The following is a 230,686-nucleotide window of genomic DNA, read 5'->3' as shown; positions in this document are numbered from 1 at the left end:
TGGCGGGCTCCATCGTCGAGGGTGGCTCGCTTGGCGCGGGCAGCGGTGTCGAGGTGCTGGACGTCGGGGACCAGGCCGTCGCCGAGGCGCAGCCGCTTGTGCCGGCGCCGGTGCCTCCGGACGCGCTCGCCTACATCATCTTCACCTCCGGTTCCACCGGGCAGCCCAAGGGAATCGGCATCGGGCACCGGGCGGTGGCCAACCTGCTGGCCTCGTTCCAGCGCACGCTCGACCTGGGCCCGGACGACCGGTTCGCAGCGGTCACCACGCTGTCCTTCGACATCGCGCTGCTGGAGCTGCTGCTGCCGCCGGTCTGCGGCGCGGACCTGGTGATCGCCAGCGCGCAGGAGGTCCGCGAGCCTGACCGGCTGCGCTCGCTGATCGAGCGGCGGGCGGTCAACGCCATGCAGGCCACCCCGCAGACCTGGCGGCTGCTGCTGGCCGCCGGCGGGGTGCCGGCCGGGTTGCGGCTGCGGCTGTGCGGCGGCGAGGCGCTGCCGCGCGATCTCGCCGAGCAGCTCAGAACGCCCGAGTCGGTGCTGTGGAACGCCTACGGCCCGACCGAGACGACGGTGTGGTCAGCCGCCGGGATAGTTTCCGAGGAGCCTGGCCCGGTCGAGATCGGCGAGCCGATCGAGCACACCCGGCTGTACCTGCTGGACGAGCGGCTGGCGCCGGTGCCGGTCGGGGTGCTGGGCGAGGTGTTCATCGGCGGGCGCGGGGTGGCTCGCGGCTACCACGACCGGCCGCGGCTGACGGCGCAGTCGTTCCGGCCGGACCCGTGGAGCGACGAGCCCGGCGCCCGGATGTATCGCACCGGCGACCTGGGCAGGTGGCGCGAGGGCGGCGGTCTGGAGCTGATCGGCCGCACCGATCACCAAGTGAAAATCAGGGGATTCCGGATCGAGTGCGGTGAGATCGAGGCCGTGCTGCGCTCGCACCGCGACGTGCGCCAGGCGGCGGTGGTGGTGGCTGCTCGGGGCGAGGAGCAGGTGCTGGTGGGCTATGTGGTGCCGCGCCGTGGCGGTGCTGTCGCTGAGGCGGGCGCTGACCTGCTGGAGTTGCTGCGCCCGCACCTGAAGGCCTCGCTGCCCGACTACATGGTGCCGGATCTGATCGTGGCGTTGCCGGCGCTGCCGCTGACCCCGAACGCGAAAGTCGACCGGGCGGCGCTGCCCGCGCCGGAGTGGGGCGCCCGTCCGGCGGCGGCTGAGCGGGTCGAGCCGCGGACCCCGGTCGAGGAGACGCTGGCCCGGATCTGGGGCGAGTTGCTGGCCACCCCGACGGCGGTGGGCGTGACCGACAACCTGTTCGCCATCGGTGGGCATTCGCTGACGGCCACCAGGTTCGTCGCCCGGGTGACTGACAGCTACGGGGTGAGCCTGCCGGTGCACGAGATCTTCGCTCATCCGACGATCGGCGAGCTGGCCGAGATCGTGTCGGCCGATCCTGACTTCGGCCAGGCGGGGGTAGCCGCGGAGCTGGACGATCTCAGCGACGAGGCCCTGGATGAGCTGCTGCGGGCGGCGCTGGCCCAGCGCAACCGCCGCCGCGCCGCCCCCGGCGAACCGGGCTCCTGACCCGGAGAGCAGGGAGCGTAGATGAGCGAGAAGAGATCGCTGCTCGTCCTGGTGGACGGCGTGCCGACCGTAGTGGCCTATTCCGGTGATCCGATCCTTCTGCAGATCGTCACCGATGCCCTCGCCCAGCTCCAGTTGGGCAAGCCGGCCCAGGACTGGAAGCTCCACACCCCGTACGAGCTGCTGCCGCGGGACCTGAGTCTGCGTCTGGACCAGCTCGACCTGCCCGCTGACGCGCAGCTCTTCCTCACTCCACCCGAGGCGGGGCTCCGCGCCGCCAGTGCCGCATCGATCAATAAGGCAGAGCCTGGCAGGTTGTGGGATGAGTCCGGGCGGGAGTGGACGACTAAGCATGCCCAGTGGGCGAGTGAGAAGCAGGTCGCGGCTTTCCTTCATCGACACGCGCCGGTGGGCTTCATCGATGACCGTGGCTGGATCTCCTGGCTGGATTCGGACATGGCGAAGAGGTTCTGGGCCAAGGCCGAGGGCTACTTCGAAGTTCCCGGTGTCTCAGGTAGCCGCCTCACACAGCCGGGTGTTCGGTGGGGTGCGCACATCTGGAAACGAGACACGCAACGCCGGCTGGTGTTCGTGGAATTCACGTAGGCGCGGTGCGGCATCGCTAGCCGCGTTCCTTCGGCCAGGCCGAAGTCGGGCGCGCAGCGTGAACGGCGCGCTTGCGCTGGCAGCTGCACATGAAACCGCCGGTCGAGTCGCGACAGGAGCTGGTGGCGCGTCAGGGCTGCCGATCGTAGCGCGCCGCCGCGCCGCACGTCTGGCACCGGAACACCCCGGCCTCGGACGCCGCCAGCTCGCCGTGCCCGACGCGCGTCGGCGCCCCTTCAGGAGACAGCACCACGTTGCCGATGCCGACGTCCCAGCCCGGATCTGGGGCGAGCTGCTGGCCACCGCCGACGGCGGTGGGCGTGACCGACAACCTGTTCGCTATCGGCGGGCATTCGCTGGATGGAATTTATCTGTCGGGTACTTGCCGCACGACGTGGCTATATGTACCTTAAAAGATATTAGTCCGATTTATCCAAGTTACACGCCATGATCGAGTGATGGGCTGCATGTGTCGATTACCTCAGAAGCCTTGCCTACGTGGGACGTCTCCGTCGTTGCTGAGGCGGTACGCGAAGAGGTTGTTGACGCGCAGCTCAGTTCGCTAGCGGCCCGTGCGCAGAAAATCGCACGCTCGTGCAGGAACAAGCTGGCCGGCCTCGACCAAGAGCGGTTCGCCGCCCTTATCGGCGCGTATCAGGATTGCGTGGGAGACCTACAAAGGCTTACCAGTTACGCAGAACTAGCTGTGGCATCGGGAATCCATGAAGCCGACGGGGCCAAAGCGCTCGGACGCTGTGACGTGGCGTGGTCCCAGCTCAGCGCGACACTCGGTTTCGTTGAGTCGGAGTTAGCGGCACTGGATGCAACGGTGGCAGGTGAGCACGAGTTGCTGGCCCCCGGAGGAAAGCTTCACAACTTTTACCACCGGGTTGTAGCGGCGGCCAGTTCGGACGACGAGATACGTGATGTGCTGGCAGCTGTCCGGCCGTCAGGGATAGACGGTTGGCAGACGCTGGCCCGTCAACTGCTCAGCAGGATTCGCGTCGTCACCTCCGACGGTGTCACAAGCGTCGGCAGCGCTATGCCGAACCTCTACCGGGCCGACGGGCGCCTTCGCCGCCAAACACAGCGCGAGATCACCCAAGCGCTCGCTGGCGAGCTGGACTTGCGCGCCCTGGCGCTGTCGATGATTGTGGCCGACGGGCTGACGCGTGCCGAACTCACCGGAACCTCGTGGATGGATGAGTCTTTAGTCTCAGACCAGCTGAGCGAGGCTGAGGTCGATGCTCTCGTCGCTGGAGCGAGCGCTGGATACCCGCTGGTTCACCGCTACTTCCGCGTGAAAGCGCTCCTGCTTGGTGAGACCGAATTGGATGAGGCTGATCGCTACGCGCCAGTGGATGCTGGCGGTGCCGAGATCTCGTGGAATCAGGCGGTCGAGACGGTGCTCGCGAGCTTTGACGCCGTGCATCCCAAGTGCGGGGCCGCTGCCCGCACGCTTCTGAAGTCCAACCGTGTAGACGCAGCGCACCGGCCGGGTAAATCAGCCAGCCCGTTCACAAAAGATGTTCCAGGTGAACTGCCCTGGATTTCGGTCAACTTCAACGGTTCGCTGCGGCACGTCTTGCTGCTCGCGCACGAACTCGGCCACGGAGTGCACATGATGATGGCGTCGGACTTGCCACTGCTGGCAGCCGCGACGCCGCGAGTCTTGGCGGAGACGGTCGCGCTCTTCTTCGAGGCAGCGACGCTGACACACCTCGGACAACTGCAGACACTTTCGCCGGCCGTGGCCACCCTGACGGCGCGCGGGATAGAGGACCAGCTGGTAGGCGCCTGCCGGCAAGTGGCGATCTATAGGTTTGAAGGAGCCCTCCGTGATCAGTGGAGAGCTACCGGTCAGCTGGACAGCGCGACCATCGGCCATCTCTGGCTGGACTCGCAGCGAGAGCTGTACGGTGACGAGCTCCCGCTCTCCCACAGCTTCACCAACTGGTGGAGCTGTCTGGACGGAATCTTCCAGTCGCCCGGCTCAAGCTATGCCTATATGTATGGCCAGTTCGCTGCGGCCGCGTTGGTCGAGCAACGCGCCGTGCTGGGTGCTGATTTCGGCGAGGGGCTCCTGGCGTTGATGGCTGCCGGAGGCAGCGCTGCTCCTCGGGATTTGCTCCTGCTGGCGGGCGTAGACCCGCTGTCTTCTGAGACCTGGCAACGCACTCTTGCCGCGCTGGGTCAGCGGGTGGCCGACCTGGACGAAGCCACCGCCGTGACCGCAGCCGCGGCCCGAACTTTCGAAGGCTCACCAGAGCCATCGAAAGCAGATGAATACGTATCAGGAGGGAGGTGACAACAATGACGATCACTCTGACGACCCGCAAGGTCAGCACTGCTTCTGGCAGCGACGAAGGCTGAGCCTGAACCAGGTCTCCGTTGGTGAGTGGTAGAAGCACCCACCAACGGAGACCCGGGCAAGTTTATACCCGGGGTAAGCCCAGGCGCCGATTGGCAGCAATCGGACGGTCAGTTAGGGGTGAAGATGGATTCCGATGCTCTGCCTATGTTGAAGCCTACATATCCTTTGTTCGGCACTGCCGTGCTAGTGCAAATCGGCGGTCATGGACAGGTGACAGAGATTGAAGACCCCAGTGGGCAGATCCGTCGGTTGCTGGAACTGCTAGACGGATCCCGCACGGTCCAGCAGGTGTGGACCGCCCTACGACAAGATTATCCACTGTCGTCGGTCGAGGACGTTCAAGCCGCTATACGCCAGCTGGACGAAGCCGGCTTTCTGCTCGACGGCAGTCACACGCCTGCCGGCATTCTTGATGATTACGAACTAAGCCGATGGGCTCGCAATATCAATTTTTTTGGCTCGTACTCGTCGATGCGGCAGAACAAGTACGAATTGCAGGGACGCCTGCGAGATGCCCGAATCACATTGCTGGGCCTTGGTGGTCTCGGGTCGCATCTGCTGCTTGACATGGCGGCAATGGGCGTGGGGCACGTCCGCGCCATCGAGTTCGACCGGGTCGAAATCTCTAACCTCAATCGACAGATCCTCTACCGAGACGGCGACATCGGGCAGGAGAAATTGCGGCTGGCCACCGAGCGAGTGCGCGATTTCAATCCACGAATTGAAATTGAGCCGGTGTCGATGCGTATCGGTTCGGCGGAGGACGTAGCCAGCGTGGCAGACGGCGCCGATCTACTGATTTGTGTCGCCGACCGTCCGAAGATGGAGATCATGCACTGGGTGAATGCAGGATGCGTGCAAGCCGGAGTGCCATTCCTGAACGGGGGGCTCGACACTCAACGCGCTATCTACTACACAGTGATACCAGGCACTACCGGTTGCGTTGAATGTTGGCGACTTGGAGTATTCAACAGTGACCCGACATCGGCTGCCTTGCTGCAGCAGAAGCGTGACCTGCAGATCGGCGGCAACAACGCGGCCTTCACGCCGCTGGTCACCATGACGACCGGCTTCATGCTGGGTGAGCTGACCCGACTCATCACCGGCATCGCGCCGCCAGTTGCCGCTGGTCGCCTGATGCAACTGCGCTTCTACGATTATGAGGTGAGCGAGGCGGAGCGGTGGGATAGGCTGCCCGAATGCACGGTGTGCGGCCAGCGCGATGACGCGCTGAACGGCCAGCCACTTGTTGGTGCGACTGCCTCGTGATCGCATGCGGAGGTGCATGATCAGTGCGCGATTACCGGCTGATTATCTTCGCCTATTTGACCTCATCACTGGGCAACTGGCTCTATAAGCTGACGCTGCCCCTGCTGGTCCTGCATATGACCGGCTCGGCCTTGACGACCGGTGCGATCTACGCGGTTGAATACCTGCCGTTCCTGCTGCTGTCACTTCCGGGCGGCGTACTCGCTGATCGGGTGAACCGCCGTTTGATGCTGGTGGCCGGTGACACCGTGTCCAGCCTGCTTGCGATCGTGCTGGCGATTGTCGTCACCGTGTCCGTGGACACGGTCTGGCCCATATTTGTGGTCGCGTTCTTGCTGTCTTGCGTCGATCCGCTGTATCACCCTGCGTTCCAAAGCTTCATCCCCGATGTATCACCCAAGGCCAAGCTGCCGCAGGCCAATGCCTGGATGCAAGCCGGTGACAATGCTATGGGTCTGGTGGGGCCCGTGATCGCGGGCGTGGCCATCAGCGTGATCGGTTACGAGGCCACCATCTACCTCGACGCCGCTACGTTCGCTGTATCGGCTTGCGCGATCCTTCTCATCCGTTACCACTCACCGCAAGTGACACCCGTCAACGGCAGCGGTAAGCGCCTGTCAGGGGCGGTCAAGGACATCCGCGAAGCCGGGGAGTACATCTTCCGACGCGACCGCATCCTCTTCGCCGGCGCGCTGACCTTCACGGGAACGAACTTCGCCATCTGGCTGGTCCAAGCCAACTTTATTTTTTACTTGACGACGTACCGCCACCTAAGCCCCAGCGTCATCGGGCTGGTGTTCGGTGCTCAAGGTATCGGCTCCGTACTCGGATCATCAATAGCGCCCTGGATCATCCGGCGCATCCCGCCAGGACGCGTGATCATCTTCAGCACCGCCGCGGCTGGCGTCGTCACCTCGAGCTTGATCGTCTTTCGACACGTCGTAGAGATCACCATCATCTGGGGGCTGCTCGCTGGATTTGGAGCCATCAACGTCGTGTCCTGGTTCAGCCTGCGCCAGCAAATCGTGCCGGCCTACATCCTCGGACGGGTTATCGCGGCAACGCGCATGCTGGCATTCACGTCCATACCTATCGCGGCTGTCGTGGCTGGCGCCCTGCAGGCCACGCTGGAGAATATCTACCTCATCATCGGTATCGCCGCCGCCTTCCGGCTCGGCGTCGCGTTGATAGCCTCACGCAGCGTTTTGTATAGGCGCCCGTCTTCGGCTAGGCCGGCGCCAGACGTGCCAGCAGCAGACTTGGCTGTGCCGGAAACAGAGTCGGGTAGCGGTCAGCGCTCATAGCGCGCCGCCGCGCCGCACGTCTGGCACCGGAAAACCCCGGCCTCGGCCACCGCCAGCTCGCCGTGCCCGACGCACGTCGGCGCCCCTTCAGCAGAGAGCACCACGTTGCCGATGCCGACGTCCCAGCCGCCTTCGACGTCGAGCAGCCGTCCGGCAGACCCGCCGCTGCCTTGTCGGGCCTGGTGCAGCGCCCGCACCACGGCGATGGCGGCGGTGGCGACCCGCGATCCCGGCGTCCAGCCCGCGAACGAGTTCGCCGACGGCAGGACGGGCTCGTCGCCGCGCATCCGGACCACCACGGCGCGGTCCTCGCCGGTGTCGAGGGTGAAGGTCAGCGAGTAGCAGCCGGGCTCGGCCAGAGCCTCGATCTTGGAGAGCAGGGGGTCCACCCCGCCAGTTTTCCAGACGGGCTGGCAGATCAGGACGTGACGCGGGTGATCTTTGGCTTCGGCTTGCTGGTCGGGCGGCCCGCGTGGGTGGGGGGAGCCGGATGCGAAGGCTTGACCACCGTCTTGCTGGGCTTCGGCGACGGATTCGCCTTCGGCTCCGTCCGGGTAGGAGCTGCGGCTGGCGCGCTGCCGGCTGGGCCGCGGAGGATGACCTGTGACGACGCCCCAGGGGCGCCAAGGGATGCCGAGGGGGTCGACGCTGGTCTCGTCGGACTCACTGAGCTCGGCGTCGGCGAGCGGGTCGGTGCGCTGCTGAGGGATGCGGAGGCTCTGGACTGGGACGGGCTCGCCGTCGCGCTTCCAGGCGGTTCGCTCGACGCAGCCGCCCGCTGGTCCGGCCGAGTCACGTCAGGCCCGGGAGGCACGTCCGTGGCGGGCGAGAGCAACACCACCGCCGCCACCACGGCTGCTACCACGAACGCCAGCACGGCTGCCAGCGCGACGACGGCGCCGCTGATGCGCCTGCTTCGGGCGCCTGCCATCCCGCGACCGGATTGCCCAGCGCTGCGGGCCGGAACGTAGCGGTGGCTGCCCGCCCGTGAGACGCGCCTGCGTGCCAGGGCCAGCGAGGCCAGCCCGGTCAGGGCGATCGCGCACAGCAGGATGTCAGCGCGCACGACGGCTCGTCCGATCAATCGCAGCCCCCGCCATCGATCGATCGTAACGCCGCTACTGGCACCGCGGGGCTTGCGTTATCTACGAGCAGCGCCGCTTCACTCGCGGTCGGAGAAGCGCTCCCACGCCGACTGCCTGGTCATATCCAGGGCTTCGCCGATGCGGGCCCACGAAACACCCCGACCACGCACCCGGCGCACCCACGTGGTCAGGCTGCCTTCGACCTGGCCGGCGACCCTGGCGATCTTGGGCAGCTGGTCGAGCAGTTGCTGATCGGTCATCTCCTGCCAGAACGGCAGCTCGGCCTGCGGGCCGGCCCCGTCGGGCCGATCCGCGGCGGCGGCGAGGATCTCGTTGCAGAGCTGCACGCACTCATCGCAGATGTAGATGCCCGGCCCGGCGATGATCTTGGCGACCTCCGGGGCCGGCTTGGCGCAGAAGGAGCAGGCGATCTCGACGGCGCTGGGCTCGACCGCGGGCTCGGTGACCGGTTGGGAAGTCATGGGGAATCCTCCAGTGTCAGGCTATTCCTGACAGCTTGTCAGGCTCACCCTGACGTGTCAAGGCCGGGCAGCAACGTAACAGGCCGGGGCGTCCCAGCGAGCGGCTGAACCGGCTGAGCCCGCGCTTTTGCTAGCGTGGCTTCATGCAGCCCGACCTCGCTGGACCTCCCTACAGGCCCGACGACGCCGGGCACGACCGGCCAGACGCCGGGCACGACCGGCTCAAGATCGGCGTCCTGGTCGTGGCCTTCAACGCCGAGTCCACCCTGCAGGCCACCCTGGACCGCATCCCCGACGCGATGCGCGCCAGAATCGACGAGATCCTGATCTGCGACGACGCCAGCCAGGACGGCACGGTGGACGCCGGCCTTGCCTGGCGCGAGGCCAACGAGGCGATCCCGACCACGGTGATCCGGCACGTCAGCAACCTCGGCTACGGCGGCAACCAGAAGGCCGGCTACCAGCTCGCGCAGGAGCGCGGCCTGGACCTGATCGTGCTACTGCACGCCGACGGCCAGTACGCCCCCGAGGCGATGGCCGACCTGCTGGCGCCGCTGGAGCGCGGCGAGGCCGACGCGGTGTTCGGCTCCCGGATGCTGGAGCCGGGCTCGGCCCGGGCCGGTGGCATGCCGCTGTACAAGTACCTCGGCAACCGGGTGCTCACCACGTTCGAGAACCGGCTGCTCGACTCGAAGCTGTCGGAGTTCCACTCCGGCTACCGGGCCTACCGGGTGTCGGCGCTGGCCGAGCTCCCGATCGCGTTCAACACCGACGACTTCGACTTCGACACCCAGATCATCATCCAGCTGCTCGACGCAGGCAAGCGGATCGTCGAGGTGCCGATCCCGACCTACTACGGCGAGGAGATCTGCTACGTCGACGGGCTGAAGTACGCCCGCGACGTGGTGCGCGACGTGCTGCAGTACCGGCTGACCAAGGTCGGCATCGGCACCCACCGGTGGGTGCCGGCCGATCCGGAGTACGCGGCCAAGGAGGGCGAGGGCACCTCCCACACCGTCATCACCGAGATGCTGGCGGCGATGCCGTCCGGGCGCCGGGTGCTCGACCTCGGCTGCTCCGGCGGCCGGCTGTCCGAGCGGATCCGCCAGCTCGGGCACAAGGTGGTCGGGGTGGACAGCCTTGAGATCGCCGGGGTGCGCAACCGGGTCGACGACTTCTTCCTCGGCGACTTGGAGGACGGCATCCCCGAGGCGGCCGGCGGTGACTTCGACGTGGTGGTCGCCGCCGATGTCATCGAGCACGTCCGTTACCCGGAGCGGTTGCTGCGCCAGATGACCGAGGTGCTCTCACCGAACGGCCAGATCGTGATCTCGACGCCGAACTTCGGTCACTGGTACTCCCGTGGCCGGGTCGCCGTGGGCGCCTTCGACTACGACCGGCGCGGCATCCTGGACGAGACGCACCTGCGGTTCTTCTCCCGCAAGAGCCTGCGCCGCACGATCGGCTCGGCCGGCCTGGACGTCCTGCAACTGGAGTACACCGGCCTGCCGCTGGAGGTGCTGACCCGCACCGACAGCTGGAAGGCCCGCTCGGCGCGCGTGGTGGACCGGCGGCTGGTGCAGCTGCGCCCGACCATGTTCGGCTACCAGTTCGTGGCCAGGCTGCGCCCGCACCATGCCGGCTCCATCACTCACCGTGCCTGACGTGGGCAGCCTCGACCGAGTCGCCAAGGCCCTGACGTGACGGCCTATTCCGAAACGGCGCGTGACCAGCCGGCCGGCGCGGTGACCGATCTGGCGTCCAGGCGGCAGATAAGCCGCCGCCGCTGGCTGGTGCTCGGTATCGCGCTGCTGGTGCTGGCGTTGAAGGTGACGGTCGCGGCCAGGACCTACGGCACCAATGACATCAGGCACTGGACGAACTTCGTCAACGGCGTCGCCAGCCGCGGCCCGGTGGGCGTCTACGGCATCGGCTTCGACCGGTCCTTCTACAACCACCCGCCGTTGATCGGTTACTTCCTGCAGTTCGTGGACTTCGGACGCCAGCACGGCTTCAGCATCGGCTTCACCATCCGGTCCACAGCCAGCCTCGCCGACGTCGGCTCGGCGCTGCTGATGTTCGAGATCCTGCGCCTGCGTCGCAGCCTGCGCGAGGCCACCTGGGCGGCCGCGCTGGTGGCGGCCAGCCCGGTGCTGTTCATCATCTCCGGCTTCCACGGCAACACCGACCCGATCTTCGTTATGTTCACCCTGCTGGCGCTGTACCTGCTGGCCGACCGCGACAAGCCGCTGGCCGCCGGCCTGTCGATGGGACTGGCGATCGGGATCAAGATCGTCCCGGTGGTGGCGATACCGGTGCTGCTGGTGCTGGCCTTGACCCAGAGCCGGCGGAACCTGCTGAGATTCGGCGCCGGCTTCACGCTCGCGGCCGGCGTCACCTGGCTGCCCGCGCTGATCGCGCACGGCGACGTGGTGCGCAGCAACGTGCTCGGTTACGCCGGCAGCGGCATCAGCCAGTGGGGCCTGATCCAGATCGGTCACTGGTTCGACGATCCCGGCTGGGCCGACTTCCTGACCGAGACCGGCCGGTTCCCGGTGGTGCTGCTGTGCGCGCTGGGCCCGGCGGCCCTGGTGTGGCGCCGCCCGGCCATGGCTGCCGAGGCGCTCGGCCTGTCGCTGGTGAGCTTCCTGTTCCTGGCCCCGGCGTTCGGGTGCCAGTACCTGGTCTGGGCGATGGCGGCGGCGTACCTGATCAATTTCGGTTGGGCGACCCTCTACAACCTGTTCGCCGGCGTGGTGCTGTTCAAGATCTACACCCGGTGGGCCCACGGTTTCCCCTGGGATCACGCCAATTACTGGGGCTTGGTCGGCGTCGAGCTGGTCGGGGCGCTGCTGCTGTGGGGGTTCCTGGGCGTGCTCGCCGTGCTCGGCGTCCGCCGCATCCGCTCCGCGCCCGGGGTGGCCGGGCCGCCTCTGAAACCCGGATCTCCCCGCCGCTCCCAGGCGCAGGCTCAGACCCGGTAACCGTGCTCGACGATGTTCTTCGCCGAATAGGCGTAGGCCTGCGGGTCATCCGGCGCCAGCGTTCCGAGGCCATCGACGTAGCGGTTGAACATGCAGAACGCCGCCGCGATCAGCACCGCGTCGTGGATCTCGAGGTCGGTGCTGCCGGCCTCGCGGGCGGCGCTGATCAGCTCCGGGGTGACGTCGCGACCGCTGACCTGGACCGCGCCGGCGATCCGCAGCAACGCCCGCAGCTTCGGTGACACCGGCGCGCTGTCGAGGTCGGCGCGGACCTGGTCGACCAGGCTCATGCCCTGCTCCAACTGGGCGGCCGCGAAGGCCGAGTGCGATCCGCAGCAGAACTGGCACTCGTTGAGCCCGGAGACGTAGGCGGCGATCAGCTCCCGCTCACCTGGTGGCAAGGTATGCGGCCCGCGAAGCAGCACCTCGGCCAGCTCGTTGAGGGGTTTAGCCGTTTCGGGACGGTAGATCATCGGCCCGGTGATGCCGGGGAACTGGTTCTCATCCACTCCCAGGGCGATGTGTGCCATTGCGCTCACGCTCCACTTCGATCGGTCATTAGCTTGTGTAGTGACACTATCTAATGGAGCTTCCGAGCGCGAGAGACGTCCTGCTTTGGGCACTGTCGAAGAGATCCGGGCCGGCCGGCTCAGCCGAAGCGGCCGGAGATGTAGTCCTCGGTCCGCTGGTCCGCGGGAGTGGCGAAGATCGTCTTGGTGGCGTTCAACTCCACCAGCCGGCCGTGACGCACCCCTGCCTCGTCGACGTCGGCGGTGAAGAAGGCCGTCCGATCAGACACCCGAGCCGCCTGCTGCATGTTGTGGGTCACGATGACGATGGCGAACTTCTCGGCGAGGATGGCCATCAGGTCCTCGATCTTGGCCGTGGCGATCGGATCAAGCGCCGAGCACGGCTCGTCCATCAGGATGACCTCCGGCTTGACGGCGATCGCGCGGGCGATGCACAGCCGTTGCTGCTGACCGCCGGACAGGGTGAGCGCGCTCTGCTTGAGCTTGTCTTTCACCTCGTCCCACAGGGCGCCGGATTGAAGCGCCTCTTCCACGAGGTCGTCCATGTTCGGCACTTTCATGCCGGTCACCCGCGGCCCGTAGGCGATGTTGTCATAGATCGACTTGGGAAACGGGTTCGGCTTCTGAAAGACCATGCCGATGCGCCGCCGGACCTCGATGGGATCAACCTCGGGCGCATAGAGATCCTGGCGCCGGTAGGAGACCTCACCGGTGACGCGCGCTCCGGGAATGAGGTCGTTCATGCGGTTCAGCGTCCGGAGCACGGTCGACTTCCCGCATCCCGACGGGCCGATCATCGCCGTGATCTGCTTGTGGCCGATATCCATGTTCACCTCGCGCACGGCCTGGTAGTCACCGTAGTACACCGAGAGGTCCCGGATGGTGAACAGCGGGCTGCGTAGCTCGGCGGAGCGGGGAGCGCGCAAGGCGACCTCGGGAGTCGGGTGGACCGGCGTCGGCCGTGAGGTCTGCTTCATCGATTGGATCATGATCACCAGCGCTTCTGATAGCGGTTTCGGAGGTAGATGGCCACGGAGTTCATCGCCAGCAGGATCACCAGCAACACCACGCTCGCGGCGGCGGCCAGGGTCGCGAACTCCTCGCGGGACTGGCTGATCCAGTTAAAGATTTGAATCGGCAGCACCGTGAAGGAGCTGTGGATGCCGGTCGGTGTGTAGGTGATGAACGTCAGCCCGCCGAGCAGCAGCAGCGGCGCGGCCTCGCCGATCGCGCGAGACAGCGCCAGGATCGCGCCGGTGGCGATGCCGGGGATGGCCTGCGGCATGACCTGGCGGCTGATTGTCTGCCACTTCGTCGCGCCGACCGCGTACGAGGCCAGCCGGATGGAGTTGGGAACCGACCGGATCGCCTCGCGGGCTGAGATGACGACGATAGGCAGCACCAGCAACGACAAGGTCAGGGACGCGGTGAGCACCGTCTGCCCGAAGCCGAGCCCCCTGGCGATGATGCCCAGGCCGAGGATGCCGTACACGATGGAGGGCACCGCCGCGAGATTCTGGATGTTGACCTCGATCAGGCGGTTGTGCCAACGCCGGTTGTCGGCGTACTCCTCAAGGTAGATCGCCGCCAGGACGCCGGTCGGCAGGCAGTAGAGCGCGGTGAAGGCGATCACCCATACGGTGCCGAGGATCGCCGAGCGAGCTCCGGCGTTCTGCGGACGCCTGATCGAGGGGAAGTTGTTGAACAACCGGCTGTCCAGCCGCGGCCAACCCCGGTAGACGATGTAGCTGACCAGGACCGCCAGGAAGACCACGCCGACGGCCAGGCTCAGAATCAGGACGCCCTTGAACACGCCTTCGCGGATCGGCACCCGGCGCCGTCGCAACGCCTCTTCCACGCCAGGCGCCGGCTCGGACTGCCGAGGCGTCAGGGTCGTCGTCACTCGTACACCTCTCGATACTTGCGGACGAGCCGGATGCTGACGATGTTCATCAGGAAGGTCAGCACGAACAGCAGCGACCCGACGGCGAAGATCGTCTGGTAGCCGATCGTGCCGGTGGGCTGGTCGCCGATGCCCGCCGCGGCGATGAACGCCGTCATCGTCTGCATGCCCTCAAGCGGGTTCCACGACAGATTGGGCTGGCCGCCGGCCGCGATCGCCACGATCATGGTCTCGCCCAGTGCTCGGGAGATCCCCAGCACGAAGGCCGCCACGATGCCCGACAGGGCGGCCGGAACGACCACCTTGGTGGCGACCTGCATCTGCGAGCTGCCCAGGGCGTAGGCGCCGTCGCGCAGCGCCGAGGGCACCGCGCTCATGGCGTCCTCTGACAGCGAGGCGATCGTCGGGATGATCATGACGCCCATGACGAGGCCGGCTGACAAGGCGTTGAAGATGTCGGGCCCGTCGCCGATCGGCCAGTGCTTTTGCAGAAACGGTGTGACCGCCGCCAGGGCGAAGAGGCCGTAGATGACGGTCGGAATGCCGGCCAGCACCTCGAGCACCGGCTTGAGCACACGTCGCGTTCTCGGCCTGGCGTACTCCGACAGGTAGATGGCGGCGCCGAGGCCCAGCGGAACCGCCACCAGCATCGCGATCAGGGTGATCAGCAGCGTCCCGGCCACCAGCGGCAGCACGCCGAACTTGGCGTCAGAGAACAGCGGCGCCCACTCGGTCGATGTCAGGAACTCTTTCGGGCTGACCTCTGTGAAGAACTCGAAGGTCGGCTCCAGCAGCGCGATGACGATGCCGACGGTCGCGGCGACCGACAGCAGCGCCGCCGAGAACAGCATGAGTTTGATGAGGTTCTCACCGACATGGCTACGCCGCCGGCCCAGGCCTCCGTCCTCGGGAGGCCTGGGCCCGGCAGTCGGTGGACCGGCCAGGCTCGCGCTCATCTACTTGGCCGAGCTCTTCAGCTTCTCCAGTGCCGCCTTCAGCTCCGACTCCTGGGTCGCGTTCAGCGGGATGAACTTGCTTTCCTCAGCGATCTGCTTGTGATTTGCGACGAAGTACTCGGCGAAGCCGAGGACCTCAGGCCGCTGGAGCGCCTTGGCGCTGGGATAGATGAACAGCGGACGGCCCAGTGGCTTGTAGGAGCCGTCCTGGACCGCGGCGACGCTCGGGGCGACGCACCCGCTGCCGCCGTCGATCTGCAGGGCCTTCAGCTTGCCGGCGTTCTCCTCGAAGTAGGAGAACCCGAAGTAACCCAGGCCGCCCTTTGACCCGCTCACTCCCTGCACCGTGACGTTGTCGTCCTCGGTCGCCTGGTAGTCGGTTCGGCTGGCGTCCTCTTTGCCGTTGATCTCGGCGGTGAAGTAGTCAAACGTTCCGGAGTCCGTGCCGGCCCCGAACAGCTTGAGCTCCTCCTCCGGGAACTCAGGGTCGACCTGGTTCCAGTTGTCGACCTTCGAGCCGGGCTCCCAGATCTTCTTCAGCTGCGCCACGGTCAGGCAGTCCACGAAGTCGTTGTCCTTGTTGACGACCACCGTCAACGCGTCGTTGGACACCATCAGCTCCTGGTAGGCGATGCCGGCCTTCTCGCAGGCCGCCTTCTCCTTGTCCTTGATCGGACGCGAGGCGTCTGAGATGTCGGTCTCTCCCCGGCAGAACTTCTCGAACCCGCCACCGGTGCCGGACGTGCCGATCGTGACGTTCACGCCCGGGTTCTGCTCCTGGAACAGCTCAGCGGCCACCGTGCTGAGCGGTGCGACCGTGCTCGAGCCGTCCACCTTGACGCTGCCGGACAGCTTGGCGGGGTTGGAGGAACTCCCACCCGCGCCCCCGGCGTCGGCCGAGTTGCCGGCTTCGGCCCCACCGCAGGCGGCCAGCGCCAGCGCCAGAACCGGAGTGATCAGAACAGGGGACCAGAGTCCCCGCCTCCTGCGTGCCACGAGAAATCGCTGCCCTCTCGACATGCCAGGCGCAGCGGCGCCCGACAACGTTGGCCACCGATCCGTTGCCGGTGATCAAGGCGATCAAAGTCGCGTCAGGTGAACAGCAGGCGAACGAGAGCAATCGGGGTGGCGAACCCTCGTCGAGCCCTTGCCGCCGACATCGCAGAGCAAGGCGAGCCGCCTGCCTCAGCGAGGCGAGCCGCCTGCCTCAGCCGGCGGCGAACTGGATGTCGCGGGCGAAGACCGTGAACCCGATGCCTTCATAAAGGCTGCGAGCGGCGTCGTTGTCGGCCTCGACGTAGAGCAGCACGACGCCCAGTCCCCGCTCGCGCAGGTGGCGCAGGCCCTCGGCGAGCAGCGCCTTGCCCAGCTTCAAGCCCTGGGCGTCGGGGTCCACGCCGAGCACGTACACCTCACCCATCGCCTCCGAGGTCTCGGTGTGCACCTTCGTCCAGTGATAACCGAGCAGGCGCCCGTCCCGGACGGCGAGCAGGAAGCCGGCCGGGTCGAACCAGGGCGCGGCGATCCGGTCGGCGAGATCGGCCTGGGTCCAGCGGCCCTGCTCGGGATGGGAGGCGAAGGCGCGGGCGTTGACCTCCAGCCACGCCTGGTCGTCGGCGCCGGGCTGGAACGGCCGGATGCTGACGCCGTCGGGGAGCCGGGTCTCAGGCAGCTCCAGGTCAGCCAGCGGGCGGCGCATCTGCAGCAGGGTCCGGACCGGTTGCCAGCCGGCCTGGGCCGCGGCCTGGGCCGCGACGCTGTTGCGCCCGTGCGCCCAGAGCCGAAGCCGGCCGGGATCGACCAGCCGCCCGGCAGCCTCAAGCAGCTCCGCGGCCACCAGCGGGTCGGTGGCCACCAGTTCCACCGCATGCGCTTGCTCGCCCGGGTCGAGCTGGGCGTAGCCGAGCAGCGCCGGGTCCTGGCCGAGGACGTCCTGCTGGTAGACCAGGTGCCGCACCGGCGGGCCGGCCTCCAGCCGCAGCAGCGACTGCTCGCTCAGCGGCGGGGTGTCGGCCGAGTCCGGACTCAGGCGTGCCAGCTTGCGGACCGCCTCAGCCAGGGCCGGGGTTAGGGTGGCGACGTCTGATATCGGCAAGGTCACCAGGCAAGGCTAGCCGCCCGCTCTTCAGCCGCTGCTGGGATTCAGGAGCTGCCGGCCGGAGCCCGCCGCGCGCTGAAGTCCGCCCCTGCCGGGGAGCTGTCCTCTGCTGAGTCCCCACCCCGGCTCCGCAGCCCCGGCTCGACCGGCTTGACGAACTTGTAGCCGACATTGCGGACGGTGCCGATCAGCGCCTCGCACTCGGCGCCCAGCTTGGCGCGCAACCGGCGCACGTGCACGTCGACGGTGCGGGTGCCGCCGAAGTAGTCATAGCCCCACACCTCCTGCAGCAGGTGCGAGCGGGTGAACACCCGGCCGGGGTGCTGGGCCAGGAACTTCAGCAGCTCGAACTCCTTATAGGTCAGGTCCAGGGTGTTCGACTTCAGCTTGGCGGTGTAGGTGGCCTCTTCGATGGTGAGGTCACCGACCTTCACCACGCCGGGCTCAGCCTCGACTATGGAGTTGCGCCGGGCCAGCGCCAGCCGCAGCCGGGCGTCGACCTCGGCCGGCCCGGCGGTGTCAAGCAGCACGTCATCGACTGCCCAGTCCGCCGACAGCGCGACCAGGCCGCCCTCCTTCAGCACCGCGATGACCGGCATGCCCACGTCCGCGGTGGCCAGCACCTTGATGAAGGCCCGGGCGCCTGCCAGGTTGAACCGGCCGTCGATCAGCACGGCGTCGGCGTCGCTGGTCAGCAGCGGGCTGACGTCGAATCCGAAGACGTTGACCTGGTGCCCGAGCAACCCGAGGGCAGGGAGCACTTCGGCGGTCGGCTGCGCAGCCGTGGTGAGGAGGAAGATCTCCATGACGCCTCCCGGCTGGGCCGGTAGTGGGTACAACGGGAACAATGCTCCCATGATGAGGGGTCCGGAACCTGTGCGCCTTCGGACAGCGGACGACATCGTTCTATCGGCTGACTATTACGCAGATGTTTCCGGCGGCGCCGGCGCCCCTGCCTACCTGCTCGGCCATGGCTTCACCGGGTCCTCCCGCACGCCTGAGGTGGTCTCGATCGCCGAGCGGTTGCAGGAGCTGGGCGGCTCGGTGCTGGTGCTGAATTTCAGGGGGCACGGAGCCTCGGAAGGCATGTCCACGATCGGCGTGCACGAGGTCGCCGACGTCGAGGCCGGGGTGGGCTGGCTACGCGCTAGGCGCCCCGATGTGCCCGTGGTCACACTCGGGTTCTCGATGGGGGCCTCGATCGTGATCCGGCACGCGGGCCTGGGCGGTGACCCCGAGGCCGTGGTGGCGGTCAGCGGCCCCGGACGGTGGTACGAGCGCGGCACCGACCCGATGCGCCGGCTGCACTTCGGCGTCGAGACCCGGCTGGGCCGGCTGGTGCTGCACCGGGCGTTTCGGACCCGGGTGGGCGGCGGCTGGGACGAGCTGCCGGCCTCGCCGGTGGAGCTGGCGGCCTCGGTGACCGTGCCGCTGCTGGTGGTGCACGGCGACGCCGACCCGTACTTCGGCATCGAGCACGCCCGGATGCTGGCCGCCGCGGCGTCGCGCTCGCAGCTGTGGATCGAACCCGGCATGGGACACGCCGAGAACGCCATGACCGCGCAGCTGGTGGAGCGCATCCACGGCTGGGCCCGCCGAACGGTCGGGCCGTCTGCGACCATGAGCCGGTGACCTCGGACACCTCCACGCCAACCGACACCTCGCCGGCGCCGGCCGCGGCTGCCGCTGTGCAGATCCAGTTGGCGGTGCTCACCGCGCTGGCCGGCGGCGCGCTGGCCGCCGGGTCCTACCTCGGCGTCGTGGGCCTGCTGGTCGCGATCTGCCTGGTGCAGCTGTCGCTGGCGCTCAGCTGGCTGTTCGGCACCGCGGTGCCCGGCCGCAAGGGCGGGCTGGCGCTGGCGGCGCTGGCGGCCGCCGGCGCCGACGCCGCGATCATGCACTGGCCCGACAGCGGCTACTCGCCGGTGCTGGGAGTGCTGGGATTGGCCGTTCCGCTGCTGTTCCTGCACCAGCTCGCCAGAGGTGTGGTGCGCACCCGGGTGCTGGAGTCACTGGCCGACATCACCGTGCTGCTGGTGGCCCTCGTCGCCCTGGCCGGTCTGATCGTGCTGCGCAGGCAGGGCAACGGCGACATCCTGGCGCCGGCGGCGCTCGGCGTGATCACCGCCGGCCTGGTGGCCAGTCACTTCACCGACGCGGTCTTTCCGGCGCCCCGGTTCGACCCCGCGGTCGCCCGTGGGCTGCCCGCCCTGGTCGTCGGGGTGCTGGTCGGCGCCGCGGTCGGGCTGCTCAGCCTGCACCGGGTGATCGACCTCGCCGGCGGCCGGGCCGCTTTCGTCGGCGCCGCGATCGCCGCGGTGGCGTGCCTGCTGTCCATCGCGGCGTCGTTCAGCGGGGTGCATTCCAGCCTCGCTCCGGCAGGGACGGCCGGGCCTGCCAGCCCTGCTGTCCGGCTGCGTCCGGTGGCCGCGGTCCTGATGACCGTGGCGCTGAGCACGCCGGGCGCCTACGTCCTGGTCAACGCGGTGTCGGGCTGACATCGACCGCGCACTTGGCCGCCTTCGCTGAGGTGGCTAGTCTTGGAACCACTATGGGTCAGTTGCTCACCTCCCGACGCGCTGTGGATCTGTGCCGCGTCGGCAGCGCGCTGTGTCCCCTCTTCTGATCGGGTAGCCCAGACCGGCCTCAGCCGGGGACTGCCCCACCCCTCGCCGCGTGCGGCAAGCGCTCTTTCGCCACCCCGCCGCCGCGCCGCTTTCGTCCTACGCCTTCCCACACCGATCAAGGAGAACCATCTCATGAGCCGCTCCGAAGCGCTCGTCTCGGCCGACTGGGTCGAGCAGAACCTCAACACTCCGGGCGTGGTGATCGTCGAGGTCGACGAGGACACCGCCGCCTACGACGGTGGGCACCTCGAGGGTGCCGTCAAGCTGGACTGGAAGCAGGACCTGCAGGACCCGCTCCGCCGCGACTTCGTCGACAAGTCGGCCTTCGAGGCGCTGCTGTCGGCCAAGGGCATCAGCAACGACGACACCGTCGTGCTGTACGGCGGCAACAACAACTGGTTCGCCGCCTACGCGTACTGGTACTTCAAGCTGTACGGCCACAACGACGTCAAGCTGCTCGACGGCGGTCGCAAGAAGTGGGAGCTGGAGGGCCGCGAGCTGTCCAAGGACGCGGTGTCGCGTCCGGCCACCGAGTACCGCGCCCAGGACCAGGACCTGTCCATCCGGGCGTTCCGTGACGAGACGATCGCCGCGATCGGCGCCAAGAACCTGGTGGACGTCCGCTCGCCCGACGAGTTCTCCGGCAAGCTGCTGGCCCCGGCCCACCTGCCGCAGGAGCAGTCCCAGCGCGGTGGCCACATCCCGACCGCGGTGAACGTGCCGTGGTCGAAGGCTGCCAACGAGGACGGCACCTTCAAGTCCGACGAGGAGCTGGCCAAGCTCTACGCCGACGCTGGGCTGGACACCGGCAAGGACACCATCGCCTACTGCCGCATCGGTGAGCGCTCCAGCCACACCTGGTTCGTGCTGCACGAGCTGCTGGGGCACTCCAACGTCAAGAACTACGACGGCTCGTGGACCGAGTACGGCTCGCTGATCGGCGTCCCGATCGAAAAGGGAGCCTGAGCGCGTGAGGATCGCAGCGAGCGTCAGCGAGCGAGGACCGGAGCGAGCGGCCGATGAGCGCTCGCGCGAAGAGGAAGTGAACTACTGATGTGCGGAGCACCTGCCCAGACCCCCACCTTGCCGGCGCACGTCGACCTCGCCAAGGAGACCGTGATCTACGGGACGGTCTCCAAGGACGAGGCGCCGGTGCCGGGGGCCTACGTCCGGCTGCTGGACTCCACTGGTGAGTTCACCGCGGAGGTGCTGACCTCGGCCACCGGGGACTACCGGTTCTTCGCCGCGCCGGGTGAGTGGACGTTGTCGGTGCTGCACAACTCCGGTTCGGTGCGCCAGCCGGTCAGCGCGCCGGCGCCCGGCCTGGTGGAGGCCTCGCTCGTCCTGTCCTAGCCGCTCGTCCTGTCCTAGCCGTTGGGCATTGTGGCGGCCCGAATCCGCGCGCCGATCGTCAGCCAGCGCGGATTCGGGCCGCACAACAGTTCAGGGCAACAGGTTCAGGGCAACAGGTTCAGGGCACGCTCAGTAGACCAGCGCTCGGGCGTCGGGCTGAAGGATCTCATCGACGAAGGTCGCCGCCCCGGCGATCCGGACGCCGGGGATGAGCTGCTCTGACGTGATGGCTCGTCGCTGGGCGCACTGCGTGCACACCGTCAGCGTGCCCAGCTCGAGCACCGCGTCGCGCAGCTGCGCCAGCGGCGCCGAGTGCGGCAGCACGAAGCTCTCGGCCCGGCCGGGAAGCCCGAACCAGGCGGCGTCACCGGTCAGCCACAGCGAGACGGCGGCGCCGGCGGCCGTCGCGGTGGCAGCGACGGTGAAGGCCTGCGCGCACCGCTCGGCGTCCTCGGCCGCGGCGGTGCACTTGATGACCAGGGTGGGCATGATCGGCGTACGGGAGGGTGTGTCCACAGCGACTATCCTCTGCTCATGGAGTCGTTTTTCATCATCCTGCTCATCGTGTCGTTCCTGGCGATCGCCGGTATGGCTGCCCTCATCGTGGGCAAGCTGTTCGCGGGCCAGCAGTAGGTGTCCGAGCTCTTCCCGCCGGCGGTCGCCGGCTCACCGCAGGGCTCCGAGCCCGCTGGGCCCGGGCCTGTCGTGCCCGAGCCTGGCGACACCACCGACCTGCGAGCCGGGCCTGAGATCAATCCGGCGCTGCTGGCGGTGCTGGGGCTGGTCGGGCGCTGGTCGGGTTTCGGCAGCGGCGCCAAGCCGGTCACCGGGGAGGAGTTCCGGTACGCCCAGCGCCTGAGCTTCGCCCACGACGGGCGGCCCTTCCTGGCTTATGAGTCGCGTGCCTGGCTGCTCAACCCGGACGGCTCAGTGCTTCGGCCGGCGTTCCGCGAGAGCGGCTTCCTGCGGATGGGCGCCGCCCAGGACGAGTTGGAGCTGGTGCTGGCGAGCGTGGTGGGCATCATCGAGGTGTTCACCGGGGTGGCCGGCGACTCGCGTTGGGAACTTGCCACCGCCGGCGTGGGATTCACCCCGTCGGCCAAGCAGGTCGCAGGCGAGCGCCGGCTGTACGCGCTCAGCGGCGAGCAGCTGGTGTATGTCCAGGAGTTGGCGTTGACCCAAGGGGACTACCGGCCGCACCTCAACGCAGCCCTGACCCGCGACTGACCTGCCTGCGGAAATGTGAAAACCCCGAGCCGGTTCACCGTGAACCTGCTGCCGGTCGGACAAGCCCGGCGACTCGGGGTTTCAGAAGGTCACCGGACTAGCCGGCGACCTCCTTAGGTGTCCGAGAGCGCATCAAGTTCTGGACCACCTCCTTTCCAATACGTCCACAAAGATACTTCGCGACGCCAGATCCGGCCACTCTTTTTGCCAGGCGGCCATACCATGGACCGATCATGGCCCACCAGCATCCCGCGCCGCCTGACTCGCTGGCCGGCCGGCTCCGCGAACGCGGGCTGCGGATGACCCCGCAACGTGAGCGCGTTATGGCTGCCGTGACTCGTCTGGTGCATGCCACTCCTGACCAGGTGGCCGAGGCGGTGCCTGAGGTCGACCTGACCACGGTGTACCGGACGCTGGAAGTCCTTGAGCAGATCGGCATGCTGGCCCACACCCACCTCGGGCACGGAGCGCCGTCCTACCGGCTCGCCGGCGACGACCACGTGCACGTGGTCTGCCACCACTGCTCGTCCGTGGTCGACGTCCCAGCGGGGCTGGCCGACGACCTGGCCGCCCGGCTGCTGGCCGAGCGCGGGTTCGTGCTCGACCGCTCGCACTTCACCGTATTCGGAGCCTGCGCCGACTGCGCCGCCCGCACTGCCCGCACTGCCGGAGGGACCCCATGACCGACTACCGCTCACCCCTGCTGGACTGGCCCGGCGCCGTCGAAGCCGGCGGCCCTGACGCCGGGACCGCCTGGCACTACGGCGACCCGCTCGGCGAGCAGCGCCGGGCGGCGGCCGGCGCCGGCCTGATCGACCGCTCGCACCGCGACGTGCTGGTCGTGCCCGGGCCGGACCGGCTGGGCTGGCTGCACGCGATCTGCTCCCAGCACCTGAGCGCGCTGACCGACGGCGACTCCACCCAGGCGCTGGTGCTCTCACCCAACGGCCACGTCGAGCAGCACTGGCAGCTCACCGAGCTCGGCGACCAGGTCTGGATCGACACCGAGCCGCACGCCGCCGACGAGGTGCTCGGCTACCTGCTCAAGATGCGATTCATGAAGCGGGTGGAGCCGGCCGTGGTCACCGCCGAGTACGCGGTGCTGTCGCTTTTCGGGCCTGACCTCGCGCAGGTGCTCGAGCGGGCCGGACTGCCGGTTCCCGACACCAGGGCCCTCGCCTTGCCGGGCAAGGGCTTCATGCGCCCGGCGCTGACGGCCGGCGGCCCGGTGGACCTGATCCTTGACCGGGCCGAGCTGCCCGCGATCGCCGCCCGGCTCCGCGACGCCGGGGCGCACCCGACCGGCAGCTGGGCCGCCGAGGCCCTGCGGGTCGAGCACCGCCAGCCCCGGCTGGGCATCGACACCGACCACCGCACGCTGGCCCACGAGGCGGGCTGGATCGGCTCGGCGGTGCACCTGGACAAGGGCTGCTACCGCGGCCAGGAGACGGTGGCCCGGGTGCAGAACCTGGGCAAGCCACCGCGCCGGCTGGTGCTGCTGCACCTGTCCGGGGACTCCGAGCAGCTGCCGACGCCCGGTAGCCCGGTCGAGCGCGACGGCCGGACGGTGGGCTTCGTCGGCACCGCGGTGCAGCACCACGAGCTCGGGCCGATCGCCCTGGCCATCGTCAAGCGCGGCCTGTCCGGCGACGACGTGCTGAGCGTGCCCGGGCACTCGGCGGCGCTGGACCCCGCCGACGCGGTGGCTGAACTGCCTACCGGCTTCGCCGGTCACGCGGGCAGCACCTCCGCCAGCGCCTGACCGCCCTAGGTCTGGCCTGCCGTCCCTGATCGGCGGCCTGCCGTCCTGATCAGCGGGCTGGGAGTCCTCGCAGCCGGAATGAGCGCGTTCGCTCAGCGCTGAGTGGTGTCGTAAGTGGCGAGGCCGAGAGCCGACCAAGCATGCAGAAGCTGCCGGTCGCCTGCTGCGGCGACAAGGTCGGCGTCGTCAAGTTGGCGGGCCGACGCGCAGTGGACCGCGTCGTGGCCGCGGAGGTCGTGTCGGTGAGCGAGCTCAGCCGCATCACCAATGAGGGCCTCGTCGGCCTCGACGATGTCGAATTGGGCCCACAGATCCTCCAAGGACCGCAGGGCCGCTTGGTGGGTTGCCGTCGTGATGCGGTCAAGCCGCCGGGCCTGTGCCAGAGCCGCGGCTGTCTCGACGTAGGCGAGGCGGCTGGAAACCACGGTGTCCGCGTCGTCGAAGAACCTGCGGCAGGAGGCGCTGCTCGGTTCGGTGATGAGTAGCGGAACGAGGGCGGACGTGTCGAGGTAGCCGATCACCGTCGCTGCTCGGTCACCAGGTCGCTGACGGCGCCGGTGGCTGGAAGCGGTTCGGGAGAAGGGCGCTTTCGGCCGGCGGCCTTGGTCACCCGCCCTTCGGCGATCAGCTGCTCCAGCCGGCTCGGTCGATCGACGGGAACGATTCGGGCGATGGCGCGGCCGTGGTCGGTGATCGTCACCGTGCCACCGGCCCGGACGTCGGCAAGGTGCCGGCTCAGGCTGTCACGCAGTTCCTTGATTCCGACATCCATGGATCCCCCAAGTGGCGAACATAACGTGCTCAATTGTAGCCACTTTAGGCGCTCCAAGGCCCTGGCTCTGGTTGCCATCGCCGGGGCGTCTCGGTAGTAGTGGACTCATGACACGTTTCGGCTACACCCTGATGACGGAGCAGAGCGGTCCCAAGGAACTGGTGCGCTACGCGGTCGCCGCCGAGCGGGCGGGGTTCGACTTCGAGGTCTCCAGCGACCACTACTTTCCCTGGCTGGAGTCGATGGGCCACGCGCCCTACGCCTGGTCGGTGCTCGGCGCGGTGGCCCACGCCACCGAGCGGGTCGACCTGATGACCTACGTGACCTGCCCGACGATGCGTTACCACCCCGCGGTGGTCGCGCAGAAGGCCGCCACCCTCGGGCTGCTGTCGGACAACCGGTTCACCCTCGGACTCGGGTCGGGGGAGAACCTCAACGAGCACGTGGTCGGCGAGGGCTGGCCGGTCGCGGCGGTCCGGCAGGACATGCTGGCCGAGGCCATCCAGATCATCCGGGCCCTGCACACCGGCGAGCTGACCACCTGGGTCGGGGAGTATTTCCGAGTGGACTCGGCCAAGGTCTGGGACTGCCCCGACGCCGGGGTGCCACTGGCCATCGCGGTGTCGGGAGTCCGCTCGATCGCGGAGTTCGCGCCGCTGGCCGACCACATGGTCGGTATCGAACCCGACCCGGAGCTGATCCGGGGCTGGGATCAGACCCGCGGCGATGAGGGACTGCCGGACAGCCGCAAGATCGGTCAGATTCCGATCTGCTGGGGGCCGGACAAGGACGCCGCGATCGCCCGGGCGCATGAGTTGTTCCGGTGGTCCGTCGGCGGCTGGGCGGTCAATGCCGACCTGCCGACCCCGGCCGGCTTCGAGGGCGCCAGCCAGTTCGTCCGGCCTGAGGACGTGGCCGCCTCGATCGCCTGCGGACCGGACCTCGACGAGCTCGCCGAGTCGGCGCGGCCGTTCTGGGAGGCCGGCTACACCGACATCGCCCTGGTGCAGGTGGGGGATGAGAACCAGCAGGAGTTCCTGGACAAGGTCGCCGAGCCGCTGCTGGACAAGCTGCGAACCGCGTCCGGCTCCTGAGCGCGTGTCGACCGCCGTTCGGGCCCGGGCCGTCTTGACACCTGGGTAGGGTGGGTTTCGAGGGCGAAAGGATCACTCGTGAGCCTGCGAAAGACCTTGCTGTCCTGGCCGGTTCTGCGTCAGATCAGCGACTCGGACCCGCTCGGGCGTGGTCGGGCGGTGCAGTCCCAGCGCACCGCCCAGCTGACCGCCCGCACCGAGACCGCCGACCGGATGGTCAAGAGCGTCTGCCCGTACTGCGCGGTGGGCTGCGGCCAGCGGGTTTACGTCAAGGACGAGAAGGTCATCGGCATCGAGGGCGATCCGGACTCGCCGGTCAGCCGGGGTCGGCTGTGCCCGAAGGGCTCGGCCAGCGAGCAACTGGTGAACTCGCCCGGCCGACAGACCGCGATGCTGTACCGGCGTCCGGGGGGCCTGGACTGGGAGCCGCTGGACCTGGAGACGGCCACGGACATGATCGCCGACCGGGTGATCCAGAGCCGGGCCCGCACCTGGCAGGACGCCGACTCCCACGGCCGGCCGCTGCGCCGCACGCTCGGGATCGCCTCGCTGGGCGGGGCGACCCTGGACAACGAAGAGAACTACCTGATCAAGAAGCTGTTCACCGCCCTGGGCGCGATCCAGATCGAGAACCAGGCCCGTATTTGACACAGCGCCACCGTCCCCAGTTTGGGGGCCTCGTTCGGACGTGGCGGCGCCACCTCCTTCCTGCAGGACCTGCAGAACTCTGACTGCATCGTCATCCAGGGCTCGAACATGGCCGAGTGCCACCCGGTCGGGTTCCAGTGGGTGATGGCGGCCAAGGCCCGTGGCGCCAAGGTGATCCACATCGACCCGCGGTTCACCCGCACCTCGGCGCTGGCCGACCAGCACGTGCCGCTGCGGGCCGGCAGCGACATCGTGTTCCTCGGCGCGATCGTCAACTACATCCTGTCGAACGAGAAGTACTTCCATGAGTACGTGCTGGCCTACACCAACGCCGCCACCCTGCTGCGCGAGGACTTCGCCGACGTCGACGACCTCGACGGCGTCTTCTCCGGCTACGACCCAGAGACCGGGATGTATGACACCTCGACCTGGTCCTATCAGGGTCAGGGCGACAGCCCGGCCGCGGGATCGCGCACCGAGCCGGACTCCCGAGCCGACGACGCCGGCAGCGGCGGCAGCGGTCAAGAGAGCGAGACCTCGCAGGGCGAGCGAAGCGGCGGCCACGAGATGGGCGGCCACGGCGCGAAGCTAGAGCACGCCGAGGTCGAGCGCGACGAGACGCTCCAGCATCCGCGGTGCGTGTTCCAGGTGCTCAAGCGGCACTACGCCCGTTACACCCCCGAGCTGGTCGAGCAGGTCTGCGGGGTCGCGCCCGAGGACTTCCTCAAGGTCTGCCAGGCGGTCACCGACAACAGCAACCGCGAGCGCACCACCGCCTGGGTGTACTCGGTGGGCTGGACCCATCACACGGTCGGCGTCCAGTACATCCGCGGCGCGGCGATCATCCAGCTGCTGCTGGGGAACATGGGCCGCCCGGGCGGTGGCATCATGGCGCTGCGCGGGCACGCCAGCATCCAGGGCTCGACTGACATCCCGACGCTGTACAACCTGCTGCCCGGCTACCTGCCGATGCCCAAGGCCGGCGAGCACGATGACCTGGCTTCCTACCTCGACACCATCCGCAGCACCGAGCAGAAGGGGTTCTGGGCCGAGGCCGAGTCCTACACGGTCAGCCTGCTCAAGTCCTACTGGGGAGACGCGGCGACTGCTGACAACGAGTTCGCCTTCCATTATCTGCCCAAACTGACCGGCGACCATGGCACCTACCAGACCGTGATGGACATGCTCGAGGACAAGGTCGAGGGCTATTTCTTGCTCGGCCAGAACCCGGCGGTCGGCTCGGCGCACGGCAAGATGCAGCGCCTGGGCATGGCGCACCTGAAGTGGCTGGTCGTGCGCGACCTCAACATGATCGAGTCGGCGACGTTCTGGAAGGACGGCCCCGAGATCGAGACCGGCGAGCTGCGGACCGAGGACATCCAGACCGAGGTGTTCTTCTTCCCGGCTGCCTCGCACGTGGAGAAGGACGGCACCTTCACCCAGACACAGCGGATGCTGCAGTGGCACCACAAGGCCGTCGCGCCGCCCGGAGACTGCCGCAGCGAGCTGCACTTCTTCTTCCACCTCGGCCGCAAGATCCGCCAGCGGCTGGCCGGCTCGACCGAGCAGCGGGACCGCCCGATCCTCGACCTGACCTGGGACTACCCGGTCGACGCCGAGGGCGACCCGTCGGCCGACGCGGTGCTGCGTGAGATCAACGGAGTTCACCTCAGCGGTGAGAAGGTCGGCCAGCCGCTGAAGCTGTTCACCGAGATGAAGCCGGACGGCTCCACCTCGGGCGGCTGCTGGATCTATTGCGGGGTCTACGCCGACGGCGTCAACCAGGCCGCCCGCCGCAAGCCGGGCCAGGAGCAGTCCTGGGTGGCGCCGGAATGGGGCTGGGCGTGGCCGGCCAACCGGCGCACCCTGTACAACCGGGCAGCCGCTGACCCCGACGGCAAGCCGTGGAGCGAGCGCAAGGCCTACGTCTGGTGGGATTCGGAGCAGCAGCGCTGGACCGGCCACGACGTGCCGGACTTTCCCGCCGACCGGCCGCCGTCCTACCGTCCCGAGCCCGGCACTGCCGGCGTCGCGGGGCTGGCCGGTGACGACGCCTTCATCATGCAGTCCGACGGCAAAGCCTGGTTGTACGCGCCGGAGGGCATCCTGGACGGCCCGCTGCCGGCCCATTACGAGCCCGCCGAGTCGCCGGTGCGCAACCCGATGTACCGGCAGCAGGCCAATCCGACCCGGCAGGTCTTCCCTCGTCCGGACAACCTGCAGAACCCCTCGCCGCCTGAGCCGCACGCCGACGTTTTCCCTTATCTGTTCACCACATACCGGCTCACCGAGCATCACACCGCCGGTGGCATGAGCCGGTGGCTGCCCTACCTTTCCGAGCTGCAGCCGGAGTTCTTCTGCGAGGTGTCGCCGCAGTTGGCGCGCGAGCGCGGGCTGGCCCACCTTGGCTGGGCCACCATCGTCACCGCCCGCACCGCCATCGAGGCCCGGGTGCTGGTCACCGAACGGGTGACGCCGCTGCTGATCGACGGCAAGCAGTTCCACCAGATCGGCCTGCCCTACCATTGGGGGGTGGGCGGTTCGGCGCTGGTCAGCGGCGACTCGGCCAACGACCTGTTCGGGGTGACGCTGGACCCGAACGTGCACATCCAGGAGACCAAGGTCGCCAGCTGCGACATCCGGCCCGGCCGGCGGCCGACCGGGCCGGCGCTGCTGCGCTTCGTCGCCGACTACCGCCGTCGGGCCGGTATCACCGTCGAGACCGGCAACACCAAGCGGACACCGGTCGATCCGATGGAGTCCGCTCCGTCAGCGGCGGGCCCGCTCGACGCGACCGGACCGACGCCAGCCCCACCGCAGGAGGACTGATGCCCAGCCTGTCCGGACCGCTCGATGACCCCGCCGCCGACGCAGGCTGGCAGGACGCCCAGCCGCGCAAGGGTTTCTTCACCGACACCTCGGTGTGCATCGGCTGCAAGGCCTGCGAGGTCGCCTGCAAGGAATGGAACGACGTTCCCGACGATGGGTTCAACCTGCTGGGTTCCTCCTATGACAACACCGGCTCGCTGAGCGCCTCCACCTGGCGGCATGTGGCCTTCATCGAGCAGCCGGCCAAGCCGGCCGGCAACACCGGCAACACCGTCAGCCTCGGCATGCCGAGCACCGTGCGTCCGGGCGAGGCGATGAGCCCGGACTCGGCGGTCGACTTCCGGTGGCTGATGTCCTCGGACGTGTGCAAGCACTGCACCCACGCAGGCTGCCTGGACGTCTGCCCGACCGGTTCGCTGTTTCGCACCGAGTTCGGCACGGTGGTGGTGCAGGAGGACATCTGCAACGGCTGCGGTTATTGCGTGCCGGCCTGCCCGTTCGGGGTGATCGACCGCAGGATCGGCGAGCAGGGGCAGAAGAACGTCGGCATCGCGCAGAAGTGCACGCTCTGCTACGACCGGATCGGGGCCGGCAACACCCCGGCCTGCGCGCAGGCCTGCCCGACCGAGTCGATCCAGTACGGCGATCTGGACGAGTTGCGCGAGCGGGCCGCGGCCCGGCTGAGCACGTTGCGCGAGCAGGGCGTGGACTCGGCCCGGCTGTACGGCCAGAGCCCGGACGACGGGGTCGGCGGGGCCGGGGCGTTCTTCTTGCTGCTGGACGAGCCGGAGGTCTACGGGCTGCCGCCGGACCCGGTGGTGCCGACCCGGGACCTGGCGCAGATGTGGCGCCACGCCGCGCTGGCCGCGGCGTCACTGCTCGCGGGCGCGGCGGCGGCGTTCCTCGGCGGCCGCGGGTGAGCGAGCACCAGGCCGAGCTGCGCGCCGAGGGGCGCGCCGACCAGCCGGTGCAGTCCACGGCCGGGGCGCTTGACTCGGGGCGTCAGCGGCGCCGGGGCGGGCGGCGTCGGCGCGACGAGCACCAGATGGTGCCCGATGCCACCTTCACCTCCTACTACGGCCGGCCGGTGGTCAAGGCCTCGCCGTGGGAGGCCGACATCCCGGCCTACCTGTTCCTCGGCGGGCTGGCGGCCGGCTCATCCCTGTTGGGCGCAGGCGCCGGGTTGACCGGCCGGCCGGTGCTGCGCCGCGCCGGCCGGATCTCGGCCCTGACGGCGATCAGCGTCAGTTTCGCCGCCCTGGTGCACGACCTGGGCCGGCCGTCGAGGTTCGTCAACATGCTGAGGGTCGCCAAGCCCACCTCGCCGATGTCGGTCGGCACCTGGATCCTGACGGTCTACGGACCGCTGGCCGGGGTGGCCGGAGCGGCTGAGTTGCTGGCGCCGCTGGCCGGCCGGCTGCCCGTCGCGGCGCGCCCGCCGGTGCGGCTGCTGACCCGGCTGGCCGGGCCGGCCGGGCTCGGCGCGGCGGTGGTGGCTCCGGCGGTGGCCTCGTACACCGCGGTGCTGCTGAGCCACACCGCCACCCCGACCTGGAGCGCGGCCCGCAAGCACCTGCCGTTCGTGTTCGTCGGCTCGGCGGCGGCGGCCTCCGGCGGCCTGGGCATGCTGCTGGCGCCGGTGTCCGAGGCCGGGCCTGCCCGCCGGCTGGCCCTCGGTGGCGCGCTGCTGGAGCTGGGCGTGGAGCGTGCGATGGAGGCGTCGATGGGCATCACCGCCGAGCCGTTGCACCTGGGCGCCGGCGGCGTGCTGATGCGGGCCAGCAAGACGCTGACGACGCTCGGGGCGCTGGGCACGCTGCTCAGCCGGCGAAGCCGTGTCGCGTCCGGGCTGGCGGGGGCTGCTTTAGTGGCCGGGTCGGCCTGCACCCGGTTCGGCATCTTCGAGGCGGGCCAGGCCTCAGCGCGGGACCCGAAGTACACCGTGGTGCCGCAGCGGCGGCGGATCGAGGCCGGCGAGTCCGCCGGCGCCTGAGCCAGCCCAACCCTGCCCCAGCCCTGTCCCTGTCCCTGTCCCCGCACCTCAGCCGCACGATGCAGCAGGGGCCGGATCAGCGGACTCGCAGGATGGTGTCTTGGCGGGGGACGAACTCGCCGATCACCGCGCCTCGCGGCCCCAGGCCGGCGGCGCCACCGGTCGCGATCTCGCCGGCCAGCAGCAGGCCGCCGCTGGTCTGGGCGTCGGCCAGCAGCAGCAACTGGTCCCATCTAACGGGCGTGTGAGTTAGCTGATCGGTCCGCATAAGATAGCCGGATGCTGCAGGACTACAGATTGCTCGCCTCGAACGACCTTGAGCTCCTCGAAAAGCAAACGCTGCGAATGATCGTGCAAGCGCTTCAGCAGTACTCGCGCGAAGCACGAGAAATTTTCGAGACAACGCTCGCAACCAGTGGAACTGAAGTAATCGTGCTGGCCGAGGACCTTACTCAATATGCGCTGGAGGTGGCCGAGGTTTACCCTATAAATAAGCGCTTCGCGGGCTTTATAGACTACAAACGGGCACGATGGCTTCCTACCGGAGCTGGCTTGTTTCCGCAGATCCTTCTCGTGGACGCGAAGGCCTCCAAGGAGAATAACCGCGACACCTTGCAGGCGTCGCAACTGCCAATGGATGCGGATTTCACGACGTCCGCAGGGACTATTGTGCACCTAGCGGCAGGCGTACCGCCGCACATGGACATCATCGCCGTGGATGGAGCGATTCTGCCCGCCGTGACAACTTCTATGTTCGTTCACTTCTACTACCGGGATCTTGATAACGATCCTGCGGGTCGTTTCCGTGAATTGATGGATATTTATATTTTGGCTATCCCACACAATTTGTTAAAGTCAATCTACAATCCCAATGCGACAACAACTTTCTTTGGTCAGGGTAAGCACAGCCCCGCCCTTGGTGAGACACCGCGAATTCGAGTGTACTTCCCTCGACTACGGGCAGCATGTCCATGGCGATTGCAGCAGCTGAGCTATGCAGGCAGCCAGAACGGATTCACATCTGCGCGATGGCGTGATATTGGCGTATCGGGTCAGGAGACTAACGACCCTTTCCTCTACCTACCGCGGTAGGAACTAGCCTGCAAATAGGGCTGTATGAAGTCGGCATTGATGTCTATGCCGATGAACCGACCGCCTAGCTCACGGGTGACAAGACCGGTCGTGCCAGATCCCATAAACGGATCTAGACAGCTACCGCCGGGGGGTAGCGTCGCGCTCAGCGCACGGTGAGCTAGGCGACGTGGCATCACAGCAAGATGTTCTCCACGATTCGCTGCGACAGGCACCGACCAGACATCGCCTGGATTGCGCCCAGCGGGGTGGTTCCGAAACACATTGTCACCAATTTCTACGCGCATCGCCTCGTCGAACGTGTCGTCGAGATGCAATAAGTTCTGCAGCTCTAGCCATGTCTCCGGGGGTGGGAGTCTCGCCCCGATTGGGTCAGTCCGAAAGTAGTGACGAGTGCGCTCAAATGGCTGCGCTAGCTGCTCGGATACCCATCGAATTGTCCGTCCCTCACGCTTCAAAGCGTCACGGAGATATCTCGCTAGCTCCACCGACTCAGGAGCATTGGGGCGCCGCTCTACTTCCTTCAAGCCATCGATTGTCGAGCGGTGCCGGGGCGAGTTGAGCCAGCGTCGTAGCTCTTGCTTTCCCTTCGCTTTGCCATTGACGTCTCCGCTTTCGGCGCGAACTCGCTCGATAGTGTCATCCGTCGCGTGAGGTATCCGGATGGCGTCCAAGTCGAAGAAGTAGCGCTCCGATTTAGTAAGGAGAAATATCGGCTCCCATGTGTTGGTCAATCGGTCGACGACGCTGCTCGGCATCGCGTTGGGCTTCTGCCAAACAGCGACGTTCCGAACCCACCAGCCGTCGTCTTCGAGGGCGAGCGCGACACGGAACGGAACCAGACTTAACTGCTTGCTACGCCGCCATCCAGCACGTGGAGGCAACCCGTCCACGGTCACGGTGCGGTTGAAGTAACTGTCGCCGATGTTCAGCCAGGCGCTTCCGTCGTCCGCCAAAACGCGGTAGACCTCACGGTAGATCTTGACGAGGCGTTCGACATAGTCGTCGACCTCCCGTTCTAGTCCCAACTGCTCCTCATGGCCGTAGTCGCGTACCGCCCAGTAAGGCGGCGACGTCAGGCACGTGTTGACAGATGAGCTGGGCAGCTGAGCGAGGGCTGCCGTGGCGTCGTCTGTGAATAGCGCGTAATCATCGCCTTGATACCTTGCGGCGCTGCGGAGCTCGGCCCACGTGTCGAGGCCCGCTGGTTGGCCGAGCTTAGAACGTCCTCTCATGTTACGAACTCTACGGTCGACCGCTGACAGTTTCTGGTCGGCACGCTGTCATCAGCGATTGGCCGTCTGGACTCCCGGGTGTTGGGAAGGAGCGAAGTCATCTGACTCGCAGGATGGTGTCTTGGCGGGGGACGAACTCGCCGATCACCGCGCCCCGCGGACCCAGCCCGGCGGCGCCGCCGGTCGCGATCTCGCCGGCCAGCAGTAGCCCGCCGCTGGTCTGGGCGTCGGCCAGCAACAGCAACTCGTCCTCGCCCACGCGGAAGTCCAGGTGCGGACGCACCCAGTCGAGGTTGCGCCGGGTGCCGCCGCTGACGAAGCCGTCGGCCAGGGCCTGCCGGGCGCCGTCGAGGTACGGGACCGCTGCGGCGTCGATCACCGCGGTGACCCCGGAGGCCCGGGCCATCTTGTAGAGGTGGCCGAGCAACCCGAAACCGGTCACGTCGGTAGCCGCTGACAGCCCTGCCCCCAAAGCCGCGGCACAGGCGGCGGCGTTCAACGTCGTCATCGAGGCGATCGCCTGCTCGAACACCTCGCCGGTGGACTTGTGGCGGTTGTTCAGCACGCCGACGCCCAGCGGCTTGGTCAGCGTGATGGCCTGCCCGGCGCGCGCGGCGTCGTTGCGCAGCAACCGGTCAGGATGGGCGATGCCGGTGACCGCCATGCCGTACTTGGGCTCCGGGTCGTCGATGCTGTGCCCGCCGGCGACCGGGCAACCGGCCTCGGCGGCGATGTCCAGGCCACCGCGCAGCACCTCGCGCAACAGCTCGGTGGGCAGCAGGTCGCGCGGCCAGCCGAGCAGGTTGATCGCCAGCACCGGGCGGCCGCCCATCGCATAGACGTCCGACAGCGCGTTGGCGGCGGCGATCCGTCCGAAGTCATAGGCGTCATCGACCACCGGGGTGAAGAAGTCGGCGGTGCTGAGCACGGCGGTGTCGCCGTTGATGCGCACCACCGCGGCATCGTCGCCGTCGTCCAGGCCGACCAGCAAGTCCGGCGAGCCGGCCCCGATCAGGCCGGCCACGATCGCTTCGAGCTCGCCCGGTGGGATCTTGCAGGCGCAGCCGCCGCCGTGGGCGTACTGGGTCAGGCGATAAGTCGTGGCAGTCACCCTGTTGAGGCTAACCACCCGGAGTTGATCACGTCACCTGGAGCTGATCACCGCCGCCGATCACCGGGCGGCTAGCGTGGCTGGCGGAGGCGTACGTGTTCCTGGTGGGCACCCCGGTCTTCAAAACCGGTGAAGTCGAGTACCTCGGCTTGGCGAGTTCGATTCCCGTCCGCCTCCGCACACCCTTGCCAGCACCAGCCAGCCAGTCAGCACCAGCGCCAGCACCAGCACCAGCACCAGCACCAGCACCAGCCAGTCAGACCCAGCACCAGCCAGTCGGAAGGAGCGCCGTGACAGACCCGCGCCGCCAGGTGCCCCGCACCGACGCGCTGCTGGCCGACCCGCGGCTGGCCGAGGCGGCCGTCCGGCTCGGCGGCGCCCGGCTCAAGGCCGTGGTCGTGGCGGTGCAACAGCTGATCCGCGACGCAGAGCTGGCGCCGGAGCAGGCGGTGCCGGCCGTGCTGGCCCGGCTGCCGGTGGCGGCGACGTCGCTGAACCGGGTGCTGAACGCGACCGGCGTGGTGCTGCACACCAACCTCGGCCGGGCCCGGTTGTCCGAGCCCGCGACGCAGGCGGTGCAGCGAGCGACGGGTTATGTCGATGTCGAGTTCGATTTGGTCAGCGGACGACGGGCCCGCCGAGGCCGAGACACGCTGGCCGCGCTGGCTCACGCCGTGCCCGACGCCGAGGCGGCGCTGGTGGTCAACAACGGCGCGGCCGCTCTGCTGCTGGCCGTCACCGCGCTGGCCGCCGGCCGCGAGGTGGTGATCAGCCGGGGCGAGCTGGTCGAGATCGGCGACGGTTTCCGGCTGCCCGAGCTCGTCGAGTCCACCGGCGCCCTGATCCGTGAGGTGGGCACCACCAATCGCACCCACCTGGCCGACTACGCCGCCGCCGTCGGCCCGCGGACCGGCTGCGTGCTCAAGGTCCATCCCAGCAACTTCCGCATCGACGGCTTCACCGCCGGCGCCAGCATCGCGGAGCTGGCGACCCTGCCGGCGCCGGTGGTCCTCGACATCGGCAGCGGCCTGCTGCGGCCGGACCCGCTGCTTGCCGACGAGCCGGACGTGACCAGCAGCCTGCTGGCGGGCGCGAGCCTGGTGACCTGCAGCGGCGACAAGCTGCTCGGCGGCCCGCAGGCCGGCCTGATCTTCGGGCAGGCTGAGCTCGTGGAGCGGCTGCGCCGGCATCCGCTGGCCCGGGCGCTGCGGGTGGACAAGCTGACGCTGGCCGCGCTGGAGGCCAGCGTGCAGGGCCCGGCCACCCCCACCGAGCGCTACCTGCACGCCGATCCGGACGAGTTGCGCCGGCGCTGCGAGCGGGTGGTCGCCGCCCTGCCGGCCGACCTCGACGCCGAGGTGACGCCCAGCGACGGCGCGGTGGGGGGTGGCGGCGCGCCCGGTCTGCGGCTGCCGGGCTGGGCCGTGTCGCTGCCCGAGAGCTACGCCCAGGCGCTGCGCGCCGCCGAGCCGGCCGTGATCGGCAGGCTCGAACGCGGCCGGTGCCTGCTCGACCTGCGCTGCGTCGAGGAAGCCGAGGAGGCCGCGCTGATCGCCGCCGCCTGCTCTGCCGCTGCCGGGCTCGCTGTCACCGCCGGGACGGCTGCCGCCGGGTCGACCGCCGCCGGGTCGATCGCCGCCGGGTCGACCGGCGCCGGGCCAGTCACCGACGCCCGCCCGGTCGCACGCTGATGCGGGTCATCGCCACCGCCGGCCACGTCGATCACGGCAAGTCGCGGCTGGTCCGGGCGCTGACCGGCATGGAGCCCGACCGGTGGGCCGAGGAACGCCGCCGGGGCATGACCATCGACCTGGGCTATGCCTGGACGACGCTGCCCTCCGGCGAGCAACTGGCCTTCGTCGACGTCCCGGGCCACCAGCGGTTCGTGACCAACATGCTGGCCGGGGTGGGCCCGGCGCCGGCGGTGCTGCTGGTGATCGCCGCCGACGAGGGCTGGCGCCGGCAGACCTCTGAGCACCTCGACGCGATCGACGCCCTGGGCATCCAGCATGGCCTGGTCGCGGTCACCCGCAGCGACCTGGCGACCCCGGATCAGACCGCGGCGGTGATCGCCGACGCCCGGCAGCGGGTGGCCCGGTCCAGCCTCGGAGAGGTGCCCGCGCTGGCGGTCTCGGGCGAGACCGGGGCCGGCGTCGAGCAGCTGCGGCAGGCGCTGCAGCGACTGGTCACCGGCCTGCCGGCGCCGAGCCTGGACGAGCGGGTGCGGTTGTGGGTGGATCGGGCCTTCACCGTCAAGGGCAGCGGAACGGTGGTCACCGGCACCCTCGGCGCCGGTCGGATCTCGGTCGGCGACGAGCTGGAACTGGCTGGCCGTCCGGTGGTGGTGCGGGGCCTGCAGCAGCTGGGCAGCCGATGCGAGCAGGTCCAGGCGGTGGCCCGGGTGGCGGTGAACCTGCGCTCGGTGCAACGGCGCGAGGTCGGTCGCGGGGACTGCCTGCTGACGCCCGGCGCCTGGTGGTCCAGCGACTGCCTGGACGTGGCGCTGGACCCGCTGCTGGCAGAGCCGCAAAGCCGGCAGGTGCTGCACATCGGCTCGGCCTCGATCCCGGTGCGGCTGCGGGTGCTCGGCACCGAGCCGGTGGCCACCGCCCGGCTGAGCCTGGACTGGCCGATCCCGGTGCAGGCCGGTGACCGGGCGGTGCTGCGCGATCCGGGGCAGCAGAGCGTCACCGCCGGAGTGCGGGTGCTCGACGCCGACCCCCCGGCGCTGACCAGGCGAGGCTCGGCCCGGGTCAGGGCCGCCCAGCTGGCCGACGGCACGGCGACCGGGCTGGCCGACCAGGTGCGCCGGCGGGGCGCGGTCAGCCGGGCCACCCTGACCGCGCTCGGGGTGCCGGTCACCGACACCGCCGGCGTTCTGACGCGCGGGGACTGGCTGATCGATCCCGACACCTGGCGGCACTGGCAGCAGGCGCTGCTGGCCGCGGTCGACCGGCACGCGGCGGCCGAGCCGTTGCGCCCCTGGATCAGCGAGGACGCCGCCCGGCAGGCAGCGGGGCTGCCCGATCCCAGGCTGCTTGCCGAACTCGCCGCCGGGCTGGGACTGCAGGCCGCCGCCGGACGGATCGGCCGGCCGGAGGCCACCCCCACCCTGGGCGCGGCGGAGCAGTCGCTGCGGTTGATCGACGAGCGCCTGGCCAAGGACCCCTTCGACGCCCCCGAGCGCAGCGAGCTGTCCGAGCTGGGACTCGGGGTGAGGGACCTGGCCGCCGCGGCCGGCGCCGGCCGGGTGCTGCGGCTGGCGCCCGACCTGGTGGTGGCGCCGGACGCCGCCGAGCGCGCCCTGGCGCTGGTGCGGGCGTTGCCGCAGCCGTTCACCGCGAGCCAGGCCCGGCAGGCGCTGGGCACCACCCGGCGGGTGGCCCTGCCGCTGCTGGAGCACCTCGACGCCGTCGGCCTGACCGTCCGGGTCGACGGCACGCAGCGAGCCGTGCGCGCCTGACCCGGGCAAGATAAGAGCAGACTACGGCGCAAGAAGCCGAATGTGAGAGGAACCGATCATGAGCGTTCGGCACGGCGTCCTGTTCGACATCGACGGCACCCTGGTCGACACCAGCTACCTGCACACCGTGAGCTGGTGGCAGGCGTTCCGGCAGGCCGGGATGGATGTCTCGATGGCGCGCATCCACCGGGCGATCGGCATGGGCGGTGACCATCTGGTGCACGAGGTCACCGACGGCGCCGCCGATGACCGCACAGAGCAGCTCACACTCGGTCACGACGCGCTGTACTCGGCTCACTGGCCGGCGCTGCGGCTGCTGCCCGGCGCGCGCGAGCTGGTGCTGCACTGCCACCAGGCCGGCCTGGTCACCGTGTTGGCGAGTTCGGCCAACAGCGCCGAACTGGATGTCCTCACCCGGGTTCTGAACCTCGACGACGTGATCGACGCGGCCACCGGCTCAGCCGACGCCGACAGCAGCAAACCCGATCCCGACATCGTCCAGGTGGCGCTGGACAAGGCGGGTCTCCAGCCGGAGAACGCCGTCTTCGTCGGCGACGCGGTGTGGGACGTGCAGGCCTGCGCCAAGGCCGGCCTGCGGTGTGTCGGGCTGGAGTCCGGCGGCACCAGCGCCGCGGAGCTGCTGGAAGCCGGCGCGGTGCAGACCTACCGCGACCCGGCCGACCTGCTGGCGCGCTTCGCCGGCAGCCCGCTGGATTTCAGCTGACAGTAGCGATGTGACTGCACTTCGTTGCATGAATTAGGTTCTCACCGCTGACCCGTTGACCCACGCCGCGTCGTCCATATCATTGGTTGCGTGTCAGGCGTCCGATGTTTCCCACGAATGGCCTGTAAATATCAGGGCAATCGGCATCGTGCAGGTAAAACCCCCTTTACGTGGCACCGCATGCTTTCTGTGTCTAGACGGCTTCGCTCAGGTAAGCCGATCGCGTACCCGGGGCGTTCACCTGTGTGCATATGACCGTTCCGCGAAGGAGCACACACGTTGACCATCAACGAGGATCTCATCGCAAACCCGTTTGACCTTGCAGGATCAGACGACACCCCACTGGCGATCGACGGCGGCGCGCCGGTCCGCAGCACCCCTTGGCCGACCTATGACAAGGGCGCCGTCTGCGTGTGTCCCGAGGACGAGGATGCCGCGATACGCGCGATTCGCAGTCATCTGTTCTTCCGCTATGACTACCGGCCCTACTCCCAGACCGAATGCGGGCAGTTCGAGCGCGAGCTGTGCGACTACTTCGGCGTCCAGCACAGCCTTGCCGTCACCAGCGGAACCGCCGCGCTGGCGCTGGCCATCATGGCCGCCGGAATCGCGCCCGGCTCGCTGATCGCCTGTCCGGGCTTCACGTTCGTGGCCACCCCGAGCGCCATCCTGATGGCCGGCTGCCGACCGCTGCTGGTCGAGGTCACCAAGGACCTGCACATGGATCTGGATGACCTGCGGCGCCGGTGGACACCGGAGGTCAAGGCCATCATGGTCGTGCACATGCGGGGCTTCGCCGCCGACGTCGAGGCGTTGTCCGACTTCGCCGACGAGATGGGCGTGCCGCTGTTCGAGGACGCGGTGCCCGCGCTCGGCGTCGAGCTGAAAGGCCGCAAGCTGGGCACTTTCGGCCTGGCCGGCGGCTTCAGCACCCAGTCGGACAAGTCGCTGAACTCAGGCGAGGGAGGTTTTCTGGTCACCGATGACAGCGCGCTGCACGCCCGCGCGGTGGTGCTCGCCGGCGCCTACGAGGGCCGCGTCGGGCGGCACTTCGGGGACCGTCCGCCGCCGCTGGACACCGATCTGAGCCTGCCCCTGCTCAGCCTGCGAATGGATGAGATCCGCGCCGCCCTGCTGCGTTCGGAGCTGGTGCGCTTGCCGGACCGGCTGGCCTGCTTCCATCGCAACTACGACTACGTCGCCACCGCGCTGGCCGACGTCAAGGGCATCGACATCCGCCAGCCGGTGGCGCCGGACGCCTACCTGGGAGAGGCGTTCATCTTCCGGGTGCCCGGCGGCCGAACGCCCGGAGGCGCAGCGCAGTGGTTCGCCGACGCGCTGTGCGCCGAGGGGATCGACGCGCGCAACCTGGGCTCGTCCAGGGACGCCAACGTCCGGGCGTTCTGGAACTGGCGGTTCCTGTTCGGCGCCGCCGGGGTCCCCGAGATCCAAGCCCAGCTGCCGGTCACCACCGGGTACCTGCAGGACTCGGTCGACGTGGCGCTGTCTTCCACGCTGCGCGCCGAGGACTGCGATCACCTGATCACCGCGGTCCGCCGGATAGCCCGCACGCTGCGTCAGCAGCGCTCAGACGGCTCAGCGGAGCGACCTGTGCGATGACAGCAGTCGCCCAGACCGACGCACTGCCCCGCAGAGCACTGGTAGGCCCGTTCGGCGGCCTGTTCTTCGGGTACCTCGGTCTGACCGCCGCGATTCCGGTGCTGCCCGAATTCGTCCGGGACCGCTACCGGGCCTCGGACTTTCTGATCGGGCTGGTCGTCACCGCCACGGCGCTCACCGCGCTGCTGATCCGGCCGCTGGCCGGCGGGCAGGCCGACTACCGGGGCAACCGGCTGGTGATGCAGGTCGGCGCGGCGATCCTCGCGCTCGGTGGACTGGCCTACTTTCTGCCGGTCGGGCTGGCCGGCCTGGTGGTCAACCGGTTGTCGCTGGGCGTCGGCGAAGCCGCGTTGTTCACCGCCGGCGCGGTCTGGGTGGTCTCGCTCGCCCCGCACAGCCGGCGCGGCCAGCTGATCGGCCTGTACGGGGTGAGCATGTGGGGCGGCATCTCGGCCGGCACGTTCCTCGGCGCGGTGCTGCGCGACCTGGGCTACGGGGCGGTCTGGACGCTCTGCGCCGTCGCGCCGCTGGTCGGGCTGGCGTTGATCAGCTCCGCGCCCGCGCCCCCGCGCCCGCCCGGCCCGCGGAAGAAGACCGGCCTGATGCTGCGCCCGGCGCTGACGCCGGGGCTGGCGTTGGCGCTGGCCGCGGGCGGGTACGCCGCGCTGGCCGCCTTCGTCGTCCTGCACCTGTTGGACCGCGGCATCGACTCCGGCGTCGTGGTGCTCAGCTGTTTCAGCCTGGTCTATGCCGGCACCCGGCTGGTGATCGGGCGGCTGCCCGACAAGTACGGCCCGCGCCGGGTGGCCACGGTGTGCGCGAGCTGCGAGGCGGCCGGCCTGCTGGTCATCGCCGTGGCGCCGAACCTGCCGATCGCCCTTCTGGGCAGCGTGGTGATGGGCGTCGGATTCTCGTTGCTGCACCCGTCGCTGGCGCTGATGGTGATGAACCGCACCGACAGGAGCCAGCAGGGCGCGGCGCTGGGCGCCTACACCTCGTTCTGGGATCTGGGGGTGGCTGTGTGGGGTCCCCTGGGCGGCGTGATCGCCGGCGCCCTGGGATACGAGGCCGTCTTCGTGGTCGGCGCCTGCTGCGCCGTGGTGGCCGCGGTGATGGCCCTGCTGATCGCCGAACCGAGTGATCAGCCGGTGGCGGTGGCTTAGAGGGGAAAGCCAGTGGAGGAATCGGAAATCACCGTTCTGTGCATCACCGGATGGTGTCGCAACGGCAGCACCATCATCGGCAACATCCTCAATGAGGCGCCCGGCGTCTTTCATGTCGGCGAGCTGCACTTCCTGTGGAAGAACTCCGCCGGACGTGGGGCCAACAGCCTGTGCGGCTGCGGCGCGGTGCTGACCGAGTGCCCGATCTGGGCCGACATCCTGCCGGTGGGCCGGCCGGCCGGGATGTCACCGGCCGACTACGCCGACCTGGTGATCGCCCGGCAGCGGGGCTTCGCCCGCACCCGGCACACCTGGCAGATCATCGGCCGTGGCCTGGACTCCGAGGGCGTGCGTCAGCACGCCGAGCTGATGAGCCGGGTCTACCGCGCGATCGCCCAGCGCACCGGCGCCCGGGTGATCGTCGACACCACCAAGATCCCTGGCGAAGCGGCTCTGTTGCCGCACCTCGACGGTGTGCACCCGGTGTTCGTGCACCTGGTCCGTGACCCGGTCGCGGTCGCCCACTCCTGGCGAGCGCCGAAGGGCTACGTCTACACGATGTCGGCGAGCAGGAGCACCGCCTACTGGCGCGGGTTCAACCTCGCGTCCCGGGCCATCCTGCGCCGCTATCCGGAGCAGTCGACGCTGCTGCGCTACGAGGACTTCATCGCCGATCCGGCCGCGACGATCGCGGAGTTGCTCCGACGCTGCGACGTCGATCCCTCGAGCAACCCGGTGGACGGGCGCACGGTGCAGCTGCACACCAACCACACCGTCACCGGCAACCCGGACCGGTTCCGGACCGGGGCCACCGTCATCCGGCCGCACGACGACTCCTGGACCCGCGGGTTGCCCCGACAGGCCCGGCTGGCCGCCATGCTGCTGTCCTGGCCGATGTCCTGGCGCTACGGCTACCGGCACCGGGGTGGTTTGCGGGTCAGACCCCGGCCCGTTCAGCCGGCGGCCGCGGTCAGCTCACAAGCCTCCTCACCGAACCTGGGGTCGGGGGGTGCGCCCGGTGGATCTGGGTCTTGAGGACAAGGTGGCGCTGGTCGCCGGCGGTTCGAGCGGGATCGGTTTGGCGGTGGCCACCGAGCTGGCCCGTGAAGGCGCGCATGTGGCGATCGCGGCCCGGGGCGTCGAGCAGTTGGACGCGGCCGTCGGCAGCGTCAAAGAGGTGGCCCGCGGCCGGGTCACCGGCGCCAGCCTGGACCTGACCGACCCCGAGGCCGCCCGGCGTTGGGTGGATGAGGTGGCCGCCGAGTTCGGGGCGCTGCACATCGTGTTGGTCAGCGGCGGCAGCCCGCCGATCGGTCCCGCGTCGCGGTTCGAGTTCGCCGACTACCAGGCCGCGGTGGACAAGGTGCTCTACCCGGCGGTCGCCGTGGCGCTGGCCGCGGTGCCGCATCTGCGAAGCGCGGGCTGGGGACGGCTGCTGTTCGTGGCCTCCGAGACCGCCGTCGCGCCGATCGGGCCGCTGACCCTGTCCGGGGTCACCAGGGCGGCGGTGGTGCGCTTCGCTCAAGGGCTGGCCGCCGATCTCGGCCGGGAGAGCATCACGGTCAACGTCCTGGCGCCAGGCGGCGTGCGCACCCCTCCGATGGAACGGGCCGCTGCCAGGCTGGCAGGTGATTCAACCACCGTCGAGGCCACTCTCGCGGCGATGGGAGAGCACAGCGCGGTGGGCCGGTTGGCACGTCCGGACGAGGTCGGCGCGGTCGCCGCGTTCCTGGCCAGCGAGCGCGCCTCCTTCGTCACCGGCGCGGTCCACCTGATCGACGGCGGGGCCGGCGTGGTCGGACCGGACCTGCCGCACCTGACCGGCGCCGCCCCGGGCGCCTTCACCTTCACCTGAGGCAGCTTCACCGTCGCGCACACGCACGTTGGAGAAAGGAAGATCATGACCACCACCGGCCAGTCCTTCACCGAGCATGACGTGGAGGGCTTCTTCGACGAGACCACCCAGACCTATCTGAGCTTCTGGGACAGCGAGGGCGTGCTGCATACCGGTTACTTCGCCGGTCCCGAGGACGAGGACTACCGGGCGGCGGCTGAACGCACCTCTGACCTGCTCGCCGCCGAGGCAGGCGTCACCTCGCAGTCCTATGTGCTGGATGTCGGCTGTGGTTGCGGCAATTTCCTGTTTCACCTGGCACAGCGCTACGGCTGCCGGGGTGAGGGGTTGGATCTGAGTCTGGAGCGGGTGAGATTCGCCCAGCGACAGTCGGCATCCGAGCGGCGGGCCGGTCTTGAGCTGGCCTTCACCCATGGCTCGGCGACGAAGATGCCTTATGCCGACGGCACGTTCAGCCATGTGGTCAGCCAGGACGCGCTGTTCCTGGTGCCGGACAAGCCGCGTAGTCATGCAGAGGTCTACCGGGTGCTGGCGCCTGGCGGCGTCTTCGCATTCTCCGATTTCCTGCAACCGAAGCAGGACATCAGCGAGCAGGCCCGTACCCATGTCTATGACCGGGTTCGCTGGAGCAGCGGTTACTCCTTCCTCGACTACCAGGCCGCTTTGGAGCGCGCCGGCTTCCAGGTGCTGTCGGCACGCAACCTGGTGACCCACATCAGGCAGACCTACGGCGTGCTCCGGACCGTGGCGATCCAGCGAGCCCAAGCCACTGACGACCCGGCGGCCCGGGAGTGGATTCTCGCCTTCGCCGGCTCGTGTTCGGAGATACAGCTGGCGATCGACCGTGGCGAATTCGGCTGGGGCGTCTTCGTCGCCCGCAAGCCGGCCGGCGCCACCACCTGATCACCTTGTGCGAATCGAGAGGAAGACATGTCAATCCCACAAACCATAACCGTCAAACGGACCCTCGGCGAGGTCGTGGCCGATCGACGGTCGCAGATGTCGCCGGGTCGCCACTTCTTCGAGGCTTACCGCAAGGACGGCCTCGACGCGGTGGTCGACTTCGATGTGACCGTCACCGACGCGCTGCCCAGCTTGCGCCGTAAGCCGCGCTTTCCGGTCCGGAACATGCTCAAGATCGTCAACCTGTCCGAAGACCCCAGGCAGCTCTACTGGCACGAGACCACCCGGCAGCCCGGAGACCCTGAGGTGACGTTCGGCCAGGAACGGCGGGAGCTGGCCAATCACTTTCACCTGTCGCCCATCCCTGAACTGCTGACCACCACGGCGTGGGTGCAGGTGCCCGACGGCCTGTGGCAGGACGCGCACGCCTTCGAGTCCTTCATCAACTACCGGTTGATCATCCGGCTGTGCACCGCGGAGAACTACACGATCTTGTGCGGTGAGACCGGCTTGCTGAGTATGCCGCAGATCCCTCGGATCACCTCCAAGGCGCCGTTCACCTCGACGATCATGGCGGCCTGCGACGAGATCGAGCAGATGGGTTGCACCGCGGACGGGCTGGTCCTCAACCCGGTTGATTACTACCGGTACCTGGAGAGCAGCCGATTGATGGACACGCTGGAACGCAATGGCGTGTTCATCGTCCGGACTCGCCTCGTGGAGCCCGGCACGGCGCTGGTCGGTGACTTCGGCCATGGCGCGGAGCTCTTTGACGCCGGCCGGTCGACGATCCGATTCGCCGAGCCGCCACCGGGGACGTTCAACCGACCCGGCATCGCGGTGAAGGCCGAGATCTACGAGCGGGTGGTGGTGAACCTGCCGTTCACCTTCTACCTGGTGACCTTGTAGGCCCACGGTGCCCGACCGGCCGCTGACCGGCTCGTCCCACGAGCCGGACGTGTTGGTGATCGGGGGCGGCGCCGCCGGGCTCTGGTGCGCCTACTTCCTGCGCCTGGCGGGGCACACCGTCACCGTGCTCGACCGGGACGCGGTGGGCGACCCGGTGGCCTGCTCGTACGGCAACACCGGTTTCGTGGCCAACGGCGGTGTTCCGCTGGCCGGACCGGCGGTGCTGCGCCGCGGATTGCTCTCGGCGCTACGGCCGGACGACCGGTTGGCGCTGCCGCCGACCCTGGACCGCCGGCGGTTGCACTGGTTGTGGCAGCTGCACCGGGCGGGCCGGCCGGAGCAGGTCCGGCGCAGCGCGAGCGTGATGGCCGAGCTCAAGCGGCGCAGCCTGGAGATCCTGCACGGCTTGCGGGTCAGCGACTTGCCGCACCCTGACTTCACCGCGACCGGCGTGGTCCAGGCCTACAAGACAGCCGACGCCTTCGCACGGGCTCGCCAGGCGCTGCCACGGGCCTTGGCCGCCGGGGTGCGGCTGCGCGTCCTGGAACCGGACGAGCTGCGGGCGCTGGAACCGGACACCGAGTTCGACATCGCCGGCGCGCTGTACAACGAGGGCGCCGGCTTTCTGCGAGTGCCCAGCTTCATCGTCTCGCTGGCTCGGACGCTGACCGAGATGGGCGTCGACCTGGTCGAGAACTGCGCGGTCGAGGGCTTCGAGGTGTCCGGGCGCACGGTTCTGGGCCTGCGCACCGACCGCGGGGACTTCCGCCCGCGCGAGATCGTGGTGGCGGCGGGCAGCTGGTCGGGGACGCTCGCGCGGCTGCTGGATGTCAATCTTGAGCTGCAGCCGATCAAGGGCTACAGCATCACGGTGCGCAGGCCCGACAACGCCCCGCGCGGACTGGTGTTGCTGGTGGAGGGGACGGTCGCGGTGCGGCCGTTCACCGATCAGCTGCGTTACGGGGGCGACATGGCGCTGAGCGGCATGGACACCTCGATCTCGCGGCGGCGGGTCGGGCGCATGCTGCAGACCGTGCACGCCCACCTGCCCGCCATGTCACGCACCGAGACGCTGCAGGTGTGGGCCGGGCTGCGGCCTTGCACCCCGGACAGCCTGCCGTTCATCGGCCGGGCGCCGGCCTATGACAACCTCACCGTGGCCGCCGGCCATGGCCACAGCGGCATGGGCCTGACTCCGGTGGGCGGGCAGCTGGTCGCTCAGCTGATCGAGGGCAGCCAGCCGTCGATGGACCTGGCGCCGTTCCGGCTGGACCGCTACAACACGCCACCGCCCTGGCTGCGTCCCCGCGCCGCCCAGCCCGTAGGAGGACTCCGATGACCGCCGCCCTCTCCGGCAGCCCGTCCAGCGCGCCGATCGGGGTGATCGGCCTGGAGACCATCTTCACCAAGATCCCGGGACACATCCGCAATCGGAGCACCTTCGGCTTTCCGGTTCTCTACGAGGTCGTCCGGGGCGCCACCGCCGAGCGGGTGGTCACCCAGGCCGATCCGAGCCTGATCGAGCCGTTCTGCCGGGCCGCCCAGAAGCTGCAGGCGCGCGGCGCAGCCGCCATCACCACCGGCTGCGGCTTCCTGGTGCTGTTTCAGAAGCAGCTGGCCGACGCGGTGACCGTTCCGCTGTTCGCCTCCAGCCTGACCCAGCTGCCGATGGTGCGCCGGATGATCTCCGCCGATCGGAAGGTCGGGTTGCTGGTGGCCAAGCAGGTGTCGCTGACGCCGCGGCACCTGGCGGCCATCGGGGCCCAGGACGTCGAAGTCTGCGTCATCGGGATGGAGTCCTCGACCGAGTTTCGGGAGGTCATGCTCGAAGGGCGCCGGGTCGAGCTCGACGTCGAGCGGCTGAAAGCCGACGTGCTCAGCCAGGTCGAGGAGTTGGCGCGGGCCAACCCCGACCTAGGCGCCCTGGTGATCGAGTGCACCGACCTGGTCCCGTTCGCCCATGACATCCAGCAGCGCCTCGGACTGCCCGTCTTCGACATCGTGACGCTGACGAACATGGTGCATGCCGCGCTCACCCGCCACCCTTACCGCTGACCGCGCACGGCCGTGGCGCCTGCTCTGAGGTCTGGGATGTCATGGCCGTCACGGCGAGCCGGGCGGGCGGGGCTCGCGGCTGGCTAAGCTCCTCCCGTGCCAACCGATCCTGACAGGCCCCGGCCACGCTTGCTGGTGGCCGGTGACGTGGGCAGCGTCGCCGACTACCACGTCGGAGACGACGCGATGCTGTTCGGGCTGCTGGCGGCGGCCGAACGCGCCGGGATCGACGCCGACTGGACTGTGGTGTCGGCAAGCCCACAGAGCGCCGCTGCCCGGTTCGGCCATCCCTCGACTGCGCCCTTCGGCTTCCAGGACTGCCCCGACGAAGCCAGCCGGGCAGCGATGCTGGCCGAACTCGACTCGTTGGCGGTCACCGCGCCCGGTCCCGGCCAGCGGCTTCGTCAGCTCATGTCCGGCGCGACCGCCCTCGTCATCGCCGGCGGCGGAAACCTCAGCCAGTCCTGGCCGGCGCTGGTCTACGAGCGGGTGGCGCTGAGCCGGTTGGCCCGCCGGCTAGGCGTGCCGATGGCCCTCACCGGCCAGAGCATCGGGCCGCGGTTCGGCGCCGAAGTGCGACCACTGGTGGTCGAGCTGCTCGACGCCGCCGTGGCGGTGGGCGTCCGCGAGAAGTGGTCCTATGCCCTGGCGCAGCTTCTGGGCGTGCCGGGGGAGCGGCTCGTGCTGGGCAACGACGACGCGGCGGCGCTCTGCTCAGAGGCCTCGCCCGCCGACGCCGCGCTTGGCACTGGTGATGCCGGAGATCTGCGGCCCCCGTTCCTCGCCGTCACCCTCAACGACCTCGGCGATGGCGCGTTGAGCGCCATCGCCGTCCAGCTGGCCGAGCACAGCCACCTGACCGGCGCCGGCGTGGTGCTGGTGCCTCACGCCGGTGACCTCGGTGGCGCGCCGCTTCAGGACGTCGCCGCCGCGCACCGGGTCGCTGCCGCCTTCGACGCGCGGCTGGCCGAGCTGGGCAGTGACCGCACGGCCGTCGTAGTGCCGCTGCCGTCGGCGTCGCAGGCGATCGAGTACTGCCGCCGGGCTGAGCTGGTGATCAGCAGCCGCTACCACCCGGTGGTGTTCGCCGGCAGTTGCCAGACGCCGATGCTCTTTCTGCACCAGGACGCCTACACCGCCATGAAAGGAATCGGCGCTCTGAGCCACTACGGCATGGCCGACTGGCGGTTGTCGGTCGAGAACGCCGTCGCCGGCCGACTGCTGCCGGCGGCCACCGAACTGTGGGGGCAGCGTCGCCACCTGGCCGCGCAGTTGCCGACCGACGCTGGCGAGCAGGCGAGCGTTCGGCTGGGGGCACTGCTCGCCGGACTGGTCGACGGCGAGCTCGCGCCGGGGGGCCAGCCGATCAGGCCGCAGTGGTCCGAGCCGAAGCTGCCGGACTTCATCGAACTCTCCGAGGCCGAGCTGGGCGCCGCGCTCAGCGAGCGGTCAGCACTGAGGCAGCAAGCCGAACAGGCCGAGCGGTACGCGTTGTCGTTGCAGGAACAGGCCGAACGCCACGAGCCCTACGTGCGCTCGCTGCTGCGCAGGGCCGAGATCGCCGAGCAGTACGCGGCGTCACTGCTCGACCGAGCGGAAACGGCGGAGCAGCACGCGGCCGCGCTGGAGACCCGCCTTGGCCAGAGCCGACGATAGCTCAGCCACCCCCGCGGGCGGCGGCGGAGCAGCGACCGGTGCTCGCAACCGGGCCACCTCGGCCTCCAGGCTGCGCGCGTACTCGGTCGCTGACCTGATCGACTCCTGCAGCACGGCGTTGTCCGCCTTCAAACTCAGGGCGTACTCGGCTGCTGAGTCCGCGCTCGCCGCCTGGGCGGCCTGCTCCTCGCGCAGCAGGTCGAGGTAGGGATGCGAAGGGCCGGTTGAGGCGCCAAGGATCAGCGGGAAGTGCTCGCCGGTGAGGATATTGCGGGTGCGCGAGTCCAGGTAGCAGGCGGTGAAGGCTCGCCGCGGCATCGGCGTCGGGTTCACTCCCGACCGGTGAATGAGCCAATTGTGCATGAGCACCGCGTGCCCGGCCGGCACTTCCAGCGGCAGCACCTGATCCTGCGGGCAGTGCCGCTGCGCGTCCTGGTCGCTGAGGGTGCTGCCCTGGGCGCTCACCAGGCCGAGCCGGTGACTGCCCGGGATCACCTCCACGCAACCGTTGGCGGCCGTCGCGTCGTCCAGCGCCATCCAGATCGTGATCAGTGGGTCGCGGTCGAGCGCCCAGACGTCGCCGCCGTCCTGATGCCAGGGCAGCACGGTGCCCTGCGCGGCGGGCTTGTTCATCACCATCGCTCGAAACAGCGATGCCGAGGTGTGGGGGCCGTAGTGGTGCGCGGCGATCTCGGCGAGCACCGGGCTGCGCAGCACCGAGCGGAACAGCTCGTCGGTTTCCAGGCCTTGCACCTTGCGGTACAGCAAGGTGCCGGCGGCCGGCTGCGCCGTCACGTCCGGCAGATCCTCGTAACGGCCGCCGGTGTCCAGCTGCACCTGGACCTGCGGGTTCACCACCTGACCCAAAGCCAGGTCATCGACCCGAGCGCACAACCGTTGAAGCTCGTCGGCGTCCACCAGCCGGCCAAGGTGCAGAAAGCCCTGCCGAAAGTACTGATCCCATTGCTCGTCGGAGATGTGGGCCTGCGGCGAATCGGATTGCGTCATGGTCACTGGATCTCCTCGGGGCTTGCCTGGGTCAGTTGCGCAGCCATCGCGTCCAGGCGCTCAACGACGTCGACCAACTGCCGGCGATGCCCTTCGATGCCAAGCCGAGCGCCGTCGGCGAGCTCGCTCAGAGCGTCCAGCCGGGAGGTCTGGGCGGTGCTCTCGGCGCCGGCCTCGGCCGCCATGGTGCTCAGCACGTCGGTGCGCTCGGCAAGGGCCTGGTGATGGGCGCCGATGCTGGCCACCAGCGACTGCAGGCCCGAGATGGCGCTGTGCTGCTGGCCGGCGGCCGCCTGTAACTGGGCAACCGTTTGCCGCACCTCGCTCAGGCGCTCACGCAGGCCCTCGACTGCGGAGTCCAGTTCCTGCTCGACGTGCTCGGAGACGGCGTCGGTCGCGTCCAGGATGGCGTTGAGACGGATGTTGAGCTGCTCGTCATGGCTGGCCAGCAGCCGGTTGAGCGCTCGCTGGAAGAATCGGGACGCGCGGGACAGGCCGCCGGGCCGGGTCCGCACCTGCAAGGGGGTGTCGAGCAGCCGGTGGCAGGCGCGCAGGGCAAGCGTGGGTCTGGATTCCGGGACCGGCGCCGGCTGAGCAGGCTCTGGCGGTTCGGCGTTGAGGGACTGCTCGATCTGCCGCACCCGTTCCATCACGAAGCGGACACTGCGATCGAGGCCGTGGCTGCTGCGCATGACCTCCTGAGCGCGCGCTCCCAGCCGCTCGGCCTCGCCGGGGTGCTCGAACACCCAGCGCAGGTGGCGGACCGCCTCGGCGTGGTCCGGTTCGGCCCACCGGGTCGGCGGGCCGTACGGGCGCGCGCTCGCCGGAATCTCGGCCAGCTCGTATCCGACCAGCAAGCTGTTCTCGTCGTTCATGAAGTCGAGGTTTCCGGAGTAACCGGTGGCGATCACGGGCCGGCCCGCCGACATCGCCTCAGACATGGTCAACCCCAGGCCCTCAGCCCGGTGCAGCGAGACGTAGGCCGCGCAGTGCGCTATCAACGACCCGACCACGTCGGCGTCGAGGTAGTCCTCGATGAGGTGGATGTCCGAACGCCCACGGCAGGCGCTGAGCAGTTGTTCGCGTTGACTGCGGAAACGCTCTCCGTTGACGCTCTTGATGACCAGCTCGGGGCCCTGGCCGTCGGCGAAGGCAGCGGTGAACGCCTCGACCAGGCCGACCGGGTTCTTCCTTTCAAAGACACTGAAGTAGTCGAACATATACAGCAGGTACGGCCGATCCGGCAGCCTGAGCGCATCCCGGTCCAGCTCCGCGGTCCGGGGCAGCTCCGGGACCGGATAGGGGATCACATACACCGGCTTGTCGGTCTTGCGGGCGATCGCCGTCCGGACGAATTCCGAGATCGCCCAGATCTCATCGACCAATTCGATGGCGGTGTCGAAGCTGTCGGGGAAGTCCTCGACTTCCCAGGCCCAGACGCCGATAGTGTGCCGCCCCGCCAGCAGCGAGCTTCCTGCCTCGCTGGCCCAGAGCGGGAACTGGTCGGCGTTGATCGAGGCGATGGTGATGGGGTAGCGGACTTCGCTGACTTCTTCGGTGAACGCGGCCTGCTGGCGGCTCAAGGTCCGGGCGCTGGTGAGGGTGACATAGGGCAGCCCGGTCGCCCGCACCACGTCGGCCAGCAACCGCCCGATCTGGCCGACGCCGGTCTCGGTCCGAAAGTAACCGGCCAGGTTCACCCCGAGCACGTCGGAGCTGATGACCGGTAGGGCGCCGTTGGCAGCCAGCGCCTCGGTGGGCAGCAGCGCCGCTGACAGTTGCGCTTCGCGCACCCCCGAGGTCAGGCACCAGGCCAGCAGCGGCGCCTGGTCGACGCCGAAGATGTCGGGGAAGGCCAGCTGAAGGTCAGGCCGGTTGCGCCACAGGCTTTCCACCAGCCGGTTGACCCAGCTGCCCTCGGCCACCGGCGCGCTGAACCAGGCCAGCACGTCGGCGTCATCGTCGCGGAAGGGCATCGGCGGGTAGGGGTCGCCGGCCAGCTCGGCCTCGACCACCGCGCTGCGGTAGGCGCGACGCATCATCGAGGTGACGGCCGTGCCGTCGTTGAGACGGCCGAAGCGGTAGGGCGTGCCGAGTGACCGGTCGAAGCCTTCGTGCTTGAGAGCGGCCGCGTACTCATCGCACAGTCGCCGAACAGTCGGGTGTTCGCTCAGCAGGACCCGGGGACGGTCGGCGACGTACTTGCTCAGAATCCAGGGCGTGTCGGGGTTGTAGCCGCTGAAGTGGAAGAACCGCAACGGCCGGGAATCGACCTGGTAGGCCTGGCCGTCCCACTCGATCCGGCGGCTGTCGAGGTTCCAGTACGCGACGTTGTAGCCCGGATCGCGCAGCACGCCGTGGTCGAAGTAACCCGGCACCAGGTCGATCCAGCGCTGGTCGGTGAACAGCATCTGCTCAGGCGCTGAGATCGAGTCCCGGCGCAGCCGCTCCTGCCACCACCCCAGCATGGCGCGCGCGTCCTTGTTGACGGCGATGAAACCCAAGTTGTAGACGCCGGCGCCCATGATGTCTGCCTCGGATGGCCGCAGGCTGTCCCGGCGCATCGGGCTGACCGTGTGCGGGGTGAGCAGGATGGTGCTGTCGAGGGCGGCACGCTCGATCTCGTCCAGCGCGCTGTAGACGTAGATGTCGGGGTCCAGGTAGACCGCGACGTCGGCGCCGCGGTCGAGCAGCAATTCCAGTGCCCAGGGCTTCAGCGCGGTCGAGAGCTCGGTGATGTCGTAGAGCAACGCCATCCTGCTCAACTCGGCCGGCTCCAGGCTGAGTTCGTGGGGCGTCACCACCTCGAAGCCGTCCGTGCTGGGTATCTCACCGGGCAGCGCGTCAACCACCAGCACGCTGAAGTGCGAGTCGGGATTGCAGGCCAGGAACGAACGCGCCAGGGTGCGGGCCATGGCCAGGTAGTTGCGCGCCGCGATGGTGACAGCGTGCACCGTTCGTCGCTCCGTCCCTCGATTGCTCAATCGACTGGGCTGATGTTCATCGGCTGCGGCCGGGTAGACGAGCGGTATCGTCAGCCAGCGTGCAAACCGCAGATAAGGCGCAACCTAACACCGCGAGGTCGCCTCGGGCGGTATCAACGGGCCGGTCGGCCTTCGCGTCGCTGCGCCGTGCGGCTGGCGAGTCAGCCGGTTTGCCGGCGGCGATGCTGCTGGCCTGCGTGAGCCTGACTGCCCCGATGAGCGCCATCACGCCCGGAGCCGGGCTTGATCCGAGCTGGATGACAGCGCTGAACCTGGCCCCTCGGCAGGGGCTGAGGTTCGGCCCGGATTTGCTTTTCACCATGGGGCCCTGGGGGTTTCTCGATCATCCCCACGCGACCAGCCGGGCGAACCTGGTGCTCGGGACGGTGTTCGCGGTCTTTGCCGTGAGCCTGGCGTGGCTGGCCTTCTCCTACCTGTTCCGCCGGGTCACCACGGTGAACCGGGCAGCGGTCGCGGCGGCCGGCCTGGTCGCGCTGATCGCCCAGGCCAATTCGATGAGCGCGGTGCTGCTGATGGCGACCGGCGCCCTTGCGCTGCTTTACCTCAGCGCTGAGCGGCCGCCCGGTCAGCACGGCTGGCTGCCCCCGACACTCGCGGCCGAGGCCGCTGTGCTGGTTCAGGTCAAGTTCTCGGTCGGCGTCGTGGCCACCGCGATCGCCGCGGTGTGCCTCGCCTTCGGCGCCGGTCATAAAGGCCGGCAGGCCGCGGTGGCCGGGCTCAGCTGGCTGCTCGCCACCACGCTGGCCTGGTTGCTCGCCGGCCAGGCCTTGACCGACTACCCCGGCTGGTTTGCAGGCTCGGTGCAGATCGCGGCCGGCTACACCGAGGCGATGGCGCTGGAGGACAAGCCGAACGTGCTGCCCTATGCGGTGCTGGGCGCTGTCGTGGCCGTGATCGGGGGGTACTTCGTCCGCAGCTGGCGTGCTGAGGGATTGCGGCCCCTGATCGGAGTGCTGCTGGTGTCAGCGCTCCTGCTGTACCTCGGCTTCCGGGAGGTGGCGGGCCGGCATCAACCTGGGCGCAACCCGTTCTTCTTTCTCACCGCGGCGCCGGTGCTGGCGTGGTCTCTGGCCGCCAGGGGCAGCGCCGCGAACACCGCCAAGAGCGCGAGCACAGCCAAGAGCATCGTCACAGGCCTAGCCGTCAGGGACCCCGCTGGAAACCTGGCGTTTCGGGCAGCTGTTCTCGTGGTGACCGTGCTGCTGGCGGCACGAAGCTGGCTGCCGACCGAACCGTCTCAGGCGATGGCAGCGTGGGCGGACCGGGTCCAGGTGGTGACCGACGCCCGGTACCAGAAAGCCACCCTGAGCCAGGCGCAGCGCCAGGCCCAGCAGGCGTACGGGCTGTCCGGTGAGCTGAGGGCGGCGGTGGCCGATCACCCGGTGGCGGTGGACTCGTTCGAGTCGTCGCTGCCCTGGGCCTATGACCTGACGTGGCGGCCCGTTCCGGTGTTCCAGACCTACGCCGCCTACACGCTCGGCCTGGACCGGCGCAATGCTGAGGCCCTCAGCCGCGCGGCCGGCGATCAGCGAGTCCTCCGCTCGGCCGTCGGCGCGATCGACGGGCGCAATCCGCTGTGGGACTCACCGCGATATGTCCTCACCGAGGTGTGCGGCTACCGCCCCGAGCTGTCCGACGCGCGCTGGCTGCTGCTGAGAAAGTCCACTGACCGATGCCGGCCCGCGACTGCCATGCCGGCTCGGACGCTCGCCAGAGGGGCCAGGATCGACCTGCCCGAGGTCGGCGCGCGCCAGCTGCTGGTGATGTCGTTCACGCCGAGCCAGGTCAACCCGCTGATCAGGCTGGGCCGCGCGGTGGACAAGAGCTTCTCGCCGTTGACAGTCAGCTGCGGCCAAGCCTCCTACCGGGTGCCCCGGGCGCTGGCCGGCGGCCCGCTGATAGTCAGGATGCCGGCGGCGGCCGGATGGCCGGCCGGCTACCTCGGCGACTTCTCCTGCCCGGCCATCGCCTTCAACGAGGCGGGCTCCGTCCGATTCAGCGCCCTGACGCTGTCGACGGGGTGATCAGGCTCGATCCTGCTGGCGCTCGTCGGCCCTTCGGCGCTGCAGCGGCAGGACCAGCCACAGGCTGATGAACACCACGGACAGCAGCGAGGTCACCACGATGGCGAAGACCCGTCCGACCACGTGGTCGAAGATCAGCAGGACGCCGCTGAGCACTGCCAGCAGCAGGAAGGTGGTGCCAGCCAGCGCCAGCTTGTTGGTGATGAGCACCAACTCGTCCTTCAGGCCTTGCCGGAACACCAGCCGGTGGAAGGCCACCGGCGCGACCAGCAGCGCGATGGACAGCGTGCAGAACAGCAGGGTGATCACGTAGATGGTGCGCTGGACGTCGTCCAGGCTCTGAAACCGCTCCTGGAACGCGATCGAGAGCATGAAGGCGAACAGGATCTGCACACCGGTCTCAGCCACCCGCAGTTCCTGCAGCAACTCGCCGTAGTTGCGATCGAGCCTGTCGGCCTCTGACTCGTCTCGGCGCTTGGAACCGGAGTCCTCAGCTTCTGCCACGGTGGAGATCCCTTCTTCGGCGGCGGGAGCCCAGCCTGGCACACCCGCCCCCGATGTCAGGCCGGGTTCGCCAATCTCCTCGGCGGACCTAGGTTATGAGCCATGAACGCCTGGATCGGCATCTCCGGTTGGATCTACCAGCCCTGGCGGGGGGACTTCTATCCCAAGGGCCTGCCGCACAAGCAGGAGCTGTCCTACGCCGCCTCCCGGCTGTCCTCGATCGAGGTCAACGGCTCGTTCTACTCCTTGCAGCGGCCGACCAGCTTCCATCGTTGGGCGGCCCAGACCCCGCCGGGCTTCGTGTTCTCGGTCAAGGGCGGCCGTTTCATCACCCACATGAAGAAGCTGCGCGACGTCCAGACTCCGCTGGCCAACTTCTTCGCCTCCGGGGTGCTGGCCCTGCAGGACAAGCTGGGGCCGCTGCTGTGGCAGCTGCCGCCGACGCTGCCCTTTGACCCCGACCGGCTGACCGACTTCTTCACCGGGCTGCCGGCCTCCACCGGCGAAGCCGCCTACCTGGCCCGCCGCCACGATGACAGGCTGGCCGGACGGGCCTGGACCGGCGTGCTGGAGGACCGGCCGCTGCGGCACGCCCTGGAGATCAGGCACGACAGCTACCGCACGCCGGCCTTCGCCCAGTTGCTGCGTGAACTCGGCGTCGCGCTGGTGGTGGCTGACACGGCCGGCCGCTGGCCGCAGCTCTTCGACGTCACGGCCGACTTCGTCTACGTGCGGCTGCACGGCGCCAAGGAGCTTTACACCAGCGGCTACGACGACGCCGAGCTGGCGGTCTGGGCGGACCGGGTGCAGGCCTGGACCAGCGCCGGCCTGGACGTGTTCGTGTACTTCGACAACGACGTCAAGGTGCGCGCGCCCTATGACGCCCAGGCGCTGCAGGCTCGACTGGACGCCCGGGCCGCCTTGACATCTCCGACGCCCGGGCCGTCCTGAGCCGCGAGCGAGGCTCTCACCTGACCGGGTCGGTGCGCAGGGAGCCGGGCTCGTCGACGTGGCGCAGCTGAATCGATCCGTAGCGGGTGCGCACCTCATAGGCCTGCTGGCTGCGGGTCGCCGGACCGGCCAGCAACTGCCCGTCGCTGACCCGGAATTTGCTGTAATGCCAGGGGCAGACGATGCAGCCGTCGGCGAACTCGCCCTCGTGCAGCGGGGCGCCGCGGTGGGTGCACCGATCAGCGATGGCGTAAAGCTTGCCGCCGGTGCGCACCAGCAGCACCGGCACCCTGCCATCGCGCACCAGCGTCGGCTGGTCCTCGACTAGCTCCTCTTCGCGCAGCACGTCGACCCAGTCGGCGGACGCGCCGTCGAAGGCGGTGGTGTCCACGCCGACGCCTCGCGCGTAACTGAGATGCCCGCCCAGCCAGCCGGTCACCCCCAGCAGCGCCGCGCCGCCGCCGGCGAGTGCGGCGCCCAGGGCGGCGTGCTGCCGGCGACGGGCGAACCAGCTGCCGGCATAGAGGCCTATGGCGACGTAGTTGCCCGCCGCGTGCACGAAACCAACCCGGCGCTCAGCGCCCCGGACGTAGGCCCAGTCGTTGGCTCCGCTGAGCGCGGTGGGCACCGCCGCGGCGAGCCCGAGGCCCACCAGCTTGGTGGCCGCGGCCCGGGCTGCCGGCCCCCCGGTCAGGTCGAGGTAGCTGGCGCCCAGCCAGGAGCCGATCGGCACGACCACCAGCACCGGGTGCAGCGGGTGCCCGGCGGCCGTTCCGCTGAGCGCGTTGCGCAGCGGCGTCGAGGCGTCCAGCGGCTTGAGCAGCAACGCGGCGGCCTTGTCAGCTACCGGGTCCAGCGCAGTGGTTCGCTCGATCCGCCCGATCAGAGCGTCGAGGGTGCGGTTGATTCGCCAACTCAACATGGGGGGCCTAACCCGGGCGGGCAGCTCCGAATCGCCACGTCGCCCGTGTGCTCGAAGGGCAGCTGTCTGGTTTCAGCTAGGCCGAGATTAGCGCAGTCCCAGTCGCCGCCCGGCCGGCCATACGGATGGGTGAGTGGATCATGTGTCAGCAGTCGACCCAGGGTCTACTTTCCCGAATGTGGCCGGACCGCCGTACGCCGACAGTGCCCGTCACCGGCGGGTTGGCGCCGCCGCGACCGGTGTGGGCTGGGTCCGATGGCTGCGTCGGCGCTTCGTGCCGCCTCGTGACAGCCTATGAGCCGCCCCACACTGCTAGCAGCCCGCTTGCAATTGCTAGCACTGTCGAGCAGGGTAGAGGACGTGAACGTGGACGGGATCAAGGAGACAGCCGCCAAGGCGCCGATCATCGGCGTCGGAACCATCGGTGACTTCATCCGCGAGCAGCGCCAGCAGGCCCAGGTCTCGCTGCGTCAGCTGTCCAAGTTGGCCGGCGTCTCCAATCCCTACCTCTCGCAGGTCGAGCGTGGATTGCGAAAGCCGAGTGCTGAGATCCTGCAGCAGATCGCCAAAGGCCTGCGGATCTCGGCCGAGCAGCTCTACGTCCGGGCCGGCATCCTCGAGGACCGGGTGTCGGAATCGGAGCTGATCCCGGTCCTGCTGGCCGACCAGGGGCTGACCGAGCGCCAGAAGAACGTCCTCGTCGAGATCTATGAGTCTTTCCGCCGTGAGAACCGCGCTGCAGGCGTCGACCCGACGCTCGCCGCAGCACGGCCGAACGCCGCTGACGCGGCATCTGAGAAGGAGTAACCGCATGTCGATCGTCACTGACGCCCGCGCCTACGCCGATCTGGCCCTGGAGCAGGGCAAGAGCGCGCTCAGCCAGGCCGGCGCCGTCGTCAACAACGCCAACAAGCGGCTGACCGCCGACGCCCCCAAGCCGGTGCTCGCCGCCCTCGGGGCAGCCGACATGGTCGCCGAGACCCTCACCAAGCGGGCCGAGACCGTCGGCAAGCGAGTGGAGTCCCTGCCCTCCGACGCCGTCGACAACGTCGCCAAGGCCCAGGAGACCGGCAAGGCACTGCTCAGCCGCACCCAGGACGACGCCCTGGCCCGGATCACCGACATGCGCGAGCGGCTCGACGCCGGCCTGGGCTCGGTCCGGGCGCTGCCGGCCCTGTCGGCTGTCGCGGTCACCGGCGCCAACGCCTACCTGGACAACGCCAAGCAGGCCTTCGGCATGCTGACCGCCCGTGGCGAGGCCAAGCTGGCCGACCTGCGCAAGGACCCCCGGGTCACCAAGCTGCGCGACGAGCTGGACGGCGCGTCCTCGGCGATCCAGTCCCGGCTCGCGCCGGCGCTGGGCTCGGTGCGCTCAGAGGTCGTTCCGTATCTCGACTCGGCCTTTGACGCGATCAAGGACGCCGACCTCGGTGAGCCGGCCACGACCCCGCGGGCCGGCCGCAAGCCCGCCGCCCGCCGTGGCGCGGCCAACGGCCGCAGCGCCGCGAGCGCCAGCTCGCCGGCCCGTAAGAGCACGGCCGCCAAGCGGAGCGCCGCCGGCAAGGCGCCCGCGTCCAAGGCCACCGCCGGCAAGGCGCCCGCGTCCAAGGCCACCGCCGGCAAGACGTCCGCGTCCAAGGCCACCGCTGGCAAGACGTCTGCGTCCAAGGCCACCGCTGGCAAGGCTCCGGCCAAGAAGGCCTGACCCCTCGATAGCCGCTGTGCCCCGGCCCTGAGTGATTACGGGCCGGGGCACAGCTATTCGTGGATTAGGCTGGTAGGCGTGCAGACCATCCACAACATCGAGAACGGCCTGCTCCTGGTTCTGTTCCTGGGGGTGCTGGCCTTGCAGCTCTGGGCGCTGGTCGACTGCGTCACGCGCAAGGCCCCGGCGTTTCCGGCTGCCGGCAAGTTGACCAAGCCCACCTGGATCCTGCTTACCGCGGTCGCGGTGGCGCCGGTGGCTTTGTTGCAGAACGTCACCAACCTGCTGGCCTACATCGGCATCATCGTCAGCTGCGTCTACCTCGCTGACGTCCGGCCCGCTGTTCGTGAGATCAGCGGCCCGTCGCGCTGGTGACCTTCGCTCAGGCGATGATGACCTTCGCTCAGGCGACCAGCCGGACGACGGGCTCGGTCCAGTTCGAGGCGGTGCGGTGCTCCGGGTGCTCGGCAAGCCAGTCCCGGGCGATGAGAGTCAACTCCCGATCACGGCCGCGAGACATCATCGCGATCATCTGAAAGTCACCGCGCAGCGACCACAGCGGATGGCCGAAGCTCGCCGGGTTGTTGCCCTGGACCAGCCAGTGGCTCGGCCACGCCACGCCATAGCCGAGCACCGGCAGCGCAGCCAGTAGCCGGCGGCGGCCGGTCAGCAGTCCCAGCACGCTCAGGGCCAGCCCGGACACGGTGCCCGCGAAATGCAGCCTGCGGGTCAGCGGCTTGGAGTGCATGGCGACGTAGTACGGAAAGAACTCCTGATAGCTGCCGAACATCTTCAACAACCTCCGCATGGCCGCGCTGCCCGCTTGGACCTCACCCGCCATTGTGGCAAAGCCGGCCGGTCCGGACCAACTGAGCCGTCCAACACCGAGCGCGCCCCGCTGGGGGACCGTCCCTGGCCGCCGTGGCCCTTATGCTCTGAGGTTCTCCGGTAGCCTGGGCCGATGATGGAGCACCCGGACGAAAGCCGCATCGAGTCGCGCGCGCAGCTGGCGCCCGAGGAGTTGGCCGCTGGCAGCGATGATCCGCATCGTCAGGCTGAGATCATCCTCGAGGACTCCGACGCGCGAACCGAGGACCCCGAGCGGACCTTGCACGACTCGGCTCAGACCCCCGACCGCCAGGATCAGCTGCCCGAGCACGAGGCTCACCCAGCGGACTGAGCCGCGTTCGGCGGCTGGTCCGAGCGACGGCGTCGCGCGCCGACGCTGAGCCCGTCCAGCCAGTGACGTCCTTATAAACATGACGTAAACAGCTTCCTCGCCGAGTCCGCTGCCGTGCTGGGGACCGCGTTCACGGCATGAGCGTGCCTGCCATCAGACGCCGACCGTTGGGCGCACACCCTGACCATCAGTGGCAAACCGTATGCCCGGCAAGGTATTGTGCTGGTAGCTGGAACCGCAGCCCGATCCGCCTGCCTCTCTCGGCAGCGCGTGTATGCCTAGCAATAGTTGAGAAACTGCTTGCTGCGTAAGGGGCCGTGTTGCGTACAGCTGTCTCACCCATCACTGATCTCTCCCCACTGCCTGCCAGGGGCAGAACCGTCGTGGCCGGTTTTGAGAGCACCTACCTGCCCGGATACCGCACCGACCTGCTTGAGGTCACCGGGCATTCCCAACTCTGGCGGGACGACCTCGAGGACCTGCTGGGGGCCGGCGTCCGGCACCTGAGGTACCCGCTGCGCTGGCAGCAGATCCAACCTGAGCCCGGTCGGTTCGACTGGTCCGAGAGCGACCGGGTCCTTGAGCACCTGCGCGAGGCCGGGGCCGTGCCGATCATCGACCTGGTCCACCACACCAGCTATCCCGACTGGCTGCGCGACGGCTTCCGCGACCGCGAGTTCGGCCCGGCGATGGTGGCCTACGCCGAGGCGGTGGCGGTGCGGTACCCATGGCTGTCGGCCTACACGCTGTTCAACGAGCCGTTCGCGACCCTTTTCCTGGCCGGGCACGAGGGATTGTGGCCGCCCTATGACCGCGGCATGGAAGGGTTCGTCCGGCTTGCCCGCTCGGTGCTGCCGGCGGTGAACCAGGCCGCCGAATGCTGGGCCGAGCTGCTCCCCGACGCCCACCACGTCTGGGTCGACACCGCAGAGCACCACGCCGGCAGCCCGTCGTGCCAGCCCTACGTCCAGACGGCCAACGACCGGCGGCACCTCCTTCTGGACCTGATGCTGGGGCACGACCTCGACCCGGCCCGGCCCTTTCTGGCCCAGTTCCTCCGAGCCGGCGGCGAAGCGCTGATGGAGCTGCCGCCCCGCCGGATCGATGTCCTGGGGCTGGACTACTACTGCCACTCCGAGTGGTACTACGACGAGTCCGGCGCGCACGCGCCCTCGCCGCATCCGATCGGGTTCGCCGCGGTCGCCGAGCAGTACTCCCACCGGTACGGCCTGCCGATGATGCTGACCGAGACCAACCTGCGTGGCCAGCCCACCGACCGGATCTCCTGGCTGCGTTACATGATCGAGCAGTACGACCTCGCCCTGGAACGGGGTGTGCCGTTGCACGGCTTCTGCTGGTTTCCCCAGGTCGACTCCTGCGACTGGGACTCGCTGCTGGCCCGCACCGCCGGTCGCGTCGACCCGGTCGGCGTGCTGAGCATCGACCCCGACACCAAGAGCCGCGAGCGGACCGGCTTCACCGAGGCGTGGGAGAAGGTCGCCCTCGGCGCCGGCGCCGAGGACTTGCCCGCCTACCGATTCCAGCCGCCGTGCGACGCCTTGCTGTCCGGCGTGCTCACCGGCCTTGACCACTGGCCCTGGCAGGACCCCCCCGAGAGTCTGGCGACCGCCGCCGTCGTTGTCCCGCCGCCCGGAAAGAGGAGTGCTCGATGAACGACCTTCGCTCCCAGCCAGACCTGGTAGTGCTGTCCCACCTTCGCTGGCCCTGGGTATGGCAGCGACCCCAGCACCTGGTGTCCCGCTTCGCCCAGCAGCGGGCCCGCTCCGGCGCTCGCACCTGGTTCGTCGAGGAGCCGATCGCCGGCGACGTCGGGCAGCCGACCATCTGTTCCGAGGAGGTGGACGGGATCACCCGGATCTGGCTGGAGGTGACGGGCAAGAACGATCCGACCGGCTCCATCAGCTTCAACGACCCGCGTGCCGTCGGCTATCCGGCGCTGCTGGCGCAGCTGCTCGCCGAGCAGGGCTGCCGGCCGACGCCGGATCTGTGGCTGTACACCCCGATGGCCCTCGACCTCGCCCAGCCCCTTGCCGGCGGGCGGCTGGTCTACGACGTGATGGATGACCTGTCCTCCTTCCGGCACGCCCCGGACGGGCTCCGGTCCCGCCAGCGGCAGTTGCTCAGCGCCGCTGACGTGGTCTTCACCGGCGGTCGCTCGCTGTACCGGGCGGCGCTGAGCCAGCGCCAGCATGCGGTGCATCTGTTCCCCAGCGGCGTGGAGAGCCGGCACTACGCCTCCTCCCGCTTGTTGCGCACCCCGCGCAGCCGCAAGGTTGCAGGTTACGTCGGCGTGGTGGATGAGCGGGTGGACCTCGACCTCCTCGCTGACCTGGCCCGCGAGCTTTCCGACTGGACGGTTCGGGTGGTCGGCCCGGTGGCCAAGATCGATGAGGCCACCCTGCCGCAGGCGCCGAACATCGAGTACCTGGGAATGGTGGCCTATCCGGAGTTGCCGCAGATCATGGCCGGCTTCGACGTGGCGCTGATGCCGTTCGCCCTGAACGAGGCCACCCGCGCGATCAGCCCCACCAAGACCCTGGAGTACCTGGCAGCCGGCCTGCCCGTCGTCTCCACCAGGGTGCCGGACGTGGTGAGCGACTACACTGACGTTGTGCATCTAGCCGACAATGGGGACGAGTTCGCCGCGGCCTGCCGTGAGGTTCTGACCCATCCGGTGGCTGAGCGCGATCAACGGGTGCGACCGATCCAAGCCCGTCAGGAATGGGATCACATTGCTTGCGCAATGGCGAAGCTGCTCGATGAGCATGCCGATGCCGCTGCCGATCCCCGCTCCGATCAGGTGGAGGTCTCGGTATGAGCGCCACTCCGACCACGCTCACCGGCGAGCTTGAGTCCGCGCACCGGCAGGGGGTCACCGCAGCCGGTCACGGCATGCAGGACCCGGCTCTGGGCGCGCTGCGGCTCACCGGCTCAGGGGTCCCGGTCCTGGCCGAGGCCGCAGTCTCCTCGGCTACTCCCTTTCTGCGGGCTCCGCTGTTGAGCAGGATCTTCAAAGCGCTGCGAATACATCCGGTGGACGGCGACGACCGGGGCCACTGCCCGACCTGCAGGGTGCCCGCGCCCTGCCAGACCGCGCAGGAGCTGAACCCGTGACAGCGGCCGTCCACGCCGACGAGCTGCGCGCGGCCGATCTCATCGTGGTGGGCTCCGGCTTCTTCGGGCTGACGGTCGCTGAGCGGATCGCCGAGGAGCACGGCAAGCGGGTGCTGGTGCTTGAGATCCGCGATCACCTCGGTGGCAACGCCTACTCCGAGATCGAGCCGAGCACCGGCATCGAGATCCACCGTTACGGCGCCCACCTGTTCCACACCTCCAACGAGCGGGTGTGGGACTACGTCAACCGGTTCACCACGTTCACCGGTTACCAGCATCGGGTCTTCACGGTGAGCAAGAACCGGGTGTACCCGATGCCGATCAACCTGGCCACGATCTGCGAGTACTTCGGCGAGCACTTCAGCCCGTCCGAGGCGAGGCAACTGATCCGTGACCAGGCCGCCGAGGTCGGCGACGCCGTCCCGGACAACCTGGAGCGCAAGGCGATCGCCTCGATCGGTCGGCCGCTGTATGAGGCGTTCGTTCGCGGTTACACCGAGAAGCAATGGCAGACCGATCCACGCGAGCTGCCTGCTGACGTGATCAGCCGGTTGCCGGTTCGCTACACCTTCGACAACCGCTACTTCAACGACAAGTACGAGGGGCTGCCGACTGACGGTTACACCGCTTGGCTGCAGCGGATGGCCGGCCATCCCAACATCACTGTGCGGTTGAGCACCGACTTCTTCGACATCCGCTCCCAGATCCCGGCCGGCACCCCGATCGTCTACACCGGTCCGCTGGACCGTTACTTCGGCTACGCCGAGGGCGAGCTGGGATGGCGGACGCTGGACTTCGAGCAGGAGGTGCTCGACGTCGGTGACTACCAGGGCACGCCGGTGATGAACTACGCCGACTCCGATGTGCCGTGGACCCGAATCCACGAGTTCCGGCACTTTCACCCTGAGCGGACGCACTATCCCGAGGATCGCACCGTCATCGTCCGCGAGTACTCGCGGCAGGCGGGCCGCGCCGACGAGCCCTACTACCCGGTGAACACCGAGCAGGACCGCACGGTGCTGGCCCGCTACCGCGAGCGCGCCGACGCCGAGCCGGACGTGTACTTCGGCGGCCGGTTGGGCACCTACAAGTACCTTGACATGCACATGGCGATCGCGTCGGCGTTCACACTGGTGGACAACGAGTTGGCCACGCGCTTCTCAACGCCCGGGAGCTAGCCGGCACGGCCTGGCACGATACGTCGGGCGCACCTGGTGGATGGAGATCTTCACGTGACATCGATGGCGGCCCTGGGTGTGGCGTTCGTGCCGGAGCCGGCGGTCGATCAGGGTGACCCCTTCCTCCTCCAGACACCCGCGGATCAGCGTTCAGAGCATCCGTTCCGGTTCTACGTCTACGTCTCCGCGCCCGGCTTTCCGGTCTATGGGTCCAACAGCCTTCTGGACCCAGCCGGGTGGCAGCGAGTGGGTGACAGCTATCCGGGGCTCGGCGTGGACCAGTGGTGCTGGGCGCCCTGTGTCCGGCACGTGCCCGGGCTGGAGCGGCCCTGGGTGATGCTCTACTCCCGCGCCAAAGGCGCCGGTGAGACCGAGGGTCACCAGGAGCACCGGTTGCGACGGGCCGACAGCGCCTCGCCGGCCGGGCCGTTCACCGACTCTGGAGAGGTCCTGACCCCTGAGCTCGACTTCGCGATCGATCCCGACGTCCACACCGACGCCGACGGCATCACCTGGCTGTACTTCGCTGTCGACTTCGTCAGCGACGAGCCCTATGGAACCGGCATCGTCCGGGCCCGGATCAGCCCGGATCTGCGGCGGCTGGAGTCCGAGCCCTCGGTGATCGCCAGACCACGTGCGCAGTGGCAGCTGTACGACGCCCAGCGCTCGATGCCGTGGAAAGACATCCCCGGAGTGCGCTGGGACCGGTCGGAGACGGTGCGCTGGTCGACGATCGAGGGGCCCGCGGTGATCACCTCACCACGCGGGCGTGAGGTGGTGCTCTACAGCGGCGGCAACTTCGCCGACTTCTACGGAATCGGCGTGATAGCGCAGGACCCGGACGACGAGCAGTGGCTGGACCTCAGCCCGACGCCGAAGGCCAGCCTGCTCGGGCCCGAGCCGGCGGCCAACCTGTTCGGCCCAGGCCACTGCAGCGTGATCACCAGCGACGGCCAGCCGTTTCTGTGCTACCACTTCCGCAGCGCGCCTGCAGCGTCGCGCCAGTTCGCGGTGGCGCCCTTGCGGTGGGACCCCGACACCGACCTGCCGCGGCTGGCGGTGGAGTAGTCGAGAGCGCCTGGACCGCCGGCTAGGGCGCGCCGCCGTAGCTGATCTGGGTGTCCATCACCGTGGGCGGGTAGTCGCCGTAGTCGAACGAGCCGATCTCGTCGGCCGGAACCGCGGCCGAGGGTCGGCGCGTGATCGAGCGCAGCGTCGCCAGGTCCGCCTTGGGCTTGCGGTCAGCGGTCAGCAGCCCGTTCTTCTCCTGCAGGGTGTCGGTGAACTGGGTGTAGCAGAAGCCGCTGATGGCGGGTGCGTCGAGCAGCGCGTCGACCAGGGCGCGGTAACGCTCGAGCAACTCCTCCGAAGTGCGGGCCACCGAGTAGCCATGCCAGGACGGGCCCCCGTCGCCGTCGTGCGAGATCCCGCCGAACTCGGTGATCATCACCGGGTGGCCGTCGCGGGACATGCCGGGCAGCAACACCGTTCGGTATCCCGGCTGAACGTCCTCCAGGGTGTCGATCATGCCGGCGTCGCTGCCGTAGCGCTGTCGCAGCACCTCGGCGCGCGAGGTGTAGTCGTGCACGGTGATGACGTCGGTGACGACCTGCTCCCAGCCGTCGTTGCCCACCACCAACCGGGTCGGGTCCAGTGCCTTGGTCAGGTGGTAGAGCGCTGCGACGAAGCTGCGCTGCGGTGCGGAGCTGGCCAGGTTGGGCACTCCCCAGCTCTCGTTGACCGGCACCCAGGCGATGATGCACGGGTGGCTGTAGTCCCGTTGCTGGATCTCCAGCCATTCTCGGGTGATGCGGTCCACCGTTCGAGTGGTGAACTCGTAGGCGGCCGGCATCTCGGCCCACACCAGCAGGCCCAAACGGTCACACCAGTAGAGGAAGCTCGGATCGGCCACCTTCTGATGCAGTCGGACCCCGTTGAAGCCGAGGCTGCGCACCAGCTCCACCTCCCGGCGGGCGGCGTCGGGATCGGGGATCGCCAGGTGGGACTCGGTCCAGTAGCACTGGTCGAGCACCAACCGCAGGAAGTACGGGCGGCCGTTGAGCAGGATCCGGTTCTTCGAGGCCTCGATGCTGCGCATCGCGGCGTAGCTGCCGACCAGGTCGATCGGCTCGGCGGTCTCTGACTTGTCGCCGGCGGCGTACAGCTTGACCTCGGCGTCGAAGAGGTTGGGTGTGTCCGGTGACCACAGCATCCGCTGCCGTTCCAGGCTCATGTCAGCCTGCGGCAGCCGCACCGAGATCGAGGCGCGGCCCCTGAGCACCGACACCGTGCTGTCGGCCAGTTCGACGCCCTCGTGGGTCAGCAGCAGCCGTAGCCGCAACGGCTGCTGGGCCACCTGGTTCAGCCGAACGTCAAGGCGCAGCGTGGCCGTCTCGACATCGGGGGTCCAGCGCAGCTGCTCGATGCGGGTTGCCGGCGCCGGCTCGAGCCAGACCGACTTCCAGATGCCGCTGGTGCGCTCGTACCAGATGGCATGCGGCTCCTCCTGCCAGTCCTGCTTGCCGCGAGGCTGCTCGAGGTCGTGCGGGTCATCGACCACGCGGACCACCACCACCTGCTCGTCCGAGCCCACCAGCGCATCGGTGATGTCGGCGTGGAAGGGAGTGTGGCCGCCGGTGTGCTGTGCCACCAGCTGGCCGTTCACCCAGACCTGGGCGGAGTAGTCCACGGCGCCGAAGTGCAGCAGCAGCCGCTCGCCGGACTGGTGCGGCGAGGTGAAGACGCGCCGGTACCACAGCACCCGGTGATAGCTGGTGTCGCCGATCCCGCTCGCGACCGACTCGGGTGGGAACGGCACCGTGATGGCGCGCTCGGCCACGCCCTGGGACTCCAGCCAGTTCTGGTACCAGCACCTGGTCAGACCGACATCGGAGTCGTCATAGGAGAACTGCCACTCCCCGGACAGGTCGAACCATCGGTCGCGGGTCAATTGGGGTCGGGGGTGCACGCCTGTTCCGGGTTCTGCCATCACCGACGCTACGGTAGTGGCATGCGGCCAGAGCCGGAAGTCGAAACCGCATACACCGCCCAAAGGAAGAAACTGTGACCAGCTCCGTCAGCGGCTTGCTGCTGGTGGGCGGCTACACACCTCCCACGGGCGCCGGGCAGGGCATCCGGCTGGTGAGCGAGTTCGACGGAGAGCTGGCCGACCGGGGAGTGCTGGCGGCCACTGAGTCGCCCTCCTTCCTGGCGCTCTCAGCCGACGGAGAGCGGCTCTACGCGGTGAACGAGACCGACCCCGGCCGGGTCAGCGCCTTCGGCAGGACCGGCTCCCGGGCAGAGCCGGGGCTGCGGTCACTCGGCTGGCAACCCACCGGCGGAGCTCATCCCTGCCATCTGGCGCTGCACCCGTCGGGGCGGCTGCTGGCGGTGGCCAACTACAGCAGCGGCAGCGTGGCGATCCATCCGCTGGACGACGACGGCGCGGTGCGGCCGCATGCGCAGCTGTTGCGGTTGCACGGCAGCGGCCCGAACGCCGAGCGCCAGGACAGCCCGCACGCCCATCAGGTGAGTTTCGCCGCGGGCGGGGACGAGCTGACGGTGGCTGACCTCGGAAGTGATCGGTTGTGGCGCTACCACCACCGGGCAGGCGCCTACGCCCTGGTCGACGAGGTGAGCCTGCCGCCCGGCAGCGGCGCCAGGCAGCTGCTGCTGGACCCTGCCGCCGGGCGGGGTTACGTGCTCGGCGAGCTGGACAACTCGGTCAGCACCCTGCAGTGGCGGTTGCCGGCTCGACTGCTGTCCTCGGTCGCCGGCCACGCCGAGCCGCTGTCCTCCGGCGCCTTGTCCGCAGCCCTGATCGCCGGGCCCCGGCCGGGCCTGCTGTACGCCTCGCATCGCGGCGCCGACCGGATCACGGTGTTGCGGCAGGACGGCGACGGCGTCACGCCGGTGGCCGAGTTCGACTCCTATGGCCGCTCACCGCGTCACCTGGCGCTGGATGGGAACCGGCTCTACATCGCCAACCAGCTCTCGCACACCCTTGTCGGGGTGCCGGTGGCGACCGACACCGGTCTTCCGGCCGGGCCGGTGAGCTCGCTGGAGCTGCCGAGCCCGAGCTGCGTGCTGCCCTGGTAGCTCATTCCTTTCAGGAGCTCACCCGTCCGCTCGGTCAGTCCGCTCGGTCAGCCTGCTCGTCCAGGCCGGCTGCGGTGGCGAAGGCGCGGACCGTCTCGATGGTGTCCGCCTCGGCGGCGGTCTTGTCCTGCCGGTAGCGCAGCACCCGCGCGAAGCGCAGCGCCACACCCCCGGGGTACCGCGAGGAGCGCTGCACGCCGTCGAAGGCGATCTCCACGACCTGCTCCGGACGCAGCCGGACCACCCAGTCATCGGTCGGCCCGGCAGCGAGTTCTCCGAACCGCTCGGTCTGCCAGCTCAGCATCGCGTCGGTCATGCCCTTGAACGTCTTGCCCAGCATGACGAAACCCCCGGTGCTCTCATCCCTGGCTCCGAGGTGGATGTTGGAGAGCATGCCCCGCCGCCGGCCCGATCCCCATTCGACGGCCAGCACCACCAGATCCAGGGTGTGCACCGGCTTGACCTTCAGCCAGCCGGCTCCGCGGCGACCGGCCTCGTACGGCGCGGTCAGTGATTTGGCCACCACCCCCTCGTGTCCGTGCGCGAGGACGTCGTCGAGAAATGCCTGGGCCTGAGCAGGGTCGGCGGTGACTAGCCGCTTGACCCGGTTCGCCGGCGGGACCAGCTCGGCGAGGATCTCGGCCCGGCGCTCGGCCGGCTCGTCGAGGGTGTCGACGCCGTGGACGTGCAGCACGTCGAAGAGAAAGACGGTCAGCCGGGCAGAGCGTGGGTCGGTGGGTGCGGACCTGGCGCCCACCCGCGCCGCGGTCTCCTGAAACGGCGCCGGCCGGCCGTTGTCGCGCAGCGCCAACACCTCGCCGTCGACGACGAATCGAGTGGCGGCCATGCCGCGCACCGTCTCGACCACCTCTGGAAGCCGGGCTGTCACGTCCTCCAAGCCACGGGTGAAGATCCAGACGTCGTCCTCGGCACGGTGGATCTGCACCCGGATGCCGTCCAGCTTCCATTCCAAGGCCGCCCGCGCGCCGAGCCGACCTAGTGCCTCGTCGATGCTGGCCGCGGTCTGGGCCAGCATCGGGCTCACCGGGTGGCCGACCCGCAGGCCGAAGCCGGCCAGCGCCTCGCTGCCACCGCTCAGCGCCGAAGCCGCGACCATCGGCAGGCTGGCGCTGAGCATGGCCGCGCGCCGCACGTGGGCCAGCGGCAGATCCGCGGCTCGGGCAAGCGCGTCGGTCATCACACCGGCCAGGGCGCCCTGCCGCAGGTCTCCGGTGAGCAGCCGGGTGAGGAAGCGCTGTTCACGGTGGGTGGCCGCGGCGAACAGCGCGTGCAGCAACTGCCGCCGGCGACCCTGCGAGCCGCTTCCGACAGTGCCGCCGATCTCGGTCAGGGCGGTTTCCACTGCTGCCACGTCGAGGCTGGGCTCGGCCGCCGGCGGCGGCAACGAGCGCAACGCCGCCCATCCCACGCCGATCTGTCGCTGGGTCAGTTCTCCGGAAAGCCACGACACCACGGTCGCCGCTTCGATCGCCGAACAGGTGCGCAGCAGCGCTGCCAGCTTGGCCACCTTCTCGCCACGGGCAGCCGTGGCCGCCAACTCGTCGGAGGTGGCCGCGACCAGGGAGAGTTGCATAGACTCAGCCTGGCAGATGTTCGGCAGCCAGCAGCGCGCCGACACCAAGCTGACTGTCCGCGCAGCCGGCGTCAGTTTCCACCACTTCCGCGATCACGCATGGTAGCGGCTGCTTAACTGGATTGCGGCTATCTATGTCGCGCGCCGAGGGCGACGATGGGTAGGCGGCCACCTTGGTCAACCATGACCCGCAGTCGGCGCCAGCCGATCTAGACGGGCAATCCGACACCTGCTGTGTGACTGGCGCCGAGGTGGCGCACTCGCGAGCCGGCTCGCATGTCGTGCGGCGTGACCATCGTTCGACGCGATTGAGCTGTCAGCATTAGGGGATTGTGGGACGAGTCATTCACCTAACGTGCTCAGTTGATCACGCAGATGTCGTCGTCGCACTTCAGTGAACGTCACCACTTTAGGGAACGTCACGTAGCGGAATTGAACGCGCAACTTTCCCTTAGTGCGGATTTGGTGGTCCATCCGGATTGTCTAGGCCCTTGAACTGCGCTGAAGCTGAGGCTGAAACATGGCTTTAACTTGCTGTATCTCTTTGGTTCTCAAGCCAAAGGCACTGTTCACACTAGGTTGCGCGAATAGCTGAACGGGGTTTAACTTTTGATCGACTCTCCTGAGCGCGTCTCGGAGAGCTATCTCTTGCCGACGGGTTCTGGCACAGGCAGCGTGCTTCCGTCGTGAGTAATCGAAGCGGGGGGCTTCTCTTGACCAGAATTGTTGACGCCGCACGTCCCGAGACGATTCAGGACGGGGTGGATAAGCAGGTCGAAGCGGTGTGTGAGCCGCAGGACCTGACCCTCCTACCGCCTGACGCGGCGCCGTGGTTCACCATCATCGTGCCGACCCGGAATGAGGAAGGCTCGGTGCGCCCGTTGCTGTCCTCATTGGCCGACAGCCTCGGCGGCATTCCCGCCGAGGTGCTCTTCGTCGATGACAGCGGCGACGGCACGCCTGAGGTGATCCGGCAGTCGGCTCGTGAGTGCGGTCTGGCGGTGCGGCTGCTGCACCGGCCGGCCGGCGCCAGGGCTGGCGGGCTCGGCGGTGCGGTGGTGGCCGGGCTCAAGCACGCCCGGGGAACCTGGGCGGTCGTGATGGACGGCGACCTGCAGCACCCGCCGGAGCTGGCGGCAAGGCTCGTCCAGGTCGGACAGGCCAGGCAGTTGGACCTGGTGGCGGGCACTCGCTACCTCGGCTCAGGCGCTTCTGACGGGTTGGCCGATGGCTACCGGCGCGCGGTCTCGGGCCTGGCCACCCGGGTGACCAAGGCGGTGTTCCCGCGGCGGCTGTCGAGGATCTCCGATCCGATGTCGGGCTTCTTCGCCGTCCGGTTGGCCGCGCTGGACCTGGACCGGCTGGACCCGATCGGTTTCAAGATCCTGCTCGAGCTGATGATCCGCCAACCCCGGTTGCAAGTGGCCGAGGTCCCGTTCGTGTTCGGCACCAGGGTCGCTGGTGAGAGCAAGGCATCGCTGCGTGAGGGTCTGCGGTTCGTTCGTCACATGCTGCGACTTCGGCTGCTGGTCCTGCGCAACCAGGTGCGCCGGTCCTCCACCGACAATGGCGCCGGCCGGTTCGCCCGGCTGCTGGCCTTCGGCGCGGTCGGGGCCACCGGCATCGGGGTCAACACCGCCGCCCTCTGGTTCTTCTCCGAGTATGTGGTGCACCCCCATTACCTGATCGCCGCGGTGTTGGCGACCGAGGTGTCCACCAGCTGGAACTTCGTGCTCACCGAGAAGTTCGTCTTCCGGGGGGACAAGCCTGGAACCCGGCTCGGACGCGGCGTCCGGTTCTTCTTGCTCAACCACCTGGCGCTGCTGCCCCGGCTGCCGTTGCTGGCGCTGCTGGTGGGGGTGTTCTCGGCCAACCTGCTGGTGGCCAACGTGATCACCCTGGCGCTGCTGTTCCTGGTGCGGTTCGTGGTCGCGGACTCGGCGATCTACGCCAAGCCCGACGAGCAGGTCGTGGAGAAGCAGCCGATGCGCATCACCGTCGACCTGACCGGCGTGCAGCGTCCTGCGGCGATCGAGTCCGCCGAGCAGGCCGAGCAGGCCGAGCAGGTCACCGGCTCCCGGACCGGTCACCAGCAGGCCCGCCGTCCGGTCAGCGCGACCAGTCGTTACCTGCCCTACCGCTACTCCATCGACGGCGTGCTCAGCGTCGGCTCGCAGGTGCCGCTGAAGGAGCTGGAGTACTTCCGTGCCCAGTGGCTGGGCAACGACGTCGACCTGAGCATCCGCATCGACCAGGTCGGCGCCGGTCCGCGGACCCGTGCACTGATGACTCAGCACATGGCGCCCGCCGGTGTCAGCTACTCCGAGCACTTCGGCCGGCTCGGCGCGAACTTCCGAGTCGACATCGGCGACAAGATCGAGGTCACCTGCTCGCCCACGCTGGCACGCTCGCCGCACGTGCTCTACACCAACGTGATCGAGGCGCTGCTGCGGTTCATCGCGGTGTCTCGAGGGGTGATCCTGCTGCACTCGGCCTGCCTGGAAGTCGACGGCCGCGGCTTGTTGCTGTCGGCCCGCACCGACACCGGCAAGACCGGCAGCGTCCTCAAGCTCTTGCGCGAGCACGGCGCCAAGTTCCTTTCCGACGACATGACCATCCTGCACCCCGACGGCCACGCCACCTGCTTCCCCAAGCCGCTGACGATCAGCCACCACACCCTGCGGGCGGTGCAGGCCGGTGACTTGACAGCGGCCGAGTGGCGGCGGCTGAAGCTGCAGAGCAGGCTGCACTCCAAGGAGGGCCGCAACTTCGGCCTGGTGCTGGCCGGCCTGAACATCCCGATCATGGGCATCAACTCCTTGACCCAGCGCATCGTGCCGCCGCCGAAGTACAACGTCGACCGTCTGGTGGAGTGCAACGTCATCCGCAACACCCAGATCGAGAACCTGTTCGTGATCGAGCGTGGCGAGCCGGTGCTGGCCGACATCCCGTTCGACGAGGCCATCCAGACGCTGGTGGAGAACACCGATGACGCCTACGGATTCCCGCCGTTCCGCCAGATGGCGCCCTCGATCGTGATCGGTGACGACGACTACGCCGAGCTGCGCCGCAAGGAGCGCCAGATCCTGACGCAGGCGATGACCGGCATCCGGGTGCGCAGGCTGGGATCTGACACCTTCTCCTGGGCCGAGGACATCGCCGGCCTGCTCCGGAGCGAGACCGCGGACACCCAGCAGGCGGCCGAGGTCGTGCCGGCTGTGCCGGTCGCCGCGCCGACTGCCGCTCCGGCCGCTTCGCCGGTCGTCGATCCGCCGGTCAACGGGCCGGCCGTCCTGCCGGCCCCCGCATGACGAGCAACACCGAACCGGCTTTCCTGTCCGCGGTCCTGGCTCCGGCCCGCGAAAGCCTGGCCGCCCGGCGCGAAGCGCGCCCGGGCGGTCGGTCTTGGACTGCTCTGCTCGACAACCCACGGCTGCGGACGGCGCTGCCCGTGGCGCTGACCCTCTGCCTGGCCGCCTTTCTGCGGTTCTGGCAGCTGGATCGGGTGGGCTTCAACAGCGATGAGGCCGTCTACACCGGCACGGCCGCGTCGCTGGCCGGCGATGACGTGCTGCGGCAGATGTTTCCGGTGTTCCGGGCCCATCCGGTGCTTCTGCAGCTCCTGGTGTCCTTCGGCCAGTACGGCGGGGTCAGCGACTGGGCTGCCCGAGCGGTCGCGGCTGGGATCGGGGTCGCGGCCGTGCTGGCGACCTACCTGCTGGGACGGCGGCTCTATGACCACCGGATCGGGCTGCTGGCGGCCCTGATCATCGCTGTGATGCCCTATCACGTGGTGGTCAGCCGCCAGGTGCTGCTGGACGGCCTGATGACGCTGTGCGCCACGCTGGTGCTGTACTGCGTCGCGCGGTACGTCGAGTCGGCCGCCCTGCACTGGATGCTCGCCAGTTGCGCGGTGATGGGCCTGACGGTGCTGGCCAAGGAGACCAGCCTGGTGCTGGTGGGCGGTCTGTACGCCTTCTTCGCCCTCACCCCCTCGGTCCGGATCCGGCTGCGCCACGTCGGCCTGGGCCTGCTGGTGATGATCGCAGTGGTCGCGGCCTTCCCGCTGTCGATGTCGCTGTCGGATCGGGCCAGTTCCGGTCAGAATTACCTGTTATGGCAGCTCTTTCGCCGGTCCAACCACGAGCCCTGGTTCTACGCCGAGGTGCTGCCGCCGGCGTTCGGCTGGCTGACGCTGCTGCTGGCCGTCGTTGGCCTGGTGTTGTCGCGGGGGCACAACACCTGGCGTGAGCGGCTGCTGCTCACCTGGCTGGCGGTGCCGGTGGTGTTCTTCACCGTGTGGCCTGTCAAGGGTTATCAGTACCTGCTTCCGATCGCACCGGTGATCGCCATCCTCGCCGCGCGTGCTGTCGTCCGGGTCAGCACGCTGGCCGCGCTGCGGCGCCGGGGCCAGAAGATCGCGACCGGCGCCTCCTTGGCCCTGGTGCTGGTGCTGGTGATCAGCCTGCTGGTTCCGACCTGGTCACGCATCCAGCCCTCCACCAGCGGCACCTACCTGGCCGGCACCGGCGGCCTGCCGGGCGGTCGCGAGGCAGGGCGCTGGCTGGAACAGAACGTGCCGCCCAGCACCCAGCTGCTGGCGATCGGGCCGTCGATGGCCAATGTCCTGCAGTTCTACGGTCACCGGCGGGTGTTCGCGCTGTCGGTGAGCACTGACCCGGCCAATCGCAACCCCTCGTACCAGCCGGTGCCCAATCCGGATCTGGCGATGCGCCAGGCCCGGTTCCAGTACTTGGTCTGGGACTCCTACACCGCTGGGCGCTCGCCGTCCTTCAGCGCGAAGTTGACCGCGCTGGTCGCCAAGTACCACGGCGTGGCGGTGTTCACCTCGCCGGTCACCGTCAGGGCGAAGTCAGGCCAGCCCGTCGAAGTGCCGGTCGTCGTGATCTATCGGGTGCGTCCAGCATGAGAAGAAACATGAGAAGACTGCCAGCCGCCGTTGGAGCGGTCCTGCTGACCGCGTTGCTGCCCGTGCCGGTCGCCACCGCGGCGCCTACCAGTTCCGCCTTGCAGACCCCGATCGAGCACTTCGTCTACATGCTGCAAGGGGACCGGTCCTTCGACAACTACTTCGGCACGTACCCCGGCGCCGAGGGAATCCCGCCGGACGTCTGCCAGAAGCGCGTCGTCACCGGCTCCGACGAGGGCTGCGTCGAGCCTTTCTCACTGCACGGCAAGACCGTCGAGTCGCTGGGGGCGGGCACCGTGGAGCTGGACAACCAGTACGACGAGGGCCGGATGGACGGGTTCGTGGCCGCCTACCAGAACCAGGGGCGCGACGGTAGCGCCGTGATGGGCTATTACGACCAGCGCGATCTGCCGACCTACTGGGGGCTGGCCGACCGCTACGTCCTGTTCGATCACTTCTTCTCCTCGACCAGGTCCGGGCAGCGGGTCAACCGCTCGTACTGGGTGTCAGGCAGCCCACCGCCGCCGGGCAGCCCCAAGGCGGTCGCGGTCGACTACGCCCGGCACCCGACGATCTTCGACCGGCTACAGGCGGCCGGAGTCGACTGGAAGTTCTACGTGCAGGGCTATGACCCGAAGCAGACCTACCGAACCAACTCCAGGACCACTCCCACCACCCAGCCGGTGCGGGTCCCCTTGCTCAACTACCCCCGGTTCCTCGATGACCCGGCCTTGAGCTCGCGCATCGTGGACCTCTCCCAGTACTACCGCGACCTGGACAACGGAAAGCTGCCGGCGGTGTCCTACATCGCCAGCACCGGCCCCAGCGAGCGCTCGGCACGGTCGATCGCCAGCGGCCAGCGCCTGGTCACCAACCTGGTCGGCTCGCTGATGGTGAGCACGGCATGGAAGTCCTCGGCATTCTTGCTCTCCTATGACGGTTCCGGTGGCTGGTATGACCATGTGCGGCCACCACAGGTTGACTCCGAGGGTTACGGCATGCGGGTTCCAGCTCTGCTGGTGAGCCCCTACGCCCGACCTGGGCACATCAACAAAGAGGTTCTGGACTACACCAGCCCGCTGGCTTTCATCGAGGACAACTGGGGCCTGGCGCCGCTGGCCGCACGCGATGCCGCGGCCACGTCGATCGCCGGCGCTTTCGACTTCAAGTCAGGCCCTCGCCCGGCCGAGCTCCGGTTCGCCGAACCAGCCGTAGCCAAGGTTGCGGCCACCTCGGTATCGGTGGTGTTCTGGTGTTACGGCGTGGTGCTGTGCCTGGTGGTCGGGCTGGTGGTGTTTGCGGTCGTGCGTAGCCGGCGCAACCCGGGCCCGGCTCTGCCGTCCCAAGACAGGACTCCGTACTCGTCAGCTCTAGTGAAGGCAAAGACATGATGGCCACTCGCACATGGCGGGCAGGGGCGCTGGTGGTGGCCGCCCTGGTCGCCGCCTCCGCCCAGAGCACACCGGCAGCGGCCAGTTCCTATTCGGTCTGGCAACCGAGTGATATCAGCTCCGGTTCTAAGGCATCCTCGGCTCTGGCCGATCTGCCGACGACTCCGGCCGATCCACCGGTCGATCTGCCGACGACTCCGGCCGATCCGCCGACTGGGCCGCCGACCAATCCGACCGATCCGACCGATCCGCCGACGGGCCCGACTGATCCGCCGACTGATCCACCGACTGATCCACCGACTGATCCGCCGACTGATCCGCCGACTGATCCGCCGACGGGCCCGACTGATCCGCCGACTGATCCGCCGACTGATCCGCCGACGGGCCCGACTGATCCGCCGACGGGCCCGACTGATCCGCCGACGGGCCCGACTGATCCGCCGACGGGCCCGACCGATCCGCCGACGGGTCCCACTGATCCGCCGACCGGGTCCGCCCCCAACCCCAACACGAACACCAATGGATCGAGTGGTCCGACCAGCGGCGTTCAGCAAACCAGGCCGGGCGCTCAGGCCTCGGCGCGAGTGCAGCCGCGCCGGACACTGCGGCCCAAGCCAGGCGCCACTCGAAAAGCCGGTGGCCCGCAAGCCCGCCGCAAGCCGTGGCCGATCACCATGACGTTGAAGACAGTTCCGGCGCTGGCCGGCGTGCGCTTCACAGTCGACGGTCAACCGCTGGTGACCGGCGCCAACGGCATCACCACCTACACCGCCCAGCACGACTTCGCCAGCCACCGGCTGTCGGTCATCAGCAGTTCGATCACCACCAAGGAAAAGCGGTACGAGTTCCACCGATGGGCCGGCCAGCGGGACCCGGCCCAGGCTTTCACGCGCACGGTGTCCGGTCTGCCGATGCGTTCGAACTACGTGGTGACCGCAGCCTTCACAGTGCAGAGATCGGTGCTGCCGCGTCTGATCCGGCAGGACGGCACCGCCCTTCCCCCGGCCGAGGTCCAGAAGATCACCGCGCGCAGTGACAACGGGGCAATCGTGACGATGCCGCCGGGCAAGCCGACTTGGCTGGACGAGGTACGGCCGGCGTTTCTTCACAGCGTCCTTTCCGCCGAGCCGGTCACCTACTCACTGCAGAGCGTGATGGTCCGTGACACCAACGTGGTGGACGCCGGACGGCAGCGATTCACACCGGCCAGCACCAACAACCCGACCTTCACCACTCAATTCCACGACCTGGTGATCACCGGGCATGACGCGATCTTCAAGACCAAGCTGGGCACCAGCGCAACGGTGACCTTTCCCGACGGTGTCGAGCAGACGGTGCAGCTCGACGCACAGCACACCGCGAAGCTGACCAACCTGCCGCGTGGGCGTTACAAGGTCACGCTTGAGGCCGGTCGGGCCGTCGTGGGCGTTCAGCAATTCGGCCTGTCCAAGGACAAGACCGCGGATCTCATCGTGATCACCGCGCTGGATCTGGCGATCCTGTTCGGAGTGCTGCTGGCTATCGCCGTCGCGCTGTTGGTGATCGGGCGCCAGTACTGGCGCCGACTGGCCAGCCGTCCGCGCCGTGAAAGCGGCCTCGTCCTACCCCGGGAGAAGATTTTCACATGAGGCGCGCTGTCACGGTGACAGCGCTCGGCGCACTGTTGTCGTTGGCGGTGTCACTGGGCCAGGCGCCAGTCTCGGAGGCCGGTCCGGCGCCGGCCAGGCTGGCCGCCACGGCAGCGCCGAAGGTCACCGCGACCACGGCGCCGAAGGTCACCGCGACCACGGCTCCCGCGCCGAAGGTCACTGCGACCACGGCTCCGGCGTCGGTGCCGCCGCTGCTGGCCTACTACTACCAGTGGTTCGTTCCCAATTCCTGGGATCGAGCCAAGACCGACCTGCCCGCGCTCGGCCTCTATTCCAGCGAGGACCCCTGGGTGATGCGCAAGCACATCCAACAGGCCAAGGCCGCCGGCATCACCGGCTTCATCGTGAGCTGGAAGGACACCACCACCAACACCCGGCGGCTGCGGACGCTGATGACGGTGGCAGCCCAGGAGCACTTCAGCTTGTCCATGATCTATCAGGGCCTGGATTTCTATCGCAACCCGCTTCCGGTGGCGAAGGTTGCTGCTGACTTCGTCACCTTTGCCAAGGAGTTCGCGAGCAATCCGGTTTTCCTCCGGCTGGGCGGCAAGCCGCTGTCGATCTTCAGCGGCACGTGGGCGTACTCGCACGCCGACGTGGCCAGGGTCACCTCGGCGGTGCGACCGGGTTTGCTGGTGCTGTCGACAGAGAAGAGTGTCGCGGGCTACCGGAGGCTGGCTGATGTCACCGATGGCGACGCCTACTACTGGTCCTCGGTCAACCCGGCTACCAACCCGACTTACGGCACAAAGTTGAAAGAGATGAGCGCCGCGGTGCACGCCGACGGCAAGTACTGGATCGCGCCGTTCGCCCCTGGCTTCGATGCCAGGCTGGTCGGCGGGATGAAAGAGGTGCCCCGCAACGACGGCAGCACGCTGCGCACCGAGTACGCCACGGCCCTGAGATCCTCACCTGACGCGCTGGGCCTGATCAGCTGGAACGAGTTCAGCGAGAACACGCACGTGGAGCCCTCGAAGAAGTATGGAGATCGTTACCTTGAGGTCCTGGCCGAATTGCGGAACACCCGTCCTCCGGAGCCGGTGACCGCTGTCGATTCCAGTGCTCAACCGCTGGCCACCGAACCCGGCCGGCAGGTGCCCACCGTGGTGCTGCTGCTCGGGCTGCCGACGCTGCTGATCGCAGGGCTCACCCTGCTCGGTCGCCGGTTGCGGCGGCGGCACCGGCTGGCGGCAGCCGGTGGGCTGGTCGGCGGCACTGAGTCGGCGCATTCGAGAGGGTGACCCACAAACGCGCAGTCCTGATCTGAGCCAGCCCTCCTGCGCCACCTCAGGCGTGATCAGCTACCAGCAGTCCCGCGGCGTCGGGCCAGCACCCGACGCAGATCCTCGACGAGCACCACGGCGCGGCCGTCGCCGGCAGTCTCTGTCGCCCACTCGGCCAGGTCGCACAGCGCGAGGAGCTCTCGCCAGACGGCCTCGGCCGCGGTCAGCTCGTCCGCCTGGTCGGCGATCAGCCGGTCCAACTGGAGTATGTGCTCAGCCGAGGCCCGCACTCCGGCGTGTGACTCGGGGTGTTCCGCGCCGTCCTCAGCTAACACGAACGCTCCTCGGGTCGGTCGGTGACCAGTCGGTCAAAGCCGACCGTAGCTGAGGATAGCGGCGTCAGGGCGAAAAGCTCCTTACACGGGGATGAACGAAAGTTCCTCGATTCATTTACCTACCGTCACAAGTTCGGTTACGCTTCGTGACCAGGCTCAGCTCGAACTCGACTATCGGACCTGGAGTCCTGGTGCGCGAAGATCATATTTCTCCTACCGATTCGCCGACGCGACGCGCTCGGCTGCGCTTGATCGCTCTGGCTGCATCGGTGGCCCTTGGCTTGGGCCTGCTTCCGGCGATGGCCGCCCCGGCCGCCAGCGTGCCCGCTACCACAGCGGTGACGACCACGGCCGGCAAGCCACCGGTCTTCGCCTATTACTACCTGTGGTGGAGCGCCAATCATTGGAAGAGCGCGCTGGGTCCCAACTACCCGGTGACAGCGAGCCCCCTGCCGCTCCCGGCCACGCTCGACTCGACTGGCTGCGGAGCTCGAAGCCGCTATGTCGGCAACACTCTCACCGACGTGCCCGGCAGGATCTACAGCCAGGATGACGCAGGCTTCATCGAGGCTGACGTGCGCCAGGCGGCTGCCGCGGGCCTGACAGGCTTTGCGGTGAACTGGATCGGGACCGGGTCAAGCACCCAGACCGCCGCCAGCAATCCCTACAGCGCCCGGCTGCGGGTTCTGGTGAACGCGGTCGGCAAGGTCAACGCCGCCGGCATCCCGTTCAAGCTCTGGCTCAGTTACAAGGCCTCGGCGAAGGTGCTGCCGGCCTCTCACATCAGCAACGACCTGGCCTACTTTGTCAGAACCTATGGCGCCAACCCAGCCTTCGACAGGACGAGGTCGCCGAAGGTGACCGTGATCTGGCAGGGCAGTCGCAAGTACCCGGCCTCCACGCTGTCCTCGGTCGGCGCCCCGCTGCGCTCCAGGCTGAGGATCCTCGGTGACGAGACCACGTGGTCTAGCAGCCGAGCGCCCTTCCTGGACGGCAACGCCTACTACTGGTCCTCGCAGAACCCGTACAGCAATCCCCAGTCCTTCAAGCAACTGGCTACCCTGGCCGCTGCTGTGCGGGCGTCCGGGGCCAACCCTGACCGAACCCCCAAGGTGTGGGTCGCGCCGATCATCCCCGGTTACAACAAGCAACTGGCTGGCGGCTCGGCCTGCGTCCCACGACGCGGCGGTCAGACGATCAAGACCCTGTACAACGGCAACGGCGCCACCCGTCCCGATGCCTTCGGCCTGATCAGCTGGAATGAGATCACCGAGGGCTCCTACATCGATCCGATGACCCGCTACGGCTACCAGGACCTCAACGCCCTCAGCTCGCTGATCAGATAGCGGCGTTCACCCGCCCGAACCAGCGTTGCCATGCGGGAATGGAGATCAAGCTGGAATAGGCGCTTTCCGCCCTATAAGCCCGGCGATTAGTGTAAGATTCCTCACATCACGGCCGGGCTAGCGGGGGCCAACGCTCGGGTGGAACAACCACCAAGCTTGGAGCCGGTGCCACGAGGTAATCAGCGATGGGCGAATCTATTCGGGTGCTGGTCGTTCAGACCGGCATCCTGATGCGGCGAGCAGTGGTTCAACGGCTTGAAAGCAGTGGGGCGACAGTCGTCGGCCAGGCTGCGACCAACGCCGAAGCGTTGGTCGAGTACGCCCAGCGCTATCCGGATGTGGTGACCGTCGACGTGCGGTTGGGGGCCGAGTCTGGCCTGGTGTTGATCCAGGACCTGCTTGAGTGCCATCCCGACGCGGTCGTCATGGTCTACACAGGCCATCCCGACATGCAGCTGGCCCAGCAGGCCGTGGCCGCCGGCGCGGCGGGTTATATCTGCAGAGGCGCCAGTCGGGCCGAGTTGTGGGACTGCCTCCGGCGTGCGGTCAGCGGGGTCCGCCCGGTGCTCGACCGGCGACTGGTCGAGGTGCGGTCAGAGAGCGTGCCAGAAGTGGCTGCCAGCACCGGCTCCGTTCCTCAGCTGACCACCCGGCAACGGCAGGTGCTGCACCTGGTGGCGGCCGGCACCACGTCGAACAAGGAGCTCGCCAGGGAGCTCTTCATCTCGGAGAAGACGGTCAAGAGCCATATCGAGCGGATCACCGCCAACCTGGACGTCTCGCGCCGAACGCAATTGCCGCTGCGGGCGCTTGAGCTCGGGCTGCTGCCCGTGCCTGAGCAGCCGCCGTCTCGCGTCCGCGCCGGAGCCGCGGTCACCCGGATGGCGCCCGTCGCGCGTAACGGGGTAGTCGTCTAAGCTTTTAAGGTACTGAGCAGTCAGTCGGGCCCCGTTTAAAGGGCCGTTTTCTGATTGCCGCGCGCGCTCGAGCACTGCGCGGCTGGGGACCAGATGACTGACATAGCTGATCGCGCCAGGGCCGTCGAACCACAGCCCATCCTGGTACGGCCCTATCCTGCGACGCAGAGTCCGCGCGGCTCGGTGTTTCTGAAGCTGCTGCGCACCACCGATCACAAGCTCATCGGTCAGATGTACCTGGTGACCTCGTTCGTCTTCTTCATGCTCGGTGGCCTTCTCGCCATGGTCATGCGGGGAGAGTTGGCCCTGCCAGGGATGCAGTTCCTGTCGCCGGAGCAGTACAACCAGCTGTTCACCATGCACGGCACGATCATGCTGCTGCTGTTCGCGACGCCGCTGGTGTTCGCGTTCGCGAACCTGGTGGTGCCGCTGCAGATCGGCTCGCCAGATGTGGCGTTTCCCCGGTTGAACGCTTTTTCTTACTGGCTGTTCCTGTTCGGCGGCCTCATCGTGGTCTCCGGCGCGCTGACGCCGCAGGGCGCGCCGGACTTCGGCTGGACCGGCTATGCCCCGCTGAGCAACATGCAGCACTCTCCCAACGTGGGACCGGACATGTGGATCATGGGGTTGGCGGTCGGCGGCTTGGGCACCATCCTGGGCTCCGTCAACATGATCACCACCATCCTGTGCCTGCGAGCGCCCGGCGTGACGATGTTCCGGATGCCCATCTTCACCTGGAACATTCTGGCCACCTCGCTGCTGGTGCTGCTGGCCTTCCCGATCCTGACCGCTGCCCTGCTGGTGTTGTGGGCCGACCGGCACCTCGGGGCTCAGGTGTTCGAGGCACGCAACGGCGGGCCGATCCTGTGGCAGCACCTGTTCTGGTTCTTCGGCCATCCCGAGGTCTACATCGTGGCGTTGCCGTTCTTCGGCATCATCACCGAAGTCATCCCAGTGTTCAGCCGCACCCCGCTGTTCGGCTACAAGGGCATGGTGCTGGCCACGCTCGGGATCACCGGGCTGTCGCTGGCGGTGTGGGCGCATCACATGTACGCGACCGGGGTGGTGCTGCTGCCGTTCTTCGCCTTCATGACGTATCTGATCGCGGTGCCCACCGGCCTGAAGTTCTTCAACTGGATAGGCACCATGTGGCGAGGCTCGATCACCTTCGAGACACCCATGTTATGGGCCATCGGCTTTATGGTGACCTTCCTGCTCGGCGGCCTCACCGGGGTCATCCTCGCCTCGCCGCCCCTGGACTTCCACGTCTCGGACACCTACTTCGTGGTGGCGCACTTCCACTACGTGCTGTTCGGCACCATCGTGTTCGCGGCCTTCGCCGGCATCTACTTCTGGTTTCCGAAGTTCACCGGCCGCTACATGGACGAGCGGCTGGGCAAGCTGCACTTCTGGCTGACGTTCGTCGGGTTCCACGTCACCTTCTTGATCCAGCACTGGCTGGGCAACGCGGGCATGACCCGGCGTTACGCCGATTACCTGCCCACGGACAACTTCACCACCATGCACCTGATCTCCACCCTGGGGTCCTTCGTGCTCGGGGCCTCGATGCTGCCGTTCCTGTACAACGTCTACCGCTCGTACCGATTCGGCGAGATCGTGACGCAGGACGACGCCTGGGGGCACGCCAACTCACTGGAGTGGGCGACCTCCTGCCCGCCGCCGCGGCACAATTTCACGTCGATGCCGAGGATCCGCTCCGAGCGCCCGGCGTTCGAGGCGCATTACCCCCACCTCATCGACCGGCTGGACCGTGAGGCGCACGCGGAGAAGCGTCACCACAAGAACGTCGCGCGGGCTGGTGTGGCCGCGGTCGGCTCGGACGGCGGCAAACCGCGCAGCCAGCGTGACCCCGATCCTGGCAACGGCTGAGGCTCAGGCAGCGCTGGGCGTACGTCAGTGTTGGTTGATCGCGCCCATCACCACGCCACCGGCCGGGGCGTCGTCGTCGGCGGTGCCGTCCACCTCGGTGTCGGGAGTCTCGGACACGTCACGGCCCTCTCTCTCGGCGAGTTCGGCCTCTTCCAAGCCGGGTAGCCGGCCCTCGCTGGCAGCCTCTTCGAGGTTGTGATCGTCGCCGTTCTGATCGTGCTCGCTCATGTCGTCTTCTCCCTGGCAGCCCGGTCGAGTCCAGCCGTGGCTTGGCCGCTCACCACTGCCCAGTTTCGCGTGGACCGTTCACTGGCGCAAGGCGGGCCGTCGGGGTGGCAGGTAGGACAGAATGATCGGGTGCGCCAGGTGCCGGGTTCCGACGTGCTGGCGGCCTTCGGGCTGGCCGGCAGCCCTCTCCAGCCGCTGGCCGGTGGTCAGGGCCGGGCTTGGCAGGCCGGTGCGGTCATCCTCAAACCGGTCGGCAATCAGGCCGAGGCGGAATGGATCGCCGATGTGGCGCCCACCGTGACAGGAGCGGGTTTTCGCCTGAGCCAGCCGGTGCGAACCCTCACCGGTGACTGGACGGCGGCCGGCTGGTCAGCCTGGCAGCGGCTGTCCGGCGACCATGACCTCACCCGCTGGCCGGACGTGCTGAGCGCCGGCGCAGCCCTGCACCAGGCGCTGGCGGCGGTGGCCGAACCGGCTTTCCTGGCCGAGCGCGATGATCACTGGTCGGTCGCCGAGCGGCTCAGCTGGGCCGGCGAGCTGCCGGCTCATCCCGTGCTGCGCGCGCCGGCTGAGCGGCTTGCCAGCCAGTTGCGCCCGACCCGGCGGCCCAGCCAACTGATCCATGGCGACCTGACCGGCAACGTCCTGTTCGCCGACCCGGCGGCGCCGGGGATCATCGACTTCACCCCGTATTGGCGACCGGCCAGCTTCGGCCTGGCGGTCGTGGTGGCTGACGCGGTGGCCTGGCACGGCGCCGGCCGGCGAGTGCTGCACGCCTTTGAGCTGGTGGAGCCGGTCGAGAGCCGGTCCATGATCGCCCGTGCCACGCTGTTCCGGCTGATCACCGCTGAGCGCATCGCGTCAGGGCGCCAGGCGCCGTTGGCCTACCTGCGCAGCAACGCCGAGGCGTACAGCAGTGTCTGCACGGTCCTCGGCGTGTGCTGAGCGGCGCTATGAGCCAGGCGTGGCTTACCCCTTCAAGCCAGATCGCGAGACGCTCTCGATGACCTGCCGCTGCGCGATGATGAAGATCATGATCACCGGAACGCTGGCCACCACGGCGCCGGCCATGATGATCGGGTAGTTCACCGTCGCCGCGTTCTGCAACTTCGCCAGGCCGGACGGCAGGGTCTGGGTCTCCGGGCTGAACAGCACGTACACCGGCCACAGGAAGTCGTTCCAGTTGGTGAGGAACGACAGCACTGCCAGCGTCGACAGGGCCGGTCTGGACAGCGGCAGGATCACCTTGATGAAGATCTTCCACTGGTTGGCGCCGTCGATGATGGCGGCCTCCTCCAGTTCCTTGGGCAGCGTGGAGAAGAACTGCCGGAGGAAGAACACCCCGAAAGCGCCGCCCGCGCTGGGCACGATGATCGCCCACAACGAGTCCAGCCAACCCAGCCGGCTCACGATCAGGAAGTTGGGGATCAGGAACACAAACGCCGGCAGGAAGATGGTGGTGATCACGCTGGTGAAGATGAGCTTCTTACCCGGGAAGTCCATCCGGGCCAACGCGTAGGCGGCGAGGGCGTCCACGGCGACGATCAGCGCCGCGTTCACCGCCGCGGAGAACATGCTGTTGAAGAACCAGCGCAGCACCGGGTTGGCCGATCCCGCGCTGAACAGCGTCTGGTAGGCCGAGATGTCCCAGGGTTGGGGTATCCAGGACAGCTCCAGGCTGGTCGATGCTTCCGGAGTCTTGAACGACGTGCTGATCATCCACACCAGCGGCGCCAGGAAGATCAGGGTCAGCACCGCCAGCATCAGCCAGAACAGAACCTGGCCCAGCGGCGTTCTGGCCGGCCCGCCCGAGTGAGCGTTGCGGTTACGGGCCGGCTCCCGCGGGTCGGGACCGGTGGCGGCGGTGGCGCCGCCGGGTGCGAGGCTCGTCATGACTCTTCCTTCTCGCGGAACAGTCTGAAGTTCAGCAGGCTGATCAGGATCAGCATCAGGGCCAGGATGTAGCTCATCGCCGCGGCGATCCCCTGCCGGTACTGCTGAAGCCCGACCTGGGAGATGTAGTAGATCGCTGTCCGGGTGGCGTTCTCCGGCGCGCCCTTGGTGATCAGGTACGACTGCCCGAACATGTTGGCCGAGGCCAGCAGGGTCAGCGTCAGCACGAACAGCAACACCGGACGCAGTCCCGGCAGGGTGACGTTGCGGAATTTGTCCCACGCGGTGGCCCCGTCCACCTCGGCGGCCTCGTACAGCTCCGGTGAGATGTCCTGCAGGCCGGCCAGGTAGATGATCGCGTTGAAGCCAAGGGTCCACCAGACCGTCATGCCGACCAGCCCCACCCAGGCCCAGGGGACCTGGGTGGTCCAGGGGTAATCGCCGCTGAGCCCGATCTTGCCGAGGTAGAAGTTCAGCATTCCGATGGTGGGGTCGAGCAGGAACCGGAACAGCACGCCGACGACCGCCACGCCGAGCACGTAGGGCGTGAAGAAGACAGCGCGAAAGAAGGTGCGGCCCGGGAACTTGCGGTTGAGCAGCATGGCGATCGCCAGCGGGATGACCACCAGCAGCGGCACGCTGAAGACCGTGAAGATCGCCGTGGCCCGGATGCTGCGCCAGAAGTCAGCGCCGTCACGCGAGCCCGACTTGAACAGGTCGAGGTAGTTGTTCAGGCCTACCCACGGCTGATTCGGCAGCAGGTAGTTGTAGTCATGCAGGCTGATCCAGATGCCGTAGACGGCGGGCAGCAGGATGAACCCGATGAACAGCACGCCGTACGGCGCCAGAAACAGGTAGGGAGTCGCCCAACCACTGCGGCGCCGCCTGCCAGTAGACCTGACAGGCGGCCGCTCTACAGCGGTGGCCTCAGTGGTGCTCGTCATGCTCAGCCGTACTTCTTCTTGTTCTGCGCCAGGATCTGCGACGCCTTGTTGGCCGCGCTGCGCAGGGCCGAGGCGGGATCGGACTTACCGAGCACCGCGGCGTTGACCGCGTCGTACATCGCCGTCATGGCGTCGCTGATGCCGGCCACGGCGGGCGGGAAGTGCACGTCCGGCACCTCCTTGGCGAACGGCTGCAGACCCTCGATCGAGGTGAACTCCGAGCTTTCGGCCAGCTTCTCGACAGCCGGGACCTTGCCGCTCTTGGCCCAGTCGGCGCTGTTCTGGGTGAACCAGTTGACGAAGTAGGCCGAGGCATCCACCTTGTTCGGGTCACTGCCCTGGGTGCGCGGCAGCACGAACTGGTGAGAGTTGCCCCAGACGCCGCCCTTGTCACCGATCTTGGGCAGCTCGGCCAGGCCGATCTTGGCGGTGGTCAGCTTGGTGACCTCGTTCACCTGCCAGATACCCTGCCAGTTCAGTGCGTTGCGGCCGTTCTTCAGCGCGACGTAGTCGGCGTCCTGGCCGACGTTCTTGGGGCTGTAGCCGTTCTTGACCAGGTCGGTCATGAAGGTCAGCGCCGCGATGCCGCCCTCGGAGTCCCAGGTCGCCTTAGTGACGTCTTCGTTGAACAGCTCGCCGCCGAACTGCCACAGCAGCGACTGGTACATCAGGCCGCCGGTGAACTGGAACGGGCTGACCCAGCTGCCTTGAATCCCCTTGGACTTCATGGCCTCCACGGCGGCCATGTACTCATCCTTGTTGGTCGGCGGCTTCTCCGGGTCGAGTCCGGCCTTTTCGAACACGTCCTTGTTGTAGAACAGGCCCAGGCAGTGCACGTCGATCGGAATGCCGTAGCGCCTGTCCTTGTACATGCCGCCATTCCAGACGGCCTCGGCGTAATCCCCCTGGTTCAGCTTCAGGCTGTTGGCGACCGCGTCGATCGGCACGATGACCCGCTGGGCCGCCTGGGTCGGGATGGCGTCGATGTGCATGACTGCGATGTCCGGGCCGTTTCCACTGGTGACCGCCGCCGGCATCTTCTGGAAGAAGTCCGCCCACTGGAAGACGTTCATGTTGACTTTGACGTTCTTGGTCTCGGAGTTGAACTTCGTGACCATCTGCTTGGCGTACTCGCCGTCGGCGCCGGTCCAGCCGTTCCAGAACGCCAGGCTCACGTTGGGGCCGTTGTAGGCGGTGCCCGCCCCCGACGCGGTCGGCCCGCCGGCGGCGCCCGGGGGTGTGCTCTTACCGCCGCAGGCAGCGAGTGCGAGCGCGCCTCCGACGGCTCCGGCCGCCCCCATGAAGCCGCGCCGGGACAGCGGAACGTTGAGCTGGTTCATCGAAAGTCTCCTTGATGGGTGAGAGTCAGACGTCGGGGTGAGCGAAGCAGGCGCGCCGTGGCCGAGCGTCAGGGGGCTGAGATCCGACGGTGGCCGGTTAGCGAAGTCATCTCGGGCGCGGTCCAAGCGCACTGCCAGAGGCTCGCCAAGGCGTCCCCTATCGGGAGGGCTCCTGCTGGTCTCGTTTGACCATGGAGATCAGCAAGTCTTTGATCTCCCAATTGAAGGTAGCGGCAGTGTTGATCGCGAGCACCGGCTGCAGCGCATCGGTATCAATCTGTGCCGAAGTACAGGCTTGGCAGCCATGCCACATCCGGATATTCCGGACAGCCCGACTGCCCGCCACCGCCTGCCCTGTGTGAGGACGGGCTCGCACTGGCTCTATAACGCCGGATATCTGCTTGAGACAATGGATACCTGGGAGGTTTCGGCGGAGGGTTGTTCGGCTGCCGCTCTGCGTGAGCGCCCCGGGACTCGGGTGTCCAGACAAGCCCGCGCACCACCCTTTACATCGCTAAAAGCCTGGGTCAGGATGGCAAGACGGCTCGCCGTCGCCCATTGCTCGGAGGTTGTCCATGCGCTGGTCCAGAAAGATCGTCCTGCCGATGCTTGCGTTGGCCACGGCGGCCTCGACCGTCGCGGTCGCCAGTCCGGCCCCGGCGAGCACGACGTCCACGGTGAAGCAGCAGAGCAAGCACCAGGTCGCTCCCTCTTACACCAACCCGCTCAAACTCCGGCTGCCCTCCGGCGCCCTCGCCGAGAGCTGTGCCGACCCCGACGTCCTGCGCGGGCAGGGCACGGATCGGCACTGGTACCTCTACTGCACCACCGACGCGCTCACCGCGAGCGAGGTCGGCCCCACCGGCAGCCCGGTGCTGCACAACGTTCCGATGTTCAGCTCGCTGGACCTGATCAACTGGACCTATGAGGGTGACGCCTTCCCGACCAAGCCGGCCTGGGTGACCGGGTTCGTCTGGGCGCCGGAAATCGTGTACCGCAACGGCAAGTACATGCTGTATTACGGCGCGTCGGACACCTCGCTGCCCGGGGGCGGCTCGGCGATCGGCGTGGCCACCAGCGACAGCCCGACCGGTCCGTGGACCGACAGCGGGCAGCAGGTGGTGGAGCCACAGGGCGCTCCCGGCAGCCGCCGCTGGATCTTCGACCCCGAGGTGCTCAACGCCAACGGCGTCAGCTATCTCTATTTCGGCAGCTACTTCGGTGGCATCTCGGTTCGGCGGCTCTCGGCCGATGGACTCTCCACCGATCCGGCAAGTCAGACCCAGGTCGCGATCGACAACCGCTACGAGGGCACCCAGATCATCAAGCGGGACGGCTGGTACTACCTGCTGGCCTCGGCCACCAACTGCTGCGCCGGCCCGCTGACCGGGTACTCGGTGTTCGCGGCACGCTCGCGCAGCCCGCTCGGACCGTTCGTGGACCGCCACGGCGTCTCCATCCTGGCCGGCCGGGTCGGCGGCACCCCGGTGCTGGCCCAGAACGGGAACCGATGGGTGGGCGCCGGTCACCACACGGTGATCACCGACTTCTCCGGTCAGGACTGGATGATCTACCACGCCGTCGACCGCAACGACCCCTACTACGCCGATGAGGTCGGCTACACCAAGCGGCCGGCGCTGATCGACCCGCTCGACTGGAGGCAGGGTTGGCCCACGGTGCGTGCCGGCCGCGGCCCGTCAGACTCGCCGATGCCCGGCCCGGCCGCGCAGCCTGGACAGCGGACCGCCTACAAGCCGCGATTCGTCCAGGAGCCGCGCCCGACCCGGCTCTACAAGTCGCTGTCGGATGAGTTCCGGTCCGACACGCTGTCCAAGCAGTGGACCTGGATCCGGCAGCCGGAGGCCGGCAGCTACCGCCTCGACAGCGGGCAGTTGCGCTGGAAGACCCAGGCCGCCGACATCCACCCGCCCGCCACCCCGCTGGCCTCGGTGCTGACCGAACCGGCGCCCAAGGGCGACTACGTCGTGGAGACCAAGGTCAGGGTCACCACCCCGCCGGAGGGCTGCTGCTACAACTACGTCCAGGGTGGGCTGGTCATCTACAACGATGACGGCAACTACCTCAAGCTCTCCTCGGCCTCGATCTGGAACACCAGGCAGACCGAGTTCGGCAAGCAGGTGTCGCCGGTGCCCGCCGGGTACCCCAGCTACGGCAATGCCGTGGTCGGGCCGGTCGGCATCACCACCTACCTGCGGATCGTGCGGATCGGTGAGCGCTACACCGCGTACACCAGCCTGGACGGCCGGCAGTGGGACAAGGGCGCCACCTGGACCCAGGCGAACTCCCCGAACACCAAGATCGGCCTGGTCTCCATGGGCGGCGCCGGTTTCAGCAGCAACTTCGACTACGTCCGGGTCAGCGCCGTGCACGTCTCGCCGCACTGGATGGACTGACTGACACCTCGGTTGTCGGCTGAGTAGAAGCCGCGGCGTGGGCGGGGGCTCAGGGCCCTGCCCACGCTGCGGACTCATGCTGGCCAGCTGCTCAACAGGGCAGTTGAGCAGCCTCGTCGTAGGACCGGTAGCCGCTGGGGATGCCGAAGGCAGGCGTTCCGTCGGTGTTCCAGCCGGCCGGCTGGGCGAAGATCGCCCGGTCGTTCCAGCCGTTGGCCGTGCTGGTCTTGGCGTGGTAGACGAGCCAGTTCTTGCCGTTGGCGCCGGGCACCGGCAACGAGGCGCCGGCGGTGCCGTAGACGCCGTTGGCGGAGGAGAAGACCGGCCCGCGCTTGGTGTAGGACAGGTAGGTGGTCAGGTCGCCGCCCTTGTAGACCAGCTCGCCGAGGCTGTAGGACGTGGTCCAACTGGCATTGGCGTTGTAGACGATGGTCAGGGCGTTGTTCGGCCCGATCCAGGCTTCCGGCCCTTCCTCGATCGCCTGCACCGAGGTCTCCCAGGGTTGGTCCGGGTTGGCGATCAGCCGTCGGTAGTCCTGGTCGATATGCAGCGGGTCGCTCATATGGGCGATGTAGAGCTGCTGCGGGGGCGCCCCGCCATTGCCGGTCGGCGTTCCCGACCACAGCATCCACCAGCTGTTGTTGTAGTAGAACACGGTGGCATCGATGGCCCACTGGTTCGTCGAGTCGCTGATCTTGCCGAAGAAGGTCCAGCTACCCAGCGGGTCCTGGGTGTTGGCGGTGATCGCGAAGATGCGGTGGGTGTTGTTCGTGGCCGGGTCGCCGCCCTTGTCGGTCGCGCCGGCGAAGTAGATGATCCAGCGCCCGTTGAGGTATTCCAGTTCCGGCGCCCAGATCTCAGCGCTGTGGTCGGTGCCCAGCGGCGCGGTCCAGATGACCCGGCGGGTCGCGGTGTTCAACCCGGCCAGCGTCGTAGAGGCCCGAAGGTTGATGCTGCGTGCGCCGTCGGACTGGACCAGGTAGTAGGTGCCGTTGCGGTACCAGATCGAGGGGTCCGCGCCGGCGGGCAGGACCGGGTTCTTCAGCGTGCAGGTGGCGGCGACGGCGGTGCTGGCCCGTTCCGTGCCCACCGCCACCGCGCCCGGTATCAGGAACAACGCCGACAGCAACGCGATGCGGCGGCGACCGGCGAGCCTACGGGGCTGGCGAGCAGGACTCGTCATAACGGTGTCGACCATGCCACATCAGAGCACCGGCACGGTGGGCCGTCAAGCGGACTCAGCGGCCACGGATGAGCTTGCCGAGATCACCGGGAGCTTCAGGCCTCACCCATGACCAGGCCCTCGATGGTGTGCTTCTGCGTGATCGGGACCAGCTCATCGACGATCGGGCAGTTCAGGCGCCGCCGGATCGCCTCAGGCAGCGTCTGCCAGTAGTCCTTGGTGACCGCGAGGTCGTGGTGCTCGGCGTTGTTCGCCTCGGGCCCGTCCACCCCCAGCACCAGCACCGGGCGCAGCTTGTCCGAGTGATTGGTGGTGCCACGGTGAATCGTCAGCGCCGAACGTGCCGAGATGTCACCCACCTGTGGGTACTTGCGGACGGCGCGCTCCTCATAGCGCGGGTAGTAGGACTTGGGCGGAAACATGCCGTGCTCGAAATCCGGGCTGTCATCGAACTGCGTGCCGAGTGCGATCTCGAAAGGACCCATGTCCTCAGTGGTGTCCACGGTGGTCACGTTGAAGGCGAGCGAGGTCAGCCGTCGCTCGTCGCGGGTCTGCGGCGGGCTGGGAAAGTCCCGGTGCCAGGGCTGGTTCATCGCACCCGGGAAGGGGATGTCGAAGCCGACTTCGACGATCCGGTAGTCCGGGCCCAGCACCGCCTCGCTGACGGCCTGCACCCACGGGTGGCTGGCCAGCTCGACGAAGCCCCGCAGCGCCTGCGGGTGGATCTCGACATACCAACGGTTCGGGCCACGGCCGACGGCGCCATGCGGCCGGCTGCGAGCTTCGGTGAAGGCAGCCATCACGTCCTCGCCGAGGGTCTGCACCCACTCCCGCGAGAAGGCGCCTTTGCGACCCACCACCCCGTCGGTGTGAAGCGCGCGCACCGCCTCGGCGATGTCGGCGTCACTGACCTGGGAACTGACTGGCTGGCCCTTGGACGGCACGGTGCGAGTCATCGGATCCTCCGTATAACACTGGCTATTCTCCGAAAGAGTACGCGCTGGGCCTCAGATCCGGTCGCTCACTTCCACACCCTGGTAGTAGTTCTCGGTGGGCGCCTTGGCCGGCCGCCACCAGCTCTCGTTCTCCCGGTACCACTCGATCGTCGCCGCCAGGCCCGCCTCGAAGTCCTCAAAGCGCGGGCGCCAGTCGAGTTCGGTCCGCAGCCGCGTGGCGTCGATGGCATAGCGCAGGTCATGTCCGGCCCGGTCGGTCACAAATTCAATGGGGACCGTCACCGACATCAATCGGGCCAGTGATTCCACCACCTGCAGATTCGACCGCTCGCCATTGGCGCCGATCAGGTACGTCTCACCGAGGCGCCCTTTGTCGATTATCGTCAGGACGGCGGAATTGTGGTCGTCCACATGAATCCAGTCGCGGACATTGCGGCCGCCGCCGTAGACCTTGAATGGAATTCCGTCCAGCGCGTTGGTGATCTGGCGCGGGATGAATTTCTCGACGTGCTGGCGCGGGCCGTAATTGTTCGAGCAGTTCGATATCGTGGCGGCGATGCCGAACGAGCGCACCCAGGCCCGCACCAGGTGGTCGGCGCCGGCCTTCGTCGCGGAGTAGGGGCTTGAGGGCCGGTAGGGGGTGTCTTCGGTGAATGACGCCGGGTCATCGAGCTCCAGGTCGCCGAAAACCTCGTCGGTGGAGATGTGATGCAGCCGTCGCTCGTGCTTGCGGACGGCTTGCAGCACCTCGTAGGCGCCGATCAGGTTGCTCTGGATGAACCGACCGGGCGAGGTCAGCGCCACGTCGTTGTGGGACTCGGCGGCGAAATGGACCACGACGTCGCTTCGCGCCACCAGTGGGTCCAGCACCGAGGTGTCGCAGATATCGCCGGTGACCACTTCGATGTCGTCGCTGACGTCGGCCAGGCTCAGTCCATTAGCGGCATAGGTGAATGCGTCGAGAACGATCACCGACGCGGCAGAGCCGCTCGACAATATCGAATGCACGAAATTGGAGCCGATGAATCCGGCACCACCTGTCACGAGGTACCTCAGACCCGCCACCGTTTACCGCTCCCTTTCGACCGCGCTACCTCACTGACCGCAACGTTGAACGATACCGTATGCGGATAGTCAGATAGCCGGGCGCGAACACCGCCACAGGGGTGGCTGCCGCCGTCGCGGCCGGTTCGGCGGCTGCGAGCCGCCGGAATGACAGCGGCCCCCAGCGACGGTCCCACGCCGATGTCTGCGCGCGGGACGGCTGGAGGCCGCTGCTGTTCGCCAGTTAGGGAAGCGTCACGTACGGCGCCAGGAACGATCGGGCAGAGGCCGTGTCCAGGCGATAGGCCACGTTGGTGGAGTAGCAAGGCGTGTCACCGGTGATCGTGGTGCCCGCCAGGATCAGCGTGCGGCTGATCGTGATGAAGTTCGGGCCGCCGGAGTCGCCGTAGCAGGCACCGCCATAACCCTGGGACTCGATCATCGCCAGCCGGATCCAGGTGTCATTGAGCGCGGCGAAGCCGAGTTCGGCCTTGAGCCGGACGCCGCCGCCCGGGTGTGTCTGGCCACCGGGGCCGGTAGTGGCTTCTTCGGTGCCGTACCCGACGGCGGTCCAGACGCTGTTGTCGAGGGACTTGGCGCTGAGCGCGTCCAGCATTCCGGCGGTCGGCAGGGTGGCCGGCTTGAAGGCCCACCGGTTGGCGGGCGTGACGGCGCGGCGGGCGAAGTCGATGACGGCGATGTCATGGGAGTTCGACTGGTTGCCCGGGTATGCCGAGTCGTGGGCGGGGTCGCCCTCGACGGCGTGGCCGTGGTCGAGGAACCATTGGGCCTGGGCGGCGCCGTGCAGCCCCAGCGCCTGGGAGCGATCGAGTTCGCCCTGAACGTTCTGGTCCAGGGACACGTAGAACTTAGCTCCCGCCGGCCAGTCGACAACGCAGTGCGCGGCCGTCAGGTAGGTGTTGCGGTCGACCATGGCGCCGCTGCAGTACCAGTCGAAGTCGTCATTGGCGCCGTCGCCGTCGGTGTCCTGCAGAACCAGCATCGCGCCGGTCTCGGTGCGCTCGGGGGCCGGCTCCGAGTTGTAGGTGCTGATCGCTGACGCGGGTCCGGACCCGAATGTCAGCATCGCGGCGGCCACCGCGATGAGAGGGATACCGAGACGACGACGCATGGGACGCTCCTTGTGCGGATGAGTGCAGGGGTGACGGGGTCTGTGCTCCTGAGCCCGATGTGACCGCCTTGCCCACTTCGAGTGGGCTTATCGTGACTCCTTGCAGACGCCTTGGCAAGAGGTGACACCACTGCTCAGTTGCAACGTCTGCCTGACCTGGACGCAGCGGCCCTGAAACCGCGTCCCCGGGCGGACCCTTACCCCCCGACACCAGGGCGAGGGTTGTTCTCAGGGCCGTCCCCGATGTCTTGGCCTCGCGTCACGGCGAGGATTTCCTGCATGATCACAGTCGATTCACTCACCAAGAAGTACGGCGCGCACACCGCCGTCGAAGGCGTCAGCTTCACGGCCCGGGCCGGCCGGGTGACCGGGTTCCTCGGTCCGAACGGCGCCGGCAAGTCGACCACCATGCGGATCATCGTCGGCCTCACCCCGCCCACGGCGGGAACCGTCACCATCGCCGGACGCAGGTACCGCGACCTTCCCAACCCTGGACTGGAGGTCGGCGTCCTGCTCGACGCCTCCGCCCAGCACGCCGGTCGCACCGGGCGCGAGATCCTCACCATCGCCCAGCAGACGATGGGGCTGCCGGCGGCCCGGGTCCGCGACATGATCGAGCTGGTCAGCCTGACCGCTGCCGAGGCCGACCGCCGGGTCGGCGCCTACTCCCTCGGGATGCGTCAGCGCCTCGGCATCGCCACCGCCCTGATCGGCGATCCGGAGGTGCTGATCCTCGATGAGCCCGCCAACGGCCTGGACCCGGCCGGCATCCGCTGGATGCGTGACCTGCTTCGCGACTACGCCAACCGGGGCGGAACCGTCCTGCTGTCCTCGCACCTGCTGCACGAGATCGAGGTCATCGCCGATGACATCGTGGTGATCGGCAACGGCCGAATCGTCTCGCAGGGCGCCAAGACCGAACTGCTGCAGGCCGCCGGGACCGTGGTCCGGGCTGCAGAGCTGAGCGAGCTGGAACGGGCCCTGAGCGCGTGGGGACTGGTCGTCACCCGGTCAGCTGACGGCGCGCTGCGCACCGACGCCGGTCCCGCGCTGGTCGGAACCCTCGCGCTGAAGGCGGGAATCGCCCTCACCGAACTGCGGCCCGCCGACGGCGCCGGCCTGGAGGAGATGTTCCTCGAACTCACTGCCACTAACCAAAGAGAAGGAGCAGCGGCATGACCGCCGTCCACGTCGAACCGGTCCTCGAACAGCGTCAGATCATCCGGCGGGCGCCGGTTGCCCGAGTGCCGCTGACCAGGGTGATCAAGGTCGAACTGCGCAAGATGTTCGACACCCGCTCGGGTTTCTGGCTGATGGCAAGCATCGTCATCGCGGCGCTGCTGGCTACCACCGCGGTGATCCTGTTCGCCCCGGACAGCGAGCTCACCTACGCGACCTTCGGCACGGCGATCGGCTTTCCGATGGCGGTCATCCTTCCGATGGTGGCGATCCTGTCGGTCACCAGCGAGTGGAGCCAGCGCAGCGGGTTGACCACGTTCACCCTGGTGCCCCACCGGAGCCGGGTCATCGCCGCCAAGGCGATCGCCTCGGTAGTCGTCGCGGTCGTCTCCATGCTGCTGGCCTTCACAATCGGGGCCCTGGGCAACCTGGTGGGCACCACGATCACCGGCACGCCCCTGGTGTGGGACATGTCCTTGGCCCAATGCCTCTACATCGTGCTGGGCAACGTCCTGGGTCTGCTGACCGGCTTCATGCTCGGCGTGCTCATCCGCAGCTCCTCAGGCGCCATCGTCGCCTACTTCGTCTACTCGCTGCTGCTGCCCACTATCTTCGGGGTGCTAGCCGTCAGCCAGGACTGGTTCGACAGCCTGCGCCCGTGGGTCGACGTCAGCTACGCCCAAGGCGCGCTGTTCAACGGCTCGCCGACCGGCGAGGAGTGGGCGCACATCGGCGTCACCGGAATGATCTGGCTGCTGATCCCTCTGGTGGTCGGGGTCTGGCGCGTGATGAGGTCCGAGGTCAAGTAGGAGTCGGGCCGGCCGCGGTCGCGGTCAATCCAAGGCACTTCCGGTCGGAACAAGCCGACCGGAAGTGCCTTCGGTGTGTGGCGGCAATGGATTCGAGCTCGCCAGGTGAGCGGGCCGAAGCCTCAGCGTCGAGCCGTGGTGGCAGGAGTCCTGATGCTCGCGCGCGGCTCTGCCTCGTGATCACCGGCGGAAAGGCCGATCTTCCTGACCAGCTCACCGATGTCCGGTTCTCTCAGCACGCTGTAGTGATCGGCTCGCAGGTTGACAACGGTGATGTCTGCCGACATCTGAGCGTCCGCGTGCTCCAGGAACGAGAGATTGTCACCGCGCGCCTTGAACAGGGTGATGGGAGCGCGAAGCTTGCGTTGCGCGAGCTCCTCGGCGTTGTACTCGAACTGGTAGGTCAGTCGCACGACGTCGATGATTCGCCGGATCAGGGCGAGGTCGAGGCTCTTGTAGTGATCAGCGATGAAGCGCGCGAAGCTCTCGTCGTCCGTGGCGACCTCGAAGCACTCATCCAGCACGGGACCACGAACGGTTCCGGAGAAGACTGAGAACAGGATTGCCACGTAAGCCTTGTTGCGGTAGGCGGTCTCGCGGCCGTAGCGAGCCTCGTCCTCGGTGCGGACCGCCGGCGAGCCAGAAGCCACCAGGCACAGGCTCTCGACCTGATCGCCGGCTTGCTCAAGTTGATAGGCCGCCTCGAAAGCCACCCGTGCGCCGAAGGAGTATCCCCACAGGGTGTACGGGCCGGCCGGCTGGGTGCGTTTCATCAGTTCGATGTCCGCTGCCGCCATCGCTTGAATGGTGGTGTGAGGACTCTCTCCGGCGTTGACGCCGTGCGCCTGCACGCCGTAGAACGGCCGTTCGTCGCCGAACTTGCCGGCCAGCACCCGCAGGTTCATGGTGTAACCGCCCAGCCCGGGCCAGCAATAGACCGGCTTCTTCGATCCCTTGCTGTGCAGCCGCACCAAGCGTGAAGGCTGCTCGGCCTGCTCGTCATCGAGCAACAACGCCAGCTTCTCGATCGTCGGAGCTTCGAAGAGCACCTGCAAGGGCAGCGTGCTGCGCAACTCTCTGTTGATCCTGTTCACCAGGCCCACCGCGATGAGCGAGTTGCCGCCGGACTCGAAGAAGTCGTCATGCATCGACACGGTGTCCCGCTTCATAGCCTTCTGCCACATGCGGCTGATGCGCTTCTCGGTCTCCGTCCGGGCCGCGACGAAAGGTCGGTCGGTGAGCGCGGCTTTCGTGACGGCCAAGTGCTTGAGCTCGGGATAGGAGATCTTGCCGTTGGTAGTGAGTGGCAACTTGTCCACCACGTACACGTTGTTGGGCAGCATGTAGTCCGGCAAGAAGTTGACAAGGTCGTCCTTGATCATCTCCGCGGGGCCCTTCATGTGCACGACGTCTTCCTTCATCCCCTCGCTACGCACCTGCTCAGGGCTGACGGCGCCACCGACGGCGAAGTACGAGGGGCCGACCTCCAGGTCGCTGGCTCGCAGGATGCTCTCGATCCTTACGGCCGAAGGCAGGTCGTTGCTGCTCTTGGAGCTGTAGCCAGAGGACATGAACCCGAGGTTGAGCTCGTTCATCTCCAGTTGCTGGAGCCTTCGGCCGAGCGCGATGTAGCTTCGCCAATCCAACCGGGACTTGCCCATCACCGTGATGCCGACACTGGATCTCTCATACACCTGCTGGTTGATGGCTATCACATGCTTCTTGAGCACGATCTCGTCGGACACCTTGACGAGGTCGCCGTCGCGGTAGAGGTACTGACCCGAAGGCAGGTCTGCCACGCGACCCGGACGGGCCTGAACGTAGACCTCAGTGTCGTGGTCGTCCCGAGGCTGATACGGCGACAGCTCATACGAGCCCAGGTAATAGTCATCGGCAGAGCACTCGAGGTTTGCCATGGTGCTCGGGGCGTAGTCGCGTTCTTCGACGCTCAACCCGTAGTCAGGCAGGACGCTGTCGAAGAGCCCGAGCATGTGCCCGGCCTCGATCTCAAGCACCTCTTGGATGTTGTTCTTGTAAACCGGCTCGATGGCCCGCCGCTTTCCGACGAAATGGACCTTCACCCGCGCAGCCGCGGCCGGAGCCGCTGGTCTGATCAGGATGAGCTGGTGGAGCACCGGCTGGTAGTAGTAGTAACCGGAGTCCAAGCCCGCCGTGTGGTGGATCTCGAAGTACATCTGCGTCGCGTACAGCGAACCCGGAGAGGCGTACCCGTACTTGGGAAGCAGCCGCTCTCCGCTGAGATGCTGGCCGAAGTACCGCAGCAGCTCTCCGAGCTCGGCCAGCCGCAACTCGTCCACGCCGCGCGCTTTCACTTCCTTGCGCTCGGGTTGGAGCAACCGCAAGATATCTGCCTTGGTGACCGCGTCACCCTCGAAGAACCGGTAAGTCTTGCGGGCGAAGGCCTGCTGACGTTGGTGCTGAGTCGATTCCTTGCTGGGAAGGTCCAGCACCGTCTTGCCGGTGACCTCATCGGCGTCGCGGCAGCCCATGTTGGACAGTTGGGCCTTGATCTGCAGCTTGCTCGATTTGGACTGATGATGAGCGCCATGATTGTCCTGATCCATGACGGCTGCTTCTTTTGGATTCAACTCGATGAATGACGTCAAATTCTGAAAGCCGGTTCCAGCGTCGGTGTACACGACCATCGCGGAATTCTTCACCCACTCGTGAGCGTCGATCGCGACCTTGATCTCGTCGAGCTCGACGCGGAAGCCGCGGAGCTTCACCTGATTGTCCGTCCGGCCGACGAACTGAACGGTCCCGTCGGGATTCCAATACGCGAGGTCTCCCGTCTTGTACAGCGTGGGCTGGCCGTAGTCGGCGAAGAAGGGATTAGCCACGAATTTGGCGGCTGACATCTCGGGTCGATTCAGGTAGCCGCGAGCGACCTGCACGCCGCCGATGTATAACTCACCGGTTTCGCCAATCGCCGTGGGCGACTGTGAACGGTCAAGGATGTAAAATTGCGTGTTGAACACGGGGGAGCCGATTGAGATCGTCGCGGGTCCCTCGGCGACTGTGTCCCGGTTCACCGTGAATGCCGACGAGTTGATGGTGCACTCGGTGGGCCCGTACAAATTGACCAGGTCACATGCCGGCAAGGCTTCCAGGCAATTGTTGGCAAGCTCACTGGATAACGCCTCGCCACCGCTGAAGAGGTGCACCAGCGAACTGCAGGTGTGCAGCTGCTCAGTGTCGAGCAAAGCCTGCAACAGCGTGGGAACGCACTGCAGAGTGGTGACGTTGTGCTTGGTTATCGTCTCGATCAGCTTTTCGGGGTCCCGGTGGATTCCCGGCGCTCCTACCAGGACGGCGCCGCCGCAGCAGGGCGCGAGAATCTCCCATTGGGCAGCGTCGAAGCTCATCGGCGTCTTCTGCAGGACGACCTCGCCATGGCCCAGCCCGAACGAGGTCTTCAACCAGTGCATCTGGTTGACGACGCTGCGGTGCTCTATCTGCACGCCCTTGGGCTTGCCGGTGCTGCCAGAGGTGTAGATGATGTAGGCCAGACTGCTCGGCTCGAGCTCCGCTGGGGGTTGACGCCGGTGCGAGGCCGCATAGGTGACCACGTCGCCCATGGTGATCACCCGGGTCCCCGGCGGCGCTATCTCGGCAAGTCTGGATGTCAGATGGTCCTGGGTGAAGACGACCTTCGCTGGGACATCCTCGATCATGTACCGAAGACGATCGTCGGGGTATTCCGGGGACAACGGCAGGTAGGCGCAACCTGCGAACAGAACTCCCCAGGCGCTGACCACCAACTCTATTGAGGGATCGACGAACACGCCGACGCATTCATGGGCAAGCACCCCGACGTGTTCCAGATAACACGCGATGTCGGCGCTGCGATCGGCTAGTTCACCAAAAGTGAGGCTGTCGCTATCGTTGAACACGGCCACGTCATTGACATGGATTCTCACCTGCTCCATGAGCAGGTCGGGCAAGCTCTTATCAGCGGGAAAAGCGCATTGCGTCTGGTTGAACGTTGTGGTTACGAGTGCTCTCTCATCGGAGCCGATCACAGTTGTCCCATCTAGGGTCGCGGTTACGCGTGATTGATATGGCATCACAGGGTGTGCCATAAGCGGCCCGCGATAATCTTTGTCACGCTGAGCCGCGCGTGGAGCCGCCGATAGGTTCGGTTTACCTTACTCGACGTCCGGGTTCGGTAACTGTATCACTATTTAAAGCATATCGGACAATAGTAATAGTGTGAGCTAATCGCGCTAAACTGGCCGGTATTAGAGCAGCACAAAACCGCGAGTCTGCCTTTCAGCGACTAGCGCAGCTAAGAGCCGCGGTGGAAAACCCGCGATAAATCACCGCGGCCGGGCTGTCCGTCAGACCAGCGCCGGGTAATCGGTGTAGCCGCGGTGATCGCCACCGTAAAAGGTGTCCGGGTCGCCGAGGTTGAACGGCCCGCCGGCTCGGATGCGATCAGGCAAGTCCGGATTCGCCAGATACAGGGCGCCTAAGGCGACCGCGTCAGCGACACCATCGTCCAAAGCCTGTTGGGCCGACTCTGGAGTCGAGGGAAAGGAGTCCGCGGTCGGATGCGGGTTCACGATAAGCCCGCCTTGCCAAAGCTCGCGGATTGCCCGGGTGGGGGCCCGGTCGCCGGTCTCGGAGACGTGGAGGAAGGCCAGTGGCGGCAATGCGCGGACGACTGCCCGGTACAACTCCGGCGTATCGCCTTCGGCCATGTCGTTGTAGGTGTTGGCCGGCGACAGTCGCATTCCCACCCGGTCGCCTCCGATCGCCTCGGCGACCGCTTCCACCACCTCCATGAGAAATCGGATCCGACCAGTCAGCGACCCGCCGTACCCGTCGGTGCGCTGGTTGGTGTTGTCGGCCAGGAATTGATGGAGCAGAAAGCCGTTGCCTGCGTGCAACTCCACACCGTCGAAGCCGGCGTCCAGAGCGTTTCGCGACGCGGCGACGAAGTCGGTGACGGTCTCGTCGATCTCGGCGAGGGACAACTCGTGAGGAACCAGGTAGTCGACCGGGCCGTCGGAGGTGAAGGTCTGCCCGGTGGCGGCGATCGCAGAGGGCGCGACGCTGCCGTGCGCGCTGGGGTATAACGCGGGATGGCCGATGCGACCGGCGTGCATCAGCTGCACCACGATCGTGCCACCGGCCTCATGCACAGCGTCAGTGACGGCCCGCCAGCAGGTGACGTGTTCGTTGGTGTGCATGCCGGGGGTGTTCATGTAACCCTGGCCTACCTGACTGGGCTGGACCCCCTCAGTGATGATCAGACCCGCTGTGGCGCGCTGGGCGTAGTAGGAGGCCATCAGTTCGGTGGCGTTGCCGTTGACGCTGGCGCGGTTGCGCGTCATGGGGGCCATGACAAGGCGGTTGTTCAGGGTGAGCTTGCCGAGAGTGATGGAGTCGAAGAGTGTGGGCATGAGCCTGTTATCCCATCTGGGTTGAGTCGTTATGGCGAATGCGGGCGTGCGCGGTCGCCAGGCGCCCGCCGACTTCGGCAGTGCTGATGAGCACCGCCATGTTGGCCGCGGCGGCTTTTCCTCCGGTGGCCCGGTCGACCGCGCGCATCAGGTATTTGGTTATCGCGTTACCTCTGATCGAGTCCTTCTCGGCGGCGACCAGCGCTTGCCGGATCGCCGCCTCAGCCTCGTCGCGATCTACGGCGTCTTCAGCGCGCGGCGGGGTGGTGATGACGACGCCGCTGTGATTGCCCGCTGCCCAGTGCGTCTCTACGACGCGGGCGATGACCTCTTCGTCATCGATCCGGTGCGGGCTGCGGATACCGCTGGAAACACAGTAGAAGGCAGGAAAGTCATCTGAGCGGTAGGAGATCACCGGTACGCACTGGGTCTCCAAGTACTCCATGGTCAGGTTGAGGTCAAGGATGTTCTTGGCACCCGCGCACACGACCGCCACCTTCGAGCGGGTGAGCTGGATGAGATCGGAAGAGATGTCCATCGTCGTCTCGGCGCCGCGGTGGACTCCGCCCAAGCCGGCTGAGGAGAAGAAAGCGACGCCCGCGAGCTGGGCCGCGACCAGGGACGACGCGACACTAGTGGCGCCCATTCCGCCCTGCGCCAGGATGATGGGCAGATCCCTGCTGCTGACCTTCGGAATTCCGGTCGCCGACGCGAAACGCTCGATCTGCGTCTCATTCATGCCGATGACGATCTGGCCGGCGTCAAGGCAGATCGTCGCCGGGACGGCGCCTCCGGCCCGGACGGCAGCCTCGACCTTGATGGCGGTCGCGGCATTGTCTGGATACGGAAGGCCATGGGTGATGACGTTGGACTCCAACGCCACCACAGGACCGCCGCTCTGCAAAGCCTCTGAGACCTCTTCACTGAATACCAGCGGAATCGTGCCGCGCGCGTTCATCTGACTCACCTTCGACGGTCTACTGGGCGTGCGGACATCTGCCGATCTCTAAGAGAGCTGGTGATGATGGATCGGCTCTTTTGCCTCCGGCGTAGGCGCCGGCGCTTGCTCCCGATGTCGTGGTTGAGCCATGACGACCGCCGCGATCACAGCCACGGCGCCAATCGCCTGCCACGCTGACAGCGCCTGCTCCAGGAACAGGTATCCCAGGACTGTCGCGGCTAACGGGCTGGCGAAGCCGAGAAATGACACGGCAAGCGCGGGCAACCGCTCGATGCCGCGGAACCAGATCGCGTAGGCGACCAGCGCGCCGATCACGCCGAGGTAGAGGAACCCGGTGATGTTCTTGCCGGTGAGATGGTCAGGCAGGCCTTCGACGGTCGACATGACCGGCAGCAACACCAGGCCGCCGACTGTGAGCTGCCAGCCGGTGAAGGTGAGCAGGCCCACTCCCTCAGGGCGGCCCCATCGCTTGGTGAACACGATTCCGGCAGCCATGCTCACGGCTCCGAGGAGCCCGGCGATGACGCCGAAAGTGTCCAAAGCGGCCTGCGCTCGCAAGACCAGCAGCCCCACTCCCAGCACTCCGAGCGCGCACGCGGCCACCTGCACCGGCTTGATCCCGTTCTTGAGCAGCACCGCTGCCAGCACCAGCACCACCATCGGTTGCATGGAGAGCACGAGAGCCGCGACACCGCCGGGCAGCCGATCGGCAGCGACGAAGAGGAAGTAGAAGAAGGCGCCGATGTTGAGCACACCCAGCACCAGCGCACGCCACCACCACATCCCGCGAGGCAGGACACGGCCGATAGCGAGCAGCACCAGCCCAGCCGGCAGCGCGCGCAGCATGGCTGCCAGCAGCGGGCGGTCAGGCGGCAGCAGCTCGGTGGTGACCACATAGGTGCTGCCCCACACCACCGGCGCCAGTGCTGTCAGCGCGGAGTTCCAGAGGACCGGGTTGCCCCTCATGCCGTCACTCCGCTGGCGCCGCAATCGACCGTTCCGAAGTAGCGGTCTCCGAAGTCGCCGATGCCGGGAATCATGTAGGCGTTGTCATTGAGCCGGTCCTCGATCGAGGAGGTGACGATCCTCACGCCAGGATGGGCCTGGCTCACGACCTCGATTCCTTCGGGCGCGGCCAGGAAGTTGACGAAGATGATGTTGTCCTCGGTGACTCCGGCGGCGAGCAGGACGCCGATTGCTGCCAGCGCTGATCCACCGGTGGCCAGCATCGGCTCCAGCAGCAGCACATGTCGCTCGGCGATGTCATCGGGAAGGTGGGAGTAGTAGAGCGTTGGCAACTTTGTCGTCTTGTCCCGCTGGATGAGTATCTTGCCGATTCGCACTCCCGGAAGGAGATCGCGCACCTCGGTCTCCATGCTCTCCCCAGCCCGAATCACCGAGACGGCGCAGAGCTTCGCGGCCAGGCTGAGCCCGAGATAGGTCTCACCCACAGGAGTCGTCACGTCGCGCTTGTCAAAGGGCAACAGTTCCACGCTCGCCTCCAGCAGGAGCTGGATGATCCGGTGCGAACAGGCGACGAAGTCCGCTCGGGAGCCCTGCCGATCACGGATGATGGTGTGCATCGACCGCAGATAGTTGCTCTGTGGTAGCAGGTAAACGTTGCTACCAGCTGTCATGGGATTCTCCAAGGCTTGTTTGAGGCAGGGAAAGAGGCGGACGTCGACGGCCGGCGCCGCTGGGATCAGTCGATCTGCGCGAAGGCCCGTCGTGACTCCGCGACGAACTTGCGGACCTTCTCACGGTCCTTGCGTCCGTCGGCGCCTTCGAGGCCGGTATGGGCGTCGACGGCAGCGGGCCGCACACGCAGGATCGCGTCGGCGACGTTGTCGGCGTTCAGGCCGCCGGCCATCATCAACGGCTTCGGAGAGCGTCGGACCAGCTCGGCGCTGACTGACCAGTCATGGGTCAGCCCGGTGGCTCCCTTGGCGCCGGTGGCAGGGTTGTAGGTGTCGGTGATGAACATGTCAACGAACTCCGCCACCTCGTCTACCAGCGCCAGCAGCTCCGCCGCGTTGTCCTCGCGGACCACCAGGCTCTTGAGCACGTACAGCTGGGGGTATGCGGCCTTCAGCTTGCGCAGCTGCGCTGCCTCCACATCACCGTGCAACTGCACGGCCGTGACTCCGAGCTCGGCGCAGAACGTTCCGATCTCGTCGGCGTCGGTGAGATAGCTGATCAACACTCCCGAGTGCGACGGGAGGAGTTGGGCGATGATGGACGTGGCGTCAGTCTCAGAGATGTCGTTCTTGCCTGAGGGCAGGCGTAGAGGGAAGCCGAGCCAGTCGACGCCTTCCTCGCACAGCATGACTGCTTCGTCCTTGTCGATGATTCCCGCGACCTGGGTCAACCGCTTCATGAAGACTCTTCCTTCGTATTCGTGACGTGCGCTGATCGAACCGGATTGATTTCTTGCATGCCGTACTGCTGCTGAAAGACTTTGTGCTCGAAAGGCTTGCGACCGGGGTGCCGTCGCTGCTCCGCGGGTAGTCCCACCGGGACGAGCAGTGCGATGGCGAGGTCGTCGCGATCGGCGATCCCGATGACCTTCTTCACCTCGTCCTCGTTCCAGCCGTTCATCGGTGAGGTGGCCAGGCCTGCGTCGGCTGCCGCGATCATCAGGTAGGTGGCTGCGATCATGGCGTCCTTCACCGCGTACTCCCGGAGCAGCCCGCGTTCAGCGAGGTCCTGCTGAAATTCTGGGCCGGACTCCTGAAACATGGCGATGAACTTGTCGTTCCAGGCTTTTCGCTGGCGTGCCTGGTCATAGACGTCATCGAGGTTCTCTCGCCAGGCCTCGCACTCAGCGACGAAAACCAGCGTGACGGGCGCCTCTTGCGGGTGCGGTTGGCCGTTGGTGGCCCTGGTGAGACCGGCTCGCAGCTCAGGGTCAGAGACCACGACTATCGAACGGGACTGGAAGTTCCAGCTGGAAGGGGCTTCCAGCGCCAGCTCCAACAGTTGGCGCAGCAGGGGGGCGGGGATGGGGTCAGGCAGGTAGTGCCGGATGCTTCGACGGGCTCTCATGGTTTCCGCCGCTGAGCCGAGTACTGAGGACGTCATCGTCATGTCAAACCTTTCGACATCGAACTGTTCGATGACGTAACAGTACATCACTTCGTGTCTAACAGTTTCATGTGGAAAGATTCGGTCTTGTGCAAGCACATGAGAAGGTGGCTGGGCGCCGTGCTGGCCCCAGCGGAAGCCGTGGAGACGACAGTGTCGACACTCGGGGCGTCGGAGACAGAGTCGACACCTATCTCGAGCAGTGGGCGACGCAGCGCCCCGATCTGGACGTGGCCCCCATGGGCGTGGTGGGAAGACTGTCTCGGGCATCCAGGCTGGTCGAGCGCGGCGTCAAGGAGTATTTCGCCGCCGAAGGCCTGGAGTCGTGGGAGTTCGATGTGCTCGCGGCCCTACGACGCTCGGGCCCGCCTTACACCCTCAGCCCCAAGGATCTGGTGGCCTCGACCATGGTCAGCTCCGCCGCGATGACCAACCGCGTGGACCGACTGCTGCAGCGGGAACTCGTCACCAGAGAGAGCGATCGCGAGAACCGTCGCCGGGTCCTCATCTCGCTCACGCCAGAGGGCTTGGACCTCGTCGATCGGGTGGTCGGCGGGCACGTCGCCAACGAGCGACTCCTCCTGGCGGGGTTGGACGCCTCCGAGTGCGAGCAGCTGAGCCGACTGCTCAGCCGGCTGCTGGCATCTCTTGGAGATTGATCAGCTCCAGCGCGGCGGGGCTGTCGAGGTGTGGGCGCAGTGGCCGGCCAGCGGCGCGGTTGGCACGAGGTAGCGACGTGCGCCTGAACTGGCGCCGGCCCAGCCCGTCACGCTGGCGCGGGCCGATGAGGCAGCTCAGGTGGACTCGACCGACAACCTAGGGATTAAAAGTCCGCTGCTTTGCCAACGGCGCTAGCGGTCCCAAGTACCGCCAAGGGTGCGCCAGGTCGTCACGGTCCCCGAAAACTGGCGGCCGTACATCTTCTGAAGGTCATCCGGGAGTGCCCGCCAGTGCCGTCCTGTCCCTGTCTGTTCGCGCTATCTCGCGGACTTGGCGCGGACCAAGTGCGGTGCTCGCGCCACACGCGCTCTCTCGAGGGGTAGGCAAGCGCGCTGATGGTGCGACACGTAATCCGTAGGTCGTCGGTACGAGCCCGACAGGCCCACCCCAGTAAGTTCGGCGTCAGAACCTTATGGCCCAGTAGATCGGGCGCTCCGCGTATGCACCCGCGACCTGCCGAGTGCGCACAACTTTCGTACGCGACCCAGCCAGTTCGCGTTCTCTTGCGGACTAGGCGCAGGCCGCGATCAAGCGGTCCAGAGTGGGAGTCCTTCCCAGCCGTCAGGAAACCCCATCTCCCAGGCAGTGCGCTTAGCAGCGGGCAGGCTTGTCGCCATGAGAGCGCGGAGGTCGGCGACGTAGCGGTCGTCTGCGGCGACATGGCGAAGGAGGAAGGCGATGACAGAAAAGGCCGCGAAGGGCCTTGCGTTCTGGTGGCTGGTTCCCGGTTGGGCCAGGTGCGCCAGCTCCGGAACGGCCCGGACGTGTCTCGTAGCCAGTTGGTCAGCGAGGTTGCGATTCCAGAGCCGCGAGTGATGAGCGCAGATGTTGCGTACGTAGTTCAGGACGCGCAGCCAATTGCTCAGCGCCCGGCCGTTGCCGAGTCCAGCAGCGTCGACGACGTGAAGCTCGGCGGCGATCTGCTCACGGTCGACTCGAAGCATGCCCTGAGCGTCAGATGCGGCTTGTCGTAGGTCGCCATTGGCCCTCAAAGTAGAAAACCAGCCCGTGCCCGCCGAGGCGGACAGAGGGGCTGGCCGTGTTGAGAAGGACTATACCTGGTCATCGGCGCAACAACCAGCCCGCATGAGCGTTGATCGCGCTCAAGCGGCTCCACCGGCCCAGAGCACCTGGCGGAGGCGTTCTGGGTGGCACAAGAGGTCGAGTAGATAGAGGTAGCCGAGCAAAGCTAGGTCGTACGGGAACGACCCGTCGCATTCGGAAAAGCCGGCTCCCCCGTTTCCATCATGCGCATACCACATAGGTCGTCGAGTAAAGCCACGATCATTTCATCAAGCTGAATGGGGTCGCAGGCAACGGTTTGAATCTGATGCACCGTAAAGGCTGCGACGAGTGCAGTTGCAGAGACCCCTCCTTTTGCTCGTTGTATTAGTTGCTCGAGATGTTGCGCGATTTGCGCGCTCGAATCGGTCAGGGCGCTTGCGCCGAGTTGTGCGAGCGCCGCCGCTTCCAACTGGCCTACGAACGGCTTGGCAGCCCGCCCTCCAGGGCCGTCAATCTCGGAGGTTAGGACTTACGGCAAACATGCCGACGAGGATGCTTCGGGCCACGAGCCCGGGAGCGACTGATACCGCCGGCGCGCGCTCCGCGCCTGGTAACGCGATCCGGTCGGCGAGACGGGTATGCGTTGCCACACGTTTCGCGAAGTCACCGTACGCATCGTCATATAGGGTCCCAGCAGTCGAGTTGCATCGCTTGCACAGGCTGCGCACCCACATACCGCCTGCGGACGCCCGACCGTGGCGTCGCGTCACGCGTGATGATGAGCCATCCGTTCACGGCGGTCTGCGGTATCCACACCGTGTCGGGCGTCTGCGGTCGGTGATCGGGCAGGCCGGGCGTTGCCGGCGGTGCAAGAACCCTCCGGGGTCACCCGGATAGGTAACGTCATTGCGGACCTGGATCAGCAGCTTGGCTAGGCCCAGCACGTCTGCGTCCATGTATAGCGGACTGCGGCTAAAGGATAGGCGCGCTCGCTTGTGCGCCCGCCGCTGTCGGTCACGCTGCCTTGGCGCGGACCGAGTACTCGTAGGACAACGCCCAACGCACGTCGTCGAGATCAAGCCCGAAGGCCTCCGCGATCTCGTTGATGTCCTCGCCGGACTGTTCGTGTTCCCAGATGACATCGGTGCTGATGCCGCTGACGGCGGGGCGACCGAATCGGACATCGGGTGCCATGAGAACCGGTGACCTGCGGTCGTCGTGAGGACGCCAGCCGACGGCGATGTCGTCGGCCCATCGGACCCGTTCGACGAATTCTTGCGAGGCGGTGGTTAGCACGAGCTGGTTGTTGGCTACCGAGACCAAACAGAAGTCGCCGTCGAGGTTGGAGTCGGTCTGGGCCTTGTAGACGAGCTGCCGACCGCTGACGAAGGGTTGCTGATGCGCGAGCGGGTAGGGAACGCCGTACTCCGAACGCAGGCGGTCGATGAACGCGCGAAGTTCGTTCATCGGGACCCGATGGTCGCGATAGCTGCGCAGCAGCCCCGCTTCGACGAACTCTGCCCAGGTCACGCTGCGCGAGCCGGTGGGCTCGACCCGCAGGATCGGTTTGTGGACCTTCCCACGCTGGTCGCCGCCTTCGAGCCAGTAGTGCAGGGTGCCTTGGGGCACACGAGTAGCCGGGCCGCTTCGGCTTCGGCGAACATCTCGCGATCAAGGACAGCGGGTTCGTTCATGGCAGTGCAAGTGTGGTATGTCGCGCCGACAGGCATGCGGAGGTCTCGGTCCCCACTGGTCCGGCGCGCTTAGAGGACGGGCCATTCACCCAAACCCTGAAGGCCTCGTCTTCCATGCCTTTGGGGTGGCTCTCGGGCATGACCATCACTCGAGTCTGTAGGACTTGGGAGAACCTACGGTGCAACCGACAGCCACGTGTCGTCGCAACAGGTCGCCCGCTTGGCGAGCCGTGGCCTGGCCGAATGAGATCTAGTGCGGTCAGTGCCTGGGCTTCGCCGCAGGCGGCCCGCCGGGCCGGGTCTTCGGCGCAGTCCCGTTGCTCTGCGTGAGGCGCAGGACGTGGGAGATTGCCTCCAGAACGAGTTCTGACGGCGCTAGCCGCCCCCGCTCGATAGGAGTGTGGTAGCCACCGTCAGTTGCTGATGGCTGGAGCAGCGGCGATGTAGCGGTCGTCGTCGATCTGTCCGGCAGTGAATGCGGCGATGTCGGCTCGGGTGATGTTGAAGCCGAGCCGGTCGTGACCGTAGAAGCCTTGGCGCAGCCGGCCGGCTCCCGGTCCGTCCTTGGGTGCGAGGAAACGCACGATGGTCCAGTCCAACTCGGACGTCATGACGATCTCGCTCATGCCGAGGAGCTCGTCGTAAGCCCGGCGTAGAAAGGTTTTGGCCATGAAGGTCGAGAGCCGGGTCTGCCACGTCGGCTTCTCGCGCGGGTCGAGGACGCTGGGGGTGCCGTTGCCGATGTAGCGGCGTACGCCGTGCCGCTGCATTGCTTCCACAATGTTGCGGGTGCCTTCGATCAGCGGGAGGCCGGTGGCCTTGCGATCCAGGCTCGGTCCCAGCGCGCTGATTACGGCATCGGCGCCCTGCACGGCACGGTCGATCTGTTCGGCGTCATTGAGGTGCCCGACGACGACGGTGACGTTCTCGTCCCAGGCAATCGACACCTTGGCCGGGTTACGGACGTAGGCGGTCACGGTATGGCCGCGGGAACGTAGTTGGTCAACGACCTGGGAGCCGACGCCGCCGGTGGCGCCGAACACGGTGACATTCATGTGGATCTCCTGCGAGGGGCATGACTGGGTAGAAGGGGCCCGCGTGGTTGGATGCGGCCCAGCGCCGGCCGGTGGCCGAGGAGCCCGTGGCGGGTAACGGTCATCGGGTGACGAGCACCTTGCCGAGGGTGCCGTCGGCGAAGAGCCCGAGGGCTTCTTGGGCGCGGTCCAGGGGAACGCGTGCCTCCACATTGACGCGGAGCTTTCCGCTGGCGACGTGGTCGAGCAGGCGCGCGAGCTTCTCGGCGGTGGCGGCGGCCATGATCCCGACAAGGGTCACGTCGTCGCGCCCGAGCTGTTCGGGAGTAGCGCCGAGCGTGGAAGCGACCGTTCCGCCGGCGCGCATGACCTGCGCGATGGTCGCGGCGTCACCGGCGGAGTGGAGCGCCTTATCCACGCCCTCTGGGGCGAGGCCCCGCACGGCGGCGGCGAGGTCGCCGGTGTAGTCGACGGTGTGCGCCGCGCCAAGGCTGCGGACGTACTCATCCTCCTGTCCGGGCCGTGCGGTGGCGATGACGGTCGCGCCGGCCGCGACGGCAAGCTGCACAGCGATGGACCCCACGCCACCGGTAGCGCCGGAGATGAGCACGGTGTCGCGCGGCTGGATGTTGAGCGCTTCGAGCGCGTCGTGGGCGGCGATGCCCGCAAGCCCGATCACGGCGGCGTCGTGAGTTTCGATTCCCTCAGGGACGCTCGTCACGGCGGATGCGGGCAGGACGACGTGGTCGGCGAAGCTGCCGGTGCGCGGTCCCAGGTCCATGCCGGGAATGACGCCAGCAACCCGGTCGCCGATGCGCACGTCGTTGACGCCGTCGCCGACTGCGGTGACAGTGCCTACGAAGTCACGGCCGAGGACGACCGGGAACTCGTGGGGGAGCATGTCCCAGACGTAACCGGCAGCCACGGAAAGGTCGAAGCCGTTGACCGAGGCAGCCTCTACCTGAACCCTCACCTCATCTGATGTCGGCTCGGGCTGCGGGAGGTCGTGCAGGGCGGGCTGGGTGTCGCGAGCTGTGATGGCGAAGGTCTTCATGTTGGTCTCCTGATGTTGGGTGATGGGTTGACGTAGTCGGGTGAGAAGTCGGTCGCGGGGTCTCTACGGCATTTCCTTCTTGATCTGGGGAAGCACCTCGGCGCCAAGCAGCTCGATCGCCTTGAGGAACGCCGGGTGCGGCATGCCGCCCACGTCCATCTGCAGAATCTGTCGGTCGTGTCCGAGGAGCTGATGCAGATGGAGGATGCGGTCGGCGACTTCGTTGGGTCCGCCGGCAAAGACCATCCCGCCTGCCTCCAAGGCAGCCTCGCGGCCGGACGGTGCGACGGCCGGGCGGCCGATCTCTGCCGCACCGGTTTGGAACATGCGCAACTCGTGGTCGAGGTAGGTGGCCTTGGCCTCGCGGTCGTTGTGGCCGACGAAGCCGTGCGCCGCGACCGCGATGGCGGCTCCCTCGGCTGGGTGCCCGGCCTGGTTCCAGGCGTCGCGGTAGGCGTGGCCGTACTGCGCCCAGTGCTGTGGCGTGCCGCCAAGGATGCCGAGGAACATCGGCAGTCCGGGTTCGACGGCCCGCAGCACCGATTCGGGGCTCCCGCCGGTGCCCAACCAGATCTGTAGCGGTTGTTCTGGGCGCGGCACGATGAGCGCGTCGCTGAGTGGCCGGCGCCGATGCGGGCCGTTCCAGGTGACCCGGTCCTGGCTGTTGGCAGCGAGCAGGAGGTCGAGCTTGGAGCTGAAGAGCATGTCGTAGTCGCGCTCGTCGTGGTCGAAGAGCGGGAACGTGACCGGTGACGAGCCGCGGCCGGCGACGACCTCAATCCGACCGGGCGCGATCGCAGCGGCGGTGGCGAGCTGTTCGAACACCCGGATGGGGTCGTCGGTGGACAGCACGGTGACAGTCGTGCCGAGCTTGATCTGGTGCGTGGACGCCGCAGCGGCGTTGACCATCGCGGTCGGGGAGGACTGCGGCATCGAGTTCGTGTGGTGCTCACCGAAGCCGAAGAAGTCGAGACCCACTTCGTCAGCAAGCCGGGCGGCTTCGAGTGCGTTGCGGATGGCTTGTGCGGTCGGGCCTAGGCCGCCGTCGGCGGTGCGCGGCGTGTTGCCGAACGTATAGACGCCGAGTTCGAAGGTCATGACAGGGAATCCTTGGTAGGAGAGGTGGTGGGCGCCGGGTCCTTCGATGCTCTGCGTCGCTCCTCTGCGGCGGCGCCGAGGCGGCGCTGGCCGTTGCGGCGCATTGCGAGTTCGGTTCGCCGGGCGCTGGGAGGTGGCGGGCCGTCGGTGGCTGCGGCGGCGCGAAACCCGTCGAGGAGAACGTGGATGAGCCGCGCGGATGCCTCTGCGCTGATGCCGAGTGCGCGTTCGACGAGCCCGGCGTTAGCCATCAGGAGCACAACTACGTCTTGTGTGGTGAAGTCGGCGCGCAGCACACCGGCGTCATGAGCGCGATCGACCAGTCGAACCAGCCCATCGAAGGCCCGGGACCGGAGCGCCTCGATCTCCGGTGCGGCGGAGACGTCCATGGTCACTAAATCGGCGATACCTCGGTCGCGTGCTTGCATGGCCGCCGCTGCCTTGACGTAGGAGGCGAACCCGCTCCACGGGTCGTCGTCCGCCAGGCCGGCTTCGACGGCTTCGACGTGCTCGGCCATCCGCTCAGCAAAGACAGCCGCGATCAGGTCGCTTCGCGTGGGGAACCGCCGGTAGAGCGTGGCGTTCCCCGTTCCTGCTCGGCGGGCGACCTCGTCGAGCGGCGCGTCAAGACCGTGCTCGGCGAAGACCGCTCGGGCGGCCTCGATGAGCGCCGTCCGGTTCCGGGTGGCGTCTGCTCTCAGTCCCATGGTTCGCACAACGTGCAGTAAGTGGGGAGTATTCCCCATTAAGTGAAGGGTGGGCTTCTAGCCCCCGCACGGCGCTCAATTCGGCGCGGCTGTGACGAGAGAGACTGCGGGCAGTCACTCGCAGCCCACTACAAGAAGGACGACTCCACGGCCGGGGTCCACATCGACGCGTTGCGCTCTCGCTACGAGTTCTGGTACCGACGGCGCTGACCTCGAGCTACCGCGGAAGCGTTCGCCCGGCTTGTCTGCGGACGCTTAGACCCTGGGCACACACCGCCCGGCGAGCTGGGTCCTGCGCTGCACCTACTGCGACGAGCCTTCCCGGGGCCGTAGAAGGCTCGGCAGCTTGGTCTCCGGCGTTCTGCGGACTGGACGCGGACCGGAGCTATCGACCGTGTGAAACCGATCAGGCCACGGTGGCGCTGACCTGCAGGTTCGTGGTGGGCCCCGTCGGACTCGAACCGACAACCTACGGATTAAAAGTCCGCAGCTCTGCCATTGAGCTAGAGGCCCAGAGAGCGCAGACCGCGATCCCAGCGAGGAACCAAGCCGCCCGACTCTCCAGCGCAAGTGTCTCAGACCCGTATCCCGACCGCAGTTGTGCGGGTAGGCCTTCGGCGGTAGCCCGGACGGTTTCCTCCTAAGACGGTGTGGGCGAGGCGTCAGGGCTCGCTGACTCTGACGCCACCGGCGACTTCGGCGCGGTGCTCGCCGAGGCGGCCGGGTCCTTGAGTTTGGGGTTCAGCGCGATCGCCTTCTTGACCGCGGCGTCTCCCTCACTCTTCTTACCGGTGGCGCGAAGCAGCAGGCCCAGGTTCAGGTGCGCCGCCGCGTCCTTGGGAGCGGCCTTGATCGCCCGCTGGTACAGCGAGATGGCTTCGGCGTTGTTGCCCTTGGCCTTCACCAGGATGGCCAGGTTGAACAGTGCCGGCTCGAAGGCTGGATCGATCGCCAGCACCACCCGGTACTTGTTCTCGGCCTCGCCGTAGTTCGACCGGGCCGCGTCGATCAAAGCCAGGTCGTACAGGGCGTACTTGTTCTTCTTGTCGTACTTGAGGACCTCGTTGTACTGGTTGACCGCCTCATCGAGATTGCCTTTGGCCTGAGCTTCGAGCCCGGCAGCCAGCGCGTTCGACGCCTTCTTGGGATCCGGGTCGACGGTGCCGTCATCGCCTCCGCAGGCAGTCAGCGCCAGGACGGCGGCACACATCACCAGAGCGGCGCAGCGGCTCCCGATCTTCGTCAGGAATCCACTCGGTGTGCCACTACGCATGATGCTTCTCCCAGCATTTATTGGGTGGTGCGATGAAACCTTGCGGGCTATGTCAACTGAACTGAGATCTAACACAAAAATAACGTCAATATCTTAACCCTGGCGGCTCGCCCGGCTCGATGGTCAGAGCCTGGTTGAAGCGAAGCTGATGGTGAATCGTCACCAATGCAGGCGGCGCTGGGCCTCACCGGCGCGACGGGCCCGCAGGACGCGAGGCCCGCCAGTTGCCTGGCGGGCCTCGCTACCTACGGTGTTACCGCGCCTGCGCGCCCTGCAGTCAGGAACCGCAGACGGCGTAGGCGGTGAGCGTCGCGTTGCCGGTTCCCGCGACTACGACGACCGACGTCGCGGTCCAGGCCGAGGCGCCGCTCGGGTAGGTGGACGCCACAGCCGCCTTGGTGTTTCCGGTTTGGCCGATCTGCGCGCCGCCGCCGAGCAACTTCGTGCCTGCCGGGCAACTCACGGTCGAGGTGGCCGCTGCGCCAACGGTGTTGCCGGTGTTGACGGTGGCCCCATTCACGATCGTGGTGTTGGCGACAGTGCCGGCGGGACCAGTCGCACCCGTGGCACCGGTTGCACCAGTCGGACCTGCGGGACCAGCCGGCCCCTGCGGACCGGTCGCACCCGCCGCGCCGGGATCACCCTTGGCGCCGGTGTCACCCTTGGCGCCGGTGGCCCCAGCCGGACCGGTAGCTCCGGTTTCACCGGTCGCTCCAGCCACACCCTGCGGACCGGCGGCACCCTGCGGGCCGGTCTGACCCTCCGGGCCGATCTCGCCCTGTGCTCCAGTGTCACCCTTCACACCGGCAGCCCCGTCGGCACCGTCGGCGCCAGCAGGCCCGGCCGGGCCCTGCGGACCGACGTCACCCTGCTGGCCCTGGGGACCTGCGGGACCGACCTCGCCTTTAGCGCCGTCAGCGCCGTCGACGCCGTTGGTGCCGTCGACGCCGTTGGTGCCATCGACGCCGTTGGCGCCGTCAACGCCGTTGGTGCCGTCGACGCCGTTGGTGCCGTCAGCGCCTGCCGCTCCGGTGTCGCCCTTGGCTCCGGTTTCGCCGATCGGGCCCTGCGGACCCATCGGGCCGGCCGGACCGACCGCCCCCTGCGGGCCTTGGGCTCCGGTCGCTCCGGTCGCGCCGTCGGCTCCGTTGGTGCCGTCGACGCCGTTCGTGCCGTCAGCGCCTGCCGCTCCGGTGTCACCCTTCTCGCCTTGGATGCCCTGCGGACCCTGTGCGCCAGTGTCGCCCTTGGCTCCGTCGATACCGTTGGTGCCGTCGACACCGTCCGTGCCGTTGGTGCCGTCGACACCGTCAGCCCCAGCAGCGCCGGTCTCGCCTTGGATACCTTGTGCGCCGGTGTCACCCTTCTCGCCTTGGATGCCCTGCGGGCCTACCTCGCCCTGCGGACCCTGAGCTCCGGTCGCACCCTGTGCTCCGGTCGCGCCGTCAGCTCCAGTGGCGCCGGTGTCACCCTTCTCGCCTTGGATACCCTGCGGGCCGGTGGCTCCGGTGTCGCCCTTGGCTCCGTCGACGCCGTTGGTTCCGTCGACACCGTCAGTGCCGTCAGCCCCAGTAGCGCCGGTCTCGCCTTGGATGCCCTGCGGGCCCATCGGGCCGGTGGCTCCGGTCTCGCCCTTGGCTCCGTCGACACCGTTCGTGCCGTCGGCACCGTCAGTGCCGTTGGTCCCGTCGACACCGTCAGTGCCGTCAACGCCTGCCGCTCCGGTGTCGCCCTTCGCTCCGGTTTCGCCGATCGGGCCCTGCGGACCCATCGGGCCGGTCGGGCCGACCTCGCCCTGCGGGCCCTGTGCGCCGGTCAAACCAGTCGCGCCGGTGGCGCCCTGAGCGCCGGTTGCGCCGGTCTCACCGGTGTCACCCTTGGGCCCGGTCGCGCCGGTCGCGCCGGTGGCGCCTTGAGCGCCGGTGGCTCCAGTAGCGCCGGTGTCACCCTTGGGCCCGGTCGCGCCGGTCTCGCCGGTGGCGCCTTGAGCGCCAGTGGCTCCAGTAGCGCCTGTGGCTCCGGTTTCGCCAATCGGGCCCTGCGGACCCATCGGGCCGGTGGGGCCGACCTCGCCCTGCGGGCCCTGTGCGCCGGTAGCGCCAGTGGCACCCTGAGCGCCAGTGGCGCCGGTAGCGCCAGTGGCACCGGTAGCGCCAGTGGCACCGGTAGCGCCAGTAGCGCCGGTAGCGCCCTTGGGACCGGTGGCGCCCGTCGCTCCAGTGTCGCCCTTAACGCCCTTCTGGTTCCACGTGATCGGCTTCTCGTTCTTGGCGCAGCTGGCGTTTGAATCGATGATCCGAGTCGCGCCGGTCTTGGCGTCGTAACAGGCACTGATCACACCGGTCGAGCTGGGAATCGAAGCTTGAGCAACGGTGATCCCGCCCAACAGGGCGATGCCGGTGCCTGCGGCGACCGCGACAGCCAGCCGACGAGTACGACGCGTAGCGCGACGTGATGAGTTGTGACGACTAGACATGGAGTGACCCCATGATTCTTCCCCCGCGCGGAATATTAGGTGCCGATTCGCGCGTGGGTTCGCCTCTAGCTCCCTGTCAGGCCGAGGGCGACCATAATGCCTGACAGATCTGTGCCCGCTCGACCTAATGGCCGTGCTAGCAAACTAACACAGGCTTTAGATGTGAGGCAAGGGTGAGTTTATTCAACATTTATTCAAACTCTCAAGGTTTCCCCTACCGCTCTAAACGGGCATTACTGGTGAGCGTGTTAACTAAGGGTGATCAATCAAATACCCGAATAGCGTATCTATAGCCTGGACCTTCGAGTGCCAGTGCCAACTGTGCCCCACAGAGTGATAGACCTGCGCTGCGGACGCGAGCTGGGCCGCACGGTTGCAGGGGCTTCCACCTGAATTGCTCCAGCCTCGGGTGCCGACATAGGACCTGTGAGCGCTTGCAGGTGTCTCAGGCCGCTGCTCGCTGGGCGGGCATGCGAACCTCGGTTCTGGCCGACGCTCAATTTATGCGCGGGCATATGCAAAGTCGTGGTCAACTGCCCTGCCGTTTGGGCGGACGCGCGCGCGGCGCAGCAGGTGGGGCCAGCTTGTCGATCTCGGCCTGCAGTTCTGAATTGGCGGTGCGCAATGCCAGCACCATTTCGACGCCGGCAAGGTTAAGGCCGGCGTCGAGCAGGCTGGCGATGTCTCGTAGCCGGTGCAGGTCATTCTCGCTGTAACGGCGGGTGCCTCCGGCGGTGCGCTGCGGGTTGACCAGGCCGCGGGCTTCGTATTGGCGTAGGTTCTGCGGCCCGCTGCCGACCAGCTCGGCTGCTGTCGTGATGCCGTACACGCCACGATCAGGGTCTGGCTGGGGGATGGGTCCCATCCGCACTCCTCCTCTCTGCGACTTGCACCAGTCTAAAAAATTTGGTACAACAAATCTACATCAGCCAGAGCACATTAGGTGAGTTGGCCGATGCGACCTAAGGAGTAAATCGACCGTCACTGTGGAGGTGGCAACCATGCTCATCCGTACAGACCCGTTCCGCGAACTCGACCGCTTCGCATCCCAGGTCTTCGGCACGGCCGCCCGGCCGACCGCGATGCCGATGGACGCATGGCGTGAGAACGACCGCTTTATCGTCGAGTTCGACCTGCCGGCTGTCGATCCGGAGAGCGTTGACCTCGATGTCGAGCGCAACGTGCTGACAGTGCGTGCCGAGCGGCGCCTGCGGGGCGAGAACGACATGGAACTGCTCGTGGCCGAGCGCCCGCGGGGCGTCTTCAGCCGGCAGGTCATCCTGGGCGATGCCCTCGACACCGACAAGATCGAGGCCAGCTACCAGGCCGGCGTGCTGCGCCTGACGATCCCGGTCGCTGAGAAGGCCAAGCCACGCAAAATCATGATTCAAAGCGACGCTCAGAACCGGCAGGCGATCTCGGTCTGATCCTTTGCTGAGAGTCGATGGCCCGGAACGACCCCGCCTACATCGGCGGCGCCGTTCCGGGCCCGTCTATGCGCCGCACGCGCGAGTGAAGGGTCAGCCCTCCCAGGGCGTCGGCTCCTCAGCCGGCCTCAGCCGGTAGTAGACGGTGTCGTAGCGCAGCAAGCGGTGCGCCAGCGGCACCAGGCGACCGTGGATCACCGGAAACCGTCGGGCCAGCAACCGGCGGGCCACGTCGATGTCAGGCCCGGAGAGCAAGCTGGCGATAGCCGGCTGGTCCGAGCCCTGCGGGCGACCGGTGATCGAGCAGGGCGCCACCCGAGCGCCGGGGAAGTTGCGCAGCCGCCGAGCCTTACCAGCAGCCGACCAGGTACGGAAGTATCCCTGGCCGTGCTCGTCCACCGCCACGTTCACCGGCGTGTCCACGGTGGAGCCGTCGCGCTTTCTGGTGGTGAGCAGCACGGTGTCGGCGCGTCGCAGGTGCTCGAACGTCTCCATCACCCGTTCGCCGCCTTCGACGGGGCCAGCACGCCGCCCGCGGCGCTGATCTCGGCCCGAGCCGCCGCCCCCGACTCCTCGCTGACCGGCACTGTGAGGTCGGTGAGCACCCGCACCGCCAGGCCGGCCTGCAGGGCGTCCAGGGCGCTGGCCCGGACGCAGTGGGACTCGGCGATGCCGCAGACGTCCAGCTCGCTGATGCCTGCGTCGCTGAGCACCTCAGCCAGCGGCCGGCCGTCCGTCGCCGTCCCGTCAAACGCTGAGTAGGCGGCCTGACGCAGTCCTTTTTTGATCGTCACATCAGCTCCGGCAGGCGCCAGGGCAGCAGCCACGGCCGGGTGCAATTCAGCGTTCGCGGTGCCGGCCAGCCCGTGCGGCGGCCAGCTGTCGATGAAATCGGGTCGCTCGGAGAAGTGCTCGCCTGGATCAAGGTGCCAGTCCTGACTGGTGATCGTCAGCCGGTACTGCGCACGGTGCGCCCTCAGGTGCTCGGCGATCCGGTCGGCGATCCGGTCGCCCCCGGCCACCGCCAGCTCACCGCCCTCGCAGAAGGTCGGCTGCACATCGACTATCAGCAGCGCGCGCGAACTGGTCATCGGATGATCCCTTCTGAATGGCAGAACCCGCTCGACCTTACGACAGCCGGCCGGCTGCTTCGAGCGCGCGCGGGCCGCCTGGCTTGGTCCGCTCTGTGACGTGAAAGTCGGCAATGTGCTCCGAAGCCTCTGGCGCAGCGGCGTCCGGTCCCCGCAAGGGCTGGCAGGATGGCTGAGTGGACATCGCGGTCGGCTTGGTGATTCTGGTGGCGGCGGGCGCCTTGCTCGCGGCGGCAGCCCGCCACTTCAAGGTCTCCGAGCCGCTGGTGCTCACCGTCGCGGGAGTGGCTGGGTCCTACCTGCCGTTCGTGCCCGACGTGGCGCTGACGTCGGACCTGGTGCTGTTGGGACTGCTGCCACCGCTGCTCTACACCACCGCGATCCGAACCTCACTGGTGGACTTCAAGGCCAACCGGCGCTCGATCGGGTTGCTGTCAGTGGGCCTGGTGCTATTCACCGCCTTCGGGGTGGGCGTGGTCGCCTGGCTGCTGCTGCCGGTGCCATTCGCGGCGGCCGTCGCGCTGGGCGCGGTGGTGGCGCCGCCGGACGCGGTGGCGGCCACCGCGATCGCCCGCCGGGTCGGCATGCCGCGCCGGATCGTGACCGTCCTGGAAGGCGAATCCCTCTTCAACGACGCCACCGCGCTGGTGACGCTGCGCACCGCCATCGCCGCCTCGGCGGGTTCGGTGAGCGTGCTGCACGCGGCCGGCGACTTCTTGCGGGCGGCCGGTGGCGGGGTGGCGGTCGGCATCGGGGTGGCGCTGGTGCTGGGAACGCTTCGCCGCCGGATCACCGATCCGGTGCTCGACACCACGGTCTCCTTCCTGGCGCCGTTCGCGGCCTACCTGCCCGCTGAGAAGATCCATGCCAGCGGCGTGATCGCGGTGGTGGTCGCCGGCCTGATTCTGGGGCACCGCGCGCCGATCTGGCAGAGCGCGGCCTCGCGGATCGCCGAGCGCACCAACTGGCGCACCGTCGAGTTCTTACTGGAGAACTCGGTGTTCCTGCTGATCGGCCTGCAGGTCCGGGTGGTCGTTGACAACGCCTGGCAGTCGCCGCTGAATCACTGGCAACTGATCGGCTCATGCCTGGCGATCCTGCTGACCGCGATGGTGTTGCGCCCGATCTGGGTCTTTCCAGCGGTGTATCTGCCGCGCAAGCTGTCCCGTCGAGTACGCGAGGCAGACCCGTCTCCGCCGTGGCAGCACCCGGCCGTCATCTCCTGGGCCGGCATGCGCGGAGTGGTGACGCTCGCCGCGGTCTTCCTGCTGCCCCAGGACATTCCCCAACGTGACGTGCTGGTGCTGGCCGCGCTCGTCGTGGTCGGCGGCACCTTGCTGTTGCAAGGAACCACGCTGCCGTGGCTGGTGCACCGGCTGAGCCTGCGCGGCCCCAGCCGGGCCGAGGACGCCCTGCAAGAGGCGGGCCTGATGCAGCAGGTCACCGATGCCGGACTGCAGGCGCTGGACAGGCATTCCGACGAGGACACGCCGTCGGAGGTGATCGAGGGCCTGCGCCAGCGGGTCGGGCATCAGGTGAACGCGGCGTGGGAGCGGCTGGGTCCCGACGAGTCGGATTTGCTGACGCCCAGCGAGCACTACCGACGGCTGCGGCTGTTGATGTTGCAGGCCGAGCGCGAGGAACTGCTCAAGGTCCGCGACTCCGGGGCGCTCGATCACGAGGTGCTGCAAGCGGTGATGCGAGTGCTGGACTTGGAGGAGTCGCTCATCGACCGGTTCGACGAAGGCGAGGATGAGTTGCAGCGCGACGAGCCGCTTCGCAGCCCCATCGCCGGCCAGGAGTGCGCGCACTTGGAAGCCGCGCCGTTGACCGTCCGCCCGGACACCCCTGGCCGGTGCCGGGAATGCGAGGACGAGGGGCTGAACTGGGTGCACCTTCGGATGTGCCTGACCTGCGGGCACGTCGCCTGCTGCGACTCCTCCGACGGCAAGCACGCCGACAAGCACTACTCCAGCACCGACCACCCGGTGATGCGCAGCGTGGAGTCCGGCGAGGCGTGGCGCTGGTGCTACGTCGATTCGCAGCTGGGCTGATCCGGCCCCAGCGGTCTCAGCGGCCTCAGCGGGCCGGTTAGCCCCTACGGGCCGGTGAGATCAGCTGCTGGTTCGGTTGGCCTCGAAGTAGGCGGTCAGCGCTTCTTCCACGACAGTCACCCGGTTGGTGGGGACCCCGCGACGGGCGCCGAGGATCACCGACACCCGGTCGAGCTGGCGGTAAAGGTCGGCGCGGATTCGCAGGTTCAACTGCTCGGTCTCTGGCTTCACGCCGCCGGCCTGGACGTTCGTCGGAGCCCCCGAGAACATCGCGCTGCTGTTGGGGGTGCTGTTGTTCGAGGTGCTGTTGTTCGGGGTGCTGCTGTCGCCGTTGGCCCGTCGAGGTCCGGCGGGGTCGTGCTGGGCGGCTGCCGGTTGATTTTCAGCAGAACTCACAGGGTGGTTCTCCATTGATAAGTCGAGAACCGGGGCCGATCGTGACGGCCACCGGTGTGTCTCCCGGCGCTGCCGGGCGAGGTGAAGGTGTGTCAGGACTTGCTGGCGTCCGGCTTAGGCATCAGGCCGTGCAGGGTGGGGACCCCCCGGACGTTCACCATGGACGGTTGCGCTCGCCCTTCGGCCACCAGTTGCTTGGCGTGCACGGCGATCAAGTCTGAGCTGACGCCGAACCTTCGGGCTAGGTCGCCGAACGTCGCCGGCCTTGCGGAGGCATTCATGCCCTGTAAAACGGAGAGAATCTGTAATTCCATGTCGATGGGCACAACCTCAGAGTAGCCCCCCTGAACCAAAAAAGCGGGCCGCCCGAAATAAGGGCAGCCCGCTTCTGGTCTTCTAATCGTCCCAGGGACCGTAATCGTCGGTATCCACGACAGTCTTCCTTTCACCGTCGGTCACTCAGCGGGCCTTGAAAAGGCAGCCGCCATCGACCGTTCTACTACCTGCTTGGGCGCTTGTTGGGCCGTTCACAGACCAGGCGCGTCATCACTGCTCAGGGTTCGAGCTGCGCTACCTGACAACCGCTAGGTGGGCTGCTGAGAGAACACTATACAGCTCACACGGGTTCACCGCTGCCAGAAGTGAAAAAGCGGACAGATCAGAAACCGGTGCGGCGCCCGCGCGGCCGGGCGCCGGCTGAGAACGCGGCAGCGCCGGTTGTCCGAGCGGCAGCCGGTCGGCTCTCGCTGGTGTGGATCGGAGTACCGGACTTGGCTGCTGACCCGCGTCCGGACGAGCCGCGACCGGACGAGGGGCGCCCGGCCGAGCCCCGGCCTGAAGCGCCCTGAGCCGAGCCACGACCACCCGATCCCGAACCCGTCGCGGGCTTGCCGCGGCCGGACGAGCCGCGCCCGGAAACGCGACCTCGGGCCGGCGGCTCCACAGTGCTGGAACCGGCCGGTGGCGTGACGAACGCCCGCTCGCCAGGCGCCAGCTCGGCCAGCAGCGGGTGACCCGGACGCAGCCGGGTGATCGTCGGGCTGATCGCTGCTCGCCGGGTCAGGTCGCGCACGTCGGCGACCTGATCGTCGGTCATCAGCGTGATCACAGTGCCGCCCGCGCCGGCGCGCGCGGTCCGGCCGGAGCGGTGCAGGTAGGCCTTGTGCTCGATCGGTGGGTCGGCGTGCACCACCAGGTTGACGTCATCGACATGGATGCCGCGAGCTGCGATGTCGGTGGCCACCAAGGTGTGGGTGCTGCCGTCGGAGAAGGCCTCGAGGTTGCGCGTCCGGGCGTTCTGGCTGAGGTTGCCGTGCAGTTCCACCGCCGGCACGCCGGAGGCGATCAGCTGGCGGGTGAGCTTCTTGGCGCCGTGCTTGGTGCGGGTGAAGACCAGCGTGCGGCCGGGCGCCGCGGTGAGTTCCACCAGCACCGGCAGCCGGTCATCGGCCCCCGTCAGGTGCAGCACGTGGTGTGACATCTGCGAGACGGGCGACTGAGCCGAGTCGACGCTGTGCGTGATCGGATTGTTGAGATACCGCTTGACCAGCACATCGACGCCGGCGTCGAGGGTGGCAGAGAACAGCATGCGCTGACCTGAGGCCGGCGTCCGGTCCAGCAGCCGCCGGACTGAGGGCAGGAAGCCGAGGTCGGCCATGTGGTCGGCCTCGTCCAGCACGGTGATCTCGACCTGGCTCAGGTCGGCGTGACCGCTGGAGATCAGGTCCTCAAGCCGGCCGGGGCAGGCCACCAGGACGTCCACGCCGGCCCGCAGGCCGGTGATCTGCGGATTGGCGCCGACCCCGCCGAACACGGTGAGGGTGCGCAGTGACAGCGCGTGGGCCAGCGGCGCCAGCGCGGCCTCGATCTGGCTGGCCAGCTCACGGGTCGGAGCCAGGATCAGCGCCCGAGGGCTCTTGGGCCGTCGGGGCTTGCTGCTGCCGGCCAAACGGGCCAGAACCGGCAGGGCGAACGCGTAGGTCTTGCCCGAGCCGGTCCGACCGCGGCCCAGCACGTCTCGACCGGCCAGTGAGTCGGGCAGTGTCGCCTGCTGGATCGGAAACGGCGCGGTGATGCCTTGGGCGGCCAGCACGGCTGTCAGCGCGCTCGGGACGCCGAGCTCGGCGAAGCCGGCCGACACCGAGGTTGCGGGGGAGGCCGAGCTTGCGGGGGAGGCCGAGCTTGCGGGGGAGGCCGTGGGGCGAACGGCCTGCGCCGGCGTCGAACCAGCAGCTGTTCGGGCATTTCGGTTGGAATTGGACACGAGATTGGACGAACGGGGGCGGTTGACCGCCATAACGATGACTCCAGAGCTAGAAGGTCGTCCTGCCCGGCGCAGACCAGCGGTCGCGGCGCGTGGTGTGGGACCAAAGGAGAGCCGGAGGCAGAACTGAACCGGCTACCGGAGGCGACTCTACCCTGGCCTGGACCTCCAGGTTGCTCGCCCTGCGCCGCAAGCAGCCGCTGGCCTTCGATGAGCCGTTAGGGTGAGACGTCGACCACAAGCAGGAGGACAGCAAGTGTTCAGGCGAGTTGCCATTGTCAATCGTGGAGAGGCCGCGATGCGGCTTATCCATGCCGTGCGTGAGCTGAACGCCGCTGGTGGCGAGCAGATCGAGACGGTGGCGCTCTACACCGACGCCGAGAGTTCGGCCAAGTTCGTCCGCGAAGCCGACTTGAGGTACCCGATCGGCCCGGCCTCGGCCCGGCCCTACCTCGACTACGCGGTGCTCGAGCGAGCTCTTCGAGAGACCGGCGCGGATGCGGCCTGGGTGGGATGGGGCTTCGTCGCCGAGGACCCGGCGTTCGCCGAGCTGTGCGAGCGGCTCGGCATCACCTTCATCGGCCCGAGCGCCGCGGCGATGCGGGCGCTGGGCGACAAGATCGGCTCCAAGCTGCTGGCCGAGAAGGTCGGCGTGCCGGTCGCGCCATGGAGCCAGGGAGCCGTCGATGACCTGCGATCGGCGCTGACCAAGGCCGAGACGCTGGGCTATCCGTTGATGCTCAAGGCCACCGCAGGCGGCGGCGGCCGGGGAATCCGGGTGGTGCGGTCGGCGCAGGAGCTGACGGCGGCCTTCAACCAGACCCGCGACGAGGCAGTACGCGCCTTCGGCAGCGGCGTGATGTTCCTGGAGACCATGCTGTCCGGCGCCCGGCACGTGGAGGTGCAGGTGGTGGCCGACGGCCAGGGCGCCGCCTGGGCCATCGGAGTCCGCGACTGCTCGGTGCAGCGGCGCAACCAGAAGGTGATCGAGGAGTCCTCTTCGGCGGTGCTGGCGCCGCACCAGGTCGCCCAGCTGAAGGCCTCGGCCGAGCGGCTTGCCCTGGCCGTGGAGTACCGGGGCGCGGGCACGGTGGAATTCCTCTACCGCCCTGCCGACGAGACGTTCGCCTTCCTCGAGGTCAACACCCGCTTGCAGGTCGAGCACCCGATCACCGAGCTGACCACCGGGTTGGACCTGGTGAAGATCCAGCTCGAGGTCGCAGCCGGTGGACGGCTGGTCGGCCAGCCGCCGGTCGAGCTCGGTCATGCTGTCGAGGCCCGGCTCAACGCCGAGGACCCCGACCGGGACTTCGCCCCGGCCCCTGGCCGGATCGCCCTGCTGGACCTGCCGGACGGGCCGGGCGTGCGGGTCGACACCGGATTCAGCAGCGGCGACGCCATTCCCGCCGACTTCGACTCCATGATCGCCAAGATCATCGCCTATGGCCGGACCCGGGACGAGGCGCTGGCCCGGTTGCGCCGGGCGGTGCGTGACACCACCGTGATCATCGAAGGCGGCGCCACCAACAAGAGCTTCGTGCTGGACCTGCTGTCCGAGCCTGAGGTGATCGCCGCCACCGCGGACACCGGCTGGATCGACCGCACTCGGTCCGAGGGCGGGCTGGTGTCGCACCAGCACGCCGGCATCGCGCTGGTGGCCGCCGCCATCGAGGCCAACGAGGTGGAGGAGCGCGCCGAGCGGCTGCACTTCTTCGCCACCGCGCACGGAGGCCGGCCGCAGGCCCGCCACAAGGTCAGCCGGGCGATCGACCTGACCCTGCGCGACGCCAGGTATCGGGCGCACGTCTCGCAACTGGGTCCCAACCGCTACCGGGTCGGCGTGGGGCAGGACGGCGAAGTCCGGACCGTCGACGCCCGGATCGAGCGGTTGAACAGTTACGTCAGCCGCATCGAGGTCGGCGATCAGCGTTACCGGCTGGTCAGCGCGACCCACGGGATCGTCAACCTGGTCGAGGTCGACGGTGTCACGCATCGAGTCAGCCGCGACGAGGGCGGCGTGCTCCGCTCGCCGGCGCCGGCCCTGGTGGTGGCCGTTCCGGTGGCCGTCGGTGACGAGGTGCAGGCGGGGACTCCGGTGCTGGTGCTGGAGAGCATGAAGATGGAGACGGTGCTCACCGCGCCGTTCCCGGCCAGAGTGCGCGAGTTGCTGGTCTTCACCGGTGGGCAGGTCGAGACCGGCACGCCGCTGGTGCGCCTGGAGCCGACGGCGGAAGCAGACGGCGCCGCCGACGCCAACGCGCCCGCGCCCGTCGAATCCGAGGAGCTGGAACTGCCGACCGGTCGCAGCGGCACGGCCGCGGCCCGGGCCGCCGGCTGCCTGGACGACCTGCGCAGCCTCTTGCTGGGATTTGACATGACCGATTCCGACGCCGACCGGACGCTGAGGGCTTACCAGCGCTTCCGGGCCGAGCTGGCCAGCGGCGGGCACTCCTCGGTGACGGCCGAGCTGAAGGTCTTCCGCGCCTTCGCCGACCTCTGCGAGCTGAGCCGCAACCGGCCGGGCGGCGAGGAGGCGCCCGGCGAGCGGATGCACAGCCCGCGCGAGTACTTCCACTCCTACCTGCACAGCCTGGACGTCGACCGCGAGCAGCTGCCCGAGGCGTTCCGGCAGCGGCTGTCCCAGGCTCTGACCCATTACGGGATCACCGACCTCGAGCGCACGCCGGCCCTGGAAGAAGCCGTCTACCGGATCTTTCTGGCCCAGCCCGGCGCATCGGCGCACCGGCGCCTGGTCACCTCGCTGCTGCAGCAGTGGCTGATGGACGACGCCCCCGCCGGAGAGGTCGCCGAGCAGGCCCGCGACGTGCTCGAACGGGTGATCGCGGCCACCCAGCTGCGGTACCCGGTGGTCGGCGACCTCGCCCGCAGCGTCCGCTTCCGATGGTTCGACCAGCCGCTGGTCGACGCCGTCCGGGCTTCGGTGCTGGCCGGGGTGCGCGACGAGCTCCGGTACCTGGCCGCACATCCGGACGCGCCGGACTACGGCCGGCGAATCAACGCCCTGGCCGCGATTCCGGAGCAGATCGTCCGGTTCCTGGCCGAACGGCTGGAGGGCGGCATCGGCGAGCACGAGCCGATGCTCGAGGTCTTGGCACGCCGGCACTACCGGGAGTACGAGTTGCACGGCCTGCGAAACTTGCAGGCCGCGGACCGGCCGTTCGTGGTGTGCGACTACACCCTCGACGAGCGGCCGACCCACCTGGTGACCACGGTGGCCGAGCTGTCGGAGTTGACGCCCGGGTCGGCGCTGGTCACGGCGTTGGAGCAGCGCCTGCAGGCCGCTCCGGCAGGCCACGAGGTCGTGCTGGACCTGTACGTGCTCTGGCCGCAGGTGCCTGACTCGGCCGTCGAGGCCTCCGCGCGGCTGCAGGTGATCCTGGCCAAGCTGGAGCTCAGCCGGCAGGTGCGCCGGGTGGTCACGGCGATCTGCCCAGGCTCGGGCCGGCCGGTCTCCTACTACACCTTCCGGCCGCAGCGAGAAGACGCCGACGGCTCGGTGGACTCGGCCGGTCTGGTCGAGGACGACCTGGTGCGCGGCGTGCACCCGATGGTCGGCCGGCGGCTGAAGATGCGGCGGCTGCAGGAATTCAAGATCACCAGGCTCGACGCTCCCGAGGACGTGCTGCTGTACCTGCTGGTGGCGCCGAACAACGAGTCCGACCGCCGGCTGGTGGCGCTGGCCCAGATCCGGGAGTTCGCGGTGGTCCGCGACGCTGACGGCCATGTCGTGTCGCTGCCGCACGCCGAGCGGGCGGTGGCCAGCTGCGGCGAGGCGATCCGGCGGGCTCGGGCCAACCTCGGCGGCGCCCGGCTGGACATGAACTACGTGGGATTGCACATCTGGCCCACGGTGGACGCCCCGGTCTCGGAGTTGACAGCCCTGCAGCGCACCATCTCACCGCTGACCGTCGGCGCGGGCATCGAGGAGGTCATCGCCGAGGGCAGGGTGATGTCACCGGACGGCCGGGCTCGCAACACCGTCGTCCGGTTCTCCTTCCAGCCCGGCGCCGGCGTGGTCACCTCGGTGAGCGGCCGGCTGGACGACTGGCTGCATCCGCTGGACGACTACGCCCAGAAGGTGCTCCGCGCCCGCCGGCGGGGCACGGTGTACCCCTACGAGCTGGTGGGAATGCTCAGTGGCCGCGACGGCCGGTTCACCGAGTACGACCTGGATGAGCAGGGCCGGCTGGCGGCGGTGGACCGAGCGCCCGGCGGTAACCGCGCCGGCATCGTCGTCGGGGTGGCGAGCACGCCGACCGACCGCCATCCCGAGGGCATCACCCGCGTCGTGCTGCTCGGCGACCCGACCCGGGCGCTGGGCGCGGTGGCCGAGGCAGAGTGCGCCCGGATCATCGCCGCGCTGGACCTCGCCGAGGAGCTGTCGGTTCCGGTGGAGTGGTTCGCGCTGTCGGCCGGCGCCCGGATCTCGATGGACTCAGGCACCGAGAACATGGACTGGGTGGCCCGGGCGCTGCGCCGGATCGTCACCTTCACCCAGGCCGGCGGTGAGATCAACGTCGTGGTCGCCGGGATCAACGTCGGCGCCCAGCCGTACTGGAACGCCGAAGCGACGATGTTGATGCACACCAAGGGGATTCTGGTGATGACGCCGGAAAGCGCGATGGTGCTCACCGGCAAGCAGTCGCTGGACTTCTCCGGCGGGGTGTCGGCCGAGGACAACTTCGGCATCGGCGGCTATGACCGGGTGATGGGGCCCAACGGCCAGGCGCAGTACTGGGTGCCCAACCTGGCCGCCGCCTGCGAGCTGCTGAGCGAGCACTACGCGCACAGCTATGTGGCCGCGGGAGAGAGCGGTCCCAGGCTGGTCAAGAGCTCGGACCCGGTGGACCGCGACATCAGCGACTACCCCCACGACCTGGCCGCCAGCGAATTCCGCACGGTCGGCGACATCTTCTCGCCGACCGGCAACCCCGACCGCAAGAAGCCCTTCGACATCAGATCCTTGATGCGGGCAGTCGCCGACCAGGACATCTCGGTGCTGGAACGGTGGGCCGGGATGGCCGACGCCGAGACCTCAGTCGTCTTCGACGCCCACCTCGGCGGCCGTCCGGTGTGCCTGATCGGCATCGAGTCCCGAGCGATCCCGCGCCGAGGCTTCCCACCCAGCGACGGACCGGACCTGTGGACGGCCGGCACCTTGTTCCCCCGCTCGTCGAAGAAGACGGCGCGGGCGATCAACGCCGCCAGCGGCAACCGACCGGTGGTCATGCTGGCCAACCTGTCCGGCTTCGACGGCTCGCCGGACTCGATGCGCAACCTGCAGCTGGAGTACGGCGCCGAGATCGGGCGAGCCGTCGTCAACTTCAAGGGCCCGATCGTGTTCTGTGTGGTTTCCCGTTATCACGGCGGTGCGTTCGTGGTCTTCTCCAAGGCGTTGAACAGCGAGATGACGGTGCTTGCGATCGAGGGCTCCTACGCCTCGGTTCTCGGCGGCGCGCCCGCCGCGGCTGTGGTGTTCACCGGTGAGGTCGACGCCCGGACCGCCCGGGATCCTCGGATAAAGCAGTTGGAGGAGCGTGGCGCCGCCGCGACCGGTGTCGAGCGGGCGGCTCTGGCGACGGAGCTTGCCACGTTGCGCAGCAGCGTCCGGGTCGAGAAGCTGGCCGAGGTGGCGGCGGAGTTCGATGCCATCCACAGCATCCAGCGGGCCGTCGAGGTCGGCTCGGTCGACGCGGTGATCGGCGCGCACGAGCTGCGGCCCCGGCTGATCCAGGCGCTGGACGCAGCCGACGTCAGGCGCCGCGCCGAGACTGTCAGCTGAGCAGGCCTGCCGATCCGGGCGGCTGGCAGTACGGGCACCAGTACAGGTTGCGCCCGACGAGCACCTCGGTTCGGACCTCCGTGCCGCAGACCCGGCACGGCAGGCCGGCACGGCGGTAGACGTAGCCGGCCTCGTCGCGGCGCAGCGGACCGCGCTTGCGGGGCCGGTCCTCGGCCCGCAGCGTCTCGATCCGGCCCACCCGGACCCCGGCGCGCATCAGCGTCACCAGGTCCGTCCACATCTGCAGCCACACCGGCAGGCTCAGCGCCTGACCGGGCAGGTACGGGTCCAGCCGGTGCCGGTACAGCAACTCTGCCCGGTAGACATTGCCTATTCCGGCGATGACCTGCTGGTCCATCAGCAGCGCCGCGATCACCGTCTTGCTGCGGCTGATCCGGCGGTAGGCGGCCAGCGGGTCGGCGTCGCCACGCAGCGGGTCAGGCCCGAGCCGGGCGAACAGGGCGGTGATCTCGTGCGGCTCGATCAGCTCGCAGACGGTGGCGCCGCGCAGGTCCGTCCAGGCGTTCTCCCCCACCAGCCGCAACCGCAGCGCGCCCTTGGGCTCGGGAGGCAGCCCCGAGCCGGTGGTGAAACTGCCGTACAGGCCGAGGTGGACGTGCAGCGCCAGACCGCCCTGGTAGTGGTGCAGCAGGTGCTTGCCGTTGGCCTCGGTGCGCCGCAGCAGCCGGCCGTCCAGCGCGCTGGCGCCTTCGGCGAACCTGCCCTGCGGGCTGCTGGCGCGCACCGGCCGGCCACCGAACAACCTGCGGTGCTCGCGGGCCAGCCGGTGCAGGGTATGACCTTCAGGCACGGGCGTGGCCTCTGCGCGTTGGGCCCTTGCCTGCTGGGCGGCCGCCGATCACAGGGTGCATGACTCAAGAAAGTAGCGGCTCGCCCGGCATGACAGAATCGCGGCATGCCAGCCTGGATCTGCTGGACCTGCGGGGTGCAGCAGGCCGACACCGTCACGCCGCGCGAAAGCTGCCCGATCTGCTGTGACGAGCGCCAGTACGTCGGCTGGGAAGGCCAGCGCTGGACCACCATGGCCGAGCTCGCCTCCGACCGTCGCAGTGAGCTGCGCGAGGAGGAGCCCAACCTGCTCGGCATCGGCACCGAGCCCTCGTTCGCGATCGGCCAGCGCGCGCTGCTGGTCAGCACCGAGCACGGCAACGTGCTGTGGGACTGCGTCTCGCTGCTCGACGACGCCGCCTACTCCGAGGTCGCGCGGCGCGGCGGCATCAAGGCGATCTGCCTGTCGCACCCGCATTTCTACGCGGCCTGCGTCGAGTGGGCCGACGCCTTCGACGCCGAGATCCTGATACCGGTGGCCGACCAGCAGTGGATCCAGCGCCCGTCCGCACGGGTGCGGCTGTGGCAGGACCGCGTCGAGCCGGTGCCCGGGCTCACCCTGGCCCGGATCGGCGGTCACTTCGACGGGGCGGCCGTGCTGCACTGGCCGGCAGGCGCCGAGGGCCGCGGCGCGCTGCTGACCGGTGACACCGTCACCGTCGTGCAGGACCGGGAATGGGTCAGCTTCATGTGGAGCTACCCCAACCTGATTCCGCTGGACGCCGGCGCCATCACCGACATCGTCGAGCGGATCGAGCCGTTTGACTTCGACCGGATCTACGGCGGCTGGTGGGGGCGGGTGGTCGTGCGCGACGGCGCGTCGGCGATCCGGCGCTCGGCTCAGCGCTATCTGGAACGGCTAGCCGGCGAGCGTCCCTGACGCCGGGCTGCAAAGATTGCCCACGCCCCGAACAGGGGGTCAGGCGCGCTCTTCGCACAGGCGCTTTTCGTAACTGACACCGGCAGCATGGACGAGCAACGGAGACTCATGTGACCACATTCGACGACGGGATCGCGGCCACCGAACTCGGCACCGGCACGGTGGTGCACACCGATGTGGTCGTCGTCGGCTCAGGACCGGCGGGGGCGTCGGCGGCGTTGTTCCTGTCCACCCTGGGCGTCGCCAACGTCATGATCACCAAGTACCGCTGGACCGCCAACACCCCGCGGGCGCACATCACCAACCAGCGCACCATGGAGATCTTCCGCGACATCGGCATCGAGGATCAGGTGCTGGCCGAGGCCACGCCGCACGAGCTGATGGGCGACACCGTCTTCTGCACCTCCATCGCCGGCGAGGAGATCGGCCGCATCCTGACCTGGGGCACCCACCCGGCCCGCCACGGCGATTACCGGCTGGCCTCGCCGTCGATGAACTGCGATATCCCGCAGACCTATCTGGAGCCGATCCTGGTCCGCAACGCCACCGCGCGAGGCACCCAGGCGCGGTTCTCGACCGAATACGTCTCCCACACCCAGGACTCCGAAGGCGTCACGGTCACGGTGCTCGACCGGCTCACCGGCGGCACGTACCAGATCCGGGCCAAGTACCTGATCGGCGGCGACGGCGCCCGGTCAGCGGTCGCGGCTGACATCGACCTGCCCCTGGAAGGGCAGACCGACATCGCGGGCTCGATGAACATCACCTTCAAGGCCGACCTCAGCCACCTGGTCGCGCACCGGCCGTCCATCCTGTACTGGGTGATCCAACCGGGCGCGGAGGTCGGCGGGATCGGCGCCGGCCTGGTGCGCATGGTCCGGCCCTGGAACGAGTGGCTGATCGTGTGGGGCTTCGACATCAACCAGCCGCCACCGCAGGTGGACGACGCCGCGGCCATCGCCATCGTGCGCAACCTGGTCGGCGTGCCCGACCTGGAGGTGGAGATCACCGGGGCGTCGTTGTGGGGCAACAACGAGCAGTACGCCACCCGGTTGCAGCGCGGCCGGGTCTTCTGCGCCGGCGACGCGGTGCACAAGCACCCGCCGAGCAACGGGCTCGGCTCGAACACCTCCATCCAGGATTCCTACAACCTCGCCTGGAAGATCGCCGCCACCCTCTCCGGCCAGGCCGGGGCAGGGCTGCTCGACACCTACAGCGACGAACGGGCGCCGGTGGCCAAGCAGATCGTGCTGCGCGCCAACCAGTCCAGCCGCGAGTTCGTCCAGCTGTTCACTGCCCTGGGCATCAAGCCCGGCCAGACCGAGGCCGAGATGATCGCGCAGATCGATGAGCGTAAGGACGACTCCCCGGCCGGCGCGGCCAAGCGCAGCGCGCTACTGGACGCGATGGAGCTGAAGAACTACGAGTTCAACGCCCACGGCGTCGAGCTCGGCCAGTTCTACCAGTCCAGCGCCGTGCTGTCCGACGGCGCCGAGCGCCCAGCGCCGGTGCGCGACCCGGAGCTCTACTACCAACCCTCGACGGTCCCCGGATCGCGCCTTCCGCACGTCTGGGTCGGCAACGCCCAGCGCACCGTGTCCACCCATGACCTCGCCCCGTACGGACGGTTCACCGTCCTCACCGGCATCACCGGAAAAGCCTGGGTCCAGGCGGCCGCGGACGTGGCCGAGCGGTGGGGACTGCCGCTGGGCGGCGTCGTGATCGGGCCCGGGCAGGACGTCACCGACCTGTACTACGACTGGGCCCGAATCCGAGAAGTGGCCGAGGACGGCATGATCTTGGTGCGCCCGGACAAGCACATCGCCTGGCGGTCGCCGACCATGGTCGAAGACCCCATCGCCACGTTGACCTCGGTGCTGGCCTCCATCCTGGAGCGAGCCTGACGTGCCGCTGGCCTTCGAGCATGAGACCAAGGGCCAACGCGTCCTGTTCGGCTCGGGCGCTGCCGCTGGACACCTGCGCGACGAGGTGGCCCGCTTCGCCGCGCTACGGCCCCTTGTCATCGCGGCCGACCGCCAGAGGGGTCTGATCGAACGGGCCGGTCTGGCCGGCGCCGTGCGCTACCACCGGATAACCGAGCACGTGCCGGTCGAGGTGGCTGAGGACGCCCGGGCCGCGGCGGCTCAGGCTGATCTGGTGATCGCCATCGGCGGGGGGTCGGCCATCGGGCTGGCCAAAGCGGTCGCGCTCACCTCGGGCTTGCCGATCATCGCGACCCCGACCACCTTCGCAGGCTCGGAAGCCACCGATGTCTGGGGGCTGACCGAGCGGGGCCAGAAGCGGACCGGCGTCGACCCGCGGGTGCTGCCGCGAACGGTCGTCTATGACGCCGAGTTGCTGGAGTCCCTGCCGGTCGAGCTCGCGGTGGCCTCCGGACTCAACGCCGTCGCGCACTGCGTGGACTCCATGTGGGGGCCGCGGGCAGATCCGATCAACGCCGCGCTGGCGATGGCGGGGCTCCACTCCCTCGCGGTCGGGCTGCCGGGGGTGGTGGCCGAGGCCGACCGAGACGCGATCGAGCAGTCCCTGTACGGCTGCTATCTGGCCGCGGTCGCCTTCGCCTCGGCCGGATCAGGGTTGCACCACAAGATCTGCCACGTGCTGGCAGGGGCCTTCAACCTGCCGCACGCGGCCACGCACGCCATCGTGCTGCCCCACGTGCTCGCGTTCAACGCCCCTTACGCTCCGCGGGCCGCTGAGCAGATCGCCCAGGCGCTGGGATCGGGCGACGCCTGCCAGGGCCTGGACGAGCTGCGCGCGCGGCTGAACGCGCCGAGGGCCCTGCGTGAGCTCGGCCTGGCAGAGGACGACCTGGCGGCCGCGGCGCAGGCGATCCTGCCGCAGGTGCCGGCCGCGAACCCACGCCCGGTCGAGGCCGACACGCTTGACCGGTTGTTGCGAGCGGCCTGGGCCGGAGACCAACCACGGATGGAGAGCCACCCATGAACGACAGAACATCCCCGCAGGACCTCCGCGAGCGGCGCCTGGTCGAGGAGGTGGTCGCGAGCTTCGGCGCGACTGCCGACCCGCGGGTTCGGACGGTGCTGACCGCCCTGGTCGAGCACCTGCACGCGTTTCTCCGCGAGGTCCGCCTGACCCAGGGCGAATGGCAGCAGGCGATCGACTTCCTGACCGCGGCCGGTCACATCACCGACGACAAGCGACAGGAGTTCATCCTGCTGTCCGACGTGCTGGGTGCGTCCATGCAGACCATCATCATCAATGACGACCCGACCGGCGCGGCGACCGAGGCGACCGTCGTCGGCCCGTTCTTCCTTGACGACGCACCGCTGGTGCCTCTCGGCGGTGACATCTCCTTCGGCGCGTCGGGTGAGCCGTGCTGGGTGGAGGGCACCGTCACCGACACCTCCGGCCGACCTTTGGCCGGGGCCCGGCTGGAGGTGTGGGAGGCCGACGATGACGGCCGCTACGACGTGCAGTACCCCGACGGCCGGGTGGCCGCGCGGGGGCGGCTGTTCACCGACGCCGACGGGGGATACCGGTTCTGGGCGGTCACCCCCACCCCGTACCCGATTCCCGACGACGGCCCGGTTGGCGCCTTGCTCGCCGCGACCGGCCGGTCGCCGATGCGTGCGCCCCACCTGCATTTCATGGCCAGCCACGAGGGCATGCGAACGCTGGCCACGCACATCTTCGTGGCCGGCGACGACCTCGGCTCGGACAGCGTGTTCGGCATCCGGGAATCGCTCGTCGTCGACTTCCCGAGGCATGCTGGGGACGAGCCGACACCGGACGGCCGGCAGGTGACAGGTTCCTGGACCCGCGCCCGGTTCGACATCACGCTGAGCCCGGCCTCCTGAGGCAGCTGAGGGGGACGGCCACCCAGCGGCATTGGGTAGGGCTGGCAGTGTGCGGTCAGGGGTGCGGGTACGCGCCGCGACGCCATCGACCTTCTAGGTCGAGTGACAACTGCGGTGGCCTGGTGATCGAGCGCTGCGCCGGCGGGTCGAAAGGACACTAAGGCCCGGGAGCCGCTGGCCGGCGGGTAGCCTCAGCGAGCGACCGCCGTGGACAGCTTCGGCGAGAATCCCGCAGCGCGGAGGGACAACGTGATGCTGCAGCGGCGACCATGTGGCGCTGAGCGGTTTCCCTGTCATCCGAGTTGCGTTCGGAGGGCCGTCGCGTCGCTTCCTGGGTTCGACGGCGTGACATCGAGGAGATCACCCAGCTCGCCCCATCAATGTCGACCGCTGAGCATCCGAGTGGTGAGACGGCTGCGGTGGGGCCGGACTGTCGCCGTGGCAGGTCGGGCAGATCGCGTTCGGTCAGCACGTCTTATCACGATGTCTCAGGGCCCGTTCTGGGAGGGACCGCGCTGTGGTTGAGCATCGCGTGGCCGGCGCCCCGCTGGACTTTTCGGGGCTGCGGGTGGAACTGGGCGTGCCGGGAGACTTCTCATCCCAGGCGGTCGCCTGCGCGCAGGCCGCGGCGCAGGCGGTGCGGCTTCCTGACCTTGACCGGACCGACCTGGAACTGGTTACCGTCGACCCGCCAGGCAGCATGGATCTCGACCAGGCCTTGCACATCGCCCCCTGCGACCACGGTTATCGGGTCAGTTACGCCATCGCCGACGTTGCGTCATTCGTCCCCCCGGCATCGGTGTTGGACTCCGAGCTTCAGGTGCGGGGCGAGACGATCTACTGCCCGGACGCCCGGGTGCCTCTACACCCCACTGTGCTCAGCGAAGGAGCGGCCAGCCTGCTACCTGGCCAGGTTCGTCCCGCGGTGCTGTGGCAGTTCGAGCTCGACGGCTTCGGGGAGATCACCAAGGTCGACGTGCGCCGTGCCCGGGTCCTTTCTCGAGCTCGCCTGGACTATGCGGGGGTACAGGCCAGCTTCGAGGCGGGACACCCGCATGCCGCTGTCAGGCTACTGCCCGAGGTAGGCGCGCTGCGTCTCGCGCTCGCTCGACAGCGACATGCCATCAACCTCGACCTTCCTGCGCAAGAGGTCGAGCGCGCCGGTTCGTCCTGGACCCTGCGCTACCGAGCGCCGTTACCGGTGGAGTCCTACAACGCCGAGATCTCGTTGATGACGGGGATGTCCGCCGCCCAGCTGATGCTGCGTGGCGGCTTCGGAATCCTGCGCACGGTTCCGCCGGCCGATAGCCAGGCGATCGACGAATTGCGCCGGATCGCGCCGGCCCTGGGAGTCGCCTGGCCCGCAGGAGCTGCACCCGGTGACGTGCTCGCCGGCCTGAGCCGAGCCGATTCTCGCCAGGTCGCGTTCCTCGATCACGCGGCCTCTCTGCTGCGCGGGGCGGCCTACGTCGCCTTCGACGGCCAACCGCCTGAGCAGCCGCTGCACGCCGGCATCGGCGCGCCGTACGCCCACGCGACGGCGCCGTTGCGGCGCCTGGTCGATCGCTATGTGAGTGAGATCTGCCTCGCGGTGCAGGCTGGCACACCGGTTCCGCAGTGGGTGCGTGACCGCGTCCCGGCCCTACCCGCGTCGATGGCCGCGGCCGATCACCGCGCACGTGCGGTCGACCGCGCAGTCCTCGACCTCACCGAAGCCTGGCTGCTGCGGGATCGCATTGGACAGACGTTCGCGGCAGTGGTGCTCAGTGCCGATGGCCACGGGGCCTCGATTAGCATCGAGGAGCCCGCCATACGCGCACGATGCACGGGCGCCTCGCTGCAACCAGGCCAACACATCCAGGCCCGGCTGGTCGCTGCTGACGTCGCTACGCGCACCGTTCGATTCGAGTTGGCCGGTCAGTGAAGCTTCCCGACGCAGGTGGCGACTCTCGACAGGCAGCGCACAGCTATGCGAAAGTAGCGCTCCCTCGCACCCCATGCGCTTGAGAAGGAGACGTCTCATGGTCGCTCGTCTGTCGGTCCGCCTGCTAGCCGTGCTGCTGTTCGCAGCTGCCATGTCGGTGGCTCAGCCCGCCCACGCCTCAACGCTCACGGTGAACTCCGCCACCTGCGCAGTGACCGGCTACTACGCCCCCGACCCGGCCAATTACGGCACCTTCTCTTGCACGGCCACCGCGTCGGGCGGCACCGGCAGCTACAGCTACAGCTGGACGGTCTTCTCCTGGTGCTGCGGCGACTCCTACTACGGCAGTGGGCCGACGATCACCGGCAACTGCAAGTGGGGCACGGCCCGCATCTTCACCGTGTACGTGACCGACAGCAGCGGCGCGATGGCCAGCAAGGGCGCCACCGTCAACTGCACGCGGCCCTGAGCCAGGCGCGGCAGCGATCCGGCGCTGGATCGGCTGGCCGGTGAGCGCCTGACAAGCCGGGGCGGGCTGATGCCCACCCCGGCCTCGCAGCTCAGGACGCGCTGAGCAGTGAAGCGCGCACCGCGTCGAAGGCCGCCGGCGCGTCACCGGGCTTGCCGCCGGCGCCCTGGGCCACATCGGCCTTGCCGCCGCCACGGGCGCCGAGGGTCTGCGCCAGCACCTTGACCAGCTCACCGGCCGAACGCCCGGCCGCCACCCCCGCGGAGTTCACGGTGGCGACGAAGGACAGCCGGTCATCGGCGGCTGAGGCGAGCAGCACGGCAGCCGGGCGGGACTGGTCCAACCGGTCCCGCACGTTCACCGCCAGGTTGCGCAGGTCGTTGACCGCGACCCCGGCCGGCACCAGCTCGGTCAGCAGTTGGACTCCGGCGACGTCGGTGGCACGTTGCGCCAGCGGCCCCGCCTGCTGCATCACCTGGCCGGCCCGCAGCCGGTCCAACTCGCGCTCGGCGTTGCGCAGCCGGGTGATCAGCGACTCGATCCGGTCCGGCAGCTCGGCCGGCGGGACCTTCACCAGCTCTGACAGGGCCGACACCAGGGCACGCTCATTGGCCAGGAATTTGATCGCGTCCAGGCCGACGTAGGCCTCGATCCGGCGCACCCCGGCGCCGACCGAGGACTCGCCGGTGACCGCCAGGGCGCCGACCTGGGAGGAATGGGAGACGTGCGTGCCACCGCACAGCTCGCGCGACCAGGCCCCGCCGATCTCGACCACCCGCACTTCGGCGTCATAGGTCTCGCCGAACAGCGCGAGCGCGCCGATCTCGCGGGCCTGGGACAGCGGCATGTACCGCACCGCCACCGGCAGGTCACGCCGCAGCGCGCGGTTCGCGGTCTCCTCGATGTCGGTTCGGGTGCGCTCGTCCAGGCCTTTGGACCAGGCGAAGTCCAGTCGCAGGTAACCCGGCTTGTTGTACGAGCCGCTCTGCAGGGCCGACGGGCCGAGCACCTCGCGCAGCGCCGCGTGCACGACGTGGGTTCCCGAGTGGGCCTGCCGCGCCGACAGCCGCCACTCCGGGTCGACCTGGGCGACCGCGTCGACGCCGGTGCGGAGCTCGCCGGACTCGACCTGCACCCGGTGCACGATCAGCCCCTTGATCGGGCGCTGGACGTCCAGCACCCGAAGCCGGGTCTCCGGGCCGGAGCCAGGGATGACGATGGCGCCTTCGTCGGCGACCTGGCCACCGGACTCGGCGTAGAACGAGGTGGCATCGAGCACCACCTCGACCGTCTCACCGGGGCCGGCGACCTCCACGAGCTCGTCTCCACGGACGATGCCGCGGACCCGGGACTCGATCTCCAGGCCCTCGTAGCCGGTGAAGACGGTGGGGCCGTGCTCACGCAGCTCGCGGTAGGCGGCGGTGCTGGCCACACCGGACTTCTTGGACCGGGCGTCGGCCTTGGCGCGCTGGCGCTGCTCGGCCATCAGCCGCCGGAACTCATCCTGGTCCACGCTCAGGCCGGCCTCGGACGCCATCTCGATGGTGAGGTCGATCGGAAAGCCATAGGTGTCGTGAAGCGCGAACGCCCGTTCGCCCGACAGCGCCGGCCGCTTGGCCTGCTGCGCCTCGCGCACGGCGACGTCGAGGATGGTGGTTCCTGAAGCCAGCGTCCGGCGGAAGGCGTCCTCCTCGCCGTAGGCGATCATCGCGATCCGGTCGTAGTCGACAGCCAGCTCCGGATAGCTGGGCGCCATCGCGTCGCGGGCGACCGGCAGCAACTGCGGCAGCACCGCGCCGTCGATGAACTCGCCGCCCAGCATCCGCGCCGAGCGCACCGCCCGGCGCAGGATCCGGCGCAGCACGTAGCCGCGCCCCTCATTGCTCGGGGTGACCCCGTCGGAGACCAGCATCAGGCCGGTGCGCACGTGGTCGGCGATCACCCGAAGCCGGACGTCGTCGGGCGCGGACTCGGCAGCCGAGGGCCCGGACGCGCCTCCGTAGCGCTTGCCGGCCAGCTCGGCGGCCCGGTCGAGCACCGGCCGGGTCTCGTCGATCTCGTAGAGGTTGTCCACGCCCTGCAGCAGGGTGGCCATCCGCTCCAGGCCCATGCCGGTGTCGATGTTCTTGCGGGGCAGCTCGCCCAGGATCTCGTAGCCTTCCTTGGCCGGGCCCGCGCCCCGCTCGTTCTGCATGAAGACCAGGTTCCAGAACTCCATGTAGCGGTCCTCGTCGACCGCCGGCCCGCCGTCCACGCCATAGGCGGCGCCCCGGTCGTAGTAGAGCTCGCTGCACGGGCCGCAGGGCCCCGGAACGGTCATCGACCAGAAGTTGTCGGCCATGCCGCGCCGGACGATCCGATCCGGGGGCAGCCCGACGACGCGGCGCCAGATGTCGATCGCCTCCTCGTCGTCGAGGTAGACGGTGGCCCAGATCCGGTCGCCGTCCAGGCCGTAGCCACCGTCGGCCACGGAGCTGGTGGACAGCTCCCACGCCATCCGGATCGCTTCTTCCTTGAAGTAGTCGCCGAAGCTGAAGTTGCCGTTCATCTGGAAGAAGGTGCCGTGCCGGGTGGTCTTGCCCACCTCGTCGATGTCGAGGGTGCGCACGCACTTCTGCACGCTGGTGGCCCGCGACCACGGCGGATCGAGCTGGCCGGTGAAGTAGGGCACGAACTGCACCATGCCGGCGTTGATGAACAGCAGGTTGGGATCGTCGAAGGGCAGTGGCGCGCCGGGGACGACCTCATGCCCATGGCGGACGAAATGGTCCACGAAGCGCTGACGTACCTCGGCGGTTTTCACGGCTCTCCTCACAGTGCGGCGGGATCGGCTCCATTCTCTCGGACCGCAGCCAATGCTTTACAGCGGGGCTCTCGACCGGACCCGGCAGCCGAGCGGTTCTCCTCGTGACTGGCGCCCGATGCAACGTAATGGGCGGGCTGCGGCATCTCTGAGAAGGAACCCCAACCACAGGAGTGAGAGCGGATGCGCGCACAGGCGACGACGGTGCCGTCTCTGGTCGCCGGCGCGCCGGCCGGGCGCCGCAGGACCGTCCGGCGGGCGCTGCCGGCAGCGGTAGCCGTGCTGGCTCTGGGCGTGCTGCCGGGTTGCGCGAGCGGCCCGAGTGCCGGTGACCGAGGCGGGCCGGGCGCCGATGGCGCGACCGACGGCGTGGGCAGGCTCGGGCCCTCGCCTGGCGGACGCCCGGAGGCGGCGCTGTCCGGCTGGCAGTCCTTTCCGGTCAGCGCCAACCCGCGGCCTCTGGTGCTCACCGGCGCCATGGTGGCCGACCCTGCGAGCGGTTTCGCCACCGACGAGGACAAGCTCGCCTACCTCGCGGGCGAGTACGAGCTCGGTGTCACGTTGCCTTCAGCTCCGCCGACCTCCGGTGACTACGCCATAGTCCCGGCGGAGGCGGCCCTTGATCGGCTTCGGGCCAACGTCAGCGGCCAGCAGGTCAGCTCCCGGCTCCGGATCGTCAAAGCCGGCCTGACCCGTGCGAAGTTCAGCACCGACCGCGGCCCTCAGCTATTGCCGGCCTGGCAGTTCAGCCTTGCCGGGGTCAGCGACAGCGTCCGGGTGCTCGCGGTGGCCCAGTCGGCGCTATGGCCGGCCCAGCCATCCCAGTCTGCCTGGTCCGAAGACCAAGCCGTCATCGCAGCCGACGATCAGAGACTGACCTACAGCTTCCTCGCAAGCCCGGCAGGGCCATCGCCGTGCGGAGCCACCTACGAGGCAAAGGTGACCGAGTCCGCGACCGCGGCGGTGATCAGCGTGGAAGAGATCACGCCCAACCCGGCTGGCGGCAGCAGTTCGGCTGACCAGGCCTGCGCGGCGATCGCCGCCCAGCGAACGGTCACGGTGCGGCTGGCGGCGCCGCTGGGCGGCCGGGTGCTCCTCACCTCTCAGGGGCATCCGATTGCCGTGGTCCAGCGCTAGCAGGCGCCACCGAGCTCCCGGCGGCGAAGCTCGCCGCGGCTTCGCGCAGTGCGCTCAGCGCATAGGCGATGCCAGGGCTGGCCGCGGTGCCACGCCGGATCGCCAGGTAGATGTCGCGACGGGTCTTCGGCTTGTCCGGCTCAAGGAACCGAACCAGGTCCGAGGAGGCCTGGTAGCGCACGGCGACCATGTTGGGAATCAGCGCGATGCCCTGACCATGGGCCACCAGCGTCAGCGCCAGGTCGAAGTCACCGCACTGACCGACGACCAGAGGGTCGAACCCGGCAAGCCCGGCCGAGCGCTCAAGCAGCGCCGCGCACGAGGAGGACGGCGTGCCCGCGATCCAGCGCTCCTTCTCCAGCTCGATGAACGACACGCTCGATCCGGTCAACGCGTGGCCGGCCGGCACCGCCACCAGCATGGGCTCGCTGAGCAACTGGCGCCGGTCCAGGCCCGGCGGCAGCCGCCGCGGCGCGACGGCGTACTCACCGGCCAGCACCAGATCGAGTTCACCTCGGCGCAGCGCAGGCAGGCTGTCCTCTGGCTCGGACTGCTCGAATTGCAGCTCGACGTCGGGCGCGGTCTCTCGCAGCCGGCAGATCGCCAGCGGCAGCAAGGCGCGGGCCGCCGTGGGGATGACCCCCAGACGCAACAAGCCCGACGCCAGTTCGCCCATGGAGGCCAGGTCGGCCTCGGCCGCGTCCAGGTCCCCGAGGACCCGCTCGGCGTGGGCCGCCAGCCGCAACCCGGCCGGGGTCAACCGCGCCGCGCGCTGACTGCGGTCCAGCAGCGGCACCCCCACCTGCCGCTCCAGGGCGGCGATCTGCTGGGAGACGGCAGGCGGAGTGAAGGCCAGCGACCGGGCGGCAGCCGCCACCCCGCCATGCTCCTGAATCGCCAAAAGCACGCGAAGTCGTCGTACATCCAACATAAAGGAAGGCTACCCGGTTAGGGCAAAATAGCTATCTGTGATTTTTTCAAGGAATTACCCGCGCGTGATGTGTGGTTTGCGAACTAATAGCTCAACGCGTCATACAGGTCTTGTCGTCACCCTGAAAACGAATTTCACCGGTGACCACACCCTTGTAGAAGCTTGCGAACGACGGGTCGAACGTCTCGATCTTATCCTTGATCACGTCGTGTAGACGGGGCACGTTGACCATCGGGACGCCCTGGTGGAAGTGGTGGGCTGTGTGCAGGTCATTTCCGTTGGTGAACCAGTGCCCGAAACGGCCGCCGTGGATGCTGCGGGTGTTGGACAGCACGTTGGCGTCGGTCTGGGTGTTCAGGCCGTAGTGCTCCGGCAACTCGATCAGGAAGTGCGTGGGCTCGGCGACCAACAGCGTCGGCAGCAGCCAGACCCAGATCAGGTAGGGGCTGCCTGCCACGACGCTCCAGGCCACGGCGGCGACGATGAACGCCGTCAACAACTGGTACTCGGTGCGGATGCGCTTGGCTGCGGCGGTCTTGGTCACCCGCGGGTTGGTCCGGCCGATCAGCGACCGGCCGATGTCCTTGGCGATCGAGCCATACCGGCCCAGGTTGTACGCGCCGCGGACGAAGCCCAGCGGGGAGTCCAGCCGGTGGAACTGGTAGTTGAAGAACTCCTGGTTCAGGTTGGTGCCCAGGAAAGCGTGATGGCGCAGGTGCTCGTACTTGTAGTGCCAGTACGAGCTCAGCATCGGCAGGCCGGCGATGAAGCCGAAGAACCGGTTCAGGGCCCGGCTGCGGAAGGCGTGCTCATGCAGGCATTCGTGCTGCAATTCGACCAGATGCGCATACATCAGGCCAATGACGATCACCGAGACCGCGATGGACAGCACGCCCGGCTGCAGCGCGACCCACGCCCAGGCCGCGGCGATGATCAGGACTGCCACGGTGAACTTGACGAGGAAGACCACCGGTCGCTTCTGGAAGAACTCGGGATCGAGGTTTCGCCGGATCTCGGGACCGCGAACGGGGGCGAGCAGAACATTCTGGGAACCGTCGAGGTCAGGCTCGACGTCTACTTGATTGGTCACTGGTGCTCCGCGATTTTCAGACCGCGCGGACGATGCGTGACGCAGTGCGTGCGCGATAGGTGAGTCGAGTGAGGTGACTGCTGAAAATGCCTCGGTTCGGATTTAGGGGATGAGTGTGTGCAAGTTTCGTCGATCACCGGGGAATGGAACAGCGCTGCTTTGGCCGGTAGCTAGTCAAGATATACCTGTGTGATACGAAATTCATAAAGATTCTGGATGCAGCCGTTAAGTGAAACTTTATGATCGTTCGTAACGCATCGATTGCGCCGAGTCACCCCCGCCGAGGCGCGGCCGCTCCGGCGGCTGTACAGGGTCTTGCTAGGGCAACCCGACGGCGCGCAGTTCAACATCGCTTGCGGCATGAGCTTCGGAAGAGCCTGAAGGGGATGTGGTCGGGGCAGGACCGACTGCCGACCTACCGGCCGTGTCGATACTCAGGGGTGAGTAGGTCGTCCGAGGTCAGGGGTGAACCGCGCGACACCGGTCGGCGCGTCTCCTCAGCTGTGTGCTTCCACGAAGTACTGATCACACCTGTTCCCACAGAGCCGTGAGCACCTGCCTCAAGCGCGTCATCCCAGTGTGAGCTGCCCTGAGCGTTGGATGGGGCTATTGGTAAAGGTTGGCCCGGATCGGCGCGCGGTCCCCGGTGTCGATCCGTCTATACCGAAGAGGGCCGGTGCGGCTCGCGCACGACCCTTAGGCGCGGCGCGGCTTGGAGGCGGGGGTCTGGCGGCAGGCCCTGCCAGACGATGTCGGTCTGCGTCCGGACAGGACGCTCGGCTGCGGGCAGCAGGTCGGTGAACAGCGCGAGGGTGTGGCCGAGCCCGGTGGCGGCGGGGGCGATGATGCCGTGCCGGCCGAGCTGGTGGGCGACCTGGGCAACCTTCTGGCATGCGGCGTAGGCCTCGCGATCCTCGGTGCCCGAGCACAGGACGTCGCGACTTAAACCGAGCTGGACGCGGGTTGCGGTGTCGCGCAGGTCGAGGACGTCGGTCACCGCCACTCTGGCGGTTACGAGCGCCCGGGGCGCGATTCTGGTGGCCAACTGTGCTGCCTCGCCGGGATCCTCGATCGGCCCGATGAAGTGACGGTAAGCCTCCACAATGACTGACTCGACCGGCAGGCCGAGATATAGGACGGGGAAGCCGTCGCGGGTGCCCCAACGGCCGTAGTTGAGGCGCCCGTCGAGCGCTGCCGGAGCGAATCGCAAGGCCACGTGTCGCTGCCATACGCCGGTGACCGATGTCGTCGCACCGGATGCGACCAGCTGAGGCAGCTCGTCCATTACTACATGGCTCCCGACAGGCGTTGGACCTCTTCGATGACGACTTCGACGTCGCCGGCCGTAAGCAGGTCGATAGGACGCTGGCTTCCGAGGTTGCGATTGCGAGCCCGCAACCAGATCTCGATGCCTTCGTCGGTATATACCGACGAGAGCTCGTCGACGATGAAGCGCAGATCGAGTAGTTTCTCCCGGCTTACGCCGCGTGGCGCAGTGTCACCAGATGCCCAGTTCTGCACCGAACGGACGCTGGCGCCGACAGCGGAGCTTAGTTCCTGCTGGGAGATGCCGGACCCGGTTACCTGCTCCACGATGCGCAGGTATGTGAGGTTGTCCCGGCCGGGCGCTGCACCCGGCTGCTTCTCCGACTCGTGAACGGAGCCCGACCCGATGCGTCGGCCAGGGGGGCGCGTGCTCTTAGCCAAGATGTTCCTCCTGCGTCATCACTTGCCGAGTATCTTGCGTCTTCAGTTGCGTGTCAACCTGCGGGTTGGTGCTACGATTATTCCTGCCATCGAGGATGGAGGCTTGCTGATGGCCACGTTGATCATTCGGCTTACCGGCATCGACACGCGGTTCGTATCGGGCCTGCTCGCTCCTCCCCGCCGCGGTACAGCGGTCGCGGACCGGATTGTGATAGAGGCGCACACCGCCGCTAAGTCGACCGCGTTCTCCGAAGCGACACGCCAGGCTGGTGTGCCCCTGCTCATCGATCCACAGACCTTCTACCTGCCTGATCACCAGCACCCCGCCGATCCCTGGGCACTGCTTCCCTTCGCGACCCCAGCACCGGTGTCAGTGAGCGATCTGATGAACCTCGGGCGCGCGGACCGGCTGATTGCGGAAACGATCGAATTCCAACTGAGCCATCACGCCAGCGCCGTCATCGCTCCGTATATCCACATTGAGTCCGCGACCGACGGATGGACCGAAGTCCAAGCTCTGTTGTACCGGCGTACTCGCCGTTACCTGGATCAGACCGGTGTGCGGCTGCCGGTGCTCGCACCGGTCGCGCTGTCCTGGCGGCTGCTGGACCGGACCCGCTGGCCGGCGTCGCTGGACCGACTCATCGCCGCCCTCGCTCAGTTGGCGCCGGATGAGGTCGCCCTGGCGGCGTCGAAGGTCCACACCGGCGCTCATGTCGAGCGGAGGCTGGCCGACCTCTGCGCAACGGTCGCGCGATTGGGACGCCGATGGCCCGTCCTGGCCTGGCGTCAGGGCTTGTTCGGGGAGGCATGTGTGGCCGCTGGCGCGGTCGGCTACGAGACCGGGATCGGGTGGGGCGAGCGTTGCGATCTGCGGCAGCGAATGGCGCAGCATCGGCGTCCTCCAGGTGACGGCGGCGCGGCGCGGCCCATCTACTCCGAAGTTCTCGGGGCGTCGCTGCCGAAGCGAACTCTGCAGGCAGTAATCAACGAGCCGATCGTCGGCCCGAAGCTCACTTGTCTGGATCCGCGCTGCTGTCCTCATGGCAAGCGGGACCTGATCGGGGATGCTCGCTCGCATGCAGTGGCGGCTCGCTCTCGGCGACTGGCGGCGGTGTCCGCCGCTGCTCATCCACGGTGGGCGTGGCAGTTGTTGGCCGGGCAGGCGAGCGAGGCGATCTTGCTGGGTGAGCGCATCAACCTGCTCGCGGCGCGCGGCGTAGCTCCAACGCGCGTGGATCTCACCGGGTTCCGCGCGATCGAGGTCACCGCGAAGGCTCGGCGCCAGCAGACCGGCAGGCACCACGCGGCCTGAGCCGGGTGAGCTTCCCATCTTGATATCCGCTTGATACCCGTCTTACCTGGTGGTCAGGGGCAGGAGGAACTGCCGACCTACCGCCTCAGGCCCCTCGCCCGTGCCCATTGAGCTACCCGGCGGTTCACCCGGCGATACGAAACGGGCGCAGAGTCCACCCGAGCGCCGGCGACGCCTGGCGACGCCTGCCCTCGCCTGGCGACCCGCGACGCCCGGCCTCGCCCGGCGAGGCCGGCCACGAGTCAGAGCGCCAACGTCCGGGCGGCCTCGTCGTAGCGGTCCAGGATCACCTCGGCCGCCGCCGGATGCGCTCCGATCGGTTCAGGCGCTCGGGGCAGGCCCAGGACCGTCTTGGCGTGCGCCTGCAGCCGGTCGTTGAAGTAGCCGGGCGCGAGCAGGTAATTGGCGACCTGCACGCCCTCAGGCAGCCCCTCCCGCCACCGCTCGTCGGTCAGGAACCTCGGGTGCACCCGGCAGCCGGTCTGCCGTTGGAGCTGGGCAGCGACCTCAGCGAGGTCCGCGGCGGCCTCCGGATCACGTGAGCCGGAGGCGAACAGCGCCACGTCGGCGTCGGTGAGGGGGCCCGCGAGGCGCATCCGATCCAGGACCGCCGCCGTGATCCGGGGATCGGGACCCAACTGCCTGGCCACTGCGGTGCCCGGGCGGTCGCCGACGGCCGCGGTGATGTCGATCTTGACGTGATAGCCGGTGGAAAGCAGCAGCGGCGCCACCACGACGGGTCCGAGAACGCCCGGCAGCGCGTCGCGCAGCAGCGGCTCGGCCAGCTCCAGCCAGCACAGCCGCACCCTGACACCGGGGCGGGTGCGGCGCACGAGCTCCACCAACCGCTCGATCTCTTCGACCCCCGCCTGGTCCCGGGTGCCGTGTGCGACCGCGATCAGGGCTGGTGCGTTGGCCGGAGCCGGGTGCGACGTCACCTGGTCGAGCGTAACTTCGCCCGACAGCAAAAATCCGGCTCCCCTGAGGGAACCGGACCTGATGCGACCCCGACGGGACTCGAACCCGCGACCTCCGCCGTGACAGGGCGGCGCGCTAACCAACTGCGCTACGGGGCCTAGCAAAAGCGGCTAGACCTGCGTGCTCACCGAGGCAACACCCCGACCAGCCTGCGAAACCATACTACGTGCTGAACCGATCATGCCTGGCGAGTACCCCCAACGGGATTCGAACCCGTGCTACCGCCGTGAAAGGGCGGCGTCCTAGGCCACTAGACGATAGGGGCTTGCTCAAGCAGCCCTACCAGCTTAGCTGTCGACGATGCTCCGCTCCGCACAGGGGCTGACCGGCGGCGCCGGTCACGAGCGCCGTCAGCGCGGCGCCAAGCCGGTGAGCACCAGCTGCACCACCGTCTCGGGCAGGTCGACCCGATCGGCGCGACCCGGCCGGTACCACTCGGTCAGCGAGTTGATCATTCCGAAGATCAGGCGGGTGGCGATCGCGGCGTCGAGATTCGGATCGACGTCACCCTGCCGCTGGGCCTGCAGCACCAGGTGCGCCACCAGCTGGTCGAACTCCCGCCGCCGGGCCAGCGCCGCCAGCTCAGTGGGGCTGTTGCCGCGCACCCGAAGCAGCAGCGTGACGTAGGGCAGCTCATCGAGCAGCACCCCGACGGTGCCTCGGATGACGTGGGTCAGCCGGTCCACCGCCGGCCCGGCCGTGGCCCCGGGCTGGGACAGCACCGCGAACAACCCGTCCAGCGCCCGGTCCAGAGCCAGCGCCAGCAGTTGCTGCTTTCCCTGCACATGGTGGTAGATCGAGGACTTGCTCAGGCCGGCGGCGGCGGCCAGGTCCTCCATCGAGGTGCCCTCATAGCCCCGACTGGTGAACACCGTGACGGCCACGTCCAGCAGCGTCTCGGTCGTGTAGGCGGGTCGGTTGCCGCGCATCCGCTGAGGCTTGACCGGCTGGCTGGGTAGCGACATCGGCCCGGTCAGCGTGCCTTAGTGTCAGAAGGCAACAACTCATAACGCGGATTGGCCAACGCCAGGTGACCCTTGTACTCCCCGACGGTGCCGGTCACCCGGACCATCGATCCCGGCTCGATGCCCGGGATCCGGGTGCGGCCGAAGAACAGCAGCCGCATTCCGCCGGTGGAGTCGAAGACCTGGGCCTCCAGTGACTTGCCCGCGGTGGTGCCGACCTGCACGATCTTGATCCTGCCCTCGATGGTGACTCGCTGCTTCCACCTCACCCCCGCGATCGGCAGCACGCCGTGCTCGTCCGGCTCGGCGGGCACCTCGTCGGGCTCGGACCCCGGCTCGGACTCGGCGGTCACCGGCTCCAGCCTGTCTGCCGAACCCGGTTGGGTGCTCTGGGCCAACCGCTGCTTGACCTGGGCGCGTTGGCGTTCGAGCTCCTGCTCCTGCGCCTCATTCAGGACGGTGTCGAACGGCACGATGGTCGCCGAGACGTGCGGGAGCTTGGCCATCGCGCCGGCGATCCGGTCAGCGGTGCGGTCGTGCAGGATCCGCTGGGAGACCCGCTTGAACGTCCGGCGCGGCAGCAGCACGGTGACCTCGGCGCGCTCGCCGATCACCGCCGTCAGCGCGGTCTCGGCCACCGCTCGGATCAGCCGGCGGTCCGGGCACTCGACCACCTCCAGCGGAACCCGGTCACCCAGGCCACGCTCGATCCAGGACCGCTCCAGCTCGGCGGTCCGATCGGAGTCCAGAGAGATGTGCACCGCGCGCAGATCGGTCGGGCGCAGGCTGCCGGCGTAGCGCAGCGCGCGGACCACGGCCAGGTCCAGTCGGTCCACCATCACCAGGATGACGTGGCGGGGGTAGTTCGGCAGCGCCGCGCCCTTGCCCAGCGCGTTCGTCACCAGGGTCAGCGCGCGGGCCTCCTCACGGTACTGCTGGTTCAGCCGCATCAAGGTGAACCACATGATGGGCCCCAGCACCAGCACCAGCCAGGCGCCCTCGTTGAACTTCACCACCGCTGTGATGATCACGACGGCCAGTGACAGCACGCCGCCCGCGGCGTTGATCCACCACTTGCGCTGCCAACCGGGGTTTTTGTGAAGGGTGTGGTACTTGGCCATGCCGAATCCCGCCAGCGTGAAGCCGGTGAACACGCCCAGGGCGTAGAACGGGATCAGTTTGTCGACGTTGGCGCGGCCGACCAGCAGCAGCAGCATCGACATCAGGGTGAGCACGAAGATGCCGTTGCTGAAGGCCAGCCGGTGCCCCCGCCGGGTCAGCTGGCGCGGCAGGAACGAGTCCTCGGCCACGAAGCTCGCCAAGAACGGAAAGCCGGTGAAAGGCGTGTTCGCCCCGGTGAACAGGATCAGGGCGGTCGCGATCTGCACGATGATGAAGGCGGCGTGACCGATCACGCTGTCGCCCAAGGCTGCTCTGGCCACCTGCGAGATGACTGTCGGGGAGCCCTCCGCGAACGGGGCGGCATGCGTCTGCATCGACAGCCAGCCGACCCCCACCACCAGGAACGCCAGCATCGCCGACATGATCCCGAGTGTTCGCCTGGCGTTCGGGCCGGGCGGGTTCTTGAACGCGCTGACGCCGTCGGAGATCGCCTCGAGCCCGGTCAGCGACGAGCCGCCGTTGGCGAAGGCCTTGAGAAGGTAGAAGAGCCCGAGGCTGGACATGATCTCAAAGCCCTTGTCCTGCACCGGCAGCTGCCCGATCCGGTTGATCTCGTAGTGCGGCAGCTCACCGAAGATCTCGCGGACCAGCCCGACCATGATCACCGTGGAAACGGCGCCGAAGAAGAAGTACGTGGGAATCGCGAAGGTCTTGCCGGCCTCGCGCAGCCCCCGCAGGTTGGCGAAGGCGAGCAGGCCCACCACGACCAGGGTCAGCTCCAGCTTGTAGGGCAGCAGCGAGTGCACCGCGGAGGTGATGGCGGCCACTCCGGCGGCGGCCTGCACCGCGACCGTGACGATGTAGTCGATCAGCAAAGCGACCGCGGCCATCTGGGCGGTCTTGTACCCGAAGTTCTCCCGGCAGACGACGTAACTGCCGCCGGCCCGGGTGTAGACCATGACGACTTCGCGGTAGGACATCGTCATCAGGGTCAGGATGACCAGGATGACCGCCGTCATCGGCGCCAGGATGTGAAAGCCCGCCAGCCCGAACACGCCGAGCAGGATGATCAGCATCTCTTCGGTGCCGTAGGCCGAGGAAGAGATGCAGTCCGAGGACAGCACGCCCAGCGCCGTCTTCTTCGACAGCTTCTCCTCGTGCAGCTGGGTCGAGACCAGGGGCGGGCCGAGTAGCACCCGCTTGACCCGATAGCCCAACCGCTCGGGGACCGAGACGCTGGCGGCCAGGGCCGGCGCCGCCGCCTGCTCGGTTCGAGTGGGTTCGAGGCGGGTCATGCGCAGAAGGCTACGACCTCTGCTGACGGGCACTGCCGGGAGGCACGAAGTCGAGCCCGATCACCCCTGCGCCGGCCGGATCAACCCCACCGGACGGCCGCCGCCCAGCACCGGCTCGGCGCTGAGCGCGTCCAGGGCCGCCCCGCTGACGCCCAGCTGCCGCAAGCCGATGACCACGGCGAGCTCCGCTGCCCGCGCCGCGCCGTCGTCGATCTTGAGCGCCACCGCGCCGCCGTCGGGCAGCGCCGCGGCGAACACCCCTTCGGCGCCGTCCTTGGCGATCAGGCCGGGGACTGCCTGCATCAACCGGGTCACCGCTCGTCCGGCGCCGGCCAGCAGGTCAGGATGGGCTCGCAGCGCCTCGGCCAGCCGGCGTAGTTCGGCCGGACCGGTGGCGATCTGGCTGAACGCTCTGGCCACCCCGCGCAGGCTGGTGGCGAACAGCGGCGCGCCGCAACCGTCCACGCCAGTGGCCGCGATCGGCTCGCCGGTCAGCTCGGCGACGACGCCGGCCAGCAGCTGCTGCAACGGGTGCGCCGGGGACAGATAGCCTGACACCGGCCAGCCGTTGCGCAGGCAGGCCAGCAGCATTCCGGCGTGCTTGCCCGAGCAGTTCATCGCCAGCCTGGACTCGGAGAGCCCGGCTGCCAGGTGAGCCCGCCGCTCGGCGACACCCAGCGGCAGGTCGGGCGGGCAGTCCAGGTCGTCCTCGGTCAGCCCGGCCGCTTGCAGCTCGTCGGCGATCAGCTGCTGGTGCTGAGCCGATCCCGAGTGCGAGGAAGCCGCCAGAGCCAGCTCGGCCGGGCCGAAGTCGACCCCTGCGCGCAGCAATCCGACGGCTTGCAACGGCTTGAGCGAGGACCGGCCGAAGATCGGCTGTGCCGGGTCGCCGGCGGCGAACTTGACGCTGCCGTCAGGCGCCAGCACGACAAGGTGTCCGGTGTGCACGGACTCCACCACGCCACTGCGCTCTAGTTCGATCAGGGGCACGCCGGTGCGGAGTCGGATCACGCCATGATTGTGTCCGATCTGCCCGCCCTCAGCGCACCGGGCGCATGCCCAGCAGTCTCAGCTCTCCCAGGCCAGAGCCGTCCTTCTCGATGACCGCGGTGATCCAGCCGCCGTCACGACCGTGCTGGCGCAGCGTGTCGGCGTCGGCGGGCAGGTCGACGGGGGCGAACTCCCGATGCTCCCAGTCCATCCTGGCTCGATGCCCTGCTTGGGCCAGCGGCAACACCGAGCCGCCCTCGAGCAGGGTGTCCCGGGTGGTGACCAGCGAGGCGATGGCGTCATCGAGCGCGCTGATCAGGGCCGGGTTGCCATCGCACCAGGTGGCCACCAGATCCGGTCGGGTACGGGCGACCCGGCTACCCGAGGTGTAGGAACCGGCGGCCAGAGACAGCCCCAGCTCACCGCCGCGCAGGCCGCTCAGCGCCAGCGCCTCGGCCAGCATGTGCGGCAGGCCGATCACCCGGGCGACCGCGGCATCCTGCTCGGCGGCCGTAGTCGGCACCGGCTTGGCCCCGAGGTCACACAGCAGCACCGCCAAGGACAGCCATGCCTGCAGGTCGGTGTCCGGCTCCAGGGTCAGCGCCCAGGGCGCGTCGCGGAACAGCAACGGGTCACCTGCCAGGAACCCGGACTGCTCGGTGCCGGCCAGTGGGTGCCCGCCGACGAACCGCACGCCCGGCAGCAACCTGCGCGCCGCCTGCAGCACCGGCACCTTGAGGGTGCCGACGTCGGTCACCACGGCGCCCGCGGCGACCTTGCCGCTGATCGCGCTCAGCGCGCGATCCAGACGCGACAGGGGCATCGCCAGCACGATCAGGTCGGCCCCGGCCACGGCCTCGGCCGCGCTGGCGGCCACGGTGTAACCGGTTCCTCGAGCCGCAGCCGCCTCCACCGGGTCCGGGTCATATCCCGAGACCTGGTAACCGCCGCGGGCCAGCGCTTGCACGATGGAACCGCCGATCAGGCCGAGGCCCAGAACGGCGATGCGGTCAAACGAATCTGGCACCAGTCGAACGTATAGCCACCAGCGCGTGCGACTTACAGTCGGTAGCTCAGCGTGACCGTTCCGATGCCGGGCCGACACCCGATAGGAACGAAGCCGCTGACGAGCGTGATCTGCGCGACGCCACGCAGACGTGGCTTGCTGCCGGCGGCTTTGTCGCGCAACCGATCCATGCCAGGATCTGGAGGTCAGATCCATTACTACATCGGCTCGACACCGTTTCCACACGTGCGGAGGGGCTGGTCATGGGACAAGGCAGTTACGCGGTAGCGGCATTCCGCGAGGGTGGGATGTGGCGCTGCGACGCACTGCCCTCGGCCGTCCTGGGCGACCTCAGCGTGCTGTTGTCGGCGCTACGCAGCCAACCGCCTGAGGGCGGACCGTTCGTGGTCGCCCACATCGACGACGAGTTCTTCCTGATCGCTCGTTCGCACGGGGCCCGGATCGACCTGCTGCTGTCGGACCTGACCGCCTCGGTCGAGTTCCCGCTGGCCGCTCAGGTGCTCGCCCGGCTGGGCGAGGACCCGCCGGAGGACGACGAACTCGACGAGGTGTGGCCGATCGGTGAGCTGGATCTGTTCAGCGACCTCGATCTGGGCGAGGAGGAGATGGAATCCATTCTCGATGACCTGGACGCCTATCCCGAGGACATGCTCGACTCCGTGATCAAGCGGATCGGGTTGGAGGATGAATTTCGCAGGGCTCGCTCTTCGGGCCGGGTGGCGCTGTGAGTTACTTCGCGCTGGCCTTGCTCGGCAAGGAACGGGACGAAGCCGGCTGGCTGCTGGAAGAGGTCGACCTCGACGGTTGCGAGTCGATCGATGACGTCTGCGACGTGCTGCGCGACTTCGACCACCCGGTCCGGCTGCTGGCCCTGGAGCAGGACGACGAGTACGCGGTGCTGGCCAGGCTGGACGCCACGGCTGACCAGGCCGCCGAGCCCATCCGGGTGTTCCTGTCCAACGGCCATGCCGCCGATGACTACCCGATCGCCCAGCTCTTCGTCGACGGGCTGCCTGAGATAGGCGGCGATCCGCTGGACGGGGACGAGGACGCCCCGACCGGCGTGCACGACGCCGCGCCGTTCGGTGATCCGCAGGTGCTGGCCGACCTGGGGATGCCCGCCGCCGAGCTGATCGAGCTGGCCGTGCACGAGGGGACGCTGCCGGCCGACCTGATCGAGACGGTGTGCGAGCGGCTGGGCTGCCTGAGCGAGTTCGAAGCCGTCCGCGGGTGAGCGGGGCGGAGTGAGCGGCGAGGTCACCAGCGACCATGACGCGATGGGAGCCGCGCTGCGCGAGGCCGGGCTGGCGCTGGCAGCGGGTGATGTGCCGGTAGGCGCGGTGGTGCTCTCACCGCAGGGGGCGGTGCTGGCGACCGGTCATAACCTGCGCCAGGCCAGTGCCGATCCCACCGCCCACGCCGAGGTGCTGGCGTTGCGACGAGCCGGCGAGGCGCTGGGTGACTGGCAGCTGACCGGATGCACCCTGGTGGTGACCCTGGAGCCGTGCACGATGTGCGCCGGCGCCCTGGTGCTGGCACGAGTCCGGCGGCTGGTGTTCGGCGCCTGGGACGACAAGGCCGGCGCGGTCGGCTCACTGTGGGACGTGGTGCGTGACCGGCGGCTCAACCACCGTCCTGAGGTGCTGGGCGGCATCCGGCAGGACGAGTGCGCCGCGCTGCTGACCCGTTTCTTCGCCGGCCGGCGGTGACTGTATTGTCATCGGCGGTGGCGTGTCCGAGCGGCCGAAGGAGCACGCCTCGAAAGCGTGTGAGGTGAAAGCCTCCGTGGGTTCAAATCCCACCGCCACCGCCAAGGGCCCTTCGCCTCCGCCCCCTCGCCGGCCGCCTCTTCACGCCTGAACAGGCACTGGCCCGCAACGGAGTGCCTGCCTAGCGGGGCGGTGGCGCGCTCCGAAGAGGGCCTTCCGCCGAACCGCGGCGTGAGACGTGATGACGGCAGCCAGGTTGGCTCACCCGGTGGCCAGCCTGCTTAGTTGGCGCGGCGCTGCGGAGTTGACCTGGCTCCGCGCGCCGCTCAGCGCACATTAGCGTGACCTCTTTGAAAAGTAAACCGACCATACGGTCTTTTCCTTGAGCCCTGGGCCCAAACAAAGACAAACCATAGAAGAGTGCTTGTCAAGTCTGCCGGATAGACTTCACAACTCCAAAGGTTGAAGGGGGAAAGCGCCTGTGGCGATGCAGCAGCGAGCGGTCCAGACTCGCGGTCGAGTCCTGGTCGCTGCTGCCGAGGTCTTCGCCCGGACCGGTTTTCTCGCCGCGAGCATGAACGACATCGTGGAAGCCGCCGGCGTCACCAAGGGCGCGGTGTACTTCCATTTCCCGAGCAAAGAGGCGCTCGCCGTGGCGATCGTCGAGGAGCAGTTCGCGCAGTGGCCGCCGATAGTGGCCTCGATCATCGAGCACTCACCCGATGCGCTGACCAGCATCGTCGCGCTGACCTATGAGGTGGGCAGTCGGTTTCGCGACGACGTCCTCACCACCGCCGGCATTCGCCTCTCCTTCGAGCGCGAACTGGTGAACGCGGCGATGCCGACACCCTTCGTCGGCTGGATCGGCATCTTGCAAGAGCTGTTTATCCGTGCCCGGCGCGAGGGGCATCTGCGCCCTGGACTGCAGGCCGCGCCCACCGCGCGGGCACTGGTGGGCGGCTTCTTCGGCATCCAACACGTGTCAGAGATCCTCACCAACCGGGTGGACCTGGAGGTTCGGCTGGATGAGTTCTGGAAGGTGTTCCTGGTTGGACTGGCCGTCGACCCGGACTGGTCGAGCACTCAGCGTGCGGTGCGCCGCGTCCGCGCCGCGATCCCCCGGCTGCCCGCTCAGCTGGACTCCGACTCCGACTCCGACTCCGACATCAACTCCGACTCCGACATCGACTCTGACCCGAAGCTGGGCTGAGCTGTCAGGGGGCCACTCGCAAGGTGCCCGACGCGGTCTCGTGGCCGCGCTGACCCACCGTGAACCCGGTGGTGTCGCTGGAGACCGGACTCAGCAGGATGTCGGTGTCCACCCCCAGTTCGGTGAACATGGGGCAGTCCAGAGTGCAGCCGACGAGCCGGGCGCCGTCGGCTCGCTGCTCGACGGCAGCCTGCCAGGCTGCGTCGATCAGCAGCATGCCGGGCGCGTGATCCAGCGGATGGTCGAAGTACACCGGATGATCCAGTGGCACCACCAGCCGCCGCCGGGCACTGGGCGCGGGCTCAGCGGTGATCAACACGTCGGCCGCGGCACGGATCGGTGAGGGCCGTCGTGGTGGGAGGACGCTGTTCCAGCGCAGCTGATCCCAATCCGGGGGAGGGCCGCCGCGGGCTCGCAGAGCGGTGTAACTCTGGGGTGATACCCAGCGAATCGTCCCTGATCCGCTGGCGAATCGCAGTTCGTCGGCGGCGAAGGACAGCGTTATGGTCATGCCGCGCAACCGGCCCGCTCGCATGATCACATCCCGGCAACTCACTGTGATGGCAAGGTTGGTGGCCCGCCGCAGGGCCCGCGGTTCGGTCCGCTGATCGAGGACGAAGCTGATGTCTCGCATCAGTGACTGCTGGTCGAATCCGACGCCGAACGCGAAGTGCGACACCGCCAGCCCACTCTGCCGGATGGACTCCAGGATCAGCATCGGATCATGACGGCCATCGTGATCGGGCCGGTACACCCGATGCGATCTGGGCCATTGGGCCGCTACCAGGAACTCGGTGTCGGCCAGCCTTATCAGGTCGGTGAGCAGCACTTCGGCGATCGAATCCCGGTGCACCAGAGTGCGGTCGATGGTGTGATCCCAGCGCAGGGCTTGGTCGGCCCGCACCACCTCATCCAGCGTATGCAAGACGTGCCTCCCCCGTAAGAAGCATGCGAACGGACCGTATCCGCTGATGATGAGTGCCCGAAAGAATTGATGCCGTTTGAACATCAAGCCGTGATCTGCCACTGCCGCGGGCAGAGCTCGTCTTGTGGAGGTCCTGATGCCGGTGCGAACGCCTGCGGTGGGTAGGCGCGCCGACGGTGCGGGAGGCAAACGGCTGCTGCCGGCTCTTGGGAGGAGGTACCTTCCAGCGACAGCTCGGCGGCGCCGGATGGAACCGCCGGACAGCGAGGAGTCGCCATGGCCGCCAGCCTGAAAGATGTGGCGCGGCTGGCCGGCGTGTCCATCAAGACGGTCTCCAACGTGGTCAACGACTACCCCTTCGTCAGCGCCGAGACCCGGTCGCGGGTGCGTGCCGCGCTCGAGACTCTGGACTACCGGCCCAACACCTCAGCTCGGCGGCCTGCGCACCGGCCGGACGGACTTGATCGCGTTGGCGATCCCGGCTTTGGACGAGCCGTACTTCGCCGAGATCGCCGGCCTGATCGTCGAAGCCGCCGACCGGCGTGGCTGGACGGTGCTGATCGACCAGACCGGCGGCGACCGGTCTGGCCAGAAGCCGGTCACCAGCGGGTCGCATTCCCACCGCATCGACGGATCGATCACCAGCCCGCTGGCGCTGACCGGTGAGGGCATCGCCGACCTCGCTCAGCAGCGGCCGGTGGTGCTGCTCAGCGAGGACTCTGCGCACGTCAGCGCCGATCGCGTCGCAGTGGACAGCGTGCGCGCGGCGCATGAGGCCACCCTGCACCTGATCGAGCTCGGCCGGCAGCGGATCGCCTTCATCGGAGCGCAGGCCCCGGGCGGCGCCGGGACGGTGCGGCTGTCGGGCTATCGGTCCGCGCTCATCGAGGCCGGCCGGCGACCCGATCAGGCCCTGATCGTGCGGGCCAGCCCGTTACGCCGGGCGGAGGGCGCCGCCGCGATGGCCCGTCTGCTCACCGTCAAGGAGCCGCCGGACGCGGTCTTCTGCGCCAACGACCTGCTCGCGCTGGGCACCATCCGCACGCTGCTGTCCAGTGGGTTGCGCGTGCCAGAGGACGTCGCGGTGGCCGGTTTCGACGACATCGAGGACGCCCGGTTCACCAGTCCCAGCTTGACCACCGTGTCCCCGGACAAACGCGAGATAGCCGAGGTGTCGGTGGACCTGCTGTGTCGCCGGATCCGCGAGGGAGCCGACGGCCCGCCGGTGAATGTCGTGGCAGGCCACCGGCTCCAGGTGCGGGAGTCGACCGTCGGCGTGGCGGTCACCAGCGGTCCACCCGGTGAGGCGGGCCCGGCTCAGAGCCGTTGACGCCTGCTCAGGTAGGTCTGGCCGACCACCACCACGACGAGAAAGGCGCCATTGACCACGGCCTGATAAGAGGAGTTCAGCGACCCGATCTGGTTGATGATGTTCTGGATGACGCCCAGCAGAGCCACTCCGGCCAGTGTCCCGCCGATGCTGCCGGCGCCACCGGTGAGCAGGGTGCCACCGATGACCACCGCCGAGATGGCGCTGAGTTCCAGCCCGACGCCGACGATGGTGACGCCCGAGGATGCCTGCGCGGCCGACATCATGCCGCCGAACCCGGCCAGCAATCCCGACATCAGGTAGACCCCGACCTTGACCCGGGCCACCGGCAGGCCCATCAGCCGGGAGGCGTCTTCGCTGCCGCCGATCGCGAACACCGTCTGGCCGAACCGGGTGCGTTGCAGCACGACCGTGCCCAGGACGAACAGCGCCAAGGCGATGTAGACCGGGTAGCCGATGCCCCACAGGGTGCCCTGGCCCATCCGGGCGAACACCGACTGGCGCTCGATGGTGTACGTGGTCGCGCCCTCGTTGGTCAGCGACAGCAGCAGGCCACGGGCGAAGAGCAGCGTGGTCAGGGTGACGATGAAGGGCGGCAGGCCACCCCGGCTGATGAGCAGGCCATTGCCCAGGCCGATCGCCCCGCACACCACCAGTGGCAGCGCGAAGGCCGGCAGCGAACCGTGCTGGGAGCCCCACGCGGCCAGCACGCCACCGAGGGCATAGACCGAGCCGACCGACAGGTCGATGCCACCGGTGATGATCACGAACGTCATGCCGAGGGCGACCACCGACAGGAAGGAGCTCTGCAGCGCGATGTTGCGGACGTTGGCGCCGGTGGCGAACGAGTCGAACACCGCCGAGGCGATCAGCACCGTGAGCACCAGGATCACCAGCGAACCGCGCCGTTGGGCCAGCGCGGCCAACTGCTCGTAGCGGCTCTCGCCAACCCCCTCGGCCGCGGCGGTGAGACCTCCGGAGGAGGCGGTGGCGCCGCCTTGCTGCAGGGATGCCTCGCTCATGTCCGGACACGTCCTCGCTGGGCGTACACCGCGATCAGGATGATCGCGGCCTGCGTCATCTGGGCCACTGAATCGTGCAGGTTGTGCGCGATCAGCGTCGAACGGATCAGCTGCATCAAGATCGCGCCGGCCACCACGCCCAGGACTCGCACCCGTCCGCCGGTGAGCGGCGTGCCCCCGACCACCACGGCGGTGATCGCGCTGAGCTCCAGGTTCAGGCCCAGGGTGTTGGGCGTGCTGGCGGTGAGCCGGGCGGTGGCGATGACGCCGGCGACGGCGGCGAGCACGCCGGACAGGACGTAGACGGTGATCAGGATCCGCTTCACCGGCAGGCCGCCCAGCTCACTGGCGATCCGGTTGCCGCCCACGGCCACCAGTTGCCGTCCGAAGGTGGTCTTGCGCACCACGAACGAGACGACGATGGTCAGCACCGCGGCGATGGCGACGATGATCGGCACCCCGCCGACCTCATTGGCCCCGATGTCGAGCAGCGTCTGGTTGCGAATGTCCTTCTGGGCCCCGCCGATCACGGTCGCCAGCCCGCGCCCGCCGACCAGCAAGGCCAGCGTGGCCACGATCGGCTGCACGCCGACGTAGGCGATCAGCCATCCGTTCAGCGCGCCCACCAGCAACCCGGCGAGCAGGGCCATGACGATGCTCAGCAGGGCGCCGTAGCCCAGATAGAGCGGCAGCAGAGCGGCGGCCAGCGCCATCACCGATCCGACCGAGAGGTCGATGCCCTCGGTGCCGATCACCAGGGCCATGCCCAGCCCGATGATCAGCACCGGCACCACCTGCACCAGCTGGGTACGCAGGTTCGACAGGGTCACGAAATGATCGGTGATCAGCAGGTTCGCCAACAGGATCGCAGCCAGCGCCACGTAGACGCCGTAGTCCTGCATCCAGCCGGCCCGCAGCCTCGGCCGGGAGCGCGCCACCAGGGTGTCAGCCATGCTCGGCCGCCTTCGTCGTCGCGGCGGGCTCTTGCGACACCTGATCCGCCAGCTGGTCCAGCGGGGTGGCCAGCATGTCCAGCAGCCGGTCTTCGGTCACGTCGGCGTCCTCCAACAGCCCGAGCACGGCGCCTTCCTTCAACACGACGATCCGGTCTGAGCCCTCGATCAGCTCCTCGAGCTCGCTGGAGATGAGAACCACCGCCAGCCCCTGGGCGGCGAGGTCCTCGATCAGGGATTGCACCTCGGCCTTGGCGCCGACGTCGATGCCGCGGGTCGGCTCGTCCAGCAGCAGCACCTTGGGGCTGGTGCACAGCCAGCGTGCCAGCAGCACCTTCTGCTGGTTGCCGCCGCTGAGCTCGGAGACCTTCTGCTCCGGCGAGGACGCCTTGATCCGCAACCGGGTCATGAAGGTCTCGACGAGCTTGTCCTGCTTGGCGCGTGAGACGAGGCCGTAGCGCGACAGCTGTGGCAGCGCGGCCAGCGCGATGTTCTCCCGCACCGAGAGGTTGGCGATGATGCCCTCGACCTTGCGGTCCTCCGACAGCAGCACGATGCCGGCTCGCAGCGCGGTCGCCGTGGTGTGCCGGCGCAGCGGCTTGCCATTGACAGAGACGGTGCCGGCGTCCAAGTCGAAAGCGCCGGCGATGGCCTTGGCGGTCTCGCTACGGCCGGCGCCCAGGAGGCCGCCCAAGCCCACCACCTCACCCGGCCGGACGTCGAAGGAGACGTCGCGCAGGGCGTGCTTGCTGTTGAGGCCGGCTACTGACAGCACCGGCGGCGCGTCGCTGGCATGGGACTCGCCGAACGTGGTGCGCCCGCCGCGGCGGACCTCGGCCATGTCACGGCCGAGCATCAGTGAGATCAGCCGGAGGCGCTCCAGCTCGGCGAGCCGGCCGGTGTGCACCACCTTGCCGTCGCGCATCACCGTCACCTGCTGGCAGATCCGGTAGAGCTCGTCCATCTTGTGGCTGACGTAGACGATGGCGACACCACGCTGGTGCAGCAGCCGGATGACGCCGAACAGCGTTTCGACCTCGCGGGGTTCCAGCGAGCTGGTGGGCTCGTCCATGATGACCACTCGCGCCTCGATGGACACCGCGCGTGCCAGCGCCACCATCTGCTGCATGCCCAGGCCGAGCGAGCGCAGCGCCCGCCGGACGTCGACGATGATGCCGTACTCGGCCAGCAGCGCCCGGGCATCGGCATTCATCCGGCGGAAGTCGATCAGGCCGAACCGGTTGCGCGGTTCGCGGCCGAGGTAGATGTTGCGCGCCACGCTCTGCAGCGGGATCAGGTTGACCTCTTGATAGATGGTGCTGATCCCGGCGGCCTGCGCCGCGGCCGGGTTGGGAAAGGACACCGGCTCGCCGTTGAGCCGCAGCTCGCCGGAGTCGGGCTGGTACACGCCGGTGATGACCTTGATCAGGGTCGACTTGCCAGCCCCGTTCTCACCCACCAGCGCGTGGATGTCACCCGGGAATAGCTCGAAGGACACCCTGTCCAGGGCGAGCACGCCGGGAAACCGCATCGAAACGTCGGTGACTGCCACGACGGGTCCGGCCCGGTCGCTGGCGCCGGTGGTGTCGGCTGGGACGGGATCCACCGACGCTCCCTTCAAGGGCTGGTTCGGTCTGGGCAGGCCAGAACGCTCGATCCCGGCTCGCGAGGCGCCACGAGCCGGGATCGGCGAAGCCTAGAAGGCGTTGCCGAGGTTGTCCTTGGCGTTGTCCTTGTCGTACTCGTTGTCGGAGATGATGACGTCCGCCGGAATCGCGACGCCGTTGAGGAAGTCCTGCGCGGTCTTGAAGGCCAGCGGGCCGAACCGCGGGTTCGACTCGATCACGGCGTTGTACTTGCCGTCCACGATCGCCTGCACGGCGCTTCGGATGCCGTCGATCGAGACCACCTTGATATCGACGCCGGGCTTCTTGCCGGCGGCCGAGATGGCGACGACGGCGCCCAGGCCCATCTCATCGTTCTCGGCGTAGACCGCGGTGATCTCGGGGTGTGCCTGCAGCAGCGTCTCCATCACGGACTGGCCCTTGTCGCGGGCGAAGTCACCGGTCTGCTGCGCGACCACCTTCATGTCCGGGGCCACCTTCTTGATCTGGGTGAGGAAGCCCGAGGTGCGGTCGGTGGTCACGTTGTTGCCCGAGGAGCCCAGCAGGATCGCGATGTTGCCCTTGCCGCCGGTGCTCTTGGCCAGCGCGTCAGCTGCTCGCTTGCCCTGCTCGACGAAGTTCGACCCGATAAAGGCGACATAATCCGAACACGCGGTGGCGTTGACCTTGCGGTCGATGGTCAGCACCGGAACGCGCTTGGCCTTGGCCGCCGCTAGCGCCGGTTCGAGGCCGTCGGAGTTCAGCGGGGCCACGATCAGGAACTGCGCACCCTGGTTGAGCATGTCCTGGATGTCGGCGATCTGCTTGGACAGCTGCGCGTTGGCGTTGGTGTGCAGCAACTTCTTCACACCCAGCTTGGCCGCCTCGTCCTGGATCGACTTGGTCTCGGCGACCCGGAATGCGGCGGTCTCGGGCTCGGACTGGGAGAAGCCGACAATCGCGTTCTTGAGGTCGATCTTGGTGGCGCCGTACTTGGACAGCGTGCAGCCGTCGCCGGTGGCGGGCGCCGAGCTGGCGACAGTCGCGGCCGGCCCGCCCCCGGAGGCTGCGTTGTCAGCTCCGGAGGCGCTGTCGTCGGACTTGGAGCAGCCCGCGGCCAGCAGGCTCACGGCCACGGCGGTTCCTGCCACGGCCATCCTGCGCCGCCTGTGGGTGGTGGAGACCATTCGCAACTCACTCCTCGGTATGGGTGCTCGCGCACCGGAAAGCGGACCGGTCGCGACCGCACGGAGTGGTCGGTGGCCGGTCGAGCGTCGTCGCCGGCCGTTCCCACGACCTGCATGGCGAAGTCTATTCAACTGTGAGCAATCCCCGTCGAGGTCCCCCAGGACTCGCGCCCAGGTCCGGCTGGGACTTGAGATCAGCCAGCCGGCCATCGGCTGGCGACTAGCGGCATGGGCTGCCAACCAGCTCCGGCGGGCAACGGGCGCCGGCTGCGGGCGTGACAGTCCAGCGTCGCGGTCACCAGCGGTCCACCCGGGTGATCCGAAGCACCGCCTCGCCGGCCTCGTCGCTGGCCTCGAGGTCGACCTCTGCGCTGATTCCCCAGTCGTGGTCGGAGTTCGGGTCCTGGAAGACCTGCCGGACCAGCCACCGTCGCGGCTCGACGCTGACCTGGAACAAGCTCGGGCCCCGGGCCTGCGGCCCGGCGTCTATCCGGTCGTACTCGCTGAAGTAACCAGCCAGGGCCTCCTGCCAAGCCTCGGCATCCCAGCCCGCGCCGGCGTCGAGCTCGCCGAGTTCGGCGTAACGCCGGCCGGCGGCCAATTCGACCCGTCGGAACATGGCGTTGCGCACCAGCACCGTGAAAGCGCGGGTGTTGGCAGTCAGCGGCCGGGTCGGTGGCGCCAGCATGCCCACCGTCGCAGACTCCGGCGCCGGAGCGGTCAGCTGCTCCCATTCGTCCAGCAGGCTGGAATCGACCTGATGCACCAGTTCGCCGAGCCAGGCGGTCAGGTCCTCGACGGCCTCGGTCCGGGCGGCGTGCGGCACACCGGCTCGCAGTGCTCGGTAGGCGTCGCTGAGATAACGCAACAGCAGGCCCTCAGAGCGGGTCAGGCCGTAGAAGGAGACGTACTCGGTGAAGTTCATGGCGCGTTCCCACAGATCACGCACCACCGACTTGGGGGAGAGCTGGTGCTCGATCAGCCATGGATGACCCTTGCGGTACATGCTGAAAGCGGCCTCCAGCAACTCAGCCAGCGGCTGCGGGTGGGTCACCTCCTCCAGCAGCGCCATCCGCTCCTCGTATTCGACACCCTCGGCCTTGAGCTGAGCGACCGCCTCACCGCGTGCCTTGGACTGCTGGGCGTACAGAACCTGGCGCGGGTCCTCCAAGGTGGCCTCGATCACTGACAGCACGTCGAGGGCGAAGGTGTCGGATTCGACGTCGAGCAACTCGATCGCGGCCAGCGCGAAGGTCGACAACGGTTGGTTCAATGCGAAATTCGGCGGCAGGTCGACGGTGAGCCGGACTGTCCGGCCGGTGTCATCCGGCGCCTCCAGCCGCTGGATGACACCGGCGGTCAGCAACGACCGGTAGGCCTGGATCGCTGACCGGACGTGCCGGCGTTGGGCTGGGCGGGCCTCGTGGTTGTCGGTGAGCAGTGACCGCATGGCGGCAAAGGCGTCACCCGGCCGGGCGATGACGTTGAGCAACATCGAGTGGGTGACTCGGAAGTGCGAGCTCAACGACTCAGGCTCGGCGCCGATCAGCCGGTCATGCGTCGCCTTCGACCACGACACGAAGCCTTCAGGCGCCTTCTTGCGCTGAACCCGGCGGCGCTTCTTCTCGTCCTCGCCTGCCTTGGCCAGCAGCCGGGCGTTCTCGACCTCGTGCTCGGGCGCCTGCACCACCACCGTTCCGGCGGTGTCGTACCCGGCCCGACCGGCCCGTCCGGCGATCTGGTGGAACTCCCGAACCTGCAGTTGCCGGCTGCGGCGGCCGTCGTACTTGCTCAACGAGGTGAGCACCACGGTCCGGATCGGCACGTTGATGCCGACCCCCAGCGTGTCCGTCCCGCAGATGACCTTGAGCAGTCCGGCCTGGGCCAGCTGCTCGACCAGCCGCCGGTACTTGGGCAGCATGCCGGCGTGATGCACCCCGATGCCGTGGCGCACCAGCCGCGACAGCGTCTTGCCGAATCCGGAGCTGAACCGGAAGTCCCCGATCGCGGCGGCGATCAGATCCTTCTCGGCCCGGGAGCAGACGTTGACGCTGGTCAGGGCCTGAGCCTGCTCCAGCGCCGCGGCCTGCGTGAAGTGCACGACGTAGACCGGGGATTGGTGAGTGCTCAGCAGCTCAGCGATCGTCTCGTGCAGCGGGGTGGTGACGTAGTAGTGGAACAGCGGCACCGGGCGTTCGGCCGAACTCACCACAGCGGTCGGCCGTCCGGTGCGGCGGCTGAGGTCTTCGGAGAAGAAGTCGACCGAGCCCAGCGTCGCCGACATCAGCAGGAACTGCGCGTGGTTGAGCTCCAGCAGCGGGACCTGCCAGGCCCAGCCGCGGTCGGAGTCGCCGTAATAGTGGAACTCATCCATCACCACCAGGCCGATGTCGGCGGCGCTACCCGCGCGCAGGGCCAGGTTGGCCAGCACCTCAGCGGTGCAGCAGATGATCTCGGCCTGGCCGTTGACACTGGCGTCACCGGTCATCATTCCCACCCGGGAGGAGCCGAAGACCTCGCAGAGCGCGAAGAACCGCTCGCTCACCAGCGCCTTGATCGGCGCGGTGTAGAAACTGCGCTTGGCTGATTGCCGGCTCGCTCCGCCGTCACCGGCGGGAGCCGGGGCTCCCGAATCGCTGCGATGCTCACTCGCTGACAACGCGGCGAAGAGGGCGCCGGTGGCGACCAGTGACTTGCCCGATCCGGTCGGCGTGGACAGGATCACGTTGGACCCCGACATCAACTCGATCAGCGCCTCGGACTGGGCCGAGTACAGCTCCAGCCCCTGGCCGGCGGCCCAGCCGGTGAAGGCGTCATAGATCGTGTCGGGATCGGCGCCGGTCAAGGCGCCGGTGTCCAGCAACGCGGCCAGGGACCGCTCGGAGCGGGTCACGGCGCTCTGAGCAGGCGGGTGTCCAAGGGCTGCTCGGTGACGGCGCCGTCCGGCGATCGGCTGACGAAGTAGGCGCTCTTGCCCTCCCTCTCGGTCACCGCCTCGACGAAGCGATCACCCCGGTAGAGCACGCCGACGCCGTCTTCAGTGGCATAACCCGCGGCCAGCGTGCCGTCGCCGATCAGCGAGTGAAACGCCGGACGGCGCTGCGGCTCGGAGTCGTAGTGCACTCCGTTGGAGAACGGCACCAGAGCCAGCCCATCGGTGACCGGACGAAGATCCGGCCCGAACGAGTCGGTGGTGCCGCCGCTGTGCCAGCAGATCGACCCGGCCGACACCCCGGTCAGCACCACACCGGCCTGCCACGCCTCGCGCATCACCGGCTCGAGCCGGTGCAGCCGCCACATCGCCAGCAGGCCTGCCACACTGCCGCCGAGCACCCAGATCACGTCCTGGCCCAGCAACAGCTCGCGCGGGTCCTCGACGTTGGGCATCGGAAACAGCGCGAGGTGGCTGGGGACGAAGCCTGCCTGCCCGGCGGCGTCGTAGAAGCCCCTGATCTGCTCGGCGTTGTCACCCATCGCGGTGGCCAGGAAGCACACTCGGGGAGCGCGGCCGGTGACGCCGGCGAGCTCGACGGCGTAGTCGGTGAGCGGGCCGAACTCCCAGCGAAGCCGGCGTGAGGCGACCATGCCGCCCGAGGTGGCCAGGATGGTCGGTTCAGCGGCTGTCATAGCCGCAATCTATCGACCCGACCCCGGTTCCGCCTCAGAGGCATCATGGCAGTCATGGACGTCTTGAGCAGCCGGCTGTTGCTGCACCCCCGTGAGCTGGCCACCAGCCAGCGCTTCTACCGCGACATCCTCGGGCTGGCGGTGTACCGCGAGTTTCCCTCCGGGCTGGTGTTCTTCCTCGGCAACGGCTTGCTCGAAGTGTCCGGGCAGAGTGCGCCCGGCGCCCCGGCCGGACTGGAACTCTGGCTGCAGGTGCGCGACGTCGGCGCTGAGCACACCCGGCTTGCCGCGCTCGGGGTGCCGGTGCTGCGCCCGCCGCGACTGGAGCCCTGGGGGTTGATCGAACTGTGGATCGCCGACCCGGACGGCATCCGGATCGTGCTGGTGCAGGTGCCCTCGGATCACCCGATGCGCAGCGACCAACGCGCTGAGGGCTGAGCCGCCTGCTCACCGGCCGGTCACCGCTGCGCCGACAGCCCGCATCCGGGCCGCTGCGATCGTCACGATCGCCTGGCTGGCAGGCGAGAGCGTGGCGCCCTGCCGGTGCACGATCGCGAACTCGTCGAAGATCCTCGGCCGCAGCGGCGCCCATCGGAGCTGGGGCGAGAGCCGGTCGCCCAGCCGGTGCAGCAGGCCCCGGGCAGTGATCGTGTCGGCCAGGCCGAGTGCCGCGACTTCCAGCGCGGTCTCGATGTCTTCCACCTCGATGCGCGGCCTGAGCGTCGAGCCCACCGACTGGACCGCTCTGGCCAGCTGCCGACGGGTGGAGTCCTCGTTACCCCAACTGGCCTCCGAGAGCACCAGCGGCGCCAGTGCCAGCTCGGCGGCGGTCACCGGCTTGCGCACCCGCGCCGGATCGGCGCTGACGTAGACCAGCTCGTCGCGGATCAGCGGTCGGACCTGCAATCCCTCGTCGGCGATCGGCAGCGCGATCACAGCCGCCTCCAGCCTGCCGTGCCGCAGATCCTGCAGCACCTCCATGGAGTTCTGGCCGATCAGCTCCAGCCGCACCCCGGGATGCTCGCGCAGCACGTCGGCCACCAGCGCGCTGCCCAGGTACAACCGGGCGGTTCCGAACACCCCGAACCGGATAGTCCCTTCCAGCACGTCGCGGACCGAGGCGACCGCGCGGCTGGCCTCGGTGACCGCGGTCAGCGCCCGCTCGGCGTGCGGGCGCAACGCCCGGGCGGCCTCGGTCGGCGCCAGGCCCCGGCCGACCCGGTCGAACAGCGGCGCGTTCAGCCCCTGCTCCAACAGCCGGACCTGCTCGGACAGCGACGGCTGTGCCAACCCCAGCTCGGCCGCCGCGGCCGTGAACGAGCCGTGTTCCAGGGTCGCCAGGAAGCAGCGCAGCTGGTGAAGTGATATCAAGGAAATCCCTATGCTTGGGTAAGGAAACCAAGGCTACCTTGATACATGCCACCGCTTTAGGTTTAGCCGGTGACTCAGACCGCCATCGTGCCGCCGTCCCGGCCCGCCACCGAGCCGACCGTGGACCGGCTGCGCTCTGCCCGGGGGGTGGGTCTGTGCCTGCTGTCGGCAGCCGCCTTCGGCCTGGCAGCGGTCTTCGGCAAGCAGTGCTTCGCTGCCGGATTCAGCGTCAGCTCGATGCTGGCCGGGCGGTTCGGCCTCGCGGCGCTGGTGTTCTGGCTGATCGTGGCGATCCGCCGGCCGGCCATGCCCGGGCCGCGGCTGCTGCTGACCTGCCTGGCATTGGGCGGTCTCGGCTACGCCGTGCAGGCCGCCTGCTACTTCTCCGCGCTGACCCGGATCGACGCCTCGCTGGTCGGGCAGATCCTCTACGTGTACCCGGCGGTGGTTCTGGTGCTCGCCCTGGCGTTGCGCCGTGAGACTGTCAGCCGGCGAAAGCTCACCGCCCTCGGCTGCTCGCTGTCGGGGTTGGCGCTGCTGCTCGGCTCCGCCGGTTCCAACGGCCCGGTGGCGCCGGCAGGGGTGTTGCTGGCCTTCTTCTCCGCCCTGACCTACGCGCTCTACATCACTGTGGCCAACGGACTGCCTCAGGACTTCGACGTGTACCTGCTCTCGGCGCTGGTGTGCAGCAGCGCCGCGGTCAGCGTGGGCCTGTTCGGGCTGACCACCGGGTCGTTGCAGGCGCCGGCCCGGCCCTCCGGCTGGCTGTGGCTGGCGCCGATAGCCCTGATCTCCAGCGTGGTCGCGATCGGCTGCTTCCTCGGCGGCCTCCGGCTGGTCGGCGCGTCGACGGCGGCCATCCTGTCCTGCCTGGAGCCGGTCGTCACCGCAGCCTCGGCCATCGTGGTGTTCAGCGAGCGGGTCAATCCCGGGCAGGTGGTCGGGGCGGCGGTGGTGCTGGCGGCGGTGGTGCTGCTGCGGCCGGCCGCCGTCGCGCGGCCGGTCACAGCCAAGGCGAGCCCGCAGATCAGTAGCTGACCCCTAGCTGGTAGGTGGTCTTAGTCGAGGAGTAGCGGTTCACGCGGATGTCGATGGTGGCCGCGGTGGTGCCGGTGTTGGTCCAGGTTGCTTGGTCTGCGGCCGCGTCGCCGTTGGTCGAGCTTGCTATCTCGGCGCCGGTCGCGTCGTAGAGGTAGAGGTCGTAGTCGACGGTGAGGCTGTAGAGCTGTGTGGTGACGGTGCGTCCTGCCGGCACGTTGAGGCGGTAGTAGTCGTTGGCCGGTGTTTCGTTGAGGAACGTTCCGGTGATCTGGTTGCAGGATTCGGAGATGGGTTGGGGGTTGCCGACGCCGTTGGGTTCGGTGTCGGTGACCGAGGTGCAGGCCGGGCTGGTCTGGTAGCTGGCCATGAGGGTCATGCCGGAGTAGGCGGCGTAGCCGTCGACCAGGACGTGCCAGGTGCCTGGCGCCGGCGCCGGGAAGGTGCAGATCTCATCGTTATTGCCGGTGACCGGTCCGCAGTCATAGGTCGCGGTGGTCGGCGCCGAGCCGAACCGCACATACGGGTCGGCGTCGCCGTCGCCGCCCGAGGTGTGAACCTTCAGGTTGGAGGCGCCCGACGGCACGGTCATCGTCCAGAACTGCTGGCTGCCGGTCGCTCCGGAGATTTCCGTCACCGCGACGCCGTTCTGCAACTGGTTGCTGGCGGCCGGCTGGGGCTTGATCGCCAGCGCCGGCTTCCAGCCGGGGTTGACGCCCTCGCCTGAGTAGGCGCCCCGGTAGGTGGTGATGCGAGACCGGTAGTTGAAGTCACGGTCGTAGTCGATGAGGTTGGACAAGCCCGAGTAGTCGATGGCGCTGCCTTGGAGTTGGCCGGTCTTGGGGTAGAGGTCCAGGCCTGCTCCGAGTGCGGCCGTTGGGTTGGTGAGATAGGTCGAGGCAGCGCTGTAGCTGCCGGACACGTTGTTGCTCTGCTGCCCGCCGGTCAGCGGTGTGCCGGCGAAGACGGCATTGCCGAACACCCGTTGCTGGTAAGCGGAGTCCGCCCCGACGATCCGGATGCCGTTGCCGGCGGCGACCACGGTGTTGTTGTAGTAGTCGATCCGTTTCGGCACGTCGTTGTGCGGCTGGCTGTACGCCCCGTCATTGCTGCGGTTCACCAGCAGGTTGTCGTGGAAGGAGAAGTTGCCTTCGCCCTGGAACAGACCTTCATGAGGGTTTTCGTAAAGGACGTTGCCATAGATCTGGTAGATGTCCGTCGAGCCCGCGCCCGAGCGCGGCCAGTGGCCCACCAGCAGGTTGGGCATCGCCCGGTCGGCGCCGGAGAGCGGGCGGTCGGCCTTGCTGAAGACGTTGTTGCGGATGATCGTCGTCCCGGACGAGGGCATGCCGATCGAGGTGTTACGGGTGAGCTGGTGCTTGAACTGGACGTTGTACTCCCGGGTGTCGGAGACGACGTTGTTCTCGACCAGGAAGTTGGCGGTCCCATAGGCGCCGTCGGAATGGCCGAAGTACATCCCGGTGCCGGTGCTGGTGATCGTGCTGTTGCGGATCACCCAGTTCCAGGCCCAGGACTTGCTGTTGATGCCCGAGACCAGCGGGTCGACGTCGAATTCCTTGAGGTGCAGCCCCTCCAGCAGGATGTGATGGTTGGACACGCCATGCGCCTCGCCCCGGACGCCGTCGCCCCCCAGATCCTGGCCGTCGAGGGACAGGTTGCGCACGGCGATGTAGCTGGAGTCCTTGAAGCTCACGAGGTTGCGCACGTCGCTGTTGGTGAAGATGGCGGGCGAGCCGCTGGCCGGGCCCTCGACGATGATGCACTTGTCAGGCTCGCCCCGCTTGTCCCAGAGGTTGAGCCCCTGGGTGTAGGTGCCGGCGGCCAGCAGCAGCCGATCGCCGGGCAGCAGACCCGCGATGTAGGACCGGTAGTTGGACGGGTTGGCCTGGATGGTCCTGAGCGGAGTCACCGAGCCGCAGCCGCTCATGCTCTGCCACAGTGGCGGGTTTTCGGCGGCTGCGGCAGTGGTCGCCGAGAACGTCCTGGAGACCGCGGCAGCGCTGGCTGCTGAGTGGGCCGGATCGCCGGCGGCTGGATACGAGCCAGCAGCCACCAGAGCCAGTGCGAGCAGCGCAGGGCGTGCGCCAAGTGAGCGCATCGGGACCTCCAGGAGAGAGAGGAGGGACGGGGGTATAGGGGATTTGTCAGTAAAAGCACCTGATACTCACATTGCACGCGTACCCGTGCCGTGTCAATCCTTGAGACGGCGCCGACGTGGCACCTGGCGCCCAGGGCAGCTGCCGCACGCGGGACCGGGCTAGGGCGAGCTAGCCTGACGCCCATGTCCGGCGGCTGGTTGGGGTTGCGCTCGTTGCGCCACCGGGCCGGCCAGTCGATCCTGGTCGGCCTGTTGTCGATGACCGCGATCGCTGCCTGCGCGGCGGGACCGATGTACCAGCGAGCGGTGGAGCAGGCCGCGATCCGGTCCCAGCTCAGCCACACCGGCGCCGCCGAGCGGGGCGTCACGGTGACGGCAGGCTCGGCGTCCGAGGTCCGGTCCTACCTGCCCACCGGAGCGCAGCGGGAACTGTTCGGCACGCCGGTGACCGGCTTTGAGGCCGATGTGTCGGTCAGCGGGCCGCGCTCGCGCTTCGAGGCGGTCGCCGCCGGCCGCGACGATGTCTGCCGGCAGCTGCAGATCACCGACGGACGCTGCCCGGTGACGGGGCTGGAGGTGCTGATCAGCACCTCCAGCGCCCGAGTGCTCAAGGCGGGCCTCGGCGATCGGCTGCAGCTGACCGGCCGGAGCGGGTCAGGCGCCTATGAGCTCGGCGCCGTCCGGGTGGCCGGGCTCTACCAGCCGTTCGACCCGGCCACCGACTACTGGTTCGACCGCGCCTACTCCAGTCCCGCCGGGGTGGTGCGCGAGCCTCAGGGCGACGCCGTGCCCGACCTGCTGCATTCGGACGCCCTGCTGCTGTCACCGGCCGGCGTCGCGGCCTTCGAGGCGGCCCGCCGCTCATCGACGGCCGGCAGCACCACGCCGTTCCAGTACTTCGCCGACCTGCCGGTGCCGCCGGAGAGGGTCGGAATCGAGGACAGCCAGCGGTTGCTGCGGGCGGTCGAGGCGATCACCGCCAGGATCGACGCGGCGCATCCGCCCGGCGATCCGAACCGGGGCAGCGTCGAATCGCGACTGGTCTCGTTCCTGGAACAGGCCGACGCCGGACGGCGCCAGAGCCGGGTGATCATTCCGACGCTGGCGGTCCAGCTGGCGCTGGTGGTGCTGGTGGTGCTCGGCCTGGTGGTGTCGGTGGGGGTCGAACAGCGCCGTCCAGAGCTCGCACTCGCCCGGTTGCGCGGCCAGAGCAAGCGCACCGCGGTCAGTCCCTACCTCGGTGAGATCGCGGCGCTGGTGGGCGCCACGCTGGTTCCCGGGCTGCTGCTGGCCTGGCTGGGATGCTGGCTGCTGTGCCGTTGGTGGCTTCCTGCCGGCATCGAGCCGGAGTGGCGCTGGCCGGTGCTGCTCGCCGGCGCGGCAGTGGCACTGGTGGAGCTGGCGCTGGCGGCGCTGCTGGCCAGGCGGGCGGCGGCCCAGCCGATCGGGCAGTTGCTGCGCACGGTCGCGCCGGTCACCACTCGCCGGCGCGCCGGAGTTGCCGAGGTCGGCCTGGCGGTGGCCGCCGTCGCCGGCGTGGCGGTGGCGTTGACCGGTGAGCGCAACAGCGCGCTGGCACTGGTCACACCTAGCCTGCTCGCGATCCTGGCCGGACTGCTGCTGGGCCGGCTGGCCCTGTGGGCAGCCCGGCTGGCCGGGCGTCGGGCGCTCTGGCGCGGGCGGCTGGTCATCGCGGTGGCCGGCCTGCAGGCGGCTCGCCGGCCGGGCTTTCGGCGGGTGCTCACCCTGGTGTGCGTGGCGGTGGCGTTACTGGTCTCCAGCGTTGATCAATGGAAAGTCGCGGCGGTCAACCGGGAAGCCAGGGCGGCGGCGGAAGTGGGTTCGGCGGTGGTGCTGGAGGTCACCGCGCCGACGGCGGCCAAGCTCCGGTCAGTCGTCGCCGCCGCCGATCCGAGCGGGGACTACGCGATGGCCGCCATCACCCAGCGCCCCGACGGCAACGCGACCCCGGTGCTCGCCGTGGACCATCGGAGGCTCAACCGCATCGCCGACTGGGGCTTTGACCGAGATGCCGCGCCGCAACCGCTGCTGGACCGGCTGGCGCCCGCTGATCCCCCCGCCCCGATCGCGGTGGCCGGCCGGGCGCTTCGGCTGCGCCTGGGCGCCGTCAAGGTTCTCAGCGACGACCCGACGTCACCGGACCTGCCCGAGCCGGTGTCACTTCGGCTGCATCTGCGACGCCCGGACGGCTCGCTGACCGCTGCCCAGCTGCCGGCGCCGGCCGCCGACGCGCCCAGCGCTCCGAGCGCGGCGCTCGGCGGCTGCGAGCAGGGCTGCACGCTGAGCCGGATCGAGCTGGTCAGGACGGTCGGTGACTTCCTGGCGGCCAAGGTGTCGATCCAGCTGCTGGGCTTGGACGCTGCCCGAACCCCTGGCGCCTGGCAGCCGGTGTCGTTGGGTCGCGCGCAGGACTGGCGCAACGCCGAGGAGGCGGCGGCCGCGTCCGGCGCCGCGGCCACCGTCTCGTTCACCGAGGCCGCCGGCGGCTTGCTGTTGCAGGCGGTCAGTCATGGCTCAGAGGCCACACTGCAGCACCTGAGCGTGCCGGTGAACCTGCCCTGCCTGCTCGCCGGCGCCGCCGATTCCCCGGTGACCGGCCAGGCCGGCGCGGCGGTGTCGATGCACGGCATCGACGGCGAGTCGGCCAGCTGCCAACCGGTCGGGTCGCTGCCCTTTCTGCCGCGGGTCGGCGCCGGCGCGCTGCTGCTGGACCTAGAGCTGGCGATCGCGGCCAGCGAGTCGGTGCTCACCAACAGCACCAGCAGCATCTGGCTGCGATCGGTCGACCCGGCTCGCGAGCGCCAGCTGACCGAAGCCCTGACCGCTGCCGGCATCCCGGTCACCGATCGTTCGACGATCGCGCGGCAGCAGTCGCTCTATGACCAATCGCCGCCGGCCTGGTCGATCAGAGCAGCGCTGGCAGCAGGCCTGATCGCGGCCCTGCTGGCGGCGTTGATGATCGTCATCGTCGCCGTGACCTCCAGGCGGCTGCGTGGCTATGACCTGGCGGCGCTGCGGCTGCTCGGACTTGCCTCGCGCACGTTGCGCCGGGCGGTGCTGGCCGAGCAGGCGCTGGGGGTGCTGGCCGGGGTGCTGGTCGGCGCCGCGGTGGGGGTGGCAGGCGCCCGGCTGGCGCTGCCGGAGGTGGCGCTGTTCGTCAGCCCCGCCGCCGTGCCGTCGCCCAGTTACCGCACGGCGTGGCCGGTGGTGCTGCTGGCCACCAGCAGCGCGCTGGCGCTGCTGTGCTGCGCCGCCGTGCTGGCCTCGGTCCTGGTGCTGCGCGCCGTGTCGCCGAACGCGCTGCGGGAGGGACAGTGACGACAGGGGCGGCGGTGCGGACAGCGGCAGGAACGGGCAGGGGCCTGTCGGTGTCGGCGCACGGACTGGTGCACATCTACCGCTTGGAAGGCAACGACGTGGTCGCGCTGACCAGCGTCGACCTGGAGGTGCCGGCAGGCCAGCTGGTGGGCCTGCTGGGGCCCTCCGGCTCGGGCAAGTCCACGCTGATCACCCTGCTGGCCGGGGTGCAGCGTCCCAGCGCCGGCCGGTTGCGGGTGGGCGAGCACGATCTGTCCAACCTGCCCGACGCTGAACTGGACAGGTTGCGGGCCCTTGACGTGGGCGCGGTGCTGCAGGGCGCGACGCGCAACCTGCTCAGCTACGCCACGCCCGCGCAGAACGTGGCCTTCGCGCAGAAGGCCGCCCTGCGCCTGGGAGTCCGGGAACTGCCCAGGCCCAGCGAGGTGCTGGACCTGCTGTCACTGGCCGACTGCGCCGAACGCAAGTTGGCAGAGCTCACCCCGGGGCAGTTGCAGCGGTTGGCCGTCGCGGTCGGGATGGCCACCTTGCCGGGCCTGTTGCTGACCGACGAGCCGACCAGCCAGCTCGATCACCGTTACCGCGACGAGGTGCTGCAGGCCATCGCGTCGGTGAACCGGGCGGTGGGAACGACGGTGATCACCGTGACGCACGACCCTGAGGTGGCCGCCCGGATGCCGCGCACCATCACCATCCGCGACGGCCGGATCGGAGCCGAGGGCCACGGCGGTGAGGACTTCGCCGTCCTCGGCCGGGACGGCTCGCTGCAACTGCCGCCGGACGTGCGGGAGCGGCTAGCGCCGGGAACCCTGCTGCGGGTGAGGCTCAACCCCGACGGCACGGTGCTGCTGGATCCTCGCGCCGACGGATCGAGCGCCGACGGATCGAGCGCCGCCGGATCGAGCGCCGCCGGATCGAGCGCCGGCGGCTCGAGCTCCGACGGCTCGAGCTCCGACGGCTCGCAGGGCAGCAGCTCCAACGACAGCAGCTCGCACGACAGCGGCCGGCCCGGAGGCACGCCATGACCGCGCCGAGCGCCGGCGGGCTGCGCGGCAGTGGGATCGAGGTGCGCTTCGGCGCGCTGGTCGCCGTCCGGCAGGTTGACCTGGTGCTCGGTCCGGGCGAGCTGGTCGCCGTCACCGGACCGTCAGGAGCGGGCAAGAGCTCGCTGCTGGCTGCGCTGTCGGGCCTGATCCAGCCGACCGGCGGGACGCTGAGCCTGGACGGCCAGCTGATCACCGGTCGCGATCAGGCCGCGGGCAGGGGAATCGTGTTGATACCGCAGGGCAACGCGCTGATCCGGATCTTGACCGCGCTCGAGAACGTGGCGGTGCCGCTGGTCGCGGCCAGAGTGGCCGACGCCCGGCAGCGCGCCGAGGCGGCGCTGGTGGCGCTGGGCCTGGACGAGGCCGCCGACCAGTTGCTGGAGGAGCTGTCCGGCGGGCAGCAGCAGCGGGTCGCGGTCGCCCGCGGGCTGGCCGAGCGCCCGTCCTACCTGCTTGCCGACGAGCCGACCAGCGAGCTCGACGCGCTCAACCGGACCCGGGTGATGGCGCTGCTGCGGGGCGAGGCGCGACGTGGCGCCGGCGTGCTGGTGGCCACCCACGACCCGGAGGCGGCCGCGCTGTGCGATGCCGAGCTCCGGCTCGACGAGGGCCTGGCCGGCTGGGTGCGTGATGACCGCCCGACATTCGGCGTGACCGTTTAGTCTGCTAACCCTCGCTACGCCTCGTCAGTGCCAGACTGGGGCGGTGAGCGATAACCGAAACGTGCTGGGCGGCGAACTCGAGGAGTGCGGCTCCGATCCGGTCACCGGCTTCTACCGGGACGGCTGCTGCACCTCCGGGCCGCAGGACGTCGGCAGCCACACGGTGTGCGCGGTGTTGACCGCGGAGTTCCTGCGCCATCAGCAGCAGCTGGGCAACGACCTGATCACGCCCCGCCCGGAATACGACTTCGCCGGCCTCGGGCCGGGTGACCGCTGGTGCGTGGTGGCGATGCGGTGGCTGCAGTCCCACCGCGCCGGGGTGGCGGCCCCGGTGGTGCTGGCCGCGACCAACGCCCTGGCACTGGAGATCATCCCGCTGGAGATCCTGCGCGAGCACGCCATCGACGTGCCGGCGGACCCGAGCTCGCTGACCTGACCCCGGCACGGCGCCTCTCAGGCTGGAGCGCCTCTCAGGGCGGCGCGGCCACTCAGCGCTGGGCGCCTCAGCGGCGGATGAGGGCTCGGGCGTTCGGCTCGACTAGATTGGACGCTGATGAGCGCGCCTGAGGACGAGTCCCTTTCCAGCCACCTGAGTTTCGCCGACCTCGACATCGACGAGCGGGTGCTGCGAGCCCTGGTCGACGTGGGCTATGAGAGCCCCTCGCCGATTCAGGCCGCCACCATCCCGGCGCTGATGGCCGGGCGCCACGTCGTCGGCCTGGCCCAGACGGGCACCGGCAAGACCGCCGCCTTCGCGGTGCCGATCCTGTCCCGGATCGACCTGTCCCAGAAGGCGCCCCAGGCGCTTATCCTGGCGCCGACCCGTGAGCTGGCCTTGCAGGTGTCCGAGGCGATCGGCAAGTACGCCCACTACCTGCCCGGCCTGCACGTGCTGCCGATCTACGGCGGCCAGAGCTACGGCGTTCAGCTGTCAGGGCTGCGCCGCGGCGCGCATGTGGTGGTGGGCACGCCCGGCCGGGTGATCGACCACCTGGAGAAGAAGACCCTGGACCTGACCCAGTTGCGTTTCCTGGTGCTCGACGAGGCCGACGAGATGCTGCAGATGGGGTTTGCCGAGGACGTCGAGACGATCCTCAAAGACACCCCGTCCGACAAGCAGGTGGCGCTGTTCTCGGCCACCATGCCACCGCAGATCCGGCGGATCTCCAAGCGCTACCTCACCGACGCGGCCGAGATCACGGTCAAGACCAAGACCGTCACGGCCGCCAACACCCGGCAGCGGTACCTGCAGGTGGCCAACGCCCAGAAGATGGACGCCCTCACCCGGATCCTCGAGGTCGAGCCGTTCGAGGCGATGATCGTCTTCGTCCGCACCAAGCAGGCCACCGAGGACCTGGCCGAGCGACTGCGCGCCCGCGGCTTCTCGGCGGCGGCGATCAACGGCGACCTGGTGCAGGCCCAGCGCGAGCGCACCATCGCCCAGCTCAAGAGCGGCGCCTTCGACATCCTGGTGGCCACCGACGTGGCGGCTCGCGGCCTGGACGTCGAGCGGATCAGCCACGTCCTCAATTACGACATCCCCACCGACACCGAGTCCTACATCCACCGGATCGGGCGCACCGGGCGGGCCGGGCGCACCGGCGAGGCCCTGCTGTTCATGACCCATCGCGAACGGCACCTGCTCAGCTCGATCGAGCGGGCCACCCGGCAACCGCTAACCGAGATGGCGCTGCCGACGGTCGAGGACGTCAACACCACCCGGGTGGCGAAGTTCGCCGACTCGATCACGGCCAGCCTGGCCTCGCCGCAACTGCACTTCTTCCGGGGCCTGGTCGATGACTACGCACGCGAGCACGACGTGCCGGTGGCCGATGTGGCGGCCGCGCTGGCAGTGCTGTCCCAGGACGACCAGTCCTTCCTGCTGGCGCCTGAACCCCCTGTGGTGAAAAGGAAGAACGAGTTCAGCTCAGGAGCCGACCGGTCTGCCGACCGGGATCGGGACCGCGACCGACCGGCCGTCCGGGTGGCCGGTCAGCGCCGAGCCAAGTCCGATGTCCGGATGGCCACCTACCGGATCAGGGTCGGCCGCCGGCACAAGGTGCAACCCGGCTTCATCGTGGGCGCCCTGGCCAACGAGGGCGGCCTGAGCAGGCAGGACTTCGGCCATATCGACATCAAGATCGACCACAGCCTGGTCGAGCTGCCGGCAGACCTGCCACCTAGGACGCTGGACGCGCTGAGCCGGACCCGGATCTCGGGCCAGCTGATCGAGCTGACGCGCGAGGAGGGCCCCGACCGGCCCAGCAGGCCAAAGAAGCCGCGCCACAAGGCCTAGCCACAGACATGCCGCCAATCGACCCGCCCCGTGAGGTGCTCGCGGCCAGGCGTGGGGTGCTAGAGGCCGAGATCAGCCGGCTCGCCGACCTGATCGGCGCGACCGGCTACGACGTCGTCGGCTTCAACCCGCACATCGACGCCGCCTGCCCCTACATCGAGATCGGCGACGACGGACAGCTGCACTGGATCGTCAAGGAACGCGGCCAACTGTTCGAACACCGCACCACCAGGGACCCCGACGAGCTGCTCTATTGGTCGTTCGAGACCACGACCTCCAGCCTCGCCAGATACTGGGAGGCACGACACCGTGACGAGAGCCAAGATTTCCGCGTCGGGCTCTGGGCCAAGCAGGCAGAACTGCTCCACCGGCTCAACCCGGCCTGGGCGCGACGGTGGCGACGTGAACTGGCCGCACGCCAGCCATGGGACGTCGCTCTGATGCCGCAACTGCCGCCAGATCCGGCCGACAGGAGCCCTGGCCGCCCGTCCTCGGCCAGGGCGCCGAACCAGCCGCCGTAGCTGCGGCACCCACGGCTGGTCAGGTGTGTGGACGCCCACTCCGGGTGTCGCCGAGCCCAGCAGGGGTAGAGCGCTCGTTGCCGCTAGATTCGGTCATTGGGCCGGGGCTCCTGTTCACGCAGGGGTGCGGCCAAGGCCCCGGCTGGTGCTCGCTACACCGGTCGGGGCCGCTTCATTGCTGTATGCGGCCCCGGCGCTTATGGACGACCCCTGAGAGAAACCGGCCTCGCACCGGTCCGATTTCCACTGACCCATACCTCGGCAGTCACCGAAGAGCGTCCTGCAGGGCGTCCTGCTGGGCGACCAGCCATCGCCGGCCGCGCTCGGCGCGCTGATCGGCCTCGGATTGCCAGTAGTCGACGTAGCCGGGTTGTCCCTGCTCGGCGCCGGCCCGGACGATGTCGTAGCACCAGGTGTGCGAGCGGCTCGCGGCGGCGGCCACCCGGGACCGTTCCTCGCCGTCGAGGCCGTAGGCGTCGACGAAGAGCCTGAGCCGTTCAGCGACGCGCTCGGCGCGCTGGTCGGCTATGTCGACGGGGTCGCGCAGCGGCGTCCAGAGCCTGGCTGCCAGGGCCACGTCCCACAGGCGCGAGCCGGGGCTGGCGAGGTCGAAGTCGATGAGGGCGGCGGCGCGGCCGTCGGAGAAGACGACGTTGTCGAGGTTGGGGTCGTTGTGGCTGATCAAGCCCTGGCGGTACTCCTGGGGCACGGCGGTGAGCCAGGAGTGCCGCGACGGGTCGAAGGAGGCGACGGCTTGGTGGAAGCGCCGCAGCAGCTCCGCCACGCTGACCAGGGCGTCGTCTTCCAGGGCCCAGGGCGGGTAGGGCTCGGTGGCGACCTCGCCGGGCAGGTAATTGAGGACTTCGCGGCCCTGCTCGTCATCACCGAGGTAGCGCGGGGCGCCGTCGAAGCCGACCTGCTCCAGATGCAGCAGCAGCGCGTGCACGGCCGGACTGGCCCGCGTCTGGGGTCGGTGCACGGCGTCGCCCACTCGCACCACCAGCCCGCGGTTGGAGGTGCCGCCGTGGAGCGGGATCTCGTGCGGGGGATGCTCTACCGTCGCCACGGTCGATCCTCAGCCGGCCGCGAGCAGCGCCCGGGCGAAGGCGGTGTGCGTGATGAGGCTGGTGATGTAGCCACCGCGGATGGCGGCCCGGGCGGCGGTGGCCTTCTCGATGCCGTAGGCGAGGGCGATGACCTCGGGGATCTGCTTGAGCTGTGCGGCGTGGATGCCGATAATGCGGTCGTTGAGGGCAGCGGTCACCGGCGCTCCGTCACTGTCGAGAAGGACGCCGGAGACATCGGCGTGCACCCCTGCCTCGGCCAGCGTTCGACGGTCCGAGGGCGAGATGGCGTCATAGAGGGTGGAGTGGGGCGGTTGCCAGCCGCCGATGCCGACGACCGCCTTGGTCACGGAGGCGAATCGCCCGATCGCGCGTGCCACCTCTGGCAGGGCCAGCAGGGCGGCGGCGGAGTCGGGCACGATCATCGGGGCGTAGAAGAGGTAGGCGGGGCCGCCGGCGATCCGGGCGACGTCGCGCACCAGGTCGATGGAGCTGTCATCGACGCCCGGTTGGGCCAGCGCGCCGGTGAGCTGGACGACCGAGCAGGCGGCGAGGCTGCGAAGGTGGGACCGCATCGAGATCAGCGAGCGGGCCCAGCCGAGGCCGAGCACATCCTCAGCGGTGACGATCTCGGAGAGCAGCTCCGCGGCGGCAGCCCCGATCAGCCCGCGCAGCGCCGCCGGTTCCTCCTCCAGGGTGTCCACCACGAGCGAGTGCCGCAGGTGGAAGGCGTCTCGCAGGTCGGCTGACAGCGCCACGTCGACCTCGCCGGGATGCCCGATCTCGATGCGCACCAGCCCGCTGGAGCGGGCGTCCTCCAGGAGCCGGGCGACCTTGAACCTGCTGAGCGCCAGCTCGTCAGCGATCTCGATCTTGGTCTTGCCGTCGATGTAATAGCGCCGGGCGACCGAGGCGGTGAGCACCAGCTGCGCGGGTCCGAGCCTCGCCCTGACGGCCATCACGTCTCCTCTGCTCATATGAGCACTTCGGTGCACATTCTGGCAGAGAATATTGACGCCGCACAGCCAGACGGTGAAACTCGAAGACGAGTGAACCGCCACTCATCCTGCGAGCTTGCTCGATGTGGAGGTCAGTGTGGCGCGTATCAAGGCCGTCAGATGGCGGTTGAGCTCACTCCTGGTCGTCCTGGGCCTGGCAGCGTCCGGCTGCGCGGGCTGGGGTGGCGGCGGCGGGGGCGGTGGCGGCGCGAACGCCATCAACGTCCTGATGGTGAACAACCCTCAGATGGTCGACCTGCAGCAGTTGACGTCCAAGCACTTCACCGCCGAGACCGGCATCGAGGTCAACTTCACCGTGCTGCCCGAGAACGACGTCCGGGACAAGATCAGCCAGGAGTTCTCCAGCCAGGCGGGCCAGTACGACATCGCCACCGTCAGCAACTTCGAGATCCCGATCTACGCGCGCAGCAGGTGGATCAGCCCGCTGGATGAGTTCATCGCCGCCGACGCCGACTTCGATCAGGCCGACATCCTCAAGCCGATGGTCAAGTCGCTGTCCGGCGAGGACGGCAAGGTCTACGGCCAGCCCTTCTACGGTGAGTCCTCGTTTCTGATGTACCGCAAGGATGTCCTGCAGTCCAAGGGCGTCACCATGCCCGCCAAGCCCACCTGGCAACAGGTGGCCGACATCGCCGCCGAGGTCGACGAGGCTCAGCCCGGGATGGCCGGCATCTGCCTGCGCGGCCAGCCCGGTTGGGGCCAGGTCTTCGCGCCGCTGACGACCGTGGTCAACACCTTCGGCGGCACCTGGTTCACCGAGGACTGGCAGGCCAAGGTGAATGACCAGCCGTTCTCCGAGGCGGTGCGCTTCTACGTCGACCTGGTGCGCGAGCACGGTGAGAAGGGCGCCGCCCAGGCGGGCTTCACCGAGTGCCTGAACAACCTCGTGCAGGGCAACGCGGCCATGTGGTACGACGCCACCTCGGCGGCCGGCTCGCTCGAGGCCGAGGACTCGCCGGTGCGGGGCAAGATCGGCTACGCCGCGGCGCCGGTGGTGAAGACCGACAGCTCGGGCTGGCTCTACGCCTGGTCCTGGGGGATCCAGCAGGCCAGTGAGAAGAAGGACAAGGCCTGGCAGTTCATCTCGTGGGCCTCGGGCAAGGAGTACGAGAAGCTCGTCGGCCAAGAGCTCGGCTGGTCCCGGGTGCCGGCCGGCAAGCGCGCCTCCACCTATGAGATCCCCGAGTACCTCAAGGAGGCAGCCGCCTTCGCCGAGCCGACCCGCGAGGCGATCGAGAACGCCGACCCGCTCAACCCGGGGGTGCAGCCACGCCCGGCGCCGGGCATCCAGTTCGTCGACATCCCGGAGTTCCCCGCCCTCGGGACGCAGGTCTCCCAGGACGTCAGCTCCGCCATCGCCGGCCAGATGAGCGTCGAGGAGGCACTCGATCGCGGCCAACGGCTGGCCGAGGACGTCGCAGAGCGCTATCGCGCGCTGGACAAGCCATGACCGCGGGGCCCGGGACGTACCCGGCCCGCATTAGCCCGACCAGCACGAGCCCGGCCCGCACGACACAGGCCCGCACGACACAGGCCCGCACGACAGAGGAAGGTGCGCCATGAGCGTCACTCTGGGAAGCCGCCAGGGGAGCAGCCAGCAAGGCGCGACCAGCGTCGCGGCCAAGCCGCCCAGTGGGCTGCGCAGGTCGGGGGACTGGGCGCGACGGGCGCCGCTGCTGCCGGCCTTGATCTTCACCATCGTGCTGACCCAGTTGCCGTTCGTGGCCACGCTGGTCATCTCGTTCATGAACTGGAACGCCTACTACCCCGATGAGCGCGGGTTCGCCGGCTTCGCCAACTTCCGGCGAGTGTTCACCGACGTCAACATGCGCCAGTCGGTGATCACCACCATCGTGCTCACGGCGACCGTGGTGCTCGTGAGCCTGGTGCTCGGCATGCTGATCGCGCTGTTGCTGGACCGGGCCTTCTTCGGCCGGGGCGTGGTGCGCACGATGCTCATCGCGCCGTTCCTGGTGGTCCCGGTGGCCGCCGCGCTGCTGTGGAAGCACGCGCTGTTCAACCCCGAGTACGGCCTGTTCAACGGCCTGCTGACCGCGGTGTGGCGGCTCTTCGGCTCCGACAACCCGCCGCAACCGGACTGGATCAGCACGGCGCCGCTGCTGTCGGTGGAGTTGGCGCTGATCTGGCAGTGGACGCCGTTCATGATGCTGATCCTGCTGGCCGGCCTGCAGAGCCGCCCGCTGGACGTGATCGAGGCGGCCCGCGTCGATGGTGCCAGCGCCTGGGAGGTCTTTCGCTATATGACCTTTCCGCACCTGCGGCAGTACCTGGAACTCGGCGGGCTGCTGGGATCGATCTACGTGGTGCAGAACTTCGACGCCGTCTTCACCATCACCTCCGGCGGGCTGGGCACCGCGAACCTGCCGTACACGATCTATCAGACCTTCTACAACGCCCAGGACTACGGCCGAGCCTCGGCTGCCGGCGTGGTGGTCGTCCTCGGCACCATCATCATCGCGACGTTCGCCCTGCGCACCGTCTCGACCCTGTTCCGAGAGGAGGGCGGGCGATGAGCTCGCTGACCGACGTAGGCCCGGTGCCCGCCACCCGCACCCCGGCCGGCACGCCTCGCCGCAATCGCAAGCCCCGCGGCAGCGCGCTGCTCGGGATAGTGGCGTGGCTGGTGGGCCTGCTGTTCGTGCTGCCCATCCTCTGGATGCTGCTCACCTCGTTCCACAGCGAGTCCGACGCGGCCACCAACCCGCCGTCACTGGGCGCGCCTCTGACGTTTCAGGGCTACCGCGAGTTCTTCGGGGCCTCCAGCGGCGCCAGCCCCTGGCCGTCGCTGGCGAACTCGATGACCGCCAGCGTGCTCTCGACGATCCTGGTGCTGTTGCTGGCGATTCCGGCCGCCTACGCGCTCTCGATCCGCCCGGTCCGCAAGTGGACCGACGTGATGTTCTTTTTCCTCTCCACCAAGATGCTGCCGATCGTGGCCGGGCTGCTGCCGATCTACCTGTTCGCTCAGCGCGTCGGGCTGCTGGACAACATCTGGCTGCTCATCATCTTCTACACCTCGATGAACCTGCCGATCGCGGTGTGGATGATGCGCTCGTTCCTGGCCGAGGTCCCGGTCGAGATGCTCGAGGCGGCGTCCATGGACGGCGCCGGGTTCACCCGCACCATCCGCGAGATCGTGGCCCCGGTGGTGATGCCGGGGATCGCGGCGACGTCGCTGATCTGCTTCATCTTCAGCTGGAACGAGTTGCTGTTCGCCCGGGTGCTGACCGCGACCGTCGCCCAGACCGCCCCGGTCTTCCTCACCGGGTTCGTGACCAGCCAGGGCCTGTTCCTGGCCAAGGTCTGCGCCGCAGCCCTGGTGGTGTCGCTTCCGGTGCTGATCGCGGGCTTCGCGGCCCAGGACAAGCTGGTCCAAGGGTTGTCCCTCGGAGCGGTCAAGTGACGCTGGCAGATACCGTGCCGGGCATGACCATGCGCGCCAGCGTCCTCAACGGCATCGGCGACCTCGCGGTCGAGGAGCGGGCCGTCCCGGACCCCGGGCCGGGCGAGGTGCTGGTGCGGATCGGCTCGGTCGGGGTGTGCGGGTCCGACATCCATTACTACGACCACGGCCGGATCGGTCGGTACGTCGTGGACCGGCCCCTGGTGCTCGGCCACGAGGCCGGCGGCGAGGTCGCCGCGATCGGCGCCGGGGTCAGCGCCCTGGCGCCCGGGCAGCGGGTCTCGGTCGAGCCGGGCGTGCCCTGCCGCTCGTGCCCCCAGTGCCTCAGCGGCAGGTACAACCTGTGCCCCGACGTCCAATTCTTCGCCACCCCGCCCTACGACGGCGCGTTCTGCGAGTACGTCGTGATGCCCGAGGCATTCGTGCACGCCGTGCCCGACAGCGTCAGTGACGACGCCGCCGGGCTGATCGAGCCGCTGTCGGTCGCGGTCTGGGCCTGCCGCCGGGGCAAGGTGTCGCCGGGCGCCCGCGTGCTGATCACCGGCGCCGGGCCGATCGGCCTGGTCTGCGTGCAGGCGGCGTTCGCCTTCGGCGCCGCCGAAGTCACCGTCAGCGACGTCAACCCCTACCGGCTGGCGCTGGCCGGCAAGCTCGGGGCGCGCGCCATCGACGTGTCCGCGACCTCGCTGGCCGCGGCCGGCGTCGAGCCCGACGTGCTGCTGGAGTGCTCGGGCAACGCCCGGGCCACCACCGACGCCATTGGCACGGTCGCCCGCGCCGGGCACGTGGTGCTGATCGGGATGGGCGGCGACGAGCTCGTCCTGCCGCTGTCCTACGTCCAGGATCGCGAGCTGGTGCTGACCGGAGCGTTCCGCTACGCCAACACCTGGCCGACCGCGATCTCGCTGGTGGCCTCCGGACGGGTGGACTTAGACGTCCTGGTCACCGGCCACTACGGGCTCGACGAGGTGGAGCAGGCGCTGACCGCGTCCCGGCGTGATCCGGCCACGGTCAAGGCGATGGTGTGTCCCGGCAGGATGGCGTCTCCCGGCGGCTGAGCGGCCTGGGCGCCTCCAGCCGCTGAAGCGGCTGAGCGGCGGCTGAGCGGCTGGGCGCCTCCGGCGGCTGAGCGGCCGGGCGCGGTGCAGACTCGACTCCGACCCCGGCCGGGCCGGGAAGGAAAGAGGAAAGGAAGGAGCCAACCATGGTGTCGCTGAATGCCGCGAACCTGGCCTCGCTGGGTCCGGAGGTGGCGGTGCCCGGCTATGACCGGCGGCAGGTCGGCGTGGGGATCGTCCACGTCGGCGTCGGCGGCTTTCACCGGGCGCATGAGGCGATGTACCTGGATCGGTTGATGAACGAGGGCAAGGCCCTGGACTGGGGCGTCTGCGGGGTCGGGGTGCTACCCGGCGACCGGCGGATGGCCGACGTGCTCGCCTCCCAGGACCACCTCTACACCCTGGTCGTCAAACACCCCGACGGCACGATGGAGCCACGGGTGATCGGCTCCCTCGTGGACTACCTGCTCGCCCCCGACGACCCGGAGGCGGTGATCGAGCAGATGGCCGACCCGGCGACCCGGATCGTCTCGCTCACCGTCACCGAGGGCGGCTACAACATCCACGACGTCACCGGCCAGTTCGACTCGGAGAATCCGGGCGTCCGGCGCGACCTGGCGCCCGGCGCGGTCCCGAGCACCGCCTTCGGTCTGGTCACCGAGGCGCTGGTGCGCCGCCGCGACCGCGGCGTGGCGCCGTTCACCGTGCTGTCCTGCGACAACATCCAGGGCAACGGCGACGTGGCTCGGCGGGCCTTCGCCGCGTTCGCGTCGCTGCGCGATGCTGCCCTCGGCGAGTGGGTCGAGCGGGAGGTCTCGTTTCCCAACAGCATGGTGGACCGGATCACCCCGGTGACCACCGACTCCGACCGCGCCGAGCTGTCCCGCCGGTTCGGTGTCGAGGACCAGTGGCCGGTGGTCTGCGAGCCGTTCACCCAGTGGGTGGCCGAGGACCGGTTCGCCGCCCGGCCGCCGCTGGCCGACGCCGGGGTGCAGCTGGTCGCCGACGTGCAGCCCTATGAGCTGATGAAGCTGCGGCTGCTCAACGCCGGCCACCAGGCGCTGTGCTACTTCGGCTACCTGTCCGGCTACCGCCTGGTGCACGAGGCGGCGCAGGACCCGCTGTTCGCCGAGTTCTTGCTGGCCTACATGGACTCCGAGGCCACCCCGACCCTGCACCCGGTCCCGGGCATCGACCTGGGCGCCTACAAGGCCAAGCTGATCGAGCGCTTCTCCAACGGCCAGGTGCGCGACACCATCGCCAGGCTCTGCGCCGAGAGCTCGGACCGGATACCGAAGTGGCTGCTGCCGGTGATCGGCCACAACCTCGCCACCGGTGGCAGCGTGGCCCTGTCCGCCGCCGTGGTCGCCAGCTGGGCCCGTTACGCCGAGGGCGTGGACGAGGACGGCCAGCCCATCCAGGTGGTGGACCGGCTTGCCGACACAGTGACCGCGGCGGCGCGGCAGCAGCGCCAGGACCCCCTGGCGTTCCTGCGCAACCGTGAGCTGTTCGGCGACCTGGTGGAGCAGGAGCGGTTCACCAGCGCCTACCTAGCGACGCTGGAGTCCCTGCGTGAACGAGGCGCCCGCAAGACCCTGGAGGCGCTGATGGCAGAGCGCTGACTGACCGGCGCTATCAAGCTCGCCACGCCCACCGCAAAGGAGCCAGCCATGAACCTCGCCGACTACGACGTGTTGAGCTTCGACTGCTACGGAACCCTCATCGACTGGGAGACCGGCATGCTCGCCGTGCTCTGCGCGTGGGCCGGCGAGTCCGGCCTGGACGTGGCCGACGAGGCCCTGCTGCGCGCCTACGGCGACCACGAGGCCCAGGTCGAGGCGGACACCCCGGACGCTCTCTACTCGGCCGTCCTCGCCGAGGCTTTCCGGCGCACCGGTGACCAGCTCGGGGCGCCGGTGAGCGAGCAGTGGGCTCAGCGGCTGGGCGACTCGGTTCCGGACTGGCCGGCCTTCGACGACTCGCCCGAGGCGCTGGCGTCCCTGGCCCGGGACTACAAGCTCATCATCGCCTCCAACGTCCACCGCGAGGGTTTCGCCGGCTCCAACAAGCGCCTCGGCGTGAGCTTCGACCGGATCATCACCGCCGAGGACGTCGGGGCCTACAAGCCGGCGCCGAACCACTTCGAGGCTCTCTTCGAGGCGGTGCGGGAACTGGGCGTTCCCCGGGAGCGCCTGCTGCACGTCGCCCAGAGCCTGTTTCACGACCACGTGCCCGCCAAGCGCCACGGGCTGTCGTCGGTGTGGATCAACCGCCGTTCCAGCCGTCCCGGCTGGGGCGCCACCCCTGAGCCGGCCGGGGAGTACTCCTACGGCCTGGAGTTTCCCGACCTGATCTCGTTCGCCGAGGTCGCCCGTGCGGCCAAGAGCTGACGCGGCTAAGAGCTGACATGGCAGGACGCGGCGGCGCAGAACCCGCGTGGGCGGTGGTGAGCCCAGGGACCGCTGGCGGAGGATAGGGGATTCGAACCCCTGAGGGCGTTAACCCAACACGCTTTCCAAGCGTGCGCACTAGGCCACTATGCGAATCCTCCGTCGAAGAGGATACGGGTGACCTCGTCCCGGCTGCGGCCCGGGTACTCCCTCGCCGTGCCACCGCCGTCCAAGGCCCGTCCTGCCGGTGGCGCCAGAGTGGCTCCAGGCGAGAACGCCGGCTACGTCGGTCTTGAACCGCGGTACTCTTCGCCGAACTCCTGGGGGGCAGAAATGACAGCAGAAACCAGCGCGCGGCGAATGGCCGACAGCGACGGGCTCAAGGGCCTGGCCAAGCTGGGTTTCGCGGCCCGGGGCACCATCTACCTGCTGATCGGCATCTTCGCGGTGATGCTGGTGCAGGGCAAGCACACCCCCGAGGCCGACCAGCGGGGCGCGATGCAGGAGGTCGCCCAGCACACCGGCGGCTTCCTGCTGCTGTGGCTGATCGCGATCGGGTTCGTCGGCTACGCGCTCTGGCGCTTGTCCGAGGCCGCCTTCGGGGTCACCGGCAAGGACCCCGACGACAAGCTCCCGCGGCTGAAGTCGCTGGCCCGTGGCCTGATCTACGCCGGCCTGGCCGTCAGCGCCTTCAACCTGCTGGCCCACGCTCGCCAGAAGAGCCAGGCCAACCAGCAGCAACAATGGACGTCCAAGGTGATGGAGTACCCGGCCGGCCGGTGGATGATCGGCATCGCCGGCGCCGTGGTGATCGGCATCGGCCTGGGGCTGATGTATCAGGGCATCATGCGCAAGTTCAAGAAGCACTTCGCGCTGGCGGACATGCCGAGCCGCAGCCGGCGGATCGTCTGGTTCCTCGGCACCTTCGGCATCACCGCCCGAGGCGTGGTGTTCGGCCTGGTCGGCTTCTTCCTGGTCCGGGCCGCCTGGGAGTACGACCCGAGCAAGGCCCGCGGCCTCGACGGCGCGCTGCGCCAAACCGTCGCCGACTCTGACACCGGGCGGCTACTGGTGGCGGTATGCGCGATCGGCTTGCTCGCCTTCGGCCTGTACGCCTACGCCGAAGCGGCCTGGCGACGCACGTGAGCCGACTGGCTCACACATCCTCTGACCGGCGCCGTGAGGCCGGCTGGCGGACTGCGGCGCTGTGGCTGCTCGCCGCGGCGGTGCTGATCTGGTTGGCGCTAATCCTGGTCGGTCACCTGCTCGGTCACCAATGGCGCGACAGCGCCCTGGTGCGCTGGGATGCCTCGGTGGACCGGCAGCTGGCGGCCAACCGGCGTGAGCCGTGGACCTCGTTGACCTACCTGGCCACCTTTCTCGCCGAGACGCTCACCGTGATCGGCGTCCTGGCAGTGGCCCTGGCGCTGCTCCGGCTGCAGCTGAAACGGTGGCGGGAGCCGTTGTTCCTGGCGGTGACGGTGATCGGCGAGGTGACGATCTTCCTCAGCACCACCCTGCTGGTCGACCGGGACCGCCCGCCGGTGCGGCACCTGGACTCCGCGCCGCCGACCTCGAGCTTTCCCTCCGGGCACACGGCCGCCTCGATCGCGCTGTACGCCGGACTGGCGGTGCTCGCCTGGCGGGCCGGGGCCGCGATGTGGCTGCGCACGCTGGCCATCACGCTGGCGGTGCTGGTGCCGCTGCTGGTGGCCTCAGCACGGCTGTACCGGGGAATGCACTACCCGACCGACGTGCTCGGCGGAGCCCTGCTGGCGTGCTGCTGGCTGGCGGCGACCACCGCGATCCTGCTCCGGCGGCCCCTGTCGGACCGGCAATCCTTGTCCGACCGCCGATCCCTGTCCGACCGGCGGCCGGCGTCGTGAGCAGTGGCGTCGCGGCGGTGCTCAACCCCGCGAAGATCGAGGACCTGGCAGCGTTGAAGGCCCTCATCACCGAGCACTGCGGCGACGAGCGGCCGAGCTGGTTCGAGACCACCCCCGAGGACACCGGGGCCGGACAGACCGCCGCGGCGATAGCGGCCGGCGCGCGGCTGGTGCTGGTCTGCGGTGGCGACGGCACGGTGGCGGCCTGCGCGGGAGCGTTGGCAGGCACCGAGGTGGCGATGGCGATCGTGCCGGTGGGCACCGGCAACCTGCTGGCCCGAAACCTCGGCATCCCGTTGGAGCTCGGCGACGCGCTCAAGGTCGCCTTCGGCGCCGATGAGCGGGTGATCGACGTGCTCGAGGCGGCTGAGCAACGGTTCGTGGTGATGGCCGGGCTGGGCTTCGACGCCGCGCTGATCCGCGACACCGACGAGAAGCTCAAGCTTCGCATCGGTTGGCTGGCCTATCTGGGCGGCCTGGCCCGGGCGCTGCGGCGAAGCCCGCGGGCCCGCTTCACCATCACCGTCGACGAGGGGCTGCCGCTGAGCACCGACGCCATCGGAGTGCTGGTGGGCAACGTCGGGCAGCTGGAGGCCGGGATCACCCTGATGCCCGATGCCAGCCCCGACGACGGGCGCCTCGACGTGATCGTGCTGGCGCCCCGCACCATCGGCGACTGGCCGGCGCTGGTCTGGCGGATCCTGCGCCGGCGTCCAGACGCCGGCCGGCAGGCCGACATCCTGCGCGGAAAGCGGGTGGTGATCTCTTCGGCGGTCGCCATGCCGATCGAGTTCGACGGCGACTTCCGCGGCGAGGCGACTGAGCTCCGGGTCGAGGTGCTGCCCGCGGCGCTGGTGTTGAGGTGCCTGCCGTGACGGCCTCCAGACCACCGGGGCGCGGGCCGGAGGATGAGAGCGCCGGCCAGGAGCGCGAGAACGCGGGCCGGCGCCGGTTCGCCGGCCGGACGGCGGTGGTGTTCGTCATCGCGATAGCGGCGGCAGCGCTGTTCATCCTGCTGCTGGTGCTGGTCAGGTCTTCCTCGACGGCGCTGCTGCGGATGGACCGCGCCATCGCCATCGACATGAACCGCTTCGGCCGGGACCATCCCGGCTTCACCTGGGCCATGCACGCCCTCAGCAACTCGGGCAAGACGGTGGTGTGGTTTCTCGTCCTGGGGCTGGTGACCGGCTGGCTGTGGCGGCGCCGGCTACGGCGGCTGGCGCTCTTCGTCGTGGTCGCGGCGCTGGGCAGCTCGCTGCTCAACAACGTGATCAAGTTGCTGGTGGACCGGGCCCGGCCCCATCTGAGCGACCCGCTCGCGTCCGCGGCCGGCAAGTCCTTTCCCAGCGGTCACGCCCAGGCGGCGATCGTCGGCTGCGGCGTCCTGCTCGCGGTCTTCCTGCCGGTGATCCCTCGACGCTGGCGAGCGCTGGCTGTCAGCGGGGCAGGGCTGCTGGCGTTGCTGATCGGGTTCTCACGGATCGCGCTGGGCGTCCATTACCTCTCCGACGTGATCGGCTCCTACCTGATCGGCACCGTGTGGCTGATCGGCATGATCAGCGCGTTCCGAACCTGGCGGCGAGAAGACGGAAAGCCGGTCGGCCCCCTGGACGAGGGCCTGGAACCCGAGCACCGTGACCGGCTCGCGCCCTGACCGCGCTCTCGCCCGGTTGGGCCGGTCTAGCTGCCGGCCGGCAACCGCCTGCCGTCAGGAGAGCTGATCACGGTGCCGTGCACCAGCTGCACGAAGCTGCCCTCGTGCGGCAGGTTTCCGGTGCCCACTATCGCCGCCGGCACCCCGGCCTCGCGCAGCAGGATGCCGAGGTGGCTGAGCAGCGCGCCCTCTTCAAAGAGAAAGCCCTCGACCACGCCGATGAGCATCGACAGCACGGCGATCGGACGGGAGGCGGCGACGATGACCCCGCTGTCAGCCAAGCTGAGCCGCTGACGCAGTTGCCGTAGCAACAGCGCTTCATTCTCTGCCGAGATCGATTGAGCGATGCTGATGATCGGTGCGATGCTCGACGCGGTCAGGATGTCGTCAATCTCGAGCACCTGCACCAACCCGCTGGCGACTCCGGCGCTCAGAACCCGTGAGCCGCTCAGGGCAGACTGGTTGTCCGGTGCTGTCAGCTCGGCGGCCGGCGCCGAGTAGTCCACGAAGAGCAGGGTTGCCTCATTGACCACCCACTCCAGCGCCGTCCGGGGGTGCAGCCGCCGGGCGTGCTCATACGTCGTGGATTCCAGCGTCCTGGCCTGGTCCGGTCCCACCAGCGCGGCCAAGGCATCCAGCGTCATCGGGTGGGCGCTGCCCAAACCCCGGTTGACTGCCAGCAAGCCCTCTTCGGACGACTCGACATAGACCGAGCCGTCCGCGGCCACGGTGGACAGCAGCGCCAGGTCGCCCTGGACGTACTCGCGGCACAGGAACGCGAACTCGCCGTCTTCTGGGCTGGCCTCGGCCAGCGTGCGGACGGTGTCAGCCAGCTCGCTGCTGTCGATGATGTGCTGGCGCTCGGTCGGACTGGAGTCGATGACCAGGCGGTGGGGAAGCTGCCTGCTCCATGCGGTCAGGACTTCGACCGAACCGCGTCGGTCCCAATTGGCCAGCCAACCACCGGGCACCCGGGCGCCATGAGAGATCGCGATGGCCCGCGCGATCCGGCGCTTGCTCCGGATCCTGGTGTACACGTCGGCGCATTGGCCCAGGACCAGATCGTGCGCGTCGCCTTCGTACAGCGGCGCGATCCGCAGCCCTGCGGCTGCTGACTGGCCGGCCAGATCCGCGGTGCGCGGGCGCACCTGGACGATCCAGGCCACCTGCCCGTCCCAGGCCCACTCCACGTCCTGTCCGCTGCCGCCCTCGGACAGCTCCTTCACCGAGGCCTGCAACTGCTGCCGCCAACCCGGTGCCGCCGCCGAAGAACTGCTCAGGCGCTCACCGGTCGGCGCCGACAGCCCCGCGACCAGGTCGCCACCGTGGCCGGCGGTCCATTCGACATAGCAGTCACCGGACGGTTCGCTGAACGCGACGCCGGCCACGACCGGTTGGATCGCCCTCTGCACCAGCACGCTCATCCGATCGCAGCCTGGGAACCGGCCGATTCGCCGGTACTGCAGCAGCGCTTTCGGGCTGAAGGCCGATAGCCAGACCTTCCGCACCGCCTGTTCGAGGTCTTGTTCCTCGACATTGATCAGGCTGTCGAAGACACCTGCGAAGCTGAGCGACGTGCCGTCCTCGTCGGCTGAGCTGCTGCGCACCATCAGGACCGGCCCGAGCTCCAGATCGGCCACCGCGGCTCGCAACTGCCGTGCTTGGCTGGCGGTGAGCCTGATGCGGTCAAGCATCGCAGCGAGCTGCTTCAGCAGCTGGTCGTCATCCTCGGCACGTCGGGTGACCTCCCTGAGCAGCCGGTCGAGCTCGGCTCGCGCCTCATCGCCCAGGCACGCGCTGATCCAGCCGCCGGGCGCCACGAGTCCCGCAGGCACCGCGACCCGCCCGTAGACCCGAGCAAGACCGGCGGCCTTGTTGCCGTGCAGGCTCGGCGAGGTCGCCTCGGCCAGGTCGGTTAGGCGGGTCATGTGAAATTCCGGAAGAGCATGGAGGCCCTGGGGCCGTCGGCGTGCTGGTACTTGCCGTCGTAGAGCACGATGTCGCCCAGGGTCTTCCACCACATCATCTGACCGATCTTCATGCCCTCGTAGACGATCACGTCGTGGGTGGCATAGAGCTGCAGAGTCCATTGCCCGATGAACCCGATGTCGCCCAGGGGCGCTGAGAGGTTGATGAACAGGCCCAACCGCGCCACCGATGAACGGGCGGCAAAGGTGGGCACGTAATGCTCGCTTCCCAGAACCTCGCGAGTCGCGGCCAGGTACAACTTGTTGGCCTTGAGCTGCAGCCCGTCCGCCGGTATCAGGAGCTCTTCGGTGGAGTTCTCGCGGCTGGCGTCCAGTAGGTCCTCGCGATAGACGATCAGGCGGTCGGAGAGGGTGAAGTTGTAGCTGTTGGGATTGACCGCGCTCTCGTCGAAGGGGTCGATGATGATGCGCCCCGCCTGCTGCTCAAGGGCGATCTGACGGCCGGACAAGATCACGGCGCGGCCCCGTCGAACAGGCGGCTCTGGGTGACCGCCACTGAATTGGCGTACCGGCCGTCGTACTGCACGACATCGCCGTTCACACTCCAGAACGCGACCTTGCCGATCATCATCGCGGGGCGCAATCTGACCGGCTGCGACACCCGGATCTCCAGTGTCCAACGGATGATGGCGCCGGTGTGCCCCAGCGGCGCGCTCACCTGGATCCAGACTCCCAGCGCGGCAATCGAGAGCGTGCCGTACAGCTCGCATGCGTAGCGGTAGCTGCCGATGACCTCCAGCGTCTCGCCGAGGTAGAGCCGGTTGGGCTGCAGGAGGATGCCGTCAGCGGGAATGTCGATCGGCTCCAACCGATCCAGCGGACGGCGAGCGTCGAACATCGTCGAGCCGCAGTTGACCAGCTGTCGCCCGAGCCGGAAGCCGTAACTGTTCTGCTCGACCTGGCTAGCCTCGAACGGTTCGATGGCGATGGCGCCACTGCGGTGCTGCCGGGCGATCTCAGCGCCAGTCAACAACATGGGGCGCCCGCGATCAACCGGGTGCAGAAATCGCGAACGTGCTCGACACCGCTGCGGCTGTTGTCGAATTCCACGTCACAGGCGATCTCGTCGAGCTTGAACACCCGCTCGTCATCGACGATGCTCACATCCTCACGGGCACGCAGCCGTTGGTGACGCACGGCGCGCTCGCAGCGAACCCGCACGAAGTAGAACCCCAGTTCACGCAGGCGTGGCGCATCCACGGTGTGGTCGCGTAGATCTGCGTTGATGACGACCGCGCCGGCGGGCGTCGTGGCCAGTGACTGCTCAAATCGCTCGACGAGCGCGGTCGGCCTGATGCGCCTGATGTGCTTGGCCAGGTCCAGCATCAGTTGCTGATCCTGCTGATCGGCCGGCTTGGGCTCAGCGATCTCGGAATACAGCCTGTTCTGCAGGTCGTGCAACAGGGCGGCCAGCGCGATGACCCGAGACGGGCGCCCGGCAGCGGCCAGCGACTCGGTCAGCACTGCGGCGGTCGTCGATTTTCCACTGCCCGTCTCGCCCACCAGGCAGATTCGAGCGCGGCCTGGCGCCGGGTCGAGCCGGGTAGCCGTTCCGGCGGCGTCACCTGAGAGCAGCATGCTGGTTCCGCAAGAACGTCAACTTTGACTCGTGTCGCTGGTAATTCTCGATCCCGCGCTCGTCGAAATACGAGTCCATGAGCCCGCGCAGGTGACTCAGGTCCTGCCGAACGCTTTCAAAGGTGGCGCCGGTCAGTGACTGGGAATAGAGGTACTCCATCTCGCACTGGGTCAACTCAGCGGCGCCGGCGACCCGGCCCCCGGACTCGTCGATGACGACGCATTGGTCATAGGCGATGCCGATGACGTTGCCGCTGTCGTGGGCTTCGACAGTGATGTCATACCGGGCCCGGCGGAAGCTCGCGTTCCAGGCGGGCGTGAGGCCCATGACGTCACGGACGTAGGCCTCGAGGTCAGGACCGACCTTGACACCACGATCGCGGATCTCCACCCGCTCGTCGGTGTCCTCGGTGTAGATCTTGCGTTTCACCGTGTGGCGGCCGTCGGTGGTGGGAATGAACGAGACGTAGCCAGCCTCCTCAGCTGGCTCCTCGATGGCGTAGACATGGTTCAGGAAGTCCCATCCCTGGATCTCTTCCCGGAACTCGACATGGAAGCCGGGCAGCCCGTCGGATTCCACCAGCCGCAGGGTGTCGCGCGCCAACGCGTACACGTCCGGGTGGCCGGTGAGGGTGAACTTGTGCTCCAGCTCCACATCGGGCTTGAGGTTCACCCGGAAACACAGGTAGTTCGTGATCTTGAGGAAATGCTCGTCGATCCCCGCCAGCAAGTCGGTCAGGGCTGCGCTGCGCGGCGAAGGCTCACCCGGGAGCCGCAGAAACCGCGCATGACCGTGGTAGATGTCGACCTGTGGGTACAACACCACCGAGGAGGTCAGCGGCGCGGCAGGCCGAAGCAGGCCGATCGGCATGTTGTGGTCCTGATTGAGGATCGCCTCCAAAGACGCTTCCAACCGGTCGATGACGGTTCCGCCGGAATCCAGCACGACGGCATCGGTGGGTGGCCAGTCCGCAAGGTTCAGCGTGTAGCTCTGGGCGCCGTCGGTGGTGGGAGCCAGCGCCGCGACCGGGCAGCGCAGAAGTGTCACCCGCCATTCAGCCGGACGCCGGATCGACGAGCGCAGATCGTGTGAGCCCACCACCAGCCATGCCGCCGGGTCAGCCTCATCGAACACGCTGTCCTTCAATCACTAGAGCCAGGTCGCCGCTGTAGGGCCAGGCAAAAATATCACGAATAGGTACAAATGGGTTAGGAATGTCCCGGACGGGCCGACGTCGCTGGCGCGCCTTGGGCATCGGCGCCTCTTCGGTGCTCGATGCCGCTGTGCACCGCTCTGGACACCGGTCTCAGCGCCACCGCCGCTGCCATAACGATCATTCCCATGAAGAGCCAGCCGTAGTCGGAGAACAGGTCCAGTGATCCGGCGACGAGGAACGGCCCGAGCAGGTGCGGCAATGAGCTGTACATGGACCAGACAGACTGGTTGTGCGCGGTGAGGTCATGCCGGCGCAAGCTCATCGACAGGCCCCAGGTCGCCGCCGAGGCGTACAGGTCGCCGACTGAGAGCGCGACCACCGCCAGCAGCAGGACCAGCACTCCCGCCAACTGCCCGATGGTGGCACTGGCGAAGAACAGCAGGCACGCCAGGCCCACGGCGAGGCCGCCCAGCAGGCCCGCCCGGGTGGCGCCAGGGATGTCGGTTGAGCCGCGGCTGAGCCGAAGCTGAAGCGCGACCGCCACGATGGTGTTGACCGACATCGCCAGCCCGATCAGCCATTGGCGGCTGTGATAGTGGCTCAGGACGAGGAGTGGAAGCCCGATGGTCAGCATGCTGGTGCAGAGGAAGAGGGTTCCGCACAGCAGCCCGACCGCCGCGAACCTTCCTCCCCGCGCCGACAGGCCACTCTGCGGCGCCGACCGGCGGGGGTCTGGGGGCAGCCGGCTGGCCAGGACGGCCGCGACCAGGTGTGAGACGGCGTTGGCCAGAACCACGAGGTAAAGGCTCAGCCGGCTTTGCTGCCCGGTGAGTGCCAGAGCCGCGAACAGCGATCCGATGGCGAAAGCCAGGTTGTACACCGACCGGTTGTACGCCGCGATGCGCACGCGATCGTCGACCGACGCGAAGGCGTACAGGACCACCTTGCGAACCGGGCTCTCCCACCCGTCCATGACCAGCAGGAACACGCTCAGCACCAGAAACGCGGTGAACCCGTGGATCGCCAGGTAAGCGGGGAAAGCCAGCCCACGGAGCAGATGCACCAGGACAAGGCTGCGGCGGTGGCCCAGCCGGTCGGAGAGCCGGCCGAGCGGCACCCGGGTGAGCAGGCTGAGGACGCCGCCCAGGCCTAGCGCCGCGCCGATCTGCGTCGGTGAGACCTCGATCAACCGGAGGAAGAGCACGACGCTGATGGTGAGGAAGCACCCTGTCCCGGCCGAGTCGACGGCGGTGATGAGGGCGTAGGCCCGCTCCTGCCGGGTGGGCGGCAGGAGCTTGGCGAGCGCGGGTAGGACTGCCAAGCGCCGGGCTCCTCTGTGTGCGCCGCTGGACGGCGCTCACCGGAGGAGGCTCTGCACCTACCGAGACATGTTAGAGGAAATCCACTAAATCGCCCATACCGACTTATTAGGTCATCGGGGCGCGGGAGTGAAAGTCACCCGATCAGCCTCCAGCTGTCGCCGGGCCGGTGACCGACCGGCAGCCGAGCAACGAGTTGCCGCCACCGGAGCCGATGTTCACGCCGTAGGCGCACAACTGGTTCGCGCCGGCGGCCAGCTTGACGGTGTAGCTGAACCCGTGCTTGCCGGTGATGCCCCAGGCGCTGTTGACATCGCCGCGCTCGATCGTGGTGGGGCCCCACGCGACATGCTTGGCGTTGCGGTCGATGACCACGCCGATAGCCTGCGAGGTGTTGTTGAAGTCGAAGGTCCAGCCGCTGACCACAGCCTGGGCCCCCTTCACCACTACCGAGTCGAGCCTTCCGATGGGCGAGAGCGACACCCGGAAGCTCGAGCAGCCCAACCGGCTCTCAGAGCCGGGCCCGATGTTGAGCGCGTGCAGGCAGACGGTGCTCGAGCCGGCCGGTAGCCGCACCGAGATGCGGTAACCGTGCAAGCCGGTGCCACGGAAGGCCAGGTTGATGTCGGGACGCGACACGGTGGAGCCGACCGAGCCGGCGAACCTGCCGTTGACATTGGCCACCACCGTCAGCGGGGTGTGCGGAGCGTCGTAGTCAAAGCTCCAGCCGGTGAAGGTGGCCAGGTTCCCCTTCTGGGTGACCGTGCTGATCCCGCCCAGCGGCGATCCGTTCAGCGGCACGCTCTTGCAGCCCAGCTTGGTGTTGCTGCCGGCGCCGACGTTGATGGCGTAGGCGCACACGTTGTTGGCGCCGTTGGCCAGCATCAGCGCCTTGGTGAACCCGTGATTGCCGGTGGCGCCGTAATGGGCGTTGATGTCCCCGCGTGGCTCAGTCGTCTGCACGTAGGTGAACGGCTTGCCGTTGACGTAGAAGAAGATCCGCAGCCCGCTGGACAGGGCATTCGGGTCCAGTGCCCAGCCTCTGACGGTGAGGTAGCGCCCGTGCACCGACCAGCTGCTGACGCCGCCGAACGGGTTGTCGTTGGCGATCTTGCCGCCCGGCATCAGTATCTTGGCCTGCGCGGTCAGCATGTTGGCGATCGGGGAGCCGTACTGGCCGCCCTGGGTCAGGATGGCCACCGCGTACCGGTCGCCGTTGACGTAGCCGGTGGAGTTGAACGCCGGCTGGCCCTGCGGGTTGTCGTTGCCCCAGCCCTGCTTGACGGCGAAGCCGGTGGTGGCGCTCGGGATGCCGAAGAACTGGTACACGCCGTCAGATCCGTACGGGGTCGCGTGGTGCATGGCGTTGCCGAGCCAGTTCCAGACCGCCGGGCGGTGCCGCACCGCGTTGTAGAACCGCACCATTCCGCTGGCGGTGACCCGGGTGGCGCCCCACCAGCCTGGCGACGGCGGTCCCGAGCCGATGTCGGGGACGTTGAGCGCCTGCTCGATCCAGTCGACGATGCCGTCGCCGCCGACCCGGCCGTAGAGCGCGCTGGCGGCGGCGTCGTCGGACTGGGTGATCATCTTGTAGGCAGCGGTCTCGTTCCAGCCCGACATCTGCCCGGTCATCAGCAGCCGGGTCGCGATGAACACCTTCACCAGCGACTCGGAGGCATAGGTGCTGTTGTAGTCGCCGGCGCCGGTGAAGGCCCCGGTCTGGGTGTCCAGCACAGCGATGGAGGACCGGTAGCCCCGGTCATTGGCGTAGCGGACGGCGCTGGCCGCCTGGCTGGCCACCGTTGCCGAGGCCGGCTGGGCCGTCACCACTGGGACCAGGATTCCGAGGACCAGGGCCGCCGTGCTCACGACCGCTGTGAATCTCAACCGCATGATGTGATGCCAATCGTTTCGGGGATGACCGGGCTTTGTTGTCCGGACACCTCTGTTGTCCAAGCCGTGCTGCCCCCGAAGCCGTGCTGCCCTGCCAGTGCTGTGCTGCCAGTGCCGTGTTGCTGCTGTCCTGCCGCTAACGCCGCCCGTTTGACACCACGTCGCTTGACACCACGCCGCTTGACACCACGCCGGTGTCGCCATTGTGCCTGCTTCTGCTAAGCGCTCGGCCCAGGACCGGCTGGCCGGCGGCCAGGATCAGGCCGGCGAGCAGCAACGCGGCGACGCCGGTGACCATGCCTGCCGCCGCATAACCCAGGCCGCCCGCGGCCAGCGCCTCGGCGCCGATGGCGGCGCGCAACGAGGCGGGCTCGAGCAAGCTCATCCGCAGATGCAGTTGCCGCAGCGCCTGCGCGCTTCGGCAGCGGGCGCTCAACAGCACCGCCAGGCCGCGCACCAGTCCGAAGACGGCGCCCACAGCCACGGCCAGCGCCGGCGAGCCGGTCAGGGCCGCCAGCACCACCACCAAATAGGTGGCCGCCGTCATGATGTAGGTGGCGAAGCCGACACCGATCTGCAGCCCGAAGCCGGCCGCGTACAGCCAGCGGCGGTAGCGGGTCAGCCACAGCTCGTTGACCTGCCGGGGGTGCAGAGGCAGTTGGAATCCGGCCAGTCGCCGGTCTGCCGCGAGCGCGATGAGGCAGGCCAGGGCGGCGACCACCAGCGCGGCGGTCCGCTGATCGGCCAGGGGACGCGCCGCCAGGGCAAGCACGCCGCTGGCCGAACCGAGGATCAGGCCGCCCAGCACCGAGCCGAGGACGAACCAGACGGCGGTGAGCCAGTACCGGTTGCCGCGGGAGCGCTCGGACAGCGGGTTGATCGCCGAGATCATCGACAGCCCGCACGGCGACCAGGTGCCGCGCGCTCCGGACACCGCCGCGATCAGCAGCGCGCTGCCCGCCAGCCAGCCGCTCATACCAGCACCGTGTCCGACAGGGGTGCCATGTCGTCGTCCTCAGAGACGGTGCTGCCGCCGATCATGGTCCGTCCCGCCGATCCCGGATTGGCGGCGAACACCGTGTAGGTGTGGGTGCCCGGCAGGTCGGGAAGGATGAAGTCGAACGCGCCCTGCTGAGCGGTGTCACCGTCGGCCGGTCCGGCGTCGTGCTGGGCAGGGTCGTGTCGCACGGTGTCGTAGCGCGTGAAGTCCGAGGACGCCAGGGCAAGGCCGTTCCGAGAGACGCTCAGGGCCAGCCGGGCGGTGGGCCGGTCCGGGTCATAGGCCCACCCGGTGATGCGCACGGTGTCGCCCAGCCGCCGCACGCTCTGGACCTGGCCGACGGCGCCGGCCTGATTGACCCGGACGGCCTGCTGCCCGATCAGCGGGTAGTCGACGCCCTCGGCGCCGTCGTCAGCGGCCATCGCGTAGACCGAGTAGGTGTGCAACCCGGTGCCTGCTGGGATGGTGAGGTCGAAAGCCCGCCGGCCGTCGGAGGAGAGCGGGCCGTCGACCGGGTACCAGTGCAGCACCTGGTCGTCCTCGTGCACCGCCACTGCCGGCTCGGAGCCGTCCTGCCGGTCGTGCAACCAGCCCGTCAGCCGGACGCTGTTGCCGGCGGCCGACACCGACTCGAGCTCACCGGGCAGCGGCGCGGCGACGTAGCCGGCCGGGGTGGCCGTGGCGCTCGTCGTCGACGCGCCCTTGACCATCAGGCTGTGGTTTCCGATCAGGGTGTTACCGGTCCCGCCGCCGATGTTCATCGCGAACACCTTGTAGTTGTGCGCGCCCACCGACGCCTTGAACTGGGCCTTGAACCCGTGCACGCCGGTGATGTTGTAGGCGGAGTTGACGTCCGGTCGGTTGACGCCGGTCCGGATGCCCATCAGCGGCTTGTCGTCCTGATAGATGTTGACCGCGATCGAGGTGGAGGAGGAGTCCCGGTCGAAGGCCCAGCCGGTCAGCACCACGCTGTCGCCGACCGGGTTGGCCGAGTCCAGGTGCCCGATCGGCGCCGTTCCGGCGTTGACGGTGATGGTCTTCCCGCCGATCTGCGGGTTGCCGCTGCCGCCGGCGATGTTCATCGCGTACACGACGTAGGCGTGGCGGCCGGTGCTGGCGGTGAAGGTGACGCTGAAGCCGTGGTTGCCCGAGATGCCCCGGGAGCGGTTGACGTCCGAGCGCGGCAGGCTCGCCTTGATGCCCATCAGCCCCCTGCCGTCCTGGTAGATGTTCACGTTGATCGAGGTGGACGGTTGATCCGGGTCATAGGCCCAGCCCTTGATGGTCACCTTGTTGCCGACGCTGGTGACCTGCTCGACGACACCGACCGGGACCTTGCCGGTCAGGCACGGGGCCGCGTGGCTGGCGGTGTTGTTGTCGGTGGCGCTTGAGGTGCCGCAGGTGCTGCCGTACTGGACCCAGGGCGGGGTGCAGGAGACCAGCCGGCACAGCACCGGCCCGGTCTCCGACCACGGGATCTGGGTGTTGCACTGGCCGTAGCGGAACTGGTTGCAGGCCACCAGGCGCTGGTCGCAGGTGGTCTGGTTGCACCGGCAGGTGTACGCGCCGTCGCGGTAGGCGTTGCAGTCGATGTAGTAGCGGGCGTTGCCGCCGCAGAAGGACGAGCTGTCGGCCTTCCACCAGCCTCCGATGAAGGAATTCGGCGGGCAGGCGTTGTTGCCGCCGTTGATGGTGCAGCAGAACACCGTGTAGCCGTCGGCGCAAGTGTTGTGCGAGCCGCACACCGCGTCGTACGCGCTGGCCGGCCGGGTCAGGTACGTCCACGGGTTCACCGCCAACGCCGCGCCCACCACCGCCGCGCCGCCGAGGAAGCCGCGGCGGCTCGTCCGGGGCCGCTGGCTGCGCTCGGCGACCCGGTTGACGATTCGTTCGGCCAGGCTAGCCGTCATGGCTGCACCTCGATCTGGGAGAGAACGGCGTTTACCTGCTTGGCCAACGGAACGGCCTGTCGATGCGAGCCGATCACCACGTACAGGCAGAAGGGCCGGTTCGCTTCGGTGAAGAAGTGCTGAAAGCCGGCCTGGCCGGCCACCCGGCGTTGCATGCCGCTGGGGTTGAACTGCCCGGGCCGCACCCGGGGCACCCCGACTGGCGCGTACAGCGCGGTGCCCAGGCAGTCGGCGCCGAACTCCAGCAGGGCCACGAACACGTGCTCGGGTCCCATCAGCTCGACCGCGCCGGTGCCGAAGTCACCGCGCGCGGCCGGCAGGGCGAAGTTGGCCAGGTGCAGGATGGGATGGCTCAGCTCGCCGGGCCAGCCGAAGGCGTGCTGCTTGCCCGGTTGCTGCTTGCCGAACTGGCCGGTGTCCACCACCCGGCGGTAGATCCGGCCTTCCCAGCGCGCCGGCAGCCCGACCGCCAGGCCGTGGCCGGTGAGCCGCTTGCCGGCCGGCGCGGTCACCGGCGCTCCTCCTGGTCGACCGGGGCGTACAGGCTCGGATCCTGCGGGCCGATGCCGGCGGTGAGCAGGATCCGGTCGACGTCGCGCTCGCGCCTGCGGTCGGCGTCGGGCTTGCGCGCCATCGCCGGATGCCGGCCGTCTTCGACCGACTGCCGGATCAGGCCGCTGACCTGGCTGAACGAGGTGCCCGAGCCCTCGCCCTTGACCCGGCCGGTGCGGCCGTCGGCCACCACCACGTAGGGCGAGCCGGGCACCTCGAAGTCGGCCCAGGCCTGGCTGGACATCACCAGGTCCACCCCGTCCGGGCACAGCTGCGACAACACCGACGGGCTCTCGTCCTCGGGGCCCTTGGTGACCACCAGCAGCCGGCTGCCCTGCGGAGTGGTCCAGGAGCCGGGCTCGCCGAGCTCATGCCAGAAACCGGTGCAGCCCTCGCAGTTGGAGGACAGGAACGCCAGAATCGTGTCCTGCTCGACGCCGACCGTGCGCACCGAGGTGATCTCACCCTGCAGCGAGATCCCGTCGATGTCGTGGGACTCGGCCCACTCGTCCCGGCCTTCGATGCGCGGGCCGGCGGTCGAGGCGGCCGACGGCTGCTGGATGGAGGCGACGGTGCGGAACGGCGGCGGCCCGGCCTCGGCGCCGCCGTCGAGTTGGTGAAGCCGGCGCAGCACGGCGGCATACCCTCGCAGCAAGCCGGCGACCAGCACGCACAGCACCGCCAGGATGACGGTTTCAATGATCAGCAGCGCGGTCACCCGGCGACCTCCAGCTTGGTGGCGGCTGTGAGCTCAGGCAGCGCCGTCATCACAAGGTAGCCGAGGTAGGCCAGCACGGCGGCGGCCAGCAGCAACGCCGCGGCGGTCACCGGCTGCTGTCCGAACTGGCTGATCAGTGAGCCCGACGGCTGGACGAGGGCGATCAGCCCGGCCAGCGCGCAGCTCAGGTTGACCGCCGTGTGCCAATGGCTGACCGCCACGGGCTTGGCGAAGCAACCGCAGTCCTGCCCCGACTCGATGACCATCATGCGTGCCGAAAGCCCGGCCAGGACGAGATAAGCGACCGCGATCAGAGCGGCCCCGACGCGTCCCCCGACCAGCAGCGCCAGCAGGGCGACCGCCAGCTCGACCGCGCCGGACAGCCGATTCGCCGTCTTGGCGCTGAGCCGCTGGGCGCCGGGGACGCCGGCGGCCGCAAGAGCGGACCGGAGCGGCGCGCGCTGGAGGAGCTTGGCCAGGCCGGCAGCGGCGAGTAAGAGCGCCGCAGCGCTCACCAGACCGATCAACACTGCCCCCACACGTCACAAGTGCTGCGAATAGTAACAAGCACAACACGCGCATCAGCCTTGCGCAACCGGCAAGCCCCGGGTCGCATCGGCAGTGCGCGATCAGCCGTTGCCGACGGCGACCTTGGTGACCCAGAAGTCGCCGTTGGGCTGTTTGACGACGGTGACGTCGATCAGCTTGCCGTTGCCTCGGTAGCCGAAGACGGAGAGGCCGTTCACGCTTTCGCGCGGCAGGTAGACCGCGGTCGTCGAGCCATGGGCCAGCAGGCTGCGGGTGGTCGCGGCCGGCACCGTGCGCGGCAGCACGCAGGCCATCGCCTGCTGGGCGTCTCCGGCGCTCAGCGCGCCCATGTAGGCGTCGGCGGCGTTCTGCGCGACGTCGGCGCCGCCGCAGAGGCTGGCCCCGATGTCGATCGGGCTCGCCGGGGGTCGAGTCAGCGTGGGGGCGATGGCGGCCGGGGTGCTGGCGGCCGGGGGGCTGGCGACGGTCGACGGGCCGGCCGAAGCGGTCGAGGCGCCGGCCGGCGCCGAGGGGCTGGTCGGCGCCGAGGGGCTGGTGGTCGCGGCTGGCGAGTTCGGGTGCTCCTGCGCGGAGCCGCTGTTCGAGCTGCCGCCGCAGCCGGCCAGAGCGAGGGTGAGCAGGACGCCGGCCAGCGCCGACCGCCGATCAAGCAGCATGCGGGGGGAACTCCTTGGGGCAGTCGTGTTTCAGGCAGTCGTGAGACTTCAGGCAGTCGTGAGACTTCAGGCAGTCCTGAGACTTCGCCACGCGGCGGCCCAACCAGCCGGCATCCACGCGTTTCGGGCAAAGCTATAACGCCGCGGGCCCTGGAGCCAGTCGAGACGCTAGTGGCTGACCTTGAGCCCGATCACGCCGCCGACGATCATGGCCACGAACAGCATCTTCTGCGCCGAGGCCGATTCCGCGCCGGTCGTCATCGCGTAGGCCACCGTGAGGACGGCGCCGACTCCTACCCACACGCCGTAGGAAGTGCCGACGGGCAGCGCGCGCATCGCGTAGGCCAGCCCGGCCATGCTCGCGGTCAGAGCGGTGAAGAACACGACCGACGGAGCAAGCCGGCTGAGCCCCTGCGACTTGCCGAGGGCGGTCGCCCACACCGCTTCGAGCACGCCGGACACAACGAGAACGATCCACGACACCACAGCCTCCTGCGGGCCGTCTTGTCGCGTGCCGGGTACGGCGCCCATCGTCCGGAAGCTCCGTGGCGGAAGCTCCCTTCAAAGGTGTCACATCTGCCAAGCCGGAGGCAACGCCGCCGGAGTAGGGCCCGTCGGCCCGGCGCCCGCCCGGGTTCCCGGCCGGCTGTGCGGGCGCTGATCCGGCGGCGATACACTTGCGCCAGACCCCTCGCGTGGCGCTCATCCTGTGAACCTCCCCAGGGCCGGAAGGCAGCAAGGATAAGCAGGCTCTGGCGGGTACGCGGGGGGTCCTTTCCGCGCCGCCCCCGTTCGCCCCAGCCCCGGCTCCCGGCCGAGCCGGTGACTGCGCGGCAGAACCCGAAAGGCCGACAGTGGGAACACGCTTGCAGGGCAGAGTCGCGGTGATCACCGGCGGCTGCAGCGGTGTGGGCCTCGCGGCGGTGAAGAAGTTCCTCGACGAGGGCGCCAAGGTGGTGATCGCCGACGTCAACGCCGAGGCCGGCGCCCCGCTCGCCGAGGAGCTCGAGGCCACCTTCGTCGCCGTCGACGTGACCGACGCCGATCAGGTGCAGGCGCTGTTCCAAACTGCCTTCGACACCTACGGCAGCGTCGACATCGTCTTCAACAACGCCGAGATCATGCCGCTGGACGACCAGTCGATCCTGGACACCGACCTCGACGCCTGGCGGCGGGTGCACGAGGCGAACCTGACCTCGGTCTACCTGTGCTGCAAGGCGGCGCTGCCCTACATGCTGGAGCAGAAACGCGGCTCGATCATCAACACCGCCTCGCTCGCGGCGGTGATGGGCTCGGCTGCCTCGCAGATCTCCTACACCGCCGCCAAGGGCGGGGTGCTGGCGATGACGCGCGAGCTCGGCGTCCAGTTCGCCCGAGACGGGATCCGGGTCAACGCGCTGTGCCCCGGGCCGGTCAGCACGCCGCTGGCGCAGGAGCTCATCGACTCAGACCCCGACGGCGCCGAGCGCGAGCTGGCGCGCATCCCGATGGGCCGGCTCGCCGAGCCGCAGGAGATCGCCTCGGCGGCGCTGTTCCTGGCCTCGGACGAGTCCAGCTTCATCACCGCCTCGCAGTTCCTGGTGGACGGCGGGATCTCCGGCGCCTACCTCCCGCCGATCTAGCGGGTCCACTGCGTCTCGGATTACCAGCTCGTCACGCGAAGCGGCGGCTCTTAGAGCGGTGGTACAATATTTGGTACCACTTGGAGGCCTCCATGTCGATAACCGCGAGCGAAGCGCGCAAGAACCTGTTTCCACTCATCGAGCAGGTGAACGATGACCGCACGCCGGTTGAGATCACCTCGCGGCGCGGTGACGCCGTGCTGATGTCGCGGGCGGACTATGACGCGCTGGAGGAGACCGCGCACCTGCTCCGCTCACCCGCCAACGCTCGCCGCCTGCTTGAGAGCCTGCAGCAGGCGACTGATGGCGATCGCCAGGAGCGTGTGTTGGACCAGTGAGACTGGTGTTCACCTCCCACGGCTGGGAGGACTACAAATACTGGCAGACCGCTGACCGGAACACGCTCAAGCGCATCAATCGACTTATCGAGGACGTGCTGCGCGACCCCTTCACCGGTATCGGAAAACCCGAGCAGCTCCGTCATGCCCTGGCCGGCAGCTGGTCGCGCCGCATCAGCGACGAGCACCGATTGGTGTATCTCGTCGATGGCGAGGACGTCGTGGTGCTGCAGGCGCGCTACCACTACTCCTGATCTCCCCGCCCTGGCCGTGCCCGAACTGGTCGGGCGGCTTCAGATAGCGGGGTCGGTCAGGTGCTCCGGACGCACCGGCACCCGGGTCAAGGCCAGCCCGGTCGCGTCCCGGATCGCGGCCACGATGGCCGGCGTCGATGAGATGGTCGGCGGCTCGCCCACGCCGCGCAGGCCGTAGGGCGCGTGCGGGTCGGCCAGCTCCAGCACGTCCACCTGCATCGGCGGCATGTCCAGGATGGTGGGCAGCAGGTAGTCGGTGAACGAGGGATTGCGCAGTTTTCCCTCGTGCAGCTGGATCTCCTCCATCACCGCCAGCCCCAGGCCCTGGGCGGTGCCGCCGTGGATCTGGCCCAGCACCGCCTGCGGGTTCAGCGCCTTGCCGACGTCTTGGGCGGTGCTGATCTGCACCACCTTGATCAGTCCGAGCTCGACGTCGACGTCGACCACCGCCCGGTGCGCGGCGAAGGCGAACTGCACGTGCGCGGCGCCCTGTCCGGTCAGCGGGTCGATCACGGTGGTCGGCCGGTGCCGCCACTGCACCGTCTCATCGATCGGCTCGTCGCCCAGCCTGCCGCCGCGCTCGGCCAGCCTGGCCAGCACCGCCTGGCAGGCGGCCTGCACCGCGCCGCCGGTGACGTAGGACTGCCGCGAGGCCGACGTGGAGCCGGCCGAGCCGATGCTGGTGTCGGCCGGCAGCACCGTCACCTGGGTGACTCCCAGCTCGGTGCGCACGATCTGCTGCAGCACCGTGACCAGGCCCTGGCCCACCTCGGCGGCGGCGGTGTGCACCGAGGCGACGGGGGTGTCGCCGATCAGCTCCAGCCGCACCCGGGCCGTGGAGTAATCGTCGAACCCCTCGGAGAAACCGACGTTCTTGATGCCGACGGCATAGCCGACGCCGCGCACCACACCCTCGCCATGGGTGGTGTTGGACACCCCGCCCGGCAGCTCGCGCACGTCGCGCGGCCCGGCTTGCGCGGCGTCCGGCATCGGGGCGTCACGGACCCGGCACAGCAGCTCGGCCACCGGCGCCGCCGAGTCCACCAGCTGCCCGGTGGGCATCGTCGACCCCTCGCTCATCGCGTTGCGCAGCCGCAGCTCGACCGGTGACAACCCGCAGGCCTGGGCCAGCTTGTCCATCTGGGACTCGTAGGCGAAACAAGCCTGAACGGCGCCGAAGCCGCGCATCGCCCCGCACGGCGGGTTGTTGGTGTAGGTCACCAGGCAGTCCATGGTGACGTTGGGGATGTCGTACGGGCCGAAGCCCAGTGTCGCCGCGTTGCCGGCCACGGCGGTCGAGGACGAGGCGTAGGCGCCGCCGTCGAGGACGATCTGGGCCCGGGCGTAGACCAGCCGGCCGGAGGAGTCGGCGCCGTGCTCGTAGCGCAGCAGCGCCGGGTGCCGGTGCACGTGGCCGTAGAAGGACTCCTCGCGGCTGTAGACCATCTTGATCGGCCGGCCGGTGCGCAACGCCAGCAGGCAGGCGTGGATCTGCATCGAGACGTCCTCGCGGCCACCGAAGGCGCCGCCCACGCCGGCGAGGGTGAAACGCACCTTGGCGGTGGGCAGTCCGAGCGCGGTGGCCACCTGGCTCTGGTCGGCGTGCAACCACTGGGTGGCGATGTAGAGGTCGATCCCGCCGTCCTCGGCCGGCACCGCCAACCCCGACTCCGGCCCGAGAAAGGCCTGGTCCTGCATGCCCACCTGGTACTCACCGGTCACCACCACCTCGGCGCTGACCTCCGCCGAGCCGCGTTCTATGTGCACCGAGCGCAGCACATTGCCCACGATGGCGTGCCCGGCGACAGGAGTCTCGTGCACCAGCGGCGAACCGGGCGTGCTGGCGGCCACCGCGTCGACGATCGGCTCCAGCACCTCGTACTCGACTGCGATCTTCTTGCACGCCTGCCGCGCGATCTCGGGATGGTCGGCGGCCACGAGCGCCACCGGCTCGCCCTGGTAGCGGACCTCCCGCTCGGCGAGCACCGGCTGGTCGGCGATCTCCAGGCCGTACCGGTTCAACCCGGGGACGTCGGAGGCGGTGAGCACCGCGTGCACGCCGACGGTCTTCAGCGCCTCGGTCAGGTCGATCGAGGTGATCCGGGCGCGCGGATGCGGGCTGCGCAGGGTGGCGCCCCAGAGCATGTCGTCGTGCCACATGTCCGAGGAGTAGGCGAACTCGCCCCGGACCTTGAGGTTGGCGTCCGGGCGCACCGGGCTGGCGCCGATGCCGTCGGCGACCGCGGAGCCGACAGCGGTCTCGGTGGTGGTTCGGGCGCCGGTGCTCATCGCTGGAGCACCCGGGCGCTGGCGGCGCTGGCCTCGCGCGCCAGCCGCCCGACGTCAGAGGTCAGCAGCATGTCCTCGGCCACCACCCCGCGGCCGTTGACCAGCAGCAGCTTCAGCGGCGTCGAGGAGGAGAACGCCCAGGCGAACACGGGGTCGACGCAGCCGGCCTGGCCCAGACCGTCCAGCCGCCAGACCGCGACATCGGCGAGCTTGCCCGGCTCCAGCGAGCCCACCTCGGCGTCGCGGCCCAGGCACTGGGCGCCGCCGATGGTCGCCAACCGCAGCGTCTGGCGGGCGCTCAGGGACTGCGGCCCGCCGCGCAACCGGGCCACCGTCATCGCCGAGCGCAGCTCGTCCACCAGCCGGCCCGCTTCGTTCGAGGCCGCGCCGTCCACCCCCAGCCCGACCGGGACGCCGGCCCTGATCAGGTCCTGGACCCGGGCGCTGCCGGCTCCCAGCCGGCCGTTGGAGGTCGGGCAGTGCGCCACCGAGGTGCCCGTCTCGGCGAAGCTGGCGATCGCGGAGTCCGACAGGTGGACGCAGTGCGCCAGCCAGACGTCCGGGCCCAGCCAGCCCAGGTCGGCCAGGTACTCCGCCGGAGTCCTGCCATAGGTTTGCTGGCAGAACTCGTCCTCGTCAGAAGTCTCGGCGAGGTGGGTGTGCAGCCGGACGCCCTTGCCCCGGGCCAGCTCGGCGGCGTCGCGCATCAGCTCGGCGGTGACCGAGAACGGCGAGCACGGGGCCACCGAGATCCGGGTCATCGCCCCGGCTGCGGGGTCGTGCCACCGGTCGATGGCGGCTTCGGTGGCGATCAGGATCGCCTCGCGGTCCTCCACCACGGAGTCAGGCGGCAACCCGCCGGCGGACTGGCCCAGGTCCATCGAGCCACGGCAGGCCTGGAATCGCACCCCGATCTCCAGGGCGGCGCTGATGGTCGCTTCCAGCAGGTCGCCGCCGGCCTTGGGAAAGACGTAATGGTGGTCGGAGCTGGTGCTGCACCCTGACAGCGCCAGCCAGCCCAGGTTCGCCGAGGCTGCGGCGTGCACGGCGTCGGCGTCGATCCGGGCCCACACCGGGTACAGCTCGCTGAGCCAGCCGAACAGCGTGCTGTCCTGGCCGAGGCCACGGGTCAGCCACTGGTACAGGTGGTGGTGGGTGTTCACCAGCCCCGGGGTGATCAGGCAGCCGGTGGCGTCGAGCAGTTGGGCGCCGGCCCGCAGCTCAGCCGGCGCCGGCCCCGGGCCGACCGCGACGATGACGCTGCCGTCGATCACCAGGTGCCCCTGCGGGTACTCGGTGTCCAGGGCGTCGACGGTGGCCAGGTGACCGCCTTCCAGCACGATCATCGCGGGCCCGCCGCCGACCGCGCGGCCGCTGCCGCCTGCACCGCCTCGATGATCTGCTGGTAGCCGGTGCACCGGCACAGGTTGCCGGCCAGCGCCTCCCGGATCTCGGCGACCTCAGGGTTGGGCCGGCGGGCCAGCAGGTCGTGGGTGGCCACGATCAGGCCGGGGGTGCAGAAACCGCACTGCACCGCCCCGGCGTCGATAAAGGCCTGCTGCACCGGGTCAAGCTCGGCGCCGCCGGTGGCCAGCCCCTCGACGGTCCGGACGTCGCGGCCCTCGGCCTGGCCGGCGGCCACCAGGCAGGCGCACACCGTCACGCCGTCCAGGTAGACCGTGCACGAGCCGCACTCACCCTGCTCGCAGGCGTTCTTGCTGCCGGGCAGGCCCATGCGCTCGCGCAGCACGTAGAGCAGGCTCTCGCCCTCCCAGACGTCGTCGACCTGACGGGCCTCGCCGTTCACCGTCGTGTTCAGGCGCATGCGCGGTACTCCTGCCAGGCCCAGCCCAGGGTCCGGCGAGCCAGCACGGCCAGCGCCTGCCGCCGGTAGCGGGCAGTGCCCCGGACGTCGTCGATCGGAACGGCGGCCTGGGCCACCAGCTCGCCGAACCGGCTCGCCACGTCCGGGCCCAGCTCGGCCCGGGACTCCCAGCCGCCGGCCGAGGCCAGCTCGCCGGCCAGGAACGCCTCGGCCGCGGGGGCGCGCAGGGGGGTCGGGCCTGCCGAGCCGATGCCGGTGCGCACCGACTGAGTCTGCGGGTGCAGGGCCACCGCGAACGAGCAGACCGCGATCACCATGGCGTTGCGAGTGCCCACCTTGGCGAACTGGCACGGTCCGGCGCCGGAGGGGATGCGGACGCTGCGGATCAGCTCGTCCGGGGCCAGCGCCGAGCGCTTGGGCGCGAGGTAGAACTCATCGACTCCGATGAGCCGGCTGCCGCGGGCCGAGGCCACCTCGACCACTGCGTTGAGCGCCAGCAGCACCGGGTGGCTGTCACCGGCCGGTGAGGCAGAGCCCAGGTTGCCGCCGATGGAGCCGCGGTTGCGGATCTGCGGTGAGCCGATCGTCCGGCTGGCCATCGCCAGCCCGGGCAGCCGGTCGCCCAGCTCGGCGATCACCCGGGCGTAAGGCAGCGTGGCGCCCAGCACCAGGTGGTCGCCGTCGACGGACCAGTCCGCGAGCTCGGCGATCGGGTTGAGGTCCAGCAGCGCCTCGGGGCGGCGGCGGTCGAAGTTGATCTCGACCATGAGGTCGGTGCCGCCGGCCAGCGGCGCGGCGGCGGGCAGCTCGGCCTTGGCCGCCAGGGCGTCGGCCCAGGACTCCGGTCGAAGGAAATCCACCGGCCACCCCCTCTCTTTCAGCGACGATAGCCGCGTTCCGGTCACCGCGGAACGCTTATGCGGCCGACCCAAGCGCGTGTCAGGACCAGACCGGCCCTGCCTCCGGCGCGTCCTCGGCCAGCACCTGGCCCTCGATCAGGCCGTAGGGCCGGTCCGCGGCCAGGTACACCTCCTGGTCATTGGGCAGGCCGAACGGGCTGAGGTCGACGAGGAAGTGGTGCTTGTTCGGCAACGCCAGCCTGACCTCGCAGACCTCGGGCGCCTCGGCCAACACCCGCGAGCCCATCGCGAACAGGCTCTGCTGCAGCGAGTAGCTGTGGGTGTCGACGAAGGCCTGGATCAGCGCCTGCCGGGCGCGCTCGTGCGCCGCCGCCCAGTCGCAGTCGGCGCCGCGGAACCGCCACCGGGCCTCGACGCTGGTGGCCAGCATCCGGTCGGTGGTCTCGGCCAGCGTGGTGTAGGAATCCTTGGCGAAGCCCCAGAACTCCGAGCCGGTGGTGTTGAGCAGGGTGAGCTCGCGCAGGCCGCCGAGCACCCAGCTGCCTGACTGCTCGTCGTGCACCACCGTCACGGTCCTGACCTCGCCGCCGGAGCGGACCAGCGAGTGCGGCCCGACCGGGCTCCAGCCGTAGCTGTCCACCTGCACCTGGGCGCGCGTGATGGCGGGCCGGCCTTCGACGAAATGCCGCGCCAGCGCCAGGGCGAACACCTCGGGCTCGACGCCGCCGAGCTTCTGGGCCAGGGCGTAGACGGTGTTCTTCTGGGTGTCGGTCGGCAGCACCTGATCGTTGGCGCCCGACAGGTGCACCTCTTCCATGTCACCGGACAGGCTGATCGAGACGTTGAAGTCGGAGATGGCGTGCGGGCGCCGGCCGCGGTCGATGCGCACCACCCGCACCTCGGCCTTGCCGTAACGGTTCTCGCCCAGGACGGCCATCAGCTGCCGCGGTAGGTCGAGTAGGCGAACGGGCTCAGCAGCAATGGGACGTGGTAGTGCTGGCCGGCGCCTTCGACGCGGAAGGTGATGACCACCTCGGGGTAGAAGGCCTGCGGGCCGAGGTAGCTCTCGGTGTCGAACACCAGCCGGTAGTGCCCGGCCGCCAGCCCCGGCGACAGGTCAGCGATCCGGCCGTCGGCGCCGGTGACCCGCTCTGCCATCGCCGTCCACCCCGACTCCGCGCGCTGTTCCAGCCGCACCGGGACGCCGTGCGCCGGCCGGCCGAGCACAGCGTCCAGCACGTGAGTGGACAGACTCATGATGCGCTCCTTTGCTCGCTGGCTCGCTCGGCCGGTGTCACACCAGTCTGCAGTATCCAGTGCTGCGGTTTGGTGCCTGATCAAGAGCAGGTGAGAGCCCGTGGACGACAATATGCGATTTGGTTGGCGCTCGGCTCTGCTGCCCATCTCGCCTGGGTGCTGAGAGCGGCAGCTTAGGTGAGACGGAGCATGACGTGCGCTAGCGTTGTGCCTTCGAATCAAAAGGGAGGTCAGGAATGCGACGGGCGATACGCACACCGCCGCGGAGGTGGATTAAGGCAGCGCGTACTGTTATATTGGTCGCCTACCGATACCGGCATCTTATCGTCGTGATCGCAATAATTGATTCGATATTCGGCATTGCTGGTCTGATTAAGTCTATCCATACGCCAGTTGGCCCGTGGATGACTAGCTTAAATGTGGTGTCCACGCTCGCGCCCATATACGCATATCTATATTGGGTTGCGCTACGTCGGCCCTGGCCGTCACGGTTTCTGAGATACGTCGGAGAACAGCGAATTTACGTGCCAGGTGACTTCGTTGAATCTAACGTCACAGTGACGGACTTTGGCGACGGCATTCCGGAATTGGCAATAGAGGTCTACGACGATGTCATGCGTAACGGTCTCGAACGCCGGCCGTCACAGCAAGAACCGCTGCCTGGCCTAGGCGATAATACTGGTCAAGCCCAGCAGCCTAGTCCCGATGTTGTAAAACCGGTGGATCTTGAGTCAAGCATCAATGAAGATCAGTGGAAGCTTGCCAGCTTGGTCGTCCCTGCCGCTACAGCGTTAGCCGTAGCTCTCATTGCAGCTTTGATTCCTGTATACCTAGCGACCCGGCAGAGCCCAGCCAGTCTAGATTGCGCCGACATACGTTCCAAGACTGCCGAGCTGTACTATTCACACCCACTTGCGGTTGTACCGTATGCAGCTAGCTCGCAGGAAGAGAAGCAGTGTCAGATCAATGAGTATGAAGAACAGCTCAAGAATCCGTAGAAGCGGGTAAAGGAACAACTCACCCCTAGCTGGCCCCGACATAAATTGTCAGTTTACCCTCTGACTCTTTTGGGTTCTTCGTTTGCGGGTTAGCATGCGGTTACCCCGATCCATCAATCTACGTGACCCGGCATGATCGCTGAGTCGTAAACGTTGATGTAGCCGTCGCTGGGCTGTATTCCACGGCGTAGCGGTGGGAGCTTAGCCGTTGGGCAGTCGTCAGGCAGGAATCCGTGACTGAGACTGGTTGCACAACGGCCTATGACTCCTAATGCTGCTTATGGCAAGTATGTGGAACTTGGCAAACTCCACTCATGCGGCTGCATCAGGCGCGCTCAGCGAAACGCCTTCGCCAGCCGCAGCCGGACGATCTTGGCCAGCTCTGCGCGCACCACCTCGCGCTCGGCGACCGGGTCGTTGCGCAGCCGGGAGCGCAACGCGCCCAGCATCGTCTCGGCCGACAGGCCGGTGGCGCAGATGAGAAAGACGTGGCCGAAGCGCTGCTCGTAGGCGCGGTTGGCCTCGGCCAGCTCCTGGCGCACCCGGTCACCGGCGCGGGCGGCGCCGGCCTGCTCCTGACGGGACCAGCCGTCGGCCCGGCCGTCGGAGGCGGCGCGCTCGCCGATCCGGGGATGGCCGGCCAGCGCGGACTCCAGCTCGGACCAGTCCAGCCTGGCCAGCAGCGCGTCCGAGGCGGCGGTGAGCCGGTCCAGCCGGGCGTACGGGCGGCCGCTGACCAGGCCTGAGACCCACCGCTTGCTGGCGCAACAGGGCATCAGCTCCGCGGCGGCGTCGGCGGCCGGCGCCGCGTCGAGCTCGGCCACCGCGATCGGGCCGATCTGCGCAGGGTCCACCTCGCACCACCCCTAACCCAACCTCACCCGCCTGGGCACCAAACCTAGCGCGACCCCGGCGAAAAGGGCGCGGACGTGTTGGGATGGGCCGATGACCGATCTGCTGCTGCGCGCCCGCCGGATGATCACCGCCGAGGGCGAGCGGTCCGGCGCGGTGCGAATCAGCGGCGGCCGGATCACCTCGGTCGACAGCTTCGACGCCCCGGCCGGCGCCGGCCCGGACGGCTCAGCGGTCACCGAGGTGGTGATCGCCGAGGACTGCGTCCTGCTGCCGGGGCTGGTGGACTCGCACGTGCACATCAACGAGCCCGGCCGGACCGAGTGGGAGGGCTTCGCCTCGGCCACCGCCGCGGCGGCGGCCGGCGGGATCACCACGGTGGTCGACATGCCGCTCAACAGCATCCCGCCGACGGTCGACCTGGCGGCGCTGCGGGTCAAGCAGCGGGCTGCCGAGGGCAGGGTGCACGTGGACGTGGCCTTCTGGGGCGGCGCCGTGCCGGCCAACTGCGCCGAGACCGCCGGCGGAGACGACCTGCACGAGCTTCACGATCTTCACAGGGCCGGGGTGGCCGGTTTCAAGTGCTTCCTGCTCGACTCCGGTGTCGAGGAGTTCCCGCCGCTGGACCGAGCCGGGGTGATCGCGGCGATGAGGCGGATCGCCGCCTTCGACGGCCTGCTGATCGCCCACGCCGAGGACCCGGCGGTGATCGCGGCGGCGCCCCAACCGGCCGGGCGCAGTTACCGGTCCTTCGTGGCGTCCCGGCCGCCGGATGCCGAGACCCAGGCCATCAGCTGGTTTCTGGACGCGGTGCGCCAGACCGGCTGCCGGGCGCACCTGGTGCACCTGTCCAGCGCCGCGGCGCTGCCGCTGATCGCCGCCGCCCGCGGCGAGGGGCTGCCGGTCACGGTGGAGACCTGCCCGCACTACCTGAGCCTGGCCGCCGAGCAGGTGCCCGACGGCGCGACCGAGTTCAAGTGCTGCCCTCCGATCAGGGAGCAGGCCAATCGGGAGCAGCTGTGGCAGGCCCTGTCCGACGGCCTGATCGACTGCGTGGTGTCAGACCACTCGCCGTGCACCGCTGAGCTCAAGCGCCGGGACACCGGCGACTTCGCCGCGGCCTGGGGTGGCATCGCCTCGCTCCAGCTCGCGCTGCCGGTGACCTGGACGCAGGCCAGCAGCCGGGGCCACACCCTCGGCGAGCTGGTCGGCTGGATGGCGGCCGCTCCGGCGCGGTTGGCGGGCCTGGCCGGCAAGGGCGCGATCGCGGCCGGCTACGACGCCGACTTCGCCGTCTTCGCCCCGGAGCAGAGCTTCACGGTGGACCCCGCCCGGTTGCGGCATCGCAACCCGATGACGCCCTACGCCGGGGCTAGGCTGCGCGGCGTGGTGAGAGAAACCTGGCTGGCCGGCGAGCGGATCGACGGGCGCCTCCCGCGGGGCCGGCTGCTACGCCGCTCGGAGTCCCGGTGAGCGGCCAGACAGTCGAGTTCCGCACCCTGGCCGACCTGGCCAACCGGGTGCTGGGCGGCGCGGTGGTCTGGGCCAACGACGACTTCTTCGCCAGCGCGCACAACCTAATCAACCCCGGCCCGGCCCGGCACGACCCGGCCGCCTTCGACGCCCGGGGCAAGGTCTATGACGGCTGGGAGACCAGGCGCCGGCGCGATGGCCTGGCCGCGCCAGACGAGGTGATCCTGCGGTTGGCCACGCCCGGCGTCGTCCGGGGGGTGCTGATCGACACCAGCCACTTCACCGGCAACTTCCCGCCCTACGCCTCGGTCGAGGCCGTCGCCATGCTCGGCTACCCCTCGGCCGAGCAGCTGCGGGCGGCGGCCTGGACGCCGCTGCTGGCCAAGTCCGAGCTGGCCGGCGACACCGAGAACGGCTTCGCGATCTTCGCCGAGCAGCTGAGCAGCCACGTCCGGCTGCGGATCTATCCCGACGGCGGGGTGGCCCGGTTCCGGGTGCACGGCGATCCGCTCGGCGATCCGCGGTTCCTGGGCGGGCGGGTCGACCTGGCAGCCACCCTCAACGGCGGCCGGATCACCGGCTGCAGCGACCGGTTCTACTCCGCGCCGTCCAACGTGCTGGCTCCCGGCCGTTCGAGCGTGATGTCCGACGGCTGGGAGAACGCCCGCCGCCGCGACGACGGCAACGACTGGATCGAGGTCGAGCTGGCCGGCGCCGGGCAGTTGCACCACGTCGTGATCGACACCTCCCGCTTCGTCGGCAACGCCCCCGGCGCGGCGATGCTCAGCGACGCCGAGACCGGCGAGCAGCTGCTGCCGCGCACCCGGTTGAGCCCCGACACCGAGCACCGGTTCAAGATCGGCTCCTCCACCCCGGTGCGCCGGGTGCGCCTGGACGTCTATCCCGACGGCGGCGTCTCGCGGCTGCGGGTGGTCGGAGAGCTCAGCGGCCAGGCCCGCGCCGAACTCGGGCGCCGGTGGCTGGCACTGCTGCCGGACGAGGTCGCCGCCGGCATCGTCGCCGACGAGCTGTTCGACTGAGGCCGGCGATGAGCTCGGGATCAGATCCCAGACCCGCGCCGGAACTGGCGGCCGAGCTGGCCGGCCGGCTGGACGCGCTGCTGGCCGACGACGACGCCGAGCGGGCTCGGCGCTACCCGGGACCGTCGGCTGACCGGCAACCGGTGCACACCGCCTACGTGCCGGCTGACCGGTTCTCAGCCGAGACCCCCCGGCACTGGGGCGAGGCCGCGCTGCGCGCCCTGGACGAGCACGGCCCGGTGCCCGGCTTCGACGAGGCCGAGCACCTCAAGGTCCGGGCCAAGCTCGCCCGTGAGCCGGTCGAGGACCTGCGGATCGACTTCGAGGACGGCTACGGGATCCGCCCGGACGAGGTGGAGGACGCCGCCGCGGTCTCGGCGGCCGCGGCCCTGGCCGAACTGATCAGCGCAGGGGCCGCGCCGCCGTTCACCGGCCTGCGGATGAAGTCCTTGGAGCCGGCGGTCCGCCGTCGCGGTCTGAGCACCCTGACCCTGTTCCTGGACACGGTGCTGTCGCGGGCGGCGCTGCCGGCCGGCTTCCGGATCACCCTGCCCAAGGTCAGCTCGGTGCGACAGGTGCAGGCGATGGCGCAGTGCTGCGCGGCGTTGGAGTCGCGGTTCGGCCTGGCTGACGGGCAGCTGCGGTTCGAGATCCAGATCGAGACGCCGCAGGCCATCCTCGGCTCGGAGGGCGTGGCGCTGGTGGCGCCGATGATCACGGCGGCGGCCGGCCGCTGCGCCGGGCTGCATTACGGCGCCTATGACTACAGCGCCTCGCTGGGCATCGCCGCGGCCTTCCAGTCGATGGCGCACCCAGCGGCTGACCATGCCAAGGCGGTGCTGCAGGTGGCGGCCGCCGAGACCGGCATCGCGGTGTCCGACGGCTCCACCAACGTCCTGCCGGTGGGCGACACCGCCGCGGTGCGCCAAGCCTGGCAACTGCACGCCGACCTCGTGCGGCGCTCGCTGGAACGCGGCTTCTACCAGGGCTGGGACCTGCACCCGGCCCAGCTGGCGAGCCGGTACGCCGCGACCTTCCGGTTCTTCACCGACGGCCAGGCCGCCGCCCAGGCCCGGCTGGCCGCCTACTCGGCCAGGCTGGAGACCGGCATCGCCGACGAGCCGGCCACCGTCCGGGCGTTGACGGACTACCTGGCCCGCGGCGTGGCCTGCGGGGCGATAGCCCAACCCTCCTGATCTCGGCGCCGAGGCGGCTTCGGCGGCCCAGGGCTGACGGTAGGGTTGCCCGGTGGCATTGGCGTTGTATCGAAAGTACCGCTCGGCCGACTTCTCCGAGGTGATCGGCCAGGAGCATGTGACGGCACCGCTGATCCAGGCGTTGACGGCCGGCCGGATCAATCACGCGTACCTGTTCTCAGGCCCCCGGGGCTGTGGCAAGACCTCCAGCGCCCGGATCCTGGCCCGGTCGCTGAACTGCGAGCAGGGCCCGACGCCGACCCCGTGCGGGGTGTGCTCGTCCTGCGTGGAGCTCGCGCCCAACGGCCCGGGCTCGATCGACGTGATCGAGATCGACGCGGCCAGCCATGGCGGCGTCGAGGACGCCCGTGACCTGCGGGAGCGGGCCTACTACGCGCCGGTGCGCGACCGCTACAAGGTCTACATCATCGACGAAGCGCACATGGTCACCAACCAGGGCTTCAACGCGCTGCTGAAGCTGGTCGAGGAGCCGCCGGATTTCCTGGTCTTCATCTTCGCCACCACCGAGCCGGACAAGGTGCTGCAGACGATCCGCTCGCGCACCCACCACTACCCGTTCCGGCTGATCCCGCCGTCGGTGCTGCGGGCGCATCTGGAACGGATCTGCCAGTTCGAGCAGGTGACCGTCGAGCCGACGGTGTTCCCGCTGGTGGTGCGGGCCGGCGCGGGCTCGGCCCGGGACGCGCTGTCGGTGCTGGACCAGCTGCTGTCCGGGGCCGGCGCCGAGGGCGTGACCTACGCCCGGGCGGTCGGGTTGCTCGGCGTCACCGACTCCGCGCTGCTCGATGACATGACCGACTCGCTGGCCGTCGGCGACGCGGCCGGGGTGTACGCCACCATCGACCGGGTGGTCGAGGCCGGCCACGACCCGCGCCGGTTCGCAGCCGACCTGCTGGACCGCTTTCGGGACCTGATCGTGCTGGACGCGGTGCCCGACGCGGTGGACAAGGGCCTCATCGACTACGCCGGTGACCAGGCGCTGCGGATGACCGACCAGTCCCGCCGGATCGGGGTGGCCACCCTGGTCAGGTTCGCCGACATCACCCACACCACGTTGACCGACATGCGGGGCACCACCTCGCCCAGGCTGATGCTCGAGCTGCTGTCAGCCCGGATGCTGCTGCCCGACGCCTCCTCGGACTCGGCGGCGTTGCTGCAGCGGCTGGAACGGCTGGAGCGGCGGCAGGGGATGGCGGTTCCGTCCGCCGCCAAGGCCGAGCCGGCAGCGGCGCCTGCGCTCGCGCGTGCGTCAGCCGCCCAGCAGCCGCCGAACGCCGAGCTAGGTAAGGCCGAGCCACCGCGAGCGGGGCCGAGGGCGGCGCCGTCAGCTCCCGCGCCCGCGCCAGCGCCGTCAGCTCCTGCGCTTGAGCAGTCAGCGCCCGAGCGGGCGCCGTCAGCTCCCGCGCCCGCGCCAGCGCCGTCAGCTCCCGCGCTTGACCAGTCAGCGCCCGAGCAGCCCGCGCCTAAGCAGTCAGCTCCCGAGCAGTCCGCGCCCGCGCAGACAGCGCCCGCGCAGTCCGCTCCCGCACCTGAGCAGTCCGCCCCCGTGCCTGAGCAGTCAATCGAGCAGCCCGTCCCCAGTACGACTGCCGGGATAGAACAGGGCGCGGTCGCGAGCGAGCCGGCCGCGCCCGAGCCGGTTCTCGCCGTGGTGGCCGAGCCGGCCGTGCAAGACGCGGCACCGGACTCCAACGCGTTACGGCAGCTGTGGCCGGAGGTGCTGACCGCGCTGCGGGACCGGAGCAGGGTCAAGTGGGCGATGATGAACGAGGTGGTGATCGCCTCCGTCGAGGGCGAGGTGGTCACCCTGCTCGCGCCGGCGGGGCTGGCCCGTCGCATCGCTGACGAGAGCAACCTGTCTGTCCTGCGGGAGGTTCTGCAGTCGGTGGTCTTCGGCCACTGGCAGCTCGTGATCACTTCGGCGGCGCCTTCCAATGGCGCGCCTTCTCCTGGCGAGTCTGTCAACGGCGCCAGCGCCCGGGCTTCGGAGGAGCCTGCGGCCGGAAGCGAGCAGGCGCCCGAGCCGGCGCCGCGAACCCGGCCCGAGCGTGCCGGCCGTCCGGCGCGCACGGCTCCTGCCGCTCCTGCCGCGCCTTCAGAGGCGGCTGCCCAGACGCAGCCACCGGCTGTCGACGACGACGGCGTGGACGAGGAGTCCGACGAGGTGCACGGCTCGCGGCGTGCCGGCGGCGACGCCGAGGCTGCCGCCCTCGAGCTGTTGCAGACCAGCCTGGGCGCGCGTCCGATCGATGCTCCCTGACCGCCAGGGGTCGGCACACCCTTGAGGATCTGCTTCGTCTGCACCGGCAACATCTGCCGATCGCCCACCGCCGAGGTGGTGTTGCGAGCCCGGCTGGCCGAGGCCGGACACGCTGACCAGGTGGTCATCGACAGCGCCGGCACCGCCCCCTGGAACGCCGGCAAGGACATGGACCCGCGGGCTCGACAGGCGCTGTCCCGACGCGGCTACCCGGCGCCGTCGCACGTCGCGAGGCAGTTTCTGGCCGCGGACTTCGCCGGCCGGGACCTGGTGATCGCGCTGGACGCCGGCCACCTGGCACGGCTGGCCCAGCTGGCCCGGCTGACCGCCGACCCGGCTGACGCGGCGGGTTCGGTCAGCCTGCTGCGCAGCTTTGACCCGGCCGCGGTCGCCGCCGGCGAGCTGGACGTGCCTGACCCCTACTACGGCGACGAGGGAGAGTACGAGGCCGCGCTGACGCAGATCGAGGCGGCCTGCGCCGGCTTGGCGCGACTGCTGGGCGACCGGCTCGATGGCGGCGGAACTGACAGTGCCGAGCGTTAGGCTTGCGGCGAATCGGTGAGAGCACCGGTGTTCGGCTCGAGTACTCCCAGAGAAGAGATCGACGTGCGACCAGGTGGCCAGCCCAACATGCAGCAGCTGATGAAGCAGGCGCAGAAGATGCAGCAGCAGCTTGCCGACGCTCAGGCCGAGTTGGCCGACACCGAGGTGGACGGCTCCGCCGGCGGCGGCCTGGTCAGCGCCAAGGTGAGCGGCAGCGGCGAGCTGTTGGCGGTCACCATCGACCCGAAGGCGGTCGATCCGGACGACGTCGAGACCTTGCAGGATCTGGTGGTCGCCGCTGTTCGGGACGCCACCCGGCGGGCCGGCGCGCTCGCGGCCGACAAGCTCGGCCCGCTGACCGGTGGCGTGGGCGGCCTCGGCGGGCTGGGCATCCCCGGCCTGTGATGTACGAGGGCGCGGTCCAGGATCTGATCGACGAGCTCGGCCGGCTGCCCGGCATCGGTCCCAAGAGCGCGCAGCGGATCGCCTTCCACCTGTTGGCCGCCGAGTCGGTGGACGTCGACCGGCTGGCCGCGATCCTGCGCCGGGTCAAGGCCGAGGTGAAGTTCTGCCGGGTCTGCGGAAACGTCACCAACTCCGACGAGTGCCGGATCTGCCGCGATCCACGCCGGGACCCCACCGTGATCTGCGTGGTCGAGGAGCCCAAGGACGTCATCGCGGTGGAGCGGACCCGGGAGTTCCGGGGCCGCTATCACGTGCTGGGCGGCGCGATCAGCCCGATCGACGGCATCGGCCCGGACGACTTGCGGGTGCGTGAGCTGTTGCAGCGGCTGTCCGACGGCACGGTCACCGAGTTGATCCTGGCCACCGACCCGAACCTCGAGGGCGAGGCGACCGCCACCTACCTCGCCCGGCTGATCAAACCGATGGGCGTCACCGTGAGCAGGCTGGCCAGCGGCCTTCCGGTGGGCGGTGACCTTGAGTACGCCGATGAGGTGACCCTCGGGCGGGCTTTCTCCGGCCGGCGGGCTGTCGAGTAAGCGATGAGCCCCGAGCGCAGGGGTGTGGCAGGGGAGCCGCCCCGGTGGCCGGTCCCGGGCTCGCATCCGTCCGCTCCGCCGCCGGCCTGGCCGGTCCGTCACCTGCATCCGCTGCCGTTGCCTGAGCACGCCCCCGCTCCACCGGCTGCCGCCCGGCGTCGTTCTCGCAGCTGGCGGTTGGCGCTGGCCGCGCTGCTCTCGGCTGTGCTGGGAGTCGGCCTGGGCCTGTCGGCGGCCGACCGGCACGCCGCGCGGTCGGGCCCCGAGGCAGTCGCCCGCGGCTACTTCCAGGCTCTGGCCGACGGGGACGCGCCGGCCGCGCTGGCCTACGCCGCGTCCCCACCGCGCGGGCAGTGGCTGACCAGCGTGGTGCTGCGGCAGCAACTGCAGGCCGCCCCGCTCGCCGACATCTCGGTGCTGCCCGCCAGCCGGGCCGGCGCCACGGCCACCGTCGAGGTGCGCTACCGGCTGCTGTTCGGCTCTGGGCCTCGATCGGTCACCGACACGGCGCGGCTGGTGCGGCGCGGCTCGTCCTGGTGGCTGAGCAGGGTGACCAGCACCGTGCGCGTCACCGCCGGCGCGCCGGGCGCTGACCGGCTGCGGCTGGCCGGCCGCAGGCTGCCCGCAGCGGCTGTCGCGCTCTTTCCGGGCGCGCTGCCCCTGGCCGCTGACCCGCCGGCGTTGCAGGTGCTCTCTGACGGCTTGGCCGCCGGCGCCGCCGATCAACCGGTCCTCCGGCTGGCCGATCCGCCGCTCCTGGCCAGGGTGAGGGTGTCGATGTCATCGGCGCTGCGCGCGCAGGTCGAGCGGGCGGTCGACCGGTTGCTGGCTGACTGCCTGACCTCAGGCTCGAACGACCCGTTGTGCCCGGCGCCGGGGTCAGACCGGCCGGTGCCCGGCTCGCTGCGCGGCAGCGCGCCGCCGATCGCCGCCGTCAACCCCCGGATCGCGTTGGGGCAGTCGGACTCCGGCGTGATCAGCGTCCGCGCGGAAGTGCCGGTGCAGGGCAGCTGGAAGGTCTGGGACTTCGAGAACCAGGTGGTTCAGCGGCGCGGCAAGGTCACCGTCGCCCTCAGCGCGCGGATCGCTCTGGACCGTCCCGCCCAGGCGTTCTGGAACCCATCGTGAGGCGGCGGCCCGGGGCAGCGCTGACGGCGGTGCTGACGGCGGCGCTGACGGCGGCGGCTGTGCTGACGCTGCCGGCGCCGGCAGCGGCCGCCCCGGGCCCGTCAGTCGCCCCGCAATGGTGGTTCGACTCCTGGGACGTCCATTCGCTGTGGGCCGCGGGCGCGGACGGCCGGGGGATCACGGTCGCGGTGATCGACTCCGGCGTGCAGGCCGACATCCCCGAGCTGCGCGGCAAGGTGCTGCCCGGCGCTGACTTCATCGGCAACGGCAGCGACGGCCGCACCGACTATGACCGCTCCGAGTTCTCCCACGGCACCGCGATGGCCTCGCTGATCGCGGCCAGCAGGGGCTTCGCGGGCATCGAGGGACTGGCGCCGGCGGTGAAGATCCTGCCGGTCGCAGTGCCGCTGGTGAACGTGATCCGGCGGGGCGAGCCACCCGAGGACAGCACCTCCAAGGCGATCAGGTCCGCCGCCGACCATGGCGCGCAGATCATCAGCATGAGCCTGGGCGGTCCGCGCTTTGAGGCCCGGCACTCCACGCCGTGCCCGCAAGACATCCAGGACGCGGTGCTGCACGCGCTCGGCAAGGGCGCGCTGGTGGTGGCCGCGTCGGGCAACTCAGCCGACTCCGGCAGCCCGGTGGAGGAGCCCGGCGTCTGCCTCGGCGTGCTCTCGGTGGGCGCGGTGAACGCCCAGCTGGCCGTCACCGACTTCTCTTCCCGCCATCGCTACCTGGGCGTGACGGCGCCGGGCAGAGACATCGCGACGCTGACCCGCGAGCCGGGCTCCGCATTCGCCGAGAGCGGCACCTCGCACGCCACCGCGCTGACCTCGGCGGCGCTGGCCCTCATCTGGTCCAAGCACCCGCGCGAGAGCGCTCGCCAGATCCTGAGCCGGCTGCTGGCCACCGTCACCGACCGCGGGCCGAAGGGGCGTGACACGCAGTACGGGTTCGGCGTGATCAACCCGGCTGCCGCCATCGCCGCCGGCCCTGCGGTCACGACCGGTCCGAACCCGGTGCTGGACGCCGCCGCGCCACTGCTCGCGCTGAGGCGGGCCCGCGCGACGCCGCCCAGCCCAGTGGCGGTCGCCAGCCGGCCGGACGCGGCGCTGGGCGAGTACCGGATCGGCGCACGGCCGGCGGAGCTGGGCCCGAGCGTCTACCTGCCGGCGGCCGGATCGGCGGTGTCCGGTGTCCTGTCGCTCGTCCTGCTGATAGCCGCCGTTAGGCGCAGGCGACGGCGGCGAGCCACCGCTGCGCTGAGCGCGTGACGGGCGGCTCCGCGATGCCGGCTCGGCAGACCGGCAAGCCGCAGCCGAGACGGCGGCCGTTTCCTGCGGCCGGTCCACATCGAGGACGTCTCCGAGGCCTGGCTGTTTAGGCACCCCGCTGCTTGTTGAACGGTCGGAAACGCCTCGTGTCTCTACAGTTACTCGCTGTCACTGCCGAGTGCAACCCCGCAGTGCCAGCATTGCGCTGACGTGCCGGCGGGTTTGTCCGAGTAGTCACCGGGTTCGGGCGATCCGGTTCACCGCGCTCATCACCGCGCGCAGCGAGGCGCCGACGATGGACTCGCTGATCCCGACGCCCCACAGCACCTCATCGCCGACTTCGATCTCCAGGTAGGCGGCCGCCTCGGCGTCCCCGCCCGAGGACAGCGCGTGCTCGGAGTAGTCCAGCACCCGGACGCCGATCCCGCCCAGACCCATGTCTTGCTCGGAGATCGCGCTGCAGAACGCGGCGATGGGCCCGTTGCCCACGCCCGAGACCGGCCAGTCGCGACCGAAGGCGTTGACCACCGCGCGCACCCGGGCCACGCCCTCCTCGGAGGAGGTGGTGAAGGACTTCAACACGAACGCCGCGTCCGCCCGGCACAGGTACTCGGACTCGAAGACCGACCACATCGTCTCGGCGTCGACCTCGCCGCCCTCACCCTCGGCCACCTGCTGGATGACCTGGCTGAACTCGATCTGCAGCCGGCGCGGCAGGTCCAGGTTGTGCTCGCTCTTCATGATGTAGGCGACGCCGCCCTTGCCGGACTGGCTGTTGACGCGGATCACCGCCTCATAGGAGCGCCCGACGTCCTTGGGGTCGATCGGCAGGTACGGAATGGCCCACGGCATCTGGCCGACCGGCTTGCCGGCCGCGTCCGCGGCTCGCTCCAGAGCGTCGAAGCCCTTCTTGATCGCGTCCTGGTGCGAGCCGGAGAACGAGGTGTAGACCAGGTCGCCGGCGTAGGGGTGCCGCTCGTGCACCGCGATCCGGTTGCAGTACTCGGCGGTCCGGCGGATCTCGTCGATGTCGGAGAAGTCGATCTCGGGATCGATGCCCTGGCTGTAGAGGTTGAGCCCGAGCGTGACCAGGTCGACGTTTCCTGAGCGTTCGCCGTTGCCGAACAGGCAACCCTCGATCCGATCGGCGCCGGCGAGCATCGCCAGCTCGGCGTCGGCCACCGCGGTGCCGCGGTCGTTGTGGGTGTGCACCGACAGCGCCACGTGCTCCCGGCGCGGCAGGTTGCGGCTCATCCACTCGACCTGGTCGGCGTAGACGTTGGGGGTGGAGCGCTCGACCGTGCACGGCAGGTTCAGCACGATCTCACGGCCGGTCTCGGGCTGCCAGACGTCCATCACGTGCGTGCAGATCTCCAGCGCGTAGTCCAGCTCGGTGTCCATGAAGATCTCGGGGGAGTACTCGTAGCCGAACTCGGTGGGCCCAGACCCGGACTGCAGGTAGTGCTCGGCGTGCTTCATCACCGACCGGGTGCCGTCCACGGCGATCGCGGTGCACTGCTCGCGACCGTCGCCCTCAAAGCCGAAGACCACCTCGCGGAACACCGGGGCGGCGGCGTTGTACAGGTGCACGGTGGCCCGGTGGGCGCCGACCAGTGACTGGACGGTTCGCTCGATCAGCTCGTCGCGGGCCTGGGTGAGCACCGAGATGGTGACGTCGTCGGGCACCCGCCGGGAATCGATGAGCTCGCGGACGAAGTCAAAGTCGGTCTGGCTGGCAGCCGGGAACCCGACCTCGATCTCCTTGTAGCCAAGCCGCACCAGCAGGTCGAACATGGCTCGCTTGCGGGCGGTGTTCATCGGGTCGATCAGCGCCTGGTTGCCGTCACGCAGATCGGTGGACAGCCAGCGAGGCGTGCGGGTCAGGGTGGCCGAGGGCCACTGCCGGTCCGGCAGGTCGACGGCGGGAAAGGGCCGGTAGCGGTGCGTCGGCATGGTCGTGGGTCGTTGGGCGCTGCGGCGAGCGGCAGCGGAGACAGGCGGGTGCATGACAGAACTCCTGAAGGGCGCGGGAAAGTGTGTGCGAATCGGTGGAGACGTCGGCACAGCACTTCGCCCCGCGACGAGGGGGCCGACTGGACGTGGCCCGCAGCCTCAGCTGCGCCGGCCTAACGTCCCAGTGCCTCGTCGCGGCCGCAAAGCAGGAGCAGCGCGCGCATGGTGAACCCAGCGTACCTGGCCGCGCTGTTATTCTGCTGGGCGTGGGCGCCGTTGATTTCGGTGCCCGGCTTCTCGCCTCCGCTTGCGAAATTCCGATCCGAAAGACGGCCGATTACCTGTGGAACTCGAGTCAAACGGGCTTAAAGCGCTCTACCGAAACCGGTTCGACAAGGAGTCAGAGCAGCGCCAGGAGACCTGGGACGTGCTGTGCAAGCACTTCTTCCAGCAGTGGGTGCCGGCCGACGCGGTCGTGCTCGACCTGGCTGCCGGGCACTGTGAGTTCATCAACAACATCAAGGCCGGCCGCCGGATCGCGGTCGACCTGAATCCCGACGTCAAGGTCCGGGCCGCCAGCGGCGTCCAGACGCACGTGCTGCGCTCCGATGACATGGTCGACATCGCCGAGCAGTCGATCGACGTGGTCTTCATCAGCAACTTCTTCGAGCACGTCTCGCGCGAGGTGATCCTGGCGACGCTGGTCGAGGTGCGCCGGGTGCTGCGCCCCGGTGGCCGGCTGCTGGTGCTGCAGCCCAACGTCCGCTACTGCGCGCGGGACTACTGGCAGTTCTTCGACCACATCACGCCGGTCGATGACCGCGCTCTCCTCGAGGCGTTCGCGGCCACCGGGTACGACGTGGTCAAGAACATCCCGCGGTTCCTGCCCTACACGACCAAGAGCCGGCTGCCGAACGGGCCGGCCCTGGTCAAGCTCTACCTGCGGGTGCCGCTGGCCTGGCGGGTGCTGGGCGCGCAGGCGTTCATGGTGGTGACCCCGAAGCAGGACTAGTCGCAGCCACGCAGCACCGCGGCTGCGCAGCCCCACAGCCACGCGGCTGAGGGCATCGGTGGCCGGGCGGCGCTCAGCAGCGCGCGCTGCCGGCGGCTGCCTTGACCCGGTAGATCTTGCGGCTGCCGAAGGCCGCTGACCGGACGAGCGGGCCGTTCGCGGCCAGCGCCCTGGCCATGGTCGGGGCGTCCAGCCTGACCGCCGGATTGTCGATGTCGGTCACGCCGTAGCGCTGGGCGACTTCGAGGATCTCGGCGAGTGACCCCGTGGGCAGCGCGACGGTGGCGACGCCGGTGGCCTGGTTGACCTCCCACGGCTGCCGGGTCATCAACACCACCGGACGGCCGAGGCAGCCGGCTTCGGCTCGCAGCGGCGCGGCCAGCGCGGCGGCCGCCCGGCCGATGTCGTTGTTGTGCTTGATGGTGGCTCGGGAGTGGTGGGCCACCGAGGTCAGCGGGTAACCGATCAGCGTGATGCAGCAGAGCGCCGTCAGGGCCGGGTTCAGCCGCAACCGGCTGAGTTGGACGACCGCCAGCACCAGCAGGATCGGCACGCCAGTGATCATCACCTTGACGATGGCGCCGCCTTCGGCGACCGCCGGCACGACCAGGGCGTCGAAGAGGAAGACCACGACCAGGAACCCGACCGGCACCAGCCGGTCCGAACGCAGCATCGACAGCAGGCCCAGCCGCGCGGGCTGCCGGTCGAGCCTGCGCAGCGCCATGCTGCCGATCAACAGCAGCACCAGCACCGAGACGATCGGCGACATCGCCGCGAACGCCGCCTCGAGCTGCAGGTCGATCAGGTGGCCGCGGATCTGGAAGAACCGGCCCAGGCCGCCGTCGAACAGCGCGGCCGGCGAGCGCTGGATCCGCGGGGCGAACAGGTCCTCGTAGTAGCTGATGAAAGGAAACGACGCCGAGGCCGGTGGGATCGGCGTGCCGAAGCGGGAGAGGTTGGTCAGCAAGTAGGGCGCCGACACCGCCAGGTAGCCGGCCAGCAGCAGTCCCGACCGCACGTGCCAGCGGCTGTGCTCGCGCCACAGCAGCGCGGCCACGCCGAGCACGAGACACAGCAGCAGGCCCTCGCTGCGCGACATCGCGGCCAGGCCGGCCAGGGCGCCGGCCACCGCCCACAGCGCGGTCCGGCGGCGGGCGTAGACGGCGGCCGCCATCGCCGGCAATGCGAACGCCCCCAGGTAGACCGCGCTCTCGGCCTGCATGGCGTAGGCCGACACCACCGGCTGCACCAGCGCCGCCGCCGCGCTGACCGCCGGCGCCCATGGCACGTCGCTCAGCGACCGGGCCAGGGCATAGGCGCCGGCGCACATCAGCACGACCAGCGCGACGTTGAGCTCAAGCGCTGCGGGCAGGCCCGGCCGATAGCGAAGGACCAGGGCGATCAGCTGGGACGGCAGCGGCAGCCAGTAGTCGAAGGCGTAGTGGCGCAGCGGG

At 68.7% G+C, this 230,686-nt stretch carries 202 protein-coding genes, 6 tRNA genes, 1 other RNA gene, 1 pseudogene and 1 riboswitch (1 of these 211 cut by a window edge); of the genes and pseudogenes, 107 read left to right on the top strand and 103 right to left on the bottom strand.

Going from position 1 to position 230,686, the window contains the following annotated elements; translation table 11 throughout:
* Nucleotides 1-1,580, top strand: partial view of an amino acid adenylation domain-containing protein gene (locus VGB75_10695; GenBank protein ID HEY0167497.1) — the 3' portion only. It extends 1,804 nt beyond the left edge of the window; only the last 1,580 of its 3,384 coding nucleotides appear in the window; the start codon falls outside the window, past its left edge; its stop codon occupies nt 1,578-1,580.
* A gap of 21 nt (nt 1,581-1,601) precedes the next feature.
* Nucleotides 1,602-2,186 (top strand): hypothetical protein, encoded by a 585-nt coding sequence (locus tag VGB75_10690; protein ID HEY0167496.1) that lies wholly within the window; start codon nt 1,602-1,604, stop codon nt 2,184-2,186.
* Nucleotides 2,187-2,316: 130 nt separating this feature from the next.
* Here the strand turns inward: VGB75_10690 and VGB75_10685 are convergent, their stop codons facing one another.
* Nucleotides 2,317-2,517, bottom strand: coding sequence for a hypothetical protein (locus VGB75_10685; protein HEY0167495.1), 201 nt, complete (start codon nt 2,515-2,517; stop codon nt 2,317-2,319).
* A 138-nt stretch (nt 2,518-2,655) separates the two neighbouring features.
* Here VGB75_10685 and VGB75_10680 point away from each other — a divergent pair, with 138 nt between their 5' ends.
* The 3 genes from VGB75_10680 (at nt 2,656) to VGB75_10670 (ending at nt 7,133) form a co-directional block, all read left to right on the top strand.
* On the top strand, nt 2,656-4,494 hold the full coding sequence (locus tag VGB75_10680) for a M3 family metallopeptidase (GenBank protein HEY0167494.1): 1,839 nt from the start codon (nt 2,656-2,658) through the stop codon (nt 4,492-4,494).
* Nucleotides 4,495-4,683: 189 nt separating this feature from the next.
* Nucleotides 4,684-5,829, top strand: coding sequence for a ThiF family adenylyltransferase (locus VGB75_10675; GenBank protein ID HEY0167493.1), 1,146 nt, complete (start codon nt 4,684-4,686; stop codon nt 5,827-5,829).
* Between the two features lie 23 nt (nt 5,830-5,852).
* The gene (locus tag VGB75_10670) at nt 5,853-7,133 is read left to right on the top strand and encodes an MFS transporter (protein HEY0167492.1); all 1,281 of its coding nucleotides are present in this window, start codon (nt 5,853-5,855) and stop codon (nt 7,131-7,133) included.
* Here VGB75_10670 and VGB75_10665 read toward each other — a convergent pair.
* Together VGB75_10665 and VGB75_10660 are read right to left on the bottom strand one after the other, a co-directional pair.
* A complete protein-coding gene (locus VGB75_10665) occupies nt 7,121-7,522 on the bottom strand; it encodes a hypothetical protein (GenBank protein ID HEY0167491.1) in 402 nt (133 codons plus the stop codon). The genes VGB75_10670 and VGB75_10665 overlap by 13 nt on opposite strands.
* A gap of 1,019 nt (nt 7,523-8,541) precedes the next feature.
* Nucleotides 8,542-8,700: pseudogene (locus VGB75_10660) on the bottom strand (ClpX C4-type zinc finger protein).
* A 143-nt stretch (nt 8,701-8,843) separates the two neighbouring features.
* Between VGB75_10660 and VGB75_10655 the strand changes: the two are divergent.
* Both VGB75_10655 and VGB75_10650 read left to right on the top strand, forming a co-directional pair.
* On the top strand, nt 8,844-10,364 hold the full coding sequence (locus VGB75_10655) for a bifunctional glycosyltransferase/class I SAM-dependent methyltransferase (protein ID HEY0167490.1): 1,521 nt from the start codon (nt 8,844-8,846) through the stop codon (nt 10,362-10,364).
* A gap of 36 nt (nt 10,365-10,400) precedes the next feature.
* Nucleotides 10,401-11,684: a glycosyltransferase family 39 protein gene (locus VGB75_10650; protein HEY0167489.1), complete on the top strand. Its 1,284-nt coding sequence runs from the start codon at nt 10,401-10,403 to the stop codon at nt 11,682-11,684.
* Here VGB75_10650 and VGB75_10645 read toward each other — a convergent pair.
* The 7 genes from VGB75_10645 to VGB75_10615 form a co-directional block, all read right to left on the bottom strand.
* Complete coding sequence (locus VGB75_10645; GenBank protein HEY0167488.1) at nt 11,672-12,214, bottom strand: carboxymuconolactone decarboxylase family protein; 543 nt, start codon at nt 12,212-12,214, stop codon at nt 11,672-11,674. The two genes, VGB75_10650 and VGB75_10645, sit on opposite strands and share 13 nt — an antisense overlap.
* 119 nt (nt 12,215-12,333) lie before the next feature.
* Complete coding sequence (pstB, locus tag VGB75_10640; GenBank protein HEY0167487.1) at nt 12,334-13,191, bottom strand: phosphate ABC transporter ATP-binding protein PstB; 858 nt, start codon at nt 13,189-13,191, stop codon at nt 12,334-12,336.
* Nucleotides 13,192-13,205: 14 nt separating this feature from the next.
* Nucleotides 13,206-14,117: a phosphate ABC transporter permease PstA gene (gene pstA / locus VGB75_10635; protein ID HEY0167486.1), complete on the bottom strand. Its 912-nt coding sequence runs from the start codon at nt 14,115-14,117 to the stop codon at nt 13,206-13,208.
* Nucleotides 14,114-15,073, bottom strand: a complete 960-nt coding sequence (gene pstC / locus VGB75_10630; protein ID HEY0167485.1) for a phosphate ABC transporter permease subunit PstC — start codon at nt 15,071-15,073, stop codon at nt 14,114-14,116. The genes pstA and pstC overlap by 4 nt, the downstream gene beginning before the upstream one ends.
* The gene (locus VGB75_10625) at nt 15,074-16,069 is read right to left on the bottom strand and encodes a PstS family phosphate ABC transporter substrate-binding protein (GenBank protein HEY0167484.1); all 996 of its coding nucleotides are present in this window, start codon (nt 16,067-16,069) and stop codon (nt 15,074-15,076) included.
* Between the two features lie 211 nt (nt 16,070-16,280).
* A complete protein-coding gene (gene mshD, locus VGB75_10620; GenBank protein ID HEY0167483.1) occupies nt 16,281-17,174 on the bottom strand; it encodes a mycothiol synthase in 894 nt (297 codons plus the stop codon).
* A 41-nt stretch (nt 17,175-17,215) separates the two neighbouring features.
* Nucleotides 17,216-17,977, bottom strand: coding sequence for a response regulator transcription factor (locus VGB75_10615; GenBank protein HEY0167482.1), 762 nt, complete (start codon nt 17,975-17,977; stop codon nt 17,216-17,218).
* Nucleotides 17,978-18,047: 70 nt separating this feature from the next.
* On the opposite strand from VGB75_10615, the gene VGB75_10610 reads away from it, so the two are divergent.
* From VGB75_10610 to VGB75_10595, 4 genes are all read left to right on the top strand, one after another.
* Nucleotides 18,048-18,803, top strand: a complete 756-nt coding sequence (locus tag VGB75_10610; GenBank protein HEY0167481.1) for an alpha/beta fold hydrolase — start codon at nt 18,048-18,050, stop codon at nt 18,801-18,803.
* Nucleotides 18,800-19,669 carry a hypothetical protein gene (locus VGB75_10605; protein ID HEY0167480.1) on the top strand — a complete coding sequence of 290 codons (870 nt, stop codon included), beginning with the start codon at nt 18,800-18,802 and terminating at the stop codon, nt 19,667-19,669. The genes VGB75_10610 and VGB75_10605 overlap by 4 nt, the downstream gene beginning before the upstream one ends.
* Before the next feature lie 261 nt (nt 19,670-19,930).
* Nucleotides 19,931-20,764 (top strand): sulfurtransferase, encoded by an 834-nt coding sequence (locus VGB75_10600; protein ID HEY0167479.1) that lies wholly within the window; start codon nt 19,931-19,933, stop codon nt 20,762-20,764.
* A gap of 87 nt (nt 20,765-20,851) precedes the next feature.
* The gene (locus VGB75_10595; GenBank protein ID HEY0167478.1) at nt 20,852-21,151 is read left to right on the top strand and encodes a DUF1416 domain-containing protein; all 300 of its coding nucleotides are present in this window, start codon (nt 20,852-20,854) and stop codon (nt 21,149-21,151) included.
* A gap of 129 nt (nt 21,152-21,280) precedes the next feature.
* On the opposite strand, the gene VGB75_10590 is transcribed toward VGB75_10595, so the two are convergent.
* The gene (locus tag VGB75_10590; protein HEY0167477.1) at nt 21,281-21,667 is read right to left on the bottom strand and encodes a DsrE family protein; all 387 of its coding nucleotides are present in this window, start codon (nt 21,665-21,667) and stop codon (nt 21,281-21,283) included.
* A gap of 117 nt (nt 21,668-21,784) precedes the next feature.
* Between VGB75_10590 and VGB75_10585 the strand changes: the two genes are divergently transcribed.
* From VGB75_10585 to VGB75_10575, 3 genes are all read left to right on the top strand, one after another.
* Nucleotides 21,785-22,378, top strand: a complete 594-nt coding sequence (locus VGB75_10585) for an FABP family protein (protein HEY0167476.1) — start codon at nt 21,785-21,787, stop codon at nt 22,376-22,378.
* A 233-nt stretch (nt 22,379-22,611) separates the two neighbouring features.
* Nucleotides 22,612-23,061, top strand: a complete 450-nt coding sequence (locus tag VGB75_10580) for a Fur family transcriptional regulator (protein ID HEY0167475.1) — start codon at nt 22,612-22,614, stop codon at nt 23,059-23,061.
* Nucleotides 23,058-24,140, top strand: coding sequence for a folate-binding protein (locus VGB75_10575; protein HEY0167474.1), 1,083 nt, complete (start codon nt 23,058-23,060; stop codon nt 24,138-24,140). Before VGB75_10580 ends, VGB75_10575 begins: the two co-directional genes overlap by 4 nt.
* Nucleotides 24,141-24,232: 92 nt before the next feature.
* On the opposite strand, the gene VGB75_10570 is transcribed toward VGB75_10575, so the two are convergent.
* Both VGB75_10570 and VGB75_10565 read right to left on the bottom strand, forming a co-directional pair.
* Entirely contained in the window at nt 24,233-24,661 is a 429-nt protein-coding gene (locus VGB75_10570; protein HEY0167473.1) for a type II toxin-antitoxin system VapC family toxin, read from the bottom strand.
* Nucleotides 24,658-24,912 (bottom strand): type II toxin-antitoxin system prevent-host-death family antitoxin, encoded by a 255-nt coding sequence (locus VGB75_10565; protein ID HEY0167472.1) that lies wholly within the window; start codon nt 24,910-24,912, stop codon nt 24,658-24,660. Before VGB75_10565 ends, VGB75_10570 begins: the two co-directional genes overlap by 4 nt.
* A gap of 107 nt (nt 24,913-25,019) precedes the next feature.
* Between VGB75_10565 and VGB75_10560 the strand changes: the two genes are divergently transcribed.
* The 4 genes from VGB75_10560 (at nt 25,020) to nrfD (ending at nt 31,476) form a co-directional block, all read left to right on the top strand.
* Nucleotides 25,020-26,006: a TIGR03557 family F420-dependent LLM class oxidoreductase gene (locus VGB75_10560; protein HEY0167471.1), complete on the top strand. Its 987-nt coding sequence runs from the start codon at nt 25,020-25,022 to the stop codon at nt 26,004-26,006.
* Between the two features lie 78 nt (nt 26,007-26,084).
* The gene (gene fdh / locus VGB75_10555) at nt 26,085-29,483 is read left to right on the top strand and encodes a formate dehydrogenase (GenBank protein ID HEY0167470.1); all 3,399 of its coding nucleotides are present in this window, start codon (nt 26,085-26,087) and stop codon (nt 29,481-29,483) included.
* Nucleotides 29,483-30,403: a 4Fe-4S dicluster domain-containing protein gene (locus VGB75_10550; protein ID HEY0167469.1), complete on the top strand. Its 921-nt coding sequence runs from the start codon at nt 29,483-29,485 to the stop codon at nt 30,401-30,403. The genes fdh and VGB75_10550 overlap by 1 nt, the downstream gene beginning before the upstream one ends.
* A complete protein-coding gene (gene nrfD, locus VGB75_10545) occupies nt 30,400-31,476 on the top strand; it encodes an NrfD/PsrC family molybdoenzyme membrane anchor subunit (protein ID HEY0167468.1) in 1,077 nt (358 codons plus the stop codon). Before VGB75_10550 ends, nrfD begins: the two co-directional genes overlap by 4 nt.
* A 76-nt stretch (nt 31,477-31,552) precedes the next feature.
* Here nrfD and VGB75_10540 read toward each other — a convergent pair whose 3' ends face one another.
* Nucleotides 31,553-31,744, bottom strand: a complete 192-nt coding sequence (locus tag VGB75_10540) for a hypothetical protein (GenBank protein HEY0167467.1) — start codon at nt 31,742-31,744, stop codon at nt 31,553-31,555.
* 11 nt (nt 31,745-31,755) lie between these two features.
* Between VGB75_10540 and VGB75_10535 the strand changes: the two genes are divergently transcribed.
* Complete coding sequence (locus VGB75_10535; GenBank protein HEY0167466.1) at nt 31,756-32,568, top strand: SfiI family type II restriction endonuclease; 813 nt, start codon at nt 31,756-31,758, stop codon at nt 32,566-32,568.
* Here the strand turns inward: VGB75_10535 and VGB75_10530 are convergent.
* Both VGB75_10530 and selD read right to left on the bottom strand, forming a co-directional pair.
* On the bottom strand, nt 32,553-33,803 hold the full coding sequence (locus VGB75_10530; GenBank protein ID HEY0167465.1) for a site-specific DNA-methyltransferase: 1,251 nt from the start codon (nt 33,801-33,803) through the stop codon (nt 32,553-32,555). The genes VGB75_10535 and VGB75_10530 overlap by 16 nt on opposite strands.
* Nucleotides 33,804-33,900: 97 nt before the next feature.
* Nucleotides 33,901-34,914 carry a selenide, water dikinase SelD gene (gene selD, locus VGB75_10525; protein ID HEY0167464.1) on the bottom strand — a complete coding sequence of 338 codons (1,014 nt, stop codon included), beginning with the start codon at nt 34,912-34,914 and terminating at the stop codon, nt 33,901-33,903.
* Between the two features lie 85 nt (nt 34,915-34,999).
* Here selD and VGB75_10520 point away from each other — a divergent pair.
* From VGB75_10520 to VGB75_10460, 13 genes are all read left to right on the top strand, one after another.
* Nucleotides 35,000-35,093 (top strand) — tRNA-Sec (locus VGB75_10520).
* A gap of 111 nt (nt 35,094-35,204) precedes the next feature.
* Nucleotides 35,205-36,605, top strand: a complete 1,401-nt coding sequence (gene selA, locus VGB75_10515) for an L-seryl-tRNA(Sec) selenium transferase (protein HEY0167463.1) — start codon at nt 35,205-35,207, stop codon at nt 36,603-36,605.
* Nucleotides 36,605-38,377 (top strand): selenocysteine-specific translation elongation factor, encoded by a 1,773-nt coding sequence (gene selB / locus VGB75_10510; GenBank protein ID HEY0167462.1) that lies wholly within the window; start codon nt 36,605-36,607, stop codon nt 38,375-38,377. The genes selA and selB overlap by 1 nt, the downstream gene beginning before the upstream one ends.
* Before the next feature lie 58 nt (nt 38,378-38,435).
* Nucleotides 38,436-39,101 (top strand): HAD family hydrolase, encoded by a 666-nt coding sequence (locus VGB75_10505; GenBank protein ID HEY0167461.1) that lies wholly within the window; start codon nt 38,436-38,438, stop codon nt 39,099-39,101.
* A gap of 279 nt (nt 39,102-39,380) precedes the next feature.
* Nucleotides 39,381-40,721, top strand: a complete 1,341-nt coding sequence (locus VGB75_10500; GenBank protein HEY0167460.1) for an aminotransferase class I/II-fold pyridoxal phosphate-dependent enzyme — start codon at nt 39,381-39,383, stop codon at nt 40,719-40,721.
* Complete coding sequence (locus tag VGB75_10495; GenBank protein ID HEY0167459.1) at nt 40,718-41,884, top strand: MFS transporter; 1,167 nt, start codon at nt 40,718-40,720, stop codon at nt 41,882-41,884. Before VGB75_10500 ends, VGB75_10495 begins: the two co-directional genes overlap by 4 nt.
* Nucleotides 41,885-41,896: 12 nt before the next feature.
* Nucleotides 41,897-42,919: a sulfotransferase gene (locus VGB75_10490; GenBank protein HEY0167458.1), complete on the top strand. Its 1,023-nt coding sequence runs from the start codon at nt 41,897-41,899 to the stop codon at nt 42,917-42,919.
* Complete coding sequence (locus VGB75_10485; protein HEY0167457.1) at nt 42,903-43,739, top strand: SDR family oxidoreductase; 837 nt, start codon at nt 42,903-42,905, stop codon at nt 43,737-43,739. Before VGB75_10490 ends, VGB75_10485 begins: the two co-directional genes overlap by 17 nt.
* A 45-nt stretch (nt 43,740-43,784) precedes the next feature.
* The gene (locus VGB75_10480) at nt 43,785-44,642 is read left to right on the top strand and encodes a methyltransferase domain-containing protein (protein HEY0167456.1); all 858 of its coding nucleotides are present in this window, start codon (nt 43,785-43,787) and stop codon (nt 44,640-44,642) included.
* Nucleotides 44,643-44,717: 75 nt separating this feature from the next.
* Entirely contained in the window at nt 44,718-45,551 is an 834-nt protein-coding gene (locus VGB75_10475) for a family 3 encapsulin nanocompartment shell protein (protein HEY0167455.1), read from the top strand.
* 7 nt (nt 45,552-45,558) lie between these two features.
* Entirely contained in the window at nt 45,559-46,890 is a 1,332-nt protein-coding gene (locus tag VGB75_10470) for an FAD-dependent oxidoreductase (protein ID HEY0167454.1), read from the top strand.
* Nucleotides 46,887-47,606 carry an aspartate/glutamate racemase family protein gene (locus VGB75_10465; GenBank protein HEY0167453.1) on the top strand — a complete coding sequence of 240 codons (720 nt, stop codon included), beginning with the start codon at nt 46,887-46,889 and terminating at the stop codon, nt 47,604-47,606. Before VGB75_10470 ends, VGB75_10465 begins: the two co-directional genes overlap by 4 nt.
* Nucleotides 47,607-47,702: 96 nt before the next feature.
* Nucleotides 47,703-49,262: a polysaccharide pyruvyl transferase family protein gene (locus VGB75_10460; GenBank protein HEY0167452.1), complete on the top strand. Its 1,560-nt coding sequence runs from the start codon at nt 47,703-47,705 to the stop codon at nt 49,260-49,262.
* Here the strand turns inward: VGB75_10460 and VGB75_10455 are convergent.
* Both VGB75_10455 and VGB75_10450 read right to left on the bottom strand, forming a co-directional pair.
* The gene (locus tag VGB75_10455) at nt 49,185-50,270 is read right to left on the bottom strand and encodes a phytanoyl-CoA dioxygenase family protein (protein HEY0167451.1); all 1,086 of its coding nucleotides are present in this window, start codon (nt 50,268-50,270) and stop codon (nt 49,185-49,187) included. The two genes, VGB75_10460 and VGB75_10455, sit on opposite strands and share 78 nt — an antisense overlap.
* A 2-nt stretch (nt 50,271-50,272) precedes the next feature.
* A complete protein-coding gene (locus VGB75_10450; protein ID HEY0167450.1) occupies nt 50,273-53,224 on the bottom strand; it encodes a glycosyltransferase in 2,952 nt (983 codons plus the stop codon).
* A gap of 245 nt (nt 53,225-53,469) precedes the next feature.
* Here VGB75_10450 and VGB75_10445 point away from each other — a divergent pair, with 245 nt between their 5' ends.
* The gene (locus VGB75_10445) at nt 53,470-55,299 is read left to right on the top strand and encodes a hypothetical protein (GenBank protein HEY0167449.1); all 1,830 of its coding nucleotides are present in this window, start codon (nt 53,470-53,472) and stop codon (nt 55,297-55,299) included.
* Here VGB75_10445 and VGB75_10440 read toward each other — a convergent pair whose 3' ends face one another.
* Nucleotides 55,300-55,803 (bottom strand): DUF6328 family protein, encoded by a 504-nt coding sequence (locus VGB75_10440; protein HEY0167448.1) that lies wholly within the window; start codon nt 55,801-55,803, stop codon nt 55,300-55,302.
* Nucleotides 55,804-55,905: 102 nt separating this feature from the next.
* On the opposite strand from VGB75_10440, the gene VGB75_10435 reads away from it, so the two are divergent.
* A complete protein-coding gene (locus tag VGB75_10435) occupies nt 55,906-56,754 on the top strand; it encodes a DUF72 domain-containing protein (GenBank protein ID HEY0167447.1) in 849 nt (282 codons plus the stop codon).
* A 16-nt stretch (nt 56,755-56,770) separates the two neighbouring features.
* Here the strand turns inward: VGB75_10435 and VGB75_10430 are convergent, their stop codons facing one another.
* Entirely contained in the window at nt 56,771-57,676 is a 906-nt protein-coding gene (locus VGB75_10430) for a Rieske 2Fe-2S domain-containing protein (GenBank protein HEY0167446.1), read from the bottom strand.
* A gap of 360 nt (nt 57,677-58,036) precedes the next feature.
* On the opposite strand from VGB75_10430, the gene VGB75_10425 reads away from it, so the two are divergent.
* From VGB75_10425 to VGB75_10415, 3 genes are all read left to right on the top strand, one after another.
* The gene (locus VGB75_10425) at nt 58,037-58,483 is read left to right on the top strand and encodes a helix-turn-helix transcriptional regulator (protein HEY0167445.1); all 447 of its coding nucleotides are present in this window, start codon (nt 58,037-58,039) and stop codon (nt 58,481-58,483) included.
* Between the two features lie 4 nt (nt 58,484-58,487).
* On the top strand, nt 58,488-59,381 hold the full coding sequence (locus VGB75_10420; protein ID HEY0167444.1) for a hypothetical protein: 894 nt from the start codon (nt 58,488-58,490) through the stop codon (nt 59,379-59,381).
* Between the two features lie 78 nt (nt 59,382-59,459).
* Nucleotides 59,460-59,756 (top strand): DUF2516 family protein, encoded by a 297-nt coding sequence (locus VGB75_10415; protein ID HEY0167443.1) that lies wholly within the window; start codon nt 59,460-59,462, stop codon nt 59,754-59,756.
* Nucleotides 59,757-59,784: 28 nt separating this feature from the next.
* On the opposite strand, the gene VGB75_10410 is transcribed toward VGB75_10415, so the two are convergent.
* Nucleotides 59,785-60,189 carry a DUF962 domain-containing protein gene (locus tag VGB75_10410; protein HEY0167442.1) on the bottom strand — a complete coding sequence of 135 codons (405 nt, stop codon included), beginning with the start codon at nt 60,187-60,189 and terminating at the stop codon, nt 59,785-59,787.
* Nucleotides 60,190-60,342: 153 nt separating this feature from the next.
* Between VGB75_10410 and VGB75_10405 the strand changes: the two genes are divergently transcribed.
* From VGB75_10405 to VGB75_10380, 6 genes are all read left to right on the top strand, one after another.
* Nucleotides 60,343-60,561, top strand: coding sequence for a hypothetical protein (locus VGB75_10405; protein ID HEY0167441.1), 219 nt, complete (start codon nt 60,343-60,345; stop codon nt 60,559-60,561).
* A gap of 383 nt (nt 60,562-60,944) precedes the next feature.
* Nucleotides 60,945-62,234 (top strand): family 1 glycosylhydrolase, encoded by a 1,290-nt coding sequence (locus VGB75_10400; GenBank protein HEY0167440.1) that lies wholly within the window; start codon nt 60,945-60,947, stop codon nt 62,232-62,234.
* Nucleotides 62,231-63,400, top strand: coding sequence for a glycosyltransferase (locus VGB75_10395; GenBank protein ID HEY0167439.1), 1,170 nt, complete (start codon nt 62,231-62,233; stop codon nt 63,398-63,400). The genes VGB75_10400 and VGB75_10395 overlap by 4 nt, the downstream gene beginning before the upstream one ends.
* Entirely contained in the window at nt 63,397-63,696 is a 300-nt protein-coding gene (locus tag VGB75_10390; GenBank protein HEY0167438.1) for a hypothetical protein, read from the top strand. The genes VGB75_10395 and VGB75_10390 overlap by 4 nt, the downstream gene beginning before the upstream one ends.
* Nucleotides 63,693-64,874, top strand: coding sequence for a UDP-galactopyranose mutase (glf, locus tag VGB75_10385; protein HEY0167437.1), 1,182 nt, complete (start codon nt 63,693-63,695; stop codon nt 64,872-64,874). The genes VGB75_10390 and glf overlap by 4 nt, the downstream gene beginning before the upstream one ends.
* Before the next feature lie 63 nt (nt 64,875-64,937).
* Nucleotides 64,938-65,942, top strand: coding sequence for a family 43 glycosylhydrolase (locus tag VGB75_10380; protein HEY0167436.1), 1,005 nt, complete (start codon nt 64,938-64,940; stop codon nt 65,940-65,942).
* A gap of 22 nt (nt 65,943-65,964) precedes the next feature.
* On the opposite strand, the gene VGB75_10375 is transcribed toward VGB75_10380, so the two are convergent.
* Entirely contained in the window at nt 65,965-67,863 is a 1,899-nt protein-coding gene (locus tag VGB75_10375) for a glycoside hydrolase family 2 TIM barrel-domain containing protein (GenBank protein ID HEY0167435.1), read from the bottom strand.
* Between the two features lie 74 nt (nt 67,864-67,937).
* Here VGB75_10375 and VGB75_10370 point away from each other — a divergent pair, with 74 nt between their 5' ends.
* Complete coding sequence (locus tag VGB75_10370; protein ID HEY0167434.1) at nt 67,938-68,972, top strand: beta-propeller fold lactonase family protein; 1,035 nt, start codon at nt 67,938-67,940, stop codon at nt 68,970-68,972.
* Between the two features lie 34 nt (nt 68,973-69,006).
* Here VGB75_10370 and VGB75_10365 read toward each other — a convergent pair whose 3' ends face one another.
* Nucleotides 69,007-70,566 (bottom strand): ATP-dependent DNA ligase, encoded by a 1,560-nt coding sequence (locus VGB75_10365; protein ID HEY0167433.1) that lies wholly within the window; start codon nt 70,564-70,566, stop codon nt 69,007-69,009.
* A 713-nt stretch (nt 70,567-71,279) separates the two neighbouring features.
* On the opposite strand from VGB75_10365, the gene VGB75_10360 reads away from it, so the two are divergent.
* The 5 genes from VGB75_10360 (at nt 71,280) to VGB75_10340 (ending at nt 79,777) form a co-directional block, all read left to right on the top strand.
* On the top strand, nt 71,280-73,877 hold the full coding sequence (locus VGB75_10360; protein ID HEY0167432.1) for a glycosyltransferase: 2,598 nt from the start codon (nt 71,280-71,282) through the stop codon (nt 73,875-73,877).
* The gene (locus VGB75_10355) at nt 73,874-75,496 is read left to right on the top strand and encodes a glycosyltransferase family 39 protein (GenBank protein ID HEY0167431.1); all 1,623 of its coding nucleotides are present in this window, start codon (nt 73,874-73,876) and stop codon (nt 75,494-75,496) included. Before VGB75_10360 ends, VGB75_10355 begins: the two co-directional genes overlap by 4 nt.
* 8 nt (nt 75,497-75,504) lie before the next feature.
* Nucleotides 75,505-76,887: an alkaline phosphatase family protein gene (locus tag VGB75_10350; GenBank protein HEY0167430.1), complete on the top strand. Its 1,383-nt coding sequence runs from the start codon at nt 75,505-75,507 to the stop codon at nt 76,885-76,887.
* A gap of 674 nt (nt 76,888-77,561) precedes the next feature.
* A complete protein-coding gene (locus VGB75_10345) occupies nt 77,562-78,515 on the top strand; it encodes a hypothetical protein (GenBank protein HEY0167429.1) in 954 nt (317 codons plus the stop codon).
* A complete protein-coding gene (locus VGB75_10340; protein HEY0167428.1) occupies nt 78,512-79,777 on the top strand; it encodes an endo-1,3-alpha-glucanase family glycosylhydrolase in 1,266 nt (421 codons plus the stop codon). Before VGB75_10345 ends, VGB75_10340 begins: the two co-directional genes overlap by 4 nt.
* A 56-nt stretch (nt 79,778-79,833) precedes the next feature.
* Here the strand turns inward: VGB75_10340 and VGB75_10335 are convergent, their stop codons facing one another.
* Nucleotides 79,834-80,094, bottom strand: a complete 261-nt coding sequence (locus VGB75_10335; GenBank protein HEY0167427.1) for a hypothetical protein — start codon at nt 80,092-80,094, stop codon at nt 79,834-79,836.
* A 269-nt stretch (nt 80,095-80,363) separates the two neighbouring features.
* Between VGB75_10335 and VGB75_10330 the strand changes: the two genes are divergently transcribed.
* From VGB75_10330 to ctaD, 3 genes are all read left to right on the top strand, one after another.
* Nucleotides 80,364-81,440 (top strand): hypothetical protein, encoded by a 1,077-nt coding sequence (locus VGB75_10330; protein HEY0167426.1) that lies wholly within the window; start codon nt 80,364-80,366, stop codon nt 81,438-81,440.
* 185 nt (nt 81,441-81,625) lie between these two features.
* Nucleotides 81,626-82,357: a response regulator transcription factor gene (locus tag VGB75_10325; GenBank protein ID HEY0167425.1), complete on the top strand. Its 732-nt coding sequence runs from the start codon at nt 81,626-81,628 to the stop codon at nt 82,355-82,357.
* A gap of 183 nt (nt 82,358-82,540) precedes the next feature.
* Entirely contained in the window at nt 82,541-84,247 is a 1,707-nt protein-coding gene (ctaD, locus tag VGB75_10320; protein HEY0167424.1) for a cytochrome c oxidase subunit I, read from the top strand.
* Nucleotides 84,248-84,271: 24 nt separating this feature from the next.
* Here the strand turns inward: ctaD and VGB75_10315 are convergent, their stop codons facing one another.
* Nucleotides 84,272-84,475, bottom strand: a complete 204-nt coding sequence (locus tag VGB75_10315) for a hypothetical protein (GenBank protein ID HEY0167423.1) — start codon at nt 84,473-84,475, stop codon at nt 84,272-84,274.
* Between the two features lie 129 nt (nt 84,476-84,604).
* Between VGB75_10315 and VGB75_10310 the strand changes: the two genes are divergently transcribed.
* Nucleotides 84,605-85,420, top strand: a complete 816-nt coding sequence (locus VGB75_10310) for a phosphotransferase (protein ID HEY0167422.1) — start codon at nt 84,605-84,607, stop codon at nt 85,418-85,420.
* Nucleotides 85,421-85,444: 24 nt separating this feature from the next.
* Here VGB75_10310 and VGB75_10305 read toward each other — a convergent pair whose 3' ends face one another.
* The 3 genes from VGB75_10305 to VGB75_10295 are packed head-to-tail and all read right to left on the bottom strand — an operon-like array spanning nt 85,445 to nt 88,652.
* A complete protein-coding gene (locus VGB75_10305) occupies nt 85,445-86,368 on the bottom strand; it encodes a carbohydrate ABC transporter permease (GenBank protein HEY0167421.1) in 924 nt (307 codons plus the stop codon).
* A complete protein-coding gene (locus tag VGB75_10300) occupies nt 86,365-87,312 on the bottom strand; it encodes a sugar ABC transporter permease (protein ID HEY0167420.1) in 948 nt (315 codons plus the stop codon). The genes VGB75_10305 and VGB75_10300 overlap by 4 nt, the downstream gene beginning before the upstream one ends.
* 2 nt (nt 87,313-87,314) lie before the next feature.
* Nucleotides 87,315-88,652 (bottom strand): ABC transporter substrate-binding protein, encoded by a 1,338-nt coding sequence (locus VGB75_10295; GenBank protein ID HEY0167419.1) that lies wholly within the window; start codon nt 88,650-88,652, stop codon nt 87,315-87,317.
* Nucleotides 88,653-89,227: 575 nt separating this feature from the next.
* Between VGB75_10295 and VGB75_10290 the strand changes: the two genes are divergently transcribed.
* Nucleotides 89,228-91,066 carry a family 43 glycosylhydrolase gene (locus VGB75_10290; protein ID HEY0167418.1) on the top strand — a complete coding sequence of 613 codons (1,839 nt, stop codon included), beginning with the start codon at nt 89,228-89,230 and terminating at the stop codon, nt 91,064-91,066.
* Nucleotides 91,067-91,157: 91 nt separating this feature from the next.
* Here VGB75_10290 and VGB75_10285 read toward each other — a convergent pair whose 3' ends face one another.
* The 4 genes from VGB75_10285 to VGB75_10270 all read right to left on the bottom strand — a co-directional run bounded on the left by VGB75_10285 (nt 91,158) and on the right by VGB75_10270 (nt 95,381).
* The gene (locus tag VGB75_10285; GenBank protein ID HEY0167417.1) at nt 91,158-92,249 is read right to left on the bottom strand and encodes a glycoside hydrolase family 43 protein; all 1,092 of its coding nucleotides are present in this window, start codon (nt 92,247-92,249) and stop codon (nt 91,158-91,160) included.
* Between the two features lie 95 nt (nt 92,250-92,344).
* Entirely contained in the window at nt 92,345-93,205 is an 861-nt protein-coding gene (locus tag VGB75_10280) for a phytanoyl-CoA dioxygenase family protein (protein ID HEY0167416.1), read from the bottom strand.
* A 51-nt stretch (nt 93,206-93,256) separates the two neighbouring features.
* Nucleotides 93,257-94,249, bottom strand: coding sequence for a dTDP-glucose 4,6-dehydratase (gene rfbB / locus VGB75_10275; protein ID HEY0167415.1), 993 nt, complete (start codon nt 94,247-94,249; stop codon nt 93,257-93,259).
* A gap of 244 nt (nt 94,250-94,493) precedes the next feature.
* Complete coding sequence (locus VGB75_10270; protein ID HEY0167414.1) at nt 94,494-95,381, bottom strand: trypsin-like serine protease; 888 nt, start codon at nt 95,379-95,381, stop codon at nt 94,494-94,496.
* Between the two features lie 279 nt (nt 95,382-95,660).
* On the opposite strand from VGB75_10270, the gene VGB75_10265 reads away from it, so the two are divergent.
* The gene (locus VGB75_10265) at nt 95,661-96,560 is read left to right on the top strand and encodes an ATP-binding cassette domain-containing protein (protein HEY0167413.1); all 900 of its coding nucleotides are present in this window, start codon (nt 95,661-95,663) and stop codon (nt 96,558-96,560) included.
* A complete protein-coding gene (locus VGB75_10260) occupies nt 96,557-97,369 on the top strand; it encodes an ABC transporter permease (protein ID HEY0167412.1) in 813 nt (270 codons plus the stop codon). Before VGB75_10265 ends, VGB75_10260 begins: the two co-directional genes overlap by 4 nt.
* A 122-nt stretch (nt 97,370-97,491) precedes the next feature.
* Here VGB75_10260 and VGB75_10255 read toward each other — a convergent pair whose 3' ends face one another.
* From VGB75_10255 to VGB75_10225, 7 genes are all read right to left on the bottom strand, one after another.
* Complete coding sequence (locus tag VGB75_10255) at nt 97,492-101,319, bottom strand: amino acid adenylation domain-containing protein (protein HEY0167411.1); 3,828 nt, start codon at nt 101,317-101,319, stop codon at nt 97,492-97,494.
* 411 nt (nt 101,320-101,730) lie between these two features.
* On the bottom strand, nt 101,731-102,798 hold the full coding sequence (locus tag VGB75_10250) for an alkene reductase (protein ID HEY0167410.1): 1,068 nt from the start codon (nt 102,796-102,798) through the stop codon (nt 101,731-101,733).
* A gap of 7 nt (nt 102,799-102,805) precedes the next feature.
* Nucleotides 102,806-103,756 carry a pseudouridine-5'-phosphate glycosidase gene (locus VGB75_10245; GenBank protein ID HEY0167409.1) on the bottom strand — a complete coding sequence of 317 codons (951 nt, stop codon included), beginning with the start codon at nt 103,754-103,756 and terminating at the stop codon, nt 102,806-102,808.
* Nucleotides 103,757-103,804: 48 nt separating this feature from the next.
* Nucleotides 103,805-104,725: an EamA family transporter gene (locus tag VGB75_10240; protein ID HEY0167408.1), complete on the bottom strand. Its 921-nt coding sequence runs from the start codon at nt 104,723-104,725 to the stop codon at nt 103,805-103,807.
* On the bottom strand, nt 104,722-105,396 hold the full coding sequence (upp, locus tag VGB75_10235) for a uracil phosphoribosyltransferase (GenBank protein ID HEY0167407.1): 675 nt from the start codon (nt 105,394-105,396) through the stop codon (nt 104,722-104,724). Before upp ends, VGB75_10240 begins: the two co-directional genes overlap by 4 nt.
* Before the next feature lie 65 nt (nt 105,397-105,461).
* The gene (locus VGB75_10230) at nt 105,462-106,136 is read right to left on the bottom strand and encodes a phosphoribosylanthranilate isomerase (protein ID HEY0167406.1); all 675 of its coding nucleotides are present in this window, start codon (nt 106,134-106,136) and stop codon (nt 105,462-105,464) included.
* Nucleotides 106,133-106,804 (bottom strand): nitroreductase family protein, encoded by a 672-nt coding sequence (locus VGB75_10225; protein ID HEY0167405.1) that lies wholly within the window; start codon nt 106,802-106,804, stop codon nt 106,133-106,135. Before VGB75_10225 ends, VGB75_10230 begins: the two co-directional genes overlap by 4 nt.
* A 278-nt stretch (nt 106,805-107,082) precedes the next feature.
* Between VGB75_10225 and VGB75_10220 the strand changes: the two genes are divergently transcribed.
* Complete coding sequence (locus VGB75_10220; GenBank protein ID HEY0167404.1) at nt 107,083-107,502, top strand: MarR family transcriptional regulator; 420 nt, start codon at nt 107,083-107,085, stop codon at nt 107,500-107,502.
* A gap of 588 nt (nt 107,503-108,090) precedes the next feature.
* On the opposite strand, the gene VGB75_10215 is transcribed toward VGB75_10220, so the two are convergent.
* The 11 genes from VGB75_10215 to VGB75_10165 all read right to left on the bottom strand — a co-directional run bounded on the left by VGB75_10215 (nt 108,091) and on the right by VGB75_10165 (nt 118,733).
* On the bottom strand, nt 108,091-108,507 hold the full coding sequence (locus VGB75_10215; protein ID HEY0167403.1) for an Abi family protein: 417 nt from the start codon (nt 108,505-108,507) through the stop codon (nt 108,091-108,093).
* Between the two features lie 245 nt (nt 108,508-108,752).
* A complete protein-coding gene (locus VGB75_10210; GenBank protein ID HEY0167402.1) occupies nt 108,753-109,037 on the bottom strand; it encodes a hypothetical protein in 285 nt (94 codons plus the stop codon).
* Nucleotides 109,038-109,582: 545 nt separating this feature from the next.
* Nucleotides 109,583-110,197, bottom strand: a complete 615-nt coding sequence (locus VGB75_10205; GenBank protein ID HEY0167401.1) for a DUF433 domain-containing protein — start codon at nt 110,195-110,197, stop codon at nt 109,583-109,585.
* 478 nt (nt 110,198-110,675) lie between these two features.
* Nucleotides 110,676-111,317: an SDR family oxidoreductase gene (locus VGB75_10200; GenBank protein HEY0167400.1), complete on the bottom strand. Its 642-nt coding sequence runs from the start codon at nt 111,315-111,317 to the stop codon at nt 110,676-110,678.
* Nucleotides 111,318-111,417: 100 nt separating this feature from the next.
* Nucleotides 111,418-112,350: an NADP-dependent oxidoreductase gene (locus VGB75_10195; protein ID HEY0167399.1), complete on the bottom strand. Its 933-nt coding sequence runs from the start codon at nt 112,348-112,350 to the stop codon at nt 111,418-111,420.
* A 63-nt stretch (nt 112,351-112,413) separates the two neighbouring features.
* The gene (locus VGB75_10190) at nt 112,414-113,448 is read right to left on the bottom strand and encodes an LLM class flavin-dependent oxidoreductase (GenBank protein HEY0167398.1); all 1,035 of its coding nucleotides are present in this window, start codon (nt 113,446-113,448) and stop codon (nt 112,414-112,416) included.
* Nucleotides 113,445-114,155 carry a helix-turn-helix domain-containing protein gene (locus VGB75_10185; protein ID HEY0167397.1) on the bottom strand — a complete coding sequence of 237 codons (711 nt, stop codon included), beginning with the start codon at nt 114,153-114,155 and terminating at the stop codon, nt 113,445-113,447. Before VGB75_10185 ends, VGB75_10190 begins: the two co-directional genes overlap by 4 nt.
* A gap of 438 nt (nt 114,156-114,593) precedes the next feature.
* A tRNA-Lys gene (locus tag VGB75_10180) sits at nt 114,594-114,668 on the bottom strand.
* A gap of 127 nt (nt 114,669-114,795) precedes the next feature.
* Nucleotides 114,796-115,428: a tetratricopeptide repeat protein gene (locus tag VGB75_10175; protein ID HEY0167396.1), complete on the bottom strand. Its 633-nt coding sequence runs from the start codon at nt 115,426-115,428 to the stop codon at nt 114,796-114,798.
* Nucleotides 115,429-115,705: 277 nt separating this feature from the next.
* Nucleotides 115,706-117,478: a hypothetical protein gene (locus tag VGB75_10170; protein HEY0167395.1), complete on the bottom strand. Its 1,773-nt coding sequence runs from the start codon at nt 117,476-117,478 to the stop codon at nt 115,706-115,708.
* A 955-nt stretch (nt 117,479-118,433) separates the two neighbouring features.
* Nucleotides 118,434-118,733, bottom strand: a complete 300-nt coding sequence (locus VGB75_10165) for a MerR family transcriptional regulator (GenBank protein HEY0167394.1) — start codon at nt 118,731-118,733, stop codon at nt 118,434-118,436.
* 172 nt (nt 118,734-118,905) lie between these two features.
* On the opposite strand from VGB75_10165, the gene VGB75_10160 reads away from it, so the two are divergent.
* On the top strand, nt 118,906-119,331 hold the full coding sequence (locus tag VGB75_10160) for an Hsp20 family protein (GenBank protein HEY0167393.1): 426 nt from the start codon (nt 118,906-118,908) through the stop codon (nt 119,329-119,331).
* 93 nt (nt 119,332-119,424) lie between these two features.
* Here VGB75_10160 and VGB75_10155 read toward each other — a convergent pair whose 3' ends face one another.
* Both VGB75_10155 and VGB75_10150 read right to left on the bottom strand, forming a co-directional pair.
* On the bottom strand, nt 119,425-119,826 hold the full coding sequence (locus VGB75_10155; GenBank protein HEY0167392.1) for a PPOX class F420-dependent oxidoreductase: 402 nt from the start codon (nt 119,824-119,826) through the stop codon (nt 119,425-119,427).
* Nucleotides 119,826-120,422: an isochorismatase family protein gene (locus VGB75_10150; GenBank protein HEY0167391.1), complete on the bottom strand. Its 597-nt coding sequence runs from the start codon at nt 120,420-120,422 to the stop codon at nt 119,826-119,828. The genes VGB75_10155 and VGB75_10150 overlap by 1 nt, the downstream gene beginning before the upstream one ends.
* 176 nt (nt 120,423-120,598) lie before the next feature.
* Between VGB75_10150 and VGB75_10145 the strand changes: the two genes are divergently transcribed.
* On the top strand, nt 120,599-122,476 hold the full coding sequence (locus VGB75_10145) for a Na+/H+ antiporter (protein ID HEY0167390.1): 1,878 nt from the start codon (nt 120,599-120,601) through the stop codon (nt 122,474-122,476).
* Nucleotides 122,477-122,536: 60 nt separating this feature from the next.
* Here the strand turns inward: VGB75_10145 and VGB75_10140 are convergent, their stop codons facing one another.
* The 3 genes from VGB75_10140 to VGB75_10130 form a co-directional block, all read right to left on the bottom strand.
* Nucleotides 122,537-122,872: a hypothetical protein gene (locus VGB75_10140; protein ID HEY0167389.1), complete on the bottom strand. Its 336-nt coding sequence runs from the start codon at nt 122,870-122,872 to the stop codon at nt 122,537-122,539.
* Nucleotides 122,873-122,964: 92 nt separating this feature from the next.
* On the bottom strand, nt 122,965-123,198 hold the full coding sequence (locus tag VGB75_10135) for a hypothetical protein (protein HEY0167388.1): 234 nt from the start codon (nt 123,196-123,198) through the stop codon (nt 122,965-122,967).
* Nucleotides 123,199-123,530: 332 nt separating this feature from the next.
* A complete protein-coding gene (locus VGB75_10130; GenBank protein HEY0167387.1) occupies nt 123,531-125,012 on the bottom strand; it encodes a DEAD/DEAH box helicase in 1,482 nt (493 codons plus the stop codon).
* Between the two features lie 346 nt (nt 125,013-125,358).
* Between VGB75_10130 and VGB75_10125 the strand changes: the two genes are divergently transcribed.
* The gene (locus VGB75_10125) at nt 125,359-130,938 is read left to right on the top strand and encodes a carboxyl transferase domain-containing protein (protein HEY0167386.1); all 5,580 of its coding nucleotides are present in this window, start codon (nt 125,359-125,361) and stop codon (nt 130,936-130,938) included.
* Here VGB75_10125 and VGB75_10120 read toward each other — a convergent pair.
* The gene (locus VGB75_10120) at nt 130,931-131,749 is read right to left on the bottom strand and encodes a DNA-formamidopyrimidine glycosylase family protein (protein ID HEY0167385.1); all 819 of its coding nucleotides are present in this window, start codon (nt 131,747-131,749) and stop codon (nt 130,931-130,933) included. The genes VGB75_10125 and VGB75_10120 overlap by 8 nt on opposite strands.
* Before the next feature lie 105 nt (nt 131,750-131,854).
* On the opposite strand from VGB75_10120, the gene VGB75_10115 reads away from it, so the two are divergent.
* From VGB75_10115 to VGB75_10090, 6 genes are all read left to right on the top strand, one after another.
* Nucleotides 131,855-132,667: an MBL fold metallo-hydrolase gene (locus VGB75_10115; GenBank protein HEY0167384.1), complete on the top strand. Its 813-nt coding sequence runs from the start codon at nt 131,855-131,857 to the stop codon at nt 132,665-132,667.
* Between the two features lie 110 nt (nt 132,668-132,777).
* On the top strand, nt 132,778-134,571 hold the full coding sequence (locus VGB75_10110; protein HEY0167383.1) for an FAD-dependent monooxygenase: 1,794 nt from the start codon (nt 132,778-132,780) through the stop codon (nt 134,569-134,571).
* A gap of 1 nt (nt 134,572) precedes the next feature.
* Nucleotides 134,573-135,634: a maleylacetate reductase gene (locus VGB75_10105; protein ID HEY0167382.1), complete on the top strand. Its 1,062-nt coding sequence runs from the start codon at nt 134,573-134,575 to the stop codon at nt 135,632-135,634.
* Nucleotides 135,631-136,509: a dioxygenase gene (locus VGB75_10100; GenBank protein ID HEY0167381.1), complete on the top strand. Its 879-nt coding sequence runs from the start codon at nt 135,631-135,633 to the stop codon at nt 136,507-136,509. Before VGB75_10105 ends, VGB75_10100 begins: the two co-directional genes overlap by 4 nt.
* 517 nt (nt 136,510-137,026) lie before the next feature.
* Complete coding sequence (locus VGB75_10095; protein ID HEY0167380.1) at nt 137,027-138,433, top strand: RNB domain-containing ribonuclease; 1,407 nt, start codon at nt 137,027-137,029, stop codon at nt 138,431-138,433.
* Between the two features lie 97 nt (nt 138,434-138,530).
* Nucleotides 138,531-138,902, top strand: a complete 372-nt coding sequence (locus VGB75_10090; GenBank protein HEY0167379.1) for a hypothetical protein — start codon at nt 138,531-138,533, stop codon at nt 138,900-138,902.
* A gap of 91 nt (nt 138,903-138,993) precedes the next feature.
* Here the strand turns inward: VGB75_10090 and alaS are convergent, their stop codons facing one another.
* Nucleotides 138,994-141,705 (bottom strand): alanine--tRNA ligase, encoded by a 2,712-nt coding sequence (gene alaS, locus VGB75_10085; GenBank protein ID HEY0167378.1) that lies wholly within the window; start codon nt 141,703-141,705, stop codon nt 138,994-138,996.
* A 183-nt stretch (nt 141,706-141,888) separates the two neighbouring features.
* On the opposite strand from alaS, the gene VGB75_10080 reads away from it, so the two are divergent.
* A complete protein-coding gene (locus VGB75_10080) occupies nt 141,889-142,842 on the top strand; it encodes a hypothetical protein (protein ID HEY0167377.1) in 954 nt (317 codons plus the stop codon).
* On the opposite strand, the gene VGB75_10075 is transcribed toward VGB75_10080, so the two are convergent.
* From VGB75_10075 to VGB75_10060, 4 genes are all read right to left on the bottom strand, one after another.
* Nucleotides 142,802-143,749 (bottom strand): LysR family transcriptional regulator, encoded by a 948-nt coding sequence (locus tag VGB75_10075; GenBank protein HEY0167376.1) that lies wholly within the window; start codon nt 143,747-143,749, stop codon nt 142,802-142,804. The genes VGB75_10080 and VGB75_10075 overlap by 41 nt on opposite strands.
* A 115-nt stretch (nt 143,750-143,864) precedes the next feature.
* Complete coding sequence (locus tag VGB75_10070) at nt 143,865-144,863, bottom strand: fatty acid desaturase (GenBank protein HEY0167375.1); 999 nt, start codon at nt 144,861-144,863, stop codon at nt 143,865-143,867.
* A 658-nt stretch (nt 144,864-145,521) separates the two neighbouring features.
* The gene (locus VGB75_10065) at nt 145,522-146,148 is read right to left on the bottom strand and encodes an RES family NAD+ phosphorylase (GenBank protein HEY0167374.1); all 627 of its coding nucleotides are present in this window, start codon (nt 146,146-146,148) and stop codon (nt 145,522-145,524) included.
* Nucleotides 146,149-146,150: 2 nt separating this feature from the next.
* On the bottom strand, nt 146,151-146,570 hold the full coding sequence (locus tag VGB75_10060; protein HEY0167373.1) for an antitoxin Xre/MbcA/ParS toxin-binding domain-containing protein: 420 nt from the start codon (nt 146,568-146,570) through the stop codon (nt 146,151-146,153).
* Between the two features lie 109 nt (nt 146,571-146,679).
* On the opposite strand from VGB75_10060, the gene VGB75_10055 reads away from it, so the two are divergent.
* Entirely contained in the window at nt 146,680-147,885 is a 1,206-nt protein-coding gene (locus VGB75_10055; protein HEY0167372.1) for a hypothetical protein, read from the top strand.
* Between the two features lie 242 nt (nt 147,886-148,127).
* Here VGB75_10055 and VGB75_10050 read toward each other — a convergent pair whose 3' ends face one another.
* From VGB75_10050 to VGB75_10020, 7 genes are all read right to left on the bottom strand, one after another.
* On the bottom strand, nt 148,128-148,823 hold the full coding sequence (locus VGB75_10050) for a CbiX/SirB N-terminal domain-containing protein (protein ID HEY0167371.1): 696 nt from the start codon (nt 148,821-148,823) through the stop codon (nt 148,128-148,130).
* A 64-nt stretch (nt 148,824-148,887) separates the two neighbouring features.
* Nucleotides 148,888-148,961, bottom strand: a tRNA-Asp gene (locus VGB75_10045).
* 94 nt (nt 148,962-149,055) lie between these two features.
* Nucleotides 149,056-149,128, bottom strand: a tRNA-Glu gene (locus VGB75_10040).
* Nucleotides 149,129-149,213: 85 nt separating this feature from the next.
* Nucleotides 149,214-149,792, bottom strand: a complete 579-nt coding sequence (locus tag VGB75_10035) for a TetR/AcrR family transcriptional regulator (GenBank protein ID HEY0167370.1) — start codon at nt 149,790-149,792, stop codon at nt 149,214-149,216.
* Nucleotides 149,793-149,836: 44 nt separating this feature from the next.
* A complete protein-coding gene (locus tag VGB75_10030) occupies nt 149,837-152,245 on the bottom strand; it encodes an amino acid permease (GenBank protein HEY0167369.1) in 2,409 nt (802 codons plus the stop codon).
* Nucleotides 152,246-152,305: 60 nt separating this feature from the next.
* Nucleotides 152,306-153,256, bottom strand: a complete 951-nt coding sequence (locus tag VGB75_10025; GenBank protein HEY0167368.1) for an asparaginase — start codon at nt 153,254-153,256, stop codon at nt 152,306-152,308.
* 28 nt (nt 153,257-153,284) lie between these two features.
* On the bottom strand, nt 153,285-154,262 hold the full coding sequence (locus VGB75_10020; GenBank protein ID HEY0167367.1) for a prephenate dehydrogenase/arogenate dehydrogenase family protein: 978 nt from the start codon (nt 154,260-154,262) through the stop codon (nt 153,285-153,287).
* 242 nt (nt 154,263-154,504) lie between these two features.
* Between VGB75_10020 and VGB75_10015 the strand changes: the two genes are divergently transcribed.
* The 5 genes from VGB75_10015 (at nt 154,505) to VGB75_09995 (ending at nt 157,181) form a co-directional block, all read left to right on the top strand.
* Nucleotides 154,505-154,990, top strand: coding sequence for a tRNA adenosine deaminase-associated protein (locus VGB75_10015; protein HEY0167366.1), 486 nt, complete (start codon nt 154,505-154,507; stop codon nt 154,988-154,990).
* Entirely contained in the window at nt 154,987-155,496 is a 510-nt protein-coding gene (locus VGB75_10010) for a tRNA adenosine deaminase-associated protein (protein HEY0167365.1), read from the top strand. Before VGB75_10015 ends, VGB75_10010 begins: the two co-directional genes overlap by 4 nt.
* A gap of 10 nt (nt 155,497-155,506) precedes the next feature.
* Entirely contained in the window at nt 155,507-155,971 is a 465-nt protein-coding gene (gene tadA / locus VGB75_10005; protein HEY0167364.1) for a tRNA adenosine(34) deaminase TadA, read from the top strand.
* 16 nt (nt 155,972-155,987) lie between these two features.
* A tRNA-Ser gene (locus VGB75_10000) sits at nt 155,988-156,075 on the top strand.
* Between the two features lie 383 nt (nt 156,076-156,458).
* Nucleotides 156,459-157,181 carry a ScbR family autoregulator-binding transcription factor gene (locus VGB75_09995; GenBank protein ID HEY0167363.1) on the top strand — a complete coding sequence of 241 codons (723 nt, stop codon included), beginning with the start codon at nt 156,459-156,461 and terminating at the stop codon, nt 157,179-157,181.
* A 4-nt stretch (nt 157,182-157,185) separates the two neighbouring features.
* Here VGB75_09995 and VGB75_09990 read toward each other — a convergent pair whose 3' ends face one another.
* On the bottom strand, nt 157,186-158,106 hold the full coding sequence (locus VGB75_09990; protein ID HEY0167362.1) for a ScbA/BarX family gamma-butyrolactone biosynthesis protein: 921 nt from the start codon (nt 158,104-158,106) through the stop codon (nt 157,186-157,188).
* A gap of 460 nt (nt 158,107-158,566) precedes the next feature.
* Here VGB75_09990 and VGB75_09985 point away from each other — a divergent pair, with 460 nt between their 5' ends.
* Nucleotides 158,567-159,436 (top strand): substrate-binding domain-containing protein, encoded by an 870-nt coding sequence (locus VGB75_09985; protein HEY0167361.1) that lies wholly within the window; start codon nt 158,567-158,569, stop codon nt 159,434-159,436.
* On the opposite strand, the gene VGB75_09980 is transcribed toward VGB75_09985, so the two are convergent.
* The 6 genes from VGB75_09980 to VGB75_09955 all read right to left on the bottom strand — a co-directional run bounded on the left by VGB75_09980 (nt 159,424) and on the right by VGB75_09955 (nt 167,829).
* Nucleotides 159,424-160,458 carry an ABC transporter permease gene (locus VGB75_09980; protein ID HEY0167360.1) on the bottom strand — a complete coding sequence of 345 codons (1,035 nt, stop codon included), beginning with the start codon at nt 160,456-160,458 and terminating at the stop codon, nt 159,424-159,426. The two genes, VGB75_09985 and VGB75_09980, sit on opposite strands and share 13 nt — an antisense overlap.
* A complete protein-coding gene (locus VGB75_09975; GenBank protein ID HEY0167359.1) occupies nt 160,455-161,411 on the bottom strand; it encodes an ABC transporter permease in 957 nt (318 codons plus the stop codon). The genes VGB75_09980 and VGB75_09975 overlap by 4 nt, the downstream gene beginning before the upstream one ends.
* Nucleotides 161,404-163,017: a sugar ABC transporter ATP-binding protein gene (locus tag VGB75_09970; GenBank protein ID HEY0167358.1), complete on the bottom strand. Its 1,614-nt coding sequence runs from the start codon at nt 163,015-163,017 to the stop codon at nt 161,404-161,406. The genes VGB75_09975 and VGB75_09970 overlap by 8 nt, the downstream gene beginning before the upstream one ends.
* A gap of 90 nt (nt 163,018-163,107) precedes the next feature.
* Nucleotides 163,108-164,172 carry an ABC transporter substrate-binding protein gene (locus VGB75_09965; protein ID HEY0167357.1) on the bottom strand — a complete coding sequence of 355 codons (1,065 nt, stop codon included), beginning with the start codon at nt 164,170-164,172 and terminating at the stop codon, nt 163,108-163,110.
* A gap of 325 nt (nt 164,173-164,497) precedes the next feature.
* A complete protein-coding gene (locus VGB75_09960; protein HEY0167356.1) occupies nt 164,498-167,095 on the bottom strand; it encodes a DUF3516 domain-containing protein in 2,598 nt (865 codons plus the stop codon).
* Nucleotides 167,092-167,829, bottom strand: a complete 738-nt coding sequence (locus tag VGB75_09955) for a peptidase E (GenBank protein ID HEY0167355.1) — start codon at nt 167,827-167,829, stop codon at nt 167,092-167,094. The genes VGB75_09960 and VGB75_09955 overlap by 4 nt, the downstream gene beginning before the upstream one ends.
* A gap of 54 nt (nt 167,830-167,883) precedes the next feature.
* Between VGB75_09955 and VGB75_09950 the strand changes: the two genes are divergently transcribed.
* Complete coding sequence (locus tag VGB75_09950; protein HEY0167354.1) at nt 167,884-168,267, top strand: VOC family protein; 384 nt, start codon at nt 167,884-167,886, stop codon at nt 168,265-168,267.
* Between the two features lie 9 nt (nt 168,268-168,276).
* Here the strand turns inward: VGB75_09950 and VGB75_09945 are convergent, their stop codons facing one another.
* On the bottom strand, nt 168,277-169,200 hold the full coding sequence (locus VGB75_09945) for a LysR substrate-binding domain-containing protein (GenBank protein HEY0167353.1): 924 nt from the start codon (nt 169,198-169,200) through the stop codon (nt 168,277-168,279).
* Nucleotides 169,201-169,269: 69 nt separating this feature from the next.
* On the opposite strand from VGB75_09945, the gene VGB75_09940 reads away from it, so the two are divergent.
* Nucleotides 169,270-170,238 (top strand): DMT family transporter, encoded by a 969-nt coding sequence (locus tag VGB75_09940; protein HEY0167352.1) that lies wholly within the window; start codon nt 169,270-169,272, stop codon nt 170,236-170,238.
* Here VGB75_09940 and VGB75_09935 read toward each other — a convergent pair.
* A complete protein-coding gene (locus VGB75_09935; GenBank protein ID HEY0167351.1) occupies nt 170,228-172,357 on the bottom strand; it encodes a PPC domain-containing protein in 2,130 nt (709 codons plus the stop codon). The two genes, VGB75_09940 and VGB75_09935, sit on opposite strands and share 11 nt — an antisense overlap.
* Nucleotides 172,358-172,540: 183 nt before the next feature.
* Between VGB75_09935 and VGB75_09930 the strand changes: the two genes are divergently transcribed.
* The 6 genes from VGB75_09930 to VGB75_09905 all read left to right on the top strand — a co-directional run bounded on the left by VGB75_09930 (nt 172,541) and on the right by VGB75_09905 (nt 180,221).
* Nucleotides 172,541-175,696 (top strand): FtsX-like permease family protein, encoded by a 3,156-nt coding sequence (locus tag VGB75_09930; protein ID HEY0167350.1) that lies wholly within the window; start codon nt 172,541-172,543, stop codon nt 175,694-175,696.
* Nucleotides 175,693-176,721, top strand: coding sequence for an ATP-binding cassette domain-containing protein (locus tag VGB75_09925; protein ID HEY0167349.1), 1,029 nt, complete (start codon nt 175,693-175,695; stop codon nt 176,719-176,721). Before VGB75_09930 ends, VGB75_09925 begins: the two co-directional genes overlap by 4 nt.
* Nucleotides 176,718-177,404, top strand: a complete 687-nt coding sequence (locus VGB75_09920; protein ID HEY0167348.1) for an ATP-binding cassette domain-containing protein — start codon at nt 176,718-176,720, stop codon at nt 177,402-177,404. Before VGB75_09925 ends, VGB75_09920 begins: the two co-directional genes overlap by 4 nt.
* A 43-nt stretch (nt 177,405-177,447) precedes the next feature.
* On the top strand, nt 177,448-177,840 hold the full coding sequence (locus VGB75_09915) for a DUF2237 domain-containing protein (protein ID HEY0167347.1): 393 nt from the start codon (nt 177,448-177,450) through the stop codon (nt 177,838-177,840).
* A 117-nt stretch (nt 177,841-177,957) separates the two neighbouring features.
* Nucleotides 177,958-179,700: a DEAD/DEAH box helicase gene (locus tag VGB75_09910; protein ID HEY0167346.1), complete on the top strand. Its 1,743-nt coding sequence runs from the start codon at nt 177,958-177,960 to the stop codon at nt 179,698-179,700.
* 8 nt (nt 179,701-179,708) lie between these two features.
* Nucleotides 179,709-180,221 (top strand): Imm63 family immunity protein, encoded by a 513-nt coding sequence (locus tag VGB75_09905; protein ID HEY0167345.1) that lies wholly within the window; start codon nt 179,709-179,711, stop codon nt 180,219-180,221.
* Between the two features lie 265 nt (nt 180,222-180,486).
* Here VGB75_09905 and VGB75_09900 read toward each other — a convergent pair whose 3' ends face one another.
* A complete protein-coding gene (locus VGB75_09900) occupies nt 180,487-181,287 on the bottom strand; it encodes a phosphotransferase (protein HEY0167344.1) in 801 nt (266 codons plus the stop codon).
* Nucleotides 181,288-181,296: 9 nt separating this feature from the next.
* Nucleotides 181,297-182,262 (bottom strand): sugar-binding domain-containing protein, encoded by a 966-nt coding sequence (locus VGB75_09895; GenBank protein HEY0167343.1) that lies wholly within the window; start codon nt 182,260-182,262, stop codon nt 181,297-181,299.
* Nucleotides 182,263-182,380: 118 nt separating this feature from the next.
* Here VGB75_09895 and VGB75_09890 point away from each other — a divergent pair, with 118 nt between their 5' ends.
* The 6 genes from VGB75_09890 to VGB75_09865 all read left to right on the top strand — a co-directional run bounded on the left by VGB75_09890 (nt 182,381) and on the right by VGB75_09865 (nt 189,176).
* Nucleotides 182,381-183,754, top strand: a complete 1,374-nt coding sequence (locus tag VGB75_09890) for a sugar ABC transporter substrate-binding protein (GenBank protein HEY0167342.1) — start codon at nt 182,381-182,383, stop codon at nt 183,752-183,754.
* A 109-nt stretch (nt 183,755-183,863) separates the two neighbouring features.
* Nucleotides 183,864-184,838: a sugar ABC transporter permease gene (locus tag VGB75_09885; protein HEY0167341.1), complete on the top strand. Its 975-nt coding sequence runs from the start codon at nt 183,864-183,866 to the stop codon at nt 184,836-184,838.
* A complete protein-coding gene (locus tag VGB75_09880; GenBank protein HEY0167340.1) occupies nt 184,835-185,728 on the top strand; it encodes a carbohydrate ABC transporter permease in 894 nt (297 codons plus the stop codon). Before VGB75_09885 ends, VGB75_09880 begins: the two co-directional genes overlap by 4 nt.
* Entirely contained in the window at nt 185,725-186,786 is a 1,062-nt protein-coding gene (locus VGB75_09875; GenBank protein HEY0167339.1) for an NAD(P)-dependent alcohol dehydrogenase, read from the top strand. Before VGB75_09880 ends, VGB75_09875 begins: the two co-directional genes overlap by 4 nt.
* Before the next feature lie 146 nt (nt 186,787-186,932).
* Nucleotides 186,933-188,408 carry a mannitol dehydrogenase family protein gene (locus tag VGB75_09870; GenBank protein ID HEY0167338.1) on the top strand — a complete coding sequence of 492 codons (1,476 nt, stop codon included), beginning with the start codon at nt 186,933-186,935 and terminating at the stop codon, nt 188,406-188,408.
* A gap of 48 nt (nt 188,409-188,456) precedes the next feature.
* On the top strand, nt 188,457-189,176 hold the full coding sequence (locus VGB75_09865) for a haloacid dehalogenase type II (protein HEY0167337.1): 720 nt from the start codon (nt 188,457-188,459) through the stop codon (nt 189,174-189,176).
* 73 nt (nt 189,177-189,249) lie between these two features.
* On the opposite strand, the gene VGB75_09860 is transcribed toward VGB75_09865, so the two are convergent.
* A tRNA-Ser gene (locus VGB75_09860) sits at nt 189,250-189,337 on the bottom strand.
* A gap of 199 nt (nt 189,338-189,536) precedes the next feature.
* On the opposite strand from VGB75_09860, the gene VGB75_09855 reads away from it, so the two are divergent.
* Genes VGB75_09855 through VGB75_09840 form a run of 4 tightly spaced genes read left to right on the top strand, consistent with a single transcriptional unit; the run spans nt 189,537 to nt 192,716 of the window.
* Nucleotides 189,537-190,322, top strand: a complete 786-nt coding sequence (locus tag VGB75_09855; GenBank protein ID HEY0167336.1) for a DUF1206 domain-containing protein — start codon at nt 189,537-189,539, stop codon at nt 190,320-190,322.
* Nucleotides 190,319-191,062, top strand: a complete 744-nt coding sequence (locus tag VGB75_09850; GenBank protein ID HEY0167335.1) for a phosphatase PAP2 family protein — start codon at nt 190,319-190,321, stop codon at nt 191,060-191,062. The genes VGB75_09855 and VGB75_09850 overlap by 4 nt, the downstream gene beginning before the upstream one ends.
* Nucleotides 191,059-191,937 (top strand): diacylglycerol kinase family protein, encoded by an 879-nt coding sequence (locus VGB75_09845; GenBank protein ID HEY0167334.1) that lies wholly within the window; start codon nt 191,059-191,061, stop codon nt 191,935-191,937. Before VGB75_09850 ends, VGB75_09845 begins: the two co-directional genes overlap by 4 nt.
* Entirely contained in the window at nt 191,934-192,716 is a 783-nt protein-coding gene (locus VGB75_09840) for a phosphatase PAP2 family protein (protein HEY0167333.1), read from the top strand. The genes VGB75_09845 and VGB75_09840 overlap by 4 nt, the downstream gene beginning before the upstream one ends.
* A 26-nt stretch (nt 192,717-192,742) precedes the next feature.
* Here the strand turns inward: VGB75_09840 and VGB75_09835 are convergent, their stop codons facing one another.
* The 14 genes from VGB75_09835 to VGB75_09770 form a co-directional block, all read right to left on the bottom strand.
* The gene (locus VGB75_09835) at nt 192,743-194,644 is read right to left on the bottom strand and encodes a PEP/pyruvate-binding domain-containing protein (GenBank protein ID HEY0167332.1); all 1,902 of its coding nucleotides are present in this window, start codon (nt 194,642-194,644) and stop codon (nt 192,743-192,745) included.
* Nucleotides 194,641-195,159 carry a hypothetical protein gene (locus tag VGB75_09830; GenBank protein HEY0167331.1) on the bottom strand — a complete coding sequence of 173 codons (519 nt, stop codon included), beginning with the start codon at nt 195,157-195,159 and terminating at the stop codon, nt 194,641-194,643. Before VGB75_09830 ends, VGB75_09835 begins: the two co-directional genes overlap by 4 nt.
* Nucleotides 195,156-195,680: a hypothetical protein gene (locus tag VGB75_09825; protein ID HEY0167330.1), complete on the bottom strand. Its 525-nt coding sequence runs from the start codon at nt 195,678-195,680 to the stop codon at nt 195,156-195,158. The genes VGB75_09830 and VGB75_09825 overlap by 4 nt, the downstream gene beginning before the upstream one ends.
* Nucleotides 195,671-196,282: a hypothetical protein gene (locus VGB75_09820; protein HEY0167329.1), complete on the bottom strand. Its 612-nt coding sequence runs from the start codon at nt 196,280-196,282 to the stop codon at nt 195,671-195,673. The genes VGB75_09825 and VGB75_09820 overlap by 10 nt, the downstream gene beginning before the upstream one ends.
* Entirely contained in the window at nt 196,266-197,417 is a 1,152-nt protein-coding gene (locus VGB75_09815) for a hypothetical protein (protein HEY0167328.1), read from the bottom strand. Before VGB75_09815 ends, VGB75_09820 begins: the two co-directional genes overlap by 17 nt.
* Nucleotides 197,418-197,491: 74 nt before the next feature.
* Nucleotides 197,492-198,760, bottom strand: coding sequence for an MFS transporter (locus VGB75_09810; protein ID HEY0167327.1), 1,269 nt, complete (start codon nt 198,758-198,760; stop codon nt 197,492-197,494).
* A 142-nt stretch (nt 198,761-198,902) separates the two neighbouring features.
* The gene (locus VGB75_09805) at nt 198,903-200,651 is read right to left on the bottom strand and encodes a hypothetical protein (GenBank protein HEY0167326.1); all 1,749 of its coding nucleotides are present in this window, start codon (nt 200,649-200,651) and stop codon (nt 198,903-198,905) included.
* 136 nt (nt 200,652-200,787) lie between these two features.
* Nucleotides 200,788-201,627, bottom strand: a complete 840-nt coding sequence (locus VGB75_09800) for a hypothetical protein (GenBank protein ID HEY0167325.1) — start codon at nt 201,625-201,627, stop codon at nt 200,788-200,790.
* Nucleotides 201,624-203,561 (bottom strand): twin-arginine translocation signal domain-containing protein, encoded by a 1,938-nt coding sequence (locus VGB75_09795; GenBank protein ID HEY0167324.1) that lies wholly within the window; start codon nt 203,559-203,561, stop codon nt 201,624-201,626. The genes VGB75_09800 and VGB75_09795 overlap by 4 nt, the downstream gene beginning before the upstream one ends.
* A complete protein-coding gene (locus tag VGB75_09790; GenBank protein ID HEY0167323.1) occupies nt 203,558-204,073 on the bottom strand; it encodes a hypothetical protein in 516 nt (171 codons plus the stop codon). Before VGB75_09790 ends, VGB75_09795 begins: the two co-directional genes overlap by 4 nt.
* The gene (locus VGB75_09785) at nt 204,070-204,831 is read right to left on the bottom strand and encodes a hypothetical protein (protein HEY0167322.1); all 762 of its coding nucleotides are present in this window, start codon (nt 204,829-204,831) and stop codon (nt 204,070-204,072) included. Before VGB75_09785 ends, VGB75_09790 begins: the two co-directional genes overlap by 4 nt.
* Nucleotides 204,828-205,346, bottom strand: coding sequence for a MauE/DoxX family redox-associated membrane protein (locus tag VGB75_09780; protein HEY0167321.1), 519 nt, complete (start codon nt 205,344-205,346; stop codon nt 204,828-204,830). Before VGB75_09780 ends, VGB75_09785 begins: the two co-directional genes overlap by 4 nt.
* 114 nt (nt 205,347-205,460) lie before the next feature.
* A complete protein-coding gene (locus VGB75_09775) occupies nt 205,461-206,036 on the bottom strand; it encodes a hypothetical protein (GenBank protein HEY0167320.1) in 576 nt (191 codons plus the stop codon).
* A 168-nt stretch (nt 206,037-206,204) separates the two neighbouring features.
* Nucleotides 206,205-206,519: an SMR family transporter gene (locus VGB75_09770; GenBank protein HEY0167319.1), complete on the bottom strand. Its 315-nt coding sequence runs from the start codon at nt 206,517-206,519 to the stop codon at nt 206,205-206,207.
* A gap of 10 nt (nt 206,520-206,529) precedes the next feature.
* Nucleotides 206,530-206,597: riboswitch (guanidine-III (ykkC-III) riboswitch) on the bottom strand.
* A 121-nt stretch (nt 206,598-206,718) separates the two neighbouring features.
* On the opposite strand from VGB75_09770, the gene ffs reads away from it, so the two are divergent.
* The 4 genes from ffs to VGB75_09750 all read left to right on the top strand — a co-directional run bounded on the left by ffs (nt 206,719) and on the right by VGB75_09750 (nt 208,250).
* Nucleotides 206,719-206,815, top strand: an RNA gene (gene ffs, locus VGB75_09765) — signal recognition particle sRNA small type.
* 87 nt (nt 206,816-206,902) lie between these two features.
* On the top strand, nt 206,903-207,658 hold the full coding sequence (locus VGB75_09760) for a 3-oxoacyl-ACP reductase (protein HEY0167318.1): 756 nt from the start codon (nt 206,903-206,905) through the stop codon (nt 207,656-207,658).
* Nucleotides 207,659-207,750: 92 nt separating this feature from the next.
* Nucleotides 207,751-207,996 carry a type II toxin-antitoxin system prevent-host-death family antitoxin gene (locus tag VGB75_09755; protein HEY0167317.1) on the top strand — a complete coding sequence of 82 codons (246 nt, stop codon included), beginning with the start codon at nt 207,751-207,753 and terminating at the stop codon, nt 207,994-207,996.
* The gene (locus VGB75_09750) at nt 207,993-208,250 is read left to right on the top strand and encodes a Txe/YoeB family addiction module toxin (GenBank protein HEY0167316.1); all 258 of its coding nucleotides are present in this window, start codon (nt 207,993-207,995) and stop codon (nt 208,248-208,250) included. Before VGB75_09755 ends, VGB75_09750 begins: the two co-directional genes overlap by 4 nt.
* Before the next feature lie 39 nt (nt 208,251-208,289).
* Here the strand turns inward: VGB75_09750 and VGB75_09745 are convergent, their stop codons facing one another.
* The 6 genes from VGB75_09745 to uraH form a co-directional block, all read right to left on the bottom strand.
* Nucleotides 208,290-210,539, bottom strand: coding sequence for a molybdopterin cofactor-binding domain-containing protein (locus VGB75_09745; GenBank protein HEY0167315.1), 2,250 nt, complete (start codon nt 210,537-210,539; stop codon nt 208,290-208,292).
* Nucleotides 210,536-211,885, bottom strand: a complete 1,350-nt coding sequence (locus VGB75_09740) for an 8-oxoguanine deaminase (GenBank protein ID HEY0167314.1) — start codon at nt 211,883-211,885, stop codon at nt 210,536-210,538. Before VGB75_09740 ends, VGB75_09745 begins: the two co-directional genes overlap by 4 nt.
* Nucleotides 211,882-212,364 (bottom strand): (2Fe-2S)-binding protein, encoded by a 483-nt coding sequence (locus VGB75_09735; GenBank protein ID HEY0167313.1) that lies wholly within the window; start codon nt 212,362-212,364, stop codon nt 211,882-211,884. Before VGB75_09735 ends, VGB75_09740 begins: the two co-directional genes overlap by 4 nt.
* Entirely contained in the window at nt 212,355-213,224 is an 870-nt protein-coding gene (locus tag VGB75_09730) for an FAD binding domain-containing protein (protein HEY0167312.1), read from the bottom strand. Before VGB75_09730 ends, VGB75_09735 begins: the two co-directional genes overlap by 10 nt.
* 79 nt (nt 213,225-213,303) lie before the next feature.
* Nucleotides 213,304-214,161, bottom strand: coding sequence for a urate oxidase (pucL, locus tag VGB75_09725; GenBank protein ID HEY0167311.1), 858 nt, complete (start codon nt 214,159-214,161; stop codon nt 213,304-213,306).
* On the bottom strand, nt 214,161-214,481 hold the full coding sequence (uraH, locus tag VGB75_09720) for a hydroxyisourate hydrolase (protein HEY0167310.1): 321 nt from the start codon (nt 214,479-214,481) through the stop codon (nt 214,161-214,163). Before uraH ends, pucL begins: the two co-directional genes overlap by 1 nt.
* A gap of 524 nt (nt 214,482-215,005) precedes the next feature.
* Here uraH and VGB75_09715 point away from each other — a divergent pair.
* Complete coding sequence (locus tag VGB75_09715) at nt 215,006-215,479, top strand: hypothetical protein (GenBank protein ID HEY0167309.1); 474 nt, start codon at nt 215,006-215,008, stop codon at nt 215,477-215,479.
* A gap of 335 nt (nt 215,480-215,814) precedes the next feature.
* On the opposite strand, the gene uraD is transcribed toward VGB75_09715, so the two are convergent.
* Nucleotides 215,815-216,333 (bottom strand): 2-oxo-4-hydroxy-4-carboxy-5-ureidoimidazoline decarboxylase, encoded by a 519-nt coding sequence (gene uraD, locus VGB75_09710; GenBank protein ID HEY0167308.1) that lies wholly within the window; start codon nt 216,331-216,333, stop codon nt 215,815-215,817.
* 91 nt (nt 216,334-216,424) lie between these two features.
* Between uraD and allB the strand changes: the two genes are divergently transcribed.
* The 9 genes from allB to VGB75_09665 all read left to right on the top strand — a co-directional run bounded on the left by allB (nt 216,425) and on the right by VGB75_09665 (nt 226,267).
* Complete coding sequence (gene allB / locus VGB75_09705; protein HEY0167307.1) at nt 216,425-217,804, top strand: allantoinase AllB; 1,380 nt, start codon at nt 216,425-216,427, stop codon at nt 217,802-217,804.
* Complete coding sequence (gene alc, locus VGB75_09700; protein HEY0167306.1) at nt 217,801-218,844, top strand: allantoicase; 1,044 nt, start codon at nt 217,801-217,803, stop codon at nt 218,842-218,844. Before allB ends, alc begins: the two co-directional genes overlap by 4 nt.
* Before the next feature lie 8 nt (nt 218,845-218,852).
* Complete coding sequence (locus VGB75_09695; GenBank protein ID HEY0167305.1) at nt 218,853-220,040, top strand: aldolase/citrate lyase family protein; 1,188 nt, start codon at nt 218,853-218,855, stop codon at nt 220,038-220,040.
* Nucleotides 220,041-220,092: 52 nt separating this feature from the next.
* Nucleotides 220,093-222,321, top strand: coding sequence for a DNA polymerase III subunit gamma and tau (locus VGB75_09690; protein HEY0167304.1), 2,229 nt, complete (start codon nt 220,093-220,095; stop codon nt 222,319-222,321).
* Between the two features lie 21 nt (nt 222,322-222,342).
* Nucleotides 222,343-222,864, top strand: a complete 522-nt coding sequence (locus VGB75_09685) for a low molecular weight protein-tyrosine-phosphatase (GenBank protein HEY0167303.1) — start codon at nt 222,343-222,345, stop codon at nt 222,862-222,864.
* Nucleotides 222,865-222,879: 15 nt separating this feature from the next.
* Nucleotides 222,880-223,269 carry a YbaB/EbfC family nucleoid-associated protein gene (locus tag VGB75_09680; protein ID HEY0167302.1) on the top strand — a complete coding sequence of 130 codons (390 nt, stop codon included), beginning with the start codon at nt 222,880-222,882 and terminating at the stop codon, nt 223,267-223,269.
* Nucleotides 223,269-223,865 (top strand): recombination mediator RecR, encoded by a 597-nt coding sequence (gene recR, locus VGB75_09675; protein HEY0167301.1) that lies wholly within the window; start codon nt 223,269-223,271, stop codon nt 223,863-223,865. Before VGB75_09680 ends, recR begins: the two co-directional genes overlap by 1 nt.
* Before the next feature lie 117 nt (nt 223,866-223,982).
* Nucleotides 223,983-224,993 carry a hypothetical protein gene (locus tag VGB75_09670; protein HEY0167300.1) on the top strand — a complete coding sequence of 337 codons (1,011 nt, stop codon included), beginning with the start codon at nt 223,983-223,985 and terminating at the stop codon, nt 224,991-224,993.
* The gene (locus VGB75_09665; protein ID HEY0167299.1) at nt 224,990-226,267 is read left to right on the top strand and encodes a S8 family serine peptidase; all 1,278 of its coding nucleotides are present in this window, start codon (nt 224,990-224,992) and stop codon (nt 226,265-226,267) included. The genes VGB75_09670 and VGB75_09665 overlap by 4 nt, the downstream gene beginning before the upstream one ends.
* A 234-nt stretch (nt 226,268-226,501) precedes the next feature.
* Here VGB75_09665 and leuA read toward each other — a convergent pair whose 3' ends face one another.
* Complete coding sequence (gene leuA / locus VGB75_09660; protein HEY0167298.1) at nt 226,502-228,274, bottom strand: 2-isopropylmalate synthase; 1,773 nt, start codon at nt 228,272-228,274, stop codon at nt 226,502-226,504.
* A 289-nt stretch (nt 228,275-228,563) separates the two neighbouring features.
* Between leuA and VGB75_09655 the strand changes: the two genes are divergently transcribed.
* Nucleotides 228,564-229,232: a class I SAM-dependent methyltransferase gene (locus tag VGB75_09655; GenBank protein HEY0167297.1), complete on the top strand. Its 669-nt coding sequence runs from the start codon at nt 228,564-228,566 to the stop codon at nt 229,230-229,232.
* Nucleotides 229,233-229,305: 73 nt separating this feature from the next.
* On the opposite strand, the gene VGB75_09650 is transcribed toward VGB75_09655, so the two are convergent.
* Nucleotides 229,306-230,686 (bottom strand): glycosyltransferase family 39 protein (locus tag VGB75_09650; GenBank protein ID HEY0167296.1); only part of this gene is annotated, 1,381 nt, incomplete at its 5' end.

Source organism: Jatrophihabitans sp., assembly GCA_036399055.1.
Classification (GTDB): domain Bacteria; phylum Actinomycetota; class Actinomycetes; order Mycobacteriales; family Jatrophihabitantaceae; genus Jatrophihabitans_A.
This window is presented reverse-complemented; position numbering and strand designations above follow the sequence as displayed.

Coding starts and splice junctions, on each gene's coding strand:
- VGB75_09975 (HEY0167359.1), bottom strand. CDS start 161,411: ATGGCTGACACCCTGGTGGCGCGCTCCCGGCCGAGGCTGCGGGCCGGC.
- VGB75_09870 (HEY0167338.1), top strand. CDS start 186,933: ATGGTGTCGCTGAATGCCGCGAACCTGGCCTCGCTGGGTCCGGAGGTG.
- VGB75_10355 (HEY0167431.1), top strand. CDS start 73,874: ATGACGAGCAACACCGAACCGGCTTTCCTGTCCGCGGTCCTGGCTCCG.
- VGB75_09820 (HEY0167329.1), bottom strand. CDS start 196,282: ATGCTGCTCTCAGGTGACGCCGCCGGAACGGCTACCCGGCTCGACCCG.
- VGB75_09695 (HEY0167305.1), top strand. CDS start 218,853: ATGAGCTCGGGATCAGATCCCAGACCCGCGCCGGAACTGGCGGCCGAG.
- VGB75_09835 (HEY0167332.1), bottom strand. CDS start 194,644: ATGACCCGCCTAACCGACCTGGCCGAGGCGACCTCGCCGAGCCTGCAC.
- VGB75_10530 (HEY0167465.1), bottom strand. CDS start 33,803: ATGAGAGGACGTTCTAAGCTCGGCCAACCAGCGGGCCTCGACACGTGG.
- VGB75_09795 (HEY0167324.1), bottom strand. CDS start 203,561: ATGACGGCTAGCCTGGCCGAACGAATCGTCAACCGGGTCGCCGAGCGC.
- VGB75_10260 (HEY0167412.1), top strand. CDS start 96,557: ATGACCGCCGTCCACGTCGAACCGGTCCTCGAACAGCGTCAGATCATC.
- VGB75_09905 (HEY0167345.1), top strand. CDS start 179,709: ATGCCGCCAATCGACCCGCCCCGTGAGGTGCTCGCGGCCAGGCGTGGG.
- VGB75_10550 (HEY0167469.1), top strand. CDS start 29,483: ATGCCCAGCCTGTCCGGACCGCTCGATGACCCCGCCGCCGACGCAGGC.
- VGB75_09965 (HEY0167357.1), bottom strand. CDS start 164,172: ATGGCCGTGGCAGGAACCGCCGTGGCCGTGAGCCTGCTGGCCGCGGGC.
- VGB75_10225 (HEY0167405.1), bottom strand. CDS start 106,804: ATGAGAGCCCGTCGAAGCATCCGGCACTACCTGCCTGACCCCATCCCC.
- leuA (HEY0167298.1), bottom strand. CDS start 228,274: ATGCACCCGCCTGTCTCCGCTGCCGCTCGCCGCAGCGCCCAACGACCC.
- VGB75_10315 (HEY0167423.1), bottom strand. CDS start 84,475: ATGAGCGAGCACGATCAGAACGGCGACGATCACAACCTCGAAGAGGCT.
- VGB75_10280 (HEY0167416.1), bottom strand. CDS start 93,205: ATGACTCGCACCGTGCCGTCCAAGGGCCAGCCAGTCAGTTCCCAGGTC.
- VGB75_10350 (HEY0167430.1), top strand. CDS start 75,505: ATGAGAAGACTGCCAGCCGCCGTTGGAGCGGTCCTGCTGACCGCGTTG.
- VGB75_10115 (HEY0167384.1), top strand. CDS start 131,855: ATGCCAGCCTGGATCTGCTGGACCTGCGGGGTGCAGCAGGCCGACACC.
- VGB75_09800 (HEY0167325.1), bottom strand. CDS start 201,627: ATGAGCGGCTGGCTGGCGGGCAGCGCGCTGCTGATCGCGGCGGTGTCC.
- VGB75_09865 (HEY0167337.1), top strand. CDS start 188,457: ATGAACCTCGCCGACTACGACGTGTTGAGCTTCGACTGCTACGGAACC.
- VGB75_10390 (HEY0167438.1), top strand. CDS start 63,397: ATGAGCGCCACTCCGACCACGCTCACCGGCGAGCTTGAGTCCGCGCAC.
- VGB75_10595 (HEY0167478.1), top strand. CDS start 20,852: ATGTGCGGAGCACCTGCCCAGACCCCCACCTTGCCGGCGCACGTCGAC.
- VGB75_10185 (HEY0167397.1), bottom strand. CDS start 114,155: ATGGGACTGAGAGCAGACGCCACCCGGAACCGGACGGCGCTCATCGAG.
- VGB75_09740 (HEY0167314.1), bottom strand. CDS start 211,885: ATGATCGTGCTGGAAGGCGGTCACCTGGCCACCGTCGACGCCCTGGAC.
- VGB75_10395 (HEY0167439.1), top strand. CDS start 62,231: ATGAACGACCTTCGCTCCCAGCCAGACCTGGTAGTGCTGTCCCACCTT.
- VGB75_10325 (HEY0167425.1), top strand. CDS start 81,626: ATGGGCGAATCTATTCGGGTGCTGGTCGTTCAGACCGGCATCCTGATG.
- VGB75_10495 (HEY0167459.1), top strand. CDS start 40,718: ATGACAGCAGTCGCCCAGACCGACGCACTGCCCCGCAGAGCACTGGTA.
- VGB75_09745 (HEY0167315.1), bottom strand. CDS start 210,539: ATGAGCACCGGCGCCCGAACCACCACCGAGACCGCTGTCGGCTCCGCG.
- VGB75_10290 (HEY0167418.1), top strand. CDS start 89,228: ATGCGCTGGTCCAGAAAGATCGTCCTGCCGATGCTTGCGTTGGCCACG.
- VGB75_10560 (HEY0167471.1), top strand. CDS start 25,020: ATGACACGTTTCGGCTACACCCTGATGACGGAGCAGAGCGGTCCCAAG.
- VGB75_10155 (HEY0167392.1), bottom strand. CDS start 119,826: ATGGAGACGTTCGAGCACCTGCGACGCGCCGACACCGTGCTGCTCACC.
- VGB75_10540 (HEY0167467.1), bottom strand. CDS start 31,744: ATGCGGACCGATCAGCTAACTCACACGCCCGTTAGATGGGACCAGTTG.
- VGB75_10445 (HEY0167449.1), top strand. CDS start 53,470: ATGAGCGCCATCACGCCCGGAGCCGGGCTTGATCCGAGCTGGATGACA.
- VGB75_09995 (HEY0167363.1), top strand. CDS start 156,459: ATGCAGCAGCGAGCGGTCCAGACTCGCGGTCGAGTCCTGGTCGCTGCT.
- VGB75_10600 (HEY0167479.1), top strand. CDS start 19,931: ATGAGCCGCTCCGAAGCGCTCGTCTCGGCCGACTGGGTCGAGCAGAAC.
- VGB75_10645 (HEY0167488.1), bottom strand. CDS start 12,214: ATGGCACACATCGCCCTGGGAGTGGATGAGAACCAGTTCCCCGGCATC.
- VGB75_10270 (HEY0167414.1), bottom strand. CDS start 95,381: ATGCGTCGTCGTCTCGGTATCCCTCTCATCGCGGTGGCCGCCGCGATG.
- VGB75_09955 (HEY0167355.1), bottom strand. CDS start 167,829: ATGACAGCCGCTGAACCGACCATCCTGGCCACCTCGGGCGGCATGGTC.
- uraH (HEY0167310.1), bottom strand. CDS start 214,481: ATGAGTCTGTCCACTCACGTGCTGGACGCTGTGCTCGGCCGGCCGGCG.
- VGB75_10305 (HEY0167421.1), bottom strand. CDS start 86,368: ATGACGAGCCTCGCACCCGGCGGCGCCACCGCCGCCACCGGTCCCGAC.
- VGB75_10690 (HEY0167496.1), top strand. CDS start 1,602: ATGAGCGAGAAGAGATCGCTGCTCGTCCTGGTGGACGGCGTGCCGACC.
- VGB75_09920 (HEY0167348.1), top strand. CDS start 176,718: ATGACCGCGCCGAGCGCCGGCGGGCTGCGCGGCAGTGGGATCGAGGTG.
- VGB75_10480 (HEY0167456.1), top strand. CDS start 43,785: ATGACCACCACCGGCCAGTCCTTCACCGAGCATGACGTGGAGGGCTTC.
- selB (HEY0167462.1), top strand. CDS start 36,605: ATGCGGGTCATCGCCACCGCCGGCCACGTCGATCACGGCAAGTCGCGG.
- VGB75_10420 (HEY0167444.1), top strand. CDS start 58,488: ATGTCGATCGTCACTGACGCCCGCGCCTACGCCGATCTGGCCCTGGAG.
- VGB75_10250 (HEY0167410.1), bottom strand. CDS start 102,798: ATGCCCACACTCTTCGACTCCATCACTCTCGGCAAGCTCACCCTGAAC.
- VGB75_10100 (HEY0167381.1), top strand. CDS start 135,631: ATGAACGACAGAACATCCCCGCAGGACCTCCGCGAGCGGCGCCTGGTC.
- VGB75_10295 (HEY0167419.1), bottom strand. CDS start 88,652: ATGAACCAGCTCAACGTTCCGCTGTCCCGGCGCGGCTTCATGGGGGCG.
- VGB75_10465 (HEY0167453.1), top strand. CDS start 46,887: ATGACCGCCGCCCTCTCCGGCAGCCCGTCCAGCGCGCCGATCGGGGTG.
- VGB75_09930 (HEY0167350.1), top strand. CDS start 172,541: ATGTCCGGCGGCTGGTTGGGGTTGCGCTCGTTGCGCCACCGGGCCGGC.
- VGB75_10565 (HEY0167472.1), bottom strand. CDS start 24,912: ATGGATGTCGGAATCAAGGAACTGCGTGACAGCCTGAGCCGGCACCTT.
- VGB75_10285 (HEY0167417.1), bottom strand. CDS start 92,249: ATGACGAGTCCTGCTCGCCAGCCCCGTAGGCTCGCCGGTCGCCGCCGC.
- VGB75_09980 (HEY0167360.1), bottom strand. CDS start 160,458: ATGAGCGAGGCATCCCTGCAGCAAGGCGGCGCCACCGCCTCCTCCGGA.
- VGB75_10615 (HEY0167482.1), bottom strand. CDS start 17,977: ATGGAGATCTTCCTCCTCACCACGGCTGCGCAGCCGACCGCCGAAGTG.
- VGB75_10065 (HEY0167374.1), bottom strand. CDS start 146,148: ATGGACGAGCTGCCTCAGCTGGTCGCATCCGGTGCGACGACATCGGTC.
- VGB75_10435 (HEY0167447.1), top strand. CDS start 55,906: ATGAACGCCTGGATCGGCATCTCCGGTTGGATCTACCAGCCCTGGCGG.
- VGB75_10410 (HEY0167442.1), bottom strand. CDS start 60,189: ATGCGGAGGTTGTTGAAGATGTTCGGCAGCTATCAGGAGTTCTTTCCG.
- VGB75_10080 (HEY0167377.1), top strand. CDS start 141,889: ATGCGCGCACAGGCGACGACGGTGCCGTCTCTGGTCGCCGGCGCGCCG.
- VGB75_10455 (HEY0167451.1), bottom strand. CDS start 50,270: ATGACGCAATCCGATTCGCCGCAGGCCCACATCTCCGACGAGCAATGG.
- VGB75_10240 (HEY0167408.1), bottom strand. CDS start 104,725: ATGAGGGGCAACCCGGTCCTCTGGAACTCCGCGCTGACAGCACTGGCG.
- VGB75_10150 (HEY0167391.1), bottom strand. CDS start 120,422: ATGACCAGTTCGCGCGCGCTGCTGATAGTCGATGTGCAGCCGACCTTC.
- VGB75_10015 (HEY0167366.1), top strand. CDS start 154,505: ATGGGACAAGGCAGTTACGCGGTAGCGGCATTCCGCGAGGGTGGGATG.
- VGB75_10255 (HEY0167411.1), bottom strand. CDS start 101,319: ATGGAGCAGGTGAGAATCCATGTCAATGACGTGGCCGTGTTCAACGAT.
- VGB75_09895 (HEY0167343.1), bottom strand. CDS start 182,262: ATGAGCAGAGGAGACGTGATGGCCGTCAGGGCGAGGCTCGGACCCGCG.
- VGB75_10230 (HEY0167406.1), bottom strand. CDS start 106,136: ATGAAGCGGTTGACCCAGGTCGCGGGAATCATCGACAAGGACGAAGCA.
- VGB75_09855 (HEY0167336.1), top strand. CDS start 189,537: ATGGCCGACAGCGACGGGCTCAAGGGCCTGGCCAAGCTGGGTTTCGCG.
- VGB75_10365 (HEY0167433.1), bottom strand. CDS start 70,566: ATGCAACTCTCCCTGGTCGCGGCCACCTCCGACGAGTTGGCGGCCACG.
- upp (HEY0167407.1), bottom strand. CDS start 105,396: ATGACAGCTGGTAGCAACGTTTACCTGCTACCACAGAGCAACTATCTG.
- pucL (HEY0167311.1), bottom strand. CDS start 214,161: ATGGCCGTCCTGGGCGAGAACCGTTACGGCAAGGCCGAGGTGCGGGTG.
- VGB75_10300 (HEY0167420.1), bottom strand. CDS start 87,312: ATGACGAGCACCACTGAGGCCACCGCTGTAGAGCGGCCGCCTGTCAGG.
- VGB75_10220 (HEY0167404.1), top strand. CDS start 107,083: ATGGGCGTGGTGGGAAGACTGTCTCGGGCATCCAGGCTGGTCGAGCGC.
- VGB75_10175 (HEY0167396.1), bottom strand. CDS start 115,428: ATGCGTAGTGGCACACCGAGTGGATTCCTGACGAAGATCGGGAGCCGC.
- VGB75_10675 (HEY0167493.1), top strand. CDS start 4,684: ATGGATTCCGATGCTCTGCCTATGTTGAAGCCTACATATCCTTTGTTC.
- VGB75_10190 (HEY0167398.1), bottom strand. CDS start 113,448: ATGACCTTCGAACTCGGCGTCTATACGTTCGGCAACACGCCGCGCACC.
- VGB75_09735 (HEY0167313.1), bottom strand. CDS start 212,364: ATGCGCCTGAACACGACGGTGAACGGCGAGGCCCGTCAGGTCGACGAC.
- VGB75_10580 (HEY0167475.1), top strand. CDS start 22,612: ATGGCCCACCAGCATCCCGCGCCGCCTGACTCGCTGGCCGGCCGGCTC.
- recR (HEY0167301.1), top strand. CDS start 223,269: ATGTACGAGGGCGCGGTCCAGGATCTGATCGACGAGCTCGGCCGGCTG.
- VGB75_09935 (HEY0167351.1), bottom strand. CDS start 172,357: ATGCGCTCACTTGGCGCACGCCCTGCGCTGCTCGCACTGGCTCTGGTG.
- VGB75_10265 (HEY0167413.1), top strand. CDS start 95,661: ATGATCACAGTCGATTCACTCACCAAGAAGTACGGCGCGCACACCGCC.
- VGB75_10535 (HEY0167466.1), top strand. CDS start 31,756: ATGCTGCAGGACTACAGATTGCTCGCCTCGAACGACCTTGAGCTCCTC.
- pstB (HEY0167487.1), bottom strand. CDS start 13,191: ATGAAGCAGACCTCACGGCCGACGCCGGTCCACCCGACTCCCGAGGTC.
- VGB75_09775 (HEY0167320.1), bottom strand. CDS start 206,036: ATGCTGCTTGATCGGCGGTCGGCGCTGGCCGGCGTCCTGCTCACCCTC.
- VGB75_10215 (HEY0167403.1), bottom strand. CDS start 108,507: ATGCTTCGAGTCGACCGTGAGCAGATCGCCGCCGAGCTTCACGTCGTC.
- VGB75_10505 (HEY0167461.1), top strand. CDS start 38,436: ATGAGCGTTCGGCACGGCGTCCTGTTCGACATCGACGGCACCCTGGTC.
- VGB75_10030 (HEY0167369.1), bottom strand. CDS start 152,245: ATGACCCGCCTCGAACCCACTCGAACCGAGCAGGCGGCGGCGCCGGCC.
- VGB75_09805 (HEY0167326.1), bottom strand. CDS start 200,651: ATGCGGTTGAGATTCACAGCGGTCGTGAGCACGGCGGCCCTGGTCCTC.
- VGB75_10035 (HEY0167370.1), bottom strand. CDS start 149,792: ATGCGCGGCAACCGACCCGCCTACACGACCGAGACGCTGCTGGACGTG.
- VGB75_10655 (HEY0167490.1), top strand. CDS start 8,844: ATGCAGCCCGACCTCGCTGGACCTCCCTACAGGCCCGACGACGCCGGG.
- VGB75_10200 (HEY0167400.1), bottom strand. CDS start 111,317: ATGAATGTCACCGTGTTCGGCGCCACCGGCGGCGTCGGCTCCCAGGTC.
- VGB75_10055 (HEY0167372.1), top strand. CDS start 146,680: ATGGCCACGTTGATCATTCGGCTTACCGGCATCGACACGCGGTTCGTA.
- allB (HEY0167307.1), top strand. CDS start 216,425: ATGACCGATCTGCTGCTGCGCGCCCGCCGGATGATCACCGCCGAGGGC.
- VGB75_10340 (HEY0167428.1), top strand. CDS start 78,512: ATGAGGCGCGCTGTCACGGTGACAGCGCTCGGCGCACTGTTGTCGTTG.
- VGB75_09755 (HEY0167317.1), top strand. CDS start 207,751: ATGTCGATAACCGCGAGCGAAGCGCGCAAGAACCTGTTTCCACTCATC.
- VGB75_10430 (HEY0167446.1), bottom strand. CDS start 57,676: ATGTTGAGTTGGCGAATCAACCGCACCCTCGACGCTCTGATCGGGCGG.
- VGB75_10375 (HEY0167435.1), bottom strand. CDS start 67,863: ATGGCAGAACCCGGAACAGGCGTGCACCCCCGACCCCAATTGACCCGC.
- VGB75_09910 (HEY0167346.1), top strand. CDS start 177,958: ATGAGCGCGCCTGAGGACGAGTCCCTTTCCAGCCACCTGAGTTTCGCC.
- VGB75_10575 (HEY0167474.1), top strand. CDS start 23,058: ATGACCGACTACCGCTCACCCCTGCTGGACTGGCCCGGCGCCGTCGAA.
- VGB75_10170 (HEY0167395.1), bottom strand. CDS start 117,478: ATGGGTCCGCAGGGCCCGATTGGCGAAACCGGAGCCACAGGCGCTACT.
- VGB75_10160 (HEY0167393.1), top strand. CDS start 118,906: ATGCTCATCCGTACAGACCCGTTCCGCGAACTCGACCGCTTCGCATCC.
- VGB75_10090 (HEY0167379.1), top strand. CDS start 138,531: ATGGTCGCTCGTCTGTCGGTCCGCCTGCTAGCCGTGCTGCTGTTCGCA.
- VGB75_09825 (HEY0167330.1), bottom strand. CDS start 195,680: ATGTTGTTGACTGGCGCTGAGATCGCCCGGCAGCACCGCAGTGGCGCC.
- pstC (HEY0167485.1), bottom strand. CDS start 15,073: ATGAGCGCGAGCCTGGCCGGTCCACCGACTGCCGGGCCCAGGCCTCCC.
- VGB75_10380 (HEY0167436.1), top strand. CDS start 64,938: ATGGCGGCCCTGGGTGTGGCGTTCGTGCCGGAGCCGGCGGTCGATCAG.
- VGB75_10345 (HEY0167429.1), top strand. CDS start 77,562: ATGACGTTGAAGACAGTTCCGGCGCTGGCCGGCGTGCGCTTCACAGTC.
- VGB75_09950 (HEY0167354.1), top strand. CDS start 167,884: ATGGACGTCTTGAGCAGCCGGCTGTTGCTGCACCCCCGTGAGCTGGCC.
- VGB75_10405 (HEY0167441.1), top strand. CDS start 60,343: ATGATGGAGCACCCGGACGAAAGCCGCATCGAGTCGCGCGCGCAGCTG.
- VGB75_10195 (HEY0167399.1), bottom strand. CDS start 112,350: ATGAAGACCTTCGCCATCACAGCTCGCGACACCCAGCCCGCCCTGCAC.
- VGB75_10245 (HEY0167409.1), bottom strand. CDS start 103,756: ATGAACGCGCGCGGCACGATTCCGCTGGTATTCAGTGAAGAGGTCTCA.
- VGB75_09885 (HEY0167341.1), top strand. CDS start 183,864: ATGAGCGTCACTCTGGGAAGCCGCCAGGGGAGCAGCCAGCAAGGCGCG.
- VGB75_09880 (HEY0167340.1), top strand. CDS start 184,835: ATGAGCTCGCTGACCGACGTAGGCCCGGTGCCCGCCACCCGCACCCCG.